The 227,620-nt window shown below is 61.7% G+C and carries 203 protein-coding genes, 12 tRNA genes, 1 other RNA gene and 3 pseudogenes (2 of these 219 running past the window's edge); 93 read left to right on the plus strand and 126 right to left on the minus strand.

Annotated features, from left to right (window positions below; all coding sequences use genetic code 11):
* Positions 1-55 carry the final stretch of a LysR substrate-binding domain-containing protein gene (locus BLS75_RS18310; RefSeq protein ID WP_011060438.1) on the plus strand. The gene continues 881 nt to the left of window position 1, outside the view, so the window shows 55 of its 936 coding nt (coding positions 882-936); its start codon lies beyond the left edge, outside the window; it ends in the stop codon at positions 53-55.
* A 71-nt stretch (positions 56-126) separates the two neighbouring features.
* Here BLS75_RS18310 and BLS75_RS18315 read toward each other — a convergent pair whose 3' ends face one another.
* The 3 genes from BLS75_RS18315 to BLS75_RS18325 all read right to left on the minus strand — a co-directional run bounded on the left by BLS75_RS18315 (position 127) and on the right by BLS75_RS18325 (position 3,518).
* Positions 127-1,362 carry an MFS transporter gene (locus BLS75_RS18315; RefSeq protein WP_011060437.1) on the minus strand — a complete coding sequence of 412 codons (1,236 nt, stop codon included), beginning with the start codon at positions 1,360-1,362 and terminating at the stop codon, positions 127-129.
* Positions 1,363-1,464: 102 nt separating this feature from the next.
* Positions 1,465-2,289: a hypothetical protein gene (locus BLS75_RS18320; RefSeq protein ID WP_011060436.1), complete on the minus strand. Its 825-nt coding sequence runs from the start codon at positions 2,287-2,289 to the stop codon at positions 1,465-1,467.
* Between the two features lie 2 nt (positions 2,290-2,291).
* Positions 2,292-3,518, minus strand: coding sequence for an MFS transporter (locus BLS75_RS18325; RefSeq protein ID WP_072451509.1), 1,227 nt, complete (start codon positions 3,516-3,518; stop codon positions 2,292-2,294).
* 95 nt (positions 3,519-3,613) lie between these two features.
* Here BLS75_RS18325 and BLS75_RS18330 point away from each other — a divergent pair, with 95 nt between their 5' ends.
* On the plus strand, positions 3,614-4,531 hold the full coding sequence (locus tag BLS75_RS18330; RefSeq protein WP_011060434.1) for a LysR family transcriptional regulator: 918 nt from the start codon (positions 3,614-3,616) through the stop codon (positions 4,529-4,531).
* Here BLS75_RS18330 and BLS75_RS18335 read toward each other — a convergent pair whose 3' ends face one another.
* Complete coding sequence (locus BLS75_RS18335; protein WP_072451510.1) at positions 4,532-5,239, minus strand: pentapeptide repeat-containing protein; 708 nt, start codon at positions 5,237-5,239, stop codon at positions 4,532-4,534. It abuts the gene before it with no gap.
* Positions 5,240-5,338: 99 nt separating this feature from the next.
* The gene (locus BLS75_RS18340) at positions 5,339-6,259 is read right to left on the minus strand and encodes a hypothetical protein (protein ID WP_239690679.1); all 921 of its coding nucleotides are present in this window, start codon (positions 6,257-6,259) and stop codon (positions 5,339-5,341) included.
* Between the two features lie 253 nt (positions 6,260-6,512).
* Between BLS75_RS18340 and BLS75_RS18345 the strand changes: the two genes are divergently transcribed.
* Complete coding sequence (locus BLS75_RS18345; protein ID WP_072451512.1) at positions 6,513-7,064, plus strand: GNAT family N-acetyltransferase; 552 nt, start codon at positions 6,513-6,515, stop codon at positions 7,062-7,064.
* 110 nt (positions 7,065-7,174) lie between these two features.
* Here BLS75_RS18345 and BLS75_RS18350 read toward each other — a convergent pair whose 3' ends face one another.
* Together BLS75_RS18350 and BLS75_RS18355 are read right to left on the minus strand one after the other, a co-directional pair.
* The gene (locus BLS75_RS18350) at positions 7,175-8,017 is read right to left on the minus strand and encodes a putidacin L1 family lectin-like bacteriocin (RefSeq protein ID WP_047285119.1); all 843 of its coding nucleotides are present in this window, start codon (positions 8,015-8,017) and stop codon (positions 7,175-7,177) included.
* 244 nt (positions 8,018-8,261) lie between these two features.
* Positions 8,262-8,432, minus strand: coding sequence for a Com family DNA-binding transcriptional regulator (locus BLS75_RS18355; RefSeq protein ID WP_072444854.1), 171 nt, complete (start codon positions 8,430-8,432; stop codon positions 8,262-8,264).
* A gap of 109 nt (positions 8,433-8,541) precedes the next feature.
* Here BLS75_RS18355 and BLS75_RS18360 point away from each other — a divergent pair, with 109 nt between their 5' ends.
* From BLS75_RS18360 to BLS75_RS32750, 4 genes are all read left to right on the plus strand, one after another.
* Entirely contained in the window at positions 8,542-9,270 is a 729-nt protein-coding gene (locus BLS75_RS18360) for an XRE family transcriptional regulator (RefSeq protein ID WP_072451513.1), read from the plus strand.
* A gap of 59 nt (positions 9,271-9,329) precedes the next feature.
* Positions 9,330-9,614: a DUF4156 domain-containing protein gene (locus tag BLS75_RS18365; RefSeq protein ID WP_019094684.1), complete on the plus strand. Its 285-nt coding sequence runs from the start codon at positions 9,330-9,332 to the stop codon at positions 9,612-9,614.
* Positions 9,615-9,721: 107 nt separating this feature from the next.
* Complete coding sequence (locus BLS75_RS18370; protein ID WP_011060426.1) at positions 9,722-9,931, plus strand: hypothetical protein; 210 nt, start codon at positions 9,722-9,724, stop codon at positions 9,929-9,931.
* 260 nt (positions 9,932-10,191) lie between these two features.
* Positions 10,192-10,326, plus strand: coding sequence for a hypothetical protein (locus tag BLS75_RS32750; RefSeq protein ID WP_258028848.1), 135 nt, complete (start codon positions 10,192-10,194; stop codon positions 10,324-10,326).
* Positions 10,327-10,895: 569 nt separating this feature from the next.
* On the opposite strand, the gene BLS75_RS18375 is transcribed toward BLS75_RS32750, so the two are convergent.
* Entirely contained in the window at positions 10,896-11,978 is a 1,083-nt protein-coding gene (locus BLS75_RS18375; RefSeq protein ID WP_176876760.1) for an acyltransferase family protein, read from the minus strand.
* Positions 11,979-12,101: 123 nt separating this feature from the next.
* Here BLS75_RS18375 and BLS75_RS18380 point away from each other — a divergent pair.
* Positions 12,102-12,699 (plus strand): annotated as a pseudogene (locus BLS75_RS18380) (tyrosine-type recombinase/integrase); the annotation flags it as partial.
* Positions 12,700-12,788: 89 nt separating this feature from the next.
* On the opposite strand, the gene BLS75_RS18385 reads toward BLS75_RS18380, so the two are convergent.
* The 9 genes from BLS75_RS18385 to thrS all read right to left on the minus strand — a co-directional run bounded on the left by BLS75_RS18385 (position 12,789) and on the right by thrS (position 20,253).
* Positions 12,789-12,865, minus strand: a tRNA-Pro gene (locus tag BLS75_RS18385).
* A gap of 88 nt (positions 12,866-12,953) precedes the next feature.
* The gene (locus BLS75_RS18390; RefSeq protein WP_007920509.1) at positions 12,954-13,310 is read right to left on the minus strand and encodes a MerR family transcriptional regulator; all 357 of its coding nucleotides are present in this window, start codon (positions 13,308-13,310) and stop codon (positions 12,954-12,956) included.
* Positions 13,291-13,593, minus strand: a complete 303-nt coding sequence (gene ihfA / locus BLS75_RS18395) for an integration host factor subunit alpha (RefSeq protein WP_002553164.1) — start codon at positions 13,591-13,593, stop codon at positions 13,291-13,293. The genes BLS75_RS18390 and ihfA overlap by 20 nt, the downstream gene beginning before the upstream one ends.
* Before the next feature lie 3 nt (positions 13,594-13,596).
* On the minus strand, positions 13,597-15,975 hold the full coding sequence (gene pheT, locus BLS75_RS18400) for a phenylalanine--tRNA ligase subunit beta (RefSeq protein ID WP_072451515.1): 2,379 nt from the start codon (positions 15,973-15,975) through the stop codon (positions 13,597-13,599).
* Between the two features lie 35 nt (positions 15,976-16,010).
* Positions 16,011-17,027 carry a phenylalanine--tRNA ligase subunit alpha gene (gene pheS, locus BLS75_RS18405; RefSeq protein WP_011060419.1) on the minus strand — a complete coding sequence of 339 codons (1,017 nt, stop codon included), beginning with the start codon at positions 17,025-17,027 and terminating at the stop codon, positions 16,011-16,013.
* A gap of 110 nt (positions 17,028-17,137) precedes the next feature.
* A complete protein-coding gene (rplT, locus tag BLS75_RS18410; protein ID WP_011060418.1) occupies positions 17,138-17,494 on the minus strand; it encodes a 50S ribosomal protein L20 in 357 nt (118 codons plus the stop codon).
* Between the two features lie 30 nt (positions 17,495-17,524).
* A complete protein-coding gene (rpmI, locus tag BLS75_RS18415; RefSeq protein ID WP_002553160.1) occupies positions 17,525-17,719 on the minus strand; it encodes a 50S ribosomal protein L35 in 195 nt (64 codons plus the stop codon).
* Positions 17,720-17,779: 60 nt separating this feature from the next.
* Positions 17,780-18,331 (minus strand): translation initiation factor IF-3, encoded by a 552-nt coding sequence (gene infC / locus BLS75_RS18420; RefSeq protein WP_169893379.1) that lies wholly within the window; start codon positions 18,329-18,331, stop codon positions 17,780-17,782.
* The gene (gene thrS, locus BLS75_RS18425) at positions 18,331-20,253 is read right to left on the minus strand and encodes a threonine--tRNA ligase (protein ID WP_011060417.1); all 1,923 of its coding nucleotides are present in this window, start codon (positions 20,251-20,253) and stop codon (positions 18,331-18,333) included. Before thrS ends, infC begins: the two co-directional genes overlap by 1 nt.
* A 384-nt stretch (positions 20,254-20,637) precedes the next feature.
* Here thrS and BLS75_RS18430 point away from each other — a divergent pair, with 384 nt between their 5' ends.
* Positions 20,638-20,937, plus strand: coding sequence for a hypothetical protein (locus tag BLS75_RS18430; protein WP_011060416.1), 300 nt, complete (start codon positions 20,638-20,640; stop codon positions 20,935-20,937).
* Positions 20,938-21,229: 292 nt separating this feature from the next.
* Positions 21,230-21,442 carry a cold-shock protein gene (locus BLS75_RS18435; RefSeq protein ID WP_003179963.1) on the plus strand — a complete coding sequence of 71 codons (213 nt, stop codon included), beginning with the start codon at positions 21,230-21,232 and terminating at the stop codon, positions 21,440-21,442.
* 71 nt (positions 21,443-21,513) lie between these two features.
* Here BLS75_RS18435 and BLS75_RS18440 read toward each other — a convergent pair whose 3' ends face one another.
* Both BLS75_RS18440 and BLS75_RS18445 read right to left on the minus strand, forming a co-directional pair.
* Complete coding sequence (locus BLS75_RS18440; RefSeq protein ID WP_072451516.1) at positions 21,514-21,825, minus strand: I78 family peptidase inhibitor; 312 nt, start codon at positions 21,823-21,825, stop codon at positions 21,514-21,516.
* Between the two features lie 161 nt (positions 21,826-21,986).
* Positions 21,987-22,292 carry a hypothetical protein gene (locus BLS75_RS18445; protein ID WP_011060414.1) on the minus strand — a complete coding sequence of 102 codons (306 nt, stop codon included), beginning with the start codon at positions 22,290-22,292 and terminating at the stop codon, positions 21,987-21,989.
* 165 nt (positions 22,293-22,457) lie between these two features.
* On the opposite strand from BLS75_RS18445, the gene BLS75_RS18450 reads away from it, so the two are divergent.
* Positions 22,458-22,670, plus strand: coding sequence for a hypothetical protein (locus BLS75_RS18450; RefSeq protein ID WP_011060413.1), 213 nt, complete (start codon positions 22,458-22,460; stop codon positions 22,668-22,670).
* 33 nt (positions 22,671-22,703) lie between these two features.
* Here the strand turns inward: BLS75_RS18450 and BLS75_RS18455 are convergent, their stop codons facing one another.
* The 8 genes from BLS75_RS18455 to BLS75_RS18490 all read right to left on the minus strand — a co-directional run bounded on the left by BLS75_RS18455 (position 22,704) and on the right by BLS75_RS18490 (position 30,403).
* Positions 22,704-23,732: a nucleoside hydrolase gene (locus BLS75_RS18455; protein WP_011060412.1), complete on the minus strand. Its 1,029-nt coding sequence runs from the start codon at positions 23,730-23,732 to the stop codon at positions 22,704-22,706.
* Between the two features lie 41 nt (positions 23,733-23,773).
* Positions 23,774-24,178, minus strand: coding sequence for a D-ribose pyranase (rbsD, locus tag BLS75_RS18460; protein ID WP_072451517.1), 405 nt, complete (start codon positions 24,176-24,178; stop codon positions 23,774-23,776).
* The gene (gene rbsK / locus BLS75_RS18465; protein ID WP_053157380.1) at positions 24,175-25,092 is read right to left on the minus strand and encodes a ribokinase; all 918 of its coding nucleotides are present in this window, start codon (positions 25,090-25,092) and stop codon (positions 24,175-24,177) included. Before rbsK ends, rbsD begins: the two co-directional genes overlap by 4 nt.
* 24 nt (positions 25,093-25,116) lie before the next feature.
* Positions 25,117-26,139 (minus strand): LacI family DNA-binding transcriptional regulator, encoded by a 1,023-nt coding sequence (locus BLS75_RS18470; RefSeq protein WP_011060409.1) that lies wholly within the window; start codon positions 26,137-26,139, stop codon positions 25,117-25,119.
* Positions 26,140-26,142: 3 nt separating this feature from the next.
* The gene (locus BLS75_RS18475) at positions 26,143-27,117 is read right to left on the minus strand and encodes an ABC transporter permease (RefSeq protein WP_011060408.1); all 975 of its coding nucleotides are present in this window, start codon (positions 27,115-27,117) and stop codon (positions 26,143-26,145) included.
* Complete coding sequence (locus BLS75_RS18480; RefSeq protein ID WP_072451518.1) at positions 27,114-28,667, minus strand: sugar ABC transporter ATP-binding protein; 1,554 nt, start codon at positions 28,665-28,667, stop codon at positions 27,114-27,116. The genes BLS75_RS18475 and BLS75_RS18480 overlap by 4 nt, the downstream gene beginning before the upstream one ends.
* Before the next feature lie 57 nt (positions 28,668-28,724).
* Entirely contained in the window at positions 28,725-29,681 is a 957-nt protein-coding gene (locus BLS75_RS18485) for a sugar ABC transporter substrate-binding protein (protein WP_072451519.1), read from the minus strand.
* Between the two features lie 272 nt (positions 29,682-29,953).
* A complete protein-coding gene (locus BLS75_RS18490; protein ID WP_072451520.1) occupies positions 29,954-30,403 on the minus strand; it encodes a hypothetical protein in 450 nt (149 codons plus the stop codon).
* Between the two features lie 338 nt (positions 30,404-30,741).
* On the opposite strand from BLS75_RS18490, the gene BLS75_RS18495 reads away from it, so the two are divergent.
* The 3 genes from BLS75_RS18495 to BLS75_RS18505 all read left to right on the plus strand — a co-directional run bounded on the left by BLS75_RS18495 (position 30,742) and on the right by BLS75_RS18505 (position 32,980).
* Complete coding sequence (locus BLS75_RS18495) at positions 30,742-31,830, plus strand: asparaginase (RefSeq protein ID WP_011060404.1); 1,089 nt, start codon at positions 30,742-30,744, stop codon at positions 31,828-31,830.
* 186 nt (positions 31,831-32,016) lie between these two features.
* A complete protein-coding gene (locus tag BLS75_RS18500; protein WP_015634917.1) occupies positions 32,017-32,286 on the plus strand; it encodes a DUF1654 domain-containing protein in 270 nt (89 codons plus the stop codon).
* A 4-nt stretch (positions 32,287-32,290) separates the two neighbouring features.
* Positions 32,291-32,980, plus strand: coding sequence for an endonuclease (locus BLS75_RS18505; protein ID WP_011060402.1), 690 nt, complete (start codon positions 32,291-32,293; stop codon positions 32,978-32,980).
* A 51-nt stretch (positions 32,981-33,031) separates the two neighbouring features.
* Here BLS75_RS18505 and BLS75_RS18510 read toward each other — a convergent pair whose 3' ends face one another.
* Complete coding sequence (locus BLS75_RS18510; protein ID WP_011060401.1) at positions 33,032-33,382, minus strand: hypothetical protein; 351 nt, start codon at positions 33,380-33,382, stop codon at positions 33,032-33,034.
* Between the two features lie 265 nt (positions 33,383-33,647).
* Here BLS75_RS18510 and csrA point away from each other — a divergent pair, with 265 nt between their 5' ends.
* Positions 33,648-33,842, plus strand: a complete 195-nt coding sequence (gene csrA / locus BLS75_RS18515) for a carbon storage regulator CsrA (RefSeq protein WP_007920550.1) — start codon at positions 33,648-33,650, stop codon at positions 33,840-33,842.
* A gap of 238 nt (positions 33,843-34,080) precedes the next feature.
* Here csrA and BLS75_RS18520 read toward each other — a convergent pair whose 3' ends face one another.
* From BLS75_RS18520 to BLS75_RS18545, 6 genes are all read right to left on the minus strand, one after another.
* Positions 34,081-34,521 carry a bleomycin resistance protein gene (locus BLS75_RS18520; RefSeq protein ID WP_072451521.1) on the minus strand — a complete coding sequence of 147 codons (441 nt, stop codon included), beginning with the start codon at positions 34,519-34,521 and terminating at the stop codon, positions 34,081-34,083.
* A gap of 79 nt (positions 34,522-34,600) precedes the next feature.
* Positions 34,601-35,062 carry a DUF2214 family protein gene (locus tag BLS75_RS18525; RefSeq protein WP_072451721.1) on the minus strand — a complete coding sequence of 154 codons (462 nt, stop codon included), beginning with the start codon at positions 35,060-35,062 and terminating at the stop codon, positions 34,601-34,603.
* Positions 35,063-35,225: 163 nt separating this feature from the next.
* Positions 35,226-36,692: a glycosyl hydrolase family 18 protein gene (locus BLS75_RS18530; protein WP_072451522.1), complete on the minus strand. Its 1,467-nt coding sequence runs from the start codon at positions 36,690-36,692 to the stop codon at positions 35,226-35,228.
* A gap of 45 nt (positions 36,693-36,737) precedes the next feature.
* Positions 36,738-37,367, minus strand: coding sequence for a lytic polysaccharide monooxygenase auxiliary activity family 9 protein (locus tag BLS75_RS18535; RefSeq protein ID WP_011060397.1), 630 nt, complete (start codon positions 37,365-37,367; stop codon positions 36,738-36,740).
* 343 nt (positions 37,368-37,710) lie between these two features.
* Positions 37,711-38,061, minus strand: coding sequence for a hypothetical protein (locus tag BLS75_RS18540; protein WP_072451523.1), 351 nt, complete (start codon positions 38,059-38,061; stop codon positions 37,711-37,713).
* Positions 38,062-38,149: 88 nt separating this feature from the next.
* Complete coding sequence (locus tag BLS75_RS18545; RefSeq protein WP_011060395.1) at positions 38,150-38,470, minus strand: helix-turn-helix domain-containing protein; 321 nt, start codon at positions 38,468-38,470, stop codon at positions 38,150-38,152.
* A gap of 274 nt (positions 38,471-38,744) precedes the next feature.
* Between BLS75_RS18545 and BLS75_RS18550 the strand changes: the two genes are divergently transcribed.
* From BLS75_RS18550 to catB, 3 genes are all read left to right on the plus strand, one after another.
* Positions 38,745-39,878, plus strand: a complete 1,134-nt coding sequence (locus tag BLS75_RS18550) for an RNA ligase RtcB family protein (RefSeq protein WP_072451524.1) — start codon at positions 38,745-38,747, stop codon at positions 39,876-39,878.
* Positions 39,878-40,498, plus strand: coding sequence for a peptide chain release factor H (gene prfH, locus BLS75_RS18555; RefSeq protein WP_105625689.1), 621 nt, complete (start codon positions 39,878-39,880; stop codon positions 40,496-40,498). Before BLS75_RS18550 ends, prfH begins: the two co-directional genes overlap by 1 nt.
* 142 nt (positions 40,499-40,640) lie before the next feature.
* Positions 40,641-41,276, plus strand: coding sequence for a type B chloramphenicol O-acetyltransferase (catB, locus tag BLS75_RS18560; RefSeq protein WP_072451722.1), 636 nt, complete (start codon positions 40,641-40,643; stop codon positions 41,274-41,276).
* Between the two features lie 144 nt (positions 41,277-41,420).
* Here the strand turns inward: catB and BLS75_RS18565 are convergent.
* Positions 41,421-41,497, minus strand: a tRNA-Val gene (locus BLS75_RS18565).
* Positions 41,498-41,684: 187 nt separating this feature from the next.
* On the opposite strand from BLS75_RS18565, the gene BLS75_RS18570 reads away from it, so the two are divergent.
* Positions 41,685-42,968, plus strand: a complete 1,284-nt coding sequence (locus BLS75_RS18570) for an NAD(P)/FAD-dependent oxidoreductase (RefSeq protein WP_072451525.1) — start codon at positions 41,685-41,687, stop codon at positions 42,966-42,968.
* A gap of 204 nt (positions 42,969-43,172) precedes the next feature.
* On the opposite strand, the gene BLS75_RS18575 is transcribed toward BLS75_RS18570, so the two are convergent.
* The 12 genes from BLS75_RS18575 to truA all read right to left on the minus strand — a co-directional run bounded on the left by BLS75_RS18575 (position 43,173) and on the right by truA (position 52,587).
* Positions 43,173-43,249 (minus strand) — tRNA-Asp (locus BLS75_RS18575).
* A gap of 102 nt (positions 43,250-43,351) precedes the next feature.
* Positions 43,352-43,428 (minus strand) — tRNA-Asp (locus BLS75_RS18580).
* Between the two features lie 59 nt (positions 43,429-43,487).
* A tRNA-Val gene (locus BLS75_RS18585) sits at positions 43,488-43,563 on the minus strand.
* 154 nt (positions 43,564-43,717) lie between these two features.
* Positions 43,718-44,494: an SDR family oxidoreductase gene (locus BLS75_RS18590; RefSeq protein WP_072451526.1), complete on the minus strand. Its 777-nt coding sequence runs from the start codon at positions 44,492-44,494 to the stop codon at positions 43,718-43,720.
* The gene (locus BLS75_RS18595) at positions 44,491-45,702 is read right to left on the minus strand and encodes an O-succinylhomoserine sulfhydrylase (RefSeq protein ID WP_072444838.1); all 1,212 of its coding nucleotides are present in this window, start codon (positions 45,700-45,702) and stop codon (positions 44,491-44,493) included. The genes BLS75_RS18590 and BLS75_RS18595 overlap by 4 nt, the downstream gene beginning before the upstream one ends.
* A gap of 36 nt (positions 45,703-45,738) precedes the next feature.
* On the minus strand, positions 45,739-47,244 hold the full coding sequence (purF, locus tag BLS75_RS18600; protein WP_011060388.1) for an amidophosphoribosyltransferase: 1,506 nt from the start codon (positions 47,242-47,244) through the stop codon (positions 45,739-45,741).
* A 41-nt stretch (positions 47,245-47,285) separates the two neighbouring features.
* The gene (locus BLS75_RS18605) at positions 47,286-47,843 is read right to left on the minus strand and encodes a CvpA family protein (RefSeq protein ID WP_019094938.1); all 558 of its coding nucleotides are present in this window, start codon (positions 47,841-47,843) and stop codon (positions 47,286-47,288) included.
* Positions 47,844-47,941: 98 nt separating this feature from the next.
* Positions 47,942-48,601, minus strand: a complete 660-nt coding sequence (locus BLS75_RS18610; protein WP_072451527.1) for an SPOR domain-containing protein — start codon at positions 48,599-48,601, stop codon at positions 47,942-47,944.
* The gene (gene folC, locus BLS75_RS18615) at positions 48,585-49,892 is read right to left on the minus strand and encodes a bifunctional tetrahydrofolate synthase/dihydrofolate synthase (protein WP_072451528.1); all 1,308 of its coding nucleotides are present in this window, start codon (positions 49,890-49,892) and stop codon (positions 48,585-48,587) included. Before folC ends, BLS75_RS18610 begins: the two co-directional genes overlap by 17 nt.
* A complete protein-coding gene (accD, locus tag BLS75_RS18620) occupies positions 49,889-50,809 on the minus strand; it encodes an acetyl-CoA carboxylase, carboxyltransferase subunit beta (RefSeq protein ID WP_019094939.1) in 921 nt (306 codons plus the stop codon). The genes folC and accD overlap by 4 nt, the downstream gene beginning before the upstream one ends.
* Positions 50,810-51,068: 259 nt before the next feature.
* The gene (locus BLS75_RS18625) at positions 51,069-51,701 is read right to left on the minus strand and encodes a phosphoribosylanthranilate isomerase (RefSeq protein WP_072451529.1); all 633 of its coding nucleotides are present in this window, start codon (positions 51,699-51,701) and stop codon (positions 51,069-51,071) included.
* A gap of 61 nt (positions 51,702-51,762) precedes the next feature.
* The gene (gene truA / locus BLS75_RS18630; protein ID WP_072451530.1) at positions 51,763-52,587 is read right to left on the minus strand and encodes a tRNA pseudouridine(38-40) synthase TruA; all 825 of its coding nucleotides are present in this window, start codon (positions 52,585-52,587) and stop codon (positions 51,763-51,765) included.
* A 228-nt stretch (positions 52,588-52,815) separates the two neighbouring features.
* On the opposite strand from truA, the gene BLS75_RS18635 reads away from it, so the two are divergent.
* Entirely contained in the window at positions 52,816-53,475 is a 660-nt protein-coding gene (locus tag BLS75_RS18635) for a M24 family metallopeptidase (RefSeq protein ID WP_072451531.1), read from the plus strand.
* A 77-nt stretch (positions 53,476-53,552) separates the two neighbouring features.
* Here BLS75_RS18635 and BLS75_RS18640 read toward each other — a convergent pair whose 3' ends face one another.
* From BLS75_RS18640 to leuC, 7 genes are all read right to left on the minus strand, one after another.
* Positions 53,553-56,147 carry a FimV/HubP family polar landmark protein gene (locus BLS75_RS18640; RefSeq protein ID WP_072451532.1) on the minus strand — a complete coding sequence of 865 codons (2,595 nt, stop codon included), beginning with the start codon at positions 56,145-56,147 and terminating at the stop codon, positions 53,553-53,555.
* Positions 56,148-56,352: 205 nt separating this feature from the next.
* Complete coding sequence (locus BLS75_RS18645) at positions 56,353-57,363, minus strand: aspartate-semialdehyde dehydrogenase (protein WP_072451533.1); 1,011 nt, start codon at positions 57,361-57,363, stop codon at positions 56,353-56,355.
* A gap of 180 nt (positions 57,364-57,543) precedes the next feature.
* A complete protein-coding gene (gene asd, locus BLS75_RS18650; RefSeq protein WP_015634899.1) occupies positions 57,544-58,656 on the minus strand; it encodes an aspartate-semialdehyde dehydrogenase in 1,113 nt (370 codons plus the stop codon).
* A gap of 54 nt (positions 58,657-58,710) precedes the next feature.
* Positions 58,711-59,793 carry a 3-isopropylmalate dehydrogenase gene (leuB, locus tag BLS75_RS18655; protein ID WP_011060378.1) on the minus strand — a complete coding sequence of 361 codons (1,083 nt, stop codon included), beginning with the start codon at positions 59,791-59,793 and terminating at the stop codon, positions 58,711-58,713.
* Between the two features lie 51 nt (positions 59,794-59,844).
* Positions 59,845-60,609, minus strand: a complete 765-nt coding sequence (locus BLS75_RS18660) for a class I SAM-dependent methyltransferase (protein ID WP_072451534.1) — start codon at positions 60,607-60,609, stop codon at positions 59,845-59,847.
* 94 nt (positions 60,610-60,703) lie between these two features.
* Positions 60,704-61,348: a 3-isopropylmalate dehydratase small subunit gene (gene leuD / locus BLS75_RS18665; protein WP_011060376.1), complete on the minus strand. Its 645-nt coding sequence runs from the start codon at positions 61,346-61,348 to the stop codon at positions 60,704-60,706.
* 10 nt (positions 61,349-61,358) lie between these two features.
* Positions 61,359-62,777 carry a 3-isopropylmalate dehydratase large subunit gene (gene leuC / locus BLS75_RS18670; RefSeq protein WP_072451535.1) on the minus strand — a complete coding sequence of 473 codons (1,419 nt, stop codon included), beginning with the start codon at positions 62,775-62,777 and terminating at the stop codon, positions 61,359-61,361.
* A 153-nt stretch (positions 62,778-62,930) separates the two neighbouring features.
* Here leuC and BLS75_RS18675 point away from each other — a divergent pair, with 153 nt between their 5' ends.
* Positions 62,931-63,821 (plus strand): LysR family transcriptional regulator, encoded by an 891-nt coding sequence (locus tag BLS75_RS18675; RefSeq protein ID WP_011060374.1) that lies wholly within the window; start codon positions 62,931-62,933, stop codon positions 63,819-63,821.
* Between the two features lie 83 nt (positions 63,822-63,904).
* Complete coding sequence (locus tag BLS75_RS18680; RefSeq protein WP_072451536.1) at positions 63,905-67,183, plus strand: EAL domain-containing protein; 3,279 nt, start codon at positions 63,905-63,907, stop codon at positions 67,181-67,183.
* Positions 67,184-67,231: 48 nt separating this feature from the next.
* On the opposite strand, the gene BLS75_RS18685 is transcribed toward BLS75_RS18680, so the two are convergent.
* The 12 genes from BLS75_RS18685 to gltX all read right to left on the minus strand — a co-directional run bounded on the left by BLS75_RS18685 (position 67,232) and on the right by gltX (position 73,517).
* The gene (locus tag BLS75_RS18685; RefSeq protein ID WP_072451537.1) at positions 67,232-67,678 is read right to left on the minus strand and encodes an Hsp20 family protein; all 447 of its coding nucleotides are present in this window, start codon (positions 67,676-67,678) and stop codon (positions 67,232-67,234) included.
* A gap of 114 nt (positions 67,679-67,792) precedes the next feature.
* Entirely contained in the window at positions 67,793-68,752 is a 960-nt protein-coding gene (locus tag BLS75_RS18690; RefSeq protein WP_072451538.1) for a tRNA dihydrouridine synthase, read from the minus strand.
* Positions 68,753-68,896: 144 nt separating this feature from the next.
* Positions 68,897-69,331, minus strand: a complete 435-nt coding sequence (locus BLS75_RS18695; RefSeq protein ID WP_011060370.1) for an acyl-CoA thioesterase — start codon at positions 69,329-69,331, stop codon at positions 68,897-68,899.
* 47 nt (positions 69,332-69,378) lie between these two features.
* On the minus strand, positions 69,379-70,212 hold the full coding sequence (locus BLS75_RS18700; protein ID WP_015634891.1) for an alpha/beta fold hydrolase: 834 nt from the start codon (positions 70,210-70,212) through the stop codon (positions 69,379-69,381).
* Positions 70,213-70,238: 26 nt separating this feature from the next.
* Positions 70,239-70,778: a TetR/AcrR family transcriptional regulator gene (locus BLS75_RS18705; RefSeq protein WP_011060368.1), complete on the minus strand. Its 540-nt coding sequence runs from the start codon at positions 70,776-70,778 to the stop codon at positions 70,239-70,241.
* 182 nt (positions 70,779-70,960) lie between these two features.
* A tRNA-Glu gene (locus BLS75_RS18710) sits at positions 70,961-71,036 on the minus strand.
* Positions 71,037-71,114: 78 nt separating this feature from the next.
* Positions 71,115-71,190: transfer RNA gene (locus tag BLS75_RS18715), tRNA-Ala, on the minus strand.
* Between the two features lie 52 nt (positions 71,191-71,242).
* Positions 71,243-71,318 (minus strand) — tRNA-Glu (locus BLS75_RS18720).
* A gap of 79 nt (positions 71,319-71,397) precedes the next feature.
* Positions 71,398-71,473 (minus strand) — tRNA-Ala (locus tag BLS75_RS18725).
* A 52-nt stretch (positions 71,474-71,525) separates the two neighbouring features.
* Positions 71,526-71,601, minus strand: a tRNA-Glu gene (locus tag BLS75_RS18730).
* A gap of 79 nt (positions 71,602-71,680) precedes the next feature.
* Positions 71,681-71,756: transfer RNA gene (locus tag BLS75_RS18735), tRNA-Ala, on the minus strand.
* 279 nt (positions 71,757-72,035) lie between these two features.
* Entirely contained in the window at positions 72,036-73,517 is a 1,482-nt protein-coding gene (gene gltX, locus BLS75_RS18740; protein WP_072451539.1) for a glutamate--tRNA ligase, read from the minus strand.
* 232 nt (positions 73,518-73,749) lie between these two features.
* On the opposite strand from gltX, the gene BLS75_RS18745 reads away from it, so the two are divergent.
* Together BLS75_RS18745 and BLS75_RS18750 are read left to right on the plus strand one after the other, a co-directional pair.
* Entirely contained in the window at positions 73,750-74,796 is a 1,047-nt protein-coding gene (locus BLS75_RS18745; RefSeq protein WP_072451540.1) for an HlyD family secretion protein, read from the plus strand.
* Between the two features lie 49 nt (positions 74,797-74,845).
* Complete coding sequence (locus BLS75_RS18750) at positions 74,846-76,336, plus strand: MDR family MFS transporter (protein ID WP_169893377.1); 1,491 nt, start codon at positions 74,846-74,848, stop codon at positions 76,334-76,336.
* A gap of 112 nt (positions 76,337-76,448) precedes the next feature.
* Here BLS75_RS18750 and uvrB read toward each other — a convergent pair whose 3' ends face one another.
* A complete protein-coding gene (uvrB, locus tag BLS75_RS18755; RefSeq protein WP_011060364.1) occupies positions 76,449-78,464 on the minus strand; it encodes an excinuclease ABC subunit UvrB in 2,016 nt (671 codons plus the stop codon).
* A 337-nt stretch (positions 78,465-78,801) separates the two neighbouring features.
* Here uvrB and BLS75_RS18760 point away from each other — a divergent pair, with 337 nt between their 5' ends.
* Both BLS75_RS18760 and BLS75_RS18765 read left to right on the plus strand, forming a co-directional pair.
* Positions 78,802-79,998, plus strand: a complete 1,197-nt coding sequence (locus BLS75_RS18760; protein WP_011060363.1) for an amino acid aminotransferase — start codon at positions 78,802-78,804, stop codon at positions 79,996-79,998.
* Between the two features lie 131 nt (positions 79,999-80,129).
* On the plus strand, positions 80,130-80,327 hold the full coding sequence (locus BLS75_RS18765) for a hypothetical protein (protein ID WP_011060362.1): 198 nt from the start codon (positions 80,130-80,132) through the stop codon (positions 80,325-80,327).
* A gap of 6 nt (positions 80,328-80,333) precedes the next feature.
* Here the strand turns inward: BLS75_RS18765 and BLS75_RS18770 are convergent, their stop codons facing one another.
* Entirely contained in the window at positions 80,334-80,567 is a 234-nt protein-coding gene (locus BLS75_RS18770) for a hypothetical protein (protein WP_011060361.1), read from the minus strand.
* 270 nt (positions 80,568-80,837) lie between these two features.
* Here BLS75_RS18770 and BLS75_RS18780 point away from each other — a divergent pair.
* The 3 genes from BLS75_RS18780 to BLS75_RS18790 all read left to right on the plus strand — a co-directional run bounded on the left by BLS75_RS18780 (position 80,838) and on the right by BLS75_RS18790 (position 83,276).
* Positions 80,838-80,913, plus strand: a tRNA-Asn gene (locus BLS75_RS18780).
* A gap of 524 nt (positions 80,914-81,437) precedes the next feature.
* Positions 81,438-82,595 (plus strand): MFS transporter, encoded by a 1,158-nt coding sequence (locus tag BLS75_RS18785; protein ID WP_072451723.1) that lies wholly within the window; start codon positions 81,438-81,440, stop codon positions 82,593-82,595.
* A gap of 93 nt (positions 82,596-82,688) precedes the next feature.
* Positions 82,689-83,276 carry an SH3 domain-containing protein gene (locus BLS75_RS18790; protein WP_041752088.1) on the plus strand — a complete coding sequence of 196 codons (588 nt, stop codon included), beginning with the start codon at positions 82,689-82,691 and terminating at the stop codon, positions 83,274-83,276.
* 63 nt (positions 83,277-83,339) lie between these two features.
* Here the strand turns inward: BLS75_RS18790 and BLS75_RS18795 are convergent, their stop codons facing one another.
* Both BLS75_RS18795 and BLS75_RS18800 read right to left on the minus strand, forming a co-directional pair.
* Positions 83,340-84,881 (minus strand): nucleobase:cation symporter-2 family protein, encoded by a 1,542-nt coding sequence (locus BLS75_RS18795; RefSeq protein WP_072451543.1) that lies wholly within the window; start codon positions 84,879-84,881, stop codon positions 83,340-83,342.
* Positions 84,882-85,348: 467 nt separating this feature from the next.
* Complete coding sequence (locus BLS75_RS18800; protein ID WP_011060357.1) at positions 85,349-86,173, minus strand: arylamine N-acetyltransferase family protein; 825 nt, start codon at positions 86,171-86,173, stop codon at positions 85,349-85,351.
* A gap of 202 nt (positions 86,174-86,375) precedes the next feature.
* Here BLS75_RS18800 and BLS75_RS18805 point away from each other — a divergent pair, with 202 nt between their 5' ends.
* Together BLS75_RS18805 and BLS75_RS18810 are read left to right on the plus strand one after the other, a co-directional pair.
* The gene (locus tag BLS75_RS18805) at positions 86,376-86,951 is read left to right on the plus strand and encodes a GNAT family N-acetyltransferase (RefSeq protein ID WP_072451544.1); all 576 of its coding nucleotides are present in this window, start codon (positions 86,376-86,378) and stop codon (positions 86,949-86,951) included.
* Positions 86,952-86,987: 36 nt separating this feature from the next.
* The gene (locus BLS75_RS18810; RefSeq protein ID WP_072451545.1) at positions 86,988-87,509 is read left to right on the plus strand and encodes a GNAT family N-acetyltransferase; all 522 of its coding nucleotides are present in this window, start codon (positions 86,988-86,990) and stop codon (positions 87,507-87,509) included.
* Positions 87,510-87,512: 3 nt separating this feature from the next.
* Here the strand turns inward: BLS75_RS18810 and BLS75_RS18815 are convergent, their stop codons facing one another.
* Together BLS75_RS18815 and BLS75_RS18820 are read right to left on the minus strand one after the other, a co-directional pair.
* Positions 87,513-89,084 (minus strand): sensor domain-containing diguanylate cyclase, encoded by a 1,572-nt coding sequence (locus tag BLS75_RS18815; protein ID WP_011060354.1) that lies wholly within the window; start codon positions 89,082-89,084, stop codon positions 87,513-87,515.
* Positions 89,085-89,269: 185 nt separating this feature from the next.
* On the minus strand, positions 89,270-90,130 hold the full coding sequence (locus tag BLS75_RS18820; protein ID WP_072451546.1) for a LysR family transcriptional regulator: 861 nt from the start codon (positions 90,128-90,130) through the stop codon (positions 89,270-89,272).
* 97 nt (positions 90,131-90,227) lie between these two features.
* Between BLS75_RS18820 and BLS75_RS18825 the strand changes: the two genes are divergently transcribed.
* From BLS75_RS18825 to BLS75_RS18880, 12 genes are all read left to right on the plus strand, one after another.
* Positions 90,228-90,878: an FMN-dependent NADH-azoreductase gene (locus BLS75_RS18825; RefSeq protein WP_072451547.1), complete on the plus strand. Its 651-nt coding sequence runs from the start codon at positions 90,228-90,230 to the stop codon at positions 90,876-90,878.
* 282 nt (positions 90,879-91,160) lie between these two features.
* Positions 91,161-91,976, plus strand: a complete 816-nt coding sequence (locus BLS75_RS18830; RefSeq protein ID WP_072451548.1) for an ABC transporter permease — start codon at positions 91,161-91,163, stop codon at positions 91,974-91,976.
* Positions 91,966-93,240 (plus strand): ABC transporter ATP-binding protein, encoded by a 1,275-nt coding sequence (locus tag BLS75_RS18835; protein ID WP_072451549.1) that lies wholly within the window; start codon positions 91,966-91,968, stop codon positions 93,238-93,240. The genes BLS75_RS18830 and BLS75_RS18835 overlap by 11 nt, the downstream gene beginning before the upstream one ends.
* The gene (locus BLS75_RS18840; protein ID WP_072451550.1) at positions 93,237-94,613 is read left to right on the plus strand and encodes a polysaccharide pyruvyl transferase family protein; all 1,377 of its coding nucleotides are present in this window, start codon (positions 93,237-93,239) and stop codon (positions 94,611-94,613) included. Before BLS75_RS18835 ends, BLS75_RS18840 begins: the two co-directional genes overlap by 4 nt.
* Positions 94,614-94,618: 5 nt before the next feature.
* Positions 94,619-95,311, plus strand: coding sequence for a 2OG-Fe(II) oxygenase family protein (locus BLS75_RS18845; RefSeq protein WP_072451551.1), 693 nt, complete (start codon positions 94,619-94,621; stop codon positions 95,309-95,311).
* The gene (locus BLS75_RS18850; RefSeq protein WP_072451552.1) at positions 95,304-97,493 is read left to right on the plus strand and encodes a glycosyltransferase; all 2,190 of its coding nucleotides are present in this window, start codon (positions 95,304-95,306) and stop codon (positions 97,491-97,493) included. The genes BLS75_RS18845 and BLS75_RS18850 overlap by 8 nt, the downstream gene beginning before the upstream one ends.
* A 29-nt stretch (positions 97,494-97,522) precedes the next feature.
* Positions 97,523-98,545, plus strand: coding sequence for a class I SAM-dependent methyltransferase (locus BLS75_RS18855; RefSeq protein ID WP_239690681.1), 1,023 nt, complete (start codon positions 97,523-97,525; stop codon positions 98,543-98,545).
* 25 nt (positions 98,546-98,570) lie between these two features.
* A complete protein-coding gene (locus BLS75_RS18860; RefSeq protein ID WP_072451554.1) occupies positions 98,571-100,643 on the plus strand; it encodes a glycosyltransferase in 2,073 nt (690 codons plus the stop codon).
* A complete protein-coding gene (locus BLS75_RS18865) occupies positions 100,640-101,743 on the plus strand; it encodes a glycosyltransferase family protein (protein ID WP_072451555.1) in 1,104 nt (367 codons plus the stop codon). Before BLS75_RS18860 ends, BLS75_RS18865 begins: the two co-directional genes overlap by 4 nt.
* Positions 101,727-102,626, plus strand: coding sequence for a glycosyltransferase family 2 protein (locus tag BLS75_RS18870; RefSeq protein ID WP_072451556.1), 900 nt, complete (start codon positions 101,727-101,729; stop codon positions 102,624-102,626). The genes BLS75_RS18865 and BLS75_RS18870 overlap by 17 nt, the downstream gene beginning before the upstream one ends.
* A gap of 604 nt (positions 102,627-103,230) precedes the next feature.
* Positions 103,231-103,770, plus strand: a complete 540-nt coding sequence (locus BLS75_RS18875; protein WP_239690682.1) for a hypothetical protein — start codon at positions 103,231-103,233, stop codon at positions 103,768-103,770.
* A gap of 1,946 nt (positions 103,771-105,716) precedes the next feature.
* Positions 105,717-106,748 (plus strand): methyltransferase, encoded by a 1,032-nt coding sequence (locus BLS75_RS18880; RefSeq protein WP_072451557.1) that lies wholly within the window; start codon positions 105,717-105,719, stop codon positions 106,746-106,748.
* A gap of 349 nt (positions 106,749-107,097) precedes the next feature.
* Here BLS75_RS18880 and BLS75_RS32630 read toward each other — a convergent pair.
* Together BLS75_RS32630 and BLS75_RS32635 are read right to left on the minus strand one after the other, a co-directional pair.
* Positions 107,098-107,560 (minus strand): annotated as a pseudogene (locus tag BLS75_RS32630) (hypothetical protein); the annotation flags it as partial.
* 20 nt (positions 107,561-107,580) lie between these two features.
* Positions 107,581-107,709: pseudogene (locus BLS75_RS32635) on the minus strand (site-specific integrase); the annotation flags it as partial.
* Between the two features lie 103 nt (positions 107,710-107,812).
* Between BLS75_RS32635 and dusA the strand changes: the two are divergent.
* Entirely contained in the window at positions 107,813-108,823 is a 1,011-nt protein-coding gene (gene dusA / locus BLS75_RS18895) for a tRNA dihydrouridine(20/20a) synthase DusA (protein ID WP_072451559.1), read from the plus strand.
* Positions 108,824-109,000: 177 nt separating this feature from the next.
* Positions 109,001-109,927: a transaldolase gene (tal, locus tag BLS75_RS18900; RefSeq protein ID WP_011060293.1), complete on the plus strand. Its 927-nt coding sequence runs from the start codon at positions 109,001-109,003 to the stop codon at positions 109,925-109,927.
* A 73-nt stretch (positions 109,928-110,000) separates the two neighbouring features.
* Here tal and rssC read toward each other — a convergent pair whose 3' ends face one another.
* On the minus strand, positions 110,001-110,483 hold the full coding sequence (gene rssC / locus BLS75_RS18905) for an anti-sigma factor antagonist RssC (RefSeq protein WP_003218919.1): 483 nt from the start codon (positions 110,481-110,483) through the stop codon (positions 110,001-110,003).
* Positions 110,480-111,664, minus strand: coding sequence for a two-component system response regulator RssB (gene rssB, locus BLS75_RS18910; protein ID WP_026020041.1), 1,185 nt, complete (start codon positions 111,662-111,664; stop codon positions 110,480-110,482). The genes rssC and rssB overlap by 4 nt, the downstream gene beginning before the upstream one ends.
* 276 nt (positions 111,665-111,940) lie before the next feature.
* On the opposite strand from rssB, the gene BLS75_RS18915 reads away from it, so the two are divergent.
* On the plus strand, positions 111,941-112,240 hold the full coding sequence (locus BLS75_RS18915; protein WP_011060291.1) for a PilZ domain-containing protein: 300 nt from the start codon (positions 111,941-111,943) through the stop codon (positions 112,238-112,240).
* A gap of 65 nt (positions 112,241-112,305) precedes the next feature.
* Here the strand turns inward: BLS75_RS18915 and BLS75_RS18920 are convergent, their stop codons facing one another.
* On the minus strand, positions 112,306-112,992 hold the full coding sequence (locus tag BLS75_RS18920; RefSeq protein WP_072451560.1) for an MlaA family lipoprotein: 687 nt from the start codon (positions 112,990-112,992) through the stop codon (positions 112,306-112,308).
* Between the two features lie 204 nt (positions 112,993-113,196).
* Here BLS75_RS18920 and BLS75_RS18925 point away from each other — a divergent pair, with 204 nt between their 5' ends.
* Both BLS75_RS18925 and BLS75_RS18930 read left to right on the plus strand, forming a co-directional pair.
* A complete protein-coding gene (locus tag BLS75_RS18925) occupies positions 113,197-113,817 on the plus strand; it encodes an HAD superfamily inactivated hydrolase PcrP (RefSeq protein WP_072451561.1) in 621 nt (206 codons plus the stop codon).
* Between the two features lie 122 nt (positions 113,818-113,939).
* Positions 113,940-114,203 (plus strand): DUF4404 family protein, encoded by a 264-nt coding sequence (locus BLS75_RS18930; RefSeq protein WP_011060288.1) that lies wholly within the window; start codon positions 113,940-113,942, stop codon positions 114,201-114,203.
* A gap of 60 nt (positions 114,204-114,263) precedes the next feature.
* On the opposite strand, the gene queF is transcribed toward BLS75_RS18930, so the two are convergent.
* Positions 114,264-115,094, minus strand: coding sequence for an NADPH-dependent 7-cyano-7-deazaguanine reductase QueF (gene queF / locus BLS75_RS18935; RefSeq protein ID WP_011060287.1), 831 nt, complete (start codon positions 115,092-115,094; stop codon positions 114,264-114,266).
* Between the two features lie 68 nt (positions 115,095-115,162).
* The gene (locus tag BLS75_RS18940; protein WP_019093682.1) at positions 115,163-115,714 is read right to left on the minus strand and encodes a copper-resistant cuproprotein CopI; all 552 of its coding nucleotides are present in this window, start codon (positions 115,712-115,714) and stop codon (positions 115,163-115,165) included.
* A 157-nt stretch (positions 115,715-115,871) separates the two neighbouring features.
* On the opposite strand from BLS75_RS18940, the gene BLS75_RS18945 reads away from it, so the two are divergent.
* Together BLS75_RS18945 and BLS75_RS18950 are read left to right on the plus strand one after the other, a co-directional pair.
* On the plus strand, positions 115,872-116,552 hold the full coding sequence (locus BLS75_RS18945) for a heavy metal response regulator transcription factor (protein ID WP_015634824.1): 681 nt from the start codon (positions 115,872-115,874) through the stop codon (positions 116,550-116,552).
* The gene (locus BLS75_RS18950; RefSeq protein WP_072451562.1) at positions 116,552-117,913 is read left to right on the plus strand and encodes a heavy metal sensor histidine kinase; all 1,362 of its coding nucleotides are present in this window, start codon (positions 116,552-116,554) and stop codon (positions 117,911-117,913) included. The genes BLS75_RS18945 and BLS75_RS18950 overlap by 1 nt, the downstream gene beginning before the upstream one ends.
* A gap of 68 nt (positions 117,914-117,981) precedes the next feature.
* Here the strand turns inward: BLS75_RS18950 and BLS75_RS18955 are convergent, their stop codons facing one another.
* The 3 genes from BLS75_RS18955 to BLS75_RS18965 all read right to left on the minus strand — a co-directional run bounded on the left by BLS75_RS18955 (position 117,982) and on the right by BLS75_RS18965 (position 121,239).
* The gene (locus BLS75_RS18955; protein ID WP_011060283.1) at positions 117,982-119,226 is read right to left on the minus strand and encodes a lipoprotein-releasing ABC transporter permease subunit; all 1,245 of its coding nucleotides are present in this window, start codon (positions 119,224-119,226) and stop codon (positions 117,982-117,984) included.
* A 71-nt stretch (positions 119,227-119,297) separates the two neighbouring features.
* Positions 119,298-119,981 (minus strand): lipoprotein-releasing ABC transporter ATP-binding protein LolD, encoded by a 684-nt coding sequence (lolD, locus tag BLS75_RS18960; protein WP_015634822.1) that lies wholly within the window; start codon positions 119,979-119,981, stop codon positions 119,298-119,300.
* Positions 119,982-119,988: 7 nt separating this feature from the next.
* Positions 119,989-121,239 (minus strand): lipoprotein-releasing ABC transporter permease subunit, encoded by a 1,251-nt coding sequence (locus tag BLS75_RS18965; RefSeq protein WP_011060281.1) that lies wholly within the window; start codon positions 121,237-121,239, stop codon positions 119,989-119,991.
* Between the two features lie 94 nt (positions 121,240-121,333).
* Between BLS75_RS18965 and BLS75_RS18970 the strand changes: the two genes are divergently transcribed.
* Both BLS75_RS18970 and BLS75_RS18975 read left to right on the plus strand, forming a co-directional pair.
* Positions 121,334-121,921: a PilZ domain-containing protein gene (locus tag BLS75_RS18970; RefSeq protein WP_011060280.1), complete on the plus strand. Its 588-nt coding sequence runs from the start codon at positions 121,334-121,336 to the stop codon at positions 121,919-121,921.
* 50 nt (positions 121,922-121,971) lie between these two features.
* Entirely contained in the window at positions 121,972-122,694 is a 723-nt protein-coding gene (locus tag BLS75_RS18975; RefSeq protein ID WP_015634820.1) for a glycerophosphodiester phosphodiesterase, read from the plus strand.
* 42 nt (positions 122,695-122,736) lie between these two features.
* Here the strand turns inward: BLS75_RS18975 and sthA are convergent, their stop codons facing one another.
* Positions 122,737-124,131, minus strand: coding sequence for a Si-specific NAD(P)(+) transhydrogenase (sthA, locus tag BLS75_RS18980; RefSeq protein ID WP_011060278.1), 1,395 nt, complete (start codon positions 124,129-124,131; stop codon positions 122,737-122,739).
* A gap of 201 nt (positions 124,132-124,332) precedes the next feature.
* Positions 124,333-125,307 carry an FAD:protein FMN transferase gene (locus BLS75_RS18985; protein WP_072451724.1) on the minus strand — a complete coding sequence of 325 codons (975 nt, stop codon included), beginning with the start codon at positions 125,305-125,307 and terminating at the stop codon, positions 124,333-124,335.
* A gap of 328 nt (positions 125,308-125,635) precedes the next feature.
* Here BLS75_RS18985 and BLS75_RS18990 point away from each other — a divergent pair, with 328 nt between their 5' ends.
* Positions 125,636-126,934: an MFS transporter gene (locus tag BLS75_RS18990; RefSeq protein ID WP_072451563.1), complete on the plus strand. Its 1,299-nt coding sequence runs from the start codon at positions 125,636-125,638 to the stop codon at positions 126,932-126,934.
* Positions 126,935-127,048: 114 nt separating this feature from the next.
* Here the strand turns inward: BLS75_RS18990 and BLS75_RS18995 are convergent, their stop codons facing one another.
* The gene (locus BLS75_RS18995) at positions 127,049-128,512 is read right to left on the minus strand and encodes a glyceraldehyde-3-phosphate dehydrogenase (RefSeq protein ID WP_011060275.1); all 1,464 of its coding nucleotides are present in this window, start codon (positions 128,510-128,512) and stop codon (positions 127,049-127,051) included.
* Between the two features lie 353 nt (positions 128,513-128,865).
* Here BLS75_RS18995 and mfd point away from each other — a divergent pair, with 353 nt between their 5' ends.
* The 3 genes from mfd to BLS75_RS19010 are packed head-to-tail and all read left to right on the plus strand — an operon-like array spanning position 128,866 to position 135,594.
* Positions 128,866-132,315, plus strand: coding sequence for a transcription-repair coupling factor (mfd, locus tag BLS75_RS19000; RefSeq protein WP_011060274.1), 3,450 nt, complete (start codon positions 128,866-128,868; stop codon positions 132,313-132,315).
* A 10-nt stretch (positions 132,316-132,325) separates the two neighbouring features.
* The gene (locus BLS75_RS19005; protein ID WP_011060273.1) at positions 132,326-132,892 is read left to right on the plus strand and encodes a CsiV family protein; all 567 of its coding nucleotides are present in this window, start codon (positions 132,326-132,328) and stop codon (positions 132,890-132,892) included.
* 11 nt (positions 132,893-132,903) lie between these two features.
* On the plus strand, positions 132,904-135,594 hold the full coding sequence (locus tag BLS75_RS19010; RefSeq protein ID WP_072451564.1) for a DEAD/DEAH box helicase: 2,691 nt from the start codon (positions 132,904-132,906) through the stop codon (positions 135,592-135,594).
* Positions 135,595-135,648: 54 nt separating this feature from the next.
* On the opposite strand, the gene nagZ is transcribed toward BLS75_RS19010, so the two are convergent.
* The gene (gene nagZ, locus BLS75_RS19015; RefSeq protein WP_176876765.1) at positions 135,649-136,647 is read right to left on the minus strand and encodes a beta-N-acetylhexosaminidase; all 999 of its coding nucleotides are present in this window, start codon (positions 136,645-136,647) and stop codon (positions 135,649-135,651) included.
* A 180-nt stretch (positions 136,648-136,827) separates the two neighbouring features.
* Entirely contained in the window at positions 136,828-137,535 is a 708-nt protein-coding gene (locus BLS75_RS19020; RefSeq protein WP_011060270.1) for a TetR/AcrR family transcriptional regulator, read from the minus strand.
* A 251-nt stretch (positions 137,536-137,786) separates the two neighbouring features.
* Between BLS75_RS19020 and lexA the strand changes: the two genes are divergently transcribed.
* Positions 137,787-138,392: a transcriptional repressor LexA gene (gene lexA, locus BLS75_RS19025; protein WP_011060269.1), complete on the plus strand. Its 606-nt coding sequence runs from the start codon at positions 137,787-137,789 to the stop codon at positions 138,390-138,392.
* Positions 138,393-138,402: 10 nt separating this feature from the next.
* Positions 138,403-138,876 (plus strand): SOS-induced cell division inhibitor SulA, encoded by a 474-nt coding sequence (gene sulA / locus BLS75_RS19030; protein WP_011060268.1) that lies wholly within the window; start codon positions 138,403-138,405, stop codon positions 138,874-138,876.
* A gap of 106 nt (positions 138,877-138,982) precedes the next feature.
* Here sulA and BLS75_RS19035 read toward each other — a convergent pair whose 3' ends face one another.
* The 10 genes from BLS75_RS19035 to BLS75_RS19085 all read right to left on the minus strand — a co-directional run bounded on the left by BLS75_RS19035 (position 138,983) and on the right by BLS75_RS19085 (position 150,134).
* Positions 138,983-139,216: a hypothetical protein gene (locus BLS75_RS19035; RefSeq protein ID WP_011060267.1), complete on the minus strand. Its 234-nt coding sequence runs from the start codon at positions 139,214-139,216 to the stop codon at positions 138,983-138,985.
* Between the two features lie 160 nt (positions 139,217-139,376).
* A complete protein-coding gene (locus tag BLS75_RS19040; RefSeq protein ID WP_072451566.1) occupies positions 139,377-139,934 on the minus strand; it encodes a LemA family protein in 558 nt (185 codons plus the stop codon).
* A 3-nt stretch (positions 139,935-139,937) separates the two neighbouring features.
* Complete coding sequence (locus tag BLS75_RS19045; RefSeq protein WP_072451567.1) at positions 139,938-140,954, minus strand: hypothetical protein; 1,017 nt, start codon at positions 140,952-140,954, stop codon at positions 139,938-139,940.
* Positions 140,954-141,988 (minus strand): hypothetical protein, encoded by a 1,035-nt coding sequence (locus BLS75_RS19050; protein ID WP_072451568.1) that lies wholly within the window; start codon positions 141,986-141,988, stop codon positions 140,954-140,956. The genes BLS75_RS19045 and BLS75_RS19050 overlap by 1 nt, the downstream gene beginning before the upstream one ends.
* Positions 141,989-142,038: 50 nt before the next feature.
* A complete protein-coding gene (locus BLS75_RS19055; RefSeq protein WP_047336171.1) occupies positions 142,039-142,563 on the minus strand; it encodes a DUF6586 family protein in 525 nt (174 codons plus the stop codon).
* Between the two features lie 164 nt (positions 142,564-142,727).
* A complete protein-coding gene (gene topA / locus BLS75_RS19060; RefSeq protein ID WP_011060262.1) occupies positions 142,728-145,340 on the minus strand; it encodes a type I DNA topoisomerase in 2,613 nt (870 codons plus the stop codon).
* 114 nt (positions 145,341-145,454) lie between these two features.
* Complete coding sequence (locus BLS75_RS19065; RefSeq protein ID WP_019093731.1) at positions 145,455-145,691, minus strand: DUF1653 domain-containing protein; 237 nt, start codon at positions 145,689-145,691, stop codon at positions 145,455-145,457.
* Between the two features lie 98 nt (positions 145,692-145,789).
* Positions 145,790-146,965, minus strand: a complete 1,176-nt coding sequence (gene fadA / locus BLS75_RS19070) for an acetyl-CoA C-acyltransferase FadA (RefSeq protein ID WP_011060261.1) — start codon at positions 146,963-146,965, stop codon at positions 145,790-145,792.
* Positions 146,966-146,993: 28 nt separating this feature from the next.
* A complete protein-coding gene (gene fadB, locus BLS75_RS19075; protein ID WP_011060260.1) occupies positions 146,994-149,141 on the minus strand; it encodes a fatty acid oxidation complex subunit alpha FadB in 2,148 nt (715 codons plus the stop codon).
* 555 nt (positions 149,142-149,696) lie between these two features.
* Positions 149,697-150,134 carry a hypothetical protein gene (locus tag BLS75_RS19085; protein ID WP_011060259.1) on the minus strand — a complete coding sequence of 146 codons (438 nt, stop codon included), beginning with the start codon at positions 150,132-150,134 and terminating at the stop codon, positions 149,697-149,699.
* 100 nt (positions 150,135-150,234) lie between these two features.
* Between BLS75_RS19085 and BLS75_RS19090 the strand changes: the two genes are divergently transcribed.
* Positions 150,235-150,672 carry a universal stress protein gene (locus BLS75_RS19090; RefSeq protein ID WP_011060258.1) on the plus strand — a complete coding sequence of 146 codons (438 nt, stop codon included), beginning with the start codon at positions 150,235-150,237 and terminating at the stop codon, positions 150,670-150,672.
* 95 nt (positions 150,673-150,767) lie between these two features.
* Here BLS75_RS19090 and BLS75_RS19095 read toward each other — a convergent pair whose 3' ends face one another.
* The gene (locus BLS75_RS19095) at positions 150,768-152,687 is read right to left on the minus strand and encodes an ATP-binding cassette domain-containing protein (protein WP_011060257.1); all 1,920 of its coding nucleotides are present in this window, start codon (positions 152,685-152,687) and stop codon (positions 150,768-150,770) included.
* A 213-nt stretch (positions 152,688-152,900) separates the two neighbouring features.
* On the opposite strand from BLS75_RS19095, the gene BLS75_RS19100 reads away from it, so the two are divergent.
* Positions 152,901-154,829, plus strand: coding sequence for a transglycosylase SLT domain-containing protein (locus BLS75_RS19100; protein WP_011060256.1), 1,929 nt, complete (start codon positions 152,901-152,903; stop codon positions 154,827-154,829).
* 196 nt (positions 154,830-155,025) lie between these two features.
* Here BLS75_RS19100 and BLS75_RS19105 read toward each other — a convergent pair whose 3' ends face one another.
* Complete coding sequence (locus BLS75_RS19105) at positions 155,026-156,789, minus strand: ABC transporter transmembrane domain-containing protein (RefSeq protein ID WP_176876761.1); 1,764 nt, start codon at positions 156,787-156,789, stop codon at positions 155,026-155,028.
* 259 nt (positions 156,790-157,048) lie between these two features.
* Between BLS75_RS19105 and BLS75_RS19110 the strand changes: the two genes are divergently transcribed.
* Positions 157,049-157,228 (plus strand): PA1571 family protein, encoded by a 180-nt coding sequence (locus tag BLS75_RS19110; protein ID WP_011060254.1) that lies wholly within the window; start codon positions 157,049-157,051, stop codon positions 157,226-157,228.
* Between the two features lie 57 nt (positions 157,229-157,285).
* Here BLS75_RS19110 and pdxB read toward each other — a convergent pair whose 3' ends face one another.
* A complete protein-coding gene (gene pdxB, locus BLS75_RS19115) occupies positions 157,286-158,428 on the minus strand; it encodes a 4-phosphoerythronate dehydrogenase PdxB (RefSeq protein ID WP_053157146.1) in 1,143 nt (380 codons plus the stop codon).
* A 190-nt stretch (positions 158,429-158,618) separates the two neighbouring features.
* Between pdxB and BLS75_RS19120 the strand changes: the two genes are divergently transcribed.
* Complete coding sequence (locus tag BLS75_RS19120) at positions 158,619-160,028, plus strand: MATE family efflux transporter (RefSeq protein WP_019093726.1); 1,410 nt, start codon at positions 158,619-158,621, stop codon at positions 160,026-160,028.
* On the opposite strand, the gene tusA is transcribed toward BLS75_RS19120, so the two are convergent.
* Positions 160,025-160,276 (minus strand): sulfurtransferase TusA, encoded by a 252-nt coding sequence (gene tusA / locus BLS75_RS19125; RefSeq protein WP_011060251.1) that lies wholly within the window; start codon positions 160,274-160,276, stop codon positions 160,025-160,027. The genes BLS75_RS19120 and tusA overlap by 4 nt on opposite strands.
* 190 nt (positions 160,277-160,466) lie before the next feature.
* Positions 160,467-161,540 carry a 23S rRNA (cytidine(2498)-2'-O)-methyltransferase RlmM gene (gene rlmM, locus BLS75_RS19130; RefSeq protein ID WP_072451570.1) on the minus strand — a complete coding sequence of 358 codons (1,074 nt, stop codon included), beginning with the start codon at positions 161,538-161,540 and terminating at the stop codon, positions 160,467-160,469.
* 208 nt (positions 161,541-161,748) lie between these two features.
* Here rlmM and acnA point away from each other — a divergent pair, with 208 nt between their 5' ends.
* From acnA to BLS75_RS19145, 3 genes are all read left to right on the plus strand, one after another.
* On the plus strand, positions 161,749-164,490 hold the full coding sequence (gene acnA, locus BLS75_RS19135; RefSeq protein ID WP_072451571.1) for an aconitate hydratase AcnA: 2,742 nt from the start codon (positions 161,749-161,751) through the stop codon (positions 164,488-164,490).
* 177 nt (positions 164,491-164,667) lie between these two features.
* Positions 164,668-165,459 (plus strand): CPBP family intramembrane glutamic endopeptidase, encoded by a 792-nt coding sequence (locus BLS75_RS19140; protein ID WP_072451572.1) that lies wholly within the window; start codon positions 164,668-164,670, stop codon positions 165,457-165,459.
* A 217-nt stretch (positions 165,460-165,676) separates the two neighbouring features.
* Positions 165,677-167,242, plus strand: a complete 1,566-nt coding sequence (locus tag BLS75_RS19145; protein ID WP_019094613.1) for a methyl-accepting chemotaxis protein — start codon at positions 165,677-165,679, stop codon at positions 167,240-167,242.
* Positions 167,243-167,413: 171 nt separating this feature from the next.
* On the opposite strand, the gene BLS75_RS19150 is transcribed toward BLS75_RS19145, so the two are convergent.
* Positions 167,414-168,109, minus strand: coding sequence for an alpha/beta family hydrolase (locus BLS75_RS19150; protein ID WP_072451573.1), 696 nt, complete (start codon positions 168,107-168,109; stop codon positions 167,414-167,416).
* Positions 168,110-168,208: 99 nt separating this feature from the next.
* Here BLS75_RS19150 and ccoN (BLS75_RS19155) point away from each other — a divergent pair, with 99 nt between their 5' ends.
* From ccoN (BLS75_RS19155) to hemN, 14 genes are all read left to right on the plus strand, one after another.
* Positions 168,209-169,633, plus strand: a complete 1,425-nt coding sequence (gene ccoN / locus BLS75_RS19155; protein WP_011060245.1) for a cytochrome-c oxidase, cbb3-type subunit I — start codon at positions 168,209-168,211, stop codon at positions 169,631-169,633.
* A 10-nt stretch (positions 169,634-169,643) separates the two neighbouring features.
* Positions 169,644-170,252, plus strand: coding sequence for a cytochrome-c oxidase, cbb3-type subunit II (gene ccoO / locus BLS75_RS19160; RefSeq protein ID WP_011060244.1), 609 nt, complete (start codon positions 169,644-169,646; stop codon positions 170,250-170,252).
* Between the two features lie 3 nt (positions 170,253-170,255).
* The gene (locus BLS75_RS19165) at positions 170,256-170,486 is read left to right on the plus strand and encodes a cbb3-type cytochrome oxidase subunit 3 (protein WP_011060243.1); all 231 of its coding nucleotides are present in this window, start codon (positions 170,256-170,258) and stop codon (positions 170,484-170,486) included.
* A complete protein-coding gene (gene ccoP, locus BLS75_RS19170) occupies positions 170,483-171,424 on the plus strand; it encodes a cytochrome-c oxidase, cbb3-type subunit III (protein ID WP_011060242.1) in 942 nt (313 codons plus the stop codon). Before BLS75_RS19165 ends, ccoP (BLS75_RS19170) begins: the two co-directional genes overlap by 4 nt.
* Before the next feature lie 498 nt (positions 171,425-171,922).
* A complete protein-coding gene (ccoN, locus tag BLS75_RS19175) occupies positions 171,923-173,365 on the plus strand; it encodes a cytochrome-c oxidase, cbb3-type subunit I (protein WP_011060241.1) in 1,443 nt (480 codons plus the stop codon).
* A complete protein-coding gene (gene ccoO, locus BLS75_RS19180) occupies positions 173,365-173,973 on the plus strand; it encodes a cytochrome-c oxidase, cbb3-type subunit II (protein WP_011060240.1) in 609 nt (202 codons plus the stop codon). Before ccoN (BLS75_RS19175) ends, ccoO (BLS75_RS19180) begins: the two co-directional genes overlap by 1 nt.
* 5 nt (positions 173,974-173,978) lie before the next feature.
* Positions 173,979-174,164, plus strand: coding sequence for a CcoQ/FixQ family Cbb3-type cytochrome c oxidase assembly chaperone (locus BLS75_RS19185; protein WP_011060239.1), 186 nt, complete (start codon positions 173,979-173,981; stop codon positions 174,162-174,164).
* Entirely contained in the window at positions 174,161-175,138 is a 978-nt protein-coding gene (gene ccoP, locus BLS75_RS19190) for a cytochrome-c oxidase, cbb3-type subunit III (RefSeq protein WP_011060238.1), read from the plus strand. Before BLS75_RS19185 ends, ccoP (BLS75_RS19190) begins: the two co-directional genes overlap by 4 nt.
* 393 nt (positions 175,139-175,531) lie before the next feature.
* On the plus strand, positions 175,532-176,947 hold the full coding sequence (ccoG, locus tag BLS75_RS19195) for a cytochrome c oxidase accessory protein CcoG (protein ID WP_072451574.1): 1,416 nt from the start codon (positions 175,532-175,534) through the stop codon (positions 176,945-176,947).
* A gap of 11 nt (positions 176,948-176,958) precedes the next feature.
* On the plus strand, positions 176,959-177,495 hold the full coding sequence (locus tag BLS75_RS19200) for a FixH family protein (protein WP_072451575.1): 537 nt from the start codon (positions 176,959-176,961) through the stop codon (positions 177,493-177,495).
* Positions 177,496-177,594: 99 nt separating this feature from the next.
* Complete coding sequence (locus BLS75_RS19205) at positions 177,595-180,045, plus strand: heavy metal translocating P-type ATPase (protein ID WP_011060235.1); 2,451 nt, start codon at positions 177,595-177,597, stop codon at positions 180,043-180,045.
* 21 nt (positions 180,046-180,066) lie between these two features.
* The gene (gene ccoS / locus BLS75_RS19210; RefSeq protein ID WP_011060234.1) at positions 180,067-180,297 is read left to right on the plus strand and encodes a cbb3-type cytochrome oxidase assembly protein CcoS; all 231 of its coding nucleotides are present in this window, start codon (positions 180,067-180,069) and stop codon (positions 180,295-180,297) included.
* Positions 180,290-180,973 carry a sulfite exporter TauE/SafE family protein gene (locus tag BLS75_RS19215; RefSeq protein WP_011060233.1) on the plus strand — a complete coding sequence of 228 codons (684 nt, stop codon included), beginning with the start codon at positions 180,290-180,292 and terminating at the stop codon, positions 180,971-180,973. The genes ccoS and BLS75_RS19215 overlap by 8 nt, the downstream gene beginning before the upstream one ends.
* Positions 180,974-181,121: 148 nt before the next feature.
* A complete protein-coding gene (gene hemN / locus BLS75_RS19220) occupies positions 181,122-182,504 on the plus strand; it encodes an oxygen-independent coproporphyrinogen III oxidase (RefSeq protein WP_011060232.1) in 1,383 nt (460 codons plus the stop codon).
* On the opposite strand, the gene BLS75_RS19225 is transcribed toward hemN, so the two are convergent.
* Positions 182,501-182,980: a hypothetical protein gene (locus BLS75_RS19225; RefSeq protein ID WP_065363452.1), complete on the minus strand. Its 480-nt coding sequence runs from the start codon at positions 182,978-182,980 to the stop codon at positions 182,501-182,503. The genes hemN and BLS75_RS19225 overlap by 4 nt on opposite strands.
* 153 nt (positions 182,981-183,133) lie before the next feature.
* On the opposite strand from BLS75_RS19225, the gene fnrA reads away from it, so the two are divergent.
* Together fnrA and BLS75_RS19235 are read left to right on the plus strand one after the other, a co-directional pair.
* On the plus strand, positions 183,134-183,868 hold the full coding sequence (gene fnrA / locus BLS75_RS19230; RefSeq protein ID WP_011060230.1) for a Crp/Fnr family transcriptional regulator FnrA: 735 nt from the start codon (positions 183,134-183,136) through the stop codon (positions 183,866-183,868).
* A gap of 81 nt (positions 183,869-183,949) precedes the next feature.
* On the plus strand, positions 183,950-184,498 hold the full coding sequence (locus BLS75_RS19235) for an adenine phosphoribosyltransferase (protein WP_072451576.1): 549 nt from the start codon (positions 183,950-183,952) through the stop codon (positions 184,496-184,498).
* A gap of 7 nt (positions 184,499-184,505) precedes the next feature.
* Here BLS75_RS19235 and BLS75_RS19240 read toward each other — a convergent pair whose 3' ends face one another.
* From BLS75_RS19240 to dnaX, 5 genes are all read right to left on the minus strand, one after another.
* Positions 184,506-185,654: an acyl-CoA dehydrogenase family protein gene (locus BLS75_RS19240; protein WP_072451577.1), complete on the minus strand. Its 1,149-nt coding sequence runs from the start codon at positions 185,652-185,654 to the stop codon at positions 184,506-184,508.
* A 102-nt stretch (positions 185,655-185,756) separates the two neighbouring features.
* Complete coding sequence (gene recR, locus BLS75_RS19245; protein ID WP_011060227.1) at positions 185,757-186,359, minus strand: recombination mediator RecR; 603 nt, start codon at positions 186,357-186,359, stop codon at positions 185,757-185,759.
* 58 nt (positions 186,360-186,417) lie between these two features.
* Entirely contained in the window at positions 186,418-187,461 is a 1,044-nt protein-coding gene (locus tag BLS75_RS19250) for an NADP-dependent oxidoreductase (protein ID WP_011060226.1), read from the minus strand.
* Positions 187,462-187,671: 210 nt separating this feature from the next.
* The gene (locus tag BLS75_RS19255) at positions 187,672-188,010 is read right to left on the minus strand and encodes a YbaB/EbfC family nucleoid-associated protein (protein WP_015634779.1); all 339 of its coding nucleotides are present in this window, start codon (positions 188,008-188,010) and stop codon (positions 187,672-187,674) included.
* Positions 188,011-188,076: 66 nt separating this feature from the next.
* Positions 188,077-190,155: a DNA polymerase III subunit gamma/tau gene (gene dnaX / locus BLS75_RS19260; protein WP_011060224.1), complete on the minus strand. Its 2,079-nt coding sequence runs from the start codon at positions 190,153-190,155 to the stop codon at positions 188,077-188,079.
* A gap of 139 nt (positions 190,156-190,294) precedes the next feature.
* Between dnaX and BLS75_RS19265 the strand changes: the two genes are divergently transcribed.
* On the plus strand, positions 190,295-191,065 hold the full coding sequence (locus BLS75_RS19265) for a substrate-binding periplasmic protein (RefSeq protein WP_072451578.1): 771 nt from the start codon (positions 190,295-190,297) through the stop codon (positions 191,063-191,065).
* Here BLS75_RS19265 and BLS75_RS19270 read toward each other — a convergent pair.
* Together BLS75_RS19270 and BLS75_RS19275 are read right to left on the minus strand one after the other, a co-directional pair.
* Positions 191,038-192,756 (minus strand): putative bifunctional diguanylate cyclase/phosphodiesterase, encoded by a 1,719-nt coding sequence (locus BLS75_RS19270; RefSeq protein ID WP_072451579.1) that lies wholly within the window; start codon positions 192,754-192,756, stop codon positions 191,038-191,040. The genes BLS75_RS19265 and BLS75_RS19270 overlap by 28 nt on opposite strands.
* Positions 192,757-192,774: 18 nt before the next feature.
* Positions 192,775-194,340: a methyl-accepting chemotaxis protein gene (locus tag BLS75_RS19275; RefSeq protein WP_011060221.1), complete on the minus strand. Its 1,566-nt coding sequence runs from the start codon at positions 194,338-194,340 to the stop codon at positions 192,775-192,777.
* 444 nt (positions 194,341-194,784) lie between these two features.
* On the opposite strand from BLS75_RS19275, the gene BLS75_RS19280 reads away from it, so the two are divergent.
* The 3 genes from BLS75_RS19280 (at position 194,785) to BLS75_RS19290 (ending at position 196,642) form a co-directional block, all read left to right on the plus strand.
* Positions 194,785-195,099, plus strand: a complete 315-nt coding sequence (locus BLS75_RS19280; protein ID WP_011060220.1) for a helix-turn-helix domain-containing protein — start codon at positions 194,785-194,787, stop codon at positions 195,097-195,099.
* Between the two features lie 146 nt (positions 195,100-195,245).
* Positions 195,246-195,617 (plus strand): VOC family protein, encoded by a 372-nt coding sequence (locus BLS75_RS19285; protein WP_072451580.1) that lies wholly within the window; start codon positions 195,246-195,248, stop codon positions 195,615-195,617.
* A gap of 131 nt (positions 195,618-195,748) precedes the next feature.
* Entirely contained in the window at positions 195,749-196,642 is an 894-nt protein-coding gene (locus tag BLS75_RS19290; RefSeq protein ID WP_072451581.1) for a DUF2167 domain-containing protein, read from the plus strand.
* Positions 196,643-196,697: 55 nt separating this feature from the next.
* Here BLS75_RS19290 and BLS75_RS19295 read toward each other — a convergent pair whose 3' ends face one another.
* Positions 196,698-197,627: a DMT family transporter gene (locus tag BLS75_RS19295; RefSeq protein ID WP_072451582.1), complete on the minus strand. Its 930-nt coding sequence runs from the start codon at positions 197,625-197,627 to the stop codon at positions 196,698-196,700.
* A gap of 105 nt (positions 197,628-197,732) precedes the next feature.
* Here BLS75_RS19295 and BLS75_RS19300 point away from each other — a divergent pair, with 105 nt between their 5' ends.
* Positions 197,733-198,599 (plus strand): LysR family transcriptional regulator, encoded by an 867-nt coding sequence (locus BLS75_RS19300; RefSeq protein WP_011060216.1) that lies wholly within the window; start codon positions 197,733-197,735, stop codon positions 198,597-198,599.
* Positions 198,600-198,653: 54 nt separating this feature from the next.
* Here BLS75_RS19300 and BLS75_RS19305 read toward each other — a convergent pair whose 3' ends face one another.
* The 7 genes from BLS75_RS19305 to BLS75_RS19335 all read right to left on the minus strand — a co-directional run bounded on the left by BLS75_RS19305 (position 198,654) and on the right by BLS75_RS19335 (position 208,713).
* Positions 198,654-199,157, minus strand: a complete 504-nt coding sequence (locus BLS75_RS19305; protein ID WP_015634772.1) for a GrpB family protein — start codon at positions 199,155-199,157, stop codon at positions 198,654-198,656.
* 192 nt (positions 199,158-199,349) lie between these two features.
* Positions 199,350-199,446, minus strand: an RNA gene (ffs, locus tag BLS75_RS19310) — signal recognition particle sRNA small type.
* Positions 199,447-199,671: 225 nt separating this feature from the next.
* Complete coding sequence (locus BLS75_RS19315) at positions 199,672-200,838, minus strand: zinc-binding metallopeptidase family protein (RefSeq protein WP_011060214.1); 1,167 nt, start codon at positions 200,836-200,838, stop codon at positions 199,672-199,674.
* A gap of 120 nt (positions 200,839-200,958) precedes the next feature.
* Positions 200,959-203,325 (minus strand): NAD-dependent DNA ligase LigA, encoded by a 2,367-nt coding sequence (ligA, locus tag BLS75_RS19320; RefSeq protein ID WP_011060213.1) that lies wholly within the window; start codon positions 203,323-203,325, stop codon positions 200,959-200,961.
* 125 nt (positions 203,326-203,450) lie between these two features.
* Positions 203,451-204,305 (minus strand): cell division protein ZipA, encoded by an 855-nt coding sequence (zipA, locus tag BLS75_RS19325; RefSeq protein WP_072451583.1) that lies wholly within the window; start codon positions 204,303-204,305, stop codon positions 203,451-203,453.
* Positions 204,306-204,562: 257 nt separating this feature from the next.
* A complete protein-coding gene (gene smc / locus BLS75_RS19330; protein ID WP_072451584.1) occupies positions 204,563-208,051 on the minus strand; it encodes a chromosome segregation protein SMC in 3,489 nt (1,162 codons plus the stop codon).
* Between the two features lie 2 nt (positions 208,052-208,053).
* Positions 208,054-208,713, minus strand: a complete 660-nt coding sequence (locus BLS75_RS19335) for a GntR family transcriptional regulator (RefSeq protein WP_072451585.1) — start codon at positions 208,711-208,713, stop codon at positions 208,054-208,056.
* 266 nt (positions 208,714-208,979) lie between these two features.
* Here BLS75_RS19335 and xdhA point away from each other — a divergent pair, with 266 nt between their 5' ends.
* The 4 genes from xdhA to guaD all read left to right on the plus strand — a co-directional run bounded on the left by xdhA (position 208,980) and on the right by guaD (position 215,083).
* On the plus strand, positions 208,980-210,434 hold the full coding sequence (gene xdhA / locus BLS75_RS19340; protein ID WP_019095887.1) for a xanthine dehydrogenase small subunit: 1,455 nt from the start codon (positions 208,980-208,982) through the stop codon (positions 210,432-210,434).
* Positions 210,427-212,826, plus strand: a complete 2,400-nt coding sequence (xdhB, locus tag BLS75_RS19345) for a xanthine dehydrogenase molybdopterin binding subunit (protein WP_072451586.1) — start codon at positions 210,427-210,429, stop codon at positions 212,824-212,826. The genes xdhA and xdhB overlap by 8 nt, the downstream gene beginning before the upstream one ends.
* Positions 212,827-212,911: 85 nt before the next feature.
* Positions 212,912-213,754, plus strand: a complete 843-nt coding sequence (gene xdhC, locus BLS75_RS19350; protein ID WP_072451587.1) for a xanthine dehydrogenase accessory protein XdhC — start codon at positions 212,912-212,914, stop codon at positions 213,752-213,754.
* Between the two features lie 24 nt (positions 213,755-213,778).
* Entirely contained in the window at positions 213,779-215,083 is a 1,305-nt protein-coding gene (gene guaD, locus BLS75_RS19355) for a guanine deaminase (protein ID WP_041116876.1), read from the plus strand.
* An 84-nt stretch (positions 215,084-215,167) separates the two neighbouring features.
* On the opposite strand, the gene BLS75_RS19360 is transcribed toward guaD, so the two are convergent.
* The 3 genes from BLS75_RS19360 to BLS75_RS19370 all read right to left on the minus strand — a co-directional run bounded on the left by BLS75_RS19360 (position 215,168) and on the right by BLS75_RS19370 (position 218,073).
* Entirely contained in the window at positions 215,168-216,001 is an 834-nt protein-coding gene (locus tag BLS75_RS19360) for a hypothetical protein (protein ID WP_015634766.1), read from the minus strand.
* Between the two features lie 148 nt (positions 216,002-216,149).
* Positions 216,150-217,100, minus strand: a complete 951-nt coding sequence (locus tag BLS75_RS19365) for a LysR family transcriptional regulator (RefSeq protein ID WP_015634765.1) — start codon at positions 217,098-217,100, stop codon at positions 216,150-216,152.
* 208 nt (positions 217,101-217,308) lie between these two features.
* A complete protein-coding gene (locus BLS75_RS19370) occupies positions 217,309-218,073 on the minus strand; it encodes a GntR family transcriptional regulator (protein ID WP_011060203.1) in 765 nt (254 codons plus the stop codon).
* A 319-nt stretch (positions 218,074-218,392) separates the two neighbouring features.
* Here BLS75_RS19370 and BLS75_RS19375 point away from each other — a divergent pair, with 319 nt between their 5' ends.
* On the plus strand, positions 218,393-219,583 hold the full coding sequence (locus BLS75_RS19375) for a benzoate/H(+) symporter BenE family transporter (protein WP_015634764.1): 1,191 nt from the start codon (positions 218,393-218,395) through the stop codon (positions 219,581-219,583).
* Positions 219,584-219,773: 190 nt separating this feature from the next.
* Here BLS75_RS19375 and BLS75_RS19380 read toward each other — a convergent pair whose 3' ends face one another.
* Positions 219,774-220,118: a YggL family protein gene (locus BLS75_RS19380; RefSeq protein ID WP_011060201.1), complete on the minus strand. Its 345-nt coding sequence runs from the start codon at positions 220,116-220,118 to the stop codon at positions 219,774-219,776.
* 234 nt (positions 220,119-220,352) lie between these two features.
* Here BLS75_RS19380 and dacB point away from each other — a divergent pair, with 234 nt between their 5' ends.
* Positions 220,353-221,813, plus strand: a complete 1,461-nt coding sequence (gene dacB, locus BLS75_RS19385; protein ID WP_072451588.1) for a D-alanyl-D-alanine carboxypeptidase/D-alanyl-D-alanine endopeptidase — start codon at positions 220,353-220,355, stop codon at positions 221,811-221,813.
* Between the two features lie 42 nt (positions 221,814-221,855).
* Here the strand turns inward: dacB and BLS75_RS19390 are convergent, their stop codons facing one another.
* Entirely contained in the window at positions 221,856-224,255 is a 2,400-nt protein-coding gene (locus BLS75_RS19390) for a sensor domain-containing diguanylate cyclase (protein WP_072451589.1), read from the minus strand.
* 136 nt (positions 224,256-224,391) lie between these two features.
* Positions 224,392-226,656, minus strand: coding sequence for a bifunctional 23S rRNA (guanine(2069)-N(7))-methyltransferase RlmK/23S rRNA (guanine(2445)-N(2))-methyltransferase RlmL (gene rlmKL / locus BLS75_RS19395; RefSeq protein WP_053150032.1), 2,265 nt, complete (start codon positions 226,654-226,656; stop codon positions 224,392-224,394).
* 544 nt (positions 226,657-227,200) lie between these two features.
* On the opposite strand from rlmKL, the gene BLS75_RS19405 reads away from it, so the two are divergent.
* Complete coding sequence (locus tag BLS75_RS19405; protein WP_015634760.1) at positions 227,201-227,416, plus strand: ribosome modulation factor; 216 nt, start codon at positions 227,201-227,203, stop codon at positions 227,414-227,416.
* 133 nt (positions 227,417-227,549) lie between these two features.
* Here the strand turns inward: BLS75_RS19405 and BLS75_RS19410 are convergent, their stop codons facing one another.
* A protein-coding gene (locus BLS75_RS19410; RefSeq protein WP_011060197.1) for a quinone-dependent dihydroorotate dehydrogenase crosses the window boundary here: on the minus strand, positions 227,550-227,620 show its 3' end. 949 nt of this gene lie beyond the right edge of the window; only the last 71 of its 1,020 coding nucleotides appear in the window; its start codon lies beyond the right edge, outside the window; the stop codon is at positions 227,550-227,552.

The following is a 227,620-nucleotide window of genomic DNA, read 5'->3' on the forward strand; positions in this document are numbered from 1 at the left end:
GGCAGCGCCGCTGCCGGCCCCTGCCGCGGGGCCCGAATGGCGCCTGCGCGGCTAGCGCTCCACCAGCAAGCAGCAGGCCCGGACAATCCCGCTCCGGGCCTGCGCTTTCAGGGCATTGGCGGGACCTCAGCCGGGGCTGGGTAAGGACCGGGCGTCGGCGTCCAGGCCACGCTGCACGTACCAGGACAGCGGCAGGGTCAGCAGCAGGGTCGCGGCCAGGGCCATCACCGCCAGGGGAATCCCGGTGACGTCGCCGAGGCTGCCGAACAGCACCGGCGCCAGCGCCCCGCCGCCGATGGTGCCGGTGTAGAACAGCGAGAACGCCTGCTCGCGCTTGCCCGCCCCCGCCAGGTCCGGCACCGCGCCATAGAGCACCGACGAGGTGCCGTTCAGCGCCAGCCCCAGCAGCGGCAACATCACCATCAACCCCACATAGGGCAGGAACACCGCCAGCACGATCAGGCTGGCGGTGGTGAACTCGGTGATCCACACGGTCTTCATCATGCCGATGCGCGCCCCGAGGTAACCGCACAGCAGCTTGCCGAAAGCGCCACCGACGAACAGCAGGGTCAGGGCCAGGCCGATACCGGCGGTGCCGGCGCCCTTGGCCTTGAGCAGGAACGGCAGAAAGGTCAGGAAACCCATGCGTACCGCACTGTCCAGGGTGCCGGTGAGGATCAGTGCCCGCAGGCCGCCGACCGAGCCCTGGCCCTTGACCGTCTTCGGCGCCTTTTCCTGCATGGCCAGGGTCGCCGCCCGGGACGGGATCAGCCACCACAGCGCCAGCGCAGCGGCCAGCCCCAGGAGGCCGATCAGGGTCACGCTGGCACGCCAGCTGATCACGGTCAGCAGCAGCCCCACCAACCCGGGAATCAGGGTCTTGCCGATGTCCCCGGCGAAGTTGTACTGGGACAGCGCTTCCTTGACCCCGCCGCCAGCCTCGTGGGTGTCGGTGATGATCGAGGACGCCAGCGGGTGCTGGGTACTGGCCCCCAGGCCGCCCAGCAGCAGCGCCAGAAGCAGCACCCCCAGCCCCCCGGCCTGCCCCGCCAGCAGGTAGGCCAGCCCGGCCAGGGCAGTGCCACCCACCAGCAGGCGCTCGCGCCCCCAGCGCTTGGCTCCACGGCTGGCCAGCAACTGGAAGCCGGCCATCATCCCGGAATAGGCGCCGCGCAGCAGGCCGATCTGGGCGTAGCTCATGGCGAACTGCGCCTGCCAGATCGGCAGCAGTACATAGATCACGTCAGTCAGGCCGTCATGCACCGCGTGGGCGCCGCAACCGGCCACCAGGGAACGGCGGCGCACCGACACATCGGACGCCGGCAATGCCTCCGGGGAGGCGTGATGTTTCAGGTCATTCATTGTCGAGACAGGCTGCAAAATGAAAAGGAAGGGTCAATCAGCAACAGGATAGGCGAGCCTGGGTCAGCCACAAGCCCCGTTGCCGGGGCCGGGCCGGAGCCATCAACGCAACAGCTGGGCACAGTCGCGCATTACCCGAGCCTTGCGCTGCAGGTATTCGGCGAAGATTTCCCGCGCGGCCTGCGGGTCGACCCGCACCTGCATGGCATCGACGAACTCGTTGACCGCCGCCACCGCATGGGCGAAGTGATTGCTCTCGGTGCCGCCGGTGTGCACCGTGACCCAGGCCACGGTGGTGCGCGCCTTCTCTGCCGGCACCCCCATGTCGCGGACGAACCACTGCTTGTACAGCGGGTGGATAAACTCCACTTCACCGTGGGTGTAGACCTCGTGGATCAGGGTGGTCAGCAGGCCCTGCAGCAGGTCGCGGTCACGCAGGCGGCGAAAATCCGTCCAGTCCTTGAAGCCCTGGGCCGAGGGCAGGCAGTTTTCCTTGAGCAGCCACTGGTCATCGCCGCAGATCGGCGTGGCCATGTTGTAGAACAGGTCCGAATGCAGGGTATTGCCCAGGGCGCCCAGGTCTTCATCGGTGATCCGCTGCAGGCTGCCGCAGGCCCGGTACAGGCCGTCGGCGGCTTCCGAGCCCTGCCCGGAGCGGGCCAGCAAGGTGATGCGGTTGGCCAGCCCGGACACACTGGTGGCGGAGTTGTTGGTCTTCGACCAGCTGGCGAAGAACTTGCGCAGCACCGCCGGCTCGTGGCGACGGGAGGTGAGCTTCTCGAAGGCATGCTCGATGTCCACCAGGGCGCCCTCTTCGCTCCAGAACGCCTCGAACAGCGCATGCTTCAAGACACTGGCCGGCATGTCGTTCAACACAGGTTCGACAATCTTCAGCAACTGGCTCTGCCGGGTCAGTACGTTATTCATGGTCACCTCACGTATTCCTTGTTGGATGATGAATCTATCGGGTTGGACGGTTCGCGAGCCGCGACCGGGGTTTGGGGTTCGAGGGGCTTCCAGCCGCCCCAGGCAATCAGCAGCGACAGCAGTTGGAACAGCACAATCAGCGCCACGCAGCCCTGCCAGCCCCAGTGGCTCCAGAGCAGGGCCGGGACCACGGCGCCAAAGCTGCCGCCCAGGTAGTAGCAGGTCAGGTACAGGCCCACGGCGCCGGCCTTGTTGTGGCGGGCGGTGGCGGTGGTAAAGGAGTTGGCGGCGGCCTGGGCCAGGAACACTCCGGTGGAACTCAGGGCCAGGCCCAGCACGATCAGCCACAGCGACGGCAGCAGGGTCAGGGCCGAACCGCAGACCCCGAGCAACGCCGCGGCCACCAGCAGCTCGGCCTGGGGCCGCGACTTGCTCAGGCGCCCGGCGATGGGGATCACCACCAGGGCCAGCAGGAACACGCTGTAGATCGCGCCCAGGGCTGCGGCCCCCAGGTCGAACGGCGCCTGGCTCAGGTAGAGCCCGGCGTAGGTAAAGGTGGCCACTTGCGAGAACAGCACGCAGAAGCCCACGCCGTAGGCCGCCAGCAAGGGCCGCCGGCACAGCTCGCGCAGGGCACCGAGGCCGCCGGATGCCCGGGGCGCGGTCAGGGGCGGGTTGGTCGGCAGCAGCAAATGAATGGCCACGCCGATCAGCAGGCTCAGGCCCGCGAGCAAGGCAAAGGCTTCGCGCCAGCCCACGTATTCGGTCATGAAACCGGTGACAAAACGCCCGGCAAAGCCGCCCAGCACGGTGCCGGCGACATACAGGCTGGTGACTTCGGTCACGGTGCCGCCGCTCCAGCGGTCGCCGATGTAGGCCACGCTGGTGGCGAACACCACCGGGATCAGCATGCCCTCCACCAGGCGCCAGACCAGCAGCTGGGTAAAACTGCCGGCACAGGCCGCCAGCCCCGCCGGCACCGCCAGCAACAGCGCGGCCACCACAATCACCCGGCGCTGATCGAAACGCCCGGTAAAGCGGCTGACAAAGGGCGCAGTGAAGGCCACCGCCAGGGTGGTGACGGTGATGCTCCAGCCGGCTTCCCGGATGCTCACCTGAAAGCTCTGGGCAAATTCCTGGAGAATGCCCTGGGTCGCATACAGGTTGAGAAATGCCGCACAACCACACAGAAACAGGGCGATGCGCGCACAATGCTGACGCGAATTCATGAAACCTCTCGTTTTATGACCAAAGGCCTTTATAAAATACGTCGCCAAGCCAAGACCAATACCGAATTTCGACCGATCAATACCCAGGGAACAGGATGCTCGATCTACGCAAGTTGCGTTATTTTCTGACGGTCGCCGAAGAGCTGCATTTTGGTCGCGCCGCCCTGCGCCTGCACCTGGCGCAACCGCCGCTGACCCGGCAGATTTCGGCCCTGGAAACCGAACTGGGGTTTCGCCTGTTCGACCGCACCAGCCGCACCGTGACCCTCACTGCCCAGGGCCGGCATTTCCTGCCGTACGCCCGGGCCGTGCTGGAACAGGTGGACCTGGCCCAGGTCATGGCCGGCAAGCTGGCTGCAGGTTGCGCCGGGCAACTGGCCCTGGGCTACGCCAGTTCCATCGCCCTCTCGGACCTGTTCAGCCAGGCGATCCAGGCCTTCGCCCAGCGCTTCCCGGACGTGCAATTGACCCTGGTGGAAGGTGCTTCGGTCAGCCAGTGGTCGCAGATTGTCGACGGGCGCATCGACATCGGCATGAGCCGCATGCAACCGCCGAGCGAGCAGAGCGATATCCAGTCCCTGTCCCTGGGGGACGAACCGCTGGTGGCGGCGATCTCCAGCGACAGCCCCCTGGCCGCGCAGGCGCAAGTGACTCTGGCCGAGCTTAGCGAGCATCCGCTGATCCTGTTTCCCGCCGACTACGGCTCGGGGCTCAACGAAGCCATCGAACAACTCTACCGACGCAACGGCCTGCCATTGCGCCCGGGCCCCAGCGGCCGGCAGATCACCTCGATCATCGCCCTGGTCGCCGCCGGCCAGGGCATTGCCCTGGTGCCCCGCTGCACCCAGACCCTGGCGAAAAAAGGCGTGACTTACCGCCCCCTCGCCGACCCCAGCGCCACCGCCCAGTTGCTGGTACTGACCCGCAAGCAGGGCCGCAGCCAGTTGGTGGAAGCGTTCATGGGGGTGCTCGACGAATTGCTGCAGGCCCAACCTGCAGCGGCCGGGCTCTAGTCAGAGCACGGTCAGGCCCAGCCCGGCCAGGAGCATGCCGGCCTGGCCGCGGGAAATGATCGCCCCCTTGAACAGCTTGGCATCCACCAGGCGCAGCCCATGCAGGCTGGCTTCGCGCAGGTCGGCGTCATCGAAGCGGGCATTGTTGACCCGGGCCATGGACAGGCTGCCGCCGTCGACAAACACCGCCTTGCGAAAGTCGCAGTAGGTCAGGTCGGCTTCGCTGAAATCGATGTTGTGCAACTGCGACTTGTAGAACGAGATGCCCGAGAGCATGGCGCTGTTGAGCAGGCAGTCGGAAAAGCTCAGGCCCAGGGCCGACACGTCGCCGAAGTGGGCGCCGGTGAGCTTGCAGCCATCGAAGCTTGCATGGGCCACCTTGCTGCGCTGCCATTGCGTGTTGTTCAGGTCACAGCGTTCGAAACGGGCATCGGTAAGCACTGCAGAACGCAGGTTGGCCTGGCCGCCGCGGCAGCTGGTCCAGCGGGTATTGATCAGGTTGGCCGCGGTGAGATCGGCGCCGGTCAGCAGGCAGCGTTCGAACCAGGCCCCGGGCAGGCTGATGCGGGACAGGTCCTGGCCACTCAGGTCCAGCCCTGCGCAGCGCAGCGGCAGCGGCTGCCCGGCGGCCAGCTCGGCCAGCTCGGCCAGGGAGCGGTCCTGCAGCGCCACGGCGTCGATAGTGAAGTAAGCGTCATGAGCCTGCATGCCCTCTCCCGAGACTGGATACGAAGGGCCGCATCTTCTGGGCGTCGGCCAGGGAGGTCAATCTTGATCTTTGCCGCGCGCTGTGAGCAATGCGCGCCCCTAGCGGCACGCGACCTTGGCCAGTGCTCCGGCCTGGGCGATGGCCAGGTCATTGCCGTTGGCATCGATACCGACAAAGGTGCTGATGTAGGAATACACCTGCTGATAGGCCTTGCCGTCGTACCGGTAGAAGGTGTCGTTGTGCTCTCCGGCACTGACCCGTGCACTGGTCATCAGGTCGGGCATGCCGTTGCAGGAAGTCGCCAGTACGCCCAGGGGGCCATCCTCGACGGCGAACAGCGGCTCGGCGTGTGCCTTGCCGGCACGATAAAGCCATTGGCTTGAGTTGACCTGATTGCCGCTCATGCCACAGCTCAAGAACAGCAATTGGCCATGGGGGCCGCGGCAGGTTGTGGCAATCACCCCCTCCTGCGCGCATTGCGCATTGATCTGCTGACGGGTGTCGGCCCTCAGAACCGCCAGGGCCTGGTTCGCCGGGCTGTCCACCGGCTCGCTGGCGCACAGCCCCTTGCCCCTGGGCCAGGCCCGGCGGGCGCCGAGATACACCGGCGCCAGCGCGGCAATCACTGCATCCAGCTCGCGGCCCAGGCATCGGGTATCCGGGCAACGGCTGATGGCGCGGTTCTGCCTATCGACCTGCCGTGCCAATTGCCACGGGGTGAACACCTGCGTGATCGAGCCGTACTGCACAAAGCGCGCCTTGAACAGTTTCTCCACCAGCGCTGCGTCGTTGCAGGTTCCCGCAGGCAAGGCCTGGCGCGCGGCGGCGGCATCGTGCAGGGCGCTGTCGTCCGCGCTGAAGCCCAGCGTCGTCACGTCCGTACAGGGCTTCAGCAACAATTGCGACGAGAGATAACCCGCCTCGACCTGCTCGCTACCCGGAATCACCCGCTTGCCCTGCGCCCACGCGGGCGAGGCCAGTAAGAGCGTGCATGCCAACAGGCTAATGGGGTATTTCATCGTCGCGTTGCCATCCATTGATGTGCTCAGAGCGCTTGCGCGCTTGTTGAGTATTGCGCGGAGTTGACCAGGTGTGCGCCACAGGCCGATCAGGGATGCTCGCGGCCAACAGCAGCCGTGCCGCGCTATTCAGGCCTGCCAGAGCCTTGTTAAGGTTCCGGCTCCCGCGTAGCCGTGATGCAACCGGAGCATATTGCTCATCCAGCAAGCCTCGCGCAACGAAACAGATGCATTCGCCCTTTGGAGACCACTGATGCAATCGCTGCCCCTCTCGCCCCTGCTCGTTGGTGAGTCACTTGAACTGCGCCCACTTGAGGCCGTGGACTTCGCGGCGCTGTATGGCGTCGCCTGCGATCCCTTGATCTGGGCTCAGCACCAAAGCTCGACCCGCTATCAGGAGCCGGAATTTCGCCAATGGTTCGACGACGCACTGGCGGCCAAGAGCACCCTGATCGTGATCGACCGCGACAGCGGCAAGGTTGCAGGCAGCTCCCGCTACTACGAGTTCAACGAGGACCAGCGTGAAGTTGCCATCGGCTACACCTTTCTGGCGCGCGAAAAATGGGGAGGCCGTGCCAACAAGGAACTCAAGTACCTGATGCTCGGGCACGCCTTTCAGTGGGTCGACACCGTCTGGTTCCATGTTGCGGGTTCGAATATCCGCTCACAGCGAGCCATGGAGAAAATCGGCGGGCAGTTGTCGCACACCGTCCTGAAGCAGGTGAATGGCGGAACCCAGGAGAATCTGTTTTTCAAGGTTGAGCGCCCGGCCTTTGAAAGCCAGCTGTCGCTTGCCCGTTCGTGACCCCGTTCAATCCGCGCCACCAATGGGCCGAGCCCGGCAGAACAAGCCTGCCGGGCCCTTGAGTGAAGCCTGTAGAAGCCCCGCATCGTCGCGGGGCCTCTTGCAGGCCGTTAGAACACGTTGTCCCAGGTGTAGCTACCGGTTTTCCATTTGTGGTCGGGGTAGAACACCCGCGGCGGCTTGATGGTCGGGGTATAGCCGAAGCGGGCCCAGATCGGCCGCTCGGTCACTATCGTGAAACTGCCGTTGGCCTGCAGGCGGATGGTTGCGCCGGGGTGACCAGCCGTGCCGCTCTGCCAGACGACCGCATTGTTCGCGGCGTAGATCACCAGGTTGCCGTCTGCCTGCATGACGCAGCGCACACCACCTTTGTTCTGGGTATAGGTCGCCCAGACCACGCTCCAGTTCGGCCCGTACACCACCAGGTTGCCATCGCCCTGGAAGACCAGAGCGTGATCGCCAGCGCTGTAGAACTGGCCCGGTACCAGCTCGGCCGGACCGCTGATGATCATTGCCGTACCCACCGCCGGGGTGAATACACGACCATTGGGCGCATACCAGTGCGGGATGGTGTCGACAGTAACGATGTTCCCGTCGTCCTGAAGCTGGGTGAACGCACGCAGCGAGGCATCTTCGCGCGACCCCATGGTGGGGTCACTCGGAGTGGTCGACCAGATACGGCCGCGCAGCGGGTCATCCAGGACAAAGCCGTAGTTCATGAAGACCATCATCGGATCTTTCTTGTTGCCCTTGCTCACGTTGGTGAACGGCGTGTTCTGGTCAGCCACCCATGCCAACTGGGCGCCGTCATACAGTGCCAGGTTGCCATCGGGCTGGAAGAGCAGCTTGAAGCGCTTGTTGGGGGATTGAAGATACTGGTTCGGCGCCATGTAGTAGCGAGCCGGCAGCACAGAAGAGCCGTTATCGGTAAAGTCGTATCGAATCCAAGCCATGTTGTTACCTATTGAGTCGAATGATGGATGCGGAGGATTCCGCCTGCATGTCGCTCAAAGGCGAGGAAATCGAAGCTCTTGGCTTTCACGAAGGGGGCGATAGCTTCAACGCGCAGTTATGACCGCCACGGCGTGAGAGCTCCACCCATTCCAATAATGACTGCGACAGCGCTACGCGCGGCCTGGAACCGTCATGCCACAGGAGTTCGGGCCTCTGTCCCGGACGAGCCGTTGCATCACAGGCTCAATGACCGACGCCGCTGTCACACCTGGCCGCTCCTGGCGATAGCTCGAGACTCGCGGCCTTTACATGATTCAAGGTTCCACAGCGGGAACATTTGATCTGGAGCTCAGTAAACTCGCCCACTCGAGCGAGAAGTCGATTGCAACTTCCACATCTGCATTCTTTTAACATCTGCAAATCCATTTGATTATCTGCCTGACGCCCTTACGGGAACACCCATATAGTACGATATAGGAATACCCATTTGCAAGCTTATGGGAAGCCCCGTAATACTGGGCGGATGGAATTTAAAGATCGACTCAAAACAGCTCGTCGCCACGCCCAGCTCAATCAAACAGAGCTCGCTGAACGTGCCGGCCTGACCCAAACCTCAATCTCCGACCTGGAACGTGGCAAATCGAAGGCCACGGCCTTTGTCGCCCAGATTGCCTCGGTATGCGGCGTTTCCTCCATGTGGCTCGCTGAAGGCGTTGGAGAAATGCTCAAGGCGGCGGATACCGCATCGGCACGCACCCAGCCAAGCGTGCATTTGGACGATATCGAGACCTGGGACGATGCGACCCCGCTCGATGACAACGAGGTCTACGTCCCCTTTCTTCACGAGGTGGAGCTGGCTGCAGGCTCGGGCCGGTTTGTCATCGAAGAAAGCGATACCGCCCGGCTGCGCTTCTTCAAGAAAGATCTGCGTCAGAACGGCGTGCAGTTCAACAACGCCAAGTGCGTGTCGGTCAGCGGCAACAGCATGGTCCCGGTGCTGCGCGACGGCGCAACCGTTGGCGTGAACGTCGGCAGGAATGCCCTGAAGGATGTAGTCGACGGGGAGATGTATGCACTCAACCACAATGGCCAGTTGCGCGTGAAGCAGGTTTACCGTTTGCCGATCGGGCTGCGCCTGCGCAGCTTCAACCGGGATGAACATCCGGACGAAGACTATAGCTTCGCCGAAATCCAGGAACAGCAGATCTCGATCCTGGGCCATGTGTTCTGGTGGGCGATGTACTCGCGATGATTGCCCGGGGCTGGCTGGCCGGGATAGGGCGGCAACCTCGTCGACAGGAGTGTTCAGTGATGCGTAATCTGCGTGGCCTTGTCTTGCTTGTCGTCGCTGCGGCTTCGGTCTCGGCTTGCACCACACAACTGACGGAAGCAGGAAGGCAGGTCGATCTGGTGACGGCCTCCTCGGCACAGGCCTGCAAGGTTCTGACGGCATTTACCGTGAAGGGCTCCTCCAATGGGGACGCGCTGAATATGGCCTTCAATAAAGCAGCCGAACTTGGCGCCGACAGCATGAGCGTCGTCAACGTCGGTAGCGCCTCCGACATACAAGCCGCGGCCTTGAAATGTCGTCAGTGACAGGCCTTCCATGAATCTCGCCAGACCGAACCGGAAACAGCCCTCCATCGAACACTGGCAAACCCGTCATCCAGTTCGCCAGCAAACCACAATCGAGGCCTCAGCCCATGCCTAGAAAAGAGCCGGAGGATGCCAAGGCAGTCACTGCCGCCGATATCGAGCGCTCCATCCAGGCCTTGAACAAGATGGCCGAGCGCCTCTGGGGTCAGGGTCGGGAAACCGAGGCACAAGCCTTGCTCAATGCCCTGGACGCACTCAACCGAGCGCTGGACCGAATCAGGATTGGCGAAAACCGGCGCATTGCCACCCTCCACTAGTCTGCGTGATCGAGCCGTAACAAGTGCCAAGTCATGGACGTGGCAGGAGTAGTTGCCACCCGTGCGCCCTCCCCCCCATCGAGCCGATAACCTAGCAAGCCAGGCCGAACCCGCTCATCAATCCGGGCACCAAGCCCCAGATTGGAACCCGGTCACAGCTACCCCTTGGGAACCCAATCAACCGCGCAGGAAAATTGAATTCCACGAGCGCGGATTCAGTCCACAACTATGAACACAGTAAATCTGACGAGGTAACAGCAATGACTATCGAAGCAGAGACACTTGTTGAATTGACTGAAGCCCTGCAGGACAAAGGCATGATCCTGCTTACGGATGTGACCTTCATTCGTGCGCCATACCGGAATAATCATCGTTGGGTGTGCAGCGTGAAATGACGGCCACTACAACAGCCATGACCACACCGAACATCCAATGAATGCCAGCCTGGTATAGGAATGGGAGGAGAAAGGGGGTACCGACCTGTGACAGAGAGCTGTTTGCGTCTCTATCTAAATGCTTAACGGAACGATGAGAAAACCACTGGGGCACGAAATTCAACTACCGCCAGCGCGATCAGTTTGCGCCGCCTCTAAACGAAAAAAGAGATCAAGCCGCTAAGTGCTTGATCTCTTTTAGGAATATGGTCGGGACGGAGTGATTCGAACATTCGACCCCTAGCACCCCATGCGCGCAGTACTCTCTGCGAGCCACGGAAAAAGCCTTGTAACCTCTGCGCTCGCTGCAATCGAATGCACAGGAACGTCTACAAGTGCGTGAGAGAGTCACGCAAAAGTCACGCAAGGCATCCCCTCCTCCGGCGTCCTGCCGAACGATCACATCCCCTACGCCAATTTTTCGATAGAACGAAAAGGCGTCCTTCCCGGAAACCGGGGTTGAGCGCCGGAACAACGAAAGCTATATAGCTCACAAAAAACTTTCGTAGAAAAATGACATACAGCTAATATCAAGCTCGCGCTAACTTATTCAATCCCACAAGCTTAGATGATGAAATGATTGGCTTCTCGATAAACCGATAACTTAAATAGCCGTACACAATACAGGCCACCACCATAACCGGAAGAACTACCACGCTACTTATATCCACATAACCATGAATCTTAAACCACACATGACCCATCGCTGACATAACCAGCACATGAGAAAGGTAGATGGAATACGATGAATCACCAACAACAGTGAGGAGCTTAGGTATTTTAAGACCGGCTAACTCAGCACTGCACATAAAAAACACAATGAATACGGCAGGAACACCAGAAACCAAAACCCTCCACCACCCGCTAGGTGTAGTTCCTGTGGCTTCAAGATACCACCCACCAGCAAATATCAAGACGATAAGTGATGCAGCAAGGCCTGATATGGCAATCAACATTGGCATTAATGGTTTTCTAAGCAGAATCAACTGCCCCAACATAGCACCACCTATAAACTCTATAGTAAGCGGGCTTAATACCACCTTAAGTACCGGTGAATCCCCATCATAAAGTCCGCCAACTAAGAAAATTACTACAGCCCAAGCCACAAGGAATAAGCTCAGATATCTATCCGATATAAAAAATAGTAGACAGAAGATAATATAGAAATACATCTCATGAGCAAGCGTCCACCCTACTGCCACGAGAAATGGATTTTCTGTCGGCCACAGCGCATAGGATGCCAAAATATCAGCAGGCGCACCACTATTAACCATACTTGGCGCAACGATATATAACACTAAAACCAGCGAAGTATACACCCAATATATTGGGTAAATCCGAACAGCTCTACGATACAAGAACTCGATTGCCCTCAATAGTCCATCACGCTTTCCGTCTGTTACGTAGACCATGATGAACCCACTAATCACGAAGAAAATATCCACTCCGGACACGCCGATAAGGGTAGCGTTCGGCAGAATAGTCTCTGCAGCATATTTCCCCTCAACTCTGAAAAGATGTGAAAAAAGAACAAACACTACAGCGACCGCTCGAAGCGCTTGAATCCATTCAATGTTGCGAACATTAGCCCGTCCTAAAGTAAATATTCTCATTCGCAGGAGTGCTTCCCACAGGCTCGCATAGTAACGGATTCCGGCCACGGGTTGTGCGAAGCGAAATGATCTGACCAAGCCCTGAGGGATTCCAGTTCTTGATGAGCAGTTCGCCAGTGACATCGCAAGCGGCACACCGTCGAAGGTCTGAAAGCCATCCGGGAGAAGTCGCCGCTCTGGCTACAGAACGCGACCGACCTTGCTCTGATTACCGCACAACGCCGGACGGACATCTTGAGCATGCGATTCGATCGTGTTCAGGAAGGGTATTTGTATGTGGTGCAACAGAAGACGGCCAAGGCCAGCGACGCGGCATGGATCCGGTTCAAGGTGACCGAAGAACTACAGGCCGTGATCAGTCGGTTCCGGGATGACATCGTCTCGCCTTACTTGATCCTCCGCCGGCCTGAACGCAAGAAGCAGAAACAGGCACAGACGAAGGACCACTGGACGCAAGTCGAAGAGCGATATTTGTCGCGAGCCTTCAAAGAAGCCCGGGAAGCGGCGGGTTGCTACAAGGGATGGAAAGAGGAGGAAATACCGGGCTTCCACGAAGTGCGGGCGCTGTCGCTGCACCTGTATCAGAAAGCCGGAAAGGATGGTCAGAAGATCACCGGGCACTCCAGCGAGACGATGACCAAAAAACTACCAGCGAGACCACGCCGAGATCGTATGGTCAGAAGCAATTCCAGACCTAAATATCAGCGAAATTACCGAATAGTTTTGCGCGATTATTGCGCGGGTTTTGCGCAGGCACAAAAAAGCCGATCTAGATGATCGGCTTAAGTGTCTGATTTAAATCAGAAAATATGGTCGGGACGGAGTGATTCGAACACTCGACCCCTAGCACCCCATGCTAGTGCGCTACCGGACTGCGCTACGCCCCGACTAGGCGTGAAACCTGTTTCACTTCTCAGGAAACGTTGAGGAATATACCGCAAGCTTTTGAAAAGTGGAAGTATTTAAAACAGAGAATTACTTTTTCAGCACCACAAGCACATCTTCCAGCTCAGAGATCATCTGACGGATCAGTTGCTTGTACTGGGTCGTATCGTCTTTGGCCTCATCACCGGAAAGACGCAGACGCGCCCCGCCGATGGTGAACCCCTGGTCATAAAGCAACGCGCGGATCTGCCGGATCATCAGCACATCCTGGCGCTGGTAATACCGGCGATTTCCGCGGCGCTTGACGGGGTTGAGTTGAGGAAACTCCTGCTCCCAATAACGCAGCACATGCGGCTTGACCGCACAGAGCTCACTGACCTCACCAATGGTGAAGTAGCGCTTGCCCGGAATGACCGGGAGCTCGTCGTTATGACTTGGTTCCAGCATAAGCCTCAACTCGGGCCTTCAACTTCTGCCCTGGACGAAAGGTGACCACACGGCGCGCCGTGATCGGGATTTCTTCACCCGTTTTCGGGTTGCGGCCAGGACGCTGGCGTTTATCCCGAAGGTCGAAGTTACCGAAACCGGACAATTTGACCTGTTCGTTATCTTCGAGAGCGTGCCTGATTTCTTCAAAGAATAGCTCGACCAATTCCTTGGCCTCGCGTTTATTCAGGCCTAGCTCTTCGTAGAGACGTTCGGCCATTTCAGCTTTCGTCAGAGCCCCCATACGTCACTTCCTTAACGTGGCGTTCAACCTTTGTTCGAGCGAGGTGAGGATATTTTGCGTCGTAGAGTTCACCTCATCGTCGTTAAGAGTGCGCGATGGATGCTGCCAGGTCAAGCCGACGGCAAGGCTTTTTCTATGAGGATCAATGCCTTTACCCTGATAGACGTCAAACAGCCTGAGGTCTGTCAGCCACTCACCTGCATTTTCACGGATTACGTCCAGAACGGCGCTGGCCGCCACGTCACGATCCGCCAGCAATGCCAGGTCGCGACGCACTTCCGGGAAGCGCGACAGCTCATGGAATTTCGGCAAACGCCCTTGAGCCACTTCACTCAGGACCAGTTCAAACACATAGACAGGGCGGTCCAGGCCGAGATTCTTCGCCAGCTCTGGGTGAATGGCCCCCAGGAAACCGACTTCACGACCGTCACGCTCGATGCGAGCCGTCTGACCAGGATGAAGCGCTGGATGCTTGCCCGGCACAAAGGTGAATGCATCAAGAGCACCGGCAAAACCCAGTACCGCCTCGACATCCGCCTTGACGTCGAAGAAGTCCACGCCATCGCGACCTTGCGCCCAGCCTTCAGGGAGGCGGCTGCCACATACAACACCTGCCAGCATCGGCTGCTGCTTCAGACCTTCCAGCTGACCAACAAAACGCAGGCCGCTTTCAAACATGCGGACACGATCCTGCTGACGATTCAGGTTGTGCTGAAGCGCCTTGACCAGGCCCGGCCACAGAGAGGAACGCATGGCTGCCATGTCGGCCGAGATCGGATTGGCCAGCAACAGCGGTTCGACGCCTGGGTTGAACAGTTCGAACAGCTTCGGATCGATGAAGCTGTAGGTGATCGCTTCCTGATAGCCACGAGCAACCAGCAAACGACGCAGAGCAGGCAGGTCACCCTCGGCCTCGGCCTTGGCCTGAGGCGCCAGACGAGCCTGCGGATAGCGAACCGGAAGACGGTTGTAACCATAAAGACGTGCCAGCTCTTCGATCAGGTCAACCTCAAGACTGATATCGAAGCGATGGCTCGGCACCTCAACACGCCACTGCCCTGCCCCATCGGCAGTTACAGTCAGGCCCAGGGCGGTGAGCAAACGCTCTACCTCAAGGCCGTCGATTTCCATGCCCAGCATCTGAGTGATGCGTTCAGCGCGCAAGGTGACAGGCGCAACGGATGGCAGATGCTGCTCGCTGAGCGTTTCAATGATCGGCCCCGCGTCGCCGCCCGTGATTTCCAGCAGCAAGCCAGTAGCCCGCTCCATGGCTTCGCGAGCAAGCTGCCAGTCCACACCACGCTCGTAGCGATGGGAAGCATCGGTATGCAGGCCATAGGAACGCGCCTTGCCAGCAACCGCGATCTGGTCGAAGAAGGCACTTTCCAGAAATACGTCACGGGTATTGGCAGTGACACCACTGTGCTCCCCACCCATCACGCCGGCAATCGCCAGGGCTCGGGTATGGTCGGCAATCACCAGGGTATCGCTGCGCAGGGACACTTCCTGACCGTCGAGCAATACCAGCTTCTCGCCCTCTTCAGCCATTCGTACACGGATGCCGCCATTGATCTCGGCGAGATCGAAGGCATGCAGCGGCTGGCCCAGTTCGAGCATCACGTAGTTGGTGATGTCCACTGCAGCATCGATACTGCGCACATCGGCGCGACGCAAGCGCTCGACCATCCACAGCGGAGTAGGCTTGGACAGGTCGACATTGCGGACGACACGCCCCAGGTAACGTGGGCAGGCAGACGGAGCCAGCACTTCCACTGGACGCACTTCGTCATGCGCCGCAGGAATCGCCGGCACTTCCGGACGCAGCACCTTGGCCGCGTACAAGGCACCCACTTCACGGGCCATGCCGGCCAGGGACAGGCAGTCGCCGCGGTTAGGGGTCAGGTCGACCTCGATGCTGGCATCGTCCAGGCTCAGGTAGGTGCGAACGTCCTCACCCACCGGCGCATCGGCCGGCAACTCCATGAGGCCGTCATTGCCCTCGCCGATTTGCAGCTCAGCCTGGGAGCACAGCATGCCGTTGGATTCCACTCCACGCAGCTTGGCCTTCTTGATCTTGAAGTCGCCCGGCAACTGGGCACCGATCATGGCGAACGGGACCTTCAGGCCCGGGCGCACGTTCGGCGCGCCGCAGACAACCTGGAAGGTCTCCGAACCATTGCTGACCTGGCAAACGCGCAGCTTGTCGGCATCCGGGTGCTGCTCGGTGCTCAACACCTCGCCCACTACCACGCCACTGAAATCACCGGCGGCCGGCGTTACGCTGTCGACCTCAAGACCGGCCATCGATAGACGGGCTACCAGCTCGTCACGACTTACCTGCGGGCTAACCCAGCCGCGCAGCCATTGTTCACTGAATTTCATCCTGCTCTCCTAATAGATTCGTTACGGACGCGCGACTAGCGAAATTGCGCAAGGAACCGCAAGTCGTTGTCGAAGAACAGGCGCAAGTCATTGACACCGTAACGCAGCATGGCCAGACGCTCGGCGCCCATGCCGAAGGCAAAGCCCTGGAACTCTTCCGGATCGATCCCGGACATACGCAGCACGTTCGGATGAACCATGCCGCATCCCATGACTTCCAGCCAGCCAGTCTGCTTGCAGACCCGGCAGCCTTTACCGCTGCACATCACGCATTCCATATCGACTTCGGCGGAAGGCTCGGTGAACGGGAAGTACGAAGGACGGAAACGCACCGCCAGTTCCTTCTCGAAGAACACCCGCAGGAACTCTTCGATCGTGCCCTTCAGGTCGGCGAAATTGATGTCACGATCGACCAGCAGGCCTTCGACCTGGTGAAACATCGGCGAGTGAGTGATATCGGAGTCGCTACGGTACACACGGCCTGGGCAGACAATGCGAATCGGCGGCTGCTGCGACTCCATGGTGCGGACCTGTACCGGCGAGGTGTGGGTGCGCAACAACATGTTCGCGTTGAAATAGAAGGTGTCGTGCATCGACCGGGCCGGGTGGTGGCCTGGGATGTTGAGCGCTTCAAAGTTGTGATAGTCGTCTTCAACCTCAGGGCCTTCGGCGATGCCGTAGCCAATATGAGTGAAGAACTGTTCGATACGCTCCAGGGTCCGCGTAATCGGGTGCAGACCACCCGAGGTCTGGCCACGGCCCGGCAGAGTGACGTCAATGCACTCGGCGGCGAGCTTGGCGCTGAGTTCCGCCTCCTCGAAAGCCGCTTTGCGAGCATTGAGAACCTCTGTTACACGCTCCTTGGCAACGTTGATCAGCGCACCGACTTGCGGACGCTCTTCGGCAGGCAGGTTACCCAGGGTCTTCATCACCTGAGTCAGCTCGCCCTTCTTGCCAAGGAAGTGAACCCGGATCTGTTCCAGGGCATTGATGTCTTCAGCGTGTTGCACGGCCTCAAGTGCTTGAGAAACCAGCGCATCCAGGTTTTCCATGTACAGACTCCAGATACAAAATAGGGGAAGAGCTTGAAGGCTCTTCCCCTATTTATGACGTTTAACATCTGAGCTCACGAAAGGTGAGCCCGGATGACTGTCGGGGGTACTTAAGCCAAGGTGGCTTTAGCTTTCTCGACAATCGCAGCAAACGCCGCTTTTTCGTTCACTGCCAGATCAGCCAGAACCTTACGGTCGATCTCGATGGACGCCTTTTTCAGGCCAGCGATCAGACGGCTGTACGACAGGCCGTTATTACGAGCACCAGCGTTGATACGAGCAATCCACAGAGCGCGGAACTGACGTTTTTTCTGACGACGGTCACGGTAGGCGTATTGGCCTGCCTTGATTACCGCTTGCTTGGCAACACGGAATACGCGCGAGCGAGCGCCGTAGTAGCCTTTAGCAAGTTTCAGAATTTTTTTGTGACGTTTACGGGCAATGACGCCACGCTTTACACGAGCCATGAGTTACTTCCTCTATTCTTGATCCAAAAATTAACGAAGGCGCAGCATGCGCTCGACTTTTGCCACGTCAGACGGATGCAGCAAGCTGCTACCGCGCAGTTGACGCTTACGCTTGGTCGACATTTTGGTCAGGATGTGGCTCTTGAAAGCGTGCTTGTGCTTGATACCGTTAGCAGTTTTCAGAAACCGCTTAGCAGCACCACTTTTGGTTTTCATCTTTGGCATGTTCGGATACTCCGCATTCAGTTGATAAACATAATCAGAAGGCCTGCCGTGCCCTGTTGATTACTTCTTCTTTTTCGGGGCGATGACCATGATCAGCTGGCGTCCTTCCATCTTAGGATGCTGTTCGACCGAACCGTACTCTTGCAGGTCAGCTTCAACCCGCTTGAGGAGTTCCATCCCCAGCTCCTGGTGGGCCATCTCACGGCCGCGGAATCGCAAGGATACCTTGGCCCTGTCCCCGTCACTCAGGAAACGTACCAGGTTGCGCAGTTTTACCTGGTAATCCCCTTCCTCCGTCCCTGGACGAAACTTGATTTCTTTAACCTGAATCTGCTTCTGGTTCTTCTTCGCAGCAGCAATCTGCTTCTTCTTTTCGAAGATCGACTTGCCGTAATCCATCACCCGGCAAACAGGTGGGACTGCGTCGGCGGAAATTTCCACCAGATCCAGCTTGGCTTCTTCAGCTATACGAAGCGCTTCATCAATCGAGACGATGCCAATCTGCTCGCCGTCAGCGCCAATTAACCGAACCTCGCGTGCCGAGATATTCTCGTTGATCGGGGCTTTCGGTGCAGCTCGTTTATCTTGTCTCATATCACGCTTAATAATAATTACTCCGAATCTTGGCGACCACGCCGGGAAACCGCTTGTGCGAGGAACGCCGAGAATTGGGCGACAGGCATCGAGCCCAGGTCTTCACCTTCACGGGTACGCACAGCGACAGTCTGCATCTCGACCTCCCGATCTCCAATAACCAAGAGATAGGGAACCTTGAGCAAAGTATGCTCGCGGATTTTAAAGCCGATCTTTTCATTTCTCAAGTCGGACTTGGCACGAAATCCGCTTTGATTGAGTGTTTTTTCCACTTCGAGGGCAAAATCTGCCTGTTTATCAGTGATATTCATCACCACGGCCTGAGTCGGAGCCAGCCACGCAGGGAATGCGCCCTCGTAATGCTCGATCAGAATCCCGACAAAACGCTCGAAGGAACCGAGGATCGCCCGGTGCAACATCACCGGATGCTTACGGCTGTTATCTTCGGAAACGTACTCGGCACCCAGACGGATCGGCAGGTTGAAATCCAACTGCAAGGTACCGCACTGCCAGACACGACCCAGGCAGTCCTTCAGCGAGAACTCGATCTTCGGACCGTAGAATGCGCCCTCGCCCGGCTGCAGGTCGTATGGCAGGCCGGCGCTATCCAGAGCCGCTGCCAGTGCGCTTTCCGCACGGTCCCACAGATCATCGGAGCCCACGCGCTTTTCAGGGCGAGTGGACAGCTTCATCTCGATGTCCTTGAAGCCGAAGTCGGCATAGACATCCATGGTCAGCTTGATGAACGCCGCAGACTCGGCCTGCATCTGGTCTTCAGTACAGAAGATGTGAGCATCATCCTGAGTGAAGCCACGCACACGCATGATGCCGTGCAGAGCGCCCGAGGGTTCATTACGGTGGCAGGCACCGAACTCGGCCAGGCGCATCGGCAGCTCGCGGTAGCTCTTCAGGCCCTGATTGAACACCTGCACGTGGCAAGGGCAGTTCATCGGCTTGATTGCGTAGTCGCGGCTTTCCGACTCGGTGGTGAACATATTCTCGGCGTAGTTGGCCCAGTGCCCGGATTTTTCCCAGAGACTGCGGTCAACCACCTGCGGAGTCTTGATCTCCAGGTAACCGTTGTCACGCTGCACCTTGCGCATGTACTGCTCGAGCACCTGGTACAGGGTCCAGCCATTAGGGTGCCAGAACACCATGCCCGGCGCTTCTTCCTGGGTATGGAACAGGCCCAGGCGCTTGCCGATCTTGCGATGATCGCGCTTCTCGGCCTCTTCGATACGCTGGATGTAGGCAGCAAGCTGCTTCTTGTCCGCCCAGGCAGTACCGTAGATCCGCTGCAACTGCTCGTTCTTGGCATCACCGCGCCAGTAGGCACCGGACAACTTGGTCAGCTTGAAGGACTTCAGGAAACGCGTGTTCGGCACGTGCGGACCGCGGCACATGTCGACATATTCTTCGTGGTAGTACAGGCCCATCGCTTGCTCGTTCGGCATGTCTTCGACCAAACGCAGCTTGTAGTCCTCGCCACGGGCCTTGAACACCTCGATCACTTCGGCGCGCGGCGTGACCTTCTTGATCACGTCGTAGTCCTTCTCGATCAGCTGCTGCATGCGCTGCTCGATGGCGGCCATATCCTCAGGCGTGAAAGGACGCTCATAGGCGATGTCGTAATAGAAGCCTTCATCGATGACCGGACCGATGACCATTTTCGCGGTCGGATACAACTGCTTGACCGCATGCCCCACCAAGTGAGCGCAAGAGTGGCGAATGATCTCCAGCCCCTCTTCGTCCTTTGGCGTGATGATTTGCAGGGTTGCATCGCCGTCGATCACGTCGCAGGCGTCGACCAGCTTGCCGTTGACCTTGCCAGCCAATGTGGCCTTGGCCAGGCCCGCGCCAATGGAAGCGGCGACCTCGGCTACGGATACTGCGTGATCGAATGAACGTTGACTGCCGTCGGGAAGAGTAATAGTGGGCATGGCGCCTCCTCTCCTAGTGGTGACCCCTACCAAAGGTCACGTGGGTTGGGATGAGCCAGTACGCGATTCAGTCCGGCCGTTCTGCTACGAACGCCTGCCTCACAGTGGCAAGAGCCTTGCGGCCAACCGAAAAACCGAACCAGAGTGACTGGGGTTCACATCAAGATTAATGAGGCATAGACGGCAAGGGCTAGAAAAGGCCCAAAGCTTGAAAACACCGAAGCCGGGCATGCTAGCACAGATACATCGCAATCGCCGTGCAGCAAATTATCGCGAGCCTGGTTTACAGTCTTTTATTGTTGAAAGTGAACTTGAGATGTACGTCGAGCCTCAAATAACCGGAGAATCGTCGTCCTTGCTACCGACTTCAGGAGAACCCGACTCATGCGCCTTATCAAACTGCTCGCCCTTGCCGCACCGCTCACCCTGCTACTGCCTTTGAGTGCACAGGCGGCATGGCCTGCCGGAGCACGCGCCGACTACATGAAGGACTGCACCGCGGCGGCCAGCCAGAACATCGACGCCAAGAGCGCCGAAAAGCACTGTGCCTGCGGCGCCGACAAGCTAAATGAAAAATTCACCACCGAGGAGATCAAGGAGCTGATGAGCAAAACCAAGCAACCCAGCGCAGATCTGCGAACCCGAGCACTGGACGCCATCGCTGCTTGCCGGGTGGTCAAATAAGCTGCTGATGCCCGGAACAGGCTGCGCCAGTGCTCGCCACAGAGCCTGAAACGCGGTCTTTTTCACAATTTACGCAGCTTTTACGGGTTTTTTTATTACCCTCTGTTTTACGCCAAAGCCCCTTAAACCGGGGCCTGCAGCCAACTCAGATGGCAAAATACACAGGTACATCGGGCAAAGAGCGCCTCTGGGGGGCTCCCAAGCCGAACATTTCGACTATGATAGCTCGGTGTGCCCAGTTGGCCTGAGCAGCACAGCACTACTGAAAATATATGTTTCTTGGAGATACACCATGTCTAATCGCCAAACCGGCACCGTAAAATGGTTCAACGATGAAAAAGGCTTCGGCTTCATCACTCCTCAAGGTGGCGGTGACGACCTGTTCGTACACTTCAAAGCTATTGAAAGCGACGGTTTCAAAAGCCTGAAAGAAGGCCAGACCGTTTCCTTCGTGGCTGAGAAAGGCCAAAAGGGTATGCAAGCTGCACAAGTTCGCCCTGAGTAATTTCTCAGCGAGCTAAAAAAACCCCGTCCATGTGACGGGGTTTTTTATGCGTGATCCAAAGGCCTCAGCCCTCAACCACAGTTGACCCGGGTCACCACCAGGCCGGCATCAGTGTTCAGGTTCAGGCGATCCGAGCGGTACTCCAGGGTGATCATGTCGCTGGGCTTGAGGAACCGTGCGTACTGCGCGCCTGCGCGTGTACGGGCCTGCTCGAGCAACTCGGGAGAAGCCTTTTTGCCGACAGCGAATTCGGCGGCCGATGCTTCACAACGAGTGTGCCCGGACTCAGCGGCCACAGACTCCTTTGTCGACCCGGCAGTGCTGCACCCACCAAGGACGACAGCGGCCAACAAGGTTCCGAATGAAGCGAGCTTCCAAGGCATGAAGCCTCCTTTTCAAAATTAAGCAGAGATCGTGCGACAGCCGATTTGGCTTTTGGTTTCAAAACAAATGGCTATTTGCCGTATCAGGTGAACAGCGGGCAAGTCTGCCTCAGCCGGTGCCACTCTTTCACGGGACAATCGTCACCGGATATGAGCGACGCTCAATAGATGTCGATGTAGTCGAACGCCGGCTTGGGCCAGTTCTGCTTGAGCGCATTGAAGATCTGCATCACCCAGACCTCGTCGGCGGCAGCCACCTTGCCGACATACCCGGATCCGGCCGCCCAGGTTTCCAGGCGAAACAGCAAACCTTCTATCTCGGCGCCGCCCACTACCCCCGAAGAGATATAGGCAATTCCGGTTTTGCTCACGCGCAACTGGGTATGCACGTTGTCGCTGGCAGACGCCAGCAGCTGACGCACCGCCTCCAGGGTCAGGGCATCAGGCTGGTTCAAATCGATTTGCACGGAGGCTTCCTTGAGCACAGGAAAAGCCGCAGTGTCGCACAGCACTCGCGTGATGCCTAAGTCGGAGTGCCAAACGCCCGGCAACATGGTTAACTCTGCAACGCAGCAAATACCCGCCCAGAGCCCTGCCCTGGCGCCCGCCTTATCCGAATTCGTGAGACTTTCATGGCCACCGTGAGTATCGACGCCGACATCAAAGCCAAATGGCCCCAGGGCCAATGCTCCTACAGCCCGGGGAGCCCGGAGGAGCTGGCGATCATTGGCATAGACCTGCTGGTCAAGGAACTGGGCACCCAGTCCGCCCGAGCCTTCATTGAACAAGTCTTCGAGAAATACCCGGCCGACCACCTGGGCGTACAGGACCCGGAACGGGAATAGAACCCCGCAGGCAGGTACCTGCGGGGGCAAGGTTTACTTGAGACGCGCCAGGCGCTCGGTGAGCAAGTCGAAGAAGCCCTGGGCATCGCCGTTCTCAACCCAGAACACGTTCTTTTCCTGCTTCAGGCCGTCGTACCAATCGACGATGGTCTGGCCGAAGGTCGGCCCCTCGCGGCTGTCGATGACCATATTGGCTTGCCGGCCGGTGAACAGCTCGGGCTTGAGCAGGTAGGCAATCACTGTAGCGTCATGCACCGGGCCGCCGGGAATACCGTAGTGCTCCATGTCGCCCTTGACGTACTCGTTGAGGATGTCCCCCACCACCTTGCTGGCGTTGTTGTTCAACGCCGCGATCTTCTGCAGCCGCGCATCGCTGGTCAGCACCTTGTGGGTCACGTCCAGCGGCAGATAGGTCAGTTTGACGCCGCTCTTGAGCACCACTTCGGCCGCCTGGGGGTCGGCGAACAGGTTGAACTCGGCCACCGGCGTGATGTTGCCACCGTTGAAGTGCGCACCGCCCATGACCACCACTTCCTTGATGCCCTGGGTGATGTCCGGTGCCTGGATCAGCGCCAGCGCCAGGTTGGTCTGCGGGCCGAGCATGGCGATGGTGATGCTGTGGGGCTTGGCCGCCCGCAGCGTATCGATCAGGTAGTTGATCGCATTGCCCTTGGCCAGAGGCGCCTTGGGCTCGTGCACCGTCACCCCGGAAATGCCTTCCTTGCCATGGATATTCTCGGCATAGATGGGGGTACGCAGCAGCGGCTTGGGCGCTCCGGCGTATACCGGCACCTCCTCGCGGCCCGCCCACTCACGGGCCAGACGCGCATTGCGCGAGGTCTTGTCCAACCGCACGTTGCCCGCCACCGTGGTCAGGGCGCGGATCTGCAGCTCCTCGGGGGAAGCCAGGGCGAACAGCAGGGCTACCACATCGTCAGCCCCCGGATCGGTGTCGATGATCAGATCGATTTTTTCCGCCGCCTGAGCGCCGGTAGCAGTGAGCAGAGACAAAAGCAGCAGACTCCGGAACCAGTGGTGAAACAACTGAGCATAGCGGCGCATGGCGCACTCCTTGTGCAAGATGGAAAAGGCCCGACAGCGGCCTAGAAGGTCACCCCGGCAATCAGGGCGATATTGCAATACGGCTGGCACTCCCCGGTGCGGATCACCGCACGGGCCTGGCGGCTGAGCACCTTGAAACCCTCGTGGTTCATGAGCTGCCGCTGCCCCAGCTCACCACCGGCGGTCATGCCTTCAAGCGCCGCCAGCGGCGTAGGCTGCTTGAGCAGAATTTCTTCGGCCAGCACATGACGCTCCACCTGCATCTCGCTGAGCAACACCTTCAAGGTAGTGAGAAAGTCGGGAACGCCGTGGGTCAGCGCCAGGTCGATCAACTCCACGCCCGGGGGCACCGGCAGGCCGGCATCGCCGATCACCACGATATCGCCGTGGCCCAGGGACGCGATCAAGCGTGACAGGGCAATGTTGAGCAAAGGTGTCTTTTTCATGAAGGGATAAACGCCTGAACGTCGGACAGCGTGGGAATGGAAGGTTGCGCACCGGCGCGCGTCACCGACAGCGCCGCAGCCACCTGGCCAAAGCGGATGGCCTCGGCTTCGCTCTTGCCGGCAGCCAGGGCCGCGGCAAATCCGCCGACAAAGGTGTCCCCGGCCGCCGTGGTATCGATTGCCTTGACCCTGGGCGCCGGGAAATGCTCGAAACGCTGGCCATCGGCAAACAGCGAGCCCTGTGCACCGAGGGTGATGATCACCTTGCCAGCACCCGCAGCGATCAAGCGACCGGCAGCCACTTCAGCGCTCTCCAGGGAGTCCACCGCTACCCCGCTCAAAGCCGAAGCCTCGCTCTCGTTGGGAATCAGGTAGTCGATCGCGCCATACCACTGCGCCGGCAGCGGGCCACTGGCCGGCGCCGGATTGAGGATCACCGTCTTGCCCAGTTCGCGCCCGCGCTTGAGGGTGTAGCCCACAGTCGCCAGCGGCACTTCAAGCTGGCAGATGATGACTTGCCCATCCTGCAGCACCCCATCGAACCCGGCGACCTTCTCGGGAGTGAGCTGGCCATTGCCGCCGGCGACGATGACAATCGCATTCTGGCTACTGTCATCCACCACGATCAGCGCCACCCCACTGGAGCCTTCGACCACACTCACCGCCTGGCAATCGATCTGCTCGGCCAGCAAGGCACCTCGCAGTTGCTCGCCATAGGCATCGTCGCCGACACAGCCGACCATCGACACCTGCGCTCCCAGCCTGGCCGCAGCCACCGCCTGATTGGCGCCCTTGCCACCGGATACCGTGGCGAAGGATTTGCCAATCAGCGTCTCGCCCCCTCGGGGCAGGCGCTCGGCCCGAGTCACCAGGTCCATGTTGAGGCTACCCACTACCACTACTTTTGCTGACATACATCGGTACTCAATCAGTTGGGTTCAGCGGTATTCGGCGAAAGCGCCACCGAGCGGCGCCGTCGACTCCCGCAAGACGATATTCGGCGTAACGATGCGCTGGTCGACCGGCAGCTCCCGGCAGGCGATCCGCCGCAGCAGCAACTCTGCCGCGGTTTCCCCCAGTTGCAGGATCGACTGGCCGACCGTGGTCAGCGCCGGGTAGACGTAGCGGCTCATGAGGATGTCGTCGAAGCCGATCACCGAAAGTTCGCTGGGCACGCGGATATTGCGCTCCGCTGCCGCGCGCAGCACCCCGATGCCCATCATGTCGTTGCCAGCGAAAATCGCGCTCGGCGGCTGTCCGCCATCGAGCAACTGCGCGGCTGCGCGATAACCACCAGTGCTACTGAAATCACTTTCCAGGATGCGCTCGGCAGGCGCCTCGACACCGGCCTCACGCAGCGCCTGCTGGAATCCCGCCAGGCGCATCTGCGCCACACTGGTATTGCCCGGGCCGCCGATGCAGGCAATGTCCCGATGCCCCAGCTCCAGCAGGTGTCGGGTGGCCAGGTAGGCACCGTGCTGGTGGTCGATACGCACCAGGTCGGCGTTCACCCCTTCCAGCCCACGGTCGACAATCACCATCGGCGTGCGCACGCCGGCCAGCCCTTGGGCCAGGCCGCTATCGCCACCGGCCGAGGTGACAATCAACCCGTCGATACGTTTTTCCAGTAATACCCGCAGGTAGTTGCGCTGCTTCTGCGGGTTGTCGTCGGAGTTGCAGAGGATCACGCAGTAGCCGTTGCGTTCGCAATAATCCTCGATCCCCCGAGCCAACTCGGCGAAGTACGGGTTGAGGCTGTTGGGTACCAGCAAGCCGATGGTCGCCGTGGTCTTGGCCTTCAGCGAACGCGCCACCGCGCTGGGCACATAGTCCAGGCGCGCGATAGCGGCCTCGACCTTGACCCGAACTTCCTCACTGACTGGCCGCGTCTTGTTCAGCACATGGGACACCGTGGTGTAGGAAATCCCCGCCAGCGCCGCCACATCCTTGATTGTTGCCATGAATCAAACCCGCCGATTGGCGCGCTGGCTGCGATAAGTGTCCAGCACCACGGCAATCACGATGACCGCACCAGTGATGATGCGCTTGGTCGGTTCGGATGCGCCGATTTGCGCCAGGCCCGCAGCCAGCACGGAAATAATCAAGACACCGAAGAAGGTACTGATCACCGAACCGCGCCCGCCCATCAGGCTGGTGCCGCCGATCACCACCGCAGCGATGACTTGCAACTCCAGACCGGAGCCCGCGTTCGGGTCTGCCGCTTCCAGGCGAGAAATCTGAAACAGTGCAGCGATACCTGCCAGCAACCCCATCAGGCTAAAGACCAGGATCTTGTAGGGTTTGGGGTTGATCCCCGCCAGACGCACCGCCTCTTCGTTGGTACCGATGCCGATCAGGTAGCGACCGAACACGGTGCGAGTCAGCACCGCCTGGGCCAGGAAAATAATCAGCAGGGCAATGATAAACGACGGCGAAATGCCGAAGGCAATCGGATTCGACAACCAGGCGAAGGCGTCACCGATGTAGGCGGTGCGTGAGCCCGTCATCTGGTAGGCCACGCCGCGGGCCATTTCCAGTACACCCAGGGACACGATGAACGAAGGAATGCGCCAGGCCACGGTGATCGAACCGGTCACCGTTCCCGCCAGCGCCGCGCAAGCCATGCCCAGCAACGCCGCGGGCACCACGCTCCAGCCCCAGCCGAGAATCGCCACGCTGACGGTCGACGCCGCCAGGGCCAGTACCGAGCCCACGGACAGGTCGATGCCACCGATGATCAGGACGAAGGTCATGCCCACCGCCAGCACCATCAGGTCGGGAATCTGGTTGGCCAGGGTACTGAAGGTGTCATAGGACAGAAAATGACTACTGAGTAGGGAGAACAGCACGATCATCCCCAGCAGCGCCCCCGCCAACCCCAGGTAAGTGCCGAGGCCGTAGTAGTGGCCGCCTCGCTTGCCGCTTGCTGCAGTTTTCATGATGCATTCCTAGGCGCCGCTCCATCGATCAGCGCATCTCGTTTTTGATAGCCGGCAAATGCCGCGGCAAGCAGTTCATCCTGGGTCCAGTTGTCGCGCTCGAAGGTATCGATCAGCCGCCCGGCCGAGAGCACGCCGATGCGATCGCAAATCAGCATCAGCTCGCGCAGGTCGCTGGACACCACCACAAGGGCCTTGCCCTGCCGGGTCAACTCCCCCAACAGGCCGTAGATATCGAACTTGGCACCGACATCGATGCCACGGGTCGGCTCATCGAACAGCAGCACCGAACAGTCGCGCTCCAGCCAGCGGCCGATCACCACCTTCTGCTGGTTGCCACCGGACAGCTCGCTGACCAGTTGCGCCGGGCTGGAACTGCGGATACGCATGGCGTCGATCTGGCGTCGCGCCAGATGCTCCTCGTCCTGACCATTGACCAGGCCGCTGCTGGAAATCGCCGGCATGTTGCCCAGGGCGATATTGGCGCTGATGGACTGGGTCAACAGCAGCCCCTCACCCTTGCGGTCCTCGGTGATCAGGGCGATGCCGTTGGCCACCGCATCCACTGGCGAGCGGATGCTTACCGGGCGTGCCGGGGTGCCCAGGGCGATGGTGCCGCTGTCGGCGACATCGGCACCGAAGATCAGGCGCAGCAGCTCGGTGCGCCCTGCCCCGATCAACCCGGAAATCCCGAAGATCTCGCCACTGCGGACCTCGAAGGACACATCGCGGACTTTGTCCGAGCGGCTGAGGTTGCTCACCGTCAAGGCCGGCGCGCCGATCCGGCGCTCGCCCAGGTCGATGTGCTCGCCCAACTCGCGGCCCACCATCAGGTTCACCAGTTGCTCGCTGTTGTAGTTGGCCATCGGCTCGACACAGACCAGGCAGCCGTCACGCAATACCGCGATGCGCTGGGCAACCCGGGCCAGCTCTTCCAGGCGATGGGAGATATAGATGATCGACACGCCGCAGGCCTGCAGGCGGGTGATCTGCTCGAAGAGCATTTCTACCTCGCGGGACGTGAGCATGGCGGTGGGCTCATCGAGAATCAGCACATGGCAGTCGCCGATCAGGTTACGGGCGATCTCCACCATCTGCTGGTGGCCGATGCCCAGCTCGCCCACCAGGGTGTCGGGGTCGATGGCATCCAGACCGACCTGGGCCATGGCCTCGATCGCCGCCTTGCGCAATTGCCGGCGGCTGATCCAGCCACCACTGCTGGGCAGGTCGTCGAGGAACAGGTTCTCGGCCACCGACAGGGTCGGCAGCAGGTTGAGCTCCTGCATCACCATGCGAATGCCCAGATCCTCGGCCTGGGCGCGACTGCCCGGACGATAATCCTGACCATTGAACTGCATGTGCCCAGTGGTGGGGCTGACCAGGCCACCGATGATCTTCGACAGGGTGCTCTTGCCGGCGCCGTTCTCGCCGGTGAGCGCCAGCACTTCACCGCGCAACAGCGTCAGGTCGATGCCGGTCAACACCGGTTGCGCATAAGTCTTGCCGATACCACTGACCGATAGGACAGCGTTGGCAGCAGAAACTGACATAGGAAGCTCTCCATGCGCCCGCCCAACCGGGCGAGCGCCGTTGTACCGCCGCAATGACTACTGAGTGACCAGTTCAACCGGAGTTTCGATCACGCCATTGGTGCCGCTGTCGACTTTCTCGCCCTTGAGGACCTTCAGCGCGGTCTCGATACCGAACACCGCCTGCTTGGCAGCGAACTGATCGGCAGTGGCCAGGACCCGGCCATCCTTGAGCATCGGCTTGATGGCGTTGATGTTGTCGTAGCCCACGACCTGCACCTTGCCTGCCTTGCCGGCAGCCCGGACTGCCGAAACCGCGCCTACCGCCATGCTGTCGTTACCGGCCAGCAATGCCTTGAGGTTCGGGTATTCGCTGAGCATGGCCGAGGCCACACGATTGCCGGCGTCGATTTCCCAGTCGCCCGACTGCAGCGACACCACCTTGATCTGCGCGGCTTCCATTGCATCCTTGAAGCCGGCGGTGCGCTGCTGCGCGTTGGTGGTGGTGGAAACCCCTTCGATGATTCCCACTTCGTCACCGGCCTTGAGCTGCTTGGCCAGGTACTCACCCACCAGACGCGCGCCCTTGCGGTTGTCCGGGCCAACGAAAGGCACGCTGATGTTCTTGCTCTTCAGCACGCCGGGGTCGAGCTGGTTGTCGATGTTGATCACTGTGATCCCGGCGTCCACGGCCTTCTTGATCACCGGAACCATGGCCTTGGAGTCAGCCGGGGCAATCACCAGGGCGTTGACCTTGGAGACGATCATCTGCTCGACGATGCGGATCTGGTTGGCGGTATCGGTTTCATCCTTGATGCCGTTGGACACCAGGTCGAAATCGGCGGAATGCTCTTTCTGATAGGCCTTGGCACCATCTTCCATCGTCAGGAAGAACTCGTTGGCCAAGGATTTCATGACCAGGGCGACCTTGGGTTTCTGCGGGGTATCGGCTTGAGCCGAGGAGAAAGGAAGGGCCGCGGATGCAGCGGCGAGAACGGCGACAGCGAGGAGACGTCCAGCAAAGGGCAGCTTCATGGGTTCACTCCGATCTTATGATTATTGTGAGCAGCGTTCGTCAGACGGAACCGCCTGATTGGCAGCACCATTGGCCGACGGCGAACCTTGCAAAGATAGACGATTATCCTTGTCCGAAGGCCGCGCAAACGTTTGCGTAAAACAAACTATGCGAACCTCGCCAGCGTTTGTCAACGCTGTTCAAAGTGCGATCAGAGAGAGTGGGTAGCCATCCGCAGCCGGCCACGAGGAGAAAAACCTGCCCGAAAAATGCTCCCGGACAGGCTGATGATTCAGGCAGTGGTGTTCACCAGGCCACCGGAAGACGACTCCTTGGCCAACTCCCGGACCAGGTTGCCAGAGACTTCCGCCAGCGCGCCGTTGGTATCGGCGACTTGCCCTTGAATGGCCATCACTGCCGTCTGCTTGGCCTCAGGGGTTGGGTAGTTGGCGGCCTGGGCGGCAGCCAGTTGCTGTTGCAGCTCGCGAAGTTGCTGCTGCAGCTCCTGCATGCGCTTGAGCAGCATCTTTACCACGATGCCGTGCTTGTCTTCGCTTGGGCTTTCGCTTTCAGACTGTTCGGCCTGCTTGCTGGAACCGACCCGCAAAGTGCCCGACTCGTCGGTACCCAACGCCGCAGACGCCTGTTCGGCGGCGGCATTACTCAACGCATCGATGGTCGCGGGCGACTTGCCATTGATCAGAATGGCTCCTGCCCCTGGAAATCCTACTGACAGTGACATGGGAACTCCTGGTGAAAAATCCTAGAAGGATCATCGACCGCTGCAGAACAATCTTTAATGGATGAGCGAGAAGTCATCACGAGACTTGTGACGAGCATTTTCGGATTGCCGAACGCGCCACCGTGAAAACGTTCGGAAACCCGGACGCCACATGACTTCTTACGCATAAAAACAGAAATAAAATTGATATAAATCAGTAACTTAAAATAACCTCCCAGCCAAGGTAGCGCTGGTACAGATCCTGCTCCACCCTCGCTGCCCCGGCGCATACAGATCTGCCGCCGGGGTGTTTCTAGATGAACCTGCATCAGCACCGTCTCACTACTAGAGAGAAAATAATGAAATCTGCCTTCAAATCCTTCGCCCCGGGCGCTTTGGCCCTCCTCCTGCTTCTACCGGCAGCCCTGCAAGCCAAAGAAGCTGAAACCCAACAGAAACTGTCCAACGTCGTGGTTCTCGCCACCGGCGGCACCATCGCCGGCGCCGGCGCCAGCGCGGCCAACAGCGCCACCTACCAGGCGGCCAAGGTCGGCATCGAACAATTGATCGCCGGCATTCCCGAGTTGAGCCAACTGGCCAACGTGCGTGGCGAGCAAGTCATGCAAATCGCCTCGGAAAGCATCACCAACGAAAACCTGCTGCAACTGGGCCGCCGCGTTGCCGAACTGGCCGACAGCAAGGACGTCGATGGCATCGTCATCACCCACGGTACCGATACCCTGGAAGAAACCGCCTACTTCCTCAACCTGGTGGAAAAGACCGACAAACCAATCGTTGTGGTCGGCTCCATGCGCCCGGGTACCGCAATGTCGGCTGACGGCATGCTCAACCTGTACAACGCTGTGGCTGTGGCCGGCAGCAAGAACGCCCGCGGCAAAGGCGTACTGGTGACCATGAACGACGAAATCCAGTCCGGCCGCGATGTCAGCAAGATGATCAACATCAAGACCGAAGCCTTCAAGAGCCCATGGGGCCCGCTGGGCATGGTGGTGGAAGGCAAATCCTACTGGTTCCGCCTGCCAGCCAAGCGCCACACCATGGATTCGGAATTCGACATCAAGAACATCAAGAGCCTGCCTGACGTAGAAATCGCCTACGGCTACGGCAACGTCAGCGACACCGCCTACAAGGCCCTGGCCCAAGGTGGCGCCAAAGCCATCATCCACGCCGGTACCGGCAACGGCTCGGTGTCTTCCCGTGTGGTCCCTGCCCTGCAGGAACTGCGCAAGAATGGCGTACAGATCATTCGTTCTTCCCACGTCAATGCCGGCGGTTTCGTACTGCGCAACGCCGAACAGCCTGACGACAAGTACGACTGGGTCGTGGCTCATGACCTGAACCCGCAGAAAGCCCGCATCCTGGCCATGGTCGCCCTGACCAAGACCCAGGACAGCAAGGAACTGCAACGCATGTTCTGGGAATACTGACAGCCCCTCTGCTCGACCGGCCCCGGTCGAGCATGCTTGCAACCACTCGCCCGCCCGGGCGGGTGGTTCCCCCCTTTCCCCCATGCAAAAAAATCTGCTCTCCTCGTGAGACAAATGCATAAAGCGTTGTCAGAGGAACTTCTTGAATTTTAAGCAGTTGCGAAATGCCCTACAGTTAAATACTGTATGCACGTACAGCTTAATAAGGAATGTTCCGTGGCCACGACCCAAACGCCCCTCAGCTCCTACGAACGCCTGGGTGTGCGCATCCAGAAAATCATCAACTCTCCCACCGCACAAAAGGCCAAGGCAGCGCTGATCTTCCGCCTCGCCGATGAGCCACAGGATGAGTGGGAACGCCTGCTGGAGGAGATCGCCGAAAACGACAACGTCACCCTCGCCTACCGCGACGATGGCGGTGTGCAGATTTTCTGGGTCGTGCCGAAGGAAGATTGAGTCGATGAGTGTCCGTTGTTTTGCCTTGCTGTTGCTGTTTCTCGCCTGTTCCGCCCAAGCCGATGCGCCCCGCACCTTCAGCGAAGCCAAGAAAGTCGCCTGGAAGCTCTACGCTCCCCAATCCACCGAGTTCTATTGCGGCTGCAAATACAACGGCAACCGGGTGAACCTGGCGGCCTGCGGCTATGTTCCGCGCAAGAACGCCAAACGCGCCGAACGCATTGAATGGGAGCATATAGTGCCGGCCTGGCAGATCGGCCATCAGCGCCAGTGCTGGCAACAAGGCGGTCGCAAGAACTGCACACGCACCGATTCGGTCTATCAGCGCGCCGAGGCCGACCTGCACAATCTGGTACCGAGCATTGGCGAAGTGAATGGTGATCGCAGCAATTTCAGCTTCGGCTGGCTGCCGGAACAATCGGGCCAGTACGGTTCGTGCCTGACCCAGGTCGACTTCAAGGCCAAGAAGGTCATGCCTCGCCCTTCGATTCGCGGGATGATCGCCCGCACCTACTTCTACATGAGCAAGCAGTACGGCCTGCGCCTTTCCAAACAGGATCGGCAGCTCTTCGAAGCCTGGAACAAAACCTATCCAGTACAGGCCTGGGAGCGCCAGCGCAATCAGAGCGTGGCTTGCGTGATGGGGCGCGGCAATGAATTCGTCGGCGCAGTCAACCTCAAGGCTTGTGGCTGAACGCAGATCGCCCGCGAGTGGCGGGCGATCATTGAGCCTATGGAAACGGGCTTACTGCGCGGCTTGATGCTCGATGACCGTGACTTCGATGTCACGCTTCTTGGCCTTGACCAACTTTTCGGTCACTTCATTCTTCTTCGCCTCGGCCTCGGCCTGGGAAGCAAACGGACCGACCACGACCAGACGCTTGCCGTCCACGGTCACCACATTGGAAATCACCCCGTGCTCGATCAGCCAGCCGGTCAGGTCACTCACCGCCAGGGGGAGCGGGCTGCCCACCAGCACATCCCATTGCGGCTCGGTCGAGGCCGGCTGGGTCTGTACTGCCACCGCCGTGCTCTTATTCGCTTCGACCCGCTTGCCTTCCCCACAACCGGCCAACGCCAATACCGCCATCATCATCGCTACTGTGCGCACAACCTAACCCCTAGAAAGTCTGAGGTGGCGATTTTAGCACTCATGACCCGAGAGACCTCGTCACAAAATCGGACCGAAACAGGAAGAATGATATTTATTGCCTATGTATAGTTGCGCCTTGGGAATTAATAGATCTTCTGCGCGTCAGAAAGAGGCACCCACTCAGTGGAACTTCGCACTAATCTATACCTAAGACCGACCTCTGCACTGTTTGAATCTGGTGCCCTACAAAGCTATCAAGGAGAAGATCATGCTGATACTCACCCGCAAAGTCGGTGAAAGCATAAACATCGGTGACGACATTACGATCACCATTCTCGGCGTCAGCGGCCAGCAAGTGCGCATTGGTATCAACGCGCCAAAAGACGTCGCGGTACACCGTGAAGAAATCTATCAACGCATTCAGGCAGGCCTGACCGCTCCGGACAAACGCGAAACCCCTTGAATAGCATGAGCACCAGCCTTTTGCCCGCGCACAACGGCTGGCGCAGCGCCTGTCTTGTTTGCCTTGAGCTTTTCCCCGCAGACGGCCCGCACACCCTCGCCCGGTTGCAGCCACAGCAGATTCCCGCCCATCAGACTGTCGTCAACCACTGATTATCGCCCTTTCGCGATAGCGAGCCCGACCGTTGATTCCCGACACACGCCGCCGCTGCATTGCAGGCGGCGCACCGGTTCGGCGGTCAGGCGCCCGCTGCAGGCTCCACAGGCTTGAAGCCCAGGTCCTGGGTAAAGCGCAGCAGGTAACCATCCGGATCGAGTACCAGCAGGTTCAACTCGCCGTGCAGCAATTCGTCGTGACGGTACCAGCACTCCTGAATCTCTCGACGCAAGGCAATGCCCGCCCGGGCCAGGGCGGATGCCAACTGGCGAATATCCGGGCACTCGATGGACAGGTTCATGCCGCGGCCAAATGGAGCCTGCAAGGGCCCCACGCGCCACTCCGATTCCTGCTGGTCATCCTGCTCCAGCATCAGTTGGGCACCATTGAGGGAGAGGAAGGCAAAGAAGTGTTCCGGCCGCTGATACTCCACCTTGAAGCCCAGAAGATCGCAGTAGAAGGCCAGACTGCGCTGCAGGTCGGTGACCAGCATCTCCGGCACCAGGTCATTCATTTGAAACATCGAAGGCTTCCATTGCTCATTGATAGAGCCGCGAGCCTACTCTCAAGCAGCCACTCAGTGCAGCCCCGCTTACCAATGATTACAACTGAGCCCAGGTCACCCCACGCGCCATGCCGCTGGCGGCGATGACCATCAACACCATGAGCAGGGCCTGCACATCGCTGATACGGGCGAACAGCAGCGCCCGCCCGATCTGTGGCGCCACCCCTCGCCCCAGGGCCATGCGCCAGCGGATCAAGGTCAGCATCGGCATGATCTCCAGCAACAGGATGATCACGAACAGCGTCATCTTCAGATGGAACAGCGGCTGGTGCAGGTAATACTCCGTACCCTTGCCATAACCGCCAAAAGCCCGCAACAACCCGGTGATCAACAACACCGCGGCCATCAGCCCCCAGACATTGTCGGCCCGCAACACCTGCCCGGGCGCCGCAGCGCCGCCGCTCAGGCGACGCAATGCCGAAGCGCGCGCCAGTACCCCGGCAAAGGCACTGGCAAACGCCAGCAAATGCACAGCCGCCAGCAACCATTGCTGCAACATCGAGCTCATCTCCGCTTGATTGATCGACACATCCGGGCAGCTCAGTAATAGCTCATAACCCGGGCTGTTGCCGGCCAGCGGAAACGAAAAAGGCGGCTCGCACGGATCGACAACTTCCGCGAGAACCGCCTGGCCACTCAACTTCAACAATGGCCGTCACAACTCAGCCATGACGCTCCTGCAGCACCTTGCTCCACAGGGTGAACGCTACGGGCGGCGTCCAGCCCGGGTTGGAGGTGTGCTCCTGAAGGCACAGGTAACGATTGCCTTCGTAAGTCACTCCATCCTCCCTGAGGTAGTGCTGGCTGGTGCGCCACTCGGGAAAGCTCGGATCGACCGCACCGCCTGCGGTCCTGGCACTCACACTGCGGCTGGGGAGCGACTCCTGGCCCTGAGTGTCGGTAGCGGTCACAAAATAGCTGTATTGGGTGTCCGCACTCAGCCCCTGATCCTCGAAGCCCGGAGAGGGAGTGCGAGCGACCGCATTGCCGTCGCGGTACAAGGTGTAGAACTCCACCGGCCGCACACTACCGGAAACGCCCCAGCTCAGGTTGACGCTGCTGCGACTGGTGCCCAGCACCATCAGGTTTCCAGGAGCACCTGGGCGCTCCGGCTCACCGCCATCGCCATGGATCAGCGGCGCATAGCGATGACGAAACTCCCAGTTGTAGGGCACGCCCTGCCGACTGACGCCGGCATCCCAGTTCACCGACCAGGTCATCAACCCCTTGATGGCGTGACCGGCGCCCTGCAAGCGCTTGAACGCATTGCTCACCGCCGACGGGTCGATCACATAGCCAGTGGCCGCGGCATCGACGTTGCTTGGCAGGCCTATCACCAGCTTGTCCGCGGCAATGCGAGTGAAACCGCGGGTACCGGAGGCCAGGCTTTCGCTCAGGTAGTAGAGGAAATCCTCTTTCATCGCGTCATTGTTCTGGGCGATCCAGGCGCCCTGCCCGCCATTGGCCTCCTGCACCCAGAGCCCGTCGCCTCCCTGGTTATAGAACTGCGGCGCGACAAAGTCGTAGTAGCCTTCCAGGGCCTGCAGGTAGGCCACGTACTTGCCATTGCTGGTCAGGTAGGGAAACTCAGGCGCCATGCTGATGATGAAGTGCTTGCCCTGGCCGGCGTAATGATCCTTCACCAGCTTCAAGGCGGCAGGCAGCACACTCTTGTTGTCGGCAAAGTCGATGGCGCTCTGCTCCAGGTCGATATCCAGGCCATCGAAGCCGTAGGTTTCCACCAGACGGATGATTTCGTTGGCCAAGGGCTGTTCGTTGCCCTTGTGCAATTCGATATGGGCATCGGCGCCGCCCAGGGAGATCAATACCGCCCGGCCCTGGCTGTTGAGCACGCCCACCTGGCGCCGGAACTCGGCGTCCGAAAGGTTGTAGGGCTTGAAGGTGGGAATACCGTTGCCCTTCATGAAGGCTACTGCAACCACGTTGTATTCCTTGGGCACGTCCACCAGATCCAGGTTGGCGAATTGCCCCTGCTGGTAGCCGTCGCTGTGACCGGCGGCCCAGTTGTGCCAGAAGCCCATGAGCACCTTTTTGCCGGCAATGCTCGGCATCAGGGAAGCAGCATCTGCGGCCTGACTCTTGATTAATGCAAAATCGATCTTATCCACGTTCTAATCCTTCAGAACTGTCAGAAAATGTTAACTACCTGAAACTTATTTAAAGTCCAGGTCGAAAGCCTGATAAAAGCCATTGCCGGTATTGGCAACAATCCACACCAGTACTACAACATGGTGGCCCTTTTTATTTTTGGGCAGCACAACCTCATGATGAGTCTTGGCTTTCAATACCGAACCAAACTTGTCGAAAGGCACTTCGGTATAGAAGTCCTGATAAAAAGCCTGGGGTTCCAGCTGGGCGCGACTAATGCGCTGTTTCGGGTCCCAGCCGTCCTTGGTGATGAACCAGTTGTAGCCCCGGGTAACGTGAGGGGCGGTGTATTCCCACTGCACCTGGAACACCTGGCCCGGGTTCACGTTCACCAGCGGCCAAGTGAAGGGCCGGTTGATCTTTTTCGACATTTCCTCGTTGGTGAAGTTGATGCAATCGCGATCATCAACCTTGCCGCCACTGAGAATATGACCGTCGGCGGGTGGCGCAACACTGGCCACATCGCTGTCGTAAGGCTTTGGGAAAGGACCGGCGGCGAGGGCCGGAAAGTTTTTCCCGCCTTCCATCTCGTTGACCTGCCAGGTTCCCAGCAGCCCCAGTTCCACCGCTACCGCACCGCGGCTGGACGGAGAAACAACGCGACCATGTTTTAGTTGAGCCTGTGGCTTATTCATATCTTTCACTCCATTGATTAATTAACTACTGCTCCTTATTGAGCACCCTCAACTTAGCGCACTTTTCCCTGCTTTTTTCATCACCACAAAAACTAACCATTCAGGACAATTTACAAAAGTCCGCCCTAGCCCCCTTAATCCCTGGACTTCCTTATTTCAACTGACAGTTTGAAGAGGCAATGTATTACACGCTTTGCTACAGGCTTATTGGGTGTTTCCACAGATCGCCAATAACAGCTGGCCTGACCAGCTGGAAACCCTTCCCCAGAAATGACAAAACCCGGCCGATGCCGGGTTTGTACCTGATAGCGTCAAATGCCAACGCCAGTGACTATCCGCTGCGTTACAGACAGGTCGCTAGCGCCGCCAGGCGGCGCTTCGAGACATAGCCGTCTGCAACCGCATAAAAGTGGACGGTGGTCGTCGCGGCCTCGGCCTTGATATCGACAAAAGTCTCGGCGGAACGGGTATACACGGTGTACCCCCCAGCCTTGCCCGGTTGCAGATAGGCAGCGGCATCGACACCAAAGACCGACTCGTCCTGCCAGGCGAACTGCACACATTGCGCTACCAGTTGATCAGCCTTGGCCGAGGCCAGGGTTTTGTTGGGCGTTCGGGCCCGAGCTTCATCCATGGTAGAGCTCGCACAGCCAGCCAATAGCGCCGCCACCATTACCGCCATCAAAACCCGCATGCTGCCTCCTCGTCCTGAAAACGCGAGAGTATCGCTCAGGCCGCGTTAAAAAGGCGCGCGAACAGCAGAAAAACTCCCCCGCGCCCACTCAGCACTCCGCCAGGGAGGACGCCAGCTGGGCGATCGCCTCCTGGTCCTCATCTCCGAGGTGGCGGTAGTTCTGAATAATGGTGCTTTCATCCAGGCTTAGGCTGCCCTCGGACAAGCGCGAGCGCTCGCCGGTCAACACATAAAGCAGGTCAACGCCGTGGCGCCCGATGGCCATCAGGTAATCCGATTTGGGCACCCGCTCACCGCTCTCGTAACGGCCCTGGGCGTTGGCTTCAACACCGCCAATGGCACCGAATTCCTGCTGGGAGAGCCCCAACGCCTTGCGCTGTTCTTTCAAGCGCTCACCAAAGGTCTGCATAACCATCCTCATTCAACAAGGTGATGGTTTTACGACCGTAACGGTCGCAGAAGGTGCACTTTGTTTGCCCACACCATTGCCAGTCCCCGGGCAAAAGATTAACCTGCGCGCCCTTTCCACACTTTTGCCAAGGAGATCCACCATGCAACAGCTGATCACCCCTTGCAGGACGTGCCTGGTTTAAACGCTGCAACCGCTACCCGCTAGCGCCTTCGCTTAACCCCCGCTTCGTCCTGCCACTACCTGAATATTTTTTTCCAATCAGGAATTGGACATGGACACTTGCATCCGTCATTTGTCGAACGGCGTCTCTCTAATCGCCTCCGACACCACCTGGATCGAAGACAAAGCGCTCCAGCAACTGCACACCACCGCACAACTGCCCGGCATGCGCCAGGTCGTCGGCATGCCCGACCTGCATCCAGGCCGGGGCTATCCGGTGGGCGCGGCATTTTTTTCCACCGAAGTGGCCTACCCGGCACTGGTGGGCAACGACATCGGCTGCGGCATGGCGCTGTGGCAAACCGACCTCTCCAGCACTCGCCTCAACCTCGACAAGCTGGAAAAGAAAATCGGCAATATCGACCTGCCTCTGGATGAGCAGTGGGATGAACAACGCGCGCAACTGGCATTGCCCGTCAGCGGTCATGAGCACTCCCTGGGTACCATCGGCGGCGGCAACCACTTCGCCGAACTGCAACAACTCGATCAGGTCCATGACGCCGACGCCCTGCAAGCGCTGGCACTGGCCCCGAAAGCCTTGCTGCTGCTGGTGCACAGCGGCTCCCGAGGCCTGGGAGAGGCCATTTTGCGCAGCCACGTCGACCAACACGGCCACAACGGCCTGTTGATGACCAGCACCGCCGGCGCCCAGTACCTGGAGCAGCACGACCAGGCCTTGCGCTTTGCCGAGGCCAATCGACGGCTGATCGCCGAGCGCCTGTTGCACAATCTGCGGGCCAAGGGCCATCCGCTGCTGGATATCAATCACAACCTGGTGTCTGCGGCGCAGGTCGACGGCGTATCGGGCTGGCTGCATCGCAAGGGCGCCACACCATCGGACCAGGGTCCGGTGGTGATTCCCGGCTCTCGTGGCGACTACAGCTACCTGGTGCAACCGCTCCCCCAATCGTTCAGCCTCTACTCCCTGGCGCACGGCGCCGGGCGCAAGTGGCTGCGCAGCGACTGCAAGGGCCGGCTGGCAACGCGCTTGAGCTTCGATCAACTCAAGCGCACCCGGCTGGGCAGCCGAGTGATCTGCGAGGACCGCGGCCTGATGTACGAAGAGGCTCCCGAAGCCTACAAGAGCATCGACAGCGTGGTGGGCAGCCTGCGCGACGCCGGCCTGGTGAAGATCATCGCCCGACTCAAACCGGTACTGACCTACAAACGCCGGGGGTGCTGCTGATGATGATGTTGCTACAGCTGTCCTCCGCCCAAGGGCCTGCCGAATGCGAATTGGCAGTAACCCACGCATTACGCCGCCTGCATCACGAAGCCGAAGCGCAGAACGTGCGCCTCGGCATCATCGAGCAGGTTGCCAGCCAGGCTCGCGACGCCCATCGCTCGGTACTGGTCAGCCTGGATGGCGAGCACGCCGCAAACCTGGCTCGACGCTGGACAGGCACCCTGCTGTGGATCTGCAAAAGCCCTCTGCGGCCCGCACATCGACGCAAGAACTGGTATTTCGCCGGCCAACCATTCTGCGCCCTGGAAGAAGCCGAGGGCGGCGAGATCCGCTTCGAGGCCATGCGCGCTTCCGGCCCCGGCGGGCAGCACGTGAACAAGACCGACTCCGCGGTACGTGCCACCCATGTAGCGACCGGCATCAGCGTCAAGGTGCAGTCCGAACGCAGCCAGCACGATAACAAGCGCCTGGCTCGTCTACTGATCCAGCAACGGCTTGCCGATCGGCAAGAGCAATCCGTACAGGAACTGCGCTTGCAGCGTCGTGACGCCCATCACCGGGTTGAACGGGGCAATGCCGTGCGCACCTTCAGTGGCAGCGCCTTCACCCCTCTGGACTGACCCGCCCTGGTACGGGAAGCCGCTCGTCACGACGGCTCCCCGAACCAGGTTGGTGGCTACAGAGGGCAATACGTAAAAGATCTTGAACCGGTGACCGATGCGGCAAATGCAGAGGACGCTGAAGACATGGAGCAGAGTCCCGATGAACAACTACTTCGAAAGCCCCTTCAAGGGCATCACGCTTGATCGGCAAGTCACCCACCCGAATATTCGAGTAGGTCGTTTCAGCTACTACTCAGGCTACTACCACGGCCATAGTTTCGATGAGTGTGCGCGTTACCTGCCCCACGAGGAAGGCGCGGACAAGCTGATAATCGGCTCCTTCTGCTCAATCGGCTCGGGAGCCGCATTCATCATGGCTGGCAACCAGGGGCATAGAAGCGAGTGGATCAGCACCTTTCCGCTCTACTGGATGCCCGAGGAGCCGGTCTTCGCGGGCGCGCAGAATGGATATCAAGCCGCAGGCGACACGGTGATCGGCAATGACGTCTGGATCGGTTCCGAAGCCATTGTCATGCCGGGCATCAGGATTGGCGATGGCGCCGTGATAGGCACTCGAGCCCTGGTGACACGGGACGTGGAGCCCTACGCAATCATCGGCGGTAACCCCGCCAAGACGATTCGCAAGCGCTTCGATGATCGGCGTATCGAAATGCTTGTGGAAATGCAGTGGTGGAACTGGAGCAGCGAGCAGTTGAAAGCAGTGATGCCACTGATGACCAGTGCCAATGTCGAGGCGCTGTTTGAACATTGGCAGGAGCACATCCGCCCCGACTGATCACTGGCCAAGATCGCAGTGAGCGCTGCAATGCCAGTGGGCTTCTTGGCGGATCGTGCAAAGCCATCAAAATGGCCAGAAACAAAAAAGGGGCTCACCTTTCGGTGAACCCCTTCTAGACCGCCCAGCAGAGCGGATTTTGTTTGGTAGGCGCGATTGGACTCGAACCAACGACCCCCACCATGTCAAGGTGGTGCTCTAACCAACTGAGCTACGTGCCTGCTGTGAGGCGGCATTCTACGGAATTCCAAAGGGGTGTCAACACCTTTTTTGCAGCTAAGCCTATGAATATGCGAATTTTTTAATTTTCGCGGGATGAAGAAGTTTTTTCTTCTGTCTGGCAGCTCATTTGCAACTCAGGTAGCATCGGCGCACTCGTAAAATATATTAAACACATGAGGTCGCAGGATGGCGAACATTCCCTACCCACAGTCCTATTACGCGGCATCGGCCAATGCGGCTCCGGAACGTCCGATGCTCCAAAGCGAGATTGAAACCGATGTCTGCGTGATCGGTGCGGGTTATACCGGCCTGTCCAGCGCCCTGTTCCTCCTGGAAAACGGCTTTCGTGTGACCGTACTGGAGGCCGCCAAGGTCGGCTTTGGCGCTTCAGGGCGCAATGGCGGGCAGATCGTCAACAGCTACAGCCGCGATATCGACGTGATTGAACGCAGCGTCGGCCCCAAGCAGGCACAATTGCTGGGGCAGATGGCCTTTGAGGGTGGCCGGATCATTCGTGAACGGGTGGCCAAATACAAGATCCAGTGCGATCTGAAGGACGGCGGTGTATTCGCAGCGCTGACCAGCAAGCAGATGGGTCATCTGGAGTCGCAGAAGCGCCTGTGGGAGCGCTATGGCCACACCCAGCTGGAATTGCTGGATGAGCGGCGTATCCGCGAAATCGTGGCCTGCGATCAATACAAGGGCGGCATGCTCGACATGAGCGGCGGCCACATCCATCCACTGAACCTGGCACTGGGTGAAGCGGCTGCCGTGGAGTCGCTGGGCGGCACCCTCTATGAGCAGTCCCCGGCAATCCGCATCGAGCGCGGCGCCAATCCGGTGGTCCACACGCCCCAAGGAAAAGTCCGCGCCAAATTCATCATCATTGCTGGCAATGCCTACCTGGGCAATCTGGTTCCGGAGCTGGCAGCCAAGTCCATGCCTTGCGGAACCCAGGTCATCACCACAGAACCCCTGAGCGATGAGCTGGCAGCCAGCCTGTTGCCCCAGGATTACTGCGTCGAAGACTGCAACTACCTGCTGGACTACTACCGTCTCTCCGGCGACAAGCGCCTGATTTTCGGTGGCGGCGTGGTGTATGGCGCCCGCGACCCGGCGAACATCGAGGCCATCATCCGACCGAAGATGCTCAAGGCCTTTCCGCAACTGCAGAACGTGAAGATCGATTACGCCTGGACCGGCAACTTCCTGCTGACGCTGTCGCGCCTGCCCCAGGTTGGGCGCCTGGGGGACAATATCTACTACTCCCAAGGCTGCAGCGGCCACGGCGTGACCTACACCCACCTGGCCGGGAAAGTCCTGGCAGAGGCCCTGCGCGGCCAGGCTGAGCGCTTTGACGCCTTTGCCGACCTGCCTCACTACCCCTTCCCCGGCGGCCAGTTGCTGCGCACGCCATTCACCGCCCTGGGCGCTTGGTACTACAGCCTTCGGGACAAGCTCGGCTTCTGAAAGCCAAACCTCACAAGCACAAAAAAACCGCCGAGCAGGCGGTTTTTTTGTGTTCGATCAGCAGCAAGCAAAAGACGCTGCCAAAGAGCGAATCCCGAAAACAAAAAACCCCGGTCTTGCGACCAGGGTCTTCGCTATCGATGCGAAACAAGCTTTTGGCTTGTTTCGTTGCTTCAAGGCGTTCAGTGATCCTTGAGGCTGATATGGCGCAGCGGACGGGACTCGAACCCGCGACCCCCGGCGTGACAGGCCGGTATTCTAACCGACTGAACTACCGCTGCGTATCGCTTGGACTTGCGTCCATGTGAACCGTTTAAATCATCTGATTGAAGAGCTTCGAGGCTTCCTCAATCTCAAGCCAGGCGAACCCGACTTGGAAAATATGGCGCAGCGGACGGGACTCGAACCCGCGACCCCCGGCGTGACAGGCCGGTATTCTAACCGACTGAACTACCGCTGCGCGTCGGTTGGAGGCTTCCTTGGAAGCTTCCCTCTTTCTTGCGAAAGAGACTCAGGGAATGGTGGGTGATGACGGGATCGAACCGCCGACATTCTGCTTGTAAGGCAGACGCTCTCCCGGCTGAGCTAATCACCCTTTGCTTCGCTGAGGCCGCGAAATTTACGCAGGTAACGAAGCTAAGTCAATAGCAGGCTTGAAGTTTTTTTCAAAAACAGCAGCAAGCAGAAACTTCGCACCAAGAGCCAGAGGCGCTCCTCTTGGGCTTGCAGCCACAAACTCGCTACCACCCTTATTCCTGATAAATCATTTTCTTGGTCATGCCACCGTCCACCACGAATTCCTGGCCGGTGACAAAGCCCGAATTGCGGGACAGCAGCCAGGCCACCATGGAGGCCACATCTTCCACCGTCCCTACCCTGCCTGCCGGATGCTGGGCATGATCGGCATCGGATAATGGCTCTGCGCGACGCGCCGCAGGATCCCGGGCATCGATCCAGCCGGGGCTTACCGCATTGACCCGAATCTCCGGCCCCAGGCTGATCGCCAGGGCATGAGTCAAGGCCAGCAGCCCCCCCTTGCTCGCCGCGTAGGCTTCGCTGTCAGGCTCCGATTGCCTGGCGCGGGTAGAGGCCAGATTGACGATAGCGCCGCCATGGGCGCGCAAATACGGCGCACAGTGCTTGGCCAGCAGCATCGGCCCGCCCAGGTTCACCGCCATGACCCGATTCCAGTAGGCCAGATCCAGGCTTTCCAGGGTGATGTTGTGCGGGTCAGCCACAGCGGCATTGCAGACCAGGGCGTCGAGGCGCCCGAACTGCCCCAGCACCTCAGCCACCCCCTGGGCCACTTGCACTTCATCGGCCACGTCCATGGTGATGAACCAGGCACTTTCACCCAGCACCTTGGCCACCTTGGAGCCGCGCTCACGATCGAGGTCGGTCAACACCACCTGCCAGCCTTCGCTGATCAGCCAGGCAGCAATACCCAGGCCGATACCCCGGGCCGCGCCGGTCACCAGCGCGACACGCCCGTTGCCGCCGCCCTGGGGCGTGGACAACTCGATCACAAGGCTGCCAGGCCGCGAGCCAGGTCGGCTTGCAGGTCGACCACGTCCTCCAGCCCCACCGCAATGCGGATCAGGCTGTCGCGAATGCCCGCCGCTTCACGCTCCTGAGGCGCCAGGCGCCCGTGGGACGTGGTGCTCGGATGGGTGATGGTGGTTTTGCTGTCGCCGAGGTTGGCGGTAATGGAGATCAGTCGCGTGGCATCGATAAAGCGCCAGGCGCCCTCTTTGCCGCCCTTGACCTCAAAACTCACCACCGCGCCAAAACCACGCTGCTGACGCTTGGCCAGTTCGTGCTGCGGATGGCTGGCAAGGCCTGCGTAGTGCACCTTCTCGACGCCATCCTGCTGCTCCAGCCACTCAGCCAGGGCCAGGGCATTGGCACAATGAGCACGCATCCGCAGGTTGAGGGTTTCCAGGCCCTTGAGGAAGATCCAGGCGTTGAACGGGCTCAGGGTCGGCCCCGCGGTACGCAGGAAACCCACCACTTCTTTCATCTGCTCGCTGCGCCCGGCCACCACGCCGCCCATGCAACGACCCTGGCCGTCGATGAACTTGGTCGCCGAATGCACCACCACGTCCGCCCCCAGCTTCAACGGCTGCTGCAAGGCCGGAGTGCAGAAACAGTTATCCACCACCAGCATTGCGCCCTTGGCATGGGCCACCTCCGCCAACGCGGCGATATCCACCAGCTCGGCCAGCGGATTGGAGGGCGACTCGACGAACAGCAGCCTGGTATTGCTCTTGATCGCCGCATCCCAGCCGGACAGGTCCGCCAGGGGCACGTAATCGACTTCAACACCAAAGCGCTTGAAGTACTTCTCGAACAGGCTGATGGTGGAGCCGAACACACTGCGCGACACCAGCACATGATCGCCGGCGCTGCACAGGCTCATGACCACCGAGAGAATGGCCGCCATGCCAGTGGCGGTCGCCACAGCCTGCTCAGCCCCTTCCAGCGCCGCGATGCGCTCTTCGAAGGAACGCACCGTGGGGTTGGTGTAACGCGAATAGACGTTGCCCGGCACTTCGCCAGCAAACCGCGCCGCCGCATCGGCGGCCGTACGGAACACATAGCTGGAGGTGAAGAACATCGGGTCACCGTGCTCGCCTTCCGGCGAGCGGTGTTGGCCGGCGCGCACCGCCAGGGTATCGAACGCTACGCCTTCAAGGTCGCTGTCCAGCCGACCGGCATCCCAATCCTGACTCATGCCGCCTACTCCTAATGTCTTCTTAAAATGCTCGGATCAGTTGTTGTACAGATCGATGATGGCGCTGACCGCCTGGGTCTTGGCCTTGGACGCATCGTTACGAGCGTTCTCGATCTTGTTCAGGTAGGCCTCGTCGACGTCGCCGGTAACGTACTTGCCGTCGAACACCGCGCAGTCGAAGTTCTCGATCTTGATCTTGCCACCACCGACCGCCTCGATCAGGTCCGGCAAGTCCTGGTAGATCAGCCAGTCGGCGCCGATCAGGTCTGCCACGTCCTGGGTCGAACGATTGTGGGCGATCAACTCGTGGGCGCTCGGCATGTCGATGCCATACACGTTCGGGTAACGCACGGCAGGTGCAGCCGAGCAGAAGTAGACGTTCTTCGCGCCCGCTTCACGGGCCATCTGGATAATCTGCTTGCAGGTGGTGCCACGGACGATGGAGTCGTCCACCAGCATCACGTTCTTGCCGCGAAATTCCAGTTCGATCGCATTGAGCTTCTGGCGTACGGATTTCTTCCGCGCCGCCTGGCCCGGCATGATGAAGGTACGACCGATGTAGCGGTTCTTGACGAAACCTTCGCGGAACTTGACCCCCAGATGGTTCGCCAGCTCCAGCGCCGCAGTGCGGCTGGTATCCGGAATCGGGATCACCACGTCGATATCGTGCTCAGGGCGCTCGCGCAGGATCTTCTCTGCCAGCTTCTCGCCCATGCGCAGGCGCGCCTTGTACACCGAGACGCCATCAATGATCGAATCCGGGCGGGCCAGATATACGTGCTCGAAGATGCACGGCGTGAGTTGCGGGTTGGTGGCGCACTGGCGGGTGTAGAGCTTGCCCTCTTCAGTGATGTAGACCGCTTCGCCCGGAGCCAGGTCGCGAATCAGGGTGAAGCCCAGCACATCCAGGGAAACGCTTTCCGAGGCGATCATGTATTCCACGCCTTCGTCGGTATGACGCTGGCCGAAGACGATCGGACGGATACCGTGGGGGTCACGGAAACCGACAATGCCGTAGCCGGTGATCATGGCCACCACCGCGTAGCCACCCACGCAACGGTTGTGCACGTCGGTGACGGCGGCAAACACGTCTTCCTCGGTAGGCTGCAACTTGCCGCGCTGGGCCAGCTCGTGGGCGAACACGTTGAGCAGCACTTCAGAGTCGGAGTTGGTGTTGACGTGGCGCAGGTCGGACTCGTAGATCTCCTTGGCCAACTGCTCGACATTGGTCAGGTTGCCGTTGTGCGCCAGGGTGATTCCGTAAGGCGAGTTGACGTAGAACGGCTGAGCCTCGGCCGAGGTCGAGCTGCCCGCGGTTGGATAGCGGACATGGCCGATGCCCATGTGGCCTACCAGGCGCTGCATGTGCCGCTGCTGGAACACATCACGCACCAGGCCGTTGTCCTTGCGCAGGAATAACCGGCCATCATGGCTGGTCACGATACCGGCAGCGTCCTGGCCGCGGTGCTGGAGGACGGTTAGCGCGTCATACAGCGCCTGATTGACGTTCGACTTACCGACGATACCGACGATGCCACACATGCGACGCAACCCCTACTTAATGAAACTGAACTGAACCCATCTTACTGAGGCGTTTTGGCCGGTAAGAGGTGCTCCTTGAACGGTATTTCAGCGGGTACGCTGATACCGCTGGCCAGCCACTGACTGCTCCACCCCAATATGAGGTTCTTGGACCAGTCTGCAACCAATAGAAATTGTGGCACCAGTCGCGACTGTTGCCACCAGGAATCCTGCTGTACCGGCCCCAGGCTCAGGAGCCCGATCGCCACGACCACCAGCAGCGCGCCACGCGCAGCGCCGAAAGCCATGCCGAGGAATCGATCGGTCCCGGAGAGGCCGGTGACGCGAATCAACTCGCCGATGAGATAGTTGACCATTGCCCCCACCAGCAAGGTGGCGACAAACATGATTGCGCAGCCCGCGATCACGCGAGCCGAGGGAGTTTCGATATAACCGCCGAGGTACTCGGACAGTGAGCCACCAAACATCCAGGCAACGACTCCTGCGATGATCCAGGTAAGCAACGACAAGGCTTCTTTGACGAAACCGCGGCTCAAGCTGATCAAAGCGGAGATGGCGATTATTGCAACGATCGCCCAGTCAACCCAGGTAAATGGCACAGTGCAGCCTACAGACGGATAAGGCGGCGCATTTTAACAGAGCGCTTGGCTGTCGGTAAGCTGCGATTCACTGTGCTTTTAAAATCAAGCGGATAGCCTCAGCCACGCTCTGGCTGGAAGCGCACCACGAAGCCCTTGAGATTATGCTGACGCCCCAGCAGATCACGCAGGCGATCAGCTTCGGCGCGCTCGATCAGCGGCCCGACAAATACCCGGTTCTTGCCTTCGGCGGAACGGATATAGGCGTTATAACCCTGGCTGCGCAGGGTTTTCTGCAGGTTTTCCGCGCTTTCACGGCTCGACAGACTGGCCAGTTGCACCGACCAACTGACGGACAGGCCATTGGCATCGACCCGGCTCTGGCTGGTATCGGGCTTGGCACTGGCCACGGGCTGCGGCGGAACCGGAGCCGGTGTCGGCGCAGGCTTGGCCACAGGCGCAGGCTTGCTGGCCACGGTCGGAGCAGGAGCCACCACCGGGGCCGGCGCGATCGGGGTCGATGGCGCTTGTTGCACCACAGGTTCGTGCTCGTCGGCTGGCACAGAGCCCTCGGGCAGCTCCTGAGGCTCAGGCACAACCACCGGCTCGACCTGGACCTGCGGCATGGCCGCGGCTTGCGGCGCCGACGGCACATCCACCGTCACATGACGCTGCTCATCCTCGCGCGAGAACAGCATTGGCAGAAAGATCACCGCCAAGGCCACCAACACCAGTGCTCCGACCATTCGCTGCTTGTAGACGTTATCCAGCATTGCCATGTGCAGCTTCCTCCGTGGAGCGCCGGGCGAGCCACTCAAGCGCCTCGGCAACACAATAAAAAGAACCGAACAGCAGAATTTCGTCATCTGCAGTGGCTTGCGCGCATTGCGCTTCCAGCGCGGCAGCCACACTGGAATAGGACGCTACCGGAGCACCAAGGTTCTCCAGAGCCTGCTGCAAATCCTCCACCGGGCGCGCCCGCGGCGTGTCCAGAGGCGCTACCGCCCAGTGCCGGACCGCCCCTTTCAGGCAGCCAATCACGCCCTCCAGATCCTTGTCCGCCAGCAGCCCGAACACCGCCAGACGCTTGCCCGGCACAGGCCGGCGCGCCAGGCGCTCAGCCAGGTACTGGGCGGCATGGGGGTTGTGACCGACGTCCAGCAGCAGGTTCAGGCGCTTGCCCTGCCAGTCGACCTGCCGGCGATCCAGACGCCCGGTAACCCGGGTCTGGCGCAAGGCTGCGCTGATCCGCTCCGGCTGCCATGGCAAACCGGTGAGCAGATAGACCTGCAACGCCAGAGCGGCATTTTCCATAGGCAGATCCAGCAATGGCAGGTCTTGCAGCTCGACCGGCTTGCCCTGGGCATCCAGGCCACGCCACTGCCAATGCTGGTCAGTGACCCCAAGATCAAAGTCCCGCCCCCGCAGGAAAAACGGGCAGCCCAGCTCCCGCGCCTTGTCCAGCAAGGGTTGCGGCGGATCCAGGTCGCCACATAGCGCCGGAGCGCCAGGACGAAAGATCCCGGCCTTCTCGAAGGCCACGGATTCGCGGGAATCGCCCAGGTATTCGATGTGATCGACACCAATACTGGTCACCAGCGCCAGGTCGGCATCCACCAGATTGACCGTATCCAGGCGGCCACCCAACCCCACCTCCAGGACCACGGCATCCAGCGCCGCCTGCTGAAACAGCCAGAACGCTGCCAGAGTGCCCATCTCGAAGTAAGTCAGGGTGACTTCGCCGCGCCCCGCCTCTACCGCAGCAAAGGCTTCGCACAACTGCTCGTCAGTGGCCTCGACGCCATTGATCTGCACCCGCTCGTTATAACGCAGCAGGTGCGGCGAACTGTAGACCCCCACCTGCAGGCCCTGGGCCCGCAGCAGGGAAGCGACAAAAGCGCAGGTAGAGCCCTTGCCATTGGTACCGGTGACCGTGACCACCCGGGGCGCCGGCTTGCCCAGCCCCATCTGGGACGCTACCTGCTGCGAGCGCGCCAGCCCCATGTCGATGGCCGAGGGGTGCAACTGCTCGAGGTAGGCGAGCCATTCGCCCAGGGTACGTTGGGTCATAGGTTTGCTGGAGCCGGCGGCACCACGATCGGCTCGACCGGTGCCGCGACGAATTCCGGCGTCGGCAGGCCCATCAGCTGGGCCAGCAGGTTGCCCAGGCGCGGACGCAGCTCCTGACGGGAAATGATCATGTCGATCGCACCATGCTCCAGCAGGAACTCACTGCGTTGGAAACCTTCAGGCAGTTTTTCCCGCACGGTCTGCTCGATCACTCGAGGACCGGCGAAGCCCACCAGGGCTTTTGGCTCGGCGACAATCACGTCGCCCAGCATCGCCAGGCTGGCGGAAACGCCGCCGTAGACCGGGTCGGTCAACACGGAGATGAACGGGATGCCTTCTTCACGCAGACGCGCCAGTACCGCGGAGGTCTTGGCCATCTGCATCAGAGAGATCAGGGCTTCCTGCATCCGCGCACCACCGGAGGCGGAGAAGCAGATCATCGGGCAGCGATTTTCCAGAGCATAGTTGGCGGCACGCACGAAACGCTCGCCAACGATGGCGCCCATGGAGCCCCCCATGAAGGAAAATTCGAAAGCCGAGACCACCACCGGCATGCCCAGCAGGGTGCCACTCATGGAGATCAGCGCATCTTTCTCGCCGGTCTGCTTCTGCGCAGCGGTCAGGCGGTCCTTGTACTTCTTGCCGTCGCGGAACTTCAGACGGTCCACTGGCTCCAGGTCAGCGCCCAGTTCGGCACGGCCTTCGGCGTCGAGGAAGATATCGATACGGGCACGCGCACCGATGCGCATGTGGTGGTTGCACTTGGGGCAAACATCCAGGGTCTTTTCCAGCTCCGGACGATAGAGCACCGCCTCGCAGGATGGGCACTTGTGCCAAAGACCTTCAGGCACCGAGCTTTTCTTCACCTCGGAACGCATGATCGAAGGGATCAGTTTGTCTACTAACCAGTTGCTCATGCTTTCTTTCTCCAGTACCGGCGGCCCGAACGCTCTGGTTCGCAGCCCCGCGTATGCCCTTGAGCTAAATTCATGTGTGCGGCGATGATCAGTTCGCTGCCGCGGTCAGCACCGGGCTCGACCTGCCTGCAACGAACCTTTCCTCAGCCATCCCGACAACCCGCTCCAGAGCGGTTGCCACTCGATTCCGACCCCGCCTGAAGGCGACGCCTGCCTGTTTTGTACAGTGGTGTTATGGACGGCGGCAGACTGCCAGCCGTCACATCGACTCGTTGCTGCGACGCACTGCCTGCATAAATGCCTGAATCTTTGCCGGGTCCTTGATGCCCCTGCCCTGCTCCACCCCGCCGCTGACATCCACCGCATACGGGCGCACCCGGGCGATGGCTGCCGCCACGTTATCTGGCGTGAGGCCACCGGCAAGAATGATCGGCTTGCTCAGCCCCTGAGGAACCAGGGACCAGTCGAACGCCTCGCCGGTTCCACCCGGCACGCCTTCGACATAGGTATCCAGCAGAATCCCGCTGGCCCGCGGATAGGCCAGGCAGGCCGCCGCGATGTCATCCCCGGCCTTGACCCGCAACGCCTTGATATAGGGCCGGTGATAGCCCTCGCAATCAGCCGCCGACTCATCGCCATGAAACTGCAGCAAGTCCAGCGGTACGGCGTCGAGGATCTCCCCCAGCTCGCAACGACTGGCATTGACGAAGAGGCCGACGCTGGTCACGAACGGCGGCAAGGCGGCGATGATTGCCCGCGCCTGCTGCACATTCACCGCCCGCGGGCTCTTGGCATAGAACACCAGGCCGATGGCATCGGCCCCCGCCGCCACTGCTGCCAGCGCATCTTCTATGCGGGTAATCCCGCAGATCTTGCTGCGAACAGCTGGCATGTCATGAACCTCGGGGGCAAATCCGGAAAGTCCCGGATGGTAGCAAATGCTTTTCCGGGCGTCAGCCGTCAAGTTCCGAGAATCCGCTGAGGAAATGTGGCCCGATGTATCGCTCGGGCAACTGGAACTCGTCCTTGTATTCGACCTGCACCAGGTACAGACCAAAAGGATGGGCGGTGACGCCGCCGGTACGCCGGATCCGGCTTTCCAGCACTTCTCGCGCCCACTCCACCGGCCGCTCGCCGGCACCGATGGTCATCAGCACCCCGGCGATGTTGCGCACCATGTGATGCAGGAAGGCGCTGGCACGAATATCCAGGACGATCATCTTGCCGTGCCGGGTGACCCGAAGGTGATGGATCTCCTTGATCGGCGACTTGGCCTGGCACTGCCCGGCCCGGAACGCGCTGAAATCATGGGTGCCCACCAGGAACGCGGCGCCCTGGGCCATGCGCTCGATATCCAGCGGCCGGTGGTTCCAGGTGATTTCTTCGTTGAGATGGGCTGGACGGATCTGATCGTTGTAGATCACATAACGGTAACGTCGGGCGATCGCCTTGAACCGTGCGTGAAAATGCGCGGGCATCTCCTTGGCCCAGCTGACGCTGATGTCATGGGGCAAATTGATATTGGCCCCCATCACCCAGGCCTTCATCGAACGCACGGCCTGAGTATCGAAATGCACCACCTGCCCGCAGGCATGCACCCCGGCATCGGTGCGTCCGGCACAGGACACCACCACCGGAGAATCCGCGACCCGGGACAGGGCCTTCTCCAGGGTTTCCTGGACACTGGGCACACCGGAGGCCTGACGCTGCCAGCCGCGGTAGCGCGAGCCCTTGTATTCCACACCCAGGGCGATTCGGGAAAAGCCTTCGGCTGCCATTTCGGCGGCCGGGTTATCTATATTTGCCAAGAACTTACAGCCTGCTGATATGCGCAAAGGCGCTCATTATAGGGCCGCAGACAATAGACGCCACGGGCTGTCGGGCTTTGTTTGCAGATTGATCAGCCATACAGCCGCCCACAGGGCGATTGCATCCGCCCCCAGGCAAACGCTATATAGTTTTTTATATATCGAAAACAACAAAGCCCCCTGATCGAGAACCGATGAATGATCGCAACCAGCAAAGAAGCCGTAGGCCTGGCCTACAGCCTGGAGGGCATGCTCCATGCCAAGCGCATGACCTGGGAGGCCATCGGGCAGATCGCCCGGCAGGTCAAGCCGGGCATGCAGGAATCCGCCGCCAGGGAAATGGGCCTGCAAGTCCTGCGGGAGATGGGTATGGAGCGAATCTGGCATCCGCTGCTGATCCGCTTTGGAGCCAATACCCTGAAAACCTTCAAGCAACGCTCCGATGGCGATCCGCTACTCCAGGAAAACGATCTGTTCTTCATCGACCTGGGCGTAGTCTGGGATCGCCATGAAGGTGATTGCGGGGCGACGTTCGTGGTCGGCGACGACGCTGAAATGCATGCCTGTGCCGCCGCGGCGAAAAGCCTGTTCGACCAGGTCCACGACCACTGGCAGAGCCACCAGGTGGCTGGCCCTGAACTCTATCGCTACGCACAGGAACAGGCCCGAGCCATGGGCTGGGTACTCAATCTGGATATCAAGGGCCATCGGGTCAGCGACTTTCCCCACGCCATCTACCGCGCCGGGGACCTGGGAGATTTCGCCGCCTGCCCGCAAGTGGGTCTGTGGATCCTGGAAATCCAGATCGCCCACCCTACCCGGCCCTTCGGCGCCTTTTACGAAGACCTGCTGGCCTGAGCCTCACCGCCACCGCAGCGCCACCAACAAAAACGGCAGCCTCATCGGCTGCCGTTCTGTTCAAGCATCAGGTTGCTTCAGGCCAGTCGCCCCAACATCTCCTGGGCTTCGCTCTTCTGCCCTTCGTTACCTTCGTTCAGCACCTCACCGAGGATGTCCCGCGCACCGTCGTTATCCCCCATATCGATATAGGCCTGGGCCAGATCGAGCTTGGTGGCCACCTCGTCGCTGCCGGAGAGGAAGTCGAAGTCCGCCTCATCAGGCGCTGCTGCGGCATCCTCGGCAGTGAAGCTGGGGATCGCCGGCTCCGGCTGATCAAGGCTCTGGCTCAGACGGTCCAGTTCAGCGTTGACATCATCCAGCTCGGAAGTGAAGGCGTCCTTGGAGTCCACGCCAGCATCCAGCTCATCGGCCAGGGACAGATCGAAGTCCGCCGACAGGTCCAGGTCGTCCAGGGCCGGGTCGGTGACGGTAGGCACGTCGCCTGCCGGCAGGTCCTTGAGGTCGTCGTCCAGGCTCAGCAGGAAATCTTCATCGCTCGGCTTCGCCGCCGGTAGATCAGCCCCCAGGTCCAGATCGAAATCACCCAGGTCGTCCAGGTTTTCCTCGGGAGCAAGCTGCTGCTCGAGCACCGAGCCAAAGCTCAGGTCGTCATCCAGCGGGAAGTCTTCCAGCTCGGTTTCAGGTTCAGGGGTGAGCACTGCCGGCGAAGCCGCCTCCAGGTCATCCAGGCTCAGGTCAAAATCCGCATCCAGGCCTTCTACCGGAGCAGCCGGCTCAGGCGCCGGTGGCTCGTCCTGCAGCAGCTCCTTGACGTACTCGGCATCCAGTTCGGCTGCCACGGCCGCAGTGGCCAGGCCAGCTGCCGCCGCTACCGCGACCATTGCCGGGAAGCGACTTTTCAGTTGCTCGACCTGAGCGTGGTTATCGCCATTGGCCACCAACTGCCGTTCCTGGGCGACAAAGGCGCTGCGGTCACCCTGATGCGCGTAGACCTCCATCAGCTTCAGGCGCAGATCACTGCGTTGCGGCTCCAACTTGACCGCTTCTTCGAGAATCGCCGCGGCCTGGTTCAGGCGGCCGGCATCGATGTGATTCTGAGCCTGGCCCAGCACATCGGTGGCCCGCTCGACCGGGACTACCGGAGCGGGCGCCGCCACCGGCGCTGGAGCTGGAGCTGGAGCTGGAGCTGGAGCTGGAGCTGGAGCGAGATTAACGCTTGGGGCTGGAACCTCAAGGCCTTCGAAGCTGCTTTCCGGCAGGTCCATTTCCTCGGTGAAATCGCTTTCCTCCGACAGTGCCCGCGCCATGCGCAAGTGCTTCTCCGCTTCCTGCTGAGCCTTGCGGCGACGAGCCAGCAACAGCAACAGCAGCAACAAGGCCAATACCGCACCGCCACCCACCAGCCCCAGCAGGATCGGGTTGGACAGCAGATCGGAGTATTTATCCTCGTCGCTCTTGGCGGGAACGGCATCCTCAGCAGGCTTGGCAGCCGGCTCACTGGCCGGGGCCGCTGGCGCCACCACTGGGGCTGGCGCTTCGGGCTTGGCCACCAACTCAGCTGGCATTGCCGGAGCTGGCTGGGCATTAGGTACCGCAGTACCTGCGCCCTCGGCCTGCATCTTGGCCAACTGGTTGTTCTTCAATTCGATCAGGCGCTGCAGCTTGTCCAGCTGGCTTTGCAGGTCCGCCATGCGCTCCTTGAGCTCGGCGTTGTCACGACGGGTTGCGTCGAGGCTTTCCTGAGTCACCGCCAGCTTGTTGTTCAGCGCCTTGGCATCGCCGGCCGCGCCCTTGCCCCGGGTCTTGCCGTTCTCAGCGGACACCAGGCTCAGGTTGTCCTTGGTGTTGACCTGCTTGGGCGCCTTGTCGGCACCGGCGCGACGAGTCGCGTCCACCTGCTGCTGGCCACGGGCACCGGCACGGCGGCCCTGGCGCCAGGCAGCATTCTGCGCCGCCACTTCAGCAATTGCCTTGGGCTGCGGCAGCGCGGTGCTCTGCACCACATCGGGCAGGCGCAGCACCTTGCCGGTCTTCAGCCGATTGATGTTGCCATCGATAAAGGCATCCGGGTTCAGCGCCTGGATCGCCAGCATGGTCTGCTGGATCGAGGCACCGTTGCGGTTCTTGGCGGCGATTTCCCACAAGGTGTCACGGGCCGAGGTGGTGTACTGCTCCGGCTTGCCGGACTTGTTGGCGCGGGTGACCGGGGCACTCACCGCCGGGGCGCCCACTGGCGCGCTCTGCGCAGCGGCGGCGGCCTGCGGGGAGAATTTCGAAGGGTCCAGCAGCACACTGTAGTCGCGCAGCAGGCGGCCGTTGGGCCACATCACCTGCACCAGGAACTTGACCATCGGCTCCGACAGCGGCTGGCTCGAGGTCACCCGCAGCACGCTCTTGCCGCCGGGATTGAGAATGGGGGTGAAACGCAGGTCGTTGAGAAAGGCCTGGCGATCAACGCCGGCCTTGGCGAACTCTTCTGCCGGCGCAAGGCTGGGCACTACCTCGGCGGCAGTGAGGTCCTTGACATCGAGCAATTCGATTTCTGCTACCAGAGGCTGGTTCAGACTCGACTTCAGGGTCAGCTCCCCAAGCCCAAGCGCCTGCGCCATACCGGAGGACAGCGCCGAGGCGGCCGCTATTGCTAACACCAGTTTGCGAACTTGAACCATAGCCTCATCCTTTGTTTGAACATTCCTCGGCCAGCGAGAAGGTTTTGTAGCGGCTGCCAACAGGCATTGCGCGGGACCATCAACGACCACGACGCGCGATTATTTCTTGCATGCCCCGGGAGCACCTGACGGCCACTCACCTCCAGCAACTTGCCAAGCATAGCGCCCGGCTAGATTCATTCTGCAAATTGTTGCCAAGTATCTTTTACAGCAGGTCTTTTATCAACAATTCAGCCAGCTGCACAGCGTTCAAGGCCGCACCTTTGCGTACGTTATCCGAGGTCAGCCACAGATTCAGTTCCGTCGGGTCGTCGACCCCGGAACGAACCCGCCCCACATAGACAACATCCTGGCCCACGGCGTCACCCACGGCAGTCGGATAGTCGCCCGCCTCCACCAGCTCCAGGCCGGGGGCCGCTTCCAGCGCCGCATTGACTGCCGCCAGGTCAACGGCGCTGCCTGACTGCAGAGTCACGCTATAGCTATCGCCAAAAAATACCGGCGCTTGAATGCAAGTGACAGAAATCTTTAATAAAGGCTGCCCCAGCACCTCGCGCAACTCCCGGACCAGGCGCTTTTCCAGCAGGGTATGGCCCTGGGCGTCTGGAGTGCCGACCTGGGCCAGCAGGTTGAAGGCCACTTGCCGATCGAAAAAGCGTGGCTCCATGGGGCGCACATTCAACAGTTCGGCCGTCTGCCGGGCCAGCTCGCTGACGGCCTCACGGCCCTGGCTGGAGATCGCCAGGCTGGCGGTCAGGTTGACCCGCTGGATGTCCAGCAAGCCTTGCAACGGCGCCAGCGCCACGGCCAGGGCGGTAGCCGAAGCGCTCGGGCTGCTCAGTTGCAATGGTTTTTTCAAGCCGGCCAGCACCTGGGCATTGGCTTCGGGAACGACATTGGGCGCCTGGGCCGAAGGCAAGGCACCGGAAAGATCGATCACCGCGCAGTTGGCCGCCGTGGCACGCGGGGCAAAACTCAGGGTCACCGCCGGGCCGGCCGCGAAGAACGCCAGCTGGACCTTGCTGAAATCGAACTCGTCGACTTCACGCACCCGCACGTTCTTGCCGCGGAACGGCACCGAATGACCGGCCGACTCGCTACTGGCCAGCAGGTGCAGGTTGGCAACGGGGAAGTCACGTTCTTCCAGAATCTGCACCAGGGTTTCGCCGACAGTACCGGTGGCACCGATCACGGCAATATCAAGGGAAGGAGTCATGGTGCTACCTCAGGCGAAACGGGGGGAGCGGCACTTTACCCGGCACGGGGTGGCGAGGCAATTCGCGGGGGGAGCTGTGGCTGGGACGAAGCACTCTTGGCGGGCAAGCCCACTCCTGCGGTGGGCATGAAAAAGCCCGCGCCTTGTGCAAGGGGCGGGCTATTTCAAGCGCTCAGAGAATCAACGCTCCAGCAGGATCCGCAGCATGCGGCGCAGCGGCTCGGCCGCCCCCCACAGCAACTGGTCGCCGACAGTGAAGGCGCCCAGGAACTGCGAGCCCATGTTCAGCTTGCGCAGGCGGCCCACCGGAATGTTCAGGGTGCCGGTGACCTTGGTCGGGCTCAGCTCCTGCATGCTGATATCACGCTGGTTCGGCACCAGCTTGACCCAAGGGTTGTGCTGGCTGATCAGCCCTTCGATATCGGCGATCGGCACATCCTTGTTGAGCTTGATGGTCAGCGCCTGGCTGTGGCAGCGCATGGCGCCGATGCGCACGCAGATGCCGTCCACCGGGATCGGGCTCTTGAAGCGACCGAGGATCTTGTTGGTCTCGGCCTGGGCCTTCCACTCTTCACGGCTCTGGCCGTTAGGCAGCTCCTTGTCGATCCATGGAATCAGGCTGCCGGCCAGTGGCACGCCGAAGTTCTCGGTCGGGTAGGCATCGCTGCGCATGGCCTCGGCCACCTTGCGATCGATGTCGAGGATGGCACTGGCCGGGTTGGCCAGTTCATCAGCGACGGCAGCGTGGGTGGCGCCCATCTGCTTGATCAGCTCGCGCATGTTCTGCGCGCCGGCGCCGGAGGCGGCCTGATAGGTCATGGCGCTCATCCACTCCACCAGGCCGGCTTCGAACAGGCCGCCCAGGCCCATCAGCATCAGGCTGACGGTGCAGTTGCCGCCGATGTAGTTCTTGGTGCCCGCATCCAGCTGCTGGTCAATGACCTTGCGGTTCACCGGATCGAGGATGATCACCGCGTCATCTTCCATGCGCAGGCTGGATGCGGCATCGATCCAGTAGCCCTGCCAACCCGCTTCGCGCAGCTTGGGGAAGACTTCGCTGGTGTAGTCGCCACCCTGGCAGGTCAGAATCACGTCGAGGGTTTTCAACTCTTCAATGCTGTAGGCGTCCTTCAGCGGAGCAATATCCTTGCCCACCGACGGCCCCTGGCCACCGACATTGGAAGTGGTGAAAAACACCGGTTCAATAAGATCGAAGTCCTGCTCTTCCAGCATCCGCTGCATGAGCACGGAACCGACCATACCGCGCCAACCGATCAGACCTACACGTTTCATCGCAACTACACCTATACAAAAGTGGGCCACTGTCTGTGCAGTGGGCCCGAAAGATTACAGATTCCGCAGCGCGGCGACTACTGCATCGCCCATTTCCTGCGTACCGACTTTGGTGCAACCGGCCGACCAGATGTCGCCGGTGCGCAAACCCTGGTCCAGGACCCGGCTCACGGCCTGCTCGATGGCGTCCGCGGCCTCGGTCAGGTTGAAGCTGTAGCGCAACATCATCGACACCGAGAGGATGGTCGCCAGCGGGTTGGCAATGCCCTGCCCGGCGATGTCCGGCGCCGAACCGTGGCATGGCTCGTACATGCCCTTGTTGTTGGCGTCCAGGGACGCCGACGGCAGCATGCCGATGGAACCGGTGAGCATCGAGGCTTCGTCGGAAAGAATATCGCCGAACATGTTGTCGGTGACGATCACATCGAACTGCTTCGGCGCACGCACCAGTTGCATGGCGGCGTTGTCCACGTACATGTGGCTCAACTCGACATCCGGGTAGTCCTTGGCCACTTGCTCGACCACTTCACGCCACAGTTGGCTGGACGCCAGGACGTTGGCCTTGTCCACCGAGCACAGCTTCTTGCCGCGCACGCGGGCCATGTCGAAGCCGACCCGGGCAATACGGCGAATTTCACTCTCGCTGTACGGCAGGGTGTCGTAGGACTGGCGTTCTCCGTTTTCCAGTTCGCGGGTGCCCCGTGGCGCGCCGAAGTAGATGCCACCGGTCAGCTCCCGAACGATGAGGATGTCCAGGCCGGAGACGATTTCCGGTTTCAGGCTCGAAGCATCGGCCAATTGCGGGTAGAGGATCGCCGGGCGCAGGTTGCCGAACAGGCCCAGTTGCGCACGAATCTTCAGCAGGCCGCGCTCAGGGCGGATGTCACGCTCGATCTTGTCCCACTTCGGGCCGCCCACGGCGCCCAGCAGCACCGCATCGGCGGCCCGGGCACGATCCAGGGTCTCATCGGCCAGGGGCACACCGTGCTTGTCGATGGCCGCACCGCCGATCACGTCGTGGCTCAGCTCGAAGCCCAGGCTGTACTTGTCGTTGGCCAATTCCAGGACCTTGACCGCCTCGGCCATGATTTCCGGGCCAATACCGTCACCGGGGAGAATCAGAATCTGCTTGCTCATGCGTTCCTCGTTTGCTCTGTCGGCACGCCCGCAGGCGCACCCGGAAAAAGTCTATCGCTCGGCCCACAGCACCAGTACATCTGTACTGAACGAACCATCGGCGGCAATCTCAAAATATTCACGCACTTCGTTACCCATTGCCTGCTGCAACTGGCGGATCGCCACCCGCAACGGCTCGGGAGTGCGCATGCGCTCGACCCAGGAGCTGTACTCCAGGCGCAAGCGCTGGCGGCTGGTACTGCGGGTGTGCAGGCCGGCCTCGCTGACCTGGCGCAGCCATTCACCCGCCGAATAATCGCGCACATGGCTGGTATCGCGCAGCACTTCGACGCTTTGCAGGTAAGTGTCCAGCAGCGGACTGCCCGGCGACAAGACATCGATGAACGCCGCCACGCCGCCCGGCTTCAGGACCCGGCGCACTTCCCGCAGGGCTAGGCCCAGATCGCTCCAATGGTGGGCCGAGTAACGGCTGAAGACGAAGTCGAACTCGCCATCGGCGAACGGCAGGCGCTCGGCGGCGCCCAGTACGGTGCGGATGTTACCCAGCCCGCGCTCCTGCGCCGCCCCTGCCACCACATCCAGCATCTGCTGGGAGAGGTCGTAGGCCACCACTTCCCTGACCTGCGGCGCGACATGAAAGCTGACGTGGCCGGCACCGCAACCCAGGTCCAGGAGCCGGGCTGCGCCCTTGCCTGCCACCTCGGCCTGCAGCAAGGCGAATTCGGCACCCTGAGCGTGCACGGTGCTGCTCAGGTAAGCCGAAGCCTGCTCGCCAAATTGCTTCTGTACTACCTGGCTGTGGGCGTTGCTGGTCATGGGGCGATCCTTTTGGGCAAGGGAAACGGCGTTCGCTGGCAAGCCAGCTCCTACAACGCCATCCGTAGGGGCCGGCTTGCCGTCGATCAGGCAATCAGGCGTCGCGGAACAGCCAGGGCTGGCTGGCGCGATGCTTGGCCTCGAAGGCGGCGATGGCGTCGCCGTCCTGCAGGGTCAGGCCGATGTCGTCCAGACCGTTGAGCAGGCAATGCTTGCGGAAGGCATCGATCTCGAACTTCAGCACCTTGCCGTCGGGGCGGGTCACGGTCTGCGCTTGGAGGTCGATGCGCAATTGGTAGCCCGGAGTAGCCTCGACCTGCTGGAACAGCTCGTCGACTTCAGCGTCGCTCAGGATGATCGGCAACAAGCCGTTCTTGAAGCTGTTGTTGAAGAAGATGTCGGCGTAGCTGGGCGCGATGATGCTGCGAAAACCGTACTCCTCCAGGGCCCACGGCGCGTGCTCGCGGCTGGAACCGCAACCGAAGTTCTCCCGGGCCAGCAACACGCTGGCACCCTGGTAACGCTCGGCGTTGAGCACGAAATCCTTGTTCAACGGGCGCTTGGAGTTGTCCTGGTAGGGCTGGCCCACGTCCAGGTAGCGCCATTCGTCGAACAGGTTGGGGCCAAAGCCGGTGCGCTTGATCGACTTGAGAAACTGCTTGGGGATGATCTGGTCGGTGTCGACGTTGGCACGATCCAGAGGCGCGACCAAACCATTGTGCTGAGTGAAAGCTTTCATGCTGCGCTCCTTAGATCAATTCACGGACGTCGACGAAACGACCGCTGACAGCGGCGGCGGCGGCCATGGCCGGGCTGACCAGGTGGGTACGCCCACCGGCACCCTGGCGCCCTTCGAAGTTGCGGTTCGAGGTCGAGGCGCAATGCTCGCCGGACTCCAGGCGGTCCGGGTTCATCGCCAGGCACATCGAGCAGCCCGGCTCACGCCATTCGAAACCGGCTTCGAGGAAGATCTTGTCCAGGCCTTCCGATTCGGCCTGCGCCTTGACCAGGCCCGAGCCCGGCACCACGATCGCCTGCTTGATGGTGGAAGCCACTTTGCGGCCCTTGGCGATGACCGCGGCGGCGCGCAAGTCTTCGATCCGCGAGTTGGTGCAGGAGCCGATGAAGACGCGGTCCAACTGAATGTCGGTGATCGCCTGGTTGGCGCTCAAGCCCATGTACTTCAAGGCGCGGACGATGGAATCGCGCTTGACCAGATCCATTTCCTTGGCCGGGTCCGGTACGTTCTGATCCACCGCCAGGACCATTTCCGGGGACGTACCCCAGCTGACCTGCGGCTTGATCTGTGCGGCATCGAGCTCGACCACGGTATCGAACTCGGCGTCGGCATCGGACACCAGGTCCTTCCAGGCCTCGACGGCCAAGTCCCATTCGGCGCCCTTGGGGGCGAACGGACGTCCCTTGACGTATGCCACGGTCTTTTCGTCCGCCGCCACCAGGCCGACACGGGCACCGGCTTCGATGGACATGTTGCAGATGGTCATGCGGCCTTCGACGGACAGCTCGCGAATCGCGCTACCGGCGAACTCGATGGCATGGCCGTTACCGCCGGCGGTGCCGATCTTGCCGATCACGGCCAGGACGATGTCCTTGGCGGTCACGCCGAAAGGCAAGGTGCCTTCCACGCGCACCAGCATGTTCTTCATTTTCTTGGCCACCAGGCACTGGGTGGCAAGGACGTGCTCTACCTCGGAGGTGCCGATGCCATGGGCCAGGGCGCCGAAAGCACCGTGGGTCGAGGTGTGGGAGTCACCACAGACCACGGTCATGCCCGGCAAGGTGGCGCCCTGCTCCGGGCCGATCACGTGGACGATGCCCTGGCGCACGTCGTTCATCTTGAATTCGACAATGCCGTATTCATCGCAGTTGTCGTCGAGGGTCTGCACCTGGAGGCGGGAAACCTGGTCGGCGATCGCTTCTATCCCGCCCTTGCGCTCCGGCGTGGTCGGTACGTTGTGGTCCGGGGTGGCGATGTTGGCATCGATGCGCCATGGCTTGCGCCCGGCCAGACGCAGGCCTTCGAAGGCTTGCGGCGAGGTCACTTCGTGGATGATGTGACGATCGATATAGATCAGCGCCGAACCATCGTCGCGCTGCTTGACCAAATGCGAATCCCAGAGCTTGTCGTAGAGCGTCTTGCCGGCCATCGGACCATTCCTCATCAGCTTGTTTCTATGCCCCGGGCTCCGATCGTGCGCCGATCAATAACCCTTTGGCTTGTGAGGCCGATCCTATGGCGTTAGATTAAATAACTCAAATTCATATTTTTCATGCTTTGGATAACCAACTGGAATGCAACTATGGACCTGGCCAACCTCAACGCCTTTATAGCCATCGCCGAGACCGGCAGCTTTTCCGGCGCCGGCGAACGCCTGCACCTGACCCAGCCAGCCATCAGCAAACGCATCGCCGGCCTGGAGCAGCAACTCAACGTGCGGCTGTTCGACCGCCTGGGGCGGGAGATCGGCCTGACCGAGGCCGGGCGTGCCCTGCTACCCCGGGCCTACCAGATCATCAATGTGCTGGATGACACCCGCCGCGCCCTGACCAACCTCACCGGCGAAGTCAGTGGGCGCCTGACCCTGGCCACCAGCCATCACATTGGTCTGCACCGCCTGCCGCCATTGCTGCGGGCCTTCACCCGGCGCTACCCGCAAGTGGCCCTGGACATCCAGTTCCTCGACTCCGAAGTGGCCTACGAGGAAATCCTCCATGGCCGCGCCGAACTGGCAGTGATCACCCTGGCCCCCGAGCCCCACTCCCTGGTCAAGGCCACTGCGGTCTGGGACGACCCGCTGGACTTCGTCGCCGCGCCGGAACACCCGCTGGTCAGCAGCGGCCAGGTGAGCCTGGCGGATATTGCCCTGCATCCCGCGGTTTTCCCCGGCGGCAATACCTTTACCCACCATATTGTCCAACGCCTGTTTGAAGCCCAGGGCCTGACGCCGAACATCGCCATGAGTACTAACTATCTGGAAACTATAAAGATGATGGTGTCCATCGGCCTGGCCTGGAGCGTGCTGCCACGCACCATGCTCGACGACCAGGTGGCGCGCATTCCTTTACCGGGCATACAGCTGCACCGCCAGCTAGGCTATATCCTGCATACCGAACGGACACTTTCGAACGCTGCGCGGGCTTTCATGGCCTTACTGGATGCACAAGTCGATTGGCCAGGGAACCCGGCATAACACTCCGGGTATCGCCCGTGCCACGCTGCAGCGCCATGAGTATCCCGCACCCGACGAATGACTCAGCTCAAGGCCTGACCTCCATGCCCAAACCCGCTGACCGTATTCCGCCCTTGCCGCGTATCCATGCTGTCGACCCCCGGGAGTCGGAGCAAAGCTGGGAAAGCGCACCGCAGTTGCTCGCCGCCCTAAATGGTGCGCGCCTGGGGGCCTGGTATTGGGATATTGAAAGCGGGCAGATCAGCTGGTCCCGGGGCACCCAGGCGCTGTTCGGCTTCGATCCGCGCCAGCCCTTGCCGGAAAACCTCGAATACCTCGACCTGCTGCCCATCGAGGACCGGGCCAGGACGATTCGCGCCTTTCATTCAGTGCTGGCCGGCGCGCCGCTGGAACACGCCATGCACCACCGCATTCGCTGGCCCGATGGCAGCCTGCACTGGCTGGAGATCAACGGCAGCGTGTTACCGGACAAGCACGGCAAGCCGCGAATGATCGGGGTAATCCGCGAGATCACCCACCAACGCCAACGCGAAGAAGCCCTCAGCAGTTCGGAAAAGCGCTTTGCCACGCTGTTTCACCTGTGCCCCAACACCGTGCTGCTGACCCGCCTGGAAGATGGCCTGATCAGCGAGGCCAACCAGTACTTCGAAAGCCAGTTCGGCTGGCCCGCCGAGCACGTGATCGGCCGCACCACCCTGGAGATCGGCCTCTGGGTCAACCCCGAACAGCGCCCCCAGCTGATCAAGGCGGTCCAGAAGAAGGGCCAGGCCGCCAGCCTCGAAGTGCAATTTCGCGCCAGCAACGGGCAGGTCCATGACGGCATCCTCAGTGCCCAGAAGGTTGAACTGGAGGGCAAGGCCTACCTGCTCAGCACTTTTCTCGACACCAGCGAGCGCAAACGATCCGAACAGGCGCTCAAGGATAGCCAGGAACGCCTGGACCTAGCCCTGGATTCGGCGCAACTGGGCACCTGGGACTGGCACATTCCCAGCGGCATGCTCTACGGCTCGGCCCGCGCCGCGCAATTGCACGGCCTGGAACCCATCCCTTTCCATGAATCCTTCGACGCCTTCTTCGAAGGCGTACCCACCGAAGAGCGCAACTCCATGCGCGATGCTTACCGCAGCCTGCGCGAAGGGCCGGCGGGCAACTATCAACTGACCTACCGGGTGCAACTGGAGGACGGCAGCTCGCGCTACCTGGAAAGCCGCGCCCGCCTCTACCGCGACGAACAGGGCAGCCCGCTGCGCATGGCCGGCACTCTGCTGGACATCACCGAGCAGGTGGAACGGGAACAGCGCCTGATCACCTCCGAAGAGAAATTCGCCAGCCTGTTCCAGGTCAGCCCCGACCCAATCTGCGTGACCTTGCTGGAAACCGGTCAGTTCATCGAGATCAACTCCAGCTTCACCCAGACCTTCGGCTGGACCCTGGACGAAGTGCTCAACCGCAGCGCCGAACAGATCGGCCTTTGGGAAGACGCCGCGCCGCGCCTGCGGCGCATCGAGCAGGTGATTCGTGAACAGGCGCTGAATAATGTGGCAGTGGTGGTCCACCACAAGAACGGCCAGCCGCTGACCTGCATCATTTCCAGCCGCCTGATCACCGTGGACAAGCAGCCCTGCATCGTCACCAACCTGCGGGACATCACCCAGCAGCAGCGCTCGGAGGCGGCCCTCAAGGCCAGCGAAGAGAAGTTCGCCAAGGCCTTTCACTCCAGCCCCGATGCCATCAGCATCACCGAGCGCGACACGGGCCGCTATCTGGAAGTCAACGATGGTTTCTGCCGCCTGACCGGCCACCGCAACGACGAGGTGATCGGCCGCACCATGTACCAAATCGGCATCTGGGCCGAAGAAGCGCAACTCTCCACCTTGCTGGCGGAGCTCCAGATCAAGGGCCGGGTGCACCACCTGGAAATGCTCGGGCGCAACAAGCGCGGGGACATCCTCACTCTGGAAGTCTCGGTGGAGCCCATCACCCTCAACGAAACGCCCTGCCTGCTAATGACCGCCCGGGACGTCAGCCTGCTGAAGAACGCCCAGGCGCAGATCCGCCACCTGGCTTACCACGACCCCCTGACCAACCTGCCCAACCGCGCCCTGCTGATGGACCGCCTGAGCCAGCAGATTGCCCTGCTCAAGCGTCATAACCTGCGCGGCGCCCTACTGTTTCTCGACCTCGATCACTTCAAGCACATCAACGATTCCCTGGGCCACCCGGTGGGCGACACCGTGTTGAAAATCATCACCGCCCGGCTCGAAGCCAGCGTGCGCATGGAAGACACCGTGGCACGCCTGGGCGGCGATGAGTTCGTGGTCCTGCTGAGTGGCCTTGAGGGCACGCGCAACGAAGTCAGCGAACAGGTCCGCCAGCTGGCCGACACCCTGCGCGAATTGCTGTCCGAACCGATGTTCCTCGATGGTCAGCGCCTGCAGGTCACCCCGAGCATCGGTGTGGCACTGATTCCCGACCACGGCTCGACCCCCACCGACCTGCTCAAGCGCGCCGACATCGCCCTTTATCGGGCCAAGGATTCAGGGCGCAACACCACCCAGATGTTCCACAACACCATGCAAAAAGCCGCCAGCGAACGCCTGCGCATGGAAACCGACCTGCGCCTGGCCCTGTCCCGGGGCGAATTCAGCGTGCACTTCCAGCCCCAGGTGGACGCCCGCGACAACCGCATCGTCGGCGCCGAAGCCTTGGTGCGCTGGCAACACCCGGAGTTGGGCGCACAGTCGCCGACCGAGTTCATCAAGGTGCTGGAGGACAGCGGCCTGATCCTCGAGGTGGGCACCTGGATTCTCGACGAGGCCTGCCTGGCCTTCAGCCAGTTGATCGATCAGAAACTGGTGGATCCCCAGCACTTCAGCCTGTGCGTCAACATCAGCCCGCGGCAGTTCCGCCAGACCGACTTTGTCGAGCGGGTCGAACACAGCCTGCACGCCTACGCACTGCCCTCGAGCCTGCTGAAGCTGGAGATCACCGAAGGCATCGTGATCCAGAACCTGGAAGACACCATCAACAAGATGCGCCGGCTGAAGAAACTCGGAGTGAGCTTTGCCATGGACGATTTCGGCACCGGCTACTCGTCCCTGACCTACCTCAAGCGCTTGCCGGTGGACACCTTGAAGATCGACCAGTCCTTCGTCCGCGATGCGACCCACGACCCCAACGATGCGGAAATCATCCGGGCCATTGTCGCCATGGCCCGCAGCCTGAACCTCAAGGTCATCGCCGAAGGCGTGGAAACCCCGCAGCAGCTCGAGTTCCTCCAGGGCCTGGAGTGCCACCTGTACCAGGGTTTCCTCCATAGCAGGCCGTTGCCGCTGAGCGAATTCAAGAAGCTGCTGGAATGACAGGCACGAAAAAGGGCGCCACCAGGGCGCCCTTTTATTGCAACGGTCTTAGTGTTGCAGAGCCGCTTGCTGCGCACCGTTGATCGGGATGCGCTTGGCTTTGGCCTCTTCCGGCACGACCCGCAGCAGGTCGATATTCAACAGACCGTTGCTCAGGGCCGCGGCCTTGACCTCGATATGGTCGGCCAGGCGGAAGGACAGCTTGAATGCACGCTGGGCAATGCCCTGGTGCAGGTAAGTGACGCTTTCATTGGCATCGCGCTTGCCACCGCTCACGGTCAACACGCCTTTTTCCACTTGCAGTTCCAGGTCTTCTTCCTGGAAACCGGCGGCGGCAACGACGATGCGGTATTGATCGTCAGCGTGTTTCTCAACGTTGTAGGGTGGGTAGCTGCTGCCTGGTTCGTTGCGCAGTGCCGACTCGAACAGATCATTGAAACGGTCGAAGCCGACAGAGGAACGGAACAGTGGAGCCAAGGAAAATGCAGTACTCATGGGTGTTTCTCCTGATTATTCAGCGAGTGGTTATCTCCGCGACCCGAATTCGGCATCGCGTACCCAAGAGATAGGGATGGGCTCCAGCGTTTCAAGACATGCCTTAAAAAATTTTTACGCTGCCTCGCTTCGGGGCATGCCCAACAGGCGCCCGACCTGATCCAGCTCGGTTTCCCGGCGCAGGGCGGTGAACAGCTCGACCGCTTCCGGGTAGTTGCGGGTCAGCATCGCCAGCCATTGCTTCAGGCGCCCCGGCGCCGAACGCGGGGTCAGTTGCACCACTACCTGCGCCCAGAAATCCTGGAGCATCGGCTGCAGGTCGGCCCAGGACATTGCCACCACTTCTTCACCGGCCCGAGCTGCGGCGATCTGCCGGGCCAAATCGGGACGCGAGACCAGCCCGCGACCCAGCATGATGTCCTCGACGCCGCTGATTTCCCGGCAACGGCGCCAGTCCTCGACGCTCCAGATATCCCCGTTGGCGAACACCGGCACCTTGACCACTTCCTGCACCCGCGGGATCCACTCCCAATGGGCCGGCGGCTTGTAGCCGTCGACCTTGGTCCGCGCATGCACCACGATATGTTCGGCGCCACCCTCGGCCAGCGCTGTGGCACAGACCAGCGAGCCATCCGGGCTGTCGAAGCCCAGGCGCATTTTCGCCGTGACCGGAATGTGCGCCGGCACCGCACGCCGCACATGCTCGACGATCTGGTTCAGCAGCTCGGGCTCCTTGAGCAGCACCGCCCCGCCCCGGGACTTGTTGACGGTCTTGGCCGGGCAACCGAAGTTCAGGTCGATGACCTCACTGCCCAGCTCACAGGCCAGGGCCGCGTTCTCTGCCAGGCACACCGGGTCCGAACCCAGCAACTGCACTCGCAGCGGCACGCCGGCCGCGGTGTGCGCACCGTGCAGCAGTTCGGGGGCGAGCTTGTGGAAGTAGGCAGGCGTCAACAGGCGGTCATTGACGCGGATGAACTCGGTGACACACCAGTCGATCCCGCCAACACGAGTCAGTACATCCCGCAGGATGTTGTCGACCAACCCCTCCATGGGCGCCAGGGCAATTTGCATGAAACACACTCGACAAGAAAACGGGCAAAAAAACGTCCGCCAGTTTACTGGGTTTCGACCTTCAGCAGGAGTTTTACAGGGGCAAGCCAGCCGTTGCAGGCGCCTTCGCTGGCAAGCCGGCGCCTGCACGGGCACAGGGAGGTGTCAGGCGCCCTGCAGGGCCGGGCCGTAACCGTCCAGGAACTCGGCGGGCATGCGCTTGGGCTTGCCGGTGGACAGCTCGATGCAGACAAAGGTGGTCTGGGCCCGCAACAGGGTCGTACCGTCGCTCGGGCGCATCAGCTGGAAACGCCGGGTCATCTTCAGGCGCTGGTCCCAATCGACGATCCAGGTGGCCAGTTGCAGCTCATCGCCTTCATAGGCCGCCGCCAGGTAATCGATCTCGTGCCGCACCACGGCCATCGCCCGGTCCAGGCGCCGGTATTCGGCCAGGTCCAGCCCCAGGCGTTGCGAATGTCGCCAGGCGCAACGCTCCAGCCAGGTAACGTAGACCGCATTGTTGGCGTGCCCGAGGCCATCGATATCCTCGGCGGCCACCTGCAGATCGATGACGAATGGCGTTGCCAGATCCCAACTCATGCCCGACTCCCGGTCAGTTTTTTTGACCGGGGCAGTGTAACGGATGCTCAGGCCGATTGGCGCGCTTGCAGATGCCGTCCACTGACCAGCGCCACCACCGCATCCACCACTCGGGAGTCGGCCAATATCCGCTGGTGGCCACCTTCACTCAAGCGCAGGAGACGGCTGTCGAACCAGGCCTGGTGGATCAGCTCCGATTCCTTGACCGGAACGAAGAGGTCATCTTCGGCGTGAATGATCAGGCCGGGCATATCCAACTGATACTGGGCCACGTCCATGGCGGCGGCGCGCATTCCGACCTTCTTCTCCACCTGGCGGATAAAGGCGGAACGCGCCCTGGGCGGCAACCGCATGTAGCTGGCAAAACCGCGCAACACGGCCAGGATACGTGCCGGCGCGGCGATACTGACCAGGGTTTCGGTGCGCAGGCCCAATTGCACCGCGAGCATGGCGCTGGCACCGCCCATGGAGTGGCCGATCACCGCGCGCAGGGGCGGCAATTCGGCTGCTGCCTCCAGCATCGCCCGGGCAAACAGTGCCACGTTTGCCTCATCGCCCGGGGAACGACCATGGGCCGGGCCATCCAGCGCCACGGCGGTATAACCGGCGGCCACCAGGGCCTCGATCAGGCTGGCAAACTGCGTGGGCCGCCCTTCCCAGCCGTGCATCAGCAATACCGTCGGCCCCTGGCCCCAACGCAAGGCTGAAAGCCCGAAACGCAAGGTCAGGCGCTCGGCGCGCGCCAGCAGGGGCAACTCCCACTTTCGTGGCGGCAGCTCGCGAGGGGTCATGAACAAATGACGCATCCGATTCGCCGCCCATTGCGGCGCCACCCACCCCAGAGTGCCATTGACTCCACGAATCCAGCTCAATCTGCTCATCACCTACCTCGCCGTTGCACTTCAGGTCATAGCACCGCCGACTTGGCGGCACGCAGCAAACGATCGGACAACTCGCCGGGCCCCAACGCCCGCGCCAGGGACAGGCCGCCAACCATCAGCGCCATGTCGGCCAAGGCCTTGTCGGTATCTTCGGGGCTGGCAGCCAGTTGCGCGACCATCAGCTCCATGTGTTCGTTCAAGGCCTTGCGAAAGCTCTCGGGCAAGCGCCCCAGTTCGCCGACCGAGGCTGGAATCGGGCACGCCTGCTCGGTGGAGTCGCGGTGTTTGCGCGACAGATAGAACGCCGCTGCCAACGCCCGGCGCTCCTCGCCGCTGAGGCTTGCATCCATTTCATCGAGCAGGCCGCGTCGATGGGAAAGCAGCTGAGTGAAAGCTTCCAGCATCAGCGCATCCTTGCTCTCAAAGTGCGCATAGAAGCCGCCTACAGTCAGGCCGGCAGCCCCCATCACCTCACCCACACTCGGTTCGGCCGGGCCGCGCTGGATCAGTGCAGAACTGGCGGCCTGGAGAATACGTTCGCGGGTTTGAGCTTTTTTGTCGTTCATCGTTACCTCCGAATATTACGGAAAAAATATTATTCTCATAATAATTTTCCGCAAGTCGCCAGCGTGACCGTCGGTCAGAAGCGCAGGCTGAGGAAGAAAGAGAAATTGGCCGAAGGCCAGAAAAACAAAAGGGTCATTCAATGATTGAATGACCCTTAAAAATCCCGCAGAGCGGGTAAACGTGGCGTCCCCTAGGGGACTCGAACCCCTGTTACCGCCGTGAAAGGGCGGTGTCCTAGGCCACTAGACGAAGGGGACACAAACCCTTCTAACAGCTGATCAGTGCTGAGTACTGATCGATTCAAGGCCGGTGTGGCCAAGCCTTGAACTGTAAATTGGTGGAGCTAGACGGGATCGAACCGTCGACCTCTTGCATGCCATGCAAGCGCTCTCCCAGCTGAGCTATAGCCCCGGATTTTCGCCTCGCGGCGCAGCGACATCTTGCAACATCGCTTGTGTGAAACTGGCGTCCCCTAGGGGACTCGAACCCCTGTTACCGCCGTGAAAGGGCGGTGTCCTAGGCCACTAGACGAAGGGGACGCAAACCCTTCTGTACAACTGACCGGTGCTGAGTACCGATCGATCCAAGGCCGGTGTGGCCAGGCCTTGAACTGTAAATTGGTGGAGCTAGACGGGATCGAACCGTCGACCTCTTGCATGCCATGCAAGCGCTCTCCCAGCTGAGCTATAGCCCCGGATTTTCGCCTCGCGGCGCAGCGACATCTTGCAACATCGCTTGTGTGAAACTGGCGTCCCCTAGGGGACTCGAACCCCTGTTACCGCCGTGAAAGGGCGGTGTCCTAGGCCACTAGACGAAGGGGACGCAAACCCTTCTTACAACTGACCGGTGCTGAGTACCGATCGATTCAAGGCCGGTGTGGCCAGGCCTTGAACTGCAAATTTGGTGGAGCTAGACGGGATCGAACCGTCGACCTCTTGCATGCCATGCAAGCGCTCTCCCAGCTGAGCTATAGCCCCTCATCGCTGAGGACGGGGCGAATCTTAAGGGGCGATCGGAAGGCTGTCAATTTTTTTTCCGTTTTTTGAAAAAAAATTTGCCGGGATAACAATCACTTACCGCCCCGCCCGGAAAACCCGGGGTTTTGCGGCCCTCTGCGCCTGCGGCGAGTCGCACAAAACACTCGCCGCAAGCCTCAAAGAACTACCAGAGGCCGCAATCAACCCGCCTGGCGCTTGAGTTTCAAGCGTAGTCGAAAAGCTCCCCGCCCCTGTCGGCTGCCCTTCGGCAAAAACGCCTCAGGCGATGGCGCCGAGGAGTTTTTCCCATTCCTTGTTTTCTTTCTTCGACACACCACCCAGCAGATCGATGGCCTGGCGCAGACGGAAACGGGTCAGGTCCGGACCGAGGATTTCCATGGCATCGAGCACCGACACCGAACTGGCCTGGCCAGTAATGGCGGCAAACATCAGCGGCATGGCATCGCGCAGTTTCAGCTCCAGAGACTCAACCACCGCCTGAATGGTCGCGGTGATGCTGTCTTTCTCCCACTGACGCAGGCTTTCGAGCTTCCACAGGATCAATTGCATCAGCTGACGCACCTGATCGCCGGACAGCTTCTTGGACTCGAACAGCTTGGCATCCGGGTTCACGCCACCGGCGAAGAAGAAGCCGGCCAGCGGTGCGATCTGGCTGAAGGTCTCGACCCGGCCCTGTACGTGCGGCGCGATCTTCATCATGTAATCGGAGTTCAGCGCCCAGGTCTGCACTCGGCTGGCGAACTCCTGCACCGGCAGGTCACGCAGCCACTGGCCGTTGAGCCAGGACAGCTTCTCGATATCGAAGATCGGCCCCCCCAGGGACACCCGCGACAGGTCGAAATTGTCGACCATTTCCTGCAGCGAGAACTTCTCGCGCTCGTCCGGCATCGACCAGCCCATGCGGCCCAGGTAGTTGAGCATGGCTTCCGGCATGAAGCCCATGCGCTCGTAGAAGGTTACCGAGGTGGGGTTCTTGCGCTTGGACAGCTTGCTCTTGTCCGGGTTGCGCAGCAACGGCATGTAGCACAGCTGCGGCTGCTCCCAGCCGAAGTACTCGTAGAGCAGGATCAGCTTGGGCGCCGACGGCAGCCATTCTTCACCGCGCAGCACGTGGGTGATGCCCATCAGGTGGTCGTCGACCACGTTGGCCAGGAAGTAGGTCGGCAGGCCGTCGGTCTTCATCAACACTTGCATGTCCATGCGATCCCACGGGATCTCGACATCGCCGCGCAGCATGTCCGGCACCACGCAGACGCCTTCGGTAGGCACTTTCATGCGGATCACGTGAGGCTCGCCGGCCGCCAGGCGCCGGGCCACTTCTTCCTTGGACAGCAGCAGGGCCCGGCCGTCATAGCGCGGGGTTTCGCCGCGGGCCATCTGTTCGGCACGCATCTGGTCCAGTTCTTCGGCGGTGCAGAAGCACGGGAAGGCGTGGCCCAGGTCCACCAGTTGCTGAGCGTACTTCTGGTAGATGTCGCCACGCTCGCTCTGGCGATACGGGCCGTGAGGGCCGCCAACGTCCGGGCCTTCGCTCCAGTTGATGCCCAACCAGCGCAAGGCGTCGAAAATCTGCTGCTCGGACTCCCGGGTCGAACGCAACTGATCGGTGTCTTCGATACGCAGGATGAACTCACCGCCATGCTGCTTGGCAAAGCAATAGTTGAACAAAGCGATGTAGGCGGTACCTACGTGGGGATCCCCGGTAGGCGATGGCGCGATGCGCGTGCGGACGGTGGTCATGGCATGTCTCGAAAGGAAAGAAAAACGAGGAATAAAACAGGGGGCGAATGGTAACAGGCGACGGCAGCCCCGCTCCAGTGAGGAGGGCATTTAAGCCAAGGTTGCGACTCCAGGCCGCTGCCAGCCTGTTGAAGGGCCAATAATCAGCCCATGGCATTTACCGCCCAGTGGCTATATGCCAGATTCGCCCGCTGATAGATCTCCTTACACTTTTATTGAATACAGCCAGCCCATGCCAGCCCAACTCAAGCGTCGCCTGTTTGTCTTTCTGTCCCTGGTCCTGTTGATTGCCCTGGGTTTTCTTGCCCACTGGTGGTTCCACGGGCGCTTTTACGAGACCACGGACAACGCCTACGTGCAGGGCGAGATCACCCGGGTCTCCAGCCAACTGAGCGCGCGAATCGAAGAAGTGCTGGTGCAGGACAACCAGCATGTGGAACAGGGCCAGTTGCTGGTACGCCTGGAAGGGCAGGACTTCCAACTGGCGGTGGACCGCGCCCAGGCCGCCCTGGATACCCGCGAGGCCGAACGCCTGCAGGCCCAGAGCAAGCTGACCCAGCAAGCCAGCCTGATTGCCGCGGGCCAGGCCCAGGTGGCTTCGAGCCAGGCCAGCCTGGGCCGCTCGCAGATCGACCTGTCTCGGGCCCAGACCCTGCGCAAGCCCGGTTACGTCTCCGAGGAACGGGTCACTACCCTTTCCGCCGACAACCATATCGCCCGCTCCCAGGTGGCCAAGGCCGAAGCCGACTTGCAGGGCCAGCGCCAGCAAGTCAATGCCCTGAACGCCGAGATCAAGCGCCTCGATGCACAGATCGCCAACGCCCGGGCCGACCTGGCGCAAGCACGACTGAACCTGACCCGTAGCGAGATCCACGCCCCCATCAGCGGCCTCATCGGCCAGCGCGCCGCACGCAATGGCCAGGTGGTGCAGGCCGGCGCCTATCTGCTGTCGATCGTTCCGGACCAGGACATCTGGATACAGGCCAACTTCAAGGAAACCCAGATTGGCCACATGCAGCCCGGGCAAAAGGCCGAGCTGACCTTCGACGCCTACGGCGATACACCGATCCAGGCCCGGGTCGACAGCCTGTTCGCCGCCTCCGGCGCGCAATTCAGCCTGCTGCCGCCAGACAATGCCACCGGCAACTTCACCAAGGTGGTACAGCGCATTCCGGTGAAACTGACCTTCCCTGTCGACAATCCCCTGCGGGGCAAGATCCGCCCCGGCATGTCGGTAACCGTAAAGGTCAACGTCAAAGACCCCGTCGATGGCCGGTGATCAACTGCTGCGTCCGGTGGGCGAACCCTCCCGGCGCGACTGGATCGCGGTGATGAGTGCCATGCTCGGCGCCTTCATGGCGGTGCTCGACATCCAGATCACCAACTCCTCGCTCAAGGACATCCAGGGCGCGCTGTCCGCTACCCTGGAGGAAGGCTCGTGGATCTCCACTTCCTACCTGGTGGCGGAGATCATCATGATCCCCCTCACCGCCTGGCTGGTGCAGCTGCTCTCGGCCCGGCGCCTGGCGGTCTGGGTCTCGGTGGGCTTTCTTATTGCCTCCCTGCTCTGCTCCATGGCCTGGAGCCTGGAAAGCATGATCGTGTTCCGCGCCTTGCAGGGCTTTACCGGTGGCGCCCTGATCCCCCTGGCGTTCACCCTGACCCTGATCAAGCTCCCCGAGCATCACCGGGCCAAGGGCATGGCCATGTTCGCCATGACCGCCACTTTCGCCCCCTCCATCGGCCCGACCCTGGGCGGCTGGCTCACGGAAAACTGGGGTTGGGAGTACATCTTCTATATCAACGTGCCGCCGGGCCTGCTGATGATCGCGGGCCTGCTGTATGGCCTGGAAAAGAAGGAAGCTCACTGGGAACTGCTGAAAAGCACCGACTACGCCGGCATTCTCACCCTCGGCCTGGGCCTGGGTTGCCTGCAGGTATTTCTTGAGGAAGGCCACCGCAAGGACTGGCTGGAATCGAGCCTGATCGTCACCCTGGGCAGCATCGCCCTGATCAGCCTGGTCACCTTCGTCATCGTCCAGGTCTCCAGGCCCAACCCGCTGATCAACCTGGGCATCCTGCGCAATCGCAACTTCGGCCTGTCGAGTATCTCCAGCCTGGGCATGGGCGTTGGCCTGTACGGTTCGATCTACCTGCTGCCGCTGTACCTGGCGCAGATCCAGAACTACAACGCGCTGCAGATCGGCGAAGTGATCATGTGGATGGGGGTGCCGCAGTTGTTCCTGATTCCCCTGGTGCCCAAGCTGATGCAGTTCATTTCACCGAAATGGCTGTGCACCCTGGGCTTTGGCCTGTTCGGCCTGGCGAGTTTTTCGTCGGGGGTGCTCAACCCGGACTTTGCCGGGCCGCAGTTCAACCAGATCCAGATCATTCGCGCCCTGGGCCAGCCGCTGATCATGGTCACCATCTCGCTGATCGCCACGGCTTATATACAGCCCCAGGACGCGGGATCGGCCTCCAGCCTGTTCAACATCCTGCGCAACCTCGGTGGCGCCATCGGCATTGCCCTGCTGGCGACCTTGCTGGATGCCCGAACCAAGACCTATTTCGACTACCTGCGCGAAGCCGTTGTGCCCAGCAATCCCCAGGTGGCGGAACGCCTGGCAACTCTCACCGAGAAGTTCGGCAGCGAGACCGCAGCCCTGGGCAAGCTCAGCGAAATCACCCACCAGCAGGCACAGATCATGGCCTACAACGACGCCTTCCATTTCGTCGGCATTGCCCTGGGCATCAGCATGCTGGCGATCCTGCTGACCAAGGCCCTGCCCAAGGGCCTCAAGGCCGGCGAAGCCCACTGACCCACGAATTGCCTGTAGGAGCTGGCTTGCCAGCGAATAGACTCCCAACCCTTGCACAGGATTTGAGGGCCTCTTCGCCGGCAAGCCGGCTCCTACGAGGGATCGAGCGTCGTTAGACGGTGAGCAAGCGCTCGCGCAGCTTGGTGATTTCGTCGCGCATCTGCGCCGCAGCTTCGAACTCCAGGTCGCGGGCCAGTTGGTACATCTTCTCTTCGAGCTGGCGAATGCGCTTGGTAATCTCGCTGGGCGAGCGCAGTTCGTTTTCGTAGCGGGCGTTTTCCTCCGCGGCCTTGGCCATGCCCTTGCGCTTCTTGCTGCGCGAACCGGGCACGGTGGCGCCTTCCATGATGTCGGCAACGTCCTTGACCACACCCTTGGGGGTGATGCCATTGGCCAGGTTGAAGGCGATCTGCTTGTCACGACGGCGCTCGGTCTCGCCAATCGCACGCTCCATGGAGCCGGTGATGCGGTCGGCATAGAGAATCGCCCGGCCATTGAGGTTACGCGCGGCCCGGCCGATGGTCTGGATCAGCGAACGCTCGGAACGCAGGAAGCCTTCCTTGTCGGCATCGAGGATCGCCACCAGGGACACTTCCGGCATGTCCAGGCCCTCACGCAGCAGGTTGATCCCCACCAGCACATCGAAAGTGCCCAGGCGCAGGTCGCGGATGATCTCCACCCGCTCCACGGTGTCGATGTCCGAGTGCAGGTAGCGCACACGCACGCCATGGTCGGCCAGGTAATCGGTAAGGTCCTCGGCCATGCGCTTGGTCAGGGTGGTCACCAGTACCCGCTCTTCCACGGCCACGCGCTTGGTGATTTCCGACAGCAGGTCGTCCACCTGGGTCAGGGCCGGGCGCACTTCCACTTGCGGGTCCACCAGCCCGGTGGGGCGCACCACCTGCTCCACCACGCGGCCGGCGTGCTCGGCCTCATAGTTGCCCGGAGTGGCGGAAACGAAGATGGTCTGCGGGCTCACCCCTTCCCACTCGTCAAAACGCATTGGCCGGTTATCCAGAGCCGATGGCAGGCGGAAGCCGTACTCAACCAGGGTTTCCTTGCGCGAGCGGTCGCCCTTATACATGGCGCCGACCTGGGGCACGCTGACGTGGGATTCGTCGATCACCAGCAAGGCATCCGCCGGCAGGTAGTCGTACAAGGTAGGTGGCGCCGCGCCAGCGGGACGCCCCGAGAGGTAGCGCGAGTAGTTCTCGATGCCGTTGCAGTAGCCCAGTTCGAGGATCATCTCCAGGTCGAAACGGGTGCGCTGCTCCAGGCGCTGGGCTTCCACCAGCTTGTTGTTGGAGCGCAGGTATTCCAGGCGCTCCTGCAACTCCACCTTGATCCCTTCGATGGCGTCCAGCAGGGTTTCCCGCGGGGTCACGTAGTGGCTCTTGGGGTAGAAGGTGAAGCGCGGCAGTTTGCGGATCACTTCACCGGTCAAGGGGTCGAAGGCGCTGATGCTTTCCACTTCGTCATCGAACAGCTCGATGCGGATCGCTTCCAGGTCCGACTCCGCCGGATAGATGTCGATCACATCGCCACGCACGCGGAAGGTGGCGCGGGCGAAATCCATGTCGTTGCGGGTGTACTGCAAGTCCGCCAGGCGGCGCAGCAGGGCGCGCTGATCGAGTTTGTCCCCGCGATCCACGTGCAGGACCATCTTCAGGTAGGTTTCCGGGCTGCCCAGGCCATAGATGCACGACACCGTGGTGACGATGATGGCGTCCTTGCGCTCCAGCAGCGCCTTGGTCGCGGACAGGCGCATCTGCTCGATATGGTCGTTGATCGAGGCGTCCTTCTCGATAAAGGTGTCGGAGGACGGCACATAGGCTTCGGGCTGGTAGTAGTCGTAGTAGGAAACGAAGTACTCCACCGCGTTGTTCGGGAAGAAGGCCTTGAACTCACCATACAGCTGCGCCGCCAGGGTCTTGTTCGGCGCCAGCACCAGGGTCGGGCGCTGCACCTGGGCGATCACGTTGGCGATGCTGAAGGTCTTGCCCGAACCGGTCACACCGAGCAGGGTCTGGTGGGCCAGCCCGGCCTCGATGCCTTCGACCATCAGGCGAATGGCTTCCGGCTGGTCGCCGGCGGGCTGGAAGCGGGTGACTAGCTGGAATTCAGACATAACGTACCTCTGGGATCATTCGTGCGCGGCAATACCGTACAGGAACAGGAAAGACCGCGTACGACCCATGTCGCCGAGGAAAAAAACCGGAATATCCTTGATGTGGAGCCGATTACCACAGCTTTCAAGGCACAGGTCCTACACCCGCTGACACCCTGGTTATTGCAATAAGACTAACGGTCGAAAAATAAAGCGAAAAACTTGGCGCAAAAGGTCAATAGCCTGTCGCCCCACGCGATGATGGCCTCTATACTAGCTCCCCGTTTGTGCACCGCTCTAGTGCATTCGGCTGGAGCGCGACACGTCCCTCCACACTCCATTCAGAGCCGCCGTAAAAATGAGCCTGTTCTCCGCTGTCGAAATGGCACCACGCGATCCTATCCTGGGCCTCAACGAAGCATTCAACACCGATACCCGCACCGATAAGGTCAACCTCGGGGTGGGCGTGTACTGCAACGAGGAGGGACGCATTCCGCTCCTGCGCGCCGTTGTCGAAGCCGAGACGATTCGCGCCGCCCAACATGCTTCCCGTGGCTACCTGCCGATCGACGGCATTGCCGCCTACGACCAGGCGGTACAGAAGCTGCTGTTCGGCAACGACTCGCCACTGCTGGCCGCTGGCCGCGTGGTCACCACCCAGGCCGTTGGCGGCACTGGCGCCCTGAAGATCGGTGCCGACTTCCTCAAGCAGTTGCTGCCCAACGCCGTGGTCGCCATCAGCGACCCGAGCTGGGAAAACCACCGCGCCCTGTTTGAGACCGCCGGCTTCCCGGTGCAGAACTACCGCTACTACGACGCTGCCACCCACGACGTGAACCGTGCTGGTCTGCTGGAAGACCTGAACGCCCTGCCGGCCCAGTCGATCGTGGTACTGCACGCCTGCTGCCACAACCCGACCGGTGTCGACCTGAGCCCACAGGACTGGAAAGACGTCCTGGAGGTGGTCAAGGCGAAAAACCTCGTGCCCTTCCTCGACATGGCCTACCAGGGCTTTGGCGACGGCATCGACGAAGACGCCGCGGCGGTGCGCCTGTTCGCCGAGTCGGGCCTGACCTTCTTCGTATCCAGCTCGTTCTCCAAGTCATTCTCGCTGTACGGCGAGCGCGTTGGCGCCCTGTCCATCGTCAGCAGCTCCAAGGAAGAAAGCGCCCGCGTGCTGTCCCAGGTCAAGCGCGTGATCCGCACCAACTACTCCAACCCGCCGACCCACGGTGCAACCATCGTCGCCGCCGTGCTGAACAGCCCGGAACTGCGCGCCCAGTGGGAGCAGGAACTGGCGCAAATGCGCCTGCGAATTCGCGGCATGCGCACCCAGATGGTCGACTTGCTGGCCAAAGGCGCCCCTGAGCACGACTTCAGCTTCGTCGGTCGCCAGCGCGGCATGTTCTCCTACTCCGGCCTGACCGTTGAGCAAGTGACCCGCCTGCGCAACGAATTCGGCATCTACGCCCTGGACACCGGCCGCATCTGCGTCGCCGCGCTGAACCAGAACAACATCCATGTCGTGACCCAGGCCATCCTGCAAGTGATCTGATTCACGACAGCGGTAACGAAAAAGGGGAAGCCGGCAGGCTTCCCCTTTTTCGTTGGCGACACGTCGTTGCCCTGCCCGCCCCCACAGCCTCTAGACTGTGAGCCTATGCCCCCTTGCTGAGCGAGATCCCGATGAAAAACGATGACCTGCGGGCCGACCGCGACGAACTGGAGCATTACCTGCCCCGCTCGCAGAAACGCGAAAAGAGCCTGGTGCTGCAAATTGCCCTGGGCGTATTTCTTGGCGGGCTGGCCCTGTGGCTGGTGCAACTGGCCGCCACCTCGCTGATGGCCAAGCTGATGCTCGGCACCCTGACCTTCGGCGGCTGAACCGCCCTACCCCTGCAATTGAGCCAGGCGCTGGCTGGCGGCATCGTCGAATGCCACGTACAGCGCCTCGGCCACCTGGCTCTTGATGGCCTTGGCACTCTCCAGCCCCAGGACAAAACCTTCGGCCTTGCCGCCGGCACGGTTCAAATCCATCGCCGATCCGGCCTGGGTGATGGCGTCCAGCAACTTGCCGGCCTGGGGGCCGACCCCTTTGGGCAGGCTGATCTGCTCGATGCTCATGACAGCACCTCGCAGCACAGCGCGAAACAGATAGAAGGATGCTGGGATAAATCGAAGCGGATCATAAAGGCGTACCTATGCGGCTGAAGGCCGGCAGCGCGTGAAACCACTTCCGGGGCGCCATGGTAGCCCCTATCGGATGCGTCAGAGACCTGAAGACCGATAAATCCCGCAAAGTCCTGCCAGCCTTTCATTCAGATCCTCGTCGCCCTGAAAAAAATTTCCTCGACTTGTTGACTTCCCTTTCTGAATCAGTAAGATACGGCGCATTCCGCGATAGCTCAGTTGGTAGAGCAAGTGACTGTTAATCACTGGGTCCCTGGTTCGAGTCCAGGTCGTGGAGCCATCTTCCTACACTGATTTGCCTTAATCCTCATGTGAGCGCCCTGCTCCTGCGGCAAATCAGCTCAAGCAGTATCCCCCTTGCAAATGATTGATCCGCCTGTCATCCCGACATGCGGATAGACGCTTCATGCACGCCTGGAATCCTCCTTCGCCAACCCGGTTGCATTGCCGCAAAGGCCTGACGTAGGCTGTGCGCCTCTTTATCCAAGCAGTCAGACCCCGTGATGTTCCTGCCCGCACAGTCACCGTGCCCTTCCCCCTCGATGAGCCCTTCGGCAACCCTGGCTGTTGCCCAACTTGACTGTGCGATCAACCGTCGACGCCGTAGCGTATTGTTTGCCTTCACCTTCTCCCCGCACCCGGGCCCACGCTGATCGCGATTGAATCCGGCGCCACCTCGCTAGCCCCTCTGCTTCCACCAGGGCATCTGCCCGGCAATCGCCCGCACGTCGGCCTGCGATGTCCTGCAGCGCCCGCAATAACTGTCTTTTTTGGCGCCTGACGCTTCAGGCGCAGGTCTTGATCATGAACAAAGCCTTGTTAGCCGCCCTGATCCTGGGCATCTCCATTGTCGGCCTGAGCATCGGCTCCACGGTGCCGATCCTTGCCCTGCGCCTGTATCAGGCCGGGGCCTCGAACAACCAGATCGGCATCATGTCGGCGCTGCCCGCCGCAGGCATGATGCTCTCGGCCTTCCTGGTCAATGCCCTGAGCCAGCGCCTGACCCGGCGCCAGATCTACCTGCTGTGTTTCAGCCTGTGCGCCTTGAGCGTGGCCGCCCTGGAATTACCCGGGGTCAGCCTCTACAGCCTGGGCCTGGCGCGGGTCGCCATGGGCCTGGGGGCGGGGCTGATCATCATTCTCGGGGAAACCTGGGTCAATGAAATGGCCGAAGACGCCACCCGCGGACGCCTGGTAGCGGTCTACACCACCTGCTTCACCTTCTTCCAGCTCCTGGGCCCGGGCCTGGTATCGCTATTGGGCACCGAGGGGCCCGCCGTGCTGGGCATCGTCAGCGTTGGTTATGCGGTGGCGATCGCAGTGGTCTGGCTGATCCTGCCCCTGGAAGACCAGCAGCCGCTGCATGCCGAAAGTCGCACCTTTTCGGTACTGGGCTTTATCCGCATCGCGCCGGCGCTGTGCGTGGGCATCCTGTTCTTCGCGTTTTTCGACAGCGTGGTGCTGTCGCTGTTTCCGGTGTACGCCGCCACCCATGGCTACAGCATCAAGCTCGCGGCCTTGATGGTGACCATCATTCTGTTGGGCGACACCGCGTTCCAGTTCCCCCTCGGCTGGCTTTCGGACAAGCTCGGGCGCCCCGGGATCTACCTGGGCTGCGGCATCATTGCCCTGCTGATCGGCCTTGCCCTGCCACTGCTGATGCAAACGTCCACCCTGCTCTGGCCGAGCCTGGTCATCCTCGGCGCCGTGGCTGGCGGCATCTATACCCTGGCTATCGTGCTGATCGGCCAGTCCTTCAGCGGCGCCGACCTGGTGACTGCCAACGCCAGCGCCGGGCTGCTCTGGGGCATCGGCAGCCTGCTGGGCCCCTTGCTCAGCGGCGCGGCCATGAGCGGCGGCAGCTATGGGCTGCCCCTGACCCTGGCGGCGGCCGCCGCAGTGGTGGTGGTCTTCGCCCTGTCCCTGGTACGCCAGGGGCAACTCAGCAAGGCTGCCGACTGAAATACCGCGGATGCGGCCCGTGATCATTCACAGGCCGCATCTTTGTCATTACCATCGCGCGATCCGCACTCCCACCTCATGGATCCCCTCGCGATGGACCGACTCCTGCGCCTCCTGCCCCTGTACGGCCTGCTTTCCCTGTTGCCCCTGCCAGCCCTGGCCGAAGCCCCGGTGGACTGCGCCACCCTCAGCGACAACGTCTCCCTGGAAGCCGGCGAATATCGCCCGCCCCTCGAAGCCAAGGTGATAGGCCAGGGGCGGCTGCACTTTCACAGCGGGCCGAATGCCACCTGCCTGAACAAGAAGCTCTACGTGATTCCCGGTGATGGCCTGACGGTGTACGCCTCCAGTGGAGACGGCTGGGCCCAGGTCATGTACATCGCCAAGGACGGCGAGGACTACACCGGCTGGGTCGAGGAAAAACGCCTGTTGCTGGGCAAGCACTATGGCGCAAGCGGCGCCGAGCTTCCCGATGAGGTGGCTGCATTCATCCAGCGCCACGAAGCCTGCGAGCACTTTGCCGGCGAGGAGGCCTACGACGAGGAACGCCGGGTCTTCCTGGAGAAAGCCGTGAATGAGGTCTGCACAGGCCATGATCAGCAGCTCGCCAGCTTGCGCCAGCAGTACCAGGACAACCCCGACGCCCTGCAGGCCCTGAAGCCGCTGGACAACCTGGAATAACCGACTGCAAAAAAAACGGCGCCCTGAGGGCGCCGGTTTTTTTCATGGCCGCGGTACTCGACTTCAGTGAGTGGCCTCGACACTGCCGCGCGCATGTCTCGGCTGCGAACCATCGCCGGCCTGGTTCGGTGAGTGGCCCGGCTCCTCTCCTACCAGAGGCACTTCATTGCCCTCGGCATCGTGCAGCTTGCCGCCGCTGAAGTAGTCACCCTCACGCAGTACGGCAACGTCCTGGAAGCGCAGGCTGCGCTCAGTGCCGGCGACGAACACCGACTGCTGGTCGGAGTTGCCCGCGGTGAAGTGGTTGAACGCCAGGTTCAAGAGGATCGCCATGATCGCCGAGGAGCTGATGCCCGAGTGGAAGATGGTGGCGAACCAGCTGGGGAAATGATCATAGAAGCTCGGCGCGGCAATCGGGATCATGCCGAAGCCGATGGAGGTGGCAACGATGATCAGGTTCATGTTGTTGCGGTAGTCGACCCGGGACAGGGTCCGGATGCCACTGGCCGCCACGGTGCCGAACAGCACGATACCGGCGCCGCCCAGCACCGAAGTCGGCACCGCGGCAATCACCCGCCCCATGAACGGCAGCAGGCCGAGGATCACCAGGAACAGCCCGCCGGTGGCCACCACGAAGCGGCTCTTGATGCCGGTGACCGCCACCAGCCCGACGTTCTGGGCGAAGGCACTCTGGGTGAAGGAACCGAAGATCGGCGCAATCATGCTCGACAGCATGTCGGCGCGCAGGCCGTTGCCCAGGCGCTTGGAGTCGACCTTGGTGTGGATGATTTCACCCACGGCGAGGATGTCCGCCGAGGTTTCCACCAGCGTCACCATGACCACGATGCACATCGACAGGATCGCCGCGACATGAAAGGTCGGCATGCCGAAGTGGAATGGCGTGGGCAGGCCGAACATCGGCCCTTGGGTGACCCCGGAGAAGTCCGCCATGCCCAGGAACAGCGCGATCACCGTACCGATGATCATGGCCAGGAGAATCGACAGACGGGAAATCGCCGCGCTGCCGATCTTGCTCAACAGCAGCACCAGCACCAGGGTCACCGCCGCCAGGCCGATGTTCGACATGCTGCCGAAGTCCGGGGCCCGGCTGTTGCCACCCATGGCCCAGCGCGCCGCCACCGGCATCAGCGTCAGGCCGATGGTGGTGATGACGATGCCAGTGACCAGCGGTGGAAAGAATTTGGTGATCCGCGAGAATACCGGTGTGATCAGCAGGCCGATCAGCGAGGCGACGATCACCGCACCGAGAATCGACTGGAAACCGCCCTCGCCGCCGCTGGTAACAATCGCCACCATGGTCGACACGCCCGCGAAGGACACCCCTTGCACCAACGGCAGCTTGCAGCCGAAAAACGGCACGCCAAGGGTCTGCAACAAGGTTGCCAGCCCTCCTGCGAACAGCGAAGCGGCGATCAGCAAGCCGATCTCCGAAGGCGACAGGCCAGCCGCCTGGCCGACGATCAGTGGCACGGCAACGATGCCGCCATACATGGTCAGCACGTGTTGCAGGCCATAAGCCATGTTTGCGCCAACACCCAAATTTTCGTCTTCGGGCCGCTGTTGTGAAACCTGGGGGGTATTCATGGTGTGGGGTTCCCTGTTTTTGTTATGGGCACACTGTATGCAACATCCAAGACAACTGTCCATAGGATTGTATACAGTTTTCCATTCTGGTTTGCCCCACCCATCAACCCGGGCTATTGCGCGCAAGGCACTCGGATATTGACTCCGTGCCGGCCTGTAAAGGCGGCCCAGAGCCCTCGTTGAAACCAACCCAGGGCCGATCCGCCGCTCTTCAACCGAAGGTTTGAGGGCTGCTCTACTGGTTGAAAAAACAGGATAAAAAAGCCGATCCCATTGCCGGATCGGCTTATCTGCTGCTCGTAGGGAGCGATCCGTTGGCCGGAACCCGGATCTTGTACACATTGGGTGCAACACGGCCCTACCGTTGCCGGGCCGGCGACGGCAAACGCGGCAACTGCACCTGGACGGCCGTGTCGACAACCGACCGGAACCGCGGACACCGCCTCGCTGTTGGGGAAGCCGTGAAATCAGGCCTCTAGCAACTGCTCGAGAACCCGCGGCAGTTCGGGGTGGGCCGGCAGGCGCAGGGCAAACTCGTCCTGCAACAGGCTCATCAGTTCCCCTGCATCGGTGATCTGCCGCCGCTCGCTGGGCTGCCCCATCCGATGCAGGGCGTAGCTGCCATTGTTCAAGGTGCGGCGTATTCCCGGCCCCATCAGCGCCACCTTCAATTGGCCGAGGAAAGGAGAGTCCGGGTGGGTCGAGACGTACCAGTTACCCATCTCGTAATCCACATCGCCCTGCAGTTGCAGGTCAAAAACGTACATCGCCCGCCATTCATCCATGACCTTGGCGCGCAAGGTGTAGCTGCCTTCGCGCAGGGTGATGCGATACGGCTCGTGGGGCGTTGCCTGTTCTTGCTCGGTATCCAGCAGCAAGGGCGCGGTGGGCACCATGCCGCCAAAGCCGACATCGACGATGTAGCGCTGGCCCTCCAGGTGCACCAGCGCCAGACGGTGGCTGCGAGCGGTCAGCGCATCTTCCGGCGCCCCCATCACCACCCGCCCGGTGATGCCCCGGGCATCGAAACCCAGGTGCTGCAACAGCACCAGGAAGGCCTGGTTGAGTTCATAGCAGTAGCCGCCGCGCCCCTCGTGGAGAATCTTGCGCTCCACCGAGGCCAGGTCGATGGGTACCGGAACCCGCAACAGGGTCGAAAGGCTTTCGAAGGCAAAACGACAGACATGGCGCCATTGCAGCTCCCGCAGGGTTTCCAGGGTCGGCGCTGGCGCCTGTGGGTAGCCCAGTTGCTGCAGGTACAGGTCGAAGTTCATCAGGTGCGGCTGGCTCATGCACAAATCCTTGAAATGAGGGTCGCCCAGGGTCGCGACAGGCCCCGGCAGGTCGGCGTTATGTATAAGCCAGAAGCGGCAGGCCCGGACAATCAATTCGGCTGATATTTTTTATCGCATTGGCCCCGGATTGGCTCTTGCCAAGCGCCGAGGGCGACTCTGTAATAAGTGCCCCGCCGCTCCCGCTGGAGAACTCTGCGCCATGCACTCACTGGAAGGCCCGCGAATCATCCTGCGCCCGTTGCAACGCAGTGATGCCGACGCCCTGGTCAACGCCGCCCGGGACGGTGAGCTGTGGAACCTGCCTTTCACCGTAGTGCCCTCCCCCGACACCGTCGAACGCTACCTCGACGTGGCGCTCGAGGGCCGTGATGCCGGTAGCGTACTGCCGTTCGCTACCGTGCTCAGGAGCACGGGCGAAGTCATCGGCTGCACGCGTTTCTGGAAGATCGACCGGCACAACCGCAAGCTGGAGATCGGCAGCACCTGGATCGCCAGCCGCTGGCAGCGCAGCTTCGTCAACAGCGAGGCCAAGTACCTGATGCTGTGCCATGCCTTTGACGACATGAACTGTGTGCGGGTGCAGTTCACGACCGACGAGATCAATCACACATCCCGCGCGGCGATCCTGCGCCTCGGCGCCCGACAGGAAGGCATAGTGCGGCACGAGCGCCTCATGCCCGACGGACGCAAGCGCAATTCCGTGCGCTTCAGCATCATCGACGACGAGTGGCCCGCCGTGCGCCAGCGTCTGCAACAACGCCTCAGCCAAGCCTGAAGCCTCACCCTTACAAGCCCCCACAAGGATGTAGCCATGCCCGTCGATTTCACCCTACGCCCAGCCCAGCGCGAGGACGCGCTGTGCATCAGTGGCCTGGCCACCCAGGTCTTTCTCGACACCTATGCCACCGATGGCATGCGCAGCGACCTGGCCGAGGAAGCCCTGAGCGTCTACGCCCCGGAACAGTTCCGCCAGCGCCTTGAGGATCCCCACAGAAGCCTGTTGCTGGCCGAGCGTAACGGGCACCTGCTGGGCTTCGCGGAAATCGCCGGCAACACCCGGCCGCCGCTTGCCGGCCTGGCCGATGGGATAGAGCTGGTGCGCCTGTACGTGCAGCGCCATGCCCATCGGCAAGGCGTTGGCCAGGCGCTGCTGCAACAGGTGGAAGAACGGCTGCAAGCCAGCGACAGGCCCTGCCTGTGGCTCGCCGTCTGGGCACAGAACCACAGGGCGCAGGCCTTCTATCAGGCCCAGGGCTACGTCTGCGCCGGTAGCACCGCCTACGAGTTTGGCGGCAACGCCTACGCCAACCAGGTGTTCTGCAAGCGCTGGTAGCCGTCAGCGATCGGAGCGCTGCAACGGCTCCCCCACATGGTCCGCCGCCAGCGCCATGGCCCGATTGCGGCCCGTGGCCTTGGCTTGATACAGGGCCGCATCGGCCCTTTCGATAAACATCTCGATGCTGTCGCGGCCCGTCGGCACGAAGGCGTAGCAGCCCAGGCTGACCGTCACGCAGCCCACCGGTGAGCCGGAATGGGCGATGTTGCGCTGCATGACACTGCGGCGAATCTGCTCGGCCATGGCCAGCGCGCCATGAATGTCGGTGTCGGGCAGCAACACTGCAAACTCTTCGCCACCATAGCGCACAGCCAGGTCAGCCTTGCGCTGGCAGCAGCCCTTGAGCGCCTGGGCCACCTCGGTCAGGCAGTGATCGCCCGCCACATGCCCGTAGGTATCGTTGTAGCGCTTGAAATAGTCGATATCGACCATGACCAGGCTCAACGGGCTGCGTTGCCGCGCACCACGACCAAACTCCACGGTCAGGGCGCGCTCGAACAAGCGGCGGTTGGCCAGGCCGGTGAGGCTGTCATGGGTGGCGATCACCTCCAGGGCCTCCTGGGCCTCGCGCAGATCTGCCTCGATCCGCTCGTTGTTGCGCACCTGCTGCACGAAGACCCAGCCGAACAGGCCGACCCCCAGCAGCACCAGGGCGACGATGGCCGTGGACTGGTAGGCCGAGGCATACCAGCCCTTGAGCACCGAGTCCTTGGAGTTGGCCGCGGCCACCACCAGGGGATAGGCCTGCAACTGCCGATAGCCGTACAGGCGCGTCACCCCATCAACAATCGAGGTGATCATGGCGTTGCCGGTGGTGGCCTCGGGCAAGTACTTGCTGAAGATCTCGCCGCGGGCCAGGGAAGCACCGATCTGCCGCTCTTCGAACGGCCGCCGCGCAATCAGCGTACCGTCGGACAGGGCAAGGAACATGGCGCCCTGCTCGTCGATGTTGAAACTGGTGAAGAACTGATCGAAATACGCCAGTTTGATGCCCGCCATCAGCACCCCCTGGAAATTCCCCTGGCTATCGTTGAGCCGCCGCGAGATGGGAATGATCCATTCGCCATTGGCCCGGCTGCGGATGGCCGGGCTGATGTGAGCCAGCAACGAAGCATTCTGCTGATGGAAACGAAAGTAGTCGCGGTCTGCCACATCGTTGCCATGGGGCGAATCACCAAATGAACTGACCACCCACTGACCGTCCCGGTCATAGAGAAATACCCCGCTGAGCTGGGTCAGGGCCTGCACCCGCCGGGCGAATATGCCCTGCAAGCGGGGCTGCTGTTCAGGGCCATCGCCCAGGGCCTGGATCCATTCGGACAGGCTCATCAGCACCAGGTCGGCTTCCATGAAAGTGTCTTCGGCCTGCTGGGCGATGGCCCGGGTCAGGTTGGTGGAATTGACTTCCGCCTGCATCAGGTCGTGACGCCAGGACTGTTCCAGTTGCAGGTACAACAGCCCGCACAGGCACAGAAACACGGTTGCGATGAAGGCCACCGCGGCCTTGAGCAGCGGCAAGCGCTTCAGGGTTCCGCCAGGGGGATGATGAGGATCGTAGATGGGAACAGGCAAAAGGGTCGTCCTGACGGGAGTGGCCTGGGCTACAGGGCGGGTCCCTGGTTGTTTTCGAGACTGGCTGAACGGCCAGCGCCCTGCACAGTATAGGTTTTCTGGCCGCTGACCCGGGCCGGGAGATCAGGCAGCAACCTTGAACGGCCCGGCTCCACCCTGGGGTTATCGGCCACCGCGGGCAATGCTTAAAGCGCCGATCGACGGCTCGAGCAATATTCGACAAACACCTCGGACAGCGCCGCCAGCACAGTCTGGTCCGCTTCGGGCGCGGTGAACAGACGGTACTGCGCATCCGGCAACGGTGGCAAACCGTATTCCTCCCCCAGGGCACACAGCCCTGCCCCCAACTGGCTGGCCGCCATGGGTGCTATGGCGAACCCGGACAGCACGGCGGCGCGCAGGGCCCAATTGCTGTTGCAAAGCATAACCGTGCGCTGGGCAATGCCGGCCTGGGCCAGCCGGCCCAGGGCCGCGGCCCGGTAGGGGCAAGGCTCGGGAAACAGCGCCAGGGGCAAGGGGTCGGGCAAGAGCCCGGCAGGTTGCACCAGCCCGGTCCAGACCAGCGGTTCGGACCAGAGCAGGCGGCCAGGCTCGGCAGTTTCGCACAGCGAGCCCACCACCAATTGCAAATTGCCCTGGGCCAGCAGATCCAGCAGCGTACCGGGAATGCCAACCTGCACATCCAGCCGGATACCTGGGTAGCGCCCGGCAAAATCCTGCAGCGCACGCAGCAGCCGGGGGTCGGCAAAATCCTCGGACAGGCCCACCCCCACGCGCCCGTGGAACGGCACCCGGGTCAGTTCGGTCCAGGCGTCGCGATTCAACGCCAGGATCGCCCGGGCATAGGCCATCAACCGCTCGCCATCGGCGGTCAGCTGCTGCGAGCGGGTGGTGCGCTGGAGCAGCGGCTTGCCGACCTGCTGTTCCAGGCGCCGCAGGTGGCCGCTGACCGCGGACTGGGTCAGATGCAGCTTGAGGGCCGCACGGCTGAACCCTTGTTCATCGACAACAGCAACAAAGGTGCGCAATAGCAGGGCATCGAACATATTTCAGAATGAAATCAATAAGGCTTGAATCGACAATTTATATTTAAAAACAAGCTATGTTGCAATGACGGTCATCCCAACCCCAAGAGATTCGTCCATGACCCGGCTCCTGCACATTCAATGCTCGCCCCGCCTGCGCCGCTCCGCCTCCCTGGAAATCGCCCACAGCTTCATCCAGAGCTACCGACAGCAACGGCCGGACACCAAGGTCACCACCCTGGACCTGTGGAGCCTCGATTTGCCGGAACTCGATCAGACAGCCATGGACGCCAAATATGCGCAACTGGCCGGCCAGCCCCTGGGCAATGCCGAACAGCGGGCCTGGGCCCGGCTCCAGGCGCTGGCAGAGCCGCTGCACCAGGCCGACCTGCTGGTGCTTTCCATCCCCCTGTGGAACTTCAGCATTCCCTACAAGCTCAAGCACTTCATCGACCTGGTTTCCCACCAGGGCATCCTCTTCAGCTTCGACCCCGAGAACGGCCTGCAAGGCCTGCTGCGCAACAAGACGGCGGTGGCGGCCTACGCCCGGGGGCTGGACTTTTCTTCCCACTCCAGCACACCAGCACCGGCATTCGATTTCCAGAAGCCCTATATAGAGGCCTGGCTGAATTTCATCGGGATTGCCAACCAGCACTCGCTGATCGTGGAAAAGACCATCCTCGGCCCGGACATCGACCAGGCCTCGCGACAGGCGGCCGCCGAGCAGGCACAGGCCCTGGCGCAGCAACTGGCGGCCCGCCAGTACTGAACCATACCCGGGCCTGGCGCGCAGGAGCCTGCCCGCCAGGCCCACCCTGCTCTTTACCGCCGAGCCCAGGCATCCGCAGTGGGCATTACCCTCGCGGGTGTCTTGCCACTTATTCCGGCTGCGCCCGCCGCTCATCAAAAAAAGCTGTAACAACACCTTCACTTCCTGCATTTTGGGTCTATAAACAATTCACAAAATCCTTTGCTTCGAATCACCACCCGTTCACCCATTCCCCTTGTCGAGCATGGGGTGGTGCTGGAAGCTGGCCCCAAGGAGCGGGAGTTGACCGGAAGTACCACGCTGCACCGTTTCACCTTCAGGCCCTGGCGTCATCGCGAGCTGCTGCGGGCGCTGATCGAACGCGAAGTGATAGGCCGCTACCGCGGCTCGATTGCCGGCCTGCTCTGGTCCTTTCTCAACCCCTTGCTCATGTTGCTGGTGTATACCTTCGTGTTCAGCGTGGTGTTCAAGGTGCGTTGGGGAACCGACAACGACTCGAACACCCAGTTCGCCCTGCTGGTGTTCACCGGGATGATGGTCTTCAACCTGTTCTCCGAATGCCTCACCCGAGCCCCCGGGCTGATCCTGAGCCACGTCAACTATGTGAAGAAGGTGGTGTTCCCCCTGGACATGCTGCCCTGCGTGATGCTCGGGGCGGTGCTGTTCCACACGCTGGTGAGCTTTGCCGTCTGGCTGCTGTTCCACCTCCTGGCCTTCGGCCTGCCGCCGCCCACCGCTCTGCTGTTTCCCCTGGTGCTGCTGCCCCTGGTGCTGTTCACCCTCGGGCTGTCCTGGGTCCTCGCCTCCCTGGGGGTCTACCTGCGGGATGTTGGCCAGGTCATCGGTGTACTGATGTCAGCCCTGCTGCTGATGTCGGCGGTGTTCTATCCGCTGAGCGCCCTGCCCGAGGCCTACCGGCACTGGCTCTACCTGAACCCCTTGACCCTGGTGATCGAGTCCTCCCGCGACGTGCTGATCCGGGGCGTGGTGCCCGATCTCGGCCTGTGGCTGATAGAGCTGAGCGTCGCGCTTGGCGTGGCCTTCCTGGGATGGGCGTGGTTCGAAAAAACCCGCCCGGGGTTCGCCGATGTGCTCTGAACTGGCGATCAAGGCCCAGGGCCTGGGCAAGTGCTACCCGATCTACGACCAGCCCCGCGACCGCCTGCTGCAACTGCTGCTGCCCCGCGGCAAGCAGCGCTATCGCGAATTCTGGGCCTTGAAGGACGTTGCGCTGGAAGTGCGCAAGGGCGAAACCCTGGGCATCATCGGCCGCAACGGCAGCGGCAAGTCGACCTTGCTGCAACTGATCTGCGGCACCAGCACCGCCTCCACGGGCAGCGTGACCAGCCATGGGCGGATCGCCGCCCTGCTGGAGCTGGGCTCGGGGTTCAATCCCGAGTTCAGCGGCCGCGAGAACGTCTACCTCAACGGTGCGGTATTGGGCCTCAAACGCGCGGAGATCGAGGCGCGTTTCGACGAAATCACCGCCTTCGCCAACATCGGCGAATTCATCGACCAGCCCACCAGGACCTATTCCAGCGGCATGCTGGTGCGCCTGGCCTTTGCCGTTTCGGTATGCGTGGAGCCGGATATCCTGATCGTCGACGAAGCCCTGGCCGTCGGCGATGCCTCCTTCCAGTTCAAGTGCCTGGAACGCCTGGAGCGCCTGACCCGACAAGGCATGACCCTGCTGTTCGTGTCCCACGACATGAGCATGGTCAAGCGCTTCTGCAACCGAGCCCTCTACCTGCGCGACGGCGAAATCCGCGCCAGCGGTGCACCGGAGGCGATGGCCGAGCTGTACCTGCTGGACATGCGTGACGAACAGCGCCGCTGGGCCAGCGCGGGCGCCGTCCAGGTCAGCGCCAAGACACCGCTCAACCCGGAGCACGGCATGGCCTTCGGCACCCCTGAAGGACGGATCACCTCAGCCGTGTTCAGCAATACCGAGGCGCTGTACTCAAGCTTTGCCCACGGCGACATGATCGAAATCGCCATCGAGGCCCAGGTCAGCGACGCCATTGCCCGCCCCAACATCAGCCTGACCATCCAGGAAGCCCGGTTGCTGGTGGTCAGCGGGGTCAACGTCGCCCTGCAATGCGGCGAGTCCCGGCAAGGCTGGCGCAGCGCCTCGGTGTGCCTGCGATTCGCCGCCAACCTGGCGGCCGGGCGCTATCACATCACGCTCAAGCTGATGAATGGCGAAACGGAAGAAACCTCCCACCTGATTGAAAAACAGGTGGCCCTCCTGGCGTTCGACACCTTGCCGGGCAACAAGCACTTCCTGGGAATCGTCGACTTGCACATCGAACCTGTCACCCGCCCATCGCAGCAACCCCTGGCAGTCGAGGAGCGTTCATGAGCGACAAGCAATGGCAAGTCGCGATCTTCGGTACCTTCGATGTAGCCAACTACGGCGACCTGCTGTTCCCCCTCATTGCCGAAGCAGCGTTGCAGGCGCGCCTGGGCAAGGTGCGCCTGCACGCGTTCTCCTATCACTCGCGCAGCACACCGCAATGGCCCTACCCCGTCACCTCGGTCAGTGAACTGCCCCAGCTCATCGATAGCCTGGACGCAGTGCTGATCGGCGGTGGCTTCATCATTCGCTTCGACAAGGTCATCGCTGCCGACTACTACCCGCCCGACCCGCAGATCCACCACCCCACCGGGTACTGGCTGTCGCCTGCGCTGATGGCCCTGCAACACAATGTGCCGCTGATCTGGAACGCCCCCGGCATGCACTGCAACCCGATTCCATCCTGGGCGACCCCCCTGGTCAGGCTGACCCTGGAACAAAGCCCCCACGTCCGGGTGCGCGACGCCCTGTCTGCAAACACCCTGTCCGCGCTGAGCGAACAGGCCCAGGTCGAGGTACTGCCGGATACCGCCTTTGGCCTGCCCAGCCTGATCGACCGGCAGCAATCCTCGGCGGCCTATCGCCAACTCTGTGCCCAGGCCGGCCTGACCGGGCCCTATCTGGTGGTGCATGCGATTGCCGGCCTGGAGAGCTTTCTCCAGCTATGGAAAACCCACAACGCGCTGTTCAGCCAGTGGCAGCTGCTGCTGTTGCCCATCGGCCCGGTGCTCGGGGACCATGAGTCGATTCTCGGGGCCGACCTGCCACGGGCCGTGCGCCTGCCGGCCTGGCCAGAGCCACTGCTGCTGGCGGAGATCCTGGCCCACGCCCAGGGCGTCATCGGCCACAGCTATCACCTGGCGATCACCGCCCTGGCCTTCGGCGTACCGGCCTTCTGCTCGGCCAACCTGAACCAGGGCAAGTACACCGCCTTGCGCGCATACCGCGGGATCCGCCCCCTGCCTGCCGAACAGCCCATCGATCCCCAGTGGTTCCTGCAACACCTGAGCGAAACGGGGCCCTGCCCCGAGGTGATCGCCGCGCAGGAACAAGTGCAGCGCCATTGGGACCGGGTAGCCGAACTGATCGCCCAGGGCCCGCGCCCCACCAGCCTGGCGCTGAACCGCTTCTGGCAAGCCCTGCCCGGCCTGCTGGAGGAAACCCGAGAGGACTGGCGCGAGGCGTGCCTGAGCAAACAGGCCGAACTGGATGAGCTGAAAATCCAGGTACAGCAGTTGACGCTACTACGCCGCCACCAAACGGAACTCACCAGTCGGGTCGATGCCGAGCTGGGTCGAATCCATCGCTCCAACTCCTACCGCCTCACCGCGCCGTTACGCTCCCTGCGGCGCCGCCTGCAACATTTATTGGGAAGATGAATACGATGCTGAATCTGCCAATGCTGACCAGAGCCCCCTTGCACACTCAGCCCTTTCGCTGGGGGCGGATCACCGAGCTGTATTCGCCCGCGGACGCCGCGGCCCTGGTAGCGACCTATCCCCGTGACTCCTTCAAGACGGTGTCCGGCTATGGCGGAGAAAAGGACTACGAGTACCAGGCGCGGCAACTGGTGGAAATGGGCACCGGGCGCATTATCCACGAGCAGCACCTGAGCCCGGCCTGGCGCAGGCTGGCCAGCGAGTTGACCGCACCGGACTATCGCCTGGCACTGTCGACGCTCACCGACATGGACCTCAGAAACGCTCCCATGGAGGTCAATGTCTTCCACTACGGGCCGCAGGCCTGCCTCGGCCCGCACCCGGACCTGGGCGACAAGCTGGTGACCCATATCCTGTACTTCAACGATTCCTGGAACATCGAGGACGGTGGCTGCCTGAATATCCTGGGCTCTGCCGACCCCTCGGATGTGGTCGCGGTGATCCCGCCCCTGGTGGGCACATCGGCAGTACTGGTACGCGCCGAGAACTCCTGGCATGCGGTGACGCAGGTGGTAGCCAATTGCCGGACTTCACGGCGCAGCATGACCGTGACCTTCTACCGGCCCGGCTCCCTCAGCTCAATGTGGTCCAGTGGCGACCAGAGCCCACTGCACAACTATGAGCCCGCTCATGACTAAGTCCCACTCGCAGGAGCAGGAGTCGACCCGGCTGCGGCTCGAGCACGCACAGGCCAACCTTCAGCGCGATGCCGCCCTGGCGCATATCGAACATATGCGGCGCTCGCGTTCCTGGCGCCTGACCCGCCCCCTGCGCATGCTGATGCAACTGCTGCGGCACGGGGTGATCAACGACGAGAGCGAGTACCCGACTCACCTGCCCTATCTCGTCCAGCCTCTGCCAGCTTCCACCCCCTTGGAGCCCGATATCGTGGAGGACTCAGCACCCGGCTCTGCTGCTCAGCATTTTGACCTGCTGTGCTTTGCCAATATCGACTGGTCCGCCAGGTTCCAGCGACCACAGCAACTGATGACGCAGTTCGCTATCCAGGGTTATCGGGTGTTCTACATAATCCTTTCGCCGCTACCCGCGGCAGAGCGGCCCTATGCGGTGCACCCAGTCGCTCCCGGGGTCTTCGAAGTCACCCTGCGCGGGCATGCACGGCAGGACTACTACGCCACCTGCATCACCGAAGGCAACCTGCGCGCCAATGCAGAGGCGTTGCAGGCCCTGGTGAGCGACTACCGGATCAAGACGGCGGTGTCGGTGGTTCACCTGCCCTATTGGACGCGCCTGGCCCTGCACCTGCGCAAGGCATACGGCTGGCCCGTGCAATACGACTGCATGGACGAATGGCAGGACTTCCCGAACATCGGTCAGCCCTTGCTGGACCAGGAACAGGTACTGGTGAAGCAGGCTGATCTGGTAACCGTCACCGCCTCCGTACTGCACGACAAATGGGCCAGTACCAGCCGTCGCTGCCAGTTGGTTAGAAACGGGGTGGACTTCGACTTCTTTGCCCGATGCTGTACACCCAATACTCTGCTGGAGGAGCTTCAAGGCCCGATCATCGGCTTCTATGGTGCCCTGGCCGAATGGGTCGATTTTGAGCTGGTGGCGGCCATCGCCCGGCAACGACCAGAGTGGAATCTGGTGCTCATTGGCGATGTGTTCGTCCGTGACCTGGCCGGCCTCGACCGCTTGCCCAATGTCCACCTGCTGGGCCGCAAGCCTTACGCGCAGATGCCGCAATACCTGTACCACTTCGATGTCTGCATCATTCCTTTTCGCCTCTACAACCTGACCCACGCGGTGGATCCGGTGAAGTTCTACGAGTTCATCAGCGCCGGCAAACCCGTGGTCGCAGTGCCGCTGCTGGAGATGCAGATCTACGAGCCTTACCTGTATTTCGCCGACGGGCCGTCGGCCTTTGTCACGCAGATCGAAAGAGCCCTTGGGGAAACCGATCTGCAGCGCTGGAACCAACGGCTGGCACTGGCCAGGGAAAACGATTGGCGGCAACGCTTCGAAGACACGCGCGATGCGCTGGTCGAACTGTTTCCGAAGGTCTCGGTAATCATCGTCACCTACAACAATGTGCAACTGACCCGCGGCTGCATCGACAGCCTGCTGCGCAATTGCGCCTACCCGAACCTGCAACTGATCATCGTCGATAACGCCTCGCAGGACTCCACCCGCAACTACCTGCGCTACCTGGCCCGCAGCGAACCCAATGTGAGCATCGTGCTCAACGAGCAGAACCTGGGTTTCGCCGCCGCCAACAACCAGGGCCTGCGCCTTGCGCAGGGCCACTACCTGGTCCTACTCAACAACGACACCGTGGTGCCCAAGGGCTGGCTCGCGCCCCTGCTGCGCCACCTCGACGACCCGGAGGTGGGGTTGGTGGGGCCGACCACCAATGCGGTGGGCAACGAGGCCCGGGTCAGCATCGACTACCAGGACCTCGACGACATGGAGGACTTCGCCGACCGGCGCACCACCCAGTACCGCGGGCGCTGCTTCGACATCCCGATGCTGGCCATGTTTTGCGTAGCGATGCGCCGCGAAGTGCTGGATCAGGTGGGCTGGCTGGATGAAGCCTTTGGCATCGGCATGTTCGAAGACGACGACTACAGCCGGCGAGTCCAGGCCGCCGGCTTGCGCACCGTATGCGCCGAGGACAGCTACATCCACCACTATGGCCAGGCCTCGTTCAAGGCCCTTATCGCCAGCGGCGAATACCAGCGGTTATGGGACAAGAACCAGGCCTACTTCGAAAGCAAGTGGGGGCCCTGGCAACCCCATCGCCAAGCACGCCGTAGAGCGAACGCCGACGCCACGGAAATGAAGCTCACCGACTGAATCGGCAGCCCGATACACCCACAAGGAAGATGCCGAACGTGCTGAAAAAAATAATTCAACAGCTCAGTGGTTGGGCAGTCGCAGCCCCTGTTCCTCCGGACGACATGAGCGAGGAGCAGCGCAAGGCGCAGACCGCCGAGCACTGGTCACAGAACCAGGCTGGCTCGGATGCGTTTTCTGCGGATGTCTACTGGCTGGCGGTGCCTGCGGTGCAACAACGCCATCAGCAAAAGGCCACGGCCGGCAGCGGTCATGCTCACTGGGTACCCTATTGCCTGAACACCTTTCTGGCGGGCCGGTTACCGGTGCCGCGTATGCTGAGCATCGGCTGCGGCACCGGTACCCTGGAACGCGAGCTCTACAAACTCCAGGCCTTCCAGGACTGCGACGCCGTGGATATCGCCCCGGCGGCGCTGGACACCGCCCGGGCAGAAGCGGCGGCGCTGGGGACCCGGACCCTGCACTACAGCCTCACCGACGTCGAGCGGGTGCAACTGCCCAGCGCTCATTACGACGCCGTCTGGTTCAACGGTTCACTGCATCACATTCGCCAATTGGAAAAGGTCTGCGCCAATGTCCGCCAGGCCTTGAAGGCGGACGGCTGGCTGTTCTTCAACGAGTATGTCGGCGCCAATCACTTTGCCTTTGACCTGGCCCAGTGCGCAGCCATCAGCCATGCCTTCGCCCTGATACCCCCGGCCATGCGCCGCTCTTTCGTCCAGGGTTCCTACGGTCAGGTGCAGAACAACGTACCGCTCCCTGATCCACAAGAGGTGGTGAAGGTTGATCCGTCCGAGGCCGTGCGCTCCCAGGACATCCTCAAGGTGGTGGAACAGCACTTCGAGATCCAGGCCCTCAACACCTGCGGCGGCACCCTGCTGCAATTTCTGCTGCATGGCATCGCCGGCAATTTCAAGGCCGATGATCCCCAGGCGATGCGGGTGCTGCGGATGCTGTTCGACATCGAAGACGGGCTGATCGAGTCGGGCACCCTGAACAGCGATTTCGTGATCGTTGCCGCGACCCCGAAACAGTCGGAGGCCGTGCTTTGACTCGCTCTGTATCCGGGGCGCGGCAATGAGCATCGCCCTGTTCCAGCGCTGGCGTCGCCTCTATCACCGCCTGCCGCTGCCTTACCTGCTCAAAGCCTTGCTCCAGCGCCTGTATCACGGCGCGCTGGGACCTGGCTGGCGGGCCCTGCGTCGGCATCAGCGGGCCGCCAAGAGTTTCGTACCCGCTTGTAGCGTGCTACCGGCGGCCGATCCGCAATGGCCGGATTACGTGGTCTGGGGTGCCATCGACTGGGATTTCCGCCAGCAGCGTCCCCAGCACCTGGCCCGCGGCTTGAGCACCAGCGGACGCCGGGTTTTCTATGTCTCGGCCAGCCTGGAGGACGACGCTCGCGACGGTTTTACCTTGCGTCAGCTGGATGACCGAGGGCGGCTGTTCGAAGTGCGGCTGTTTGCACGCACAGCCCCGCTCCTCTACCACGCTGCCCCGCAAGAGGCCGTGGTCCAGCAGTTGCGTCGCAGCATCGGCGAGTTATTGAGCTGGGCCCATTCGAGCCAGGTGATCTCCCTGGTCCAGCACCCGTTCTGGGCCCCCGTGGCCAGGGCGCTTCCGGCCAGCCGCCTGGTCTATGACTGCATGGACGACCATCAGGGCTTCGGCAACAACGCCCCGGACCTGTTGCAGCTGGAACATGAGCTGCTGCGCGAGGCCGATATCACGCTGTTTGCCTCGGCGTGGCTGGAACGCCACTGGAGTCGGCACTGCCCACCTGCAAGCACCGGGCAACGCGCCGTATTGCGCAATGCCGCCGACTTCACCTATTTTTCCAAGCCCCCGGCCCAGTGTTATCAGGACCCGCAAGGCCGTCCCGTGATCGGCTACTACGGCGCGCTCGCCCAGTGGTTCGATGTGGATCTGGTGGCCGCCATCGCCGAAGCCTTCAGGCACTGCACGATCCTGCTGATAGGCGCAGATACCGGACGGATTGGTGCGCGCCTGCAGCGCCATGCCAACGTCAGGCTGACCGGTGAAATCCCCTACGCACAGCTGTCCGCCTACCTGCAGGCCTTCGATGTCTGCATCCTGCCGTTTCGCATCGATGCACTGACCCTGGCCACCAATCCGGTCAAGGTCTACGAGTACCTGAGTGCCGGCAAGCCGGTGGTGGCGGTGGATCTGCCCGAGCTGCAGGAGTTCGGCCAGCAGGTATCCATTGCCAGGGATACCCCCTCCTTTATCGAAGCCATCGCCCAGGCGTTGCAGGAACCTGCCTGCGACAGCACCTCCCGCCAGCGCCAGGAATTCGCCGCACAACAGACTTGGGAGCACCGGGTAGAACAGTTGAAGGCCCTGGTGGAAGACGAGCGAAGCGGGCCCCTGATCAGCGTGATAGTAGTGACCTACAACAACCTGGCATTGACCCGTGCCTGCCTGGCCAGCCTGGCCGCCGATGCTCTGGGCCGCAATCTGGAAATCATTGTCGTCGACAATGCCTCCACCGACGGCAGCGTCGAATTCCTTCGGCAGTGGGCCAGCGACAGCGCTCACTCGCTCATCCTCAACCCCGGCAACCTGGGTTTCTCCGCGGCCAACAATCAGGGCCTGGCCCGGGCTCGGGGCGAGTTCCTGGTCTTGCTCAACAACGACACCGAGGTCACCACTGGCTGGGCGCAGACCCTGCGCCGCCACCTGCAACGCAACCCGGGGCTCGGCCTGATCGGGCCGGTAACCAACAACATCGGCAACGAAGCGAAGATCGAGATCAGCTACTGCAGCCTCGAGGAGATGCCTGGCCGCGCCCGCCAGTACACCTGGCGCCATGCCGGACAGGTGGTGCCCTGCGCCACCCTCGGTTTCTTCGCGGTCATGATGCCCAGGTCGACCTATGAGCGCGTCGGGCCCCTGGATGAAGCCTTCGGCCTGGGCTTTTTCGAAGACGACGACTATTGCCGCCGGGTAGAGCAAGCAGGGCTGTCCTGCGCCTTTGCCGAAGACGTGTTCATTCATCACCATCTTTCTGCCTCGTTCAGCCAGATGCCCGGCAGCCAGCGCCAACAACTGTTTGAGCGCAACAAGGCTCTGTACGAGGCGAAATGGGGCCGACCCTGGACTCCCCACACCGCCAGGGAGCCATCATGAGGCTGGTCTATCTGTCACCGGTCAGCTGGCACAGCTTCGCGCAACGCCCCCATGAACTGGTGCGCCAGTTCCACGCGTCCACCCAGGCCCCCGTGCTGTGGGTCGAACCCTATCCCACGCGCTTGCCGGTACTGGCCGACTTGCTTACCCGCCCGCCATACCAGGGTCCGACCGTCGCCGTGCCGGACTGGCTGACCCTGGCCAGGCCCCGGGCCCTGCCCATAGAGCCCCTGCCCGGCTCGGGCTGGGTCAATCGCCTGTTCTGGCAGGAGCTCAAGCAACAGATCCGCCATTTTGCCCAGGCACCGACCCAGCTCGGCATCGGCAAACCCTCGAGGCTGGCCCTGCAACTGCTGCAGGAGCCGATCTTCGCCGGCAGTTTCTATGACGTCATGGACAACGTACCGGCGTTCTATCGCGGCTGGTCACGCCGAGCCATGCACCGGCGCCAGCACCAGACCGCCCGGGCTGTGGTCACCGCCCTGGCCTCTTGCACGACTTTGCAGCGCTACTGGCAACGGCAACAGGTCGATACCCGGCTGCTGCTCAATGGTTGCGCCAGCGAACGCCTGCCCGCCCTGCCCCTGTCCCGGAGCGCAGCACATGGAGCACGCCCGGTGTTCGGCTACATCGGCACCCTCGCCAAGTGGTTCGACTGGGAATTCGTGCTTGCCCTGGCCGTGGCCTTTCCCGGGGCCGAGGTACGCCTGATCGGCCCCCAGCACGGACCTTCGCCCAGGGCACTGCCGGACAATATCCGGTGCTTGCCGGCGCTCTCCCACGAGGCCGCGCTGCAAGCCATGGCCGAGTTCGATGTCGGCCTGATCCCGTTCAAGTGCAACGACATCACCCGCTACGTCGACCCGATCAAATACTACGAGTACCGGGCCCTGGGCTTGCCAGTGGTCAGCACCGCATTCGGCGAAATGGGCACCAGGCGCCATCTTCCGGGGGTGTTTCTCAGCGACAGTCTCGACGACATCTCCCGAGTCATCCAACAGGCGCTGACGTTTACCGAGCCCCTGGCCGAGACCCTGAAGTTCCGCGAAGCCAATTCCTGGGCAAAACGCTTCGAGGGGGCCCATGCCGCGTTCCTGTGATGTGGTGGTGGTCAACTACAACGCCGGCCTTCTGCTGGAGGACTGCGTGATCTCGGTGCTGGCCCAGGACATCAACCGGCTGGTGCTGGTGGACAATGCCTCCCATGACGGCAGCCTGGAGCAGGTTGCCACCCGGTTCGCTGCCGATGAACGCCTGCTCATCCTGCGCAACCCAAGCAACACCGGCTTCGCCGCGGCCTGCAACCTAGGCGCCAGTCACTGCGAGCAGCCACACCTCCTGTTCCTCAACCCCGACACCGTATTGCAACCGGGCGCCTTGCAAGGAATGATCGACGCCCTGAGCCACACCCACGATCTGGGCATGGCAGGTGGCCTGTTGTGCAACTTCGACGGCAGCGAACAGCCCGGTGGACGTCGGGTCTTCCCCACCCCACGGCGGGCAGTAGTACGCGCCCTCAACCTGTCGGGCCTGGCCTGGCTCTCGCCGCGGCTGTTTTCCGACTTTCTTCTGCACCGCGAGCCGCTGCCCAGCCGTCCGACGCAGGTAGAAGCCATTTCCGGCGCCTGCATGCTGGTCAAGCGCGAAGCCCTGGACAGCGTCGGCGGCTGGGACGAAGGCTACTTCCTGCACTGCGAGGACCTGGACCTGTGCATGCGCTTTCGCCAGGAAGGCTGGAAAGTCTGCTTCGTACCCCAGGCCAGGATCTTTCACGCCTGGGGCGCCTGCAGCCGCACCCGCCCGGTGTTCGTCGAATGGCACAAGCACCGGGGCATGATCCGCTTCTATGGCAAGTTTTTTCGTGAGGACTATCCCCGGGTCCTCTCCTGGAGCATCTGCGCGGGTGTCTGGCTACGATTCAGTTTCGTGGTGGGCTACCACTGGCTGGCGCAGCTGGGACGGATGCTCGGACAACCTCGCTAGTCCGGCAAAGGCTCAGAGCACAACGTCGGCGTGGCACTTCCTGATAAACTGCGCCAATTCGTCACCCCGACAACCGCCATGACCACAGGTGGTTGCCCCGCAAAGCGACAAACATCCCATGCCCTTTACCGCTCCAAGCCCTTCCCGCTCAGAACCTTCCCGGCGCTTTTCCGTGGCACCAATAATGGATTGGACCGTTTATTTCTAAGGCTCTTATTTTGAAAGATCTAGAAAGAATGCGCACGCCTCACGTACCACTTTCTTACCACTGCACGTAAATCTAATTAGGTTACACGCTGCTGGCACTTCTGTTTACTGCTACTCCCCCTCCACATCTCATGGCAAAATACCTTCACTAGGCAATATACGTACCGAGCTTAAACTACGGATGCCAAAGTAATAACTCTCTAAATCAGAGGAAGAACTCCCCCAGGTAAATTTATGCCCTTTCACATCAGTCAAAACTGACATTCACAACAAGGAGCGTATTTTATCATGAAGTGGTTTTTACTCACAGCAGGTGCTCTATTACTTACCGGCTGCAGCTATGAAAAGACTAATTTACGCAATGATACCGAAACGGCTAAGTACGACCGCACCACCAGTGCTCGTATCCGTATCTTCTCCGCACCGGAAACCGGCCTCCTACATCCCCGGAAAAACCTGCGAAGCCTATTACAACCATCCCGAAAATGGTTGCCTGCAGGGAAGTATCGCTGCACGTCACCATGATCCAAAACAGCGCTACATCCTTTGGCGCGACTCCGATGTGCTAGGAATGAAGATTGAGGACTACCAGAACCGCGTAATTGGCATACCCACCACCGCACATACAGAAGCCGTTAAATTCGACAGACTGGGATACGACGAATTTTTAATCCCCGCAAACCAGCCAGTGTTGATCGACATTAACTACAAAGCCGATAACGGCCACTGTTATCCCCCCACCATTCAGTTCGTCCCAAAGGCCGAGAAGGATTACGAGGCGAGTTTTGAATTTAGCAAGCAGAGCCCCTTGTCCTCCAAGTGCGCCATCAACTTAGTCGAACTCAGCGGTACGGGCCTCCTAAAAGAAACCCAGGCCGCCCCAACCAGTTACTGCGGTAACGATGGCCACGGGCGTTACTGCACTGTCACTCCCTGAGCCCCCTACGACAGGTTCAGCTGGTATGGCACTTTAACCTGTCACCTACTTTGCTCCAATCCCGACACCATCCGCACACCGCAACATATTATGTTCAGTGGATAAGTGCGTCTCAATGAAGTTGATAAAGGTTGGACTGCGAGACTCCGCATGCAACTTCAGCACATGCAACACTAAAGCTTCACCCATAGTTTCATTTTATCCCATCAGAAAAAGGTTAGGACGGTTAGTTTTTTCATTAACACCGCTGAAAGCCTTGTAATGCACGGACTTCAGGTCACTGATAAAAATTAACTGCTGGCAAGTTAATTTTAAATCTTATAAAATTCTTTAAATTTAATATTTGACAAAAAAACCACCTTCAACCTAGCTTTAACTACCCTGCTGAAAGTTAGGTCTCAAGCCCAGTCCCTCCCCCTTTTTCAATAGCCTCATAAAAACTAATCCTTTTCCCGAAGCTCTTCTCAGACTCGGCTGGCTATACTCCTATCAGCAAACGCTAAAACGCTCCTACTTTCGCGGGGTTCCCCAGACTTCTCCCACCTCAGAGTAACTCAAAAGCCCGCAGGCCGGTTCCGACTTAACTGGGTTGCAGGGGGCAGAAAAAGAGATCCTTTTGGCCCACAGGCAGGCGGTGCGCGCCAGGAGGTGAAGCACGCCGATCTCTACGGTGAAGCAAATCACGGCTCCGAATACGCCATGTAGCACGTCAGCATCAACAATCATTATTTCGATCTCTTCGGGGCTCCAAGATCGAGCAACTGATTATCAGCACTCGCTTCTGACTCCCTGAAATAATGGGCATTCGCACGCCCGGATAATCGGAATGAACAGATCATTGAGGCCCCTCACCATAGTGACATTGCCGTCATAGTCTTCGGTGAATTCGGTGTTGCGATCCTTACATTTGTATGGCCGGCCTTTACGAGCAAGTTCCATACTGACTTCGAGCAAAACTTATCAGCAATTACAGCAGTGGCCAGAATGAATAGGTTGGAGTTGTCCCGACTAGCTGCTGACCGACGCCAGTGGCTCGCAGACAGACCTGACCTAGTAGACGTTAGCCTTGATCAGGCCCTGCTGCCGCCCCTGACACTAAGGATCTCTATTTTCTTAAAAGTTGGATCTGCGGCCGCATAGATACGGAGCTCGCTTACTTCATTGCTCAGCCCACCTGCAAGTCAACTGTGTAGAGCGTAACCTATGATTCATAGGGGACGCCAATAATAACGATAACGTTGTTGACATCACTGAAGTTAGTCAACTTCCACCCCAAGGGGCTGCATGGGGCGAAACAGGCAAATAGACTCCTTCCAGCAAGTGCAGTGACAGACTCAACGCTATTAGTCGTTTTGGCACTCTCGCTATACATGGCGCACATCTGGCCCAACCTCCGCAACATTCGCTCTATCGTGCTGTATGCGACCAACAATTCTTCATTCAGGAATGGCTATTAAACCTTGCGCACCTTGTAAATCTGAACATCCTCTTCTCGTTCCTGCTGAACACATAGATTTAACGCCTCGTCCCGGTGGAAGCATGGGAGCACTCCCCCAGAAACATCTGAGGTGCTCGTCGTATTAACGATTCGGCTATAAGCAAGCAAATCGCCGCCTAACCCAGCTCCTGCCTATCTTGATGCACAGCACCCAGGCTTCGGAGTAACTCCTTGTAGCTTTCAAGGGAGCTCCACCCTCTTGTGAGTTAGAGCCTTAGGGGCAGCCGGAAAGGGTTAGTCAAGCGATATATTGTTTGATGTATGGAATTTCCCGAATATTTAATATGCGCAGGTCATGTGGTTTTTTTGAAAAATCCCGTAGTATGCCGGCCACACTTGCCTTGCAAGCTGCCTGGATCGGCAGATATCATGCCCATTCCAGAGGAATGATTCTGCTGTTCCATAGTTTTTATTTTCGATGACAACCCGGAAGTCAGGAGCCAGCCTAATGGCAAAATCCGTGCTAAACGAGCTGAATTGCTTTGAGTTGATTCAGGCATCCTATGCCGCACATGCGTTGTATTTTTTGACAAAAATCGAGATTTTCGAATTTTTAATTGCCGGCCCAAAAACTCTCGACGAATTGAATCAACTTAGCAAAGCCAAATCGGACATTCTCAATGACCTGCTGATGCTTGCCACGAAGCTCAAGTTCATCCGTAAAAAGGATGAAAAATATTTAATAGCCAGAAAAGGGTTACAACTCACGAAAGCTTCAAAATCATGGTTCAGGCCTTATCTGCTAGTATGGGGAGCGCAGTTAGCCCCAGCAACCATTAAACTTGAAGAGCACTTTCTGACGGGTGACAATGCATTCAAGCTAGCTCATAAAGATACAATATGGGATTACTACAACAAAAACCCCGAAGCCAGCAAGGTCTTTGTGGAGTTCATGCACGGCGTGACTAATCAATCGCTTATACCGGACATTGTCGAAGAGTTGATTATTGGAGACGCAAAAAGCCTAGTTGATGTAGCGGGCGGCACGGGTAGCCTTGCATGCGCGCTGGCGTCAAAATACGAAAAATTATCGTGTATAATCTGCGATCAGCCATCAAATAAAATCAATGCCGATCGACACATTCAGTCGCTCGAATTAAAAAACTGCCAATTCATTGGAACCAATATTTTCGGCGCGATTCCACCCGGACATGATGTTTATACTATCAAGCACGTATTGCATGACTGGGACAACTCCAACGTCATTCAGATATTGACTTCCATTGCAAAGGCGATGCGTCTTGACTCTCGCCTGGTAATTATTGAAGGGCTGCTGGATCGAGAGTTTTCCGACTCGTTCGACAACCCCGAATTCATTCATACACGAAACTTTGAACAACGAGTATGGACGCCCGGACAAGTAAGAAGCACCAAAGATTTTCAATCACTATGCTCTCAAGCGGGCCTGCGTATTGAGAGCATCCTTCCCTCGCGCGGGTTCGATATGAATTATATCGAGTGCCTTCGCAGTCCGAACTAAAACTTATATGCTCTGAGCAATTGAATTATCAACTGCTCAGAGTTACTCACATCATTAGCCTGCTTTTCGACTTCTCTCGAGACCACTGCGCTTGCCGTACAGCTTTCTGAATCTCCAGCTCAAATTTTAAGATCACTCTAGGAAAGCCTGCTAACTTAAGCCGCCTTATAGAGAGCTACAGAGAAAAATATAAAATCGTAAGCTAAGTATTCGGAGTGATTCAGCATCGGGCTGATGTGATGCAGTAACTCATCACCTCATTTACTACGCGGGCCCACCTATAACAGCTCAGGCTCGTTCACTACCTAAATTACAGCACCTCCCCCTACAACCCAAAACCACTCAGCTGCACGATGCCCATTAACTGCGGTGCGATACTCAAGGCCTCAAGCAAATCATCACGACTGATGCTCTTGATCGAGCTGAACTCGTACCTAGCCGCCACCTCGCTGACCGGCATCAGCTGGATAACGTCTTTCTTCTCGGAGGGCGCAGAGACAAATAGGTTGCGGAAGTTGTCAGAGCCTTTCGAGCTCTTCAGCACAGCGTCAAACTACTTGATACGCTCTTGCCCCTGGATCGCTTCGGTCATATAGAGGATGAAACCAGCGTGACAACCGTTGTCTTATTACTTACGGCTGAATAGTTTGTTCAGGATTAGGGTACGGGCCTGCATGCTACTCCCCCAATTGCAGATACACACTGGCCCCAGTGATGTTGGCCAAACCATCCATAGATATCGGCGCTTCGTAGCATCGGCCATTGAACCAACACTTCAGATGGTCGAAGATCCTGCGGCCATCCAGTTCCAGCTTGCACTTACGCCCCCAGGCCTGGGGGCCTGTTTTCGGGCGAAGGTCTGGCTCTCTTGGTAAACTTGCACTCCGTCGCGCTTGATGCGGATCTGAGCCGTGTAGCTCACGCTCCCATCTGCCAGTTTTCTTGCCCTGATAGTCGCCATATGGAAAGTGGTACGCGTCAGTTTTTGGGTGGTACATCGTACCACCGAGCCTTAAAAAACGCCTGAAAACGCCCCAAAACACGCCTTAAACACGTAGAGCAAAATGGTCCAGAATTCAGCTACAGCCCTAGTAAACTCACGCCCTACGCTGTCCCGGCGGTTTAGCGTGGCACCGATGATGGATTGGACGGACCGTCACTGCCGATTCTTCCTGCGCCTACTGTCCAAGCACACCTTGCTCTACACCGAAATGGTCACCACGGGTGCGCTGCTCAATGGTGATCACGAACGCTTCCTGCGCTACCACCCGTCCGAGCACCCTCTGGCGTTGCAACTGGGGGGCAGCACGCCGGCGGATCTCGCGGCGTGCGCACGCATGGCCCAGGAGCATGGCTACGATGAGGTCAACCTCAACGTCGGTTGCCCCAGCGACCGGGTGCAGAACAACATGATCGGTGCCTGCCTGATGGGCCATCCGGCGCTGGTGGCCGATTGCGTGAAAGCCATGCGCGATGTGGTGTCGATTCCCGTGACGGTCAAGCATCGGATCGGTATCAACGGGCGCGATAGTTATGCCGAGCTATGCGATTTCGTCGGCCAGGTCATGGAAGCCGGGTGCAGCAGCTTTACCGTGCACGCGCGAATCGCCATTCTCGAAGGCCTCTCGCCCAAGGAGAACCGGGACATTCCCCCGTTGCGCTACGACGTGGCGGCGCAATTGAAGGCGGATTTCCCACAGTTGGAAATCATCCTCAACGGTGGGATCAAGACCCTCGAGGCCTGTCATGAACATCTGCAGACTTTCGATGGGGTGATGCTGGGCCGTGAGGCCTATCACAACCCCTATCTGCTGGCCGAGGTAGACCAACAGCTGTTTGGCAGCACTGAGCCGGTGATTTCCCGGGCCGAGGCGCTGGCCCGGTTGCGCCCCTATATTGCCGAGCACCTGGCTGCCGGTGGCGCCATGCACCACATCACGCGCCATGTCCTAGGGCTGGGCACGGGCTTCCCCGGTGCTCGCAAGTTCCGCCAGCTGTTGTCGGTGGATATCCACAAGACCCAGGATCCGCTGGCCCTGCTGGATCAGGCCGGGCAGTTGCTGGAAGGACGTTAAGCGTCGGCCGGGTTGAACCTGGCCGGGCTTTTGGCATCGTATCTACTGGACAGTGCCCCAGCATTCAAACGACTATTTTCAGGTCACGGACTTTGGGGCCGTAGTTAGCATTCCGCGCCCTTGAGCGCCTGACAGCGCTCGGGTAATGTCGTCAGACCCATAGGACAGAGCACGCTCATGACTTCCAAGCTGGAACAACTGAAGAAAATCACCACCGTAGTGGCCGATACCGGTGACTTCGACGCCATCGCCCGGGTCAAGCCGGTGGATGCCACCACCAACCCTTCGCTGCTGCTCAAGGCTGCGGCCATCCCGGGTTATGCCGATCTGCTGAATGCCTGCGTCAACGACTGCAAAGGCGATGTCGGCCTGGCCAGCGACCGTTTCGGCGTGGCTGTAGGCCAGGAGATTCTCAAGGTCATTCCGGGCCGTATTTCCACTGAGGTGGACGCCCGCCTGTCGTTCGATACCGAAGCCATGCTCAAGCGCGCCCATCGGCTGATCGAGCTGTATGACAAGGCCGGCATCGGCCGTGATCGGGTGCTGATCAAGATCGCCTCTACCTGGGAAGGCATCCGCGCCGCCGAAAAGCTGGAGCGCGAAGGCATCCAGACCAACCTCACCCTGCTGTTTTCCTTCGCCCAGGCCGTGGCCTGCGCCGAAGCCGGGGTGTTTCTGATTTCGCCATTCGTAGGGCGGATCTACGACTGGTACAAGAAGGCTACCGGCAACGACTATCAGGGCGCTGACGATCCGGGCGTGCAGTCGGTTACCCGCATCTACAACTACTACAAGGCCAATGACTACAAGACCGTGGTCATGGGGGCAAGCTTCCGCAACCTCAACCAGATCGAGCAACTGGCCGGCTGCGATCGCCTGACCATCAGCCCGGACCTGATCGAGAAGCTGGCCGCCGACACTGGCAAGCTGGAACGCAAGCTGAGCCCGGGCAAGACCGGTGAAGCTCGCCAGAGCCTGAACGAAGCGCAGTTCCGCTGGGCCTCCAACGAAGACGCCATGGCCACCGAAAAGCTGGCCGAAGGCATCCGCCAGTTCGCCCGCGACCAGGAAAAGCTCGAAGCCCTGCTGGCTGCCAAGCTCTGATCGTTTCGCGTCAACGCAAAAAGGGCGAACCCTCACAGGTTCGCCCTTTTTTGTGCGCTAGCGTTTCAGTCGATCAGTGACGCTCCAGGGCATTCACCAGATCGTGAAAGGCTTCACGGTTGGAGTCATTAAGGCCCATGAGGATCTTGTGCGCCTCCAGGACCTTGACCCGCACCACTTCTTCCGACTGATCCTGCGACGGCAGGTCGGTCAGGCATTCCGGACAGGGAATCGGGCGATCGACGATGTTGAACACTTGATCGAAGCCCATGGACTGCAACAGCCTGGTAATGTCTTCGTGGGTGGTGACGACGGTGGGCAACAGACCGACTTTCTGCCGCGACAGGATCGAGAGCTTGGCCAGCAGGCCCAGGGTGGTGCTGTCGATGCTGCGGGTTTCTGTCAGATCGATCACGATCGCCGAAAAATTCAGCGCGGTGAAAATCCGCTCAATAGTCGCATCCAGCGCCGAACACAGGGTCAGGCGCACTTCACCGACGAACTTCAGGACGAAGGTGCCATCCTGCTCGGCGAACTGGATTCTACCGGTACTCATTGAAGGTTCCTGCTCAACACTAACAGGGCGATATCATCCGGCATCTCCCCTAGCGTGGCCAATCCAAAAACTTGCCGCAAGCCATCCAGGCTGCCGCCCGCTGCCCTCACCCGTTCGGGCAAGGCTGCTTCTTTCTCTTTGAGTGTAGGCTCGGGCAAAAGGTCCAGGATGCCATCGGACATCAGCGTCAGGCTGAACACCGGCGGCAGCTCCAGAATGTGGTCTTCGTAGGTGGCCTCGTTGAACAGGCCCACCGGCAAACCACGCCCTTCCAGATAACGCACACTGTCGGGGGTGTACAACACCGGCAACGGCAAGTGCCCGCCAATGCTATAGGTCAACAAGCCAGTCTCCTCGTCGATGACTCCACCGACCATCGTGACGTGTTTGCCCAGCTTACAACTGATCAGGCCACGGTTGATATGGCCTAGCACTTCCGAAGGCTTGAACTCCGGCAAGGTGCCATTGCGCTTGGACTCGAACAGCAAACGGGTGGTCATGAACTTCAACAGCACGGTGACAAAGGCCGACGACGCACCATGACCGGAAACATCCGCCAGGTAGAAGGCCACCCGGCGCTCGTCGACACGGAAATAGTCGACAAAATCACCCGACAGGTACAACGACGGGATGATCTGGTGGGCAAAGTTGAATTCGTCAATCGACCAGGGGCTGGTCGGCAGCATGTTCATCTGCACCTGTCGACCGGCGTTCTGGTCTTCCTGGAGCAGATTGAGGCTGGCTTCGAGCTCGCGGTTGGCGGCTTCAAGCTTCTCTCTGTAACGCTGGTTTTCCAGCAACAGGCGAGCACGATCCAGGGCGCGGCGCACCGAGTGCTCGAGCACGGCCAGATCTTCCAGCGGCTTGATCAGGTAGTCCGCCGCGCCCAGGCGCAGGGCTTCAACCGCATCGTTCATGACGCCCGCACCCGAAACCACGATCACCGGGGTTTGCGGGGACAGTTCGGTCACTTGACGGATAAGCTCGAGACCGCCCATCTGCGGCATGCGCAGATCGCAGATCACCAGATCGGGGTTGTCGCGCTCGAATACCTGAAGACCCTGCTGGCCGTTAGCGGCCTGCAGTACGCTGAAGCCACTGTCTTCCAAATAGGCCGCGAGGCTCGCGCGCACTACTTCGTCGTCATCGATTATCAGCAGCGTGGCACTGGTTTTTTGCATGTGGGCAAACGGCGCCAGAATTAGGTTGGCGTAGGTGCTCTGGCCTGGGGCCTGAGGCACGCTACTGGATTCGCTTTCTAGCCACTCTGCAAGCCAGGCCAGGACCTTGAGCCCTGCACGCCCGACCATCAGAGGTGCCCTTCTAAGGCGCAGACGGTACTCCCATCCGCGGGGCGTTTCAAGCTCATGCCGATGGTCGCCTGACGTCTTTACACCGCAAATCACCGGGAGTTATAAAAACCGCTAAAACCGCAACTCAATCGCAGGATGGAACCCATGAACCAAAACCAGCGTGACTACAGCGAAAAGCGCGATTACATCCGCATGCGGGTGGATGCAGAGGTCACGCTGATCCATCAGGGGCAGGTGATCGAAGCGGTCTGCATCGATCTTTCCAGCAGCGGCATGCAGGTTCAGGCACCACGTTCGTTCCAGGTCGGCGATCAGTTGAGTGTACGTATCGACTCAGAGCACGCAGCCCTCAGGGGGCTGGAAGCAGAGACAGAAGTGGTATGGGTCAACCCACAAGAAGGTGGCGGCCAGAAACTTGGACTTACAATCCTTAAAATGAAGTAAAGATTCCACCCCATGAAAAAGGCGGCCATCAGGCCGCCTTTTCAGTTTGTGCAGGACAGTCGAGCCTAGAAGTCGTCTTCGACCTTGCCGTCCTTGATCTTGAATTCGCGATTCTGCAGGTAGGCATTGCGAATGAAGGTGTATTTGTCACCGCGAATCAGCTTGTCCGCCGAGAGCAGGCTGGCACGGGTATCGACGACATCCACACCCATGGTGATGTTGCGCGCGGGGATGTCATTCATGTAGCGGTAGGGTTCGGTGTAGCTGTCGACATACTTGGCCGGCGCATCACGCAGGGTGCTTGGCCCCAGCAACGGCAGCATCACGTAGGGACCGCTGCCCACGCCCCAATGACCGAGGGTCTGGCCGAAGTCTTCGTCATTGCGCTGCAGGCCCATCTTGGTACCGACATCAAAGAAGCCCGCCAGGCCCAGGGTGGTGTTCATCAACAGTCGCGCAGTGTCGACACCGACAGCACCAGGTTTGGCCTGGAGGATGTCATTGGCGAGGTTGCCGACATCACCGATGTTGCGAAACATGTTGTGGATGCCATCTTCCAGAAACTGCGGAGTGACGGCCTGATAGCCTTGCGCCAGAGGCTTCAGGGCATAAGTATCCAGCGTATCGTTGAAGGTAAAGATGGGACGGTTGATGCTTTCCCATGGATCATCTTCGGCCGCCTGGGCAACCAGGGGAGCCAGCGTCACACCGGCACTCATACATAGTGGAACTAGATAACGGCTCCAGCGCATAGCAGGAAACTCCTTCGATTGTTCTCTCGTGGGGCTATGCCCTGAGGATAAGTTCAGGAGTATAAAGCGGATATGCCGGTTTAGGCAGCATCACCGCAAACCGTCTTCAGCCGGGGTTCAGCCAACCTTGCTGCCATTCACCGTACTGTCACCTGCATGTCATGTTCTGCCGCTAGCCTCCAAGGGTATTTCAAGGACGCTGACATGCCCCACGCCGACGCCTCAGTGCAACCCGCCCGCCCATTGACTGCCGTACTCTTCGGCCTCAGTGGCTGCCTGGTGGATTTCGGCGCGCGGATGCGCCAGCAAGCCACGGACAAACCTGATCCGGAGCAAGCCCAAGCCACACCTGGCGCACTGGAAACGCTGCGGCGCCTGCATCAGCAAGGCATCCCCTGCGCCTGGCTGGAGCAGCTGCTCCCCGCCAGTAGCCGCCAATTGGCTGCCGTCCTGCCGGACTGGATCACGCCGGCACCTCACTCCCCCGCCCCCTGGCCCGCACCCGATGCCTGCTGGCAGGCGCTGATGGCGCTCAACGTCAAAGGCATCGACGGCTGTGTCCTGGTCAGCGGCGAACCCCAACTGCTGCAGTCGGGCCTCAATGCCGGCCTCTGGACCATCGGCCTGGCCTCTTGCGGCTCCCTGTGCGGCATGACCCCCAGCGAATGGCAGGCCCTGAACCAGCAGGAACGGGAATTCAAGCGTGGCAAGGCCACGGTGCAGCTCTTCGGCCTGGGGGTGCATTCGGTCATCGACCATCTGGGGGAGTTGAACACCTGCCTGGCGGACATTGAACTGCGCCGGCTCAAGGGTGAAAAACCCTGACATAAGCCTGTTGATCAGGATCATGCACAGCGCCTGGGAGTGGATTACTCTAAGCCGTGGGCATGGACCTTTGGCTCGACAGCGCGGTCCATCCCTGTGCCTATCAATAAAGGGAGAACGCCATGCCTGCCCGCGAACTGCAAGAACAACTCGACACCCTGCGCGAGCAATTGGAACAGAACCCACCGCTTTCCGAAGCCGAGCGCAACAATCTGCAAGAGCTGATGCAGCAGATCGAACTGCAACTCAAACTGGAGACCGGCACCCAGGACGCCAGCCTCGCCGACGGCGTCAACCTGGCCGTGGAACGCTTCGAACTGGAACACCCGGCGATTGCCGGAACCCTGCGCAATATCGTCCAGACCCTGGGCAACATCGGCATCTGAGCCCCCCCGGTAGCCAACCCCACAAAGCAAAAGCCCCGCTCTCGGAGCGGGGCTTTGCTTTTACTGGCGTACCAACCGGTGATTGGCGAAATCCGCGGTTTCGGTACTGCGGTAAGGGTTGATATCCAGCCCACCGCGGCGCACATAACGCGCGTACACGGTGAGTCTCTCCGGCTTGAGCAAGCGTTGCAGGTCGAGAAAGATCCGCTCCACGCACTGTTCATGAAAGTCCGAGTGCTGGCGGAAGCTCACCAGATAGGCCAGCAGGCTGGCGTGATCCAGAGCCGCGCCCCGGTATTGCACCACCACGCTGCCCCAGTCCGGCTGGCTGGTTACCGGGCAGTTGGACTTGAGCAGATGACTGTGCACGCTCTCCTCCACCACGCGCGAAGCATCGCAGCGCAGCAGTTCGGGGCGCGGGTGCTCATAGCTGTCGACACTGATATCCAGATCATCGATGCACACCCCAGGCAGCGCCACCACGCCTTCGGCCTCGACCTCCTGCAGGCTGCGGATCCGCACGCCTACCGGCTTGCCGGCAGCGGCCGACAGATCAGTGCGCAAGGTGGCCTCAAGGGTCGCCCGATCATCGAACGGCGTCTGGTTCAGCGAATTGAGGTACAGCTTGAACGACTTGGATTCGATGATGTTCGGCGAATCGGCGGGAATGCTGAACTCACCGATAGCCACTACCGGCTTGCCCGACGGCAGCAGCCAGGACAACTCAAAGCAGTTCCAGTAGTCCACACCCTTATAAGGAAGGGTATCGGCACTCAAGCCCAGCTCGGCCCATTTTGCCGCCCGGGGAATCGGGAACAGCAAGGACGGGGTGTAAGTGGAGACGTATTCACTGGACTTGCCCAGCGGCGAATGTTCGGCTGCGGGATGCATGGCGGAAACCTGACTGAAGAATCAGCGGATTCTATCAGCCTTTGCTCCCGCCTTTGAGCCCCGGATGCCTATGGGGTGACCGTCAGCTTGCCCACCATCCCGGCCTGGTAGTGCCCGGGAATGTTGCAGGCGAACTCCAGGTTGCCGCTCTTGCTGAAGGTCCAGGTCAGTTCCGCCTGCTTGCCCGGCTCCACCAGCACGCTGTTGGGATCGTCATGCTGCATGCCATGGTCCATGCCTGCCATCGAGCCGTGGCCCATGGCTCCATGATCCATCGCCTTCATGCCGGTCGGGGTGAGCATGCCGCTCTGCTGCATCTTGAGCATTTCCTGCTGGTGCTCGGCATGCATGGCCGCGTTGCCCAGATTGAACTCGTGCAGCAACTGCCCCTTGTTGATCAGCACGAATCGCACCGTCTCGCCGGCCTTGATCTCCAGGGCCTTGGGATTGAACGACATGTCCCCCATCACCACCTCGACACTGCGAGTGGCCTTGGCCGCAGGCGCCGGCTGGCCAAAATCGTAGGAGCCGGCCGGCGAGGCCCAGAGCGGTGCGCTCAACAGCATCAGGCAGCCCCCCAGGATCGACCGGCTTCGCCACAACAGGTTTTGCATACTCATCATCAGACTCCAACAAGATCGGGATTCAGCCTGTGGCACACTCTAGAGCCCTGCCGCTGCCAGCCAGCTGACATGCAGATTACAACTTTGTCAGCTTGCACCGCCCTGGCCTGCTGCACGGTATAAAGCCCGGGTTCCAACCGCCACGAGTCCCACCATGAAACTGCTGATCGTCGAAGACCAACCCAAAACCGGCCACTACCTGCGCCAGGGCCTGAGCGAGGCTGGCTTCAACGCCGAACTGGTGGCCGACGGCAGCACCGGCCAGCACCTGGCCCTGACCGGTGACTACGCTCTGCTGATTCTCGACGTGATGCTGCCGGGTCGCGACGGCTGGCAGATCCTCCAGGCGGTGCGCAGCGCCGGGCTGGAAGTGCCGGTACTGTTCCTCACCGCCCGGGATGCCGTGCAAGACCGGGTGCACGGCCTGGAACTGGGGGCCGACGACTACCTGGTCAAGCCTTTTGCCTTCTCCGAACTGCTGGCCCGGGTCCGCAGCCTACTGCGCCGGGGCAGCGCCGTGGCCCAGGAAACCAGCCTGCAACTGGCAGACCTGCGCCTGGACCTGATCCGCCGCCGGGTAGAACGCGGCAGCCAGCGCATCGACCTGACCGCCAAGGAATTCGCCCTGCTGGAAATGCTCCTGCGGCGCCAGGGCGAAGTCCTGCCCAAGTCGCTGATTGCCTCCCAGGTCTGGGACATGAATTTCGACAGCGATACCAACGTCATCGAAGTAGCCATCCGCCGCCTGCGCCTGAAGATCGACGACGATTTCCCGAACAAACTGATCCATACCGTACGCGGCATGGGCTACGTGCTCGAAGAGCGCCAGGCCTGATGCGCCGCCTGTCCCTGAGCGGGCGCCTGGCGCTGCTGTTCGCCGCCTGCACAGCAGTGGTCTCATTGTTGGCGGGGGTGTTGTTCAGCCGCGCCAGCGAAGCCCATTTCATCGAACTGGATCAGCAACTGCTGGACGGCAAGCTGCTGGCCCTGCGCAGCGCCTTGCAGGATGTCAACGAGGCCGGGGACTTCCCCCCGCGCCAGGCCAGGCTGCAGGACGAACTGAGCCACCAGCCGGACCTGCAGCTACGAGTCGGCGACGTCAATGGCCAGCTCTGGTTCGACAGCGCCCCCGGCCTGCCCGCCTCTCTGCCTGGCGGTGCCGGCCTGCGCAGCCTGGAGCAGGCCGGCACCGCCTACCGGTTCTACACAGCAGCGCTGAACCCCGCCCAGGCGGCCTCGCCGCAATTGACCCTGATCCTCGACATCACCCATCACCAGCACTTTCTGCAGCGCATGCAACACCTGATCTGGCTCACCGTGGGCCTCTCGGCCCTGGCCACTGCCCTGCTCGGCGCCTGGGCCGCCCGCAGTGGCCTGCGCCCGTTGCGGCGCATGGGCGCGGTGGCCGCCGGGGTCTCCGCCAGTTCCCTGACCCAGCGCCTGCCCCAGGAACAGATGCCCGCCGAGCTGGCGGAATTGGCCAGCAGCTTCAACGCCATGTTGGGCCGTCTTGAAGAGTCGTTTCAGCGCCTGTCGGCATTTTCCGCCGACATCGCCCATGAACTGCGCACCCCTCTGTCGAACCTGCTGACCCACACCCAGGTCACCCTGACCCGCCCCCGGCCGCTGGAGGACTATCGCGAAGCCCTGCACAGCAACCTGGAGGAGCTGCAATGGATGGCGCAACTGGTCAACGACATGCTGTACCTGGCCAAGGCCGACCACGGCTTGCTTACACCCAGGCGCGAAGCGCTGGAGCTGGCCCAGGAAACCGACATGCTGCTGGAGTTCTATGGCCCCCTGGCCGAAGACGCACAGATCGAACTGACCCGTGAAGGCCAGGCCGGCTTTGCCGGGGACCGCAGCATGCTGCGCCGGGCGTTGTCCAACCTGCTGGACAATGCCCTGCGCTTCACGCCGGCCGGGGGCGCGGTCAAGGTGCGCATCAACGAAAGTGCCGGGCACCTGAACCTGAGCATCGAGAATACCGGCGAAGGGATCGCCAAGGATGTACTGCCGCGCCTGTTCGACCGTTTCTACCGGGCCGACCCGGCGCGGCGCGAAGGCAGCAGTGAACATGCGGGGTTGGGGCTGGCGATCACTCAGTCGATCATTCGTGCCCACGGCGGGCAGATCCGATGCGAATCGGCGGCGGGCTGGACCCGTTTCGTGATCGAGTTGCCAAGGCAGGATTGAGGGACTATTCGCCGGCCAGCCGGCTCCTGCACCAATCGGACAGGAGCCGGCGAAGGCGAAGGCGGGTCTCAGGAGTAGCGCAAAGCGTGGGCCGGCTCGACCTTGGACGCGCGCCAGGCCGGATACACGGTCGCCAGGAAGCTCAGAACGAAGCCGGCACCACAGATCAGCACCACGTCGCCGCCCTGCAGTTCAGAAGGCAGGTTACTGACGAAATACACATCGGAACTGAAGATCTGCTGGCCGCTGATTCTTTCCAGCCAGCCCACCAGCTCACTCACGTTCAGTGCCGCGATTACCCCCAGCACCCCACCGATCAGGGTGCCGACGATACCGATCACCGTCCCCTGGACCATGAAGATCGCCATGATCTGCCGTGGTGTGGCGCCGATGGTGCGCAGGATCGCGATGTCCGCCCCCTTGTCATTCACCACCATGATCAAGGTGGCGATGATGTTGAATGCCGCCACCGCCACGATCATCAGCAGCAACAGGCCGATCATGGTCTTTTCCATCTTCATCGCACTGAACAGGCTGCCCTGGGTGTGGGTCCAGTCATCGGCGCGGAAGTCCGCCCCCAGGCCCTTGGCGATATCCGCCGAGACCTTTGGCGCGGCATACAGGTCCTTGACCGCCAGGCGCACGCTCTGCACCTGGTTCGGCTGCCAGTGCTGCATTTCTGCAGCATCGGCCACATGAATCAGGCCCATGGAGCCATCCAGCTCGGCCCCCACCTTGAACACCCCAACCACGTTGAGGCGTTGCATGCGCGGGGTGATCCCCCCCGGTGCGGTGCTCACTTCAGGCACGATCAGGGTCAGCTTGTCGCCGACGTTCAGACGAAAGCGCCGGGCCGTGATCTCGCCGATCACCACGCCGAACTCGCCAGGTTTCAGGTCTTGCAGGCTGCCCTGGACAATATGCTGGGCAACGATGGACACCTTGCCTTCCTGGGCCGGATCGATGCCGCTGATCTGGATCGGCTGCATCGCCCCCTTGTAGGAGAGCATGCCCTCCATCTCGGTAAAGGGCACCGCGGCGGTGACTTCCGGATTCTTCAGGGCCGCCGCGGCCACCGGCTGCCAGTCATCGATGGGCTTGACCCCAACGATAGTGGCGTGGGGCACCATGCCGAGGATGCGCGAGCTCATTTCCCGCTGGAAGCCGTTCATCACCGACAGCACCACGATCATCGCCAACACGCCCAGGGCGAGGCCGATCATCGAGGTCATGGAAATGAACGAGACAAAACGATTGCGCCGCTTGGCGCGGGTGTAGCGCGTGCCGATAAAGATCGATAAAGGTCTGAACATGGGCAAGGCACCCTGGAAAGATTAATGACCCGGCATCGACAGCCCAGCCGCCGACGCCGTGTGCGGGCGCATCAGATGGCGACCAGGTGACCTTCCTGCAGGTGCAGTACGCGGTCCATCTGTCGAGCCAGGTTCATGTCGTGGGTCACCACCAGGAAGGCGGTGCGCATCGAGGTACTGAGCTCCAGCATCAGGTCCTGAATTCCCTGGGCCGTGTGCGAGTCGAGGTTGCCGGTGGGCTCATCGAGCATCACCAGCCCCGGCTTGTTCACCAGCGCCCGGGCAATGGCCACCCGCTGGCGCTCGCCACCGGACAGCTCGGCCGGTTTGTGCTCCAGCCGATGGCCGAGCCCGACCCGCTCCAGCAGCGCGGTGGCACGCTGACGGGCTTCCGGGATCGGCGTGCGGCCAATGAGCAGCGGCATGCAGACGTTCTCCAGCGCGGTGAACTCCGGCAGCAGGTGGTGGAACTGGTAGACGAAGCCCAGGGCACGGTTGCGCAACTGGCCGCGGGCCTTCTCGCCCAGCGCCGAAAGCTCCTCGCCCGCCAGCCAGACGCTGCCCTTGGATGGCGTATCCAGGCCGCCCAGCAGGTTGAGCAAGGTACTCTTGCCCGAGCCGGAAGTGCCGACGATGGCCACTCGCTCACCCGGGTGCAGCTCCAGTTGCAGGCCAGACAGGACCACTACCGATTCCGGGCCTTCCTCATAGGACTTGCCCAGGTCGCGGCAGCTCAGGATTGCTTTTTCACTCATGCCCAACTCACTCATAACGTAGCGCCTCCGCAGGCTGGGTGCGCGCCGCACGCCAGGCTGGATACAGGGTGGCGAGGAAACTCAGGACCAATGCCGCGCCGCAGACCATCAATACATCCTCGGCCATCAGTTGCGACGGCAGGTAGTCGATGAAATACACGTCGGCATTCAGGAATTTGTGGCCGATCAGGCCTTCAAGGGCGGAAATCGCGGCACTCACATTCAGCGCCGCCAGCATCCCCAGCACAGCACCGATCAGGGTGCCGACCACGCCGATCACCGTGCCCTGGACCATGAAGATCGCCATGATGGTCCCCGGCGTCGCTCCCAGGGTGCGGAGAATGGCGATATCGCCCTTCTTGTCGTTCACCACCATCACCAGGGTCGAGATGATGTTGAACGCGGCCACCGCGACAATCAGCAGCAGCAACAGGCCGATCATGGCTTTTTCCATGCGGATGGCCTGGTACAGGTTGCCGTGGGTACGGGTCCAGTCGCGGGCGTAATAGTGGTTCTCACCCAGCTGCTGGGCGATTTCCCAGGCGGTGCGCGGGGCCTGGAACAGGTCGTCGAACTTCAGCCGCAGGCCTTGTACCTGATCCGCCTTCCAGCGGTGCAGGCGACCCAGGTCCTGGAGGTTGGTCAGGCCCAGGTAGCCGTCGATCTCGCCGGCGCCGACATGGAAGATGCCCACCACGGTAAAACGTTTCATCCGTGGGAACATCCCGGCCGGGGTCACCGTGACTTCCGGGGCGACGAAGGTCAGCTTGTCTCCCAGGCCGACACCCAGCTTGGTTGCCGCCTTGTCACCAATGACAATGCCGAAGCTACCGGGCGCCAGCGCGTCCAACTGCCCCTGCTGCATGAAGTGGTCGATGATCGACACCTGCCGCTCCTGCTCAGGGTCGATGGCATTGAGCAGCACCTTCTGCACCTGGCCGTTGTTGGTCAACAGGCCCTGCATCTGGGTGAACGGCGCCACCGCCAGCACTTTGGGGTTCTGCTTGACCTTGTCGGCCAGGCTTTGCCAGTCGCTGATGGGTTCGCCGGATTCGATGGTGGCGTGGGGCACCATGCCCAGCACGCGGGTGCGCATCTCATGATCGAAGCCGTTCATCACCGACAGCACCACGATCATCACGATCACGCCAAGGGCGAGTCCGATCATCGAAGTCAGGGAAATGAATGACACAAAATGATTGCGACGCTTTGCACGGGTGTAACGCGTGCCGATAAAAGCAAACAGAGGTCTGAACATGTCGGGGCTTGTGCAGAGGAAAAGAAGACGTCCTTGTGGCGGGGCCTGGTAAGCAGCTTTACACTCAGATCACTGCCTCTACCATGGGTTCGCCATGTCGACATTAGATGAAGAAGATCGCCGCGAATACTACCGTATCGAGGACACGATCGCACTGGAAATTAGCCCCTTGTCCGCCCTCGACGCGGCGAGCAAGGAAGTGTTGCAGGATGAGTCCCCACTGTTCAATCTGCTCAGTGAACTGCACCTGAGTGAATTCGAATCCCAGCATCTGCTGCGCCAGGTCAGCGAGCGCGATCGCACCCTGGCCAGCTACCTCAAGGCCATGAACAAACGCATCGACCTGCTCAGCCAGGTGGTGGCGCAAACGGTGTTCGGCAAGTTCGGCGAGCCGCAGCGGGTCATTCTGTCCGAGGGCGGCATCGAATTCAGCCATCACCAGTGCTACCCAACCGGCAGCCACCTGGCGGTGAAGCTGTTGCTGATGCCGCAGGCCCTGGGCCTGCTGCTGCGGGCCAAGGTCACCCACTGCGAGCCCCAGAGCTTTGGCACCTTCGAGATCGGCACCGAGTTCGAAGCATTGACCGATGCCCAACGCCAGCTGCTGGCGCGCTATATCCTGCAGAAACAGGCCCAGCAACGCCGCCAGGCCCGGGAGCAGAGCGACCCCGCCGCCGGCTGAGCAATACGCCCGACCCTCTCTTAAGGAACAACATCCGTGAAGGAGCAATTGTGACCCTGATCTATGGCCATCGCGGCGCTAAAGGCGAAGCACCGGAAAATACCCTGACCAGCTTTCAGGAGTGCCTCAAGCACGGCGTGCGTCGTTGCGAGCTCGACTTGCACCTGTCCATGGACGGCGAGTTGATGGTGATCCACGACCCGACCCTCAAGCGCACCACAGACCGGCGCGGCAAAGTGGTGGAGCATTCCGCCGCCGAGCTGGTGACCTACGACGCGCGCAAGGGCGGCCCGGGCTGGGTCAACCCCTGCCCCATTCCGCGCCTGGAAGAGCTGTTCGAGAAATGCGACTTCGAGCACTGGCAGCTGGAGGTCAAGAGCGCCTCGCGCACTCGCGCCGCCACCACAGTGCTGGCGATTCGCGAAATGGCCCAGCGTTTCGGCCTGCTGGACAAGGTCACCGTGACCTCAAGTTCTCGGGAAGTATTGAAGGCCGCCGTGGAGCTGACCCCGGACCTGTCCCGCGGACTGGTAGCCGAATACGCCTGGCTCGACCCATTGAAGGTCGCCCAGAGCTATGGCTGCGAGATTCTGGCGTTGAACTGGACGCTGTGCACCCCAGAGCGTCTGCAACGGGCGCAGCGTCAGGGCTTGCATGTGTCGGTATGGACGGTCAACGAGCCTGCGCTGATGCGCAGGCTCGCCGACTTCGGCGTAGATAGCCTGATTACAGACTTTCCCGGTTTGGCCAGCGCCACCCTCGAGAATCGCTGAAATCGGTCTCCCCGGCCGGCTCAGGCCACCGGCCGGAGCCGCTCAAAAAAGCCGGTTGAGGCCATCGTATGCCGCTACCCGATAGGCTTCGGCCATGGTCGGGTAGTTGAAGGTGGTGTTGACGAAGTACTTCAGGGTGTTGAGCTCGCCCGGCTGGCTCATGATCGCCTGGCCGATGTGCACGATCTCCGAAGCCTGGTAGCCGAAGCAATGGACGCCGAGGACTTCCAGGGTTTCCCGGTGGAACAGGATCTTCAGCATGCCTTGAGGCTCGCCGGCGATCTGCGCACGGGCCATGCCCTTGAAGAACGCCTTGCCCACCTCGTAAGGCACCTTGGCCTGGGTCAGTTCCTGCTCGTTCTTGCCGATGGAGCTGATCTCGGGAATGGTGTAGATCCCGGTCGGCACGTCGTTGACGAAGCGCCAGCTGCCGTTGTCGACAATGCTGCCGGCCGCGGAACGACCCTGGTCGTGGGCGGCACTGGCCAGGCTCGGCCAGCCGATCACGTCACCGGCCCCGTAGATGTTCGGCACGCAGGTGCGGTAGTTCTCGTCGACTTCGATCTGGCCGCGGCTGTTGACCTTGACCCCGATGTTCTCCATGCCCAGCTTGTCGGTGTTGCCGGTACGGCCGTTGCACCAGAGCAAGGCGTCGGCCTTGATCTTCTTGCCGGACTTGAGGTGCAGGATCACGCCGTTGTCCACACCTTCAACGCGGTCGTATTCCTCGTTGTGGCGCACGGTGATGTTGTTGTTGCTGAAGTGGTAGCTCAGGGCCTGGGAGATTTCCGAATCCAGGAAGCTCAGCAACTGGCCGCGGTTGTCCACCAGCTCCACCAAAACCCCCAGGCCACTGAAGATCGAGGCGTATTCGCAACCGATGACCCCGGCGCCGTAGACGATGAGTTTGCGCGGGGTGTGGCCGAGGCTGAGGATGGTGTCGCTATCGTAGATACGCGGGTGGCTGAAATCGATATCCGCGGGGCGATAGGGGCGCGAACCGGTGGCGATGATGATGTGCTTGGCTACCAGCTTTTCCACCACGCCGTTGGCGCAGACCACTTCCACGGTCTGCTCGTCGGCGAAGCTGCCAGTGCCGAAGAACACGTCGACCCGGTTGCGGGCGTAGTAGCCAGTACGCGAGGCCACTTGCTTGGAGATGACCTTCTCGGCGCTCTTGAGCACGTCCGGGAAGGAGAACCAGCGCGGCTCGCCAATGGCCCGGAACATCGGGTTGGTGTTGAACTGCATGATCTGCCGGACCGAGTGACGCAGGGCCTTGGACGGGATGGTACCCAGGTGGGTGCAGTTGCCGCCGACCTGGCGACGGCTATCGACCATCGCCACTTTGCGTCCTGCTTTCGCGGCGTTCATCGCCGCACCTTCTCCAGCGGGGCCTGAGCCCAGCACCACTACGTCGTAGTTGTAGACAGCCATGCGTACTCCTCAGAACAGGCCGAGACACCCTTCTGGCGTCTCCGGCTAAATCATGCCGCGGCCAGCGGCATGAAGGATCAATTTGGCTCGGTTACGAACCCGGGCACAGTCTATAGAAGCGTCAACGCCGCGCACATTAACCCTTGGTCGCGTCGTAGGCTACTTTTGCCTGCACTACAGGCTGCGCAACAGCGCACCAGGTTATTGTTTTTGCCCGGCCAGCAGCGCATCGAAAGCCGGGTTGCTGCGTGTGACGAAACCTGTAGCGCTGCGCATCACAAAAAATCCGGCGATGCCGTGTTTTTCCGCATAGTCCCAGCCCGCCTCCGGGCCGAGTATCAGCAACAGCGTCGACAGGCCATCGGCCATCAACGCCGAAGGATGAATCACCGTTACCGAGGCCAACGGGTGGGCGATGGGTTGGCCGAGCCGGGCATCGAAGGTATGGGAGTAACGCCGGCCGTCCTGCTCGAAGTAATTACGGTAGTCGCCGGAAGTGGAAACGCCAAAACCATCCAGGGCGATCACCCGCTGGGCTACCTGCTGGTCATCACGCGGCTCTTCCAGCGCTATCCGCCATGGTGAGCCGTCGGGCTTGCGACCCACGGCCTTGAGCTCACCGGTGGCTTCGGCAAGGAAGCTGTCGATCCCCAGTTGCGTGAGCCGGGCAGCGATGCGGTCCACCGCATAACCGGCGGCGATGCTGTTGAAATCCACCTCCACCGGCGCATCCTTGCACAGCTCCTGCCCTTCGATACGCAGGTGAGCGTGCCCTACCCGCTGCCGCACCTCAGCCAGGGCTGACGCGCCGGGAACCTTTTCCTCGCGCCCCTGAGGGCCAAAACCCCAGAGATCCAGCAGCGGTTCCACCGTCAGGTCGAAGGCGCCGTCGCTGTCCCGGGACAACTGCTCACCCACTCGCACCAGTTGCAACACCGGCTCCGGCATCGGCTGGCAGCTATCAGCGGGCAAGGCGTTGAAACGCTCGATGTCCGAATCGCTGCGATAGGTGGACATCTGCCCGTCGACCTCGGCCAGAATCCCCTCGACCTCAGCCTGTACCAGGGACGGCGCCGGCCCCTGGGCGTGACGCACATACTGCACCGACCAGGTGCTGCCCATGGTCGGCCCGGAGAGGCTTTCCAGGCGCTCGCCGCCACAACCGGCCAACAGCACCAGCGCGGCGTACAAAGCGCTCCATCGCGATCGTTGCTTACCCGACAAGGCGTTCCTCCCGATCAACCGCCCTGCTGGGCCAGCTGGCAGTGCAAATGGCCATTATGCGACAGACGGAGGCCGCCTGCCCGGCGTCCCACCGCCTTGGCTACGGGCAGAACCTTGATCTAGAGCCGCCCTGCCACCCCAAGAGTTTTTGTTGCCGGATGGCTTTCATACACATATCGTTACAAAACTGTTCAGCGCGCAGCCTCGAGCCCCGACTTTGCAGTAAGGGACGCATAACGACCAGGGATTGCTAACAAGACAGCCAAAGTGAGTGAAAAAAATGTCCACGACCACGGGCAAAGGCAAGGCGATCTTTCGCGTTGTCAGCGGCAACTTTCTCGAGATGTTCGACTTCATGGTCTACGGCTTCTACGCCACGGCGATTGCCAAGACCTTCTTTCCTGCGGATAGCGCCTTCGCCTCGTTGATGCTGTCCCTGGCGACCTTTGGCGCGGGCTTCCTGATGCGCCCCCTGGGAGCGATTTTCCTCGGTGCCTACATTGACCGTCACGGCCGTCGCCAAGGCCTGATCATTACCCTGGCACTGATGGCCGCGGGCACCGTGCTGATTGCCTGCGTGCCGGGCTACGCCACCCTTGGCGTCGCCGCGCCCTTGCTGGTGCTGCTGGGTCGCCTGCTGCAGGGCTTTTCCGCCGGCGTCGAGCTGGGCGGGGTGTCGGTGTACCTGGCCGAAATCTCCACGCCGGGCCGCAAGGGCTTCTTCGTCAGCTGGCAGTCGGCCAGCCAACAGGCCGCAGTGGTCTTCGCCGGCCTGCTGGGCGTAGGCCTGAACCACTGGCTGAGCCCCGAGCAAATGGGTGACTGGGGCTGGCGCGTGCCGTTCCTGGTGGGCTGCATGATTGTTCCGGCGATCTTCATGATCCGTCGCTCCCTGGAAGAGACCCCTGAGTTCCAGGCCCGCAAGCATCGCCCTTCGCTGCAGGAAATCGTCCGTTCCATCGGCCAGAACTTCGGCATCGTCATCGCTGGCATGGCTCTGGTGGTGATGACCACCGTCTCCTTCTACCTGATCACCGCCTACACCCCGACCTTCGGCAAGGCCGAACTGCACCTGTCGGACTTCGACGCCCTGCTGGTAACCGTGTGCATCGGCCTGTCGAACTTCTTCTGGCTGCCGGTCATGGGGTCGCTGTCGGACAAGATCGGCCGCAAGCCGCTGCTGCTGGGGGCGACCATCCTGGCGATCTTCACGGCTTATCCGGCATTGTCCTGGCTGGTGGCCAACCCCAGCTTCAGCCACCTGCTGATCGTCGAGCTGTGGCTGTCTTTCCTCTATGGCTCGTACAACGGCGCGATGGTGGTGGCCCTGACTGAAATCATGCCGGTGGAAGTGCGCACCACGGGTTTCTCCCTGGCCTACAGCCTGGCGACTGCCACCTTCGGCGGCTTTACCCCGGCGGCCTGTACCTACCTGATCCACGTCCTGGGCAACCAGGCGGCACCGGGCATCTGGCTCAGTGGCGCGGCGGTGCTGGGGCTGGTGGCTACCCTGGTGCTGTTCCGCGGTAATCGCCACGAACTGCGTACCGCGCAAGCGGCAACAGCGCGCGGCGCCTGAGACAAAAGCTTCGCTGGCAAGCCAGCTCCTACGGTTGCGCCGACCTGGCTTGCCGGCGCAAGCCACAAACAAAAACGCCCCGACAAGTCGGGGCGTTTTCATTTCAGCAGTCGCTTAGCGTGGGAACGCTGGCGGGTTGACCCCGGCCATGTCTTCCATCACGCGCACTACCTGGCAGCTGTAACCGAACTCGTTGTCGTACCAGACGTACAGAACAACGCGGTTGTCCTGGACGATGGTCGCTTCAGCGTCGACCACACCGGCGTGACGCGAGCCCACGAAGTCGGTGGACACCACTTCCTGCGAGTTGACGAAGTCGATCTGCTTGTGCAGGTCGGAGTGCAGCGCCATGTAGCGCAGGTACTCGTTCATCTCTTCACGGGTGGCGGCTTTCTCGAGGTTCAGGTTGAGAATGGCCATCGACACGTTTGGCGTCGGAACGCGGATCGCGTTACCGGTCAGCTTGCCGGCCAGCTCAGGCAGGGCCTTGGCAGCAGCAGTAGCAGCACCGGTCTCGGTGATCACCATGTTCAGCGCGGCGCTACGGCCACGGCGATCGCCCTTGTGGAAGTTGTCGATCAGGTTCTGGTCGTTGGTGTACGAGTGAACGGTTTCGACGTGACCGTTGATGATGCCGAACTTGTCATTCACAGCCTTCAGCACCGGCACGATGGCGTTGGTGGTGCAGGAAGCGGCGGACACGATCTTGTCGTCAGCGGTGATTTCGTTGTGGTTGATACCGTGAACGATGTTCTTCAGCTTGCCTTTGCCTGGCGCGGTCAGAACAACGCGATCGATACCCGGGCAGGCCAGGTGCTGGCCCAGACCGTCGGCGTCACGCCATACACCGGTGTTGTCCACCAGCAGAGCGTCCTTGATGCCGTACTGGGTGTAGTCCACTTCGGTCGGGTTCTTCGCGTAGATGACCTGGATCAGGTTACCGTTGGCGGTGATGGTGTTGTTTTCTTCGTCGATGGTGATGGTGCCGTTGAACGAACCGTGCACCGAGTCGCGACGCAGCAGGCTGGCGCGCTTGGTCAGGTCGTTTTCGGCGCCCTTGCGCACCACGATGGCGCGCAGACGCAGGCCGTCGCCACCACCGGTTTTTTCGATCAGGATGCGCGCCAGCAGACGGCCGATACGACCGAAGCCGTACAGGACTACGTCAGTGCCTTTGCGGGCCGAAGCATTTTGCTGGCCAACCACATCAGCCATTTCTTCGCGAACGAACTGCTCGGCGCTGCGGCCATTGCCTTCGTTACGGAATTTGAACGCCAACTTGCCCAGGTCTACCGATGCCGCGCCGAGCTTGAGCTCGCTCATGGCTTTAAGCAGAGGGAATGTTTCGTGGACGGAGAGTTCGCTATCGTCGGAGGAACGGTGGCGAGCAAAGCGGTGAGCTTTGAGAATCGCGATGACAGACTGGTTGATCAGGCTGCGGCCATAGATCGAGCTCACCACGTTGTTATTGCGGTAGAGCTGACCGATAAGCGGAATCATCGCTTCTGCGAGTGCTTCACGGTCGATCCATTCACCAAGACACTGGTCGGGCTTCTGAGTCACGGGAACCTTCCACATGTAGGGGCAGAAAAAAGGGGCTACATTATGCCGCCCAGTTCCTGTCGTAGCAATGCGCGCCTGTCGTGCGGAACGTAACAAAAAGCCCTTGCAAAAAAACACCACTGTGCTGGAGACCAGTAAAACCGCGGCTTCCAGCAGCGTCAATTTTTTGGACATCACACCAGCCTGTCTGTAACCCTCCGTAACACCAGCCGCAATCGGCACTACATTTCAGGTCAAGAAGCGCATTTTGTTGTCATAGCCACTACATTTGCCCCAACCAGCGTATTAGACGCATCAGCCACTGACAGTGGCTGCCCGGGGCCGTTACAATTACCGACTTTGTCGCAACGCTTGGAGCTTGACCGTCCGTGCCCGTCCTGCGTCTACCGCTACTCCCTGCCGCCGCCGGCAAACAGCATTGGGGCAACTTGCCCGGTGCCGCCCTGAGCCTGGCCATCGCCGAAGCCGCCAGCGCTGCCAAGCGCTTCACCCTCCTGCTGACTGCCGACAGCCAAAGCGCTGACCGGCTGGAACAGGAGCTGAGCTTCTTCGCCCCGGATCTGCCGGTGCTGCATTTTCCTGACTGGGAAACCCTGCCCTACGACCTGTTCTCGCCGCACCAGGACATCATTTCCCAGCGCATCGCCAGCCTCTATCGGCTGCCGGAGCTGGAACATGGCGTGCTGGTGGTGCCGATCACCACTGCCCTGCACCGCCTGGCGCCCACCCAGTTCCTGCTGGGCAGCAGCCTGGTGCTGGACGTCGGCCAGAAGCTCGATGTGGAACAGATGCGCACCCGCCTGGAAGCCAGTGGTTACCGCTACGTGGACACCGTCTACGAACACGGCGAATTCACCGTGCGCGGCGCACTGATCGATCTGTTTCCCATGGGCAGCAAGCTGCCCTATCGCATCGACCTGTTCGACGACGAAATCGAGACCCTGCGCACCTTCGATCCGGAGAACCAGCGCTCCATCGACAAGGTCGACTCGGTGCGCCTGCTGCCGGCCAAGGAGTTCCCGCTGCAGAAAGAAGCGGTGACCCGCTTCAAGGCGCGCTTTCGCGAACGCTTCGATGTGGACTTCCGCCGCTGCCCGATCTTCCAGGACCTGAGCAGCGGGATTACCCCGGCCGGTATCGAGTACTACCTGCCGCTGTTCTTCGAAGAGACCTCGACCCTGTTCGACTACCTGCCCCAGGACACCCAGGTGTTTTCCCTGCCGGGCATCGAACAGGCCGCGGAAAACTTCTGGAACGATGTACGCAACCGCTATGAAGAGCGCCGCGTCGACCCTTCGCGCCCGCTCCTGCCCCCGGCCGAACTGTTCCTGCCAGTGGAAGACTGCTTCGCCCGGCTGAAGAACTGGCCGCGAGTGGTGGCCAGCCAGCAGGACATCGAAACCGGTGTCGGCCGCGAACGCTTCCCGGCCCACGAGCTGCCGAACCTGGCCATCGAAGCCAAGGCCAACCAGCCGCTGGCAGCACTTTCGGGCTTTCTCGACGAGTTCCCCGGGCGAGTGCTGTTCACCGCCGAATCCGCCGGCCGCCGGGAAGTGCTGCTGGAGCTGCTGGAGCGCCTCAAGCTGCGGCCCAAGACCGTCGACAGCTGGCCGGACTTCGTCGCCAGCAAGGAACGCCTGGCAATCACCATCGCCCCGCTGGACGAAGGCCTGGTGCTGGACGATCCGGCCCTGGCCCTGGTGGCCGAAAGCCCGTTGTTCGGCCAGCGAGTGATGCAGCGTCGGCGCCGGGAAAAGCGCGCCGATGCCAACAACGATGCAGTGATCAAGAACCTCACCGAGCTGCGTGAAGGCGCGCCGGTGGTGCATATCGACCATGGCGTCGGTCGCTACCTGGGCCTGGCCACCCTGGAAATCGACAACCAGGCCGCCGAGTTCCTGACCCTGGAATACGCCGAGGGCGCCAAGCTTTATGTGCCCGTGGCCAACCTGCACCTGATCGCCCGCTACACCGGCAGCGACGACGCCCTCGCGCCCCTGCATCGCCTGGGCTCGGAAGCCTGGCAGAAGGCCAAGCGCAAGGCCGCCGAACAGGTGCGCGATGTGGCTGCCGAACTGCTGGACATCTATGCCCGCCGCGCCGCCCGCGAAGGCTATGCCTTTGCTGACCCGAAGGCCGACTACGCCACCTTCAGTGCCGGCTTCCCCTTCGAGGAAACCCCGGACCAGCAGAGCACCATCGAAGCGGTGCGCGAGGACATGCTGTCGGGCAAGCCCATGGACCGTCTGGTATGCGGCGACGTGGGCTTCGGCAAGACCGAAGTGGCCATGCGCGCTGCCTTCATCGCAGTCCACGGCGGCAAGCAAGTGGCGATCCTGGTGCCCACCACCCTACTCGCCCAGCAGCACTACAACAGCTTCCGCGACCGCTTCGCCGACTGGCCGGTGACCGTGGAAGTGATGAGCCGCTTCAAGTCCACCAAGGAAGTGAATGCTGCGGTGGCGGACCTCGCCGAAGGCAAGATCGACATCGTCATCGGCACCCACAAGCTGTTGCAGGACGATGTGAAGATCAAGAACCTGGGGCTGGTGATCATCGACGAAGAACACCGTTTCGGTGTCCGCCAGAAAGAGCAGCTCAAGGCGCTGCGCAGCGAAGTCGACATCCTGACCCTGACCGCCACGCCGATCCCGCGGACCCTGAACATGGCCGTCTCGGGCATGCGCGATCTGTCGATCATCGCCACCCCGCCGGCCCGGCGCCTGTCGGTGCGCACCTTCGTCATGGAGCAGAACAAGAGCACGGTCAAAGAGGCCCTGCTGCGCGAACTGCTGCGTGGCGGCCAGGTGTACTACCTGCACAACGACGTGAAGACCATCGAGAAATGCGCCGCCGACCTGGCCGAACTGGTACCCGAGGCGCGGATCGGCATCGGCCACGGGCAGATGCGCGAACGCGAACTCGAACAAGTGATGAGCGACTTCTATCACAAGCGCTTCAACGTACTGATCGCCTCGACCATCATCGAGACCGGCATCGACGTGCCCAGCGCCAACACCATCATCATCGAGCGCGCCGACAAGTTCGGCCTGGCCCAGTTGCACCAGTTGCGCGGTCGAGTCGGGCGCAGCCACCACCAGGCCTACGCATACCTCTTGACGCCACCGCGCCAGCAGATCACCCCGGACGCGGAAAAACGCCTGGAGGCCATCGCCAACACCCAGGACCTGGGCGCCGGCTTCGTCCTGGCCACCAACGACCTGGAGATCCGTGGCGCTGGCGAACTGCTGGGCGACGGCCAGAGCGGGCAGATCCAGGCCGTGGGCTTCACCCTCTACATGGAAATGCTCGAACGCGCAGTGAAGGCCATCCGCAAGGGCGAACAACCGAACCTCGACCAGCCACTGGGTGGCGGCCCGGAAATCAACCTGCGCTTGCCGGCACTGATTCCCGAGGACTACCTGCCAGACGTGCACGCCCGCCTGATCCTCTACAAGCGCATCGCTTCCGCCACCGACGAGGACGGCCTGAAGGACCTGCAAGTGGAGATGATCGACCGCTTCGGCCTGCTGCCGGAGCCGACCAAGAACCTGATCCGCCTGACCCTGCTCAAACTCCAGGCCGAGCAACTGGGGATCAAGAAGGTCGACGGCGGCCCACAAGGCGGCCGCATCGAGTTCGCCGCAGATACACCGGTAGATCCACTGGCCTTGATCAAACTGATCCAGGGCCAGCCCAAACGCTACAAATTCGAAGGCGCAACCCTGTTCAAGTTCATGGTGCCGATGGAGCGCCCGGAAGAGCGCTTTAATACATTGGAGGCACTGTTTGAGCGCCTCACCCCGAAATCTGCTTGAAGGACGCCCCATGCGCCTGTTCCGCTCCCTGACCCTGCTCGTGGCCCTGGTCGCGCCAACGGCCTTTGCCGATGACCTGTACCAGGTGGAAATGATCCTCGTACGGCAGAACGCCGAGCCGCTGATCGTCAGCCGTGCAGCCCCCGAAGACTGGGCCGCCGGCGCTCAACGGCTGAGCCCGGACAGCCTGCGTACCCCAGCCCTGGGCAGCATCGTGGAAAAGCTCGGCGCCAGCGGCAGCTACAGCGTGCTGTTGCACAAGGCCTGGCAACAGACCCTGGGGGAAACCCCGGTAAAGGTTGCCCTCAGCGATGGCCCGGAACAGTTCGGCCAGTTCCCCATCGAAGGCACCCTGAGCCTGAAGCTCGGGCGCTTCACCGATGTGGACGCGGACTTCTGGGTCAACCAGATCGACAGCAACGGCCTGGTCACCAGCAGCGAGCGCCTGAAACAGCAGAGCCATACCAAGAATGGCCAGCTCAACTACCTGGACAACGGCCACCTGGCGCTGCTGATCAAGATCACCTCGCTGACCGCACCGGCACCGCGCCCCGCTCCAACTGAAATTCCGGACTGATCGAAGTCCCTATGACCCCGCCCCTGACCAAACCCCTGGCCTCCTCCTGGGTCAACCGCTTCAAGGAACAAGCCTTGGAGCGTGGCCGGCGCTACGCCCTGGAAAAACGCGTGCGCATCGCCACGGCCGGAGACAGCGCTATCACCGCCAGTTGCGAAGGCTCCGGCGGCACCGTGTACCGGCAGACCATCACCCTGCGCGAATCGAGCAAGGGCAACCTGCTGCTGATCGACGCCCACTGCACCTGCCCAGTACGCAGCAACTGCAAGCACATCGCTGCGGTGCTGCTGCAAGTGGAGGAAACCCTGGCCTACCCGGCGGCAGCCCAGGACGCCGAACTGCTGGAAAAGCTCTCCGCAGTCCTCGACAGCCGTCGCCCCGCCGCCCTGCCCCAGGTACTACTGGAGGACGTGCGCCCAGTGCCGCGGCTGTGGCTGGCAAGCATCGAGTTCAGCGCCTTCGAACCGCGCAACGGCAAGATGCAGCGCTACATCCAGCACCGCGCCGCACTGTCGTTCAACTACAGGGGCGAGTACGCCAGCGGGCAGAAGAACACCGATGTGATCATCCGCCAGGAACACCAGAGCCTGCGCATCAAGCGCCAGCCCGAGCTGGAACAGGGCTGGCGCGAGCAATTGCGAGGCCTGGGCTTCAAGATCGCCACCCGGCAGAGCAAGGCACTCCCGGAAAGCGCCGGCGAGCTGTTCGAGATGGTCAACGACAGCGCCTGGCTGACCTTCACTCTCAACGAACTGCCTAAGCTGCGCAGCCAGGGCTGGGAGCTGCAGATCGACGAGGGCTTCGGCTTCGACCTGACGGCAGTGGACGACTGGTACGCCAGTGTCGACGAGGCCCCGGGCCGCGACTGGTTCGACCTGGAACTGGGGATCATCGTCAACGGCGAGCGCCTGAGCCTGCTGCCGATTTTGCTCAACCTGATGCGCTCACACACCGAGATCCTCAATCCGGAGCGCCTGGCCAAGCGCCGCGACGACGAGCTGATCCTGGTGAACATTCCCCATCGGCCCAACTCCCTGCATGGCCCGCTGCAAGTGGCACTGCCCTATGGCCGCCTGAAGCCGGTACTGGCAACCCTGGGCGAGTTCTATCTGCAAGAACCCGGCGATACCACCCTGCGCTTGAGCAGCGCCGACGCCACCCGCCTCAACCCGTTGCAGGACCTGCCACTGCTATGGGAAGGCGGCGAACACATTCGCACCTTCGCCCAGCGCCTGCGGGACATCCGCGACTACTCGGCGCCGGCGCCCCAGGGCCTGAACGCCACCCTGCGCCCCTATCAGCTCGAAGGCCTGAGCTGGATGCAGTCACTGCGCCAGCTGGAAGTGGGCGGCATCCTGGCCGACGACATGGGCCTGGGCAAGACCCTGCAAACCCTGGCGCACATACTCAGCGAGAAGAACGCCGGGCGCCTGGACCGCCCCTGCATGGTGGTAATGCCCACCAGCCTGATTCCCAACTGGCTGGACGAGGCCGCGCACTTCACCCCGCAGCTCAAGGTACTGGCGCTGTATGGCGCCGGGCGCAAGAAACACTTCGCCCAACTGGGCGACCATGACTTGCTGCTGACCACCTATGCGCTGCTGCCCAAGGACATCGAACTGCTGGCGGCCCAGCCCCTGCATGTGCTGATCCTCGATGAGGCGCAGTACATCAAGAACCCGTCGAGCAAGGCCGCCCAGGCTGCTCGGGAACTCAATGCCCGGCAGCGCCTGTGCCTGTCCGGCACGCCGTTGGAAAACCATCTGGGAGAGCTCTGGTCGCTGTTCCACTTCCTCATGCCGGGCTGGCTTGGCGATGCCAAGAGCTTCAACCGTGACTACCGGGTACCGATTGAAAAGCACGCCAGCGAGGTGCGCCTGCAGCACCTCAACGGCCGGATCAAGCCCTTCCTGCTGCGCCGTACCAAGGAGCAAGTGGCCACCGAACTGCCGCCCAAGACCGAGATCATCCACTGGGTCGAGCTCAACGAGGCGCAGCGTGATGTCTACGAAACCATGCGCCTGGCCATGGACAAGAAAGTGCGCGACGAAATCACCCGCAAAGGTGTGGCGCGCAGCCAGATCATCATTCTTGAAGCCCTGCTCAAACTGCGCCAGGTGTGTTGCGACCTGCGCCTGGTCAACGACTCGCCACCCACACGGGGCAGCTCCTCAGGCAAGCTCGACAGCCTGATGGAAATGCTTGAAGAACTGTTCGAAGAGGGCCGGCGGATTTTGCTGTTCTCGCAGTTCACCTCGATGCTGAGCCTGATCGAGGCCGAGCTGAAGCGGCGCAACATCGCCTACGCCTTGCTCACCGGCCAGACCCGGGACCGGCGCACTCCGGTACGGGACTTCCAGAGCGGCAAGCTGCAGATTTTCCTGATCAGCCTCAAGGCTGGTGGTGTCGGTCTCAACCTGACCGAAGCCGATACGGTGATTCACTACGACCCGTGGTGGAACCCGGCCACCGAGAGCCAGGCTACCGACCGCGCCTATCGCATCGGCCAGGAAAAACCCGTGTTCGTCTACAAGCTGATTGCCCGAGGTACGGTGGAAGAAAAGATCCAGCACCTGCAGCAGGAAAAATCGGACCTGGCGGCAGGCGTGCTTGATGGGCGCAAGGCCGGTGACTGGAAGCTGCAGAGCGACGACATCGAAGCCTTGTTCGCCCCACTGCCGGACAACAAGGGCGGCCGCTGAGACCGGCCACGTGCGGGGGCATCCAGAATTGTCCGGAGTCCCCTTGCAAAGTCGTCAGTCGATCAACTGGGCATCCTTGAGCGCGCCCAGCGCCGCCAACCAACGCGGATCCTGCTTGTACTCGATATTGGCGAAGGCCTGGCCACGCATCCGCGCGATGCGTGGCGAAGGCTGCACCTTGAGGCGCTGCACGGCACTCAGGGCCAGCTCGGCGGCAGCACGGTCATTGCATACCAGCCCCATGTCGCAACCGGCGGTCAGCGCCGCTTCGATCCGGCTTGCCGCGTCCCCGACGACATGGGCGCCGGCCATGGACAGGTCATCGCTGAAGATCACCCCGTCAAATTGCAGCTCTCCACGCAGGATGTCCTGCAACCAGTAGCGCGAGAAGCCGGCCGGTTGAGGGTCGACTTGCGGATAGATGACGTGCGCAGGCATCACTGCCGCCAACTGCGTGCTCAGACGAGCAAAGGGCAGCAGGTCCTTGGCACGGATTTCATCCAGACTGCGCTCGTCATTGGGAATCGCCACATGGGAGTCGGCCTCGGCCCAGCCGTGCCCGGGAAAGTGCTTGCCGGTAGCGGCCATGCCGGCGCTGTTCATACCGCGGATAAACGCACCGGCGAGCAACGCCGCCTGCTCGGGGTCGCCCTCAAAAGCCCGGCTGCCCACCACCGCGCTGCGCTGGTGATCGAGGTCCAGTACCGGGGCGAAGCTCAGGTCCAGCCCCACCGCCAGCACCTCGGTGGCCATGACCCAGCCACACTGCTCGGCCAGGTACTCGGCATTCGGATTGTCGGCCAGGGCACGCATGGCCGGCAGGCGCACAAAGCCCTGGCGCAGACGCTGCACCCGGCCGCCCTCCTGGTCCACGGCCAACAACAGGTCCGGGCGAATCGCGCGAATCGCCGCGCACAGCTCCCGTACCTGGCGCGGATGTTCGATATTGCGAGCGAAGATGATCAACCCACCGACCTGCGGCTGGCGCAGGAGTTGGCGATCTTCGGCCGTCAGCCAGGTACCGGCGACGTCCACCATCAAAGAGCCTTGCAGGCCAGCAGTCATAGAAATTCCTTAAGCACTACGATGGCTTCCAGGCAACGCTGTTCTAGCCGCATCCGCATGGATGCAGCCGGCCGAGCAGCATCGGCGCAGGGAAGGCACGTGATATAGAACGAGAATCGGCATGGGCGGCTAGCTTAGCGGATGTAAGCTGTCGCGCCCACCCGTGGGTCAGGCCTTAGCGGCTGCCGGGGCCGATTTGCTGCGCGGCTTGAGCTGGGCGCTGGCCATGGCTTCGTCGGTGACGCCGGTTTCGGCACGCATGCCGGCGGCGAGGAACGGCACCATCAGGCGCATCACCTGCTCGATGGAGGTATTGACCCCGAAATCGGTTTCGGCGATAGCCCGCAGCGCCTTGATCCCGGACATGCTGAACGCCGCAGCGCCGAGCATGAAGTGCACACGCCAGAACAGCTCGATGGGCGGAATACGCGGCGCCGCTTCGTTGACCAGCAGCATGTAGCGGCGGAACACCTTGCCGTACATGTCCTCCAGATAACGCCGCAAGTGCCCCTGGCTCTGGCTGAACGCCAGTCCCAGCAGACGCATGAAGATCGACAGGTCGTTACCGCTGCGCGGCTGCACTACCAGGGCCTGCTCGACGAGGATCTCCAGCAGCTCTTCCAGGCTCGGCTTGTTCTCCGGCCTGGACTGGCGACGCTCAAGCTCACGATCGAGGCTGATGCAGAACGGGCCGAGGAAACGCGAGAATACCGCCTGGATCAAGGCCTTCTTGGACCCGAAATGATAGTTGACCGCTGCCAGGTTGACCCCGGCCTTGCTGGTGATCAGCCGCAATGAGGTTTCGGCAAAACCTTTTTCCGCGAACAACTGCTCGGCAGCATCGAGAATGCGTTCAACGGTTTCCGACTGGGCCATGGCTACTCCGCCTGACAAACACTTGTTTGAAACATACGTTTCAGGCTTTGCAATGTCAAGCCTGCCGGCTTCTGCGCAAGCCGTCCGGCGCGCTATTTAATCACACCTGCCGGCCACTGTAGCCAGCCTTCGGCGCGTGATTGCGGCCCCCGGATGACAACCGCTCGGCCACCTCAGGCAAAAGGAGGATTGCCAAGCGACGTTCACTGTATATAATCCCAGTCACTGTATAAAAAGACAGAGCGATCGACATGCTAAAACTGACGCCACGCCAAGCTGAGATTCTGGCTTTTATCAAACGTTGCCTCGAAGACAACGGCTACCCGCCCACCCGTGCGGAAATTGCCCAGGAACTGGGATTCAAATCGCCCAACGCCGCTGAGGAACACCTCAAGGCCCTGGCCCGCAAGGGCGCCATCGAGATGACCCCGGGTGCCTCCCGCGGAATCCGCATTCCCGGCTTCGAAGCCAAGGCCGACGATACCCTGCCGATCATTGGCCGTGTCGCCGCCGGTGCACCGATCCTGGCTCAGCAGCACATCGAAGAGTCCTGCAATATCAACCCGACCTTCTTCCACCCTCGCGCCGACTACCTGCTTCGCGTCCATGGCATGAGCATGAAGGACATCGGCATCTTCGACGGTGACCTGTTGGCGGTACACACCACTCGCGAGGCCCGCAATGGCCAGGTCGTGGTGGCGCGCATCGGCGATGAGGTCACGGTCAAGCGCTTCAAGCGCGAAGGCAGCAAGGTCTGGCTGATTGCCGAGAACCCTGAATTCGCCCCCATCGAAGTCAACCTGAAAGATCAGGATCTGGTGATCGAAGGCTTGAGTGTCGGCGTCATTCGCCGCTAAAGGAGGCTCCATGCAGTTCCCCCACACACCACAGCAAGCACAACTGCCACTGTTCGAGGCGTTCCTGGCCCAGCCATTGGCACCCGCCCTCAAGGAAGTGGTCGAATCGCCCTGGAACAAAGATCCAGAAGCCTTCAGCGAGCTGTCGTTACGCGGCGCCGCCGGGAACTGCCTGAACCTATTGGCACCGATCCTTCGGGAACTCAGCCAGGACCAGGACGCGCGCTGGCTGACACTGATCGCCCCGCCCTCCAGCCTGACCCAAAGCTGGCTACGGGACGCCGGCCTGAATCGCGAGGGGATCCTGCTACTGCACCCCCGGGGCAATCAGAGCCCGCAACAGCTCGCCTGCGAGGCCCTGCGCCTGGGCCGCAGTCATACCGTAGTCAGCTGGTTGAACCCGTTGAGCGCCAGCGCCCGGCAACAGCTGATCAGCGCCGCACGGACTGGCGATGCGCAGAGCCTGAATATTCGCCTGGGATGAAACACCGGGAAAGCGTGGGATTTACGCTTGAATGACACAAGGCTTCTCCAGGATTGAGAAGCCGGAACAAATGCGACGGATGACCGGAGAAACCCGATAGACGGGCTTAGTGCAGCACCCGCGGGCCATCTTCCTTGTCAATTTCACCTTCAACCAATCGACCGGCCATCTGTACGCCGACGCTCAACATGGCCTTGGCCACTTCCACGTGCTGACCTTGCAGAAAGGCTTTGGCATCCTCGGAGAAATCCAAAGTAACCAGAGAACCCTCGTCCTCAGCTCTGCGCAGCTCGATACGGCCGTCTGGCAACTCGACAATTTCTAGAAAGGACGTTGGCATAAAGGTCTGGTCTCCACGAAAGGGCGGGATTATATCAGTCATCACCCCTGCCCCGCTCAGGATCTTGCAAGGGGGGCGTGCCCCCTCACCAGGAATTACTTCCCGATCCTTGCAATCAACACCTAGCCAAACCGACCCCAAGCCCGTGCCAGCCCCCCCTTCAGAAATTCGGCTTGTATTCAAAACCTGCCGAGGCCTGGCTGTCGGAAAACGGCGTGATCAGCGACTTCTTCAGGACCAATCGATTGACCAGGGAGCCGGGAAACATCTGAATGGAGTTGTTGAAGCGCTCCACATTCAGGTTGAACAGGGTAATCGCCCCACCGATATTGCCTTCCTGCTCGGCAACCTCGCGCATCAGGTTGCTCAACAACTCAACGGATTTGAGGTCGGGATAGGCCTCAAACGCAAGATTCAAACCGCCCAGCAAAGCCTTGGCGCCCTGGTCTACCGACTTGAGCGCATCGCCGTCGGCTGCGGATGGCAAGCTACCAATGGCACTACGCAGCCCAACAATCTTTTCCAGCAACTGGCTTTCATAGGCCTGGAAGCCAGCCACTTGCGGTTCCAGCATGTCCAGCACCTTGATCCTCTGGCGCTGGTAGGTCAGCACATCCGACCAGGCCCGCTGGGCCCGGTTATGCGCACCGACAATCTTGTTGTAGTGCACATAGGCAAGAACGCCCAAGGCAATCGCGATGACCAGCAACAACTCCATACTCTACTGCTCCATTTCATCAGTGACCTTCAGCGGAAGATCGAAATTGTTGTCGTGCAGCTCCGCCAACTCATGCACCAGGGCCAGCACCGGAAACAGGTTAGGCAACGGCAGGCCCTGCTCGATATTGGCGTAGAAACTCGGCAGATCGTCAAACGTGCCCGGATCCTTGTAGGCCATGACCTCGGCATCATCGAAACTCAGACATAAATGACCCTCGCTGGAGAATTCCAGATTCACCTTTTTCAGCCGCTGACGAAGTTCCAGCAAGAGAGCCAGTGTGGTGGGCGTTGCGAACTTCGCGCAAGCCAGCTCACTATCACCGGTGAAACTGAAGCTTCTGTTGAAGTCATCGGAAGTAGTCTCAAAGACTTTGCGCTTCTTGCTCTTTGTATTTGGCAGATCACTGCGCACCATCACCCCTCTGACCCAAGGAAAGTCCACCACCAGGCTGAAGCGATCGAAACTCTCATAGACCCGCTCGCTCTCGCCATCGGATTTGCTTTTGTAGTGGGAGTTCACATAACGCAGATGGTGGAAGACAAAGGACAACTGATGCCGCGGACCCTGGTAGGTCCCCCTGGCTGAAGCCTCGATACGGCGGCTGTCATTGCCGCGATCATAGTCGTCGAACTCACTGCTCAGTTGCGTGAAACGCTCATCGGCGGTTCCACCCGGGTCCCAAAGGCCGTTACTGAGAAATGAACACTTACGGGCTATTTTCTGCGGCAACTCGTCTAACACGGCTTTACGGCCCATCCAGGTATACAAGGTGGCAAAACCCAGGCAGGCCGTCGCAAACCACATCAGCTCCACGCCCGCCATGGCCGGAATCGCCGACACAATAGCCAGCGTCAACAGCAGCCAGGACTGGGCATGATCGAACTCCAACCCTCCCCTGAAGGACTGGAGCCTGGCGATGACCCTCAATAGATCCTCGTTGCTCTTGGCTCGAGCCACCTCTGCATTGCTAGTGGCCAACAACTTCACCAACTCGGCATCGTGCTTGAGAAACTGCATTACATTTCCTTGATCAAGTTGCCAGCCTCAGGAACATCTGGAACGGCAGCAAGAGCATGGCTGTCATGCAACTGCGCCAACCGATGCACCAACTCCAACAGTGAATACAGCTTCGGCAACTCGATACCCGCCTTGATCCGCTCGCGAAAGACCGCCAAGTCACTCAGCGAGCCCGGATCGGCATGGGCAATGATGTCCGCATTATCAAAGCTCAGACAGAGCCGCCCTTGACTGGAAAATTCCAGATTGACCCGGTAAAGATGGCGTGAAAGCTCCATCAGGAGGTCCAGGGTTGCTGGCCTGGCGAAGTGTTCGCAACAGGCCTGATCATTACCGCGCAGTACAAAGACCTGGTCGAAATCATCGCGACCGGTCTTGAACGGCTGCCCCGCCAATGACACTTCCAGGGGACTGGAGCGAACCGTAATCTCTGTCACCCACGGGAAATCCAGCACCAGACTGTAGCGGTTGTACGTGTCGTAGACAGTGCGATAGCTGCCGCCGGCACCAGGCTCTTGCCTGGAATTGACGTACTGCAGATGGTGATACTCGAACGTCAAGGACTGGCGAGGCCCCTGGTAGACACCCTGGAGCGAATCCTGGATATGGCGTCGCTCATTACCCCGCTGGTAATCGCTGAACTCGTTGTTCAGCCTTTTCAGGCGCCAGTCGGCACTGCTATCGGATTCGCTCAAGCCATGATGAAACATTACGCACTTGCGCACGATGCTTGCCGCCAGATCAGTCAAGGAGCCAGAGGCCCCTTTGCTGACGTAATAGCTAAAGAAACACAGAGCCAGAAACACCCAGAACATCCCGCCCATGCCGTCCATCAGCAGCGCGACAGCCAGGGAGGCAAACGCCAGGACCAGAAGCGTTATTGCCTGCACATGGTCGAATTCCAGACCGCCGGGGAATATCTCCAGCCTGTCGAGCACTTCCAGCAAGTCAGTATTGGACTGGGCACGAACCACTCGCACCCGGCAATCGTTCAGCAGGCGAAGCAGCGCCTGGTCACGCAAGAAGAACAGCATGAATCTTCCTTGATCAAATAGTCACGCCACCCATCAAGCAGCGCTCAGGATCAACACTCGTTAAGGCCATCCCTGAAACGAATGGCCAGGGCCTTGAGGTTCTGCCGCCAGCTTTCCAGCTCTTCCCGACTCAGTGCCTGCTCGGGCTCCTCTTCATCCAGATTGACCGCAACAATCAGTGGCTGGGTTACGTCGCCCTTGGGCTTGTGCGGCGCCTGTGGCGGCTGAAACAGCTCGCTGTAAGCAGACAGCAGTTGCGCCAGCCAGGTTTGCGGGCTGTGCGCCAATTCCACCAGCTCTGCCAACTCGGGAATGGCAATGCTTTGCAGCACTTCACGATTGAGGATCTGCTCGACCCGGGCCGCATTGGCCTGCGGCAGCCGATAGAACCCGGCAATTTCATGGCACAGCCCCAGCAAGGCCCCGTACAGGTGGAACAGCACCGACTCGCGCCCCGCCTGGACCTGCGCCTGGGCATTCATGGCCCGCCCTTCCTCAGCGCGTGCCAGGGCTTCGAGCGACAGACCGGCAAAGTAGATTTTCTGATTGGTACGGGTATAGAGCTCGTGGGCCATATGGGCAGCCTCCACTGCGAAAAGAAAACCAGATGCAGACGGCACAGTTTCAGGGATCACTCCAGCTTGCCGCAAGCAAAAGAAAGGCCGCATGCCCCCTTGAAGGAGTCATGCGGCCCTGCTGGTCGCTACACCGAGAAGCTAGCCCTCGGCAGGCCAAGCACTTAGCGCTTGTCTTCGACCTTCCATTTACCGCCGTCGTAGAAGGCACGCCAGCCGGTCGGCTTGCCGTCGACTTCGGTCTGCACGTACTGCTCTTTGGTCTTGCGGCTGTAACGCACCACCGCAGGGCGGCCGTCCGGATCCTTCTGCGGAGCTTCGCAGAGGAAGTGGTACTTGGGATCGATCTCATCCTTGTGCGGGATCAGTTCCAGCACCAACGGCGCACGGGTCTCGCGGTTTTTTGGGAACTGACTGGCCGCCAGGAACAGGCCCGAAGCGCCATCGCGCAGGATGTAGGTGTCGTTGACCTTCTCGCACTTGAGCTCGGGCATCTTCACCGGGTCCATCTTCGGCGGCGCCGCGTCACCGCTTTTCAGCAGCTTGCGAGTGTTCTTGCAGGTCGGGTTGGTGCAACCGAAGAACTTGCCGAAACGGCCGGTCTTGAGCTGCATCTCGCTGCCGCACTTATCGCACTCCAGGCTCGGGCCTTCATACCCCTTGATCCGGTAGCTGCCCTCTTCGATCTCGTAGCCGGCGCAATCCGGGTTGTTGCCGCAGATGTGCAGCTTGCGCTTTTCGTCCAGCAGGTAGGCATCCATCGCCGTACTGCAGATCGGGCAACGATGCTTGCCACGCAGTACCAGGGATTCGGACTCGCCCTCGTCATCCGCGGCGATCTCGTCGCCCGGCACCAGGTTGACGGTGGCCTTGCAACGTTCCTTGGGTGGCAGGCTGTAGCCCGAGCAGCCGAGGAACACGCCGGTGGAGGCGGTACGGATCTGCATCGGCCGGCCGCAGGTCTGGCATGGGATATCGGTCATTACCGGCTGGTTGGCGCGCATGCCGCTTTCAGCGCCCTCGGCCACTTCGAGCTTCTTCTTGAAGTCGCCGTAGAATTCGTCGAGGACGTTCTTCCAGTCGCGCTCGCCCTGCGCCACGTCATCGAGATTCTCTTCCATGCCGGCGGTGAAGCCGTAGTCCATGAGGTTGGAGAAGCTCTCGGAAAGGCGCTCAGTGACGATGTCGCCCATCTTTTCCGAATAGAAACGACGGTTGTGCAGGGTCACATAACCGCGATCCTGGATGGTCGAAATGATTGCCGCATAGGTCGAAGGACGACCAATGCCGCGCTTTTCCATTTCCTTCACCAGGCTGGCTTCGGAGTAACGCGCCGGTGGCTTGGTGAAGTGCTGGCTCGGATCGAGCTTGATCAGCTTCAGCACTTCGCCCTGGGCCATTTCCGGCAGCACATCGTCATCGCCCGGCTTGGCCATCTGCGGCATGACCCGGGTGTAACCGTCGAACTTGAGGATGCGGCCCTTGGCACGCAGCTCGAAGTCGCCAGCGGCGACGCTGACGGTGGTGGACAGGTATTGCGCCGGCAGCATCTGGCAGGCGACGAACTGGCGCCAGATCAGCTCGTAGAGGCGCTCAGCGTCACGCTCCATGCCCGACAGCTTGCTTGGGTGGGTATTCACATCGGACGGACGAATCGCTTCGTGCGCCTCCTGGGCCCCTTCCTTGCTGCTGTAGACATTGGGCGAAGCCGGCAGGTACTTGTTGCCGAACTCGTCTTCGATATAGGTACGCGCCATCGCCACGGCATCGGCCGAGAGGTTGGTGGAGTCGGTACGCATATAGGTGATGTAGCCGGCTTCATACAGACGCTGGGCCATCATCATGGTCTTCTTCACCCCGAAGCCCAGGCGATTGCTCGCAGCCTGCTGCAGGGTGGAGGTGATGAACGGCGCCGATGGCTTGCTGCTGGTAGGCTTGTCTTCACGCTTGGCGACGCTGTAGGCCGAGGCCTTGAGCTTCTCCAGGGCGGCCATGGCCTGTGCTTCGTTGAGCGGTTTGAAGGCTTCGCCGTTTTCACGGGCCACTTCAAAACGCACATTCGAGCCCTTGGCAGTGCCCAGGTCAGCGTGTACTTCCCAGTATTCTTCCGGGATGAAGGCACGAATCTCACGCTCGCGCTCCACCACCAGCTTCACGGCTACCGACTGCACGCGACCGGCAGACAGGCCACGGGCAATCTTCGCCCACAGCAGCGGCGAAACCATGTAGCCCACCACGCGGTCGAGGAAGCGTCGCGCCTGCTGGGCATTGACTCGATCAATGTCCAGCTCGCCCGGCTGGGAGAAGGCTTCCTGGATCGCCTTCTTGGTGATTTCGTTGAACACCACGCGCTTGTAGCGGCTGTCATCACCGCCGATGGCTTCCCGCAGGTGCCAGGCAATGGCTTCCCCTTCGCGGTCCAAGTCCGTTGCGAGATAGATGGTGTCGGCATCCTTGGCAAGGCGGCGCAGCTCTTCGATGACCTTTTCCTTGCCAGGGAGGATTTCGTACTTGGCTTTCCAGCCGTGCTCGGGATCGACGCCCATGCGCGACACCAGCTGCTTGCGAGCCTTTTCCTTCGGCGACAGAGCCGGGGCTTCGCCCGCAGCGGCCTTGCCACGCTTGGCGGCTGGCTCCTTGGCGGCACTTGCCGAACCGCTGGTGGGCAGGTCTCGGATATGGCCGATACTCGACTTCACCACGTATTGGTTACCCAAGTACTTGTTGATGGTCTTGGCCTTAGCCGGGGATTCCACAATGACCAGCGATTTGCCCATGGATCAGAAAATTCCTGAATTCGAGAAGTGAAAGGCGGTTGGCGCCTGACGCGGCACCGCTATATATAGTGGCAACAGGGTGAGGTCAAGCGCAGGGTACTGCGCGACCTGTACTCATGCCGGTGAAAAAAGACTGGGTTCGGCCTGCACCAAAGCAAAGCGCGGGACCTGCTCGCCGTCAACTTCGACCGACTCCAGGAACATGCTCAAGGGCCGCACCCAAAAGCCGTAATCCCCATACAGGGCTTGGTAGAACACCACTTCTTCTTCCGTTTCCGAGTGCCGCGCCACGCTGAAAACGCGGTACTGCGGCCCCTTGTAATGCTGATAGAGCCCGGGTTGTAACTGCATGCTCTGGCCCTCGTGCAATTTTTTCAAAATAAAGACAAACAAATCTTCAGAAAAACAAAAACCGGGGCACTGGGCCCCGGCTTCCATCAACCCAACGCTTAAACGCGTTCGAAGACGGTCGAGATACCCTGGCCAAGGCCGATGCACATGGTGGACACCCCGAAGGTGCCGCCATTCTGCTTCATGACATTGAGCAGGGTCCCGGAGATACGTGCGCCGGAGCAACCGAACGGGTGACCCAGGGCGATCGCGCCGCCGTGCAGGTTAACCTTCTCGTTCATCTTGTCGAGCACTTTCAGATCTTTCAGCACTGGCAGGGCCTGTGCAGCGAAAGCTTCGTTGAGCTCGAAGAAGTCGATATCGTTGATGCCCAGGCCCGCGCGCTTCAGGGCTTTCTGCGTGGCCGGTACTGGACCATAGCCCATGATGGCCGGATCCACACCTGCAACGGCCATCGAACGAATCACCGCCATCGGCTGGATACCCAGGTCCTGGGCACGCTGGGCCGACATCACGATCATGCACGAGGCACCGTCGGTGATCTGCGACGAAGTACCGGCAGTCACGGTACCACCTTTAGGGTTGAACGCCGGCTTCAGGGCCGCCAGGCTCTCCAGGGTGGTCTCGGGACGGATGGTTTCGTCGTAGTCGAACAGTTTCAGGAAACCGTTCTCGTCGTAACCCTGCATCGGGATGATTTCATCCTTGAACTTGCCTTCCACAGTCGCCTTGTGGGCGAGCTGGTGCGAGCGCACGCCAAAGGCGTCCTGCTGCTCACGGGTGATGCCGTGCATCTTGCCCAGCATCTCGGCGGTCAGGCCCATCATGCCGGAGGCTTTGGCTGCGTACAGGGACATGTGCGGGTTCGGATCGACACCGTGCATCATGCTCACATGGCCCATGTGCTCGACGCCGCCGACCACGAACACGTCACCGTTGCCAGTCATGATCGCTTGCGCGGCAGTGTGCAAAGCACTCATGGACGAGCCACACAGGCGGCTGACGGTCTGGCCGGCCGAGGTGTGCGGGATCTGGGTCATCAGCGACGCCATGCGCGCGATGTTCCAGCCCTGCTCCAGGGTCTGGTTGACGCAGCCCCAGATCACGTCCTCGACTTCCGCCGGGTCGACCTTGGCGTTGCGTTCCAGCAGTTTGCTGATCAGGTGCGCCGACATGTCTTCGGCGCGGGTGTTGCGGTGCATGCCGCCCTTGGAGCGGCCCATCGGAGTACGACCGAAGTCGACAATCACGACGTCTCTAGGATTCAAGCTCATATGTTCACTCTCGCTCTAGTGTGGGCGCTTAACCGAAGAAGCTCTGGCCGTTCTTGGCCATTTCACGCAGCTTCGCGGTCGGGTGGTACAGCGCGCCCAGATCGGCGTACTGGTCGGCCAGGGCAACGAACTCGGCAACACCGATGGAATCGATGTAGCGCAGCGCACCGCCACGGAATGGAGGGAAACCAATGCCGTAGACCAGGCCCATGTCAGCTTCGGCAGCGGTTTCAACGATGCCGTCTTCCAGGCAACGAACGGTTTCCAGGCACAACGGGATCATCATCCAGTTGATGATGTCTTCGTCGGTGACTTCACGCTGCTCGTAGACAATCGGCTTGAGCACTTCCAGCACCGACGGATCGGCCACCTTCTTCTGCTTGCCCTTCTTGTCGGTTTCGTAGGCGTAGAAGCCCTTGCCGTTCTTCTGGCCCAGGCGCTTGGCTTCGTAGAGCACGTCCACGGCCGAGCGGCGATCGTCCTTCATGCGATCCGGGAAGCCTTCGGCCATGACGTCGCGACCGTGGTGGCCGGTGTCGATGCCGACCACGTCCATCAGGTACGCCGGGCCCATTGGCCAGCCGAATTTCTCCATGATCTTGTCGATGCGCACGAAGTCCACACCGGCGCTGACCAGCTTGGCGAAACCGCCGAAGTACGGGAACAGCACGCGGTTGACCAAAAAGCCCGGGCAGTCGTTGACCACGATCGGGTTCTTGCCCATTTTCTTGGCGTAGGCAACGGTGGTGGCAACGGCCAGCTCGCTGGACTTCTCGCCACGGATCACTTCCACCAGCGGCATCATGTGCACCGGGTTGAAGAAGTGCATGCCGACGAAGTTTTCCGGACGCTTGAGAGCCTTGGCCAGCAGGCTGATGGAAATGGTCGAGGTGTTGGACGCCAGGATGGTGTCCTCCTTGACCTGGCCTTCCACTTCAGCCAGTACGATCTGCTTGACCTTGGGGTTCTCGACCACGGCTTCAACCACCAGGTCGACGTTGCCGAAGTCACCGTAGGACAGGGTCGGACGAATGCCGTTGAGCACTTCAGCCATCTTCGCGGCGGTCATGCGGCCTTTGTCAACACGGCCCACCAGCAGTTTTGCGGCTTCCGCCAGCCCCTGCTCGATGCCGTGTTCGTTGATGTCCTTCATCAGGATCGGCGTACCTTTGGAGGCCGACTGGTAGGCGATGCCGCCACCCATGATACCGGCGCCGAGTACGGCGGCCTGCTTCACGTCCTTGGCGATTTCGTCGTAGGCCTTGGCCTTTTTCTTCAGTTCCTGATCGTTCAGGAACAGGCCGATCAGGCTTTGCGCAGCAGAGGTCTTGGCCAGTTTGACGAAGCCGGCAGCCTCTACTTCCAAGGCTTTGTCGCGACCGAAGTTGGCGGCTTTCTGAATGGTCTTGATCGCTTCGACCGGTGCCGGGTAGTTCGGGCCAGCCTGGCCGGCCACGAAACCTTTGGCGGTTTCGAAAGCCATCATCTGCTCAATGGCGTTGAGCTTGAGCTTTTCCAGCTTAGGCTGGCGCTTGGCCTTGTAGTCGAACTCGCCGGAAATGGCGCGCTTGACCAGGGCCAGAGCGGCGTCCTTGAGTTTGTCGGGAGCAACCACGGCGTCGACGGCACCGACTTTCAGCGCGTCTTCAGCACGGTTTTCCTTGCCGGCGGCAATCCACTCGATGGCGTTGTCGGCACCGATCAGACGCGGCAGGCGCACGGTACCGCCGAAGCCCGGGTAGATGCCCAGCTTGACTTCCGGCAAGCCGATCTTGGCACTGGCAGCCATGACGCGGTAGTCCGCCGCCAGGCACATTTCCAGGCCGCCGCCCAGGGCGATGCCGTTGATCGCGGCAACGGTTGGCACGTTGAGGTCTTCGAAATCGCTGAAGATCTTGTTGGCTTCGAGGTTGCCTGCCACCAGCTCGGCATCCGGCAGCTTGAAGTTGTCGACAAACTCGGTGATGTCGGCGCCGACGATGAACACGTCCTTGCCGCTGCTGACGATCACGCCCTTGATCGAAGCATCTGCCTTGATGGTGTCAACAGCCTGACGCAATTCGTTCAGGGTTAGACGGTTGAACTTGTTGACGGACTCACCCTTGAGGTCGAAATTCAATTCGACGATGCCACTTTCAAGAGCCTTAACCGTGATGGCTTTACCTTCGTAAATCATCAACTGATCTCCACGATATGGAAGCTGAACAGTACACGTCGGACGCTGACTTCTGGCATGGCACTAACGTCACCGTCGATGCTAACGCCAATCCGCCAGGCACACCCGCCAACGCGATAGTCGGGATTCTGTATAGAGCCGCCTGCGATGCAAACGCTCATTTCATACGCCCGTTTGATTTGGGTACGCCACATTCAGGGAAAATCCAGCAATTGTCAATCGTCCAAAATGCTGTTTGAAACGCGACTTTGCGGTCACTCCATTGCTCCCTGGACGATCAACACACCCCTGTATTCATAGCCATTCATAGGATCTATATTTAGAAAATGCGCCCTAAATCTCCCACTGAATGGGATAAAGAGCGACTACGCTGGGAAAATATCTGAAGAAGCCGCACAGTTTGTGTGACAGGGGCGCCGCCCCATTCTGCAAGAGGCCACCCCGGGTGGCAGCCACGAGATTACCGGCCTGCCTGGCCATCCCCGCCCGATGCTGATATCGGGCTTTTTATTGCCGGCTGCCCGCGATTGCCGCGCGCACCCTCCCCTGGATGACTCAGGCCAACGCCTTGAGCACCGAGGCAATATCCTGCAAAACACTGACCTCGCCACGCTCGTTCCAGTACAGGGCGATCATCTGCTTGTCCGCCTCGACCTTGAACACCCCTGCCGGCAAGGCCTGGAAGTGCTTGAGCAGTGACTCATCGACACAGGGCTCGCGCCACTGATTGACCCAGTTGCCCGGCGCGATCTGCCAATAACTCCAACACACAGGCTGCCCGCTGCGCCGTGGCCGGTGATACTGCGGGCAAGGGTTGGGCGGCTCCTGGCCCAGCCAGTGCGGCCACTCCTGAGGGGCCAGTTGCATGGCCAGGCCCATGCGTCGCGCCTCCATGCGCAAGGCGATCAATCCGCTCTGGCGACGAGAAGGTCGCAACCACGCCAGCGGACTGAGAACTACCGCAAGGATTGACACCACTATCCAGACCGTCATATCTGTACTCTCGATTTTTGATGAGCGGGACCTGGGTCAAACCAACCCGCTTGAAACCAGCCATACTTGAAGCTATTGCAACCCTCAGGAGGAGCACCTCATGCCCTACCACCATATTCTGGTCGCCGTAGATCTAACCGAAGAGTGCGATCCTGTTATCCACCGTGCTCGCGAGCTGTCGGTGAGCAATGGAGCCAAGCTGTCCCTGGTGCACATTGTCGAACCCATGGCCATGGCCTTCGGGGGCGACGTCCCCATGGATCTTTCGCAGTTGCAGCAGCAACAGTTCGACCAGGCCCGGGAGCGTCTTGATCGGCTGATCAACAAGTACCCGGAGCTGACCAAGGAATACAGCCACCTGACCTACGGCCAGCCGCGCCAGGAAATCCATCACCTGGCCAAGGAACAGGAATGCGACCTGATCGTGGTCGGCAGCCACGGCCGACATGGCCTGGCCCTGCTGCTGGGCTCCACCGCCAATGACGTCCTGCACGGCGCGCCTTGCGACGTGCTGGCCGTGCACCTGGTCAAACGCTGAACCCGCCCCGAGGGTTGCCGGCTCCCAAAAGCCGGCAAGCGCACTGAAAAAAAGCCCGACTCTGCAGTCGGGCTTTTTTATCAGCGACCGGTCACTCAGGCATCCAATTCGGCCCAGCGCTCGACCATCTGCTCCAGTTCGGCATTCAACTGCTCAAGGCGGGCAATTACCGCTGCAGTTTCCGCCGCCGGGCGCTGATAGAAACCAGCGTCGGCCATTTCCGCCTCGACCCCGGCAATCTGCTGCTCCATGGCATCGATCTGCCCCGGCAAAGCCTCAAGCTCGCGCTGCAATTTGTAGCTGAGCTTCTTTTTCGCCGCCGGCGCTTCCTGGGCAGGAGCCGGAGCCGCCTGTACCGGTGCCACCACTGCAGAATTCAGCTCGGCCTTGCCGGACTTGTTCTCGGTCACTCCCAGCAACCGCGGCGAACCGCCCTGGCGCAACCAGTCCTGATAGCCGCCGACGTACTCGCGCACCTTGCCTTCGCCTTCGAAGACCAGGGTGCTGGTCACCACGTTGTCGAGGAATGCCCGGTCGTGGCTGACCATCAGCACAGTGCCCTGGAAGGTCAGCAGCACCTCTTCCAGCAGTTCGAGGGTTTCCACATCCAGGTCGTTGGTCGGTTCATCGAGCACCAGCAGGTTGGCCGGTTTACTGAACAGCTTGGCCAGCAGCAACCGCGCACGCTCGCCGCCAGACAACGCCTTGACCGGCGTGCGAGCACGCTGCGGGCTGAACAGGAAGTCGCCGAGGTAGCTCAGCACGTGGCGGCTCTGGCCATCGATCTCAATGAAGTCGCGACCTTCGGCGACGTTGTCGATCACGGTCTTTTCCAGATCCAGTTGATGGCGCAACTGGTCGAAGTAGGCCACGTCGATACGCGTACCCTCTTCCACCTTACCGCTGCTGGGCACCAGGCCACCGAGCATCAGCTTGAGCAGCGTGGTCTTGCCGGTACCGTTGGCGCCCAAGAGGCCGATGCGGTCGCCGCGCTGCAGGACCATGGAGAAGTCCTTGACCAGGAACGGACCGTCCGGGTGAGCGAAGCTGACGTTCTCCAGCACCATCACCTGCTTGCCGGACTTGTCTGCGGTTTCCAGCTGGATATTGGCCTTGCCGGTACGCTCGCGACGTTCGCTGCGCTCGACACGCAGCGCCTTGAGGGCGCGCACGCGGCCTTCGTTGCGGGTGCGCCGGGCCTTGATGCCCTGGCGAATCCAGACTTCCTCCTGGGCCAGGCGCTTGTCGAACAGCGCGTTGGCGGTTTCTTCCGCCGCCAGCATGGCTTCCTTGTGCACCAGGAAGCTGGCGTAGTCGCCGTTCCAGTCGATCAGGCCGCCGCGGTCCAGTTCGAGGATGCGGGTGGCCAGGTTCTGCAGGAAGGAACGGTCGTGGGTAATAAAGAGGACGGCCCCCTGGAAATCCTTCAGCGCCTCTTCCAGCCAGGCGATGGCACCGATGTCCAGGTGGTTGGTGGGCTCGTCGAGCAGCAGCAGGTCCGGCTCGGACACCAGGGCCTGGGCCAGCAGCACGCGACGACGCCAGCCGCCGGACAACTCGGCGAGGGTCTTGTCGGCCGGCAGCTGCAGGCGGCTCAGGGTGCTGTCCACCAGTTGTTGCAGGCGCCAGCCGTCACGGGCTTCGAGGTCGTGCTGGACGTGCATCAGTTTTTCCAGATCGGCGTCGGTGACGATGTTCTGGCTCAGGTGGTGGTACTGAGCCAGCAACTCGCCGACACCGTCCAGGCCCTGGGCGACCACGTCGAACACGGTCCGCTCGTCGGCCACCGGCAATTCCTGGGGCAATTCGCCGATCTTCAGACCGGGTGCGCGCCATACGGAGCCGTCGTCGGGCTTCTGATCGCCCTTGACCAGCTTCATCATGCTGGATTTGCCAGTACCGTTACGGCCGATGATGCACACCCGCTCACCACGGGCGATCTGCCAGGACACCTTGTCCAACAACGGCATGGCGCCGAAAGCAAGGGACACATCGCTGAATTTGAGCAGGGTCATGTTCTTCTCCAAAAACCGGGCGCGCATTCTACCTGAGTTGAGCCCGCAGAAGGCCGGGTATTTCGCCCACGAGGGCGCTCGCGGCACATTTGTTGCCAACTGATGCCAGCAGGCCGGCAAAGCTTTCACCGGTTGCTGGCAAAAGGCTAAGCTAGTGAGCAATCAGTGTTGGCCCTGTCGGCACTTGTCATGATTTCTCTGCCCGGATGTCTCATGCGCAGTCGCCTTTTCAGTGTTTTATCTTGCCTGCTTCTTTCCACCACAGCCGTCCACTGCGCCCAGGCGGCAGACCTGACTCTACAGCGCCAGTATTACGATGAAGCCAAGCGCGCCCTGGCCAAAGGCGATTCCGGCCCTTATTTCCGTTATGCCGATGCGCTGCGCGACTATCCGCTGGAGCCCTACCTGGCCTACGACGAGCTCACGGCCCGGCTGAAATCCGCCAGCAACCCCGAGATCGAGAAGTTCCTCGCCGAACATGGCGACCTGCCCCAGGCCAACTGGATGAAACTGCGCTGGTTGCGCTGGCTGGCCGAACGCGGCGACTGGGCGACCTTCACCAAGTACTACGATCCGAAACTCAACTTCACCGAACTGGACTGCCTCAATGGCCAGTACCAGCTGGGGCACAACCTCAAGGCCGAAGGCTACGCCGCCACCGAGAAGCTCTGGCTGACCGGCAAATCCCAACCTGCTGCCTGCGACGCGTTGTTCGCCCAGTGGGCCGCCGAAGGCCAGTTGACCGAACAGAAGCGCTGGCAGCGAGCCAAACTGGCTGCCGAGGCCCGCAACTATCCCCTGGCCAACAGCCTGGTAAAGAGCATGACCACCCTGGCGCCCCAGGGCCGCCTGCTGGTGGACGTGGCGCAAAAACCCGAACTGCTGAGCCAGCCCTCGCGCTTCCAGCCTGCCGATGAAGCCATGTCCGACGTGGTTGGCCTCGGCCTGCGCCGCCTGGCGCGCCAGGATCCGGACAAGGCCATGGCCCTGCTGGATGGCTATGCCAGCAGCATGCACTTTTCCCGTGACGAAAAAGTGGCCATCGCCCGCGAGATCGGCCTGACCCTGGCACGGCGCTTCGACAGCCGCGCCCTGGACGTGATGACCAAGTACGATCCCGAGCTGCGGGACAACACCGTCTCCGAATGGCGCCTGCGCCTGCTGCTGCGCCTGGCGCGCTGGGAAGACGCCTACCAGCTGACCCGCAAGCTGCCCCAGGACCTGGCCACCACCAACCGCTGGCGCTACTGGCAGGCCCGTAGCCTGGAACTGGCCGAACCGAAGAACCCTCAGGCCCAGGTATTGTTCAAGGGCCTGGCCCGGGAGCGGGATTTCTACGGCTTCCTTGCCGCCGATCACGCCAAGGCGCCCTACCAGCTCAACAACCAGCCGCTGATGCTCAGCCAGGCCGTGATCAACAAGGTACGCAACACCCCGGGTGTACGCCGCGCCCTGGAGCTGCATGCCCGCGGGCAGATCGTCGACGGCCGCCGCGAGTGGTACCACGTCAGCCGGCATTTCAACCGCGACGAAATGGTTGCCCAGGCCAAGCTGGCCTACGACCTGAAATGGTACTTCCCGGCCATTCGCACCATCAGCCAGGCCCAGTACTGGGATGACCTGGACATCCGCTTCCCCATGGCCCACCGCGACACCCTGGTGCGCGAAGCCAAGGTTCGCGGCCTGCATTCCAGCTGGGTGTTCGCCATTACCCGCCAGGAAAGCGCCTTCATGGACGACGCCCGTTCCGGCGTCGGCGCCAGCGGCCTGATGCAACTGATGCCCGGCACCGCCAAGGAAACCGCGCGCAAGTTCAGCATTCCCCTGGCCTCGCCCCAGCAAGTGCTGGACCCGGACAAGAACATCCAGTTGGGCGCCGCCTACCTGAGCCAGGTCCACAGCCAGTTCAACGGCAACCGGGTACTGGCTTCCGCCGCCTACAACGCCGGCCCCGGGCGGGTGCGCCAGTGGCTCAAGGGGGCCGACCACCTGAGTTTCGATGTCTGGGTGGAAAGCATTCCTTTCGACGAAACCCGCCAGTACGTGCAGAACGTACTGTCCTACTCGGTGATCTACGGCCAGAAGCTCAATTCGCCGCAGCCCCTGGTGGACTGGCACGAACGCTACTTCGACGATCAGTAAGCACCGACCCACAACAAAAAATGCCCGCAGCAATGCGGGCATTTTTGTATCTCCCCCCCCAATACCTATAGCCGCTGCCGAGCCTGCGACCGGGCGCGAAGTGGCCGTAAAGCGCTCGCTACGTTGGCGAGGACTACGTGCTCGTGCGCAGCCTCGCCGGCTCAGCAGCGACTACAGGGATCAGGGGGGCGTGGGCTCAGCCATCGCTGAATTGCAGGGCCGCCAGGCGCGCATACAAGGGGTTGCTGGCAATCAGTTGCTGGTGGGTACCCACCGCGACCAGCCTGCCCTGGTCCATGACCGCGATCCGGTCGGCATTCTTCACCGTGGCCAGGCGATGGGCGATCACCAGGGTGGTGCGGTTCTTCATCAGGCTGGGCAAGGCCTGCTGGATCAGATGCTCGCTTTGCGCGTCGAGGGCGCTGGTGGCTTCGTCCAGTAGCAGGATCGGCGCGTCCACCAGCAAGGCCCGAGCTATCGCCAGGCGCTGGCGCTGGCCGCCCGAAAGGCCAAGCCCGGCATCCCCCAGGTGGGTCTGGTAGCGCTCGGGCATCTGTTCGATGAACTCATGGGCATAGGCGATCTTCGCCGCTTCCTGGACCTGGGCCAGGGTCGCCTCGGGATTGCCGTAGCGAATGTTCTCCTCGATGCTGCCGTAGAACAGCGCCGGGCTTTGCGAAACCAGGGCGAAGCAGCGGCGCAAGTCCAGCGGGTCGAGCTGGGTCAGGGCCACGCCATCCAGCAAGATCCTTCCCTGCTGCGGGTCGTAGAAGCGCAGCAACAGATCATAAAGGGTGGATTTACCAGCCCCGGAAGGCCCCACCAACGCCAGAGTCTCTCCGGCCCGGATGCTCAGGCTCAAACCATCGATCGCGAAGCGGTCGGGCCGTGACGGATAGGAAAACCGCAGACCGTCCAACTCCAGATCACCCCGCACCCGCGCAGGCAGGCTTACCAGCCCGTCGGCGGGCGGCTGGATGATATTGTCCGCCCGCAACAATTCGGCAATCCGCTCCGCCGCACCGGCCGCGCGCTGCAACTCGCCGATCACTTCGCTCAGGGTGCCGAAGGCACTGCCGACAATCAGGCTGTAGAAGACGAATGCCGCCAGCTCGCCGCCGGAGATGCGCCCGGCAATCACGTCCATGCCACCGACCCAGAGCATCACCCCCACCGCCCCCAGCACCAGGACGATCACCAGGGTGATCAGCCAGGCACGCTGGACAATCCGCTTGCGCGCCGTGTCGAACGCCTGCTCCACGGTCACGGCAAACCGCCGTTCATCCTGGGGTTGGTGGTTGTAGGCCTGGACCGTCTTGATCTGGCCGAGGGTTTCCGAGACATAGCTGCCGACATCGGCAATCCGGTCCTGGCTCAGGCGCGACAGGCTGCGCACCCGCCGACCGAAGATCAGGATTGGCGCCAGCACCAGCGGCAAGGCGATGACCACAATGCTGGTGAGCTTGGGGTTGGTGACAAACAGCAGCACGATCCCCCCCAGCACCATCAGCGCATTGCGCAAAAACAGCGACAGCGAAGACCCGATCACCGATTGCAGCAAGGTGGTATCCGCGGTCAAGCGCGACTGAATTTCCGAGCTGCGGTTGTTTTCGTAAAACCCGGGATGCAGGTAGATCAGGTGATTGAACACCTGGCGCCGGATATCCGCCACGCAACGCTCGCCAATCCACGACACCAGGTAAAAGCGCACGAAGGTACCCACCGCCAGCGCCAGCACCAGCAGCAGGAACAGGCCGATGGACTGGTTCAACAGATGGGGCGATTGAGTCATGAAGCCCTGGTCCACCAACAGGCGAATGCCCTGCCCCATGGACAGGGTAATGCCGGCGGTAACTATCAGTGCCAGCAAGGCGCCCAGCGCCTGCCAACGGTAGGGAGCGACAAAGCGGCTGGCCAGATGCAGCGCCCGGCGGTGACGAGAAGAAAGCATGCTGTTCATCCATTGACGCACCGGCGAGCCGTTCGTTGCAGCAACGGCAACGAGATGAATTCGCAGGAACTTTGGTAAATCACAATGAGTCAGGTTGATTATGACCGCTGACACTAGAGCCTAGAGATTATCGGTCTAATCCGTGGCTGGCACTCCCCGGGCATTTCTGTTGGAGTGAAGTCGCCGGGCCAGCCCTCGCGGCGGTCTGTAACAGCTTGGTCACCCGGCCATTCTAGAGTAAGCACACAACCTGATGAGGAGACAGGCCATGTCCTTGCAACACAGCAGCAATGACAAGATTCAAGTGATCCGTACCCAGCCGAACCAGTCTCTGGGGTGTGCCATCATCGACGCCCAGGGTCGCGAAGTACCTATTACTGAAGACATGATCCAGAACGCCTGCCGCGAACTGGAAAAGCGACTGGTCAAGCCTGCTCGGCAAGATTGACACACAGCCTCACGTCCTCTTGACCCGGCCTTGCGGCCGGGTTTTTTATGCGCGGTTTCAGGCTTCCCTGGCACCCAAGGCACGGACGATCCGGCTCAAGGCCGCGGACTCGCCCTGGATGCGCACTTCCAGGCCGTCGATCTCGCGGCGCTCCGGATAATGCTTGCGCAGACCATCGAAGGCGCTGCGCTGCTGAGCTACATCATCCGACAGGCTACGGCGAAAATCCGCATCGTCACGACGCGGGTCATACACGGCACGGCAGATCATCGCCAGGGCCCAGGCCGGGTCCGCATTGGCATTCAGGCTGACCTGAGGCACCCAGGGCGCCGGCAGCAAGGCCGACAGGCTGACCTGCTCGGCCTGCCCGAGGAAACGGCAGTAGGCCTGATAGATCTGCGCCGTGCCCCGTTGCTTGCCGTCCAGGCTGTAACCGGCGATATGCGGCGTCGCCAGCACGCAGAGGTCCGCCAGGGAAGCATCCACCGTCGGCTCCTCTTCCCAGACATCCAGCACCGCCTGCAAGTCCTCGCGCTGGCGCAGGACCTCAGCCAGGGCCCGGTTATCCACCACCGGGCCACGGGCCGCGTTGATCAGCCAGGTGCCGTGCCTGAGCCGGTTCAGCCGCTGGCGATCCAGCAGGTGCCAGGTGGAGTCTTGCCCGCTCTTGGTCAGGGGTGTGTGCAAGCTGATGACATCGCAGCGCTCGAGCAACTGCTCCAGGCTGACATAGTCACCGCCTTCCGCCGCCTGCCGCTGCGGATCGCAGACCAGCACATTCCAGCCCAGGCCGCGCAGCACCTCGATCAGGCGCCCGCCCACTTCACCGGCACCGACCACGCCATAGCAACGCTGCGCCAGGTCCACGCCTTCGATCTCGGCCAGGGTCAGCAGGCTACCCAGCACATAGTCCACCACGCCCCGGGCGTTACAGCCCGGGGCGCTGGACCAGGTGATCCCGGCCTGCTGGAAATACTCCAGGTCCAGGTGATCGGTGCCGATGGTGCAGGTGCCGACAAACCGCACCGGGCTGCCTTCCAGCAACTGGCGGTCGACCTGGGTCACCGAGCGCACCAGCAACACATCTGCCTGCTCCACGGTCGCCCGGTCGATGGCGCGCCCGGGGAAACGCCGGATCTCGCCGAAACCGGCAAAGAACTCTTCGATCAGGGGGATATTTTCGTCGGCAACAATCAACATGGCAGGCTCCTCTGGCGGAGCCGCAGTGTAGGCGCAGATGCCAGGCCGGGCTAGCGCGGCATGCGCGCGAACCGGCATTTTCACCCCCCCCGGCGCTTACAAATCCACAACACGGGATGTTTTCCTGACTGAGATGTCAACGCGTAGACTGTCGCGTCCTGCGCAACACCACCTATGGACGCTACGCCCCGTGAATTCCGTGACTGACTCCCCTGCCGCCACCGCCACCAGCCGCCCTGCCCGGGTCGGCCGTGAACTGCATGACCTGCTGGTACTGGCCCTGCCCATCATGATTGCCCAGGTGGCCACCACCGCCATGGGCTTTGTCGATGCCGTGATGGCCGGCCGGGTCGGCCCGCGAGATCTGGCAGCCGTCGCCCTGGGCAACTCGATCTGGATTCCGGTGTTCCTGCTGATGACCGGCACCCTGCTGGCCACCACGCCCAAGGTGGCGCAGCGCTTCGGCGCCGGCAACCTGCACGAGATCGGCCCGCTGGTGCGCCAGGCACTGTGGCTCGCCGTGGTGGCCGGGATCTCGGCCCTGCTGATACTGATCAGTGCCGAGCCGGTGCTGCACCTGATGAATGTCGATCCGGAACTGATCAAGCCCTGCATGGGCTACCTGCACGGCATCGCCAGTGGCTTGCCGGCGGTAGCGCTGTACTACGTGCTGCGCTGCCTCAGCGATGGCCTGGGCCGCACGGTGCCGAGCATGGTCATCGGCCTGGGAGGCCTGGCCCTGAACATCCCTATCAACTACATCTTCATCTATGGCCATTTCGGTGTACCGGCCATGGGCGGCGTCGGTTGCGGCTGGGCCACGGCCATCGTGATGTGGGCCATGATGCTGGGCATGGCCGGCTGGATTTTCTGGGCACCGGCCTACCGCAAGATCCAGTTGTTCAGCCGCTTCGACTGGCCGCAAGGGGCGATGATCGGGCGCTTGCTGAGCATCGGCCTGCCCATCGGCATTGCAGTGTTCGCCGAATCGAGCATTTTCGCGGTGATCGCCCTGCTGATCGGCAGCCTGGGGGCCACGGTGGTGGCCGGGCACCAGATCGCCCTCAACGTCAGCGCCCTGATGTTCATGATTCCCTACTCCCTGGCCATGGCGGTGACCGTGCGGGTCGGCCAGGCCCTGGGCCGCCAGCAACCCCGCAATGCGCGCTTCAGCGCCGGCGTCGGCATGGCCACGTCACTGGCCTACGCCTGCCTTTCGGCGAGCCTGATGTTCTTCCTGCGTGAGCCCATCGCCACCATCTACACCACCGACCCGATGGTGATTCAGGTCGCTTCGATGCTGATTGTGTATGCGGCGCTGTTCCAGTTTTCCGATGGCATCCAGGTCACGGCGGCCGGCGCATTGCGCGGCTACCAGGACACTCGGGTGACCATGATCCTGACCCTGTTCGCCTACTGGGGGATTGGCTTGCCGGTGGGCTACGCCCTGGGCCTGACCGACTGGTTCGGCCCGGCGCGGGGCCCGAGCGGCCTGTGGGAGGGCCTGATCGTGGGCTTGAGCTGCGCGGCGCTGATGCTGTCGATCCGCCTGACCCGCAGCGCGCGCAAGCAGATCCGCATCAGCCGCTCGGCGGGTTAATCGAGCTTCTTGCGGATCCAGTAGAGGTAGGTACCTGCCTCTTCCTGCTGCGCTACCAGTTCATGGTCGAGAAACACGCAGAACTTGGGAATGTCGCGGCGGGTGGAGGGGTCGGTGGCAATCACCTTCAACAGCCCGCCCGGCGGCAGGTCGCGGATGTGCTGGTGCAGCATCATCACCGGCTCCGGGCAGTTGAGGCCGGTGGCGTCGAGGGTGCCGTCAACCGGCGTATCGATAATCTGACTCATGAATCACTCCTGAAACTGGCCGGCATTGTCGCGCAATACCGCCATCGGTTCATCTGTTGCCGTTATTCCACGGCCCCGGTCCTGCCGTAGGAGCTGGCTGCCAGCGAAGGCATCCTCACGCCTTGCACCAGTGCGGGGCCTTTTTCGCCGGCAAGCCGGCTCCTACCAGGAAGCGGCGGTATTTCGCCTACTACGCCGATTTGGGCTTTTTCAGATCCAGGCGCCGCAGGTGGCAGGTGACTTCCTCGCGGTCGTGGTACAGCTGCTTGCAGCCAATGGCCACGCGAATGCCCCGGGCCTTGAAGCCTTCTTCGATGCGCTCCAGCAAGCGCTTCACTTCGGCATAGCGCTGCTTCATCGGCAGCTTGAGGTTGACCACCGCCTCGCGGCAGTGCCCCTCGCCGATCCAGGTCTCCAGCAGCGCGGCGTTGCGCGCCGGTTTCTCGACGATGTCGCAGACCATCCAGTCCACCGGCTGCCTGGGCTTGTAGGTAAAGCCGTCCGCCATCAGGTGCTGCACCAGGCCGGTGTCCATCAGGCTTTCAGCCATGGGGCCGTTGTCCACGGCGGTCACCAGCATGCCGCGGTTGACCAGTTGCCAGGTCCAGCCGCCCGGGGCAGCCCCCAGGTCGACGCCGGTCATGTCGCCATGCAGACGCTCGTCCCACTGGTCCCGAGGAATGAAATGGTGCCAGGCCTCTTCCAGCTTCAGGGTCGAGCGGCTCGGCGCTTCCCGGGGGAATTTCAGCCGTGGAATGCCCATGGGCCACATGGCCGAGTTGCCGGCATCAGCCAGGCCGACAAAGACTTCCCGACCGCTCTTGAAGGTCAGCAACAAGCGCGGTTTGGTCGCGTCGTCCACCAGCGTGCCGGCCGCGGTCAGGGCCTTGCGCAGGGGTGCTTCGAACTTCTTGCAGAAGTTGGACAGCTCCTTGCCATCGTTGGTGTCCACCACTTCCAGCCACAGACTGCCGCACTGCGGGAAGTTGGCCAGGTAGGCAAGGATCACGCTGATGCGGTCGGTTTCCGGCAGGTCGATGAAGCCGCCCCGGGCCCACTGCCGGGGAAAGATCAGCTCCGGGAAGCGCAGGCCCTGCATCAGACGCTGGGCCCCGTCGTCCTCGGTGCAGATGAACTCGGCGCAGGCGGTGCTGGGCTTGGCCTTGGCATAACCGGCGACATTCAGCCGGGCCGCGTGGTCGGCGATCTCGGAGCAGACTTCGCCCTCGAAGCCGGGCCGGCAATGGATAAACAGGGTGTTCATTGAATCTCCTGGGCAAATGGCGATGAATCGATGCGCAAACCTGCCCTGTAGCAAAGCCTGTCACGAAAACCGGCGCATGATAACCGAGTTCGGAACCTTGGACTGAGCCCAGCAGTCCAGTGATTAGCTATAAGCCCCAAACAGAGCTAGGTTAACTCTCTGTCCGTATCACAGGCCCGTAGCCGTGCGGGCCACAAGGAGTCATTCAATGCCATCCCTCGATAGCCTGAAAACCCTTAAGACCCTAAAAGTCGACGACAAGACTTATCACTATTTCAGCCTGCCGGACGCCGCCAGGAGCCTGGGTGATATCGACACCCTGCCCATGTCGCTGAAAGTCCTGCTGGAAAACCTGTTGCGCTGGGAAGACGACAAGACCGTCACCGGCGCCGACCTCAAGGCCATCGCGGCCTGGCTCAAGGAGCGCCGCTCCGACCGCGAGATCCAGTACCGCCCCGCACGGGTGCTGATGCAGGACTTCACCGGGGTGCCGGCGGTGGTCGACCTGGCCGCGATGCGCGCCGCCATGGCCAAGGCCGGTGGCGATCCGCAGCGGATCAACCCGCTGTCACCGGTGGACCTGGTGATCGACCACTCGGTGATGGTGGACAAATTCGCCAGCAGCAGCGCCTTCGAGCAGAACGTCGATATCGAGATGCAACGCAACGGCGAGCGCTATGCCTTCCTGCGCTGGGGCCAGAGCGCCTTCGACAACTTCAGCGTGGTACCGCCGGGCACCGGCATCTGCCACCAGGTCAACCTGGAATACCTGGGGCGCACGGTCTGGACCAAGGACGAGGACGGCCGCACCTACGCCTTCCCCGATACCCTGGTGGGCACCGACTCCCACACCACCATGATCAATGGCCTTGGCGTACTGGGCTGGGGCGTGGGCGGGATCGAAGCCGAGGCGGCGATGCTCGGCCAGCCGGTGTCGATGCTGATTCCCGAAGTCATCGGCTTCAAGCTCACCGGCAAGCTCAAGGAAGGCATCACCGCCACCGACCTGGTGCTGACGGTGACCCAGATGCTGCGCAAGAAAGGTGTGGTCGGCAAATTCGTCGAGTTCTACGGTGACGGTCTGGCCGACCTGCCCCTGGCGGACCGTGCCACCATCGCCAACATGGCACCGGAATACGGCGCCACCTGCGGCTTCTTCCCGGTGGATGACATCACCCTGGACTACCTGCGCCTGTCCGGGCGCCCCGACGAGTTGGTGAAACTGGTGGAGGCCTACAGCAAGGCCCAGGGCCTGTGGCGCCTGCCGGGCAAGGAGCCGGTATTCACCGACAGCCTGGCGCTGGACATGGGCACCGTGGAGGCCAGCCTCGCTGGCCCCAAACGGCCGCAGGACCGGGTTGCACTGCCCAACGTTGCCCAGGCTTTCACTGACTTCCTCGACCTGCAGTTCAAACCCACCAGCAAGGAAGAAGGCCGCCTGGAAAGCGAAGGTGGCGGTGGTGTGGCGGTGGGCAACGCGGACCTGGTGGGCGAAGCCGACTACCAGTACGACGGCCAGACCTATCGCCTGAAAAACGGTGCCGTGGTGATCGCGGCCATCACCTCCTGCACCAACACCTCCAACCCCAGCGTCATGATGGCCGCCGGCCTGGTGGCGAAGAAGGCCGTGGAAAAAGGCCTGCAACGCAAACCCTGGGTCAAGAGCTCGCTGGCCCCAGGTTCCAAGGTGGTGACCGACTACTACAAGGCTGCCGGCCTGACGCCCTACCTGGACCAACTGGGCTTCGATCTGGTGGGATACGGCTGCACCACCTGCATCGGCAACTCCGGCCCGCTGCAGGAGCCGATCGAGAAAGCCATCCAGCAGGCCGACCTCAGCGTGGCCTCGGTGCTGTCGGGCAACCGCAACTTCGAGGGCCGGGTGCATCCACTGGTGAAAACCAACTGGCTGGCCTCGCCCCCCCTGGTCGTGGCCTATGCCCTGGCGGGCACGGTGCGCATCGACATCAGCAGCGAGCCTCTGGGCCAGGGCAAGGACGGCCAGCCGGTGTACCTGCGGGACATCTGGCCCAGCAGCAAGGAGATCGCCGACGCCGTGGCCCAGGTCAACACTCGGATGTTCCACAAGGAGTACGCCGAAGTGTTCGCCGGGGATGCACAGTGGCAAGCCATCGAAGTGCCGCAGGCCGCCACCTATGTGTGGCAGGACGACTCCACCTATATCCAGCACCCGCCGTTCTTCGATGACATCGCCGGCCCGCTGCCGCAGATCACCGATGTCAGCGGCGCCCGGGTACTGGCCCTGCTGGGGGACTCGGTGACCACCGACCACATCTCCCCGGCCGGCAACATCAAGGCCGACAGCCCGGCTGGCCGCTACCTGCGGGACAAGGGCGTGGAACCGCGGGACTTCAACTCCTACGGCTCACGGCGCGGCAACCACGAAGTGATGATGCGCGGTACCTTCGCCAACATCCGCATTCGCAACGAAATGCTCGGCGGCGAGGAAGGTGGCAACACCTTGTACATTCCCACCGGCGAGAAGTTGGCGATCTATGACGCAGCCATGCGCTACCAGGCCGACGGCACGCCGCTGATGGTGATCGCCGGCCAGGAATACGGCACCGGTTCGAGCCGCGACTGGGCGGCCAAAGGCACCAACCTGCTGGGAGTCAAGGCAGTGATCGCCGAAAGCTTCGAACGTATCCACCGCTCCAACCTGGTGGGCATGGGCGTCCTGCCCTTGCAGTTCAAGCTGGACCAGAACCGCAAGAGCCTGAAGCTGACCGGCAAGGAAACCCTGGACATTCTCGGCCTCAGCGGTACGGAACTGACGCCGCGGATGAACCTGACCCTGGTGATCACCCGTGAGGATGGCAGCCAGGAGAAGATCGAGGTGCTGTGCCGCATCGATACCTTGAATGAAGTGGAATACTTCAAGTCCGGCGGGATCCTGCACTACGTTCTGCGGCAACTGATTGCCTCCTGACGCTGCCTGAAAAAAAACACCGCCTTCGGGCGGTGTTTTGCATTGGGCTGCCGTGCCAGGACGAGGTGGTTATACTGCGCGCCCGCCAAATCTGACTCACCGGTCGCAATGGCGACTACAGATCCGGCGCAGTACTACGTCTCTGCAATACCCATTCTTACGCAACAAGGATTCCCCATGACCGCTCTGCCATGGATGTACCTGGCACTTCTTTCCATTGGCTACGCACTGGCCCTGAGCTACGGGCAACTGGGCCTGCTGGCCGCCCTGTCGATCTTGCTGCTGTTGGCTGCCGGCTTTGCCGTGCGCCAGCAACGCAGCCGCGTCGGCCAGTACCTGGGCCACGGCCTGTTCGTGGTGCTCGCTCTGGCCCTGGCCATGCACTGGCTGCCCGGGTTCTACAATGGCCGGGCCATCGACCCGCAACGCTTCACCGACGATGCCGTGCCCTTCTCCCTGTACCTGAACCAGGACAAGCCGCTGATCGGCTTCTGGCTGCTGCTGGTATGCCCGTGGATAGTCGGGCGGCGCTCACTGCGCCTGTCGCTGTATGCCACCGCCGCGGCCCTGACTCTGTGTGCGGTAGCCGCACTGGGCGGCGCGCTGCTAATGGGCATGATCAATTGGGCGCCGAAATGGCCGGAGCAGGCCTGGCTCTGGGTGCTGAACAACCTGCTGCTGGTGACCCTGGTGGAAGAGGCGCTGTTCCGCGGCTATATCCAGGGTGGCCTGAGCCGGCGCTTCAAGGCCCTGCCCTACGGCGAGAACCTGGCGCTGCTGTGCGCGGCGCTGCTGTTCGGCCTGGTGCACCTGGGCGCGGGGTGGCAATGGACCCTACTGGCAGGCATCGCCGGCGTCGGCTACGGTCTGGCCTATCGTTTTGGCGGCCTGGGGGCGGCGATAGCCACTCACTTCGGTCTCAACCTGTTGCATTTCGGCCTCTTCACCTACCCGATGCTGGCCGGATAACCCGCCAGCTGTTTTACCAAACCAGTACTTCAGGACTATTGACTGCCAAGGAAGAACGTCAATGATTAGCCCCTCGCCAACGCCGGCTGAAACCTGTCGGCGCTTTTTGCAAGCGACACATTCTGCCAATGAGACCCAGAGCCGATTATTGAAAAATAATTTCAATAATCGGTTGAAGCGGCCGACAACCTATCAAAGCCTTGCGGATTGAAAAACCATGCGTAATAACCAGCCTGTCACTCAGCGCGAACGTACCTTCCCGGCTCAACAACGGTTGATTTCCACCACCGACGCCAAAGGCGTGATCACCTACTGCAATGACGCCTTTGTCGAGATCAGTGGGTTCTCCCGTGAAGAACTGGTTCGCGCACCGCACAACCTGGTACGTCACCCTGATGTGCCGGCGGCGGTGTTCGCGCACATGTGGGGCACCTTGAAACAAGGCTTGCCATGGATGGGCATCGTCAAGAACCGCTGCAAGACCGGCGACCACTACTGGGTCAACGCCTATGTGACACCGATCTTCGAAGGCAGCCAGGTGGTAGGTTACGAGTCGGTCCGGGTCAAGCCCACCGCCGAACAGGTGCGCCGCGCCGAAGCCCTCTACCAGCGCATCAACACTGGCAAGTCGGCCATTCCCAAGCGTGACAAGTGGCTGCCTGTGCTGCAGGACTGGCTGCCGTTCATCCTGGTCAGCCAGCTGAGCTTCATGATCGGTGCCTGGCTCAACTCCCACTGGGGCTTCGCCCTGGCCGCCGCGCTCTCGGTGCCCCTGGGCCTGCTGGGCCTGAGCTGGCAGCAGCGCGGCCTCAAGCGCCTGCTGCGCCTGGCCGAGCAGACCACCTCCGACCCGCTGATCGCTCAGATGTACACCGACAGCCGCGGCGCCCAGGCCCGCCTGGAGATGTCGATCCTGAGCCAGGAAGCGCGCTTGAAGACCTGCCTGACCCGCCTGCAGGACACGGCCGAGCACCTCAACGAGCAGGCCCGCCAGTCCGACACCCTGGCCCACAACAGCTCCAGCGGCCTGGAGCGCCAACGGGTCGAGACCGAACAGGTGGCCACCGCGGTCAACCAGATGGCCGCCACCACCCAGGAAGTGGCCAGCCACGTGCAACGCACCGCCGACGCAACCCAGGAAGCCAATCGCCTGACCGGCCGTGGCCGCGATATCGCCGGCGAAACCCGCGAAGCCATCCAGCGCCTGTCGGTGGTGGTGGGCGAAACCGGGCTGACGGTAACCCAACTGGCCAAGGACAGTGACGAGATCGGCGGCGTTGTCGACGTGATCAAGGGCATTGCCGACCAGACCAACCTGCTGGCCCTGAACGCAGCCATCGAAGCCGCCCGCGCCGGTGAAATGGGCCGCGGCTTTGCCGTGGTGGCCGACGAGGTGCGTCAGTTGGCGCAGCGCACCAGTGAATCCACCGGGCAGATCCATACCCTGATCGCCAAGCTGCAGCAGACAGCCGCCACCGCCGTTCAGACCATGGACGCTGGTCATCGTCAGGCCGAAGAAGGCGTGGCCCGGGTGCTGGAAGCCGACCAGGCACTGGTGGGCATCAGCGAAGCGGTGGCCAACATCACCGACATGACCACCCAGATCGCTGCCGCCACCGAAGAGCAAAGCTCGGTGGCCGAAGAGATCAGCCGCAACATCAGCACCATCGCGCAACTGGCGGACCAGACTTCGGAGCAGGCCCAGCATTCGGCCGAGCTCAGCGAAGCGCTGACCCGCACCGCAAACACCCAGTACTCGCTGGTGGAGCGCTTCAACCGCTAAGCCCCCCCTTAGGGCCGGCAACAAAAAACCGGAAGCCAAGGCTTCCGGTTTTTTTATGCCCGCAAACCCACCCGACAACCGTAGGAGCGAGCTTGCTCGCGATAAATCTTCACCGCGCTCCAAATTCGAAGGCCGGGTGAACGTTTCGCGAGCAAGCTCGCTCCTGCAGGATCAGCTCAGCGCTTTCAGGAAGGCAGCAACCTTGAGCGCCGCAGATTCCAGATGCTGCTCATGGCTGAAACCCGAGGCCTTCAGGGGCTTGAGATCGTGATCAGCGGCCGTCAGCCAGTACAACTCGATACTGGCTGCCAATGTGTAGGCCTCGACCGCCTGGCGATTGCCCAGGGCGTCACGCTCGCCCTGCACGATCAAGCTTGGCACTGACAGATCAGCCAGATGCGCCACCCGCGGTTTTTCCGGTTTGCCGGCGGCATAGAACGGATAGCCCAGGCACACCAATGCATCGGCCTGCAGTTCATCGGCCAGCAAACTGGCCATGCGCCCGCCCATGGACTTGCCGCCCACCGCCAACACCCCAGTGACATAAGGTCGCACCAGGGCATGCACCTCGCGCCAGCATTCCAGCAGCCTGGGCGCCGGGTTAGGCGGGCGTTTGCCGCCGTCCAGGCGCCGCTGGGCCATGTAGGGAAACTCGAAGCGCAAGACGTTCACCCCATGTCCCGCAAGGCGTACAGCAATATCGTTCATGAACCCACTGTCCATGGGCGCGCCGGCGCCATGGGCGAGGATCAGGGTCGGCGCCGACCGCACCTCGACGCCCTGCGCGACATCCCACAACCAGCCCCGCTCCCGCACACACTGCGCCCATTGACCCCCGTCAATACTGGCCTTGTGCTCATTGCTCATGCTTGCCTCGCTTTTAGTCTGCCTATAACTCCAGACGAAGTGAGCGCGCCTTGCCGTGCGCAGTCGCTTTCACTTCAACTGAACCGTGGATGGGGAACCATGAACACTTCTATCAGTACCGCCTACAACTACAAGGTGGTCCGCCAATTCGCCATTATGACGGTGGTGTGGGGCATCGTCGGCATGGGGCTCGGGGTTTTTCTCGCTGCCCAGTTGGTCTGGCCCGAACTCAACTTCGACTTACCGTGGACCAGCTTCGGCCGTCTGCGGCCATTGCACACCAACGCGGTGATCTTCGCCTTCGGCGGCTGTGCGCTGTTTGCCAGCTCGTTCTACTCGGTGCAACGCACCTGCCAGACCACGCTGTTCGCGCCGAAAATCGCCGCGTTCTGCTTCTGGGGCTGGCAACTGGTGATCCTCCTGGCGGCCATCAGCCTGCCACTGGGCTACACCAGCTCCAAGGAATACGCCGAACTGGAATGGCCGATCGATATCCTGATCACCATTGTCTGGGTGGCCTACGCCATCGTGTTCTTCGGCACCCTGATGCAGCGCAAGACCAAGCACATCTATGTGGGTAACTGGTTCTTCGGCGCGTTCATCATCACCGTGGCCATCCTGCACATCGTCAACAACCTGGAACTGCCGGTCAGCTTCACCAAGTCCTACTCGGTGTATGCCGGTGCGACCGATGCGATGGTGCAATGGTGGTACGGCCACAACGCCGTGGGCTTCTTCCTGACCGCGGGCTTCCTGGGGATGATGTACTACTTCGTACCCAAGCAGGCCGAGCGCCCGGTGTACTCCTATCGCCTGTCGATCGTGCACTTCTGGGCACTGATCACCCTGTACATCTGGGCCGGTCCGCACCACCTGCACTACACCGCGCTGCCGGACTGGGCTCAGTCCTTAGGGATGGTGATGTCGCTGGTTCTGCTGGCACCAAGCTGGGGCGGCATGATCAACGGCATGATGACCCTCTCGGGCGCCTGGCATAAGCTGCGCAGCGACCCGATCCTGCGGTTCCTGGTGGTATCCCTGGCGTTCTACGGCATGTCGACCTTCGAAGGTCCGATGATGGCGATCAAGACCGTCAACGCCCTCTCCCACTACACCGACTGGACCATCGGCCACGTACACGCCGGCGCCCTCGGCTGGGTAGCGATGATCTCCATCGGCGCGCTGTACCACCTGATCCCGAAAGTCTTCGGCCGCGAGCAGATGTACAGCACCGGCCTGATCAACACCCACTTCTGGCTGGCTACCATCGGCACCGTGCTCTACATCGCTTCGATGTGGGTCAACGGTATCGCCCAGGGCCTGATGTGGCGTGCGGTCAACGAGGACGGCACTCTCACCTACTCCTTCGTCGAAACCCTGGTGGCCAGCCACCCAGGCTTCATCGTGCGACTGGTGGGTGGTGCGATCTTCCTCAGCGGCATGTTCCTGATGGCTTACAACACCTGGCGCACCGTGCGTGCCGCAGTGCCAGCCGAAGTCAACGCCGCTGCGCAGATGGCCTGAGGAGTCCGCCATGAAACACGAAACGATTGAGAAAAACGTCGGCCTGCTGATGCTGCTGATGGTCTTCGCGGTGAGCATCGGCGGTCTGACCCAGATCGTCCCGCTGTTCTTCCAGGACGTCACCAACAAGCCGGTGGAAGGCATGAAGCCCTACACCGCCCTGCAGCTGGAAGGCCGCGACATCTACATCCGCGAAGGCTGCGTACAGTGCCACTCGCAGATGATCCGTCCGTTCCGCGCCGAGACCGAGCGTTATGGTCACTACTCGGTGGCCGGTGAAAGCGTCTGGGACCACCCGTTCCTGTGGGGTTCCAAGCGTACCGGTCCGGACCTGGCCCGGGTGGGCGGTCGCTACTCCGATGACTGGCACCGTGCGCACTTGTACAACCCGCGCAACGTGGTGCCCGAGTCGAAGATGCCGGCCTACCCATGGCTGGTGACCGCACCGGTAGACAGCAGCCACACCGAAACCAAGCTCAAGGTCATGCGCACCCTGGGCGTGCCGTACACCGACGAAGACATCGCCGGCGCCACCGCCACGCTCAAGGGCAAGACCGAAATGGACGCCCTGGTCTCCTACCTGCAAGTGCTTGGCACTTCGATCAAGAGCAAGAGGTGAGCCATGGGTTTTGAACTCGATAGCGGCATGATCCGCGGCCTCGGGACCCTGGTGGTGATGATCGCCTTCATCGGCCTGTCGATCTGGGTGTTCAACTCAAAGCGCAATCCCGAGTTTGCCCAGGCCCGCCTGCTGCCCTTCGCCGACGACCCGATGCCGGGCACGGCACCGGCCGGTAACACAACTGATGACGCTCAACCTCAAGAGCCTGCAACAAGGAGCATTCGGCCATGACCACCTTCTGGAGTACGTGGATCTGCGTACTGACCATTGGCAGCCTGATCGGCCTGACCTGGCTGCTGGTCGGCACCCGCAAGGGCGAGACCAAGGGCAGTGTCGACCAGACCATGGGCCACGCCTTCGATGGCATCGAGGAGTACGACAACCCCTTGCCGCAATGGTGGTTCCTGCTGTTCGCCGGGACCCTGGTGTTTTCCGTTGGCTACCTGATCCTCTACCCGGGTCTGGGTAACTGGAAAGGCATCCTGCCGGGCTATGAAGACGGCTGGACCCAGACCAAGGAATGGGAAAAGGAGATGGCCAAGGCGGACGTGAAGTTTGGTCCGATCTTCGCCAAATTCGCGGCCATGCCGGTGGAAGAAGTGGCCAAGGACCCGCAAGCGCTGAAAATGGGCGGACGCCTGTTCGCCTCCAACTGCTCGGTCTGCCACGGTTCCGACGCCAAGGGTGCCTTCGGCTTCCCGAACCTGGCGGACGACAACTGGCGGTGGGGCGGCAGCGCCGACACCATCAAGGCCACCATCATGGGCGGCCGCATGGCGGCCATGCCAGCCTGGGGCGAAGTGCTCAAGGAAGCAGGCGTGAAGAACGTGGCAGCTTACGTTCGCCATGACCTGGCCGGCCTGCCCCTGCCAGCCGACAGCGATGCCGACCTGGTAGCCGGACAGCAAGCGTTCAGCACCACCTGCGTGGCCTGCCACGGCGCTGACGGCAAAGGCACCCAGATCATGGGCGCGCCCGACCTGACCCAGCCCGCCGGCTTCATCTACGGCACCAGCCTGGCCCAACTGCAACAGACCATCCGCCATGGTCGCCAGGGCCACATGCCAGCGCAGAGCGAACTGCTCGGCAATGACAAGGTGCAACTGCTGGCCGCCTACGTTTACAGCCTTTCCCACGGCAACAAGCCACAGGCTGAAAACACCCAGTAAGACGAGTCACGGCAAGCTGCGGGTTCCCGACTTGCAGCTTGCCGCTCGTGGTTCAACTTCCCGCTCCTTTGCGACCAAGTGTCGCACCCTCTCCCGCAGCGCGTTTGCACTCATCTGATTCAGGTCTAAGCTTGCCCCGATGGGGACTGGCACGGGCTGGTCACAGGCCAACGGTATCCGTGACGTTCGAAGCTTCTGCTCGATGACAGGCCGCAAAGGCTGGTTTATACCGGCTGTCGACTCTCTTACCGCCTGTCAGCTGATCCATCGGCTTCCACACACCCGGTTACAACCGACCTGACCCCCCCCGTTTCCTGTCCATGGCGACAGCTTGTCCGAGGGCAATTTTTTGTCCCTACTCGGCATAGGGAAAGGCCGCAGAATCAGGCATGGAACGCATTGACCCAGGTCATAGCGCGTTGCAATGACCCCCTGCTTTCTCCATACTTGCGACCGATTTTTATCCCTAATAAAACACCCAAACCGTGGAACCTTAGAATGAGCACAGCAATCAGTCCGACTGCTTATAACTATAAGGTAGTCCGCCAGTTCGCCATCATGACGGTGGTCTGGGGGATCCTTGGCATGGGGCTCGGTGTCTTCATCGCCTCACAACTGGTATGGCCGGAGTTGAACTTCGGTCTGCCGTGGACGACGTTTGGACGCCTGCGCCCGCTGCACACCAACCTGGTGATCTTCGCCTTCGGTGGATGTGCATTGTTTGCCACCTCTTACTATGTCGTGCAGCGAACCTGCCAGACGCGACTGATTTCCGACAGCCTCGCGGCCTTCACCTTCTGGGGTTGGCAAGCGGTGATCGTCGGCGCGATCGTGACCCTGCCACTGGGTTACACCACCACCAAGGAATACGCCGAACTGGAATGGCCCCTGGCTATCCTGCTGGCGATCGTCTGGGTCACCTACGGCCTGGTATTCTTCGGCACCATCACCAAGCGCAAGACCAAGCACATCTATGTGGGCAACTGGTTCTACGGTGCCTTCATCGTGGTGACCGCGATGCTGCACATCGTCAACCACGCTTCCCTGCCGGTCAGCTTCTTCAAGTCCTACTCGGCCTACGCCGGTGCGACTGATGCGATGATCCAGTGGTGGTACGGCCACAACGCCGTGGGCTTCTTCCTGACCACCGGCTTCCTGGGGATGATGTACTACTTCGTACCCAAGCAGGCCGAGCGTCCGATCTATTCCTATCGCCTGTCCATCGTGCACTTCTGGGCGCTGATCACCCTGTACATCTGGGCCGGTCCGCACCACCTGCACTACACCGCGCTGCCGGACTGGGCTCAGTCCCTGGGCATGGCCATGTCGATCATCCTGCTGGCGCCAAGCTGGGGCGGTATGATCAACGGCATGATGACCCTCTCGGGCGCCTGGCATAAGCTGCGCACCGACCCGATCCTGCGCTTCCTGGTGGTATCCCTGGCGTTCTACGGCATGTCGACCTTCGAAGGTCCGATGATGGCGATCAAGACCGTCAACTCGCTCTCGCACTACACCGACTGGACCATCGGCCACGTACACGCCGGCGCTCTGGGCTGGGTAGCGATGATCTCCATCGGCGCCCTGTACCACCTGATCCCGAAAGTCTTCGGTCGTCAGCAGATGCACAGCATCGGCCTGATCAATACCCACTTCTGGCTGGCTACCATCGGTACCGTGCTCTACATCGCCTCGATGTGGGTCAACGGCATCACCCAGGGCCTGATGTGGCGTGCAATCAACGATGACGGCACCCTCACCTACTCCTTCGTCGAAGCGCTGCAAGCCAGCCACCCGGGCTTTATCGTCCGTGCTCTGGGCGGTGCGTTCTTCGCCACCGGCATGCTGATCATGGCGTACAACGTGTTCCGCACCGTTCGCGCCTCGAACCCGGCTGAAGCTGAAGCCGCTGCTCAGATCGCTGTAGTTGGAGCTCACTGATGAAGCACGAAGTAGTCGAGAAGAATATTGGCCTGCTGGCCTTCTTCATGGTCATCGCCGTCAGCATCGGCGGCCTGACCCAGATCGTCCCGCTGTTCTTCCAGGACGTCACCAACAAGCCGGTGGAAGGCATGAAGCCGCGTACCGCGCTGGAACTGGAAGGTCGCGACGTCTACATCGCCAACGGCTGTGTCGGCTGCCACTCGCAGATGATCCGTCCGTTCCGCGCTGAAACCGAACGCTATGGTCACTACTCGGTAGCTGGTGAGAGCGTCTGGGACCACCCGTTCCTGTGGGGTTCCAAGCGTACCGGCCCGGACCTGGCCCGAGTGGGCGGTCGTTACTCCGATGACTGGCAGCGTGCGCACTTGTACAACCCGCGCAACGTGGTGCCCGAGTCGAAGATGCCGGCTTATCCGTTCCTCGTAGAAAACAAGCTCGACGGCAAAGACACCGCGAAGAAAATGGAAGTCTTGCGCACGCTCGGCGTCCCTTACACCGACGAAGACATCGCCGGTGCCAAGGATGCCGTGAAGGGCAAAACCGAAATGGACGCGCTGGTGGCCTATCTGCAAGGCCTGGGCACCATCATCAAAAGCAAACGGTGATCTAGATGGATATCGGGATGATTCGTGGCCTGGGCACCCTTGTTGTGATGGTGGCCTTCATCGGTTTGGCGCTCTGGGTGTTCAGCCCCAAGCGCAAGTCCGAGTTTGAAGACGCAACCTTGCTGCCGTTCGCGGATGATCCCGACGCCATCAAGCACGTCGAGCAAGCTTCTAGGAGTAACAAAGAATGACTACGTTCTGGAGTCTGTACGTCACAGTCCTCAGTCTGGGTACCATCTTCGCCCTGACCTGGCTGCTGCTGTCGACCCGCAAGGGCCAGCGCGCCGAGCAGACCGACGAGACGGTCGGCCACTCCTTCGACGGGATCGAGGAGTACGACAACCCCCTGCCGAAATGGTGGTTCATGCTGTTCGTCGGCACCATCGTCTTCGCCCTGGGCTACCTGGTGCTGTACCCGGGCCTGGGCAACTGGAAAGGCGTTCTGCCGGGCTACAACTACCTCGATAACGAGAAGCAGACCCCGTTCGCCAACGGCCAGTCCGGCTGGACCGGCGTCCACGAGTGGGAAAAGGAAATGGCCAAGTCGGACGCCAAGTTCGGTCCGATCTTCGCCAAGTACGCTGCCATGCCTATCGAAGAAGTGGCCAAGGACCCGCAAGCCCTGAAAATGGGTGGCCGTCTGTTCGCATCCAACTGCTCGGTCTGCCACGGGTCCGACGCCAAGGGCGCCTATGGCTTTCCCAACCTGACCGACGCCGACTGGCGCTGGGGCGGCGAGCCGGAAACCATCAAGACCACCATCATGGGCGGCCGTCACGCAGTGATGCCGGCCTGGCTGGACGTGATCAAGGAACAAGGCGTCAGTGACGTTGCCGCCTATGTCCTGACCAACCTCGACGGCCGCAAGTTGCCGGAAGGCCTGAAGGCCGACCCGGTCAACGGCCAGAAGCTGTTCGCCGCCAACTGTGCGGTATGCCACGGTCCGGAAGGCAAAGGCACCCCAGCCATGGGCGCGCCTAACCTGACTCACCCGGCTGCCTTCATCTACGGTTCGAGCTTCGCCCAACTGCAGCAGACCATTCGTTATGGCCGTCAAGGCGTGATGCCAGCGCAGGAACAACTGCAAGGCAACGACAAGGTTCACCTGCTCGCGGCTTATGTCTACAGCCTGTCCCACGGTGACAAGCAGGCCGACGCCGAGTAAGACCGACGCCTGAAAGCAACACCCAACGGCCCCGCCAATCAACATTGGCGGGGCCGTTTTGTTTGCGCCTGGCATCGGCTGACGCTCGACGGCGGATCACCCTTTCCAGCAACCCGGTAGCCAGGATTCGACAATATGGCGGACTTCGAGACCTGCGGCGTACGCCTGCTCACTCCCTGGAAGAATTGAACGGCGCGACGTGCAAAAGGGTCCATAATCCACAAGTCAATTGATTCAAGTCATTACACCATCAGTTGATTTCTCCCAACGCGACCAAAGGTCGCACCCTTGCGCTAGAGCTACAGGCGTATCATTGCGCCACTGCAACACCCCTTTTGACCGCGGTCGGCACGCATCGACCGAGGCATTTTTCCACTGCCGTGGGATGCAATGATGAGCAACCAGATTCCCGTACAAGACGTTACCCCGCCTGCCAAAAACGCGACCAACAGCGTCGATCTCTACGCCTCCAGGGAAAAAATCTACACCCGCGCCTTCACCGGCCTGTTCCGCAATCTGCGCATGCTTGGCGGCGCCGGATTGTTCCTTCTGTACTTCGGTACCGTGTGGCTCAACTGGGGCGGCCACCAGGCTGTCTGGTGGAACCTGCCGGAACGCAAATTCTTCATCTTTGGCGCCACGTTCTGGCCCCAGGATTTCATCCTGCTCTCGGGCCTGTTGATCATCGCCGCCTTCGGCCTGTTCTTCATCACCGTCTATGCCGGCCGCATCTGGTGCGGCTACACCTGCCCGCAGAGTGTCTGGACCTGGATTTTCATGTGGTGCGAAAAGGTCACCGAAGGCGATCGCAACCAGCGCATCAAGCTGGACAAGGCGCCCATGAGCGCCAACAAGTTCCTGCGCAAATTCAGCAAGCACAGCCTCTGGCTGCTGATCGGCTTCGTCACCGGCATGACCTTCGTCGGCTACTTCTCGCCGATCCGCGAGTTGGTCATCGACTTCTTCACCGGCCAGGCCGATGGCTGGTCCTACTTCTGGGTCGGCTTCTTCACCCTGGCCACCTACGGCAACGCCGGCTGGCTGCGGGAACAGGTGTGCATCTACATGTGCCCCTATGCACGCTTCCAGAGCGTGATGTTCGACAAGGACACCCTGATCGTTTCCTACGACCCACGCCGTGGCGAAGCCCGTGGCCCGCGCAAGAAAGGCGCCGACTACAAGGCCCAGGGCCTGGGCGACTGCATCGACTGCACCATGTGTGTCCAGGTCTGCCCCACCGGCATCGACATCCGTGACGGCCTGCAGATCGAATGCATCGGCTGCGCAGCCTGCATCGACGCCTGCGACAGCATCATGGACAAGATGGAGTACCCCCGCGGGCTCATCAGCTACACCACCGAACACAACCTCTCGGGGCAGAAAACCCATAAACTGCGCCCGCGCCTGATCGGCTATGCCCTCGTGCTGCTGGCCATGATCAGCCTGCTGGTTACGGCATTTTTCATGCGTTCGCTGGTGGGCTTCGATGTCAGCAAGGACCGGGTGCTGTACCGCGAAAACGCCGAAGGCCGGATCGAAAACGTCTACAGCCTGAAGATCATGAACAAGGACCAGCGCGATCACACCTATGTGCTGGACGCCTTCGGCCTGCCGGACCTGAAGCTGCAGGGCAAGCGCGAAATCCACGTGGTGGCCGGCGATATCGTCAGCATGCCGGTGGAGCTGTCGATTGCTCCCGAACAGCTGCCATCGACCACCAACGAGGTGAAATTCATCCTCAAGGATGCCGACGATGACAGCGTCCATGTTGAAGCCAAGAGCCGGTTCATCGGCCCACAAATTCGTTAAGAGAAGTGATCATGCCCGCAGCCACCGCCGCAAGCCCCTGGTACAAGCACCCCTGGCCCTGGATCATCATCGGCATCCTCGCCTGTTCCGTGACCCTGACCCTGTCCATGGTGACCATTGCCGTGAACAACCCGGACAACCTGGTCAACGACAACTACTACGAGGCCGGTAAAGGCATCAACCGCTCCCTTGACCGCGAGCTGCTGGCCCAGACCCTGAAGATGCGCGCCAACGTGCACCTCGATGAGCTGACCGGCGAAGTCGAACTGCGCCTGAGCGGTGACAGCCAGCCCAAGACCCTGGAGCTGAACCTGATCTCGCCCACCCAGCCGGAAAAGGACCGCAAGATCACCCTGGCCCGCAGCGAAACCGAACACGGGCGCTACATCGGCCAGTTGACCGACCAGGTCGAAGGGCGGCGCTTCGTCGAACTGCTGGGGGTCGAGGGCGACAAGACCTGGCGCATGTTCGAAGAAGAACAGGTCAGCCATGACAAGGACCTGCTGCTGGGCGACGAGCCCCTGCAAGGTGCCGAAGACCTGAACTGAGCAGTACCTGCCGTACATCGCCGGCCCGTCGCCTCCCCTGCCCTTGCAGCGGAACCGGTGCGCCGGCGATGAGTTTTTCCCACATTACAAAGACCGCCGATGACCACGCCACTGCCTTGCTACCACTGTGCCCTGCCGGTTCCTGCCGGTAGCCGGTTCACCGCCGTCGTGCTTGGCCAACCCCGGGAGTTCTGCTGCCCGGGCTGCCAGGCAGTGGCCGAAGCCATAGTCGCCGGCGGTCTGGAGCACTACTACAGCCATCGCAGCGAGGCCTCGGCCAACCCTGAAGCCCTGCCCGTGCAACTGGTGGACGAACTGGCGCTGTACGACCGCGCCGACGTGCAGCAGCCCTTTGTCCGGCACGAAGGCGAGCTGGCGGAAACCACGCTGCTCATGGAGGGCATCAGTTGTGCCGCCTGCGGCTGGCTGATCGAAAAACACCTGCGCAGCCTGCCAGCGGTGGCTGAAGCCCGGCTCAACCTGTCCAACCACCGCCTGCACGTGCGCTGGGCCGACAGCCAACTGCCCCTGAGCCAAGTGCTCAGCGAGCTGCGCCACATCGGCTACGCCGCCCACCCGTATCAGCCGGATCGCGCCTCCGAGCAACTGGCCAGCGAAAACCGCCTGGCCTTGCGCCAGCTGGGCGTCGCCGGCCTGCTGTGGTTCCAGGCCATGATGGCGACCATGGCCACCTGGCCGGAATTCAACATCGACCTGAGCCCCGAGCTGCATACGATCCTGCGCTGGGTCGCGCTGTTTCTCACCACGCCCATCGTCTTCTACAGCTGCGCACCGTTCTTCAAGGGCGCCATGCGCGATTTGCGTACCCGCCACCTGACCATGGACGTCTCGGTGTCCCTGGCCATCGGTGGGGCCTACCTGGCCGGCATCTGGACCTCCATCAGCGGCATTGGCGAGTTGTATTTCGATGCCGTCGGCATGTTCGCCCTGTTCCTGCTCGCCGGCCGCTACCTGGAACGCCGGGCCCGGGAGCGCACCGCGGCGGCTACCGCGCAACTGGTCAATCTGCTGCCAGCTTCCTGCCTGCGCCTGGATGAAGACGGCCAGAGTGAACGCATCCTGCTCAGCGAATTGCGCCTGGGCGACCGGGTGCTGGTGCATCCCGGCGCAGTACTGCCGGCAGACGGCAAGATCCTCGACGGCCAATCGAGCATCGACGAATCCCTGCTCACCGGTGAATACCTGCCGCAGCCCCGTGGCCTGGGCGATAGGGTGACCGCCGGCACCTTGAACGTCGAAGGTGCGTTGACAGTGCAGGTCCAGGCCCTGGGCCAGGACACCCGGCTATCGGCCATCGTGCGCCTGCTGGACCGGGCCCAGGCAGAGAAACCGCGGCTGGCGGAGGTTGCCGATCGTGCAGCCCAGTGGTTCCTGCTGTTCTCGCTGATCGCCGCGGCCGCCATCGGGCTGCTGTGGTGGCAATTAGACGCCTCACGGGCGTTCTGGATCGTCCTGGCCATGTTGGTGGCGACCTGCCCTTGTGCGCTGTCCCTGGCCACGCCCACAGCCCTCACCGCCGCCACCGGCACCTTGCACAAGCTCGGCCTGTTGCTGACCCGCGGCCATGTACTGGAAGGCCTGAACCAGATCGACACAGTGATTTTCGACAAGACCGGCACCCTCACCGAAGGGCGGCTGGCGCTGCGTTCCATCCGGCCATTGGGGGCCCTGTCCAGCGATGACTGCCTGAGCCTGGCCGCTGCCCTGGAAAACCGTTCCGAGCACCCGATCGCCCGGGCTTTCGGCCGTGCCCCAGTGGCCGCCGAGGAAGTTACCAGCAGCCCCGGCCTGGGCCTGGAAGGCCTGGTGGGCGATCAGCGTTTGCGCATCGGGCAACCAGCCTACGTTTGCCAGCTCAGTGGCTGTACCGTTCCGCCCATGCCCGATGAAGCCGGCCAATGGCTATTGCTCGGTGACAGCCAGGGGGCTCTCGCCTGGCTGGTGCTGGACGACCGCCTGCGCAGTGATGCTCCGGCCCTGCTGGCGGCCTGCAAGGCCCGTGGCTGGCACACCCTGCTGCTGTCCGGGGACAGCTCGCCGATGGTCGCCAGTGTCGCTGCGGAACTGCAGATCGACGAAGCCCGGGGTGGCCTGCGCCCCGATGACAAGCTGCAAGTGCTGCAACAGCTGCACCAGCAGGGCCGCAAGGTGCTGATGCTCGGCGATGGGGTCAACGATGTGCCGGTGCTGGCCGCCGCCGACATCAGCGTCGCCATGGGCTCGGCCACTGACCTGGCCAAGACCAGCGCCGATGCGGTACTTCTGTCCAATCGCCTGGATGCCCTGGTGCAGGCCTTCAGCCTGGCCCGCCGCACGCGCCGGGTGATCATCGAGAACCTGCTCTGGGCCGGGCTGTACAATGGCCTGATGCTGCCGTTCGCCGCCCTCGGCTGGATCACTCCGGTGTGGGCGGCGGTCGGCATGTCCATCAGTTCCCTGACCGTGGTGCTCAACGCCCTGCGCCTGACCCGCATGCCGCGGCCGGCCGACAGCGCCGACGCCCCCGAAACCCGCCCGTTGCCGGCCTGAGCCGCCGGGCCTGGAGTCCAGATGCCAGCTCTTTACGTGATGATCCCGGCCGCCCTGCTGATCGTGGCCATCGCCATCTACATCTTCTTCTGGGCGGTGGACAGCGGCCAGTACGACGATCTCGACGGCCCGGCCCACAGCATCCTGTTCGACGACCAGGACCCAAGCCACACCGCCGCGGTGGATGAGGCCAAGGGCCAACCGAGCAGCGAAGCCGACCCCGCCAGAAAATCGGAACCGCCCCATGCTTGAACTGGCCCCTCTGCTGGTCTCTGCGCTGATCCTCGGCCTGCTGGGTGGCGGCCACTGCCTGGGCATGTGCGGCGGCCTGATGGGCGCCCTGACGCTGGCCATCCCCCCGGAACAGCGCAGCCGACGCCTGCGCCTGCTGCTGGCCTACAACCTGGGCCGCATCCTCAGCTACGCCCTGGCCGGCCTGCTGCTGGGCCTGGCGGGCTGGGCTGTGGCCAACAGTCCGCTGGCGCTGTTCATGCGAGTGCTGGCCGGGTTGCTGTTGATTGCCATGGGCCTGTACCTGGCCGGCTGGTGGAGTGGCCTGACCCGCATCGAAGGCCTTGGCAAGGGCTTGTGGCGGCATATCCAGCCGCTGGCCAGCCGCCTGTTGCCGGTTTCCAGCCTGCCCCGTGCATTGCTCCTGGGGGCGCTGTGGGGCTGGCTGCCGTGCGGCCTGGTGTACAGCACCCTGCTGTGGTCGGCGAGCCAGGGCAGCGCCCTGGACAGCGCGCTGTTGATGCTGGCCTTCGGCCTGGGCACCTGGCCTGTGCTGCTGGCCACCGGGCTGGCAGCCGAACGGATCACCGCCTTGCTGCGTCGGCGCAGCGTACGCATGGCTGGCGGCGTGCTGGTCATTCTCTTCGGCATCTGGACCCTGCCCGGTCCTCACCAGCACTGGCTGATGGGCCACTGACCCCGGGGAGGCGCCCGGCAACCGGGCCTGCACGCCTCGTCGGCACTGCTCCGGCGGCTCCCGAACACCCTTGATACAAGTCAAGATGGCCCTGGCCCGAACCTCCTAGACTCGCGAACACTGCCAGCCTATCCGGGGGAATTCCCGCATGCTCGACGCCATTCGTTGGGACACAGATCTGATCCGCCGCTACGACCTGGCGGGACCGCGCTACACCTCATACCCGACCGCAGTGCAGTTCAACAGCCAGGTCGGCGCCTTCGACCTGCTGCACGCCCTGCGCGACAGCCGCAAGGCGCAGCGCCCGCTGTCGCTGTACGTGCACATCCCGTTCTGCGCCAACATCTGCTACTACTGCGCCTGCAACAAGGTCATCACCAAGGATCGCAGCCGCGCCCTGCCCTACCTGCAGCGCCTGGAACAGGAGATGCAACTGATTGCCTGCCACCTGGCCCCCAACCAGCGGGTGGAACAACTGCATTTCGGCGGCGGCACCCCGACCTTTCTCAACCACGATGAACTGCGCCAACTGATGGCCCTGCTGCGCAAGCACTTCAACCTGCTGGACGACGACTCCGGCGACTACGGCATCGAGATCGATCCCCGGGAAGCCGACTGGTCGACCATGGGCCTGCTGCGAGAGCTGGGTTTCAATCGGGTCAGCATCGGCCTGCAGGACCTGGACCCGGCAGTGCAACGCGCGGTCAATCGCCTGCAAAGCCTGGATGAAACCCGGGCGGTGATCGAAGCGGCCCGCACCCTGCAGTTCCGTTCCATCAACATCGACCTGATCTACGGCCTGCCCAAGCAGACCCCGGAAAACTTCGCCCGCACCGTGGAAGAAGTCATCAGCCTGCAACCGGACCGGCTCTCGGTGTTCAATTACGCCCACCTGCCGGAGCGTTTCATGCCCCAGCGGCGGATCAACGGCAGCGAACTGCCTGCCCCGGCGGAAAAGCTGCAGATGCTGCAACGCACCATCGAACAGCTGACGGCTGCCGGCTATCGCTACATCGGCATGGACCATTTCGCCCTGCCCGATGATGAACTGGCCATTGCCCAGGAAGAGTCCACCCTGCAACGCAACTTCCAGGGCTACACCACTCATGGTCATTGCGACCTTATTGGGCTCGGTGTTTCAGCCATCAGCCAGATCGGCGATCTCTACTGCCAGAACAGCAGCGACCTGACGCACTATCAAAATGCCTTGGCTGGCGCACAACTGGCCACCAGTCGCGGCTTGGTATGCAATGCCGATGACCGTCTGCGCCGGGAAGTTATTCAGCAACTGATCTGCAACTTTAGTCTTAAGTTCGAAGAGATCGAACAGGCTTTCAATATCGACTTTCGCGGCTACTTCAATGAACTCTGGCCGGAACTGGAAGAGATGGCCGACGACGGCCTGATTGAACTTGGCAGCGAAGCAATCATCGTGCTGCCAGCCGGTCGCCTACTGGTGCGCTCGGTGTGCATGGTGTTCGATGCATACCTGGGCCAGCAGAACCGCCAGCGGTTTTCCCGGGTGATCTAGGATTTCATGATCAAGGATGCAGCCTTCATCACCTGCTCAGGGCTCAAGCCCGCTTCTTTCATTGCCTTGGCCAGGGAGGCATTGGCGGTCAGCAAACCGCCGTTGAGTATTGCCAGGGCAGATTGCAGGCTGCCGATCCGGACCTTGGTTTCTTCTGGGCTCAGGTGCTTGTCGGCCATGACCGCCTGGAGCTGGGCGAGGGTCTCGGCAATCTGTTGTTGCAATTTTCTGATCATCTTGAGGATCTGCTGAATGTTTTCCGGCAGGCCGCTTTCCTCGATATCACTGTCACGCCCTTTGGCGGCGGCGGATTTGTTCAGGCCGGCGCCAGACAGCGACACTTTGACGCCCTCCCCGATCACTGGCTCTGCAACTAATGGAGAAACTCTTAGTTGCTCGTCAACCTGACTTGTCGAGGGCTCTTGAAGTGACTGCAAGTTATTGCTGCCATTAGTAATAGCGCCAACGGACGACATAATTTCAGCCTTCCAAGTTACTTTCGTTAACAGGTTATCGACCCATAAAAGGATAGCTTTACGACTAACAGTCAATACGGCACGGACTGGCCGGAACCTCCTCCCGTGAGTTACCCTTACGGCTTATGTGTGTTTTCCCACAAGGATTCTAGAATGTCCGAGCCAGTTAAACTGCGCGCTCACAACCAGGCCCATTGCAAGGATTGCAGCCTGGCACCCCTCTGCCTGCCACTTTCGCTGAATTTGGAAGACATGGACGCGCTGGACGAAATCGTCAAACGTGGCCGCCCATTGAAAAAAGGCGAATTCCTGTTCCGTCAGGGTGACGGCTTCGACTCGGTGTACGCCGTGCGTTCGGGCGCCCTGAAAACCTTCAGCCTGAGCGACAGCGGCGAAGAACAGATCACCGGCTTCCATCTCCCCAGCGAGCTGGTAGGCCTGTCAGGCATGGACACCGAAAGCCATCCCGTCTCGGCCCAGGCGCTGGAAACCACCTCGGTGTGTGAAATCCCCTTCGAACGCCTCGATGAGCTGGCACTGCAACTGCCACAGCTGCGTCGCCAGCTGATGCGGGTCATGAGCCGGGAAATCCGCGATGACCAGCAAATGATGCTGCTGCTGTCGAAAAAGACCGCTGACGAGCGTATCGCCACGTTCCTGGTCAACCTGTCCGCGCGCTTCCGCGCCCGGGGCTTCTCGGCCAACCAGTTCCGCCTGAGCATGTCGCGCAACGAAATCGGCAACTACCTGGGCCTGGCGGTGGAAACCGTGTCCCGGGTGTTCACCCGTTTCCAGCAGAACGAACTGATTGCCGCCGAAGGCAAGGAAGTGCACATCCTCGATCCGATCCAGCTCTGCGCCCTCGCCGGCGGCTCGGTGGAGGGCTGATCCACAGCCTGTGCGGCTGAGCCAGGCGGCTCGGTCGCGGGTATACTGGCGCGGCCTATTTGCCCGCCAGGACACCTGAAGATGGCCTTCGATTCCTTCGACATCAAATCCCTGATCCGCCCCGTCATCGACTTCCCGAAACCGGGCGTGATCTTCCGCGACATCACCCCCCTGTTCCAGTCTCCCCGGGCCCTGCGCCTGGTGGCGGACAGCTTCGCCCAGCGTTATGTCGAAGAAGACTTCAGCCACATCGGCGCCATGGACGCACGGGGTTTTCTGATCGGCTCGATCATCGCCTACCAGTTGAACAAGCCGCTGATCCTGTTCCGCAAACAGGGCAAGCTGCCGGCCGACATCCTGGCCGAGGGCTACCGGACCGAGTACGGCGAAGCCTTCATTGAAGTCCACGCCGACAGCCTGTGTGAAGGCGACTCGGTGCTGTTGATCGATGACCTGATCGCCACCGGTGGCACCCTGATCGCCGCCGCCAATCTGGTACGGCGCATGGGGGCCAAGGTCTATGAAGCCGCGGCGATCATCGACCTGCCGGAACTGGGCGGCTCGCAGAAGCTGCAGAACATGGGGATCCCGACCTTCTGCCTGACCCAGTTTTCCCTGACCGAGCGCTAGCCTGCACCTACAGCCCCATCTGCTTGCTGATGATTTCGTTCATCACCTCGCGAGTGCCGCCGCCGATCGACAGAATGCGGTTGTCGCGATACAGGCGCTCCACCAGGCTTTCGCGCATGTAGCCCATGCCACCGAGGATCTGCACCGCATCGTGGGTAATACGGTCGGCGGTATCGGTGGCGAAGTTCTTGGCCATGGAAATTTCCTTGATCACACTCTTGCCGGCGGCCATCTTCGCCGCCTGGCGATAGGTGAACTCCCGGGAAACCTCCAGGGCCGTGGCCATCTCCGCCAGACGGTGCTTGAGCACCTGGAACTTGGCGATGGGCTTGCCGAACGCCTCCCGCTCGCGCGCCCACTTCAGGCTTTCCTCCAGGGCCATCTGTGAGGTCATGTTGGCCATCAGGGCCAGGGCCAGGCGTTCGCTCTGGAAGTTGCCCATGATGCAGGCAAAGCCCATGTCCTCGGCGCCGATCAGGTTGCCCACCGGCACCCGGCAATCGTCGAAGAACAGCTCGGCGGTATCCGAGGCCCACCAGCCCATCTTTTTCAACTGCCGACCCACAGTGAAGCCCGGCGTGCCCTTTTCGACCAGCAACAGGCTGATACCGCCGTAGCCAGGTTCGCCGGTGCGCACCGCAACGGTGTAGAAGTCGGCGCGCACGCCACTGGTGATGAAGGTCTTGCTGCCACTGAGCCGGTAATGATCGCCATCGCGCACGGCGCGGGTCTGCAGGTTGGCCACGTCCGAGCCGCCGCCGGGCTCGGTGACCGCCAGGGCGCTGATCTTCTCCCCCGACAACACCAGCGGTGCGACCCGCTCACGCAATTCGGGGCGAGCCCATTTGACGATGGGCGGCAGGCCGATATCCAGAGAGCCGAGGCCCGCCATCAGGCCGCCGGAGCCACTGCGCATCAACTCCTCGCTGGCGGCGATCTTGGCGAACAGATCACCCTCATGGCTGCCGCCCAGGGCCTCGGGGTAACCGATGCCCAGAAGCCCGGCGGCCCCGGCCTTGAGGTACAGCTCACGGGGGAAACTGCCCGCCTCCTCCCACTCGTCGATCTGGGGAAGGATTTCACGCTCGACGAAACGTCGCACGCTGTCGCGGACCAACTGGTGGCTGGGGTCGAAGTATTCCTGGCAGGCAGACATCGGCAAGCTCCTCTGAAGGGTCGAAGGAACTTACCAAGCGCTTGCTTGGTTTTCAAGAGAATGCGTGGCGCATCCTTCGCCAGTCAGCCGGCTCCCGCAGTCTTACAACGCTATGGGTTTGCGCCCGGCAAAGGAGTGAGCCAGGGTGCCGCCATCCACCAGTTCCAGCTCGCCGCCCAGAGGCACGCCGTGGGCGATGCGCGAGGTGATCAGGCCCTTGTTGGTCAGCAGTTGGGCGATGTAGTGCGCAGTGGCTTCGCCTTCCACCGTCGGGTTGGTGGCCAGGATCACTTCGCTGAAGCTGCCCTGCTCCTCGATACGCGCCAGCAACTGCGGAATGCCGATGGCCTCCGGGCCCAGGCCATCCAGAGGCGACAGGTGGCCTTTGAGCACGAAGTAGCGCCCGCGATAGCCGGTCTGCTCCACCGCGTACACATCCATCGGCCCTTCCACCACGCACAGCAGGGTGTCGTCGCGACGCGGGTCGGCACACTGCGGACACAGCTCGTCTTCGGTCAGGGTCCGGCACTGGCGGCAATGCCCCACGCCTTCCATGGCCTGGCTCAGGGCCTGCGCCAGGCGCAAGCCGCCACTGCGATCACGCTCGAGCAGTTGCAGGGCCATGCGCTGGGCGGTTTTCTGACCCACGCCCGGCAAGGTGCGCAGGGCATCGATCAGTTGGCGAATCAGGGGGCTGAAGCTCATGGGCAAAGGTCCGACAAAAACAACGAGACGCGGTTTATACCCGCGCCTCGGGGTAGCGTCAAATGCTCGCGTCCGGGGCGACCTTGACCACCAGCTTGCCGAAGTTGCGCCCCTCCAGCAGGCCAATGAAGGCTTCTGGTGCCTGCTCCAGTCCCTCGACCACGTCCTCCTTGAACTTGACCTTGCCTTCGCGCACCCAGGGCGCCATGGCCTTGATGAACTCCGGATGGCGGTCGCCATAGTCGTCGAAGACAATAAAGCCCTGGATGCGTACCCGCTTGGTGAGCAAGGTGCGCTGCAGCAGTGGCAGGCGATCCGGCCCCGGCGGCAGCGCCTGGGCGTTGTACTGGGCGATCAGCCCGCACAGGGGAATACGCGCCCTGGGGTTGAGCAGGGGCAGTACCCCGTCGAAGACCTTGCCACCGACGTTTTCAAAATAGATGTCCACGCCCTTGAAGCAGGCCTGGGCCAGTTCGTCGGCAAAGTCGGGGCTCTTGTGATCGATGCAGGCATCAAAACCCAGCTCCTCGACCACATAGCGGCATTTGTCGGCGCCACCGGCCACGCCCACCACCCGCAGCCCCTTGAGCTTCGCCACCTGCCCCACCACCGACCCCACGGCGCCGGAGGCCGCACCTACCACCAGGGTTTCCCCGGCCTTGGGCTGGCCGATGTCCATCAGCCCCATGTAGGCGGTCATTCCGGGCATGCCGAGCACACCCAGGGCCATGGAAGGGCTGGGCAGGCCAGAGGGCACCGGGATCAGGTTGCGGCCATCGCAAATGCAGTGGCTCTGCCAACCAGTGGCGCCCACCACCAGGTCGCCCTCCTGGAACTTGGGGTTGAGCGAACGCTCGACCCGGCTCACTGCACCGCCGGTCATGACCTCGTCTATTTCCACTGGCGCCGCATAGGACGGGGCATCACTCATGCGCCCGCGCATGTAGGGGTCCAGGGACAGGTAGAGGGTCTTCAACAGCACCTGGCCATCAGCCAGTTCCGGCAAGGCCACCCGCTCCAGGCGGAAATTCTCCGGGACCGGCGCGCCTTCGGGCCGAGAGACCAGTACCACGCGCTGATTGAGGGTCAATGTTTGCGGCATCATGGACACTCCTTTAGGGAAGGTTGAATGAAAGGGTATAGGTTGCAGACCCTGTGAATAGCATCACGTTCGATGTTTCTGCAGATGGATCTGCTGTTGCCTTCGCCGGCTAGCCGGCTGCTACCCACCGCGCAGTGCTGATCGCCAGGGCAAAAAAAAGCCAGGCTCAAGGCCTGGCTTTATGTAGTCCATCCGATGCGCTTGCGCGAATCAGAACGGCAATTTCATGCCTGGAGGCAGTTGCATGCCGGCGGTCATGCCGGACATCTTTTCCTGGCTGTTGGACTCGATCTTGCGCACGGCGTCGTTCACCGCAGCGGCAAACAGGTCTTCGAGCACTTCACGGTCATCTTCGCTGACGCCTTCCAGCAGGCTCGGGTCGATGCTCACGCGCTTGATGTCATGACGGCCGGTCATGACTACGGTGACCATGTCGCCACCGGCTTTGCCGGTGACTTCGGCATTGGCCAGTTCTTCCTGCATCTTGGCCATTTTTTCCTGCATCTGCTGTGCCTGCTTCATCAGGCCGGCCATGCCACCTTTCATCATGGGAATTACCTCAAAGTACGGGGATGGAAACGGCGCCCGGCCCCTGGCCCGGCGCCCTTTGAATGATCAGCCCTGAGCCGCCAGGGCCTCGACAGGTTCAATAGTATCGTGGCGCACCACTGCACCGAACTCCTGGACCATCCGCTGGATGAACGGATCACCATGGATCGACTCCTCGGCCTCGCGCTGACGATCGGCACGGCGCCGTGATGCAGCCTGGGCCGGGGTTTCCTGCTCGGGCTTGATCAGCTCGATCGCCAGGGTCAGGGTACGCCCGTGGTACTGGTTCAGGGCGTCGTTGAGGCGACGCTGCTGGGTGGCGTTGAACAGTGCGCTGTGGGCCGGGTCCAGGTGCAGCAGCCAATGGTCGCCGTCCACGGCCATCAGGGTGCAGTTGGCGGCGATGCTGCCGGTCATGCCCGAGATCGGCAGTTTCGGGAACAGTTGCAGCCATTCCAGGGCCAGGCCAGTGGCCGGCTTGGCAGCAGGTTCGGGCTCGGGTTCCGGCGCCGGATCGGCTGCGTGCTCACTGGCCAGTTCGTCCAGGTAGCTGTAGGCCGAATCCATGTCCGGCTCGATATAGTCCTCGTCCAGCGGCGGCTCGTCGTCCAGGTCGATACCCGGAGTGGCGGCGTCGACTTCCGCCACCGTGGGTTCCGGCACCGGGGCGCTGACCCACTCCGGCGCGTCCGGCACCACGCTGTCCGGCGTCGGGGTCGGCATCGGCGTCAGCTCAGGCTGCTCGGCGGCCACCTCCAGCACCGGCTCGACCGCTGGCTGCTGTTCGATCTGTGGCTCCACCGGATCGTTCCAGGGCAGGTCGACCACCGCTTCGGCAACCACCGGCTCGGGCTCGACGGCGACCGCTTCGGCCACAGGGGGCGCGACAGGTTCTGGCGCGGCAACAGGTGCTGGCGCCACTGGAGCACTCACAACCGGAGCCGGGGCAACGGTCGCTACAGGCACGGCAGGTGCCGGCGCCGCCACGGCTTGGGCGGAATCAACTGTGGCCTGGCTGATCCCCACTGGCTTTAGCGGCTGTCTCGGTGCATCCGCGGTATCGGCTGGGCGGAAGGCCAGCATTCGCAGCAGGACCATTTCAAAGCCGCCGCGGGGGTCCGGCGCCAACGGCAGGTCGCGCCGACCGATCAGGCCCATCTGGTAATAGAACTGCACGTCTTCGGCAGGCAGGGCCTGGGCCAGGGCCAGCACCCGGTCACGATCGCCGTGCCCGTTGTCGACCCCTTCCGGCAATGCCTGGGCAATCGCCACCCGGTGCAGCACGTTGAGAATTTCCGAAAGCACGCCGTTCCAGTCCGGCCCCTGCTCCGCCAGGTGCCGCACCGCCTCCAGCAACGCCTTGGCGTCGCCGTTGATCAGCGCATGCAGCACGTCATAGACCTGGCCGTGATCGAGGGTGCCGAGCATGGCCCGCACATCGGCCGCCATGACCTTGCCTTCACCGAAGGCAATCGCCTGGTCGGTGAGGCTCATGGCATCGCGCATCGAGCCATCGGCGGCGCGGCCCAGCAGCCACAGGGCGTCATCCTCGAACGGCACGTTCTCCACGCCCAGGACGTGGCTCAGGTGCTCCACCACCCGTTCCGGGGTCATGTTCTTGAGGGAGAACTGCAGGCAGCGCGAGAGGATGGTCGCCGGCAGCTTCTGCGGATCAGTGGTCGCCAGGATGAACTTGACGTAGGGCGGCGGCTCTTCGAGGGTCTTGAGCAGGGCGTTGAACGAGTGGCTGGAGAGCATGTGCACTTCGTCGATCAGGTAGACCTTGAAGCGCCCGCGGCTCGGTGCGTATTGCACGTTATCCAGCAATTCACGGGTATCCTCGACCTTGGTCCGGCTCGCGGCGTCGATCTCGATCAGGTCGACAAAGCGCCCCTCATCGATCTCGCAGCACACCGAACAGGTGCCACAGGGCGTGGAAGTGATACCTGTTTCACAGTTCAGGCATTTGGCAATGATTCGCGCGATGGTGGTCTTGCCCACCCCGCGAGTGCCGGTAAACAGGTAGGCGTGGTGCAGCCGCTGGCTGTCCAAGGCATTGATCAGAGCCTTGAGCACATGGGTCTGGCCGACCATTTCGCGGAACGAGCGCGGACGCCATTTACGTGCAAGAACCTGATAACTCATCGAAAACCGTCGCAACTGGAAAGCGGAAGCCGGTAATGCTAGCGGAGCAAGGGCGAAATTGCATCCGGCGCGCTCGTCTAATCTGTCTAAGCTTGCATTTTGCAAAGGATTGCTCGCCCGCCGACACCCTGGAGACTGTATGCGTTTGACCTGGTGCGCCCTGTTTCTCTTCAGCGCCAGCCTGGAAGCCGCAGAGCCGCCCCTGCGCTTTGCCATCGCCGACAGTTGGACCATGCCGGCCATCGAGGTCGAAGGCGACCAGCCCACCGATGGCATCCTTTTCGACACCATGAACAGCCTGGCCCGGCACCTGGGTACCCCGGCGCAGTTTCATGTCCTGGCCCGGGCCCGGGTGCAGAACGCCATGGCCCAGGGCGAAGTCGACGTGCGCTGCTACGCTGCCCAGGCCTGGCTGCCGAACCTCTCCGGGGATTACCTGTGGAGCGTGCCGCTGTTCATCCAGCGCAACCTGCTGGTGAGCACCCATCCGGAGCCCTCGGCGGTCAACCTGCAACAACTGTCGCGCCAGCATATCGGCACCGTCCTCAGCTATACCTACACCCCCTTGCAGCCGCTGTTCGACACCAACCAGCTGATACGCGACGACGCCCGCAACGAGGAGCAGGTGCTGCAGAAACTGGTGGTCGGGCGTTACCGCTACGCCATCGCCAGCCAGTGGACCCTGGACTGGTTCAACAAGACCCAGGCCACCGGCAACCCGCTGTACAGCGTCGCGGTGCTTCAGGAGCAGGCCGTCGGCTGCTATGTACGCAACGATCCGAGAGTGCCGGCCCAGCGCATCCTGCGCACCCTGTTGCGGATGAAGATGTCCGGCGAGATCGACGCCATCATCCAACGTTACGTCGGCCCCCAGGACGGCGCTCAGCCTCCCGACATCGCCTCGCCCTGAAGCTCGTCGCTTCGCCATGCCTGCGGTGGCTCGAAGCTGCGCACCCAATCCAGCACCGCCTCGGCGGGCATTGGCGGCGCAATGAAATCCCCCTGGGCGACGTCGCAGCCAAGGGCCATCAAGCGCTCGCCATGCGTCAGGCTTTCCAGCCCCTCGGCCACCACCCGCCGGCCAAAGGCCTGGGCCAGCCCCACCAACGCCTGGATCAGCGCCTGATCGTCCGCGTCGTGCAGCATGTCGCGCACGAACAGCCGGTCGATCTTGATGGTCTGGGTGCGCAGGCGCTTGAGGTAGCTGAGGGACGAATGGCCAGTGCCGAAGTCCCCCAGGGAGAACTGCACGCCAAACCCCTGGCAGGCATCGAGGCAATCGCTGACCCGCTGGATATTGTCGATGGCCACCGACTCGACGATTTCCAGGTCCAGCAACGCCGGCAACACATCCGGATAGCGATCGAGCATGTCCTTGAGCCGCTCGACGAAGTCCGGGCGCTGGAAATGCCGCGCCGCCACGTTCAGGCTCACCGGCCAGCCCAGCCCCGCCTGCTGCCAGCCTTGCAGGCGGGTCATCACCTGGTCCATGACCCATTCGCCGATCTCGACGATCAGGTCGGTCTCCTCAACCTGCTGCAGAAACTCCTGGGCCCCCAGCATGCCGCGCTGCGGGTGCTGCCAGCGCAGCATCGCCTCGAAGCCCACCACCTCACCGGTGCGCATGTTCACCTTGGGCTGGAAGTACAGGCGCAACTCGCCTGCGAGCAAGGCCTGGCGCACCTGCTCGACGGTCTGGTAGGTGACCATCACTTCACGGTCGCGCAGCACATCGAACAGGTGGAAGCGGTTGCGTCCACTCTGCTTGGCCACGTACATGGCCTGGTCGGCGTGGCGCAACAAGGTGTCGGCGTCGTGGTTGTCGGTGGGGTACAGGGTCACGCCGATGCTGGCGAAGACGTTGATGTCCTTGCCCTGGATCGAGTATGGCTGGGAAATGGTCGCCAATACTCTTTGCAACGCCGCGCGCAGCTCCAGCATGTCGCGCACGTAACGTAAAATCAGCACGAACTCGTCGCCGGCCAGGCGAGCCACCACGTCCTCGCCGCGGATGATCGAGCGCAGCCGCGCAGCCACCTCCACCAGCAGCAGGTCGCCACAGGCGTGGCCATAGCCGTCATTGACCGCCTTGAAGCCATCCAGATCGAGCATGCACACCGCCAGGGGAATATCCTGCGCCCGGGAGAAATCCAGAGCCTGGTGCAGCAGGTCCGAGAGAAAGGCCCGGTTGGGCAGCCCGGTAAGCACGTCGTGGCCGACCCGCCATTGCAACGAATGCAACAGCTGACGCTTTTCGCTGACATCGAAGCGGATCGACACATAACGCACCACCTGCCCGGAGCGCTGATCCACCAGCGGCACCATGGTGCTGTCGACCCAGTACAGGCTGCCGTCCTTGGCGCGGTTGCAGATCTCGCCCTTCCACACCCGGCCCTGGGTTATGGTCTGCCACAACTCGGCAAAGAACTCCGGCGGATGCAGCCCGGAACTGAGCATGCGGTGGTTGGCGCCGATCAGTTCTTCACGGCTGTAGCCCGAGACCTGGCAGAACAGATCGTTGACATAAGTGATGCTGCCGCCCAGGTCCGTCTCGGAGAAGATGGCGGCGGCATCGACGGCCCTGCGGTATTTCTCATCCATGAGTCGAACTCACTGTCGCTAGCGGTTGAACCGCTCGACCAGGGCACGCAGCCCGGAAGAGATGTTTTCCAGCTCGGCGCCGCGAACCACTCCGGCGCTGGCATTCTCGGCAGTGCGCTGCACCGTGACGGCGACACTGTTGATCTGTTCGGAGACCGATTCGGCTACATGGGACTGCTCCTGGGATGCCGCGGCCATTTGCTGGCTCATATCGGTAATACGCTCCACTGCCGCGCCGATGCCTTGCAGCGCCTGCTGGGCCTGGACCACCTGCTGCACGCCCTGCTCCGCCTCCTCGATGCCCAGGCTGGCGATCTGCACGGCTTCGTCGGCCCCGGCGCGCAGGCTCTGGATGATGCCCTGGATCTGCTGGGTCGACTCGCGGGTCTTGCCGGCCAGGGCCCGCACCTCATCAGCGACCACGGCAAAACCACGGCCCTGCTCACCGGCTCGGGCTGCCTCGATGGCCGCATTCAGGGCCAGCAGGTTGGTCTGGTCGGCAATCGCCTGGATCATACTCGCCGCCACCATGATCTCCTGGGTCTGCCCGGCCAGGTCGCCCACGGCCTGGTTGATCTGGGTCACGGTGCGCGCCAGCAACTGGATGGCATCCCGCGAGGTGCCGGCCACCTCGCTGCCCTGCCGGGCCAGCAGGTTGGCGGTGTGGGCTTCGCTGGCGGTGTGCTGGACGTGTTCAGCGACCTCGGTGATTGAAGCAGCCATCTGGGTCATGGCGGCCGCGGTCATGTCGGTTTCCGCCCGCTGCTCCAGCAGCGCCGACTCGGTGCGGCTGGACAATTGGCTGGAATCGGCCGCTGCGGTAGCCATCTGCCGGGCCAAATCGCTGAGGCGCGTCAGGGCGGTCTTTAGGCGCGCCTCCTCACTGATCAGGATCATCTGCAACTGCGCCGCCGGCCCCAGTGCTTCGCTGTAGGCCAGGGCGCAGATCGGATCGGCAAAAGTGTTCGGTGTGCTACTGACAATCTGCTTGAGCTGTTGCCCCAGGCGGCGCTGGGCCAGCAGCCCGACAGCCACGAAACCCGCGACGGTCAGGCCCTGGGCGGCCAGCGTCGGCAGCCAGTGGAAGGCGGCCAGGCAGCCTACCGCCACCGCCACCGGCAGCAGCAAGGGCCGGGCTGCGGCCTCGATGCGGCGCCAGGCGCAAACCGGCGCCTTGTCGGCCCGCAGGCGCGCATACAAGGTTTCGGCGCGGCTGACCTGCTCTCGGCTTGGCTTGACCCGCACCGACTCGTAGCCCACCAGTTTTCCGTCCTCCAGGATCGGCGTGACATAGGCGCTGACCCAATAGAAATTGCCGTTCTTGCAACGGTTCTTCACCACCCCCATCCAGCTCTGGCCGGCCTTCAGATAACCCCACATCGACTCGAACACCGCCGCCGGCATGTCCGGGTGGCGAACCAGATTATGGGTGCTGCCGATCAGTTCGGCCTGGCTGAAACCGCTCATCGCTGCGAACTCGGCGTTGCAGTACGTGATGTGACTGTTGATGTCGGTGGCGGATATGAGCCGCTGCTGGTCGGGAAAGGTCTGCTCGACAGAGGTGACCGGCAAATTGAGACGCACTTTAGAACTCCATAGACAGCCTGCGATCAACAGTTACCGGCACCCGGCAAGAGGCTGATTCGCGATGTACTTTCCTGGCGGTACGGCTCAATCGGAAGGTTCGCCCTGATTGCAGCCGTACAGCGGTTTGCGCGGCAGTTGACCATCGATTCGACGGAGATCAACTAGGATCAGATGAGGCGTCAGGTGGGGACGGCGGACGGAGCGTTGGCGGGATTTACGAGACGTTCGAGCCTCTGCCAAGTCCTTGGTTTAGGTGAACAAGGGAAATGCAATGATTTCTTGTTTCATAAACCAGCCTTCTGAAACTAGATCACCAAATACCTGTCCGAAGCGCCGATTCTACGAAATACATCACATTTTGCAAAGCAAGGTGATGAACCATGGTGTTGTCTAATGCCAATATTTATCGTTAAGTTCTTGATTCTAAATGGGAATTGAGCGATGCAAATTTCAAGTTTGGGTGCAGCCATCAAGCGCTATCGAAAGGTAGCGGGGCTTACTCAGGCTGAACTAGGTGAAAAAACCGGTTTTGACCCAAAAACCATCAGCCGCTTCGAAACCGGCACCTACACCCCCAGCGTTGAAGCTCTATTTCTGTTAGCCGAAGTACTGGGAGTGAAGCTGAAAGCCTTCTTCGCCGATCTGGGCGACGAAGAGGAACAGCGGGCTTATTTGTTCGGTGTCATTCACAAAGCCACCCCGAAGGATCTGGGAAAGCTGATAGCAGCGGTAGACCAGGCCTTGTCCAAGCCTTGAGCCCCGCAACAAATCAACTCCAAGAGGCAGGTTTATCGACACCGATAAGCCGGCCTCTTTTTCAATCGACGACTCCTGACAGGAACTGACAGGCCAGCCCCCTAAGCTTGCGCCCAACGCACCACCCAAAGGCCTCTGGAGTCGCCATGATCACCAACACCTATTTCCTGCTCTACGTGGACAGCCCCGCCCTCAGCGCAGATTTCTACAGCCGCTTGCTGGATAAACCGCCGGTGGAATCCGGCCCGACTTTCGCCTTGTTCATCCTCGACTCGGGGATCAAGCTTGGCCTCTGGTCCCGACACACTGTTCAGCCGAGCGCTCAGGCCGTCGGCGGTGGCGGCGAACTGGGCTGGGCCGTGGACAGCCGCGAAGCGGTGGATGAACTGCATCGGCACTGGCAAGCCCTGGGCATGACCATCGCCCAGCCGCCGACCCAGATGGATTTCGGCTACACCCTGGTGGCCCTCGACCCGGACGGCCACCGCCTGCGGGTGCTGTACCTGACCATCGACTGAGTCGCCAGCACTGAAACAGCGCCGTATCGGCGCCCGACCCTGCAGCAAAATAAAACCGACCGCCACATTGAGCCGCCCGGCACTCATCGTTATCCTCCCCGCCAACTTGTCACAAAATGTAAGGGAATACGATGAAGTACCTGCGCCTCCTCATGGCCATGGCCGCCCTCTGCGCCATGCCCTTTCTTGCCAGCGCCGCCACCGCGCCCGAGAGCAAGGACGCCGAACCCCAGACCGCCGAACAGTTTCTCGCCTCGCTCTCCCCACGCCACGGCAACGTCAAGCTGCCCGGGGATATCGCCAGCCTCGATCTGAGCAACGAGTTCTACTACCTCAACCCCAAGGACACCGAGAAGCTGCTCACCGAGGGCTGGGGCAATCCACCTGGCTTCACCACCCTGGGCATGATCGTGCCCAGCGCCGTCAGCCCGCTGTCCGCCGAAGGCTGGGGTGTGATCATCAGCTACAAGAACGATGGGCACATCTCCGACGACGACGCCGCGAAGATCGACTACCAGGACCTGCTCAAGCAGATGCAGGAAGCGGACGAGGAAGACAACAAGCAGCGCCAGGAACAGGGCTACGGCGCCATTCACCTGCTGGGCTGGGCCGAGCAGCCAAGCTATGACGCACAATCGCACAAGATGTACTGGGCCCGTGAACTCAAGGCCGAAGGCGCCCAGAGCCACACCCTGAACTACAGCATCCGCGTGCTGGGCCGCGAAGGCGTGCTGGAACTCAATGCCGTGGCTTCAATGGACGACCTGGACACCATCAAACGCGAGATTCCCAAGGTGCTGGCCTTTACCAACTTCACCGACGGCAACCGCTACGCCGACTACAACCCGAGCACCGACAAACTGGCCTCCTACGGGCTCGCCGCCCTGGTGGCCGGCGGCCTCGCCAGCAAGGCAGGGCTCTTCGCCAAGCTCGGCGTACTGCTCCTGGCCGGCAAGAAATTCATCGTTCTGGGGGTATTGGGCCTTGCCGCCTTCATCGGCCGCCTGTTCAAGAAAAAGAGCTGAATCCCGCCCGGTAGCGCCCCGCCATTGCGCGGCGCTGGCACTTGCAAGGCCGGCACTAGCGGCCTTGCCCGGCAGGCACCTCATTGGCAGGTGTCGCCGACAAGCGCCGGCGCCACCGCCAACGCCCGTCCAATTGCATCGCCATCACGCTACCCAGCACCACCGCCGCCCCCAGCACCACGCTGGACTGCAGAGTTTCGCCCAGCACCGTCGCCGCCAGCAGCATCGCCACCGGCGGGATCAGGTACATCGCGATCGACGCGCGGCTGACCTCGACCCGTGCCAGCACATAGGCCCAGGCCAGGTAAGCCAGTGCACTGGGAAACAGCCCCAGCAACAGCACCGCGAGGTTCACCCGTAGTGATGCCTGGGCCACCGCCTGCGTTAGCCCGGGGGCATACACCAAGAGCAGTAGCGTACCGCCCCAGACCATGTAGCAGACAGTGGTCAACACCCCATAACGCCCAGAAAAGCGCCGCTGCAAGACGAAGTACAGCCCCCAGGAAAACGCCGCCAGCAGCACCAGCAGCCCTCGCGGCTCGATCGCCCCCAGGCCCTTGTCACCGGCCACCACCAGCACCGCCCCCAACAGCCCGACCACCACACAAAGCCAGCGCCAGCCACTGACCGGCTCCCTGAGCCAGAAAAACGCGATCAGCGTGCTGAAGATCGGCGCGGACTGCGCCAGCACGCTGGATGCTCCGGCGCTCAGCCCTTGCTGGCCGTAGTTGAGGCTGACGTGATGAAAAGCGATGGCGAAGAAACCCAGTACCAGCAACCAGGGCAGGTCGCGCCAGCGCGGCAGGGAGATCTTCAGCACTAGCGCCATTGCGGCCATGAACAGCGAGGCAATCAGGAACCGCAGCAAGGCCAGGTGCCCGGGGCTGTAGCCTTCCAGGCCGATATGGATACCCACCGGCGAATAGGCCCAACACAGAATCACCGCAGCGGTGGCCAGCACCAGCTTGAACAGGGGCGAGAGCATCACGACACAGATATCCAGAGGCAAGAAGAGGACCTGCAGTGTCCCGCCCTGCACAACTCACCACAATTAACCGATACTGAGGTTATTCCTCACTGGAAATGAGCAATGGAACTGACCCAACTGAAAATGGTGAAGGCCGTGGCCCGCACCGGCAGCATTGCCCGAGCGGCCGAGCAACTGCATTGCGTGCCCTCCAATATCACCAACCGCCTCAAACAGCTGGAAGGCGAGCTGGGCACCGAACTGTTTACCCGGGTCGGACGCGGCCTGCGGATCAGCCCCGCCGGGGAAATCTTCCTCGGCTACAGTGAACGCATCCTGGCCCTGGTGGATGAAGCCAAACGTGCGGTGGACAACCAGGCCGAACCCAGCGGCCTGTTGCGCCTGGGCTCGATCGAGTCATGCGCCGGTGGGCGCCTGCCTCCGCTGCTGGCGCAATACCACAAGCGCTATCCGAAGGTGAGCGTGGAGCTGGTGACCGGAACCTGGTCGCAACTCTTTGAAGAGCTGCTGCACCAACGCATCGACGGCGCCCTGGTGGCCATCGACAGCCTGCCGGCCAAACTGCAACAGACCGTGCTCTACCACGAACCGCTGGTGCTGATCTCCAGCGGAAACAGCGCCCCTATCCGCAGCGCCAGCGACTTGCAGCACCACAACCTGTTCATGTGGCCGCCGGGCTGCCCCTATCGCCGCGCCCTGGAAAACTGGTTGGGCAGGCACGGTCTGAACCTGCCCATCACCGGCTATGCCAGCTGGGGCACCATCATCGGCTGCGTCAGCGTGGGGGCCGGGGTCTCGCTGATACCGGAAGGGGTGCTGGAGCGCTATTCGCAATCGGCCAACCTGAGCGTGCAGCGCTTCGACGACCTGCTACCGGTGGATAACCGTTTTGTCTGGCACAAGGATGTACAACACCATGGCGCCAGGGACGCCTTTGCCCAGTTGCTGCGGGAGCAGCTGGGGGCCTGACAGCCCCGCAGCAACCTAGCAGGCAACACCGAGCATTTGGGCACAACGAGGCAGTCACGATGACTGAGCCCCCATCAGGGCGTCGATAAAGGGGGCCTTCTGCGCAAGGTACTCGCCAATGCCCTCGCGATTGCTGGCCTCAAGCCGAAACTTCAGATCCTGATACTGTTGGCGGATGCCGCTGTCCTGACGCAACAGATCGCGAAAGCGCAGCATGCGCCCCACCTGCTCATGACCGGCGACACAGACATGCACCTTGTGGGTGCGTATACCCTCTACATCGCGGCGGTAAAAATGATGCCCGGGGGACAGATTGCTACCCCGGACATACCCCAGGGTCGCCATGAAGGCATTGCGCGCGGCTTCATCCACCTGCTCCGCGACCACCACCAGCAGATCGATTTCCGGCTTGGCCGCCAATCCTGGAACAGCAGTGCTCCCCACGTGATGAATATCCATCAGCTCGCAGCCGAAGCCTTTGGCTATGCGCGCCTTCTCCCCTGCAAATGCCGCAGGCCAACGATCGTCATAGAGGGAGATCTTACTGGTTAGCGCCATGACCACTCCTTGATGCAAAGGCGTTGGATATTCCAGGAGCCCGCCGCCCGAGCCAACAGGACACAGGGATTGGCGAACCACAAACAAGGCGCACGACAACGGCACGTCAACAGAAATGCTGCACGAGCTCGAAGGTTGGCAGGAATTTTGATTCATCTCGTTGAGGACCAACGAGGAGCGTTATGGAGGCAACCCCACCAGCCACACCCCGGCACACAATGTTCCCGCTGTGGCTGCTGCCTTCCGGCTCTGACCAGGTTCACGGGTAATCGTTGCGGGGGGACCGATGGGGTCACCATAACGACGTTCGCCTGACGGCGAGCCGCGCCATTGTACCTATCTGAGTCGAACTTACAACCGCTGGCTGCAGATTAAAACTCGATGGGCTTCAAGCACTTGGCCGTGGCCCACCTGCCGTGGGGGCGAACTTGCTGGCGAAACAGGCATCGCGGTGCACCAGGGAAATCGCGCCGGGGCCTTCGCGAGCAAGCTCGCCCCTACAGGACGGAGAGGATCAGTCCAGGGACAGGACCTCGTCGGCGCGACCGCCTTCCTGCTGGATCACCAGGTGGATGAAATGCAATTTGGCAATCACCGCGGGCGGCAGGATGAAGGGGTAGAAATCCGGTTGGCCCATGCTGCGGGACAGTTCGTTGAGCATGCCCGCCAGTTCGATCCAGGCGTTGACGAAAGCCAGGAACGCCGGCCCGCCTGGATGCTGCGGATCATAGAGGCTGCTCAAGGGAAACGGCTGGTAGTCGAGGTCGACGTCCCGGGCGCTCATGCCGAAACCCAGGGCGGTGTCCACTGCATCCACCATGTGCAGGTAGTGAGCCCAGGTCTCCGCCCAGTCTTCCCAGGGGTGCATGGTGGCGTAGGCGCTGACATGGCTTTGCTGCCAGCCAGCCGGCGCGCCCTTCTGATAGTGCCGCTCCAGAGCTTGCGCGTAGCTGTAGCGTTCATCGCCGAAGAGGCTGCGAAAGGCTTCCAGCCAGGGGCTGTTGGCTATCAACCGGTCCCAGTAGTAATGCCCCACTTCGTGACGGAAATGCCCGAGCAGGGTGCGGTAAGGCTCATGCATCTGGGCCCGGATCTTTTCCCGGTGGGCGTCGTCGGCTTCCTTGATATCCAGCGTAATGAGGCCGTTGGCATGCCCGGTAACCGGCGCCCTGCCCTCCAGATCAACACCGATGAAATCAAAGGCCAGCCCGGCCTGCTCATCTTCGCCCTTGGGGATCACCTGCAACCCCAGGTCAAGCAATTGCGCTACCAGCCGGCGCTTGGCAATTTCCACCTTGCGCCAGCGCTCCGGGTTCTCGGCTATGGACAGGTCGGGAATGGTGCGATTGAGCTTGCAGGCCACGCACAGGCTGTCGGTCAGATGCGCCGGCAGCAGCCAGTTGCAGGCTGCCGGGGTATCGAGGTTGGCGCAACGCCTGAAGGCGCCGGCTTCGGGCTTGGCATCCAGCACCCAGGTATCGCCCGCCGGCCCGGGCTGCAGGGAAGACAGCAGACCCAGGTGTGGTGCATAGCCAAGCATTGCCGAACAGGCCAGGCACTGGCTGTTGCGAAAGAACAGCGATTGCCCGCAGCGGCAGGACCAGAGTTTGCTGTTACGTGAACGGTCGCCGACGAAGGGTGCGGCGATCCGGGAACTGAGCTGCTCGAAGAAGCGGTACATGGCGAATCCTCCCTGGGGCTTGCCAAGACTAGATCATGGGCAAGCCTGTGGGGTTCCAAGATTCGTACCACTGCGCCGCTGGCGACGAGGCGTACCCGAAGGCACGGCAGCGGCTACAGGTCAGGTCGGGACGCCGTGCTCGGTCAGGAAAGCCACGAAGGCTTCTTCGTCCAGCACCTTGAGCCCCAGTTCGTTGGCCTTGGCCAGTTTGGAGCCGGCGCCGGGGCCGGCCACCACGCAGTGAGTCTTCGCCGAGACCGAACCCGCCACCTTGGCACCAAGGCTTTCCAGCTTGTCCTTGGCCACGTCGCGGCTCATCAGTTCCAGGGAGCCCGTAAGCACCCAGGTCTGCCCCGCCAGCGGCAGGCCCGCAACCACCTTCTTCTCGCTCTGCCAATGCATGCCAAAGGCCTGCAGCTGCTGTTCGATGGCCTGGGCCAGTTGTGCGTTGGCCGGGTTGTCGAAGAATTCACGCACCGCCTTGGCCTGCTTCTCCGGCAGCGCCTGGCGCATGTCCAGCCAGTCGGCCTCGATCACGCCTTGCAGTGAGCCGAACTTGTCGGCCAGTTTCTGCGCGGCGCCCGGGCCTACTGAAGGGATGTTGAGCTTGTCGAGCATGCCGCCCAGGGTGGTGCTGGCGGCGAATTCGGCGCCCAGTTCGCCCTGATCCTGCAGCACCAGGCCGCATTGATCTGCCGCCAGCAGGGAACCGATGACTTCCTGGTTATGACTGTCCTCAAAGAAGCTGTGGATTTCGTGAGCCACTTCCAGACCGACATCCGGCAGATAGGTCAGCACTTGCGGCAGTGCCTGCTGAACCCGCTCCAGGCTGCCCAGGGAGCGTGCCAGGACCTTGGCGGTTTCCTCGCCGACATCCGGGATACCCAGGGCATAGATGAAGCGCGCCAGGGCCGGACGCTTGCTGTCTTCGATGGCCTTGAGCAGTTTGTTGCTGGACACCTCGGCAAAGCCTTCCAGGTCGATGATCTGCTCGTATTTGAGCCTGTAGAGATCAGCCGGCGAGGCAATAAGGTTCTCGTCCACCAACTGTTCGATGGTCTTGTCCCCCAGGCCTTCGATATCCATGGCACGACGGGACACAAAATGGATGATCGCCTGCTTGAGCTGGGCCCCGCAGGCCAGCCGGCCAACGCAGCGATACACCGCACCTTCGCTGACGGTTTCCCGGCCCTTGCTGCGCTTGACCAGTTGCGTGCGCTCTACGTGGGAACCACAGACCGGGCAGCTCTCGGGGATCTGCACCGGGCGGGCGTTCTCCGGACGACGCTCGGTCACCACTTGCACCACTTGCGGAATCACGTCGCCGGCACGGCGGATGATCACCGTGTCACCGATCATCAAGCCCAGGCGCGCCACTTCATCCATGTTGTGCAAAGTAGCGTTGGATACAGTGACCCCGGCCACCTTGACCGGCTGCAAGCGCGCCACCGGCGTCACGGCACCGGTACGACCGACCTGGAACTCCACGTCCAGCAGCTCGGTGAGCTCTTCCATGGCCGGGAACTTGTGGGCGATGGCCCAGCGCGGCTCCCGGGCACGGAAACCCAGTTCCCGCTGGGAGGCGATGCTGTTGACCTTGAACACCACGCCGTCGATCTCATAAGGCAACGCATTGCGCCGCTCGCCGATCTCGCGGTAGTAGTCCAGGCATTCGTCGATGCCCTTGGCCAATCGCAGTTCACGACTGATGGGCATACCCCACTGCTTTAACCGTTCAAGATTGCCGATGTGGGTGTCGGCGATGTCCGCGCTGACCTGGCCCAGGCCATAGCAGCAGAACTCCAGGGGCCGACTGGCGGTGATCTTCGAATCCAGCTGGCGCAGGCTGCCCGCCGCGGCGTTGCGCGGGTTGGCGAAGGTCTTGCCGCCCGCTTCCAGTTGCGCAGCGTTCAGGCGCTCGAAGCCGGCCTTGGACATGAACACTTCACCGCGCACTTCCAGGGTTGCCGGCCAGCCACTGCCTTGCAGCTTGAGGGGAATGTTGCGCACGGTACGCACATTGACGCTGATGTCTTCACCGGTGGTGCCATCGCCACGGGTGGCGCCGCGTACCAGTACGCCATCCTGGTACAGCAGGCTGACTGCCAGGCCATCGAGCTTGGGCTCGCAGCTGTACTCCACCGCCGCGCCGCCACCGAACAGATCACCGGCCGGCAGGTCCAGGCCTTCGTTGACCCGGCGATCGAACTCGCGCATGTCGACTTCCTCGAAAGCGTTGCCGAGGCTGAGCATGGGGATTTCATGACGCACCTGGGTGAAGGCCGAAAGCGCTGCGCTGCCGACACGCTGGGTTGGCGAATCGCTGGTCACCAGTTCAGGGTGCTCGGCTTCCAGGGCCTTGAGCTCACGGAACAGCCGGTCGTATTCCGCATCCGGAATGCTGGGTTCATCCAGTACGTGGTAGCGGTAATTGTGCTGGTCCAGCTCAGCGCGCAGCTCAAGAATGCGGGTTTCGGCGGCGGTCATGGGGTTCTCTCACAAAGCAAAAGAGCAGCCTAGGCTGCTCGATCTGAAGATTGGGGCAAGGACTTCGCTGGCAAGCCAGTTCCTGTACAAGCCAGCCCCTACATGGAGGGGCTGGCTCCAGGAGCTTAGCGCTTTTGGGTCAGGGCGCGGCGTTCGAATTCGACGATGCGCTGGCGGTAGTGTTCGATGGTCTGGGCAGTCAGGACGCTGCGTTGATCGTCCTTGAGCTCGCCATTGAGCTCCTGAGACAACTTGCGCGCCGCCGCCACCATCACGTCGAAGGCTTGCTTGGGGTGACGCGGGCCCGGCAGGCCGAGGAAGAAGCTGACAGCCGGGGTGCTGAAGTGGTCGATATCGTCCAGGTCGAACACGCCCGGCTTGACCGCGTTGGCCATAGAGAACAGCACCTCGCCGTTGCCAGCCATGCTTTCGTGGCGGTGGAAAATATCCATCTCGCCAAAACGCAGGCCGCTTTCCAGGATGTTCTGCAACAGGGCCGGCCCCTTGAAGCCGGCAGCGTCGCGGCAGATCACGCTGATCACCAGCACTTCTTCGGCTTGCGGCTGGTCCTTGTCGCTGTGGCTCGCGGCCTTGCTTTCCTCTGCCGGGAAATCATCGTCGCGGCTGCTGAAGCTCGGGCCACTGTCCAGATCCAGGTCCAGGTTGAGGTCGCCCTGATGCGGCTCGCCACCGCGCTTGCCGCGCTTGGACGAAGAACTTTCCCGCGGTTCGCGGGCAGGCATGCTGACCGACGGCAGGTCATGCTCGTCCAACTGCGGCTCTTTATGGGTATCCAGAACGCGGGGCGGGCCCAGCAGCTCGGCACTGCCTTCATCGTCCGGCAGATTGGAAAGACTTCGATCAAGACGGAACTTCAACTTCCCCTTGCCGCCGCGCATACGCCGCCAGCCATCAAAAAGAATACCGGCGATAACAATAATGCCGATGACGATCAGCCACTCGCGCAGACCGATTTCCATGTAATCCCGTGCCTCTATAAAAAATGCTGAAAAATAAGGGGTTTACAATCTGCAAACCGCTTTAAAACGTGGCGCCAACTCTATGTTCTGAATGGCGTTTTGCCCACGCATAGGAAAAATTGACATTAAACTAGCACGACCAAAGGCAACTTTACACCGTCTGTCGCAACGGCTAGGGCCAATATATCGATTGGCCAGCTGGGTAATGGGAAAAATCCCCCCTACTTGCCCCCTACAGTCGCCTCAGTCGCCCGGACTCAAGCGTCCACCATCGCCATCGCCTCCTCGACATCCACGGCTACCAGGCGCGAACAACCGGGTTCGTGCATCGTTACCCCCATCAACTGATCAGCCATTTCCATGGCGATCTTGTTGTGGGTGATATAGATGAACTGCACGGTCTGCGACATCTCTTTAACCAATCTCGCGTAGCGTCCAACGTTAGCGTCATCCAGCGGTGCGTCAACTTCGTCGAGCATGCAGAACGGCGCCGGGTTCAACTTAAAGATGGCAAATACCAGGGCCAATGCGGTCAATGCCTTTTCGCCACCGGAGAGCAAATGAATGGTGCTGTTCTTCTTGCCCGGAGGACGCGCCATGATCGTTACCCCTGTATCGAGTAGATCTTCGCCCGTCAGTTCCAAATAAGCGCTGCCGCCACCGAAAACTTTTGGAAAGAGTGCCTGCAAACCGCCGTTGATCTGATCAAAGGTATCTTTGAATCGATTACGGGTTTCCTTGTCGATCTTGCGGATCACGTTCTCCAGGGTTTCCAGTGCCTCCACCAGGTCGGCATCCTGGGCATCCAGATAGCGCTTGCGCTCGGACTGCTGCTGATACTCGTCGATGGCCGCCAGGTTGATTGCGCCCAGGCGCTGGATCCGTGCGGCAATCCGTTCCAGCTCTTCTTCGGCGGCCTGCTCGCTGGCTTCCGCGGTCAGGGTCGCCAGCACGCCGTCCAGGTCGTAGCCGTCGGCCAGCAGTTGCTCCTGCAAGGTCTTGCGGCGCACGGTCAGGGCTTGCCATTCCATGCGCTGCTGCTCCAACTGGCCACGAATCAACTGCGACTGCTGCTCGGCCTGGTTACGGCGCTTCTCGGCATCGCGCAATTCGCGGTCGGCATCTTCCAGGGCGATCTGCGCGGTCTTGAGCTCCACATCCACGGTCATGCGTTTTTCCAGCAGCTCTTCGAGCTTCAGGCGCAACTCTTCCAATGGCGCCTCGCCTTCTTCCAGGTTGAGGCTGAGTTGTTCGCGCTTCTCGGTCAGACGCTCGGATTGCAGCTCCAGACGCTCCAGAGCCTGCCGGGTGGAATCGTGCTGGGCCTTGAGCGAGCCCATGCGCACTGCCAACTGGTGGGCGTGATCCTTGTGCTGGCGCGCTTCCTGGCGCACCCGGTCAAGACGCTCGCGCAGGCTGTCGCGCTGGGCCAGCAGCAGCTCACGCTGCTCGGTGTCCAGGGCCATGCTGTCGAGAGCGTCCTGCAATTGCAGGCGCGCCTCCCCAATCTGTTCGTGTTCCAGCTCGCGCTGTTCGCCAAGCTCCACCAGCTCTTCATCGAGACGGGTACGCCGCAAGGTCAGTTGTTCGGCCTTGGCCTTGCCGGCAGACAGCTTGGCCTTCAGCTCACCTTGCTGGCGAGCTTCGTCCTGCAGCAGACGGCGCAGATGCTCGCGACCGTTCTCCTGCTGGCGCTGCTGGGCCCGCAGGTTGAGCAACTGGCTTTCCAGGGCCTCGACACTGGCTTCGCGCTCATCGCGCTCCTGGGTCAATTGCTGGATTTCCTGGCCCCGGGCCAGCACGCCGCTTTCCGCTTCGCTGGCGCGGCGCACCCGCAAAAAATGCCGGCCGACCCAGTAGCCATCGCGGCTGATCAGGCTCTGTCCGGCAGCCAGTTGCCCCCGCAAGGCCAGGGCCTGTTCGAGGTTTTCCACCGGTTTGACCTGACCCAGCCAAGGCGACAGATCCACCGTGGACTCCACCTTGTCCAGCAGGCTGCCGGGGATGCGCATTGCATCGCCTTGCTGGCTCAGCAGGCGCAGATCGCCTTGCTGGAAACCCGCGAGGTCAAGACCGGTAAAATCGTCCACCAGCACCGCCTGCAGATCGGCGCCAAGCACGGTTTCCACCGCCAGTTCCCAGCCCGCTTCCACATGCATGCCATCGGCCAGGCGCGGACGCTCGGCCAACTGCTGCTCACGCAACCATTCGGCAGTGCCAGTGGCGGGGTCCAGCGCGGCCTGCTGCAAGGCTTCCAGGGAGGCCAGCCGGCCATTGAGGCGCTGCAATTCACCCTGGGCCTGCTGCTGTGCCTGGGTTGCCTGCTGCAATTGCTGGCGCAGTTGTTCCAGGCGCTCGACCTGGGACTCCTCGCTGGCTTGCAGGTCTTCCAGGGTCGCTTCACTGGCGGCCAGTTGTTCGTTGAGTTCGAGGATCGCCGCGTCTTCCGGGTCGGCCGAAAGCAACTCGCGCTCCTCGCCCAGGCGTCGCTGGCGCTCGGACAGCCGCTCCATGCTGCCTTCGAGCTGCTGGATGCGTGACTGCTGCACTTCCGCCTGGCGCCGCGGTTCCGCGGAACTCAGGTTGAATGCGTCCCACTGCTCCTGCCAGCCGTGCATGGTGGTTTCAGCTTCCTCCAGGGTCGCGGCGGCTTCTTCGGCCGCAGCGGAGGTGACTTCCTGCTCGGGCTCGAGCATCGCCAGCTCTTCCCCCAGGGTCGCCAGCAAGGTGCGGTCGTGCCCCAGGTGCGACTCGGTTTCCAGGCGCGCGCGCTCGGCTTCCTTGAGGTCGTCCTGCAACTGCCGCAGGCGCTGCTGGCCATGCTGGATGCTCTGCTCGACCCGGGCGATGTCACCGCCCACCGAATAGAAGCGCCCCTGCACCAGATTGAAGCGTTCGGAGAGCTCGTGGTGCCCGTCGCGAAAGCGTTCGATGGCGGCATCGGCGTTGCGCTGCTCGGCCACCAGGGCCTCGAAGCTGACTTCCTGGCTACCGATCACCGACTCGCGCTGGCCCACCTGCTCATTCAGGGCTTGCCAGCGCAGGGCCGACAGTTGCGCCTTGAGCTGGCGCTCCTCGGCCTTGTACTCCTGATACTTCTCGGCGGCCTGGGCCTGGCGATGCAAGCGTTCGAGCTGACGCTCCAGCTCTTCGCGCAGGTCGGTCAGGCGGGCGAGGTTCTCGTGAGTGCGGCGGATGCGGTTTTCCGTCTCGCGCCGGCGCTCCTTGTACTTGGAGATGCCCGCGGCTTCCTCGATGAAGTTGCGCAAATCCTCGGGCTTGGCTTCGATCAGCTTGGAGATCATGCCCTGCTCGATGATCGAGTAGCTGCGTGGCCCCAGGCCGGTGCCGAGGAAGATATCGGTGATATCCCGACGGCGACATTTGGCGCCGTTGAGGAAATAACTGTTCTGGCTGTCTCGGGTCACCTTGCGGCGAATGGAGATTTCCGCATAGGCGGCGTACTCGCCCACCAGGGTGCCATCGGAGTTGTCGAACACCAGTTCGATGCTGGCCTGGCTCACCGGCTTGCGGCTGGTGGAGCCGTTGAAGATGACGTCGGTCATCGACTCGCCGCGCAGGTTCTTCGCCGAACTTTCGCCCATGACCCAGCGCACGGCGTCGATGATGTTCGACTTGCCGCAGCCATTGGGCCCGACCACCGCCGCCATGTTACTGGGGAAGTTCACCGTGGTCGGATCGACGAAGGACTTGAACCCCGCCAGCTTGATGCACTTGAGTCGCACGTTTACGCATCCGCCAACGCAGATACCACCAGATCGCTGCTGCGCTCGGCGTAGGCCGTCAGCACCTGGCGGATCTGCACCAGGTCACGGGCCAATACCGCGGCCAGCAGTTGCTCGAACAACGCCAGGTACTCGCTCATGGATGCCTTGCGCTGGTCCAGCGCCAGGTAATAGGCGCGGCTCATGGCCGGCTGCAGGTTCTCGACAGTCTCCTGCAGGTAGGGGTTGTCGGCGAACGGATAGGCCGCGCGCATCACGCTGAAGCTGTCTTCGACGAAGGCGCGGATGTCCTGGCGTTCATAGGCACTCTCCAGGCGCTGCTGGATCTGCAGGAATGGCGTCATGTCGCTCTGCTGTGTCCAGCCGCTGGCCACCGAGTTGCCCAGCAGGATGTACAGCTCGCTCATCAGCGTGCACAGGCTGCGGACCTTGTGCTCGGTGAGCTCGGTCACATGGGCACCACGGCGCGGCAGGATGGCGATCAGATGGCGGCGCTCGAGAATCAGCAAGGCCTCGCGGACCGAACCACGGCTGACATTGAGGGCCAAGGTGACCTTCTGTTCCTGAATGCGCTCCCCAGGCTTGAGATCCCCGCGAATGATACGTTCGGCGAGGTGGTGAGCAATTTGCTCGGCGAGGCTGTCCGGCGCCTTGAACGTCATGGTTTTCCTTCAAAATCTTTAATCGGCACAAGCCGCGCAGTGTAGCGCAATTGCCACTTCATCGCGGAGTGCCCAAGGGGCGGAATTTGGCACGAAATAAGCAAATTGACCGTGATCCGAGCAATTTTCCACAGCCGTTCATACTTGAATTGTTGGAGTCGAAAATTTCCTGACCTTGAAGTCAGAAAATCATTGACCGAAAAGTCAGACATGACTAAATTCGGCTGACGTCGGTTAACAACAATAATGAGTCTGCGAGGCCTTCCGTGATCCAGTTTTTACTCAACCAGGAACTCCGTAGTGAGCATGCCCTGGACCCCAACCTGACCGTGCTCAACTATCTGCGCGAGCACCTGGGCAAGCCCGGCACCAAGGAAGGTTGCGCCAGCGGCGACTGCGGCGCCTGCACCGTGGTGGTGGGCGAGTTGCAGACGGATGCGCAAGGCGGCGAAAGCATTCGCTATCGCAGCCTCAACTCGTGCCTGACCTTCGTTTCCTCCTTGCACGGCAAGCACCTGATCAGCGTCGAAGGCCTCAAGCACCAGGGGCAACTGCACAGCGTGCAGCAGGCCATGGTCGACTGCCACGGCTCGCAGTGCGGCTTCTGCACCCCGGGCTTCGTCATGTCGCTGTTCGCCCTGCAGAAAAACAGCAGCCAGCCCGACGCCCACAAGGCCCATGAAGCCCTGGCCGGCAACCTCTGCCGCTGCACTGGCTACCGGCCGATCCTCGCCGCCGCCGAGCAGGCCTGCTGTGGTGGGCAGAGCGATCAGTTCGATGCGCGCCAGGCCGAGACCATCAGCCGCCTCAAGGCCATTGCGCCCAAGGACACCGGTGAGCTCAACAGTGGCGACAAGCGCTGCCTGGTGCCGCTGACGGTGGCCGATCTGGCCGACCTTTATGACGCCTACCCGCAAGCCCGGCTACTGGCCGGCGGCACCGACCTGGCCCTGGAGGTGACCCAGTTCCACCGCACCCTGCCGGTGATGATCTATGTCGGCAATATTGCCCAGATGAAGCGCATCGAGCACTTCGACGATCGCCTGGAAATCGGCGCCGCCACCGCCCTCACCGACTGCTACGACGCCCTGCGCGCCGAGTACCCGGACTTCGGCGAACTGCTGCAGCGCTTCGCCTCGCTGCAGATCCGCAACCAGGGCACCCTAGGCGGCAACATCGGCAACGCCTCGCCCATCGGCGACTCGCCGCCGCTGCTGATTGCCCTGGGCGCGCAGATCGTCCTGTGCAAGGGCGAAGTGCGCCGCACCCTGGCCCTGGAAGACTATTTCATCGATTACCGGGTCACCGCCCGCCAGGAAAGCGAGTTCATCGAGAAGATCATCGTGCCCCGGGCCAGCGCCGAACGGCTGTTCCGCGCCTACAAGGTCTCCAAGCGCCTGGACGACGATATTTCCGCGGTCTGCGCGGCTTTCAACCTGCGCATCGACAACGGCGTGGTCAGCGATGCGCGCATCGCCTTCGGCGGCATGGCGGCGATCCCCAAGCGCGCCAAGAGCTGCGAAGCCGCACTGATCGGCGCGCCCTGGAATCAATCGAGCATCGAGCGGGCCTGCGCCGCCCTGGCAGAAGACTTCACCCCGCTCTCGGATTTTCGCGCCAGCAAGGAATACCGCCTGCTGAGCGCGCAGAACCTGCTGCGCAAATACTTCATCGAACTGCATGCACCGCACATCGAGACCCGGGTGACCGCTTATGTCTAATCATCACAAGGTCGAGAAGACCCAGGCCGAACTCACGGCCCTGTTTCACCAGGACCTGACCAGCGGCGTCGGCCGCAGCGTCAAGCACGACAGCGCCGACAAACATGTGTCCGGCGAAGCGGTGTACATCGACGACCGCCTGGAATTCCCCAACCAGTTGCACGTCTACGCGCGACTGTCGGACCGGGCCCACGCCAAGGTCATCAGCATCGACACCGCCCCCTGCTACGCCTTCGAAGGCGTGCGCATCGCCATTACCCACGAGGACATTCCCGGCCTCAAGGATATCGGCCCGCTGCTGCCCGGCGACCCGCTGCTGGCCATCGACACCGTGGAGTTCGTCGGCCAGCCGGTGCTGGCGGTGGCCGCCAGGGACCTGGAAACCGCGCGCAAGGCGGCCATGGCCGCGATCATCGAATACGAAGACCTGGAGCCGGTGCTGGACGTGGTCGAGGCCCTGCGCAAGCGCCACTTCGTGCTGGACAGCCACACCCACCAGCGCGGCGACTCGGCCAGCGCCCTGGCCAGTGCCGAGCACCGCATCCAGGGCACGCTGCACATCGGCGGCCAGGAACACTTCTACCTGGAAACCCAGATTTCCTCGGTGATGCCCACCGAAGACGGCGGCATGATCGTCTACTGCTCGACCCAGAACCCCACCGAAGTGCAGAAGCTGGTGGCGGAAGTGCTGGACGTCTCGATGAACAAGATAGTGGTGGACATGCGGCGCATGGGCGGCGGCTTCGGCGGCAAGGAAACCCAGGCCGCCAGCCCCGCCTGCCTGTGCGCGGTGGTGGCACGCCTGACCGGCCAGCCGACCAAGATGCGCCTGCCACGGGTCGAAGACATGCTGATGACCGGCAAGCGCCACCCTTTCTACGTCGAATACGACGTGGGCTTCGACAGCAGCGGGCGCCTGCACGGCATCCAGCTGGAACTGGCGGGCAACTGCGGCTGCTCACCGGACCTCTCGGCATCCATCGTCGACCGTGCCATGTTCCACTCCGACAACTCGTACTACCTGGGCGATGCCACCATCAACGGCCACCGCTGCAAGACCAACACTGCGTCGAACACTGCCTATCGCGGCTTCGGTGGCCCGCAGGGCATGGTCGCCATCGAGGAGGTGATGGACGCCATCGCCCGCCATCTGCATCTGGACCCACTGGCGGTACGCAAGACCAACTACTACGGCAAGACCGAGCGCAACGTCACCCACTACTACCAGACCGTCGAGCACAATATGCTCGAGGAAATGACAGCCGAACTGGAAGCCAGCAGCCAGTACGCCGAGCGCCGCGAAGCCATCCGCCTGTACAACGCCAACAGCCCGATCCTGAAAAAGGGCCTGGCGCTGACCCCGGTGAAATTCGGCATTTCCTTCACCGCCAGCTTCCTCAACCAGGCCGGCGCGCTGATCCATGTCTACACCGACGGCAGCATCCACCTGAACCACGGCGGCACCGAAATGGGCCAGGGCCTGAACATCAAGGTGGCGCAAGTGGTGGCCGAGGTGTTCCAGGTGGACATCGACCGGGTGCAGATCACCGCCACCAATACCGACAAGGTGCCCAATACCTCGCCCACCGCCGCTTCCAGTGGTGCCGACCTGAACGGCAAGGCCGCGCAGAATGCGGCGCAGACCATCAAGTCGCGCCTGGTGGAGTTTGCCGCGCGCAAGTATCAGGTCAGCGAAGAAGATGTGGAATTCCACAACGGCCACGTGCGTGTCCGCGACCATATCCTGACCTTCGAGGAACTGATCCAGCAAGCCTATTTTGCCCAGGTGTCGCTCTCCAGCACCGGCTTCTACAAGACCCCGAAAATCTACTACGACCGTGCCCAGGCCCGGGGCCGGCCGTTCTACTACTTCGCCTTCGGCGCGGCCTGCGCCGAGGTGATAGTCGACACCCTGACCGGCGAGTACAAGATGCTGCGCACCGACATCCTGCATGACGTCGGCGCCTCGCTGAACCCGGCCATCGACATCGGCCAAGTCGAGGGCGGCTACATCCAGGGCATGGGCTGGCTGACCACCGAGGAACTGGTGTGGAACACCAAGGGCAAGCTGATGACTAACGGCCCGGCCAGCTACAAGATCCCGGCAGTGGCCGACATGCCCCTGGACCTGCGAGTCAAGCTGGTGGAAAACCGCAAGAACCCGGAAGACACGGTGTTCCATTCCAAGGCCGTGGGCGAACCGCCGTTCATGCTGGGTATCGCCGCCTGGTGCGCGATCAAGGATGCGGTGGCGAGCCTCGGCGACTACCGCCACCAGCCGCAGATCGATGCGCCGGCCACTCCGGAACGGGTGTTGTGGGGCTGCGAGCAGATGCGCCGCTTGCAGGTGACCAGGGCCGCGGATCAGCAAGCCGAACTGGCGCCGCTGTAACGGCCCGCGTCGGCAAGCCGGCTCCCGCAGGAGCCGGCTTGCCGACGAAGAGGCCCACACAGACAACCAAGATGCCGAGGTGAACATGTACAACTGGATCAGCGCCCTCGCCGACCTGCAGACCCAGGGTGAACCCTGCGTGCTGGTGACCATCATCGAGGAGCTCGGCTCGACGCCGCGCAATGCCGGCTCGAAAATGGTGGTCAGCGCCACCCAGGCCTTCGACACCATTGGCGGCGGGCACCTGGAATACAAGGCCATGCAGATCGCCCGGGACATGCTCGCTGCCGGCAAGCAGGCAACCCATCTGCAGCGCTTCAGCCTCGGCGCCAGCCTCGGTCAGTGCTGCGGCGGTGCCACGGTGCTGCTGTTCGAACCCATGGGCCAGGTGCAGGCGCAGATCGCCGTGTTCGGTGCCGGGCATGTCGGCCGCGCGCTGGTGCCACTGCTGGCCAGCCTGCCCTGCCGGGTACGCTGGGTCGATTCCCGGGAGCAGGAGTTTCCCGAGCAGATCCCCCCTGGAGTACGCAAGATCGTCAGCGAAGAACCGGTGGACGAAATCGACAACCTGCCCGCCGGCAGCTATTGCATCGTCATGACCCATAATCACCAGCTGGACCTGGAGTTGACCGCGGCCCTGCTCAAGCGCAACGATTTCACCTATTTCGGCCTGATCGGCTCGAAGACCAAACGGGTCAAGTTCGAACACCGCCTGCGTGACCGCGGTTTCGACGCCGAAACCTTGCAGCGCATGCGCTGCCCGATGGGGCTCGGCGAAGTCAAAGGCAAGTTGCCTGTGGAAATCGCCATCTCCATTGCCGGCGAGATCATCGCCACCTATAACGCCCATTTCGGCCAGCCCAGCGCCAGTGCCGAACCCATTGCCAAACTGCTGCCGGTATCACGCCGCAGCCAGGCTGCAAACTGACACGCCACACACTGAGAATCCCCCATGCCTTTGACTCGCAAAGCCTACCGTGCCGCCATCCTGCACAGCATCGCCGACCCGGCCGAAGTCGGCATCGAAGCCTCCTATGAGTACTTCGAAGACGGCCTGCTGGTAGTAGAAAACGGCCGGATCAGTGCCCTCGGCCACGCCAGCGAACTGCTGCCCGGTCTGCCCGCCGGGGTGCAGGTCGAGCACTATCCCGATGCCCTGATCACACCGGGCTTCATCGACACCCATATCCACCTGCCGCAGACCGGCATGGTGGGCGCCTATGGCGAGCAGTTGCTGGACTGGCTCAACACCTACACCTTCCCCTGCGAAAGCCAGTTCGCCGACCCGGATCACGCCAATGAAGTGGCGGACATCTTCATCAAGGAACTGCTGCGCAACGGCACCACCACCGCCCTGGTGTTCGGCAGCGTGCATCCGCAGTCGGTCAATGCCTTCTTCGCCGCCGCCGAGAAGCTCGACCTGCGGATGATCGCCGGCAAGGTGATGATGGACCGCAATGCCCCGGACTACCTGACCGACACCGCCGAATCCGGCTACCAGGAAAGCAAGGCGCTGATCGAGCGCTGGCACGGCAAAGGCCGCCTGCACTACGCAGTCACCCCGCGCTTCGCCCCCACCAGCACCCCGGAGCAACTGACCCTGGCCGGCCAGTTGCTGACCGAATACCCCGACCTCTACATGCAGACCCACATCAGTGAAAACCTGCAGGAAATCCAATGGGTCAAGGAGCTGTTCCCGGAGCGCAAGGGTTACCTGGACGTGTACGACCACTACCAGTTGCTCGGCGAGCGTTCGGTGTTCGCCCACGGCGTGCACCTGTGCGACGACGAATGCGCACGCCTGGCTGAAACCGGTTCGGCCGTAGCCTTCTGCCCCACCTCGAACTTCTTCCTCGGCAGCGGCCTGTTCAACCTGCCGATGGCGGAAAAGCACAAGCTCAATGTCGGCCTGGGCACCGACGTCGGTGGCGGCACCAGCTTCTCGCTGCTGCAGACCCTCAACGAGGCCTACAAGGTCATGCAACTGCAAGGCGCGCGCCTGAGCCCGTTCAAGTCGCTGTATCTGGCCACCCTCGGCGGCGCCCGGGCCCTGCGCCTGGAAGACAAGATCGGCACCCTGCATCCGGGCACCGACGCCGACTTCCTGGTCCTCGACTACCACGCCACTCCGCTGCTCAGCTACCGCCTCAAGCAAGCCAACAGCATTGCCGAAACCCTGTTCGTGCTGATGACCCTGGGCGACGATCGCACCGTGCTGCAGACCTTTGCCGCCGGCCAGCAGGTCCACCAGCGCTAACCCCGGAAAATGAAAATCCCCCGTTCGCCAGACGCGTACGGGGGATTTTTTTTGCCTGCATCCAGGCCCGGACTGCGGGCGAGCCTAGAAGGTCACTTCCATGTTCAGGGTCGGTGTCGAGGTGCGGCTGCCACGGCCGCCGTCCACCCCGAACTTGTTGTGCCAGTACTCGTAGCCGACACCCAGATACAGGTTGGGCTTGACGTTCTTGCCCGGCAGCACCGCCACCATCAACGAGGTACGCATCAGGGTTTCGGGGGCAGTGTCGCGGTAGTTGTAGTCGTGGCCCTTCTCCCCGGTGTAGTTGACGAAACCCTGGAACTTGGCAGCGTGGGTGCCGACTTCGAAAGGTCGCATCCAGGCCAGGTTGAGCAGGTAGGTGTCGTCGAAGGTGTGATCCGGGTCCTTGGCCCCGGGGATCCCGGAATGGTTGTTTTCCTTGTAGTACAGCAGGCTCAGGTCCAGCACCCCGACGGTGTTGAACTTAAGGGTCGGGCCGAAGACCAGGGCACGCTTTTTCGCCGACCCCAGGTTGTTGTTGCGGCTGGCGTCAAAACCCATGGTCAGCGCGTAGTCCTTGATCAGGCCGGTGCCCAGCGGCGTATCCAATACCCGGGAGGAATAGAGCTGGTGGCGATAGACCCCGTAGACCTCGCTGCTGCCCTTGTTGGTGCCCTTGCGCGGGTCGTCGTTGTCGGAGAGCAGCACATCCAGGTGCAGGTAGTTGCTGCCGTACTGGTAACCGCTGGCGTGGGTGAAGCTGTAGATGCGCTTGCTGATGTAGTGCGGGTTGTTCGGGTTGGTGAACTCCTTGCCGTATCGAAAGCCGACGCTGTTGTTCATCCACTCGAGGGCGGCCGCTTCCCCTGCTCCGATCATGCTCATCAGCAGGGTTGCGCCTTGTAGTGCCTTTTTCATTTTTATTATGTCCTGTGGCGGTGTGGCTTTAGGCAGCTTCGCTGGCTGCCGACCGCACGCAGTATCGACACAAGCGCTACAGCGCCCAAAGCACAGAATATCGACCAGGGCGCTGCCGAAATGGCAACACAGGCCCAGGAGGCCGGACTCAGAGCACCGGCTGGCCGAAAGCGCGCTCGGCCCGTTCGCGAAGAGCGATCTCCTCACTGAGCAAATGCGCCAGCGCCTCCACCGCGCTGGGCAGGTCGCGCCCGCTGCGGGCGTAGAGCCCCAGGTCGCTGTAGATACCGCCCTGGTCGCTCAGGGGAATATGCAACAGCTCGCCCTTTTGCAGATCCGCCTCGACTCCGACCCGGGTCTGGAACGCCACCCCCATGTTGTGCCGGGCCATCTGCCGCGCCAACTCCATGGAGTTGCTCTGCAGCGGCGGTTTGTCCAGCAGGCCCAGACGCTTGTGCAGCGGCGCCAGCAGGTGATGGATCGACAGCTCGCTCTTGGCCAGGATCAGCCCGTGCTCGGCACAGGTGGCGAAATTGACGCTGCCGCGCTCGGCCAGTGGGTGGTCCGGGCTGACCAGCGCCCCGAGGCGGAAATGCCCGACACTCAACTGGCGGATTTCCGCGGCCCGTGGCACAGCAAAGGCCAGGCCCAGGTCGGCGCGGCTGTTGATCAGGGCCTGGGGAATGGATTGCGAACCCTGCACGGTCACACCGATGGTCACTTGCGGGTAGTGATCACGCATGCGCTTGAGCACCGAGGGCAGCAGATCGACCGTGGCACCTTCGGCGGTGGCGATCTCGACGTGGCCGCTTTTCAGGCCGCGCAAGGCGTCGAACTCCAGGCGCACCCGCTCCAGGTCCTGCAACACCAGGTTGGCGTGACGGCTGAGAATCTCCCCGGCCATGGTCAGGCGCAGGCCGCCGGGCAAGCGCTCGAACAGCGGCGCGCCGATCTCGTCCTCGATCTTGAGAATCTGCCGGTTCACTGCCGAGGACGCGACATTCAAGCGCCGGGCAGCCTCGCGGATCGAGCGGCAGCGCCGGACCATGTCGAAATAGTGGATCGCGGAGGAATGAATACGTAGCGTTCTGCCGCTCATGCCGCGGGCTCCTTTCGCAGGGCGAGAGGCGAGCCTTGGCCGACTGCTGCCGGGCCACGCGCCTCGAAGCAGGCACTGTATACAATCTAAAACAAAAACCGCAACAAAATGCCCAAGCCAAGGCCCGGCAAGGGGCCGCAGAAACAAGAATCCCTCGCTCCGTGCAGCACACGAAGCGAGGGATTGCTTGAAACGCAAGGCTTGCAGCTTAGAGCTTGGCGCTTGGCCGCCCCGGTTTCTTGGTCTGCAGCAAGTGCGAGAACACCGCATGCAGGTCGTCCGAGGCACTTTCCTCGTCGAGGTTGAGCTTGCTGTCGATGTGGTCCATGTGGTGCATCATCAGGTTCACCGCCAGCTCGCCGTCCCGGGCTTCGATGGCATCGATCAGTTGGGTGTGCTCATCGTAGGAGCAGTGCGAACGGTTGCCGCTTTCGTACTGGGCAATGATCAGCGAGGTCTGGGACACCAGGCTGCGCTGGAAGCTGATCAGCGGGGCATTCTTCGCCGCTTCCGCCAGCTTCAGGTGAAACTCCCCGGAAAGGCGGATACCGGCACCACGATCGCCGCGGGAAAAGCTGTCGCGTTCCTCGTTGACCATCTGCCGCAACTCCAGCAACTGCTCGGCAGTGGCATGCTGCACGGCCAGTTCGGTAATGGCCCGCTCCACCAGGCGCCGGGCGAGAAATACCTGGCGGGCTTCCTCGACGCTCGGGCTGGCGACGACCGCGCCACGGTTGGGCCGCAGCAGGACCACGCCTTCATGGGCCAGGCGCGACAGCGCGCGACGGATGATGGTCCGACTGACTCCGAAAATCTCCCCCAGCGCCTCTTCGCTCAATTTGGTGCCCGGCGCCAGGCGCTGCTCGAGGATGGCCTCAAAGATGTGCGCGTAGACAATATCGTCCTGGGTTCCGCTGCGACCGGCTTTGCCTGCTCGCGGTTGTTTCTTGAGAGGTTGCAACTGTTCGTTCATGGGCACTCGGGTCGGGAGGACTGCGGCGATTTCAGCGTGACTTTAATACGCCACGGTGGGTCGCTGGCAAGTATCGCGTTAAAACAGGGGCACATTGTACACAACCCATGGCCATCACTAGCAAAAAGTGTTGTCGGGCCCGCGACTTGTTCAACGACTGTACGGCTATTTGTAGTCACGGCTGTATTGCAATGCAAAGTTACTTTTAAGTTTAGGCTTGGACCTTGAACCCCATTACTGGCCCATTGCTCGAGCCCGCCTCGATCAATGCGCGCCGGATGTGGTTTTTTGCGTCTTTCAAGAACAAGGAACAGCAGTAATGTCCGATGCCACTCCCGCGCAGCTACGCCCTCTGGCCGACACTTCGCCGTCTGCCATAGTGGCCGGCTTCATCGCCATGATGACCGGCTACACCAGTTCCCTGGTGCTGATGTTCCAGGCCGGGCAGGCCGCCGGGCTGACCAGCGGTCAGATTTCCTCGTGGATCTGGGCCATTTCCATCGGCATGGCGGTGTGCAGCATCGGCCTCTCCCTGCGCTATCGCACCCCCATCACCATCGCCTGGTCGACCCCCGGCGCCGCCCTGCTGATCACCAGCCTGTCCGGAGTGACCTACGGCGAAGCCATCGGCGCCTACATCACCTGCGCCGTGCTGGTGACCCTGTGCGGCCTGACAGGCAGCTTCGAGCGGCTGATGAAAAAGATCCCGGCGTCCCTGGCGGCGGCCCTGCTGGCGGGGATCCTGTTCAAGATCGGCAGTGAAATCTTCGTCGCCGCCCAGCACCGCACCGGCCTGGTGCTGGGCATGTTCCTCACCTACCTGGTGGTCAAGCGCCTGTCGCCGCGCTATGCGGTACTGGCTGCACTGCTGATCGGTACGGCCTTGTCCGGGGCCATGGGCCTGCTGGACTTCAGCGGCTTTCACCTGGAAGTGGCGACCCCGGTATGGACCACGCCGCACTTCTCCCTGGCCGCCACCATCAGCATCGGCATTCCGCTGTTCGTGGTGGCCATGACCTCGCAGAACATGCCGGGGATCGCCGTGCTGCGGGCCGACGGCTACAACGTCCCGGCTTCGCCGCTGATCACCGCCACCGGGTTGGCCTCGCTGCTGCTGGCGCCCTTCGGCTCCCATGGCATCAACCTGGCGGCCATCAGTGCCGCCATCTGCACCGGGCCCCACGCTCATGAGGATCACAGCAAGCGCTACACCGCGGCGGTGTGGTGCGGGATTTTCTACGGCATCGCCGGGGTCTTCGGCGCCACCCTGGCGGCGCTGTTCGCCGCCCTGCCCAAGGAGCTGGTGCTGTCCATCGCGGCCCTGGCGCTGTTCGGTTCGATCATCAACGGTCTGAGCATCGCCATGAGCGAAGTGAAGGAACGGGAAGCGGCGCTGATCACCTTCATGGTCACGGCGTCGGGGCTGACGCTGTTCTCCATCGGCTCGGCGTTCTGGGGAATTGTTGCCGGGGTGGTGACCCTGATGATCCTGAACTGGCGCAGCGCCTGAAGGGCTTCGCTGGCAAGCCGGCTTCTACACCGACCGGCGCTCGCTCACGCGCCGGCTTGCCGGCGAACGGCGCCCACGACAACGCCCGGGGCTGGCCCGTGGCAGAGGCAAGGATACAAAGGGGAAAATCGACAGGTTGCCCTCGGGCAACAACGCATGAGCGACCCGGACGGGTCGCTCATGCATGACATCACGCGACTGGGTTGATCGCGTTGTCCGGGTACCACACGTCGAGCAGCGGGCTGACTTCAACGGTGGTCAGCTCGGTGCGCGCCTTGAGCCAGGCTTCAACGGTGGCACGTTGCTCTTCGCTGACGGAACCGCGCTTGCTCAGGCAAACCAGACCGAAGTCGTCGCCGCCTACATAGCCCAGGCCGTTGGCTTCCATCGCTTCTTTGAGGAATGCGTCGAGGAAAGCGTCGATAGCTTCGTCAGCCAGACCTTCTTTGAAATCCAGGTTCAGCTCAAAACCCAGCTCCTGAAATTCATCTACGCAGAGTTTTTTGCGCAGACGGCGGGAACGGTTAGTGGCCATGGAACAATCCTCATAAGTAATAACGGGCGGCACTTTACCAGTTTAGGCAGGCGATTGCCTGACTCTATGAGGATGCGACCCTGCCATTGGTAAAAAAAATACCGCCCCAGCGGCCCGTGGCACGGCACAAGCCGCTATACCTTGGGGCATAATGCCGACACTTTCATGACCACTGAGGGATTTTATCTGCATGCCCTCGCCTTTTTTCCCCTCGACTGCAGGGTTCCATTTCATATGATCAAATCGTTGCGTCCTCTGTTGCTGGCCAGTGTTTTTCTCCCCCTGGCCTTTCCCGTTTCCGCGGCTCCGGTCAACACCACCCTGACCCCCAAGGTCCAGCAAGCCCTCAAAGCCAGCAAACTTCCGGATAACGCCCTGTCCCTGGTGATGATTCCCCTGAACGGCCCCGGCACCCCGACCATCTACAACGCCGACGTATCGGTGAACCCGGCCTCCACCATGAAACTGGTGACCACCTACGCAGCCCTGGAAATGCTCGGCCCGACCCACCAGTGGAAAACCGAGTTCTACACCGACGGCACCCTCAGCGGCGGCATCCTCAATGGCAACCTGTACCTCAAGGGCGGCGGCGACCCCAAGCTGAACATGGAGAAGCTCTGGCTGCTGATGCGTGACCTGCGGGCCAATGGCGTACAGCAAGTCACTGGCGATCTGGTGCTGGACCGCAACTTCTTCGTGCAGCCGCAACTGCCGGAATTCAATGACGATGGCAACGACGAGAACAAGCCGTTCCTGGTCAAGCCGGACGCCCTGATGGTCAACCTCAAGGCCCTGCGCTTCGTTGCCCGCAATGACTCAGGGCGGGTCCTGGTTTCGGTGGAGCCGCCGATCGCCAAGATCCGCATCGACAACCAGGTCAAGGCGGTCAACACCAAGCAGTGCACTGGAGACGTGCGCTACAACCCCGTCACCCAGGCCGATGGCAGCGTGATCGTGACCGTCGGCGGGCAGTTGGGTGATGGCTGCAGTTCCCAGACTTACCTGTCGCTGCTGGACCACGCCACCTACACCGCCGGCGCGGTGCGGGCGATCTGGAGCGAGCTGGGCGGCAGCATCCAGGGCCAGGATCGCCTGGCCGTGGTACCCAAGGATGCCAAGGTCCTGGCCCGCGCCTTCTCCCCGGACCTCGCGGAAATCATCCGCGACATCAACAAATACAGTAACAACACCATGGCCCAGCAGTTGTTCCTGAGCCTGGGGGCCAAGTACCGCAACGAAGCCGATGGCGACGACGCCAAGGCGGCCCAGCGTGTGGTGCGCCAATGGCTGGCGAAGAAAGGCATCACCTCGCCGCACCTGGTGATGGAGAACGGTTCCGGCCTGTCGCGTGCCGAGCGGGTCAGTGCCCGGGAAATGGCCGGCCTGCTGCAAGCGGCGTGGAAAAGCCCCTACGCCGCCGAGTTCATCAGCTCGATGCCGATCGCCGGCATGGATGGCACCATGCGCAAGCGCCTCAAGCGCACCGCCATGTCTGGTGAGGCGCACATCAAGACCGGCACCCTGAACACCGTGCGCGCCATCGCCGGCTACAGCCGCGACGACAACGGCAATACCTGGGCGGTGGTGGCAATCCTCAACGATCCACGGCCATTTGGCGCCTCTTCGGTGCTCGACCAGGTCCTGCTGGACCTGTACCGCCAGCCGAAACTGGCGACCAGCGCTTCGGCGCTGTAAGCGGCGACGCTGGCGGCGGCAAGCCTTGCGCGCCGCCAGTGTTCACGGCAGCTCCATCTGGACCCGGTCCCGCCCCGCCTGCTTGGCGGCATAGACCGCAGAGTCGGCCCGCAGCAGCAGCTCATCTGCACCCTCCCCCGCACGCCAACTGGCGATACCGAAACTGGCGGTGACACTCTCCACCGGCCCGATCGGCGAACTGCGCACACCGTGCCACAGCTCCTGCGCCAGAATCAGCGCTTGCTGGCCGCTGGTGTCCGGGCACAGGACCATGAACTCCTCTCCCCCCAGACGGCAGAAGACGTCGATGCGCCGCAGGCGCCGGCCAATGCGCTCGCACAACCCGCGCAACACCTGATCCCCCACACCGTGACCGTACTGATCGTTGATCCGCTTGAAATGGTCGATGTCCAGCATGATCACCGCCATGACGCCACCACCTCGCTCCAGGCGGTGCATCTCGGCTTGTAGCCGCTCCTGGAAATAGCGCCGGTTGTGGATACCGGTCAGGGAGTCGGTGACCGACAATGCCCGCAGTTCCTCCTCGACCCGCTTGAGATCGGAGATATCCGATATATAGCCGTGCCAGAGCACACCGCCGCCCCGCAGGCTTTCCGGGCTCGCTGCGCCGCGCATCCAGCGCACCCCCCGCTGCGGCAGGCAGACCCGGTACTCCTCGCGCCAGGGACTGAGCTGCTGCGCCGAAACCCGGATCGACTCACGCACCCGCTCCACATCCTCAGGATGGATGCGCTCGAATGCCGCCTCGGCATCCTGCTGCAGCAGTTGCGGCTCGATCTCGTAGATCTCGCGCAGGCCATCGCTGGCATAGGGAAAACTGGTATGCCCGTCGGCGTCCAGCTTGAACTGATAGATCCCGCCGGGCACGTGGGCGCTGAGCCGCTGCAGCAAGCGGTCACGGGCGGCCAGGGCTTCATGCACGCGCTTGCGTTCGGTGATATCGATGCAGATGGCCAGATGGCCCACCCACAACCCCTGGTCGTCAAGCACCGGGGTGGCCAGCATGTTGACTTGCAGATGGCTGCCGTCACGCCGCACCAGGGTCCATTCCCGGGCCTCATGCCCGCCGGCCATGCCCTCTTCCACCAGCATCGCCTGGGACACCGGGATGGCTTTGCCGTAACGCTGGGTGAGGCTCTGGGCCCAGCTTTCCAGCTCTTCGGGCAGGTGCAGGCTTTCCAGGGTCAGGTGCCCCACCGCCTCACTGCTACTGTAGCCGAGCATCTGCTCGGCCCCGGCATTGAAAGTGCTGATCACTCCGCGCAGGTCGGTGGCAATGATCGCTACTTGAGTGGCGGCATTGAGCACGCAGCGCAACTGGCTGTGGGTGCCGCGCAACGCCTGCTCGCTGCTACGCAGCTCCTCGGTGCGCTGCTCCACCAGGGCCAGAGCCCGCTGACGCTGGCTGACCAGGACGTAGAGCAAGGCGCTGAGTAGCAGGCTGAGCATGCCGCCAAGGATCACCAGGCTACCCAGGGCTGAATGGTTGGCGTGCAGGAAGGCCGCGCTGGGGCGGATGTCCACTTGATAGTCCCGGTCCGCCAGGCGCAGCAGGCGGCTGGCGGTCAGGCCGCTGCTGATGGGCGGGTTGTTCGACTCGTAGAGCACCTCGTGCTGGCCCTCGGTGGACAGGTCGAGAATCCGCACCGACAGGTTATCGCTGGCAGGAACCGGCAGGCCGTCCGCCACCAGTTGCCGCAGGCTGATGATCGCCAAAACATAGCCGTAGGGCCGGCCTTGGGGGCCGGAAGTATCCTGCGCGCGCCTGACCGGCGCCGCCAGCAGCACCCCTCGCGCATAGGCCTGGTCCACGGCCACCAGTTGCAAAGGCGGCGAGACCGCCAGGCCATTGAGTTCCCGAGCACGTTCCAGGGTGGCGCGGCGCAGGGGTTGAGCCAGGAGGTCGTAACCCAGGGGCGACCCCAGGGGGCTCTGGGTCTGGCTGTACAGCACCGGCGCGTAGTCATCGTGCTCGCCGGCTGGCTCCATCTGGCCCGTGGCATTCAACTGCAAAATGGAAAACCCCGGCAGCCCCTGATCGCGAATCGACTGCTCGAACCCCGGGCGCTGGGCGCGGCTCACCAGAGGCGCCCAGGCATAGGCCTGGGTGCGGCGCAACAAGGGTTTGGCGTAGCCATCGAAATCCTGGCGGGTCACCAGGTCGGAATTGACAAAGAAGCGCCGCAAGCCGTCCAGGCGTTGTTCCTGGTCTTGAAAGCGTTCTTCGATGCGGCTGTAGCGTTCGCCGGCCAGCAACTGAAAGCGCTGGCGCACCTGCTGCTTGTTCAGGCTGTAGGTGGACCAGGCCAAGAGCCCGGTGAGGATGCCGCCCACAACCAGGACCAGCACCGCCACCAGCCAGGCAGATACCTCTTCACTTATGAAACCCAGGATTTTCGGGCGTACAACATGCAGAGGCATAAGCAGAACTCATCACGCCAGCGAGTTTGGGCATCATCCGGACCAAGTGTGAGTTATAGCTATTAGCCACTAATTTGACCAGCGCTAAACAGCCCCCGAAGCCTGAAAAAACAGGCCTCGGGGACATATCCGGCCATCAGCGTGCGGTGACTTTCCAGGCACGGTGGATTTTGCCGTTGCGGGCGAAATCCGGATCGATGGTTTTCGCCGTGATTTCCTCGATCTGGTAGCGCGCGGCGAGGTTTTCATCCAGCTGGAACTTGCGGAAGTTGTTGGAGAAATACAGTACGCCCCCCGGCGCCAGGCGTGCCATGGCCAGGTCCAGCAACTGCACCTGGTCACGCTGCACGTCGAACACCCCTTCCATGCGCTTGGAGTTGGAAAAGGTCGGCGGGTCGATGAAGATCAAGTCGAACTCGTCACGGCAGCTGTCCAGCCAGGCCATCACATCGCCCTGCTCCAGGCGGTTCTTGTCGGAGAAACCGTTGAGCGAGAAATTGCGGCGCGCCCAGTCCAGATAGGTTTTCGACAGGTCGACACTGGTGGTGCTGCGCGCGCCGCCCTTGGCCGCGTGCACACTGGCAGTGGCGGTGTAGCAGAACAGGTTGAGGAAACGCTTGCCCGCCGCCTCTTGCTGAATACGCATGCGCATCGGCCGGTGATCGAGAAACAGCCCGGTATCCAGGTAGTCGGTAAGGTTCACCAGTAGCTTGATCCCGCCTTCACGAACTTCGGTGAACTGGCCCTGGGCACTCTGGCGCTCGTACTGCTTGGTGCCGCTCTGGCGCTCGCGACGCTTGATCACCACCCGGCTCTTGTCGACATTCAACGCCTGGGGAATCGCCGCCAGGGCATCGAACAGACGTGCCTGGGCCTTTTCTGGGTCCACCGATTTGGGCGCCGCGTATTCCTGCACGTGCACCCAATCCTGGTAGAGGTCGATGGCCAGGGAGTATTCCGGCATGTCGGCATCGTAGACACGGTAGCACTCGATGCCCTCGCGCTTGGCCCACTTGCCCAGTTGCTTGAGGTTCTTTTGCAGGCGGTTGGCGAACATCTGCCCGCCCTCGCTCAGGCGCGCCTGTTCGACCACGGGAGCAGGAGCCGGGGCCGGCTTGATCGGGTTGCCATTCTTGTTGTACTGGCGCACGGGTGCTTCGTCCGCGGCGGCCTGGGCCTGCTCGCGTTCCACCTGGCGCTGCTCGGCGGTGCGGCGCTCGCCGGTGACGAACTGATCCGGCAGGACCTTGATCAGCAGCAGCTTGCAGGGCAAGGCGCCGTTCCAGAACGAGTACTGTTTGTGGCTGCGGATGCCCATGCGCTTGCCCAGGTCCGGGGCGCCGGTGAACACCGCCGCTTCCCAGTTCAGGCAGGCCTGGCGCAGGCGCTCGCCGAGGTTCTGGTAGAGGTACAGCAGGCTGGCTTCGTCACCCAGGCGCTCGCCGTAGGGTGGGTTGCAGATCACCAGGCCTTTCTGGTTCTGGTCCGGGCGCGGCTCGAAGGTGCCCACTTCGCCCTGGTAGATCTTGATCCACTCGCTCAGGCCAGCGCGCTCTACGTTGTTGCGGCCGGGCTGGATCAGACGCGGATCGGCTTCGTAGCCGCGGATCCACAGCGGTGGCTTGGCCAGGCCAGCCTGGGCCCGGGCCAGCGCTTCGTCGTGCAGCTTGCGCCACAGCGCCGGCACGTGGCCAAGCCAGGCGGTAAAGCCCCATTGTTCACGCTTGAGATTGGGGGCGATGTCGGCGGCGATCATCGCCGCCTCCACCAGAAAGGTACCCACACCACACATCGGGTCGGCCAGGGCACCGCCTTCGGCAGCGATGCGCGGCCAGCCGGAACGGATCAGGATCGCCGCCGCCAGGTTTTCCTTGAGCGGCGCGGCGCCTTGCTGCAGGCGGTAGCCGCGCTGGTGCAGGCTGTGACCGGAGAGGTCCAGGGAGAGGATGGCTTCGCCGCGGTCCAGGCGCAGGTGGATGCGCAGGTCGGGGTTGAGCTTGTCCACCGAAGGGCGCTCGCCGGTCGGAGTGCGCAGCTTGTCGACAATGGCGTCCTTGACCTTCAGGGCGCCGAAGTGGGTGTTGTCGATGCCCGAGCCATGGCCGCTGAACTCCACGGCCAGGGTGCCGTCGGCCAGCATATGGTCCTGCCAGTCGACGTCCAGCACGCCGTGGTAGAGATCCTCGGCGTCCTTCATCGGGAAGCGCTTGAGCACCAGCAGTACCCGGTTGGCCAGGCGCGACCACAAGCACAGGCGATAGGCTGTCTCCATGTCGGCCATGCCGCGCACGGCAGAAGTGTGCTCACGCGCTTGCTCAAGGCCAAGCCCGACGGCTTCCTCGATCAGCAGGCCTTCAAGGCCTTTGGGACAGGTGAGGAAGATTTCGTAACGATCCGACATGGGAATACCAGGGCCTTTAGCAATAAGTGAACGGGCAACGCATCGCCCGTTCGGTTTTCAATCAAGCACTTTTCTTCAAGAGCGCTCGTGTGGCGCGAAACTGCGCCGTCCCACCCCGGCAGGCTGGCTTTCTTGCAGGGCAAAAGAGCTTAGAGGCCGGGACAGATAAAAAGTCAGGGCAACAAAATGACATAAGTCGACCCTTCGTCGAATAGTAGTTGAGTGCAACCGTTCGACATTCTCACTAAAGCATTAACCTCATCATCTAGTGAGAGGCTGATCACAGGGGGCTTTGCGTGACAGGCACGATACAAAACCGCCCCAGGCTTATGGCCTGGACAGCATTATCGTTACGTCCTTATGACAAAACGATCATTCACTTGCTGTGACCTATTGGTTAGAACTCAACACAGGTTGGCGCCGCAACGGCGTCAACATCAAGGCTCGCGACGCCGGCAGCGAGCACCAACGGCAGAAGCAATCTGCCCGACCTCAATGAAGGTCGACGGGACATAAAGCAGTCAACAAGTGAGGGAAACACCCTATGAGAAGACTAAAGCGTGATCCGTTGGAAAAAGCGTTTTTACGCGGATATCAGTATGGCGTTAATGGCAAGTCCCGTGAGCTTTGCCCATTTACTCTACCGTCGGTACGCCAAGCCTGGATTAACGGCTGGCGAGAAGGACGCGGCGACAACTGGGACGGTATGACAGGCACTGCGGGCATCCACAGACTCAACGAACTTCGCGCTGTCGGCTGATCAGGGCACATTCCGACACCTAAAACTTGAATAGATGACGACTTAACCACGCACGCCCCATCCGGGCGGCGGGCTTCGGCCCAGGGGCTCCTTCGAGGAGCCCTTTTTTATGCCCGCGTGCTGTCCTTCCCTCTCAGCCCATGGCCGCGATGGCATCCACCGACTCGCGAATCAGCGCCGGCCCCTTGTAGATGAACCCCGAAT

The sequence above is a fragment of the Pseudomonas sp. NFPP12 genome (assembly GCF_900103205.1).
Lineage (GTDB): Bacteria > Pseudomonadota > Gammaproteobacteria > Pseudomonadales > Pseudomonadaceae > Aquipseudomonas > Aquipseudomonas protegens.

What these genes read in the sequence shown, in the direction of transcription:
- BLS75_RS18315 (WP_011060437.1), bottom strand. Translation starts at nt 1,362, where the DNA reads ATGAATGACCTGAAACATCACGCCTCCCCGGAGGCATTGCCGGCGTCC.
- BLS75_RS18320 (WP_011060436.1), bottom strand. Translation starts at nt 2,289, where the DNA reads ATGAATAACGTACTGACCCGGCAGAGCCAGTTGCTGAAGATTGTCGAA.
- BLS75_RS18325 (WP_072451509.1), bottom strand. Translation starts at nt 3,518, where the DNA reads ATGAATTCGCGTCAGCATTGTGCGCGCATCGCCCTGTTTCTGTGTGGT.
- BLS75_RS18330 (WP_011060434.1), top strand. Translation starts at nt 3,614, where the DNA reads ATGCTCGATCTACGCAAGTTGCGTTATTTTCTGACGGTCGCCGAAGAG.
- BLS75_RS18335 (WP_072451510.1), bottom strand. Translation starts at nt 5,239, where the DNA reads ATGCAGGCTCATGACGCTTACTTCACTATCGACGCCGTGGCGCTGCAG.
- BLS75_RS18340 (WP_239690679.1), bottom strand. Translation starts at nt 6,259, where the DNA reads ATGAAATACCCCATTAGCCTGTTGGCATGCACGCTCTTACTGGCCTCG.
- BLS75_RS18345 (WP_072451512.1), top strand. Translation starts at nt 6,513, where the DNA reads ATGCAATCGCTGCCCCTCTCGCCCCTGCTCGTTGGTGAGTCACTTGAA.
- BLS75_RS18350 (WP_047285119.1), bottom strand. Translation starts at nt 8,017, where the DNA reads ATGGCTTGGATTCGATACGACTTTACCGATAACGGCTCTTCTGTGCTG.
- BLS75_RS18355 (WP_072444854.1), bottom strand. Translation starts at nt 8,432, where the DNA reads ATGTTAAAAGAATGCAGATGTGGAAGTTGCAATCGACTTCTCGCTCGA.
- BLS75_RS18360 (WP_072451513.1), top strand. Translation starts at nt 8,542, where the DNA reads ATGGAATTTAAAGATCGACTCAAAACAGCTCGTCGCCACGCCCAGCTC.
- BLS75_RS18365 (WP_019094684.1), top strand. Translation starts at nt 9,330, where the DNA reads ATGCGTAATCTGCGTGGCCTTGTCTTGCTTGTCGTCGCTGCGGCTTCG.
- BLS75_RS18370 (WP_011060426.1), top strand. Translation starts at nt 9,722, where the DNA reads ATGCCTAGAAAAGAGCCGGAGGATGCCAAGGCAGTCACTGCCGCCGAT.
- BLS75_RS32750 (WP_258028848.1), top strand. Translation starts at nt 10,192, where the DNA reads ATGACTATCGAAGCAGAGACACTTGTTGAATTGACTGAAGCCCTGCAG.
- BLS75_RS18375 (WP_176876760.1), bottom strand. Translation starts at nt 11,978, where the DNA reads ATGAGAATATTTACTTTAGGACGGGCTAATGTTCGCAACATTGAATGG.
- BLS75_RS18390 (WP_007920509.1), bottom strand. Translation starts at nt 13,310, where the DNA reads ATGCTGGAACCAAGTCATAACGACGAGCTCCCGGTCATTCCGGGCAAG.
- ihfA (WP_002553164.1), bottom strand. Translation starts at nt 13,593, where the DNA reads ATGGGGGCTCTGACGAAAGCTGAAATGGCCGAACGTCTCTACGAAGAG.
- pheT (WP_072451515.1), bottom strand. Translation starts at nt 15,975, where the DNA reads ATGAAATTCAGTGAACAATGGCTGCGCGGCTGGGTTAGCCCGCAGGTA.
- pheS (WP_011060419.1), bottom strand. Translation starts at nt 17,027, where the DNA reads ATGGAAAACCTGGATGCGCTGGTTTCTCAAGCACTTGAGGCCGTGCAA.
- rplT (WP_011060418.1), bottom strand. Translation starts at nt 17,494, where the DNA reads ATGGCTCGTGTAAAGCGTGGCGTCATTGCCCGTAAACGTCACAAAAAA.
- rpmI (WP_002553160.1), bottom strand. Translation starts at nt 17,719, where the DNA reads ATGCCAAAGATGAAAACCAAAAGTGGTGCTGCTAAGCGGTTTCTGAAA.
- thrS (WP_011060417.1), bottom strand. Translation starts at nt 20,253, where the DNA reads ATGCCCACTATTACTCTTCCCGACGGCAGTCAACGTTCATTCGATCAC.
- BLS75_RS18430 (WP_011060416.1), top strand. Translation starts at nt 20,638, where the DNA reads ATGCGCCTTATCAAACTGCTCGCCCTTGCCGCACCGCTCACCCTGCTA.
- BLS75_RS18435 (WP_003179963.1), top strand. Translation starts at nt 21,230, where the DNA reads ATGTCTAATCGCCAAACCGGCACCGTAAAATGGTTCAACGATGAAAAA.
- BLS75_RS18440 (WP_072451516.1), bottom strand. Translation starts at nt 21,825, where the DNA reads ATGCCTTGGAAGCTCGCTTCATTCGGAACCTTGTTGGCCGCTGTCGTC.
- BLS75_RS18450 (WP_011060413.1), top strand. Translation starts at nt 22,458, where the DNA reads ATGGCCACCGTGAGTATCGACGCCGACATCAAAGCCAAATGGCCCCAG.
- BLS75_RS18455 (WP_011060412.1), bottom strand. Translation starts at nt 23,732, where the DNA reads ATGCGCCGCTATGCTCAGTTGTTTCACCACTGGTTCCGGAGTCTGCTG.
- rbsD (WP_072451517.1), bottom strand. Translation starts at nt 24,178, where the DNA reads ATGAAAAAGACACCTTTGCTCAACATTGCCCTGTCACGCTTGATCGCG.
- rbsK (WP_053157380.1), bottom strand. Translation starts at nt 25,092, where the DNA reads ATGTCAGCAAAAGTAGTGGTAGTGGGTAGCCTCAACATGGACCTGGTG.
- BLS75_RS18470 (WP_011060409.1), bottom strand. Translation starts at nt 26,139, where the DNA reads ATGGCAACAATCAAGGATGTGGCGGCGCTGGCGGGGATTTCCTACACC.
- BLS75_RS18475 (WP_011060408.1), bottom strand. Translation starts at nt 27,117, where the DNA reads ATGAAAACTGCAGCAAGCGGCAAGCGAGGCGGCCACTACTACGGCCTC.
- BLS75_RS18480 (WP_072451518.1), bottom strand. Translation starts at nt 28,667, where the DNA reads ATGTCAGTTTCTGCTGCCAACGCTGTCCTATCGGTCAGTGGTATCGGC.
- BLS75_RS18485 (WP_072451519.1), bottom strand. Translation starts at nt 29,681, where the DNA reads ATGAAGCTGCCCTTTGCTGGACGTCTCCTCGCTGTCGCCGTTCTCGCC.
- BLS75_RS18490 (WP_072451520.1), bottom strand. Translation starts at nt 30,403, where the DNA reads ATGTCACTGTCAGTAGGATTTCCAGGGGCAGGAGCCATTCTGATCAAT.
- BLS75_RS18495 (WP_011060404.1), top strand. Translation starts at nt 30,742, where the DNA reads ATGAAATCTGCCTTCAAATCCTTCGCCCCGGGCGCTTTGGCCCTCCTC.
- BLS75_RS18500 (WP_015634917.1), top strand. Translation starts at nt 32,017, where the DNA reads ATGCACGTACAGCTTAATAAGGAATGTTCCGTGGCCACGACCCAAACG.
- BLS75_RS18505 (WP_011060402.1), top strand. Translation starts at nt 32,291, where the DNA reads ATGAGTGTCCGTTGTTTTGCCTTGCTGTTGCTGTTTCTCGCCTGTTCC.
- BLS75_RS18510 (WP_011060401.1), bottom strand. Translation starts at nt 33,382, where the DNA reads ATGATGATGGCGGTATTGGCGTTGGCCGGTTGTGGGGAAGGCAAGCGG.
- csrA (WP_007920550.1), top strand. Translation starts at nt 33,648, where the DNA reads ATGCTGATACTCACCCGCAAAGTCGGTGAAAGCATAAACATCGGTGAC.
- BLS75_RS18520 (WP_072451521.1), bottom strand. Translation starts at nt 34,521, where the DNA reads ATGTTTCAAATGAATGACCTGGTGCCGGAGATGCTGGTCACCGACCTG.
- BLS75_RS18525 (WP_072451721.1), bottom strand. Translation starts at nt 35,062, where the DNA reads ATGTTGCAGCAATGGTTGCTGGCGGCTGTGCATTTGCTGGCGTTTGCC.
- BLS75_RS18535 (WP_011060397.1), bottom strand. Translation starts at nt 37,367, where the DNA reads ATGAATAAGCCACAGGCTCAACTAAAACATGGTCGCGTTGTTTCTCCG.
- BLS75_RS18540 (WP_072451523.1), bottom strand. Translation starts at nt 38,061, where the DNA reads ATGCGGGTTTTGATGGCGGTAATGGTGGCGGCGCTATTGGCTGGCTGT.
- BLS75_RS18545 (WP_011060395.1), bottom strand. Translation starts at nt 38,470, where the DNA reads ATGCAGACCTTTGGTGAGCGCTTGAAAGAACAGCGCAAGGCGTTGGGG.
- BLS75_RS18550 (WP_072451524.1), top strand. Translation starts at nt 38,745, where the DNA reads ATGGACACTTGCATCCGTCATTTGTCGAACGGCGTCTCTCTAATCGCC.
- prfH (WP_105625689.1), top strand. Translation starts at nt 39,878, where the DNA reads ATGATGATGTTGCTACAGCTGTCCTCCGCCCAAGGGCCTGCCGAATGC.
- catB (WP_072451722.1), top strand. Translation starts at nt 40,641, where the DNA reads ATGAACAACTACTTCGAAAGCCCCTTCAAGGGCATCACGCTTGATCGG.
- BLS75_RS18570 (WP_072451525.1), top strand. Translation starts at nt 41,685, where the DNA reads ATGGCGAACATTCCCTACCCACAGTCCTATTACGCGGCATCGGCCAAT.
- BLS75_RS18595 (WP_072444838.1), bottom strand. Translation starts at nt 45,702, where the DNA reads ATGAGTCAGGATTGGGATGCCGGTCGGCTGGACAGCGACCTTGAAGGC.
- purF (WP_011060388.1), bottom strand. Translation starts at nt 47,244, where the DNA reads ATGTGTGGCATCGTCGGTATCGTCGGTAAGTCGAACGTCAATCAGGCG.
- BLS75_RS18610 (WP_072451527.1), bottom strand. Translation starts at nt 48,601, where the DNA reads ATGGCAATGCTGGATAACGTCTACAAGCAGCGAATGGTCGGAGCACTG.
- folC (WP_072451528.1), bottom strand. Translation starts at nt 49,892, where the DNA reads ATGACCCAACGTACCCTGGGCGAATGGCTCGCCTACCTCGAGCAGTTG.
- accD (WP_019094939.1), bottom strand. Translation starts at nt 50,809, where the DNA reads ATGAGCAACTGGTTAGTAGACAAACTGATCCCTTCGATCATGCGTTCC.
- BLS75_RS18625 (WP_072451529.1), bottom strand. Translation starts at nt 51,701, where the DNA reads ATGCCAGCTGTTCGCAGCAAGATCTGCGGGATTACCCGCATAGAAGAT.
- truA (WP_072451530.1), bottom strand. Translation starts at nt 52,587, where the DNA reads ATGGCAGCCGAAGGCTTTTCCCGAATCGCCCTGGGTGTGGAATACAAG.
- BLS75_RS18635 (WP_072451531.1), top strand. Translation starts at nt 52,816, where the DNA reads ATGATCGCAACCAGCAAAGAAGCCGTAGGCCTGGCCTACAGCCTGGAG.
- BLS75_RS18640 (WP_072451532.1), bottom strand. Translation starts at nt 56,147, where the DNA reads ATGGTTCAAGTTCGCAAACTGGTGTTAGCAATAGCGGCCGCCTCGGCG.
- BLS75_RS18645 (WP_072451533.1), bottom strand. Translation starts at nt 57,363, where the DNA reads ATGACTCCTTCCCTTGATATTGCCGTGATCGGTGCCACCGGTACTGTC.
- asd (WP_015634899.1), bottom strand. Translation starts at nt 58,656, where the DNA reads ATGAAACGTGTAGGTCTGATCGGTTGGCGCGGTATGGTCGGTTCCGTG.
- leuB (WP_011060378.1), bottom strand. Translation starts at nt 59,793, where the DNA reads ATGAGCAAGCAGATTCTGATTCTCCCCGGTGACGGTATTGGCCCGGAA.
- BLS75_RS18660 (WP_072451534.1), bottom strand. Translation starts at nt 60,609, where the DNA reads ATGACCAGCAACGCCCACAGCCAGGTAGTACAGAAGCAATTTGGCGAG.
- leuD (WP_011060376.1), bottom strand. Translation starts at nt 61,348, where the DNA reads ATGAAAGCTTTCACTCAGCACAATGGTTTGGTCGCGCCTCTGGATCGT.
- leuC (WP_072451535.1), bottom strand. Translation starts at nt 62,777, where the DNA reads ATGGCCGGCAAGACGCTCTACGACAAGCTCTGGGATTCGCATTTGGTC.
- BLS75_RS18675 (WP_011060374.1), top strand. Translation starts at nt 62,931, where the DNA reads ATGGACCTGGCCAACCTCAACGCCTTTATAGCCATCGCCGAGACCGGC.
- BLS75_RS18680 (WP_072451536.1), top strand. Translation starts at nt 63,905, where the DNA reads ATGCCCAAACCCGCTGACCGTATTCCGCCCTTGCCGCGTATCCATGCT.
- BLS75_RS18685 (WP_072451537.1), bottom strand. Translation starts at nt 67,678, where the DNA reads ATGAGTACTGCATTTTCCTTGGCTCCACTGTTCCGTTCCTCTGTCGGC.
- BLS75_RS18690 (WP_072451538.1), bottom strand. Translation starts at nt 68,752, where the DNA reads ATGCAAATTGCCCTGGCGCCCATGGAGGGGTTGGTCGACAACATCCTG.
- BLS75_RS18695 (WP_011060370.1), bottom strand. Translation starts at nt 69,331, where the DNA reads ATGAGTTGGGATCTGGCAACGCCATTCGTCATCGATCTGCAGGTGGCC.
- BLS75_RS18700 (WP_015634891.1), bottom strand. Translation starts at nt 70,212, where the DNA reads ATGAGCAGATTGAGCTGGATTCGTGGAGTCAATGGCACTCTGGGGTGG.
- BLS75_RS18705 (WP_011060368.1), bottom strand. Translation starts at nt 70,778, where the DNA reads ATGAACGACAAAAAAGCTCAAACCCGCGAACGTATTCTCCAGGCCGCC.
- gltX (WP_072451539.1), bottom strand. Translation starts at nt 73,517, where the DNA reads ATGACCACCGTCCGCACGCGCATCGCGCCATCGCCTACCGGGGATCCC.
- BLS75_RS18745 (WP_072451540.1), top strand. Translation starts at nt 73,750, where the DNA reads ATGCCAGCCCAACTCAAGCGTCGCCTGTTTGTCTTTCTGTCCCTGGTC.
- uvrB (WP_011060364.1), bottom strand. Translation starts at nt 78,464, where the DNA reads ATGTCTGAATTCCAGCTAGTCACCCGCTTCCAGCCCGCCGGCGACCAG.
- BLS75_RS18760 (WP_011060363.1), top strand. Translation starts at nt 78,802, where the DNA reads ATGAGCCTGTTCTCCGCTGTCGAAATGGCACCACGCGATCCTATCCTG.
- BLS75_RS18765 (WP_011060362.1), top strand. Translation starts at nt 80,130, where the DNA reads ATGAAAAACGATGACCTGCGGGCCGACCGCGACGAACTGGAGCATTAC.
- BLS75_RS18770 (WP_011060361.1), bottom strand. Translation starts at nt 80,567, where the DNA reads ATGAGCATCGAGCAGATCAGCCTGCCCAAAGGGGTCGGCCCCCAGGCC.
- BLS75_RS18785 (WP_072451723.1), top strand. Translation starts at nt 81,438, where the DNA reads ATGAACAAAGCCTTGTTAGCCGCCCTGATCCTGGGCATCTCCATTGTC.
- BLS75_RS18790 (WP_041752088.1), top strand. Translation starts at nt 82,689, where the DNA reads ATGGACCGACTCCTGCGCCTCCTGCCCCTGTACGGCCTGCTTTCCCTG.
- BLS75_RS18795 (WP_072451543.1), bottom strand. Translation starts at nt 84,881, where the DNA reads ATGAATACCCCCCAGGTTTCACAACAGCGGCCCGAAGACGAAAATTTG.
- BLS75_RS18800 (WP_011060357.1), bottom strand. Translation starts at nt 86,173, where the DNA reads ATGAGCCAGCCGCACCTGATGAACTTCGACCTGTACCTGCAGCAACTG.
- BLS75_RS18805 (WP_072451544.1), top strand. Translation starts at nt 86,376, where the DNA reads ATGCACTCACTGGAAGGCCCGCGAATCATCCTGCGCCCGTTGCAACGC.
- BLS75_RS18810 (WP_072451545.1), top strand. Translation starts at nt 86,988, where the DNA reads ATGCCCGTCGATTTCACCCTACGCCCAGCCCAGCGCGAGGACGCGCTG.
- BLS75_RS18820 (WP_072451546.1), bottom strand. Translation starts at nt 90,130, where the DNA reads ATGTTCGATGCCCTGCTATTGCGCACCTTTGTTGCTGTTGTCGATGAA.
- BLS75_RS18825 (WP_072451547.1), top strand. Translation starts at nt 90,228, where the DNA reads ATGACCCGGCTCCTGCACATTCAATGCTCGCCCCGCCTGCGCCGCTCC.
- BLS75_RS18835 (WP_072451549.1), top strand. Translation starts at nt 91,966, where the DNA reads ATGTGCTCTGAACTGGCGATCAAGGCCCAGGGCCTGGGCAAGTGCTAC.
- BLS75_RS18840 (WP_072451550.1), top strand. Translation starts at nt 93,237, where the DNA reads ATGAGCGACAAGCAATGGCAAGTCGCGATCTTCGGTACCTTCGATGTA.
- BLS75_RS18845 (WP_072451551.1), top strand. Translation starts at nt 94,619, where the DNA reads ATGCTGAATCTGCCAATGCTGACCAGAGCCCCCTTGCACACTCAGCCC.
- BLS75_RS18850 (WP_072451552.1), top strand. Translation starts at nt 95,304, where the DNA reads ATGACTAAGTCCCACTCGCAGGAGCAGGAGTCGACCCGGCTGCGGCTC.
- BLS75_RS18855 (WP_239690681.1), top strand. Translation starts at nt 97,523, where the DNA reads ATGCCGAACGTGCTGAAAAAAATAATTCAACAGCTCAGTGGTTGGGCA.
- BLS75_RS18860 (WP_072451554.1), top strand. Translation starts at nt 98,571, where the DNA reads ATGAGCATCGCCCTGTTCCAGCGCTGGCGTCGCCTCTATCACCGCCTG.
- BLS75_RS18865 (WP_072451555.1), top strand. Translation starts at nt 100,640, where the DNA reads ATGAGGCTGGTCTATCTGTCACCGGTCAGCTGGCACAGCTTCGCGCAA.
- BLS75_RS18870 (WP_072451556.1), top strand. Translation starts at nt 101,727, where the DNA reads ATGCCGCGTTCCTGTGATGTGGTGGTGGTCAACTACAACGCCGGCCTT.
- BLS75_RS18880 (WP_072451557.1), top strand. Translation starts at nt 105,717, where the DNA reads ATGGCAAAATCCGTGCTAAACGAGCTGAATTGCTTTGAGTTGATTCAG.
- dusA (WP_072451559.1), top strand. Translation starts at nt 107,813, where the DNA reads ATGGTCCAGAATTCAGCTACAGCCCTAGTAAACTCACGCCCTACGCTG.
- tal (WP_011060293.1), top strand. Translation starts at nt 109,001, where the DNA reads ATGACTTCCAAGCTGGAACAACTGAAGAAAATCACCACCGTAGTGGCC.
- rssC (WP_003218919.1), bottom strand. Translation starts at nt 110,483, where the DNA reads ATGAGTACCGGTAGAATCCAGTTCGCCGAGCAGGATGGCACCTTCGTC.
- rssB (WP_026020041.1), bottom strand. Translation starts at nt 111,664, where the DNA reads ATGCAAAAAACCAGTGCCACGCTGCTGATAATCGATGACGACGAAGTA.
- BLS75_RS18915 (WP_011060291.1), top strand. Translation starts at nt 111,941, where the DNA reads ATGAACCAAAACCAGCGTGACTACAGCGAAAAGCGCGATTACATCCGC.
- BLS75_RS18920 (WP_072451560.1), bottom strand. Translation starts at nt 112,992, where the DNA reads ATGCGCTGGAGCCGTTATCTAGTTCCACTATGTATGAGTGCCGGTGTG.
- BLS75_RS18925 (WP_072451561.1), top strand. Translation starts at nt 113,197, where the DNA reads ATGCCCCACGCCGACGCCTCAGTGCAACCCGCCCGCCCATTGACTGCC.
- BLS75_RS18930 (WP_011060288.1), top strand. Translation starts at nt 113,940, where the DNA reads ATGCCTGCCCGCGAACTGCAAGAACAACTCGACACCCTGCGCGAGCAA.
- queF (WP_011060287.1), bottom strand. Translation starts at nt 115,094, where the DNA reads ATGCATCCCGCAGCCGAACATTCGCCGCTGGGCAAGTCCAGTGAATAC.
- BLS75_RS18940 (WP_019093682.1), bottom strand. Translation starts at nt 115,714, where the DNA reads ATGAGTATGCAAAACCTGTTGTGGCGAAGCCGGTCGATCCTGGGGGGC.
- BLS75_RS18945 (WP_015634824.1), top strand. Translation starts at nt 115,872, where the DNA reads ATGAAACTGCTGATCGTCGAAGACCAACCCAAAACCGGCCACTACCTG.
- BLS75_RS18950 (WP_072451562.1), top strand. Translation starts at nt 116,552, where the DNA reads ATGCGCCGCCTGTCCCTGAGCGGGCGCCTGGCGCTGCTGTTCGCCGCC.
- BLS75_RS18955 (WP_011060283.1), bottom strand. Translation starts at nt 119,226, where the DNA reads ATGTTCAGACCTTTATCGATCTTTATCGGCACGCGCTACACCCGCGCC.
- lolD (WP_015634822.1), bottom strand. Translation starts at nt 119,981, where the DNA reads ATGAGTGAAAAAGCAATCCTGAGCTGCCGCGACCTGGGCAAGTCCTAT.
- BLS75_RS18965 (WP_011060281.1), bottom strand. Translation starts at nt 121,239, where the DNA reads ATGTTCAGACCTCTGTTTGCTTTTATCGGCACGCGTTACACCCGTGCA.
- BLS75_RS18970 (WP_011060280.1), top strand. Translation starts at nt 121,334, where the DNA reads ATGTCGACATTAGATGAAGAAGATCGCCGCGAATACTACCGTATCGAG.
- sthA (WP_011060278.1), bottom strand. Translation starts at nt 124,131, where the DNA reads ATGGCTGTCTACAACTACGACGTAGTGGTGCTGGGCTCAGGCCCCGCT.
- BLS75_RS18990 (WP_072451563.1), top strand. Translation starts at nt 125,636, where the DNA reads ATGTCCACGACCACGGGCAAAGGCAAGGCGATCTTTCGCGTTGTCAGC.
- BLS75_RS18995 (WP_011060275.1), bottom strand. Translation starts at nt 128,512, where the DNA reads ATGTGGAAGGTTCCCGTGACTCAGAAGCCCGACCAGTGTCTTGGTGAA.
- BLS75_RS19005 (WP_011060273.1), top strand. Translation starts at nt 132,326, where the DNA reads ATGCGCCTGTTCCGCTCCCTGACCCTGCTCGTGGCCCTGGTCGCGCCA.
- BLS75_RS19010 (WP_072451564.1), top strand. Translation starts at nt 132,904, where the DNA reads ATGACCCCGCCCCTGACCAAACCCCTGGCCTCCTCCTGGGTCAACCGC.
- BLS75_RS19020 (WP_011060270.1), bottom strand. Translation starts at nt 137,535, where the DNA reads ATGGCCCAGTCGGAAACCGTTGAACGCATTCTCGATGCTGCCGAGCAG.
- lexA (WP_011060269.1), top strand. Translation starts at nt 137,787, where the DNA reads ATGCTAAAACTGACGCCACGCCAAGCTGAGATTCTGGCTTTTATCAAA.
- sulA (WP_011060268.1), top strand. Translation starts at nt 138,403, where the DNA reads ATGCAGTTCCCCCACACACCACAGCAAGCACAACTGCCACTGTTCGAG.
- BLS75_RS19035 (WP_011060267.1), bottom strand. Translation starts at nt 139,216, where the DNA reads ATGCCAACGTCCTTTCTAGAAATTGTCGAGTTGCCAGACGGCCGTATC.
- BLS75_RS19040 (WP_072451566.1), bottom strand. Translation starts at nt 139,934, where the DNA reads ATGGAGTTGTTGCTGGTCATCGCGATTGCCTTGGGCGTTCTTGCCTAT.
- BLS75_RS19045 (WP_072451567.1), bottom strand. Translation starts at nt 140,954, where the DNA reads ATGCAGTTTCTCAAGCACGATGCCGAGTTGGTGAAGTTGTTGGCCACT.
- BLS75_RS19050 (WP_072451568.1), bottom strand. Translation starts at nt 141,988, where the DNA reads ATGCTGTTCTTCTTGCGTGACCAGGCGCTGCTTCGCCTGCTGAACGAT.
- BLS75_RS19055 (WP_047336171.1), bottom strand. Translation starts at nt 142,563, where the DNA reads ATGGCCCACGAGCTCTATACCCGTACCAATCAGAAAATCTACTTTGCC.
- topA (WP_011060262.1), bottom strand. Translation starts at nt 145,340, where the DNA reads ATGGGCAAATCGCTGGTCATTGTGGAATCCCCGGCTAAGGCCAAGACC.
- BLS75_RS19065 (WP_019093731.1), bottom strand. Translation starts at nt 145,691, where the DNA reads ATGCAGTTACAACCCGGGCTCTATCAGCATTACAAGGGGCCGCAGTAC.
- fadA (WP_011060261.1), bottom strand. Translation starts at nt 146,965, where the DNA reads ATGAGCTTGAATCCTAGAGACGTCGTGATTGTCGACTTCGGTCGTACT.
- fadB (WP_011060260.1), bottom strand. Translation starts at nt 149,141, where the DNA reads ATGATTTACGAAGGTAAAGCCATCACGGTTAAGGCTCTTGAAAGTGGC.
- BLS75_RS19085 (WP_011060259.1), bottom strand. Translation starts at nt 150,134, where the DNA reads ATGACGGTCTGGATAGTGGTGTCAATCCTTGCGGTAGTTCTCAGTCCG.
- BLS75_RS19090 (WP_011060258.1), top strand. Translation starts at nt 150,235, where the DNA reads ATGCCCTACCACCATATTCTGGTCGCCGTAGATCTAACCGAAGAGTGC.
- BLS75_RS19095 (WP_011060257.1), bottom strand. Translation starts at nt 152,687, where the DNA reads ATGACCCTGCTCAAATTCAGCGATGTGTCCCTTGCTTTCGGCGCCATG.
- BLS75_RS19100 (WP_011060256.1), top strand. Translation starts at nt 152,901, where the DNA reads ATGCGCAGTCGCCTTTTCAGTGTTTTATCTTGCCTGCTTCTTTCCACC.
- BLS75_RS19105 (WP_176876761.1), bottom strand. Translation starts at nt 156,789, where the DNA reads ATGAACAGCATGCTTTCTTCTCGTCACCGCCGGGCGCTGCATCTGGCC.
- BLS75_RS19110 (WP_011060254.1), top strand. Translation starts at nt 157,049, where the DNA reads ATGTCCTTGCAACACAGCAGCAATGACAAGATTCAAGTGATCCGTACC.
- pdxB (WP_053157146.1), bottom strand. Translation starts at nt 158,428, where the DNA reads ATGTTGATTGTTGCCGACGAAAATATCCCCCTGATCGAAGAGTTCTTT.
- tusA (WP_011060251.1), bottom strand. Translation starts at nt 160,276, where the DNA reads ATGAGTCAGATTATCGATACGCCGGTTGACGGCACCCTCGACGCCACC.
- rlmM (WP_072451570.1), bottom strand. Translation starts at nt 161,540, where the DNA reads ATGAACACCCTGTTTATCCATTGCCGGCCCGGCTTCGAGGGCGAAGTC.
- acnA (WP_072451571.1), top strand. Translation starts at nt 161,749, where the DNA reads ATGCCATCCCTCGATAGCCTGAAAACCCTTAAGACCCTAAAAGTCGAC.
- BLS75_RS19140 (WP_072451572.1), top strand. Translation starts at nt 164,668, where the DNA reads ATGACCGCTCTGCCATGGATGTACCTGGCACTTCTTTCCATTGGCTAC.
- BLS75_RS19145 (WP_019094613.1), top strand. Translation starts at nt 165,677, where the DNA reads ATGCGTAATAACCAGCCTGTCACTCAGCGCGAACGTACCTTCCCGGCT.
- BLS75_RS19150 (WP_072451573.1), bottom strand. Translation starts at nt 168,109, where the DNA reads ATGAGCAATGAGCACAAGGCCAGTATTGACGGGGGTCAATGGGCGCAG.
- ccoN (WP_011060245.1), top strand. Translation starts at nt 168,209, where the DNA reads ATGAACACTTCTATCAGTACCGCCTACAACTACAAGGTGGTCCGCCAA.
- ccoO (WP_011060244.1), top strand. Translation starts at nt 169,644, where the DNA reads ATGAAACACGAAACGATTGAGAAAAACGTCGGCCTGCTGATGCTGCTG.
- BLS75_RS19165 (WP_011060243.1), top strand. Translation starts at nt 170,256, where the DNA reads ATGGGTTTTGAACTCGATAGCGGCATGATCCGCGGCCTCGGGACCCTG.
- ccoP (WP_011060242.1), top strand. Translation starts at nt 170,483, where the DNA reads ATGACCACCTTCTGGAGTACGTGGATCTGCGTACTGACCATTGGCAGC.
- ccoN (WP_011060241.1), top strand. Translation starts at nt 171,923, where the DNA reads ATGAGCACAGCAATCAGTCCGACTGCTTATAACTATAAGGTAGTCCGC.
- ccoO (WP_011060240.1), top strand. Translation starts at nt 173,365, where the DNA reads ATGAAGCACGAAGTAGTCGAGAAGAATATTGGCCTGCTGGCCTTCTTC.
- BLS75_RS19185 (WP_011060239.1), top strand. Translation starts at nt 173,979, where the DNA reads ATGGATATCGGGATGATTCGTGGCCTGGGCACCCTTGTTGTGATGGTG.
- ccoP (WP_011060238.1), top strand. Translation starts at nt 174,161, where the DNA reads ATGACTACGTTCTGGAGTCTGTACGTCACAGTCCTCAGTCTGGGTACC.
- ccoG (WP_072451574.1), top strand. Translation starts at nt 175,532, where the DNA reads ATGAGCAACCAGATTCCCGTACAAGACGTTACCCCGCCTGCCAAAAAC.
- BLS75_RS19200 (WP_072451575.1), top strand. Translation starts at nt 176,959, where the DNA reads ATGCCCGCAGCCACCGCCGCAAGCCCCTGGTACAAGCACCCCTGGCCC.
- BLS75_RS19205 (WP_011060235.1), top strand. Translation starts at nt 177,595, where the DNA reads ATGACCACGCCACTGCCTTGCTACCACTGTGCCCTGCCGGTTCCTGCC.
- ccoS (WP_011060234.1), top strand. Translation starts at nt 180,067, where the DNA reads ATGCCAGCTCTTTACGTGATGATCCCGGCCGCCCTGCTGATCGTGGCC.
- BLS75_RS19215 (WP_011060233.1), top strand. Translation starts at nt 180,290, where the DNA reads ATGCTTGAACTGGCCCCTCTGCTGGTCTCTGCGCTGATCCTCGGCCTG.
- hemN (WP_011060232.1), top strand. Translation starts at nt 181,122, where the DNA reads ATGCTCGACGCCATTCGTTGGGACACAGATCTGATCCGCCGCTACGAC.
- BLS75_RS19225 (WP_065363452.1), bottom strand. Translation starts at nt 182,980, where the DNA reads ATGTCGTCCGTTGGCGCTATTACTAATGGCAGCAATAACTTGCAGTCA.
- fnrA (WP_011060230.1), top strand. Translation starts at nt 183,134, where the DNA reads ATGTCCGAGCCAGTTAAACTGCGCGCTCACAACCAGGCCCATTGCAAG.
- BLS75_RS19235 (WP_072451576.1), top strand. Translation starts at nt 183,950, where the DNA reads ATGGCCTTCGATTCCTTCGACATCAAATCCCTGATCCGCCCCGTCATC.
- BLS75_RS19240 (WP_072451577.1), bottom strand. Translation starts at nt 185,654, where the DNA reads ATGTCTGCCTGCCAGGAATACTTCGACCCCAGCCACCAGTTGGTCCGC.
- recR (WP_011060227.1), bottom strand. Translation starts at nt 186,359, where the DNA reads ATGAGCTTCAGCCCCCTGATTCGCCAACTGATCGATGCCCTGCGCACC.
- BLS75_RS19250 (WP_011060226.1), bottom strand. Translation starts at nt 187,461, where the DNA reads ATGCCGCAAACATTGACCCTCAATCAGCGCGTGGTACTGGTCTCTCGG.
- BLS75_RS19255 (WP_015634779.1), bottom strand. Translation starts at nt 188,010, where the DNA reads ATGATGAAAGGTGGCATGGCCGGCCTGATGAAGCAGGCACAGCAGATG.
- dnaX (WP_011060224.1), bottom strand. Translation starts at nt 190,155, where the DNA reads ATGAGTTATCAGGTTCTTGCACGTAAATGGCGTCCGCGCTCGTTCCGC.
- BLS75_RS19265 (WP_072451578.1), top strand. Translation starts at nt 190,295, where the DNA reads ATGCGTTTGACCTGGTGCGCCCTGTTTCTCTTCAGCGCCAGCCTGGAA.
- BLS75_RS19270 (WP_072451579.1), bottom strand. Translation starts at nt 192,756, where the DNA reads ATGGATGAGAAATACCGCAGGGCCGTCGATGCCGCCGCCATCTTCTCC.
- BLS75_RS19280 (WP_011060220.1), top strand. Translation starts at nt 194,785, where the DNA reads ATGCAAATTTCAAGTTTGGGTGCAGCCATCAAGCGCTATCGAAAGGTA.
- BLS75_RS19285 (WP_072451580.1), top strand. Translation starts at nt 195,246, where the DNA reads ATGATCACCAACACCTATTTCCTGCTCTACGTGGACAGCCCCGCCCTC.
- BLS75_RS19290 (WP_072451581.1), top strand. Translation starts at nt 195,749, where the DNA reads ATGAAGTACCTGCGCCTCCTCATGGCCATGGCCGCCCTCTGCGCCATG.
- BLS75_RS19295 (WP_072451582.1), bottom strand. Translation starts at nt 197,627, where the DNA reads ATGCTCTCGCCCCTGTTCAAGCTGGTGCTGGCCACCGCTGCGGTGATT.
- BLS75_RS19300 (WP_011060216.1), top strand. Translation starts at nt 197,733, where the DNA reads ATGGAACTGACCCAACTGAAAATGGTGAAGGCCGTGGCCCGCACCGGC.
- BLS75_RS19305 (WP_015634772.1), bottom strand. Translation starts at nt 199,157, where the DNA reads ATGGCGCTAACCAGTAAGATCTCCCTCTATGACGATCGTTGGCCTGCG.
- BLS75_RS19315 (WP_011060214.1), bottom strand. Translation starts at nt 200,838, where the DNA reads ATGTACCGCTTCTTCGAGCAGCTCAGTTCCCGGATCGCCGCACCCTTC.
- ligA (WP_011060213.1), bottom strand. Translation starts at nt 203,325, where the DNA reads ATGACCGCCGCCGAAACCCGCATTCTTGAGCTGCGCGCTGAGCTGGAC.
- zipA (WP_072451583.1), bottom strand. Translation starts at nt 204,305, where the DNA reads ATGGAAATCGGTCTGCGCGAGTGGCTGATCGTCATCGGCATTATTGTT.
- BLS75_RS19335 (WP_072451585.1), bottom strand. Translation starts at nt 208,713, where the DNA reads ATGACGTTCAAGGCGCCGGACAGCCTCGCCGAGCAAATTGCTCACCAC.
- xdhB (WP_072451586.1), top strand. Translation starts at nt 210,427, where the DNA reads ATGTCTAATCATCACAAGGTCGAGAAGACCCAGGCCGAACTCACGGCC.
- xdhC (WP_072451587.1), top strand. Translation starts at nt 212,912, where the DNA reads ATGTACAACTGGATCAGCGCCCTCGCCGACCTGCAGACCCAGGGTGAA.
- guaD (WP_041116876.1), top strand. Translation starts at nt 213,779, where the DNA reads ATGCCTTTGACTCGCAAAGCCTACCGTGCCGCCATCCTGCACAGCATC.
- BLS75_RS19360 (WP_015634766.1), bottom strand. Translation starts at nt 216,001, where the DNA reads ATGAAAAAGGCACTACAAGGCGCAACCCTGCTGATGAGCATGATCGGA.
- BLS75_RS19365 (WP_015634765.1), bottom strand. Translation starts at nt 217,100, where the DNA reads ATGAGCGGCAGAACGCTACGTATTCATTCCTCCGCGATCCACTATTTC.
- BLS75_RS19370 (WP_011060203.1), bottom strand. Translation starts at nt 218,073, where the DNA reads ATGAACGAACAGTTGCAACCTCTCAAGAAACAACCGCGAGCAGGCAAA.
- BLS75_RS19375 (WP_015634764.1), top strand. Translation starts at nt 218,393, where the DNA reads ATGTCCGATGCCACTCCCGCGCAGCTACGCCCTCTGGCCGACACTTCG.
- BLS75_RS19380 (WP_011060201.1), bottom strand. Translation starts at nt 220,118, where the DNA reads ATGGCCACTAACCGTTCCCGCCGTCTGCGCAAAAAACTCTGCGTAGAT.
- dacB (WP_072451588.1), top strand. Translation starts at nt 220,353, where the DNA reads ATGATCAAATCGTTGCGTCCTCTGTTGCTGGCCAGTGTTTTTCTCCCC.
- BLS75_RS19390 (WP_072451589.1), bottom strand. Translation starts at nt 224,255, where the DNA reads ATGCCTCTGCATGTTGTACGCCCGAAAATCCTGGGTTTCATAAGTGAA.
- rlmKL (WP_053150032.1), bottom strand. Translation starts at nt 226,656, where the DNA reads ATGTCGGATCGTTACGAAATCTTCCTCACCTGTCCCAAAGGCCTTGAA.
- BLS75_RS19405 (WP_015634760.1), top strand. Translation starts at nt 227,201, where the DNA reads ATGAGAAGACTAAAGCGTGATCCGTTGGAAAAAGCGTTTTTACGCGGA.